At 37.1% G+C, this 230,686-nt stretch carries 202 protein-coding genes, 8 pseudogenes and 4 other annotated features (1 of these 214 cut by a window edge); of the genes and pseudogenes, 164 read left to right on the top strand and 46 right to left on the bottom strand.

All coding sequences use genetic code 11. From position 1 onward, the window contains the following. From BN1082_RS24870 to BN1082_RS24725, 29 genes are all read left to right on the top strand, one after another. A protein-coding gene (locus BN1082_RS24870) for a thiolase family protein (protein ID WP_090639664.1) crosses the window boundary here: on the top strand, positions 1-725 show its 3' portion. Its footprint begins 454 nt before the window's first position; 725 of the gene's 1,179 nt are visible here — the last part of the coding sequence; its start codon lies off the left edge, out of view; its stop codon occupies positions 723-725. A gap of 257 nt (positions 726-982) precedes the next feature. After that, complete coding sequence (locus BN1082_RS24865; RefSeq protein WP_090639662.1) at positions 983-1,621, top strand: TetR/AcrR family transcriptional regulator; 639 nt, start codon at positions 983-985, stop codon at positions 1,619-1,621. Positions 1,622-3,006: 1,385 nt separating this feature from the next. Further along, positions 3,007-3,762, top strand: a complete 756-nt coding sequence (locus BN1082_RS24855; RefSeq protein ID WP_090639657.1) for an IclR family transcriptional regulator — start codon at positions 3,007-3,009, stop codon at positions 3,760-3,762. Between the two features lie 413 nt (positions 3,763-4,175). After that, positions 4,176-5,000, top strand: a complete 825-nt coding sequence (locus BN1082_RS24850) for a transketolase (RefSeq protein WP_090639654.1) — start codon at positions 4,176-4,178, stop codon at positions 4,998-5,000. A 1-nt stretch (position 5,001) separates the two neighbouring features. Beyond that, the gene (locus BN1082_RS24845; protein ID WP_090639651.1) at positions 5,002-5,949 is read left to right on the top strand and encodes a transketolase family protein; all 948 of its coding nucleotides are present in this window, start codon (positions 5,002-5,004) and stop codon (positions 5,947-5,949) included. A gap of 33 nt (positions 5,950-5,982) precedes the next feature. Beyond that, positions 5,983-7,443 (top strand): four-carbon acid sugar kinase family protein, encoded by a 1,461-nt coding sequence (locus BN1082_RS24840; RefSeq protein ID WP_176699943.1) that lies wholly within the window; start codon positions 5,983-5,985, stop codon positions 7,441-7,443. Continuing rightward, on the top strand, positions 7,444-9,201 hold the full coding sequence (locus BN1082_RS24835; RefSeq protein ID WP_090639645.1) for a thiamine pyrophosphate-binding protein: 1,758 nt from the start codon (positions 7,444-7,446) through the stop codon (positions 9,199-9,201). A 165-nt stretch (positions 9,202-9,366) separates the two neighbouring features. Then, entirely contained in the window at positions 9,367-10,311 is a 945-nt protein-coding gene (locus BN1082_RS24830; protein WP_090639642.1) for a sugar phosphate isomerase/epimerase family protein, read from the top strand. A gap of 226 nt (positions 10,312-10,537) precedes the next feature. Beyond that, entirely contained in the window at positions 10,538-11,785 is a 1,248-nt protein-coding gene (locus BN1082_RS24825) for an allantoate amidohydrolase (RefSeq protein WP_090639639.1), read from the top strand. A gap of 48 nt (positions 11,786-11,833) precedes the next feature. Then, positions 11,834-12,598: a (S)-ureidoglycine aminohydrolase gene (allE, locus tag BN1082_RS24820; RefSeq protein WP_090639636.1), complete on the top strand. Its 765-nt coding sequence runs from the start codon at positions 11,834-11,836 to the stop codon at positions 12,596-12,598. 262 nt (positions 12,599-12,860) lie between these two features. Next, entirely contained in the window at positions 12,861-13,247 is a 387-nt protein-coding gene (locus BN1082_RS24815; protein WP_245640556.1) for a cupin domain-containing protein, read from the top strand. Positions 13,248-13,533: 286 nt separating this feature from the next. Then, on the top strand, positions 13,534-14,832 hold the full coding sequence (locus tag BN1082_RS24810; RefSeq protein WP_245640555.1) for a uracil/xanthine transporter: 1,299 nt from the start codon (positions 13,534-13,536) through the stop codon (positions 14,830-14,832). Between the two features lie 1,670 nt (positions 14,833-16,502). Then, positions 16,503-17,444, top strand: coding sequence for a fumarylacetoacetate hydrolase family protein (locus tag BN1082_RS24805; protein WP_090639630.1), 942 nt, complete (start codon positions 16,503-16,505; stop codon positions 17,442-17,444). A 115-nt stretch (positions 17,445-17,559) separates the two neighbouring features. After that, on the top strand, positions 17,560-18,894 hold the full coding sequence (locus tag BN1082_RS24800) for a purine-cytosine permease family protein (protein ID WP_090639627.1): 1,335 nt from the start codon (positions 17,560-17,562) through the stop codon (positions 18,892-18,894). Between the two features lie 83 nt (positions 18,895-18,977). Beyond that, entirely contained in the window at positions 18,978-20,471 is a 1,494-nt protein-coding gene (locus BN1082_RS24795) for an amidase family protein (protein WP_090639625.1), read from the top strand. 447 nt (positions 20,472-20,918) lie between these two features. Continuing rightward, positions 20,919-21,665: an aspartate/glutamate racemase family protein gene (locus tag BN1082_RS24790; RefSeq protein ID WP_090639622.1), complete on the top strand. Its 747-nt coding sequence runs from the start codon at positions 20,919-20,921 to the stop codon at positions 21,663-21,665. Between the two features lie 401 nt (positions 21,666-22,066). Continuing rightward, on the top strand, positions 22,067-22,732 hold the full coding sequence (locus tag BN1082_RS24785; protein ID WP_090639620.1) for a GntR family transcriptional regulator: 666 nt from the start codon (positions 22,067-22,069) through the stop codon (positions 22,730-22,732). 437 nt (positions 22,733-23,169) lie between these two features. Continuing rightward, positions 23,170-24,531 (top strand): NCS1 family transporter, encoded by a 1,362-nt coding sequence (locus BN1082_RS24780; protein WP_425412222.1) that lies wholly within the window; start codon positions 23,170-23,172, stop codon positions 24,529-24,531. Positions 24,532-24,608: 77 nt separating this feature from the next. Further along, positions 24,609-25,991 (top strand): allantoinase AllB, encoded by a 1,383-nt coding sequence (gene allB, locus BN1082_RS24775; RefSeq protein ID WP_090639614.1) that lies wholly within the window; start codon positions 24,609-24,611, stop codon positions 25,989-25,991. A gap of 202 nt (positions 25,992-26,193) precedes the next feature. Next, positions 26,194-27,459 (top strand): ArgE/DapE family deacylase, encoded by a 1,266-nt coding sequence (locus BN1082_RS24770; protein ID WP_090639611.1) that lies wholly within the window; start codon positions 26,194-26,196, stop codon positions 27,457-27,459. Positions 27,460-27,550: 91 nt separating this feature from the next. After that, positions 27,551-27,700, top strand: coding sequence for an IclR family transcriptional regulator domain-containing protein (locus tag BN1082_RS28980; protein ID WP_090639839.1), 150 nt, complete (start codon positions 27,551-27,553; stop codon positions 27,698-27,700). Positions 27,701-28,064: 364 nt separating this feature from the next. Further along, positions 28,065-28,757, top strand: a complete 693-nt coding sequence (locus BN1082_RS24760) for a GntR family transcriptional regulator (RefSeq protein WP_090639609.1) — start codon at positions 28,065-28,067, stop codon at positions 28,755-28,757. A 319-nt stretch (positions 28,758-29,076) separates the two neighbouring features. Next, the gene (locus BN1082_RS24755; RefSeq protein WP_090639607.1) at positions 29,077-30,423 is read left to right on the top strand and encodes an MFS transporter; all 1,347 of its coding nucleotides are present in this window, start codon (positions 29,077-29,079) and stop codon (positions 30,421-30,423) included. Positions 30,424-30,451: 28 nt separating this feature from the next. After that, a complete protein-coding gene (locus tag BN1082_RS24750; protein ID WP_090639605.1) occupies positions 30,452-31,192 on the top strand; it encodes a maleate cis-trans isomerase family protein in 741 nt (246 codons plus the stop codon). Between the two features lie 253 nt (positions 31,193-31,445). Further along, positions 31,446-32,387 carry a fumarylacetoacetate hydrolase family protein gene (locus BN1082_RS24745; RefSeq protein ID WP_090639603.1) on the top strand — a complete coding sequence of 314 codons (942 nt, stop codon included), beginning with the start codon at positions 31,446-31,448 and terminating at the stop codon, positions 32,385-32,387. Between the two features lie 335 nt (positions 32,388-32,722). After that, positions 32,723-33,967: an NADP-dependent malic enzyme gene (gene ystJ, locus BN1082_RS24740; protein ID WP_090639600.1), complete on the top strand. Its 1,245-nt coding sequence runs from the start codon at positions 32,723-32,725 to the stop codon at positions 33,965-33,967. Between the two features lie 844 nt (positions 33,968-34,811). Next, a complete protein-coding gene (locus tag BN1082_RS24735; protein ID WP_090639598.1) occupies positions 34,812-36,992 on the top strand; it encodes a malate synthase G in 2,181 nt (726 codons plus the stop codon). A gap of 684 nt (positions 36,993-37,676) precedes the next feature. Beyond that, positions 37,677-38,168 carry an MgtC/SapB family protein gene (locus BN1082_RS24730; protein ID WP_176699942.1) on the top strand — a complete coding sequence of 164 codons (492 nt, stop codon included), beginning with the start codon at positions 37,677-37,679 and terminating at the stop codon, positions 38,166-38,168. Between the two features lie 251 nt (positions 38,169-38,419). Further along, positions 38,420-38,980 (top strand): GNAT family N-acetyltransferase, encoded by a 561-nt coding sequence (locus BN1082_RS24725; protein ID WP_090639593.1) that lies wholly within the window; start codon positions 38,420-38,422, stop codon positions 38,978-38,980. Between the two features lie 423 nt (positions 38,981-39,403). Here the strand turns inward: BN1082_RS24725 and lsrF are convergent, their stop codons facing one another. The 4 genes from lsrF to BN1082_RS24700 form a co-directional block, all read right to left on the bottom strand. Beyond that, complete coding sequence (gene lsrF, locus BN1082_RS24715; RefSeq protein WP_090639588.1) at positions 39,404-40,195, bottom strand: 3-hydroxy-5-phosphonooxypentane-2,4-dione thiolase; 792 nt, start codon at positions 40,193-40,195, stop codon at positions 39,404-39,406. A gap of 8 nt (positions 40,196-40,203) precedes the next feature. Beyond that, complete coding sequence (locus BN1082_RS24710; RefSeq protein ID WP_090639586.1) at positions 40,204-40,563, bottom strand: cupin domain-containing protein; 360 nt, start codon at positions 40,561-40,563, stop codon at positions 40,204-40,206. A gap of 18 nt (positions 40,564-40,581) precedes the next feature. Continuing rightward, positions 40,582-42,147: an autoinducer-2 kinase gene (gene lsrK, locus BN1082_RS24705; protein WP_090639584.1), complete on the bottom strand. Its 1,566-nt coding sequence runs from the start codon at positions 42,145-42,147 to the stop codon at positions 40,582-40,584. 72 nt (positions 42,148-42,219) lie between these two features. After that, the gene (locus BN1082_RS24700; protein WP_090639581.1) at positions 42,220-43,164 is read right to left on the bottom strand and encodes a sugar-binding transcriptional regulator; all 945 of its coding nucleotides are present in this window, start codon (positions 43,162-43,164) and stop codon (positions 42,220-42,222) included. A 247-nt stretch (positions 43,165-43,411) separates the two neighbouring features. Between BN1082_RS24700 and BN1082_RS24695 the strand changes: the two genes are divergently transcribed. The 7 genes and pseudogenes from BN1082_RS24695 (at position 43,412) to BN1082_RS24665 (ending at position 51,142) form a co-directional block, all read left to right on the top strand. Next, complete coding sequence (locus BN1082_RS24695; protein WP_425412218.1) at positions 43,412-44,938, top strand: sugar ABC transporter ATP-binding protein; 1,527 nt, start codon at positions 43,412-43,414, stop codon at positions 44,936-44,938. Continuing rightward, positions 44,935-45,891: pseudogene (locus BN1082_RS24690) on the top strand (ABC transporter permease subunit); the annotation flags it as partial. The gene BN1082_RS24695 and the pseudogene BN1082_RS24690, both read left to right, overlap by 4 nt. Before the next feature lie 70 nt (positions 45,892-45,961). Continuing rightward, positions 45,962-46,966 (top strand): ABC transporter permease, encoded by a 1,005-nt coding sequence (locus BN1082_RS24685; protein ID WP_090639835.1) that lies wholly within the window; start codon positions 45,962-45,964, stop codon positions 46,964-46,966. A gap of 21 nt (positions 46,967-46,987) precedes the next feature. Then, the gene (gene lsrB / locus BN1082_RS24680) at positions 46,988-48,034 is read left to right on the top strand and encodes an autoinducer 2 ABC transporter substrate-binding protein LsrB (RefSeq protein ID WP_425412221.1); all 1,047 of its coding nucleotides are present in this window, start codon (positions 46,988-46,990) and stop codon (positions 48,032-48,034) included. Positions 48,035-48,494: 460 nt separating this feature from the next. Further along, the gene (locus tag BN1082_RS24675; RefSeq protein WP_090639574.1) at positions 48,495-49,694 is read left to right on the top strand and encodes an FAD-dependent oxidoreductase; all 1,200 of its coding nucleotides are present in this window, start codon (positions 48,495-48,497) and stop codon (positions 49,692-49,694) included. A 263-nt stretch (positions 49,695-49,957) separates the two neighbouring features. Further along, complete coding sequence (locus BN1082_RS24670) at positions 49,958-50,353, top strand: MarR family winged helix-turn-helix transcriptional regulator (protein WP_090639571.1); 396 nt, start codon at positions 49,958-49,960, stop codon at positions 50,351-50,353. A gap of 132 nt (positions 50,354-50,485) precedes the next feature. Continuing rightward, the gene (locus tag BN1082_RS24665) at positions 50,486-51,142 is read left to right on the top strand and encodes a hypothetical protein (RefSeq protein WP_090639569.1); all 657 of its coding nucleotides are present in this window, start codon (positions 50,486-50,488) and stop codon (positions 51,140-51,142) included. Positions 51,143-51,640: 498 nt separating this feature from the next. Here BN1082_RS24665 and BN1082_RS24655 read toward each other — a convergent pair whose 3' ends face one another. Beyond that, the gene (locus BN1082_RS24655; protein WP_176699941.1) at positions 51,641-53,920 is read right to left on the bottom strand and encodes a glycoside hydrolase family 84 protein; all 2,280 of its coding nucleotides are present in this window, start codon (positions 53,918-53,920) and stop codon (positions 51,641-51,643) included. An 829-nt stretch (positions 53,921-54,749) separates the two neighbouring features. Here BN1082_RS24655 and BN1082_RS24650 point away from each other — a divergent pair. The 16 genes from BN1082_RS24650 to BN1082_RS24575 all read left to right on the top strand — a co-directional run bounded on the left by BN1082_RS24650 (position 54,750) and on the right by BN1082_RS24575 (position 74,652). Next, positions 54,750-59,027, top strand: a complete 4,278-nt coding sequence (locus BN1082_RS24650; RefSeq protein WP_090639563.1) for a S8 family peptidase — start codon at positions 54,750-54,752, stop codon at positions 59,025-59,027. Positions 59,028-59,275: 248 nt separating this feature from the next. Beyond that, positions 59,276-60,391: an ABC transporter substrate-binding protein gene (locus BN1082_RS24645; RefSeq protein WP_090639560.1), complete on the top strand. Its 1,116-nt coding sequence runs from the start codon at positions 59,276-59,278 to the stop codon at positions 60,389-60,391. Continuing rightward, on the top strand, positions 60,381-61,214 hold the full coding sequence (locus BN1082_RS24640; protein WP_090639558.1) for an alkaline phosphatase family protein: 834 nt from the start codon (positions 60,381-60,383) through the stop codon (positions 61,212-61,214). The genes BN1082_RS24645 and BN1082_RS24640 overlap by 11 nt, the downstream gene beginning before the upstream one ends. Positions 61,215-61,564: 350 nt before the next feature. Next, positions 61,565-62,419 (top strand): ABC transporter permease, encoded by an 855-nt coding sequence (locus BN1082_RS24635; RefSeq protein WP_090639555.1) that lies wholly within the window; start codon positions 61,565-61,567, stop codon positions 62,417-62,419. Next, positions 62,416-63,219: an ABC transporter permease gene (locus tag BN1082_RS24630; RefSeq protein ID WP_090639553.1), complete on the top strand. Its 804-nt coding sequence runs from the start codon at positions 62,416-62,418 to the stop codon at positions 63,217-63,219. The genes BN1082_RS24635 and BN1082_RS24630 overlap by 4 nt, the downstream gene beginning before the upstream one ends. A gap of 69 nt (positions 63,220-63,288) precedes the next feature. Beyond that, the gene (locus BN1082_RS24625; RefSeq protein ID WP_090639550.1) at positions 63,289-64,308 is read left to right on the top strand and encodes an ABC transporter ATP-binding protein; all 1,020 of its coding nucleotides are present in this window, start codon (positions 63,289-63,291) and stop codon (positions 64,306-64,308) included. Between the two features lie 17 nt (positions 64,309-64,325). Then, positions 64,326-65,111 carry a DeoR/GlpR family DNA-binding transcription regulator gene (locus tag BN1082_RS24620; protein ID WP_090639548.1) on the top strand — a complete coding sequence of 262 codons (786 nt, stop codon included), beginning with the start codon at positions 64,326-64,328 and terminating at the stop codon, positions 65,109-65,111. Positions 65,112-65,132: 21 nt separating this feature from the next. Beyond that, the gene (locus tag BN1082_RS24615) at positions 65,133-66,005 is read left to right on the top strand and encodes a Cof-type HAD-IIB family hydrolase (RefSeq protein WP_090639546.1); all 873 of its coding nucleotides are present in this window, start codon (positions 65,133-65,135) and stop codon (positions 66,003-66,005) included. Between the two features lie 71 nt (positions 66,006-66,076). Then, complete coding sequence (locus BN1082_RS24610) at positions 66,077-66,421, top strand: DMT family transporter (RefSeq protein ID WP_090639544.1); 345 nt, start codon at positions 66,077-66,079, stop codon at positions 66,419-66,421. A 27-nt stretch (positions 66,422-66,448) separates the two neighbouring features. Continuing rightward, positions 66,449-66,769 (top strand): DMT family transporter, encoded by a 321-nt coding sequence (locus BN1082_RS24605; RefSeq protein ID WP_090639542.1) that lies wholly within the window; start codon positions 66,449-66,451, stop codon positions 66,767-66,769. Positions 66,770-66,862: 93 nt separating this feature from the next. After that, positions 66,863-68,215 (top strand): D-serine ammonia-lyase, encoded by a 1,353-nt coding sequence (locus BN1082_RS24600; RefSeq protein ID WP_090639539.1) that lies wholly within the window; start codon positions 66,863-66,865, stop codon positions 68,213-68,215. Positions 68,216-68,435: 220 nt separating this feature from the next. Then, complete coding sequence (locus BN1082_RS24595) at positions 68,436-68,939, top strand: hypothetical protein (protein ID WP_090639537.1); 504 nt, start codon at positions 68,436-68,438, stop codon at positions 68,937-68,939. Between the two features lie 102 nt (positions 68,940-69,041). Beyond that, complete coding sequence (locus BN1082_RS24590) at positions 69,042-69,335, top strand: hypothetical protein (RefSeq protein ID WP_090639534.1); 294 nt, start codon at positions 69,042-69,044, stop codon at positions 69,333-69,335. Between the two features lie 28 nt (positions 69,336-69,363). Then, positions 69,364-69,894 carry a hypothetical protein gene (locus BN1082_RS24585; protein ID WP_090639531.1) on the top strand — a complete coding sequence of 177 codons (531 nt, stop codon included), beginning with the start codon at positions 69,364-69,366 and terminating at the stop codon, positions 69,892-69,894. A 325-nt stretch (positions 69,895-70,219) separates the two neighbouring features. After that, positions 70,220-73,753 (top strand): S8 family serine peptidase, encoded by a 3,534-nt coding sequence (locus BN1082_RS28640; RefSeq protein WP_090639529.1) that lies wholly within the window; start codon positions 70,220-70,222, stop codon positions 73,751-73,753. A 254-nt stretch (positions 73,754-74,007) separates the two neighbouring features. Beyond that, on the top strand, positions 74,008-74,652 hold the full coding sequence (locus tag BN1082_RS24575) for a formylglycine-generating enzyme family protein (RefSeq protein WP_090639834.1): 645 nt from the start codon (positions 74,008-74,010) through the stop codon (positions 74,650-74,652). A 103-nt stretch (positions 74,653-74,755) separates the two neighbouring features. On the opposite strand, the gene BN1082_RS24570 is transcribed toward BN1082_RS24575, so the two are convergent. Both BN1082_RS24570 and BN1082_RS24565 read right to left on the bottom strand, forming a co-directional pair. Next, positions 74,756-75,139 (bottom strand): VOC family protein, encoded by a 384-nt coding sequence (locus tag BN1082_RS24570; RefSeq protein ID WP_090639527.1) that lies wholly within the window; start codon positions 75,137-75,139, stop codon positions 74,756-74,758. A gap of 270 nt (positions 75,140-75,409) precedes the next feature. Beyond that, entirely contained in the window at positions 75,410-76,993 is a 1,584-nt protein-coding gene (locus BN1082_RS24565; RefSeq protein ID WP_090639525.1) for an acetolactate synthase large subunit, read from the bottom strand. 254 nt (positions 76,994-77,247) lie between these two features. Between BN1082_RS24565 and BN1082_RS24560 the strand changes: the two genes are divergently transcribed. Together BN1082_RS24560 and BN1082_RS24555 are read left to right on the top strand one after the other, a co-directional pair. Continuing rightward, complete coding sequence (locus BN1082_RS24560; RefSeq protein ID WP_090639522.1) at positions 77,248-80,001, top strand: bifunctional YncE family protein/alkaline phosphatase family protein; 2,754 nt, start codon at positions 77,248-77,250, stop codon at positions 79,999-80,001. A gap of 669 nt (positions 80,002-80,670) precedes the next feature. Next, complete coding sequence (locus BN1082_RS24555) at positions 80,671-81,270, top strand: hypothetical protein (RefSeq protein ID WP_090639520.1); 600 nt, start codon at positions 80,671-80,673, stop codon at positions 81,268-81,270. Positions 81,271-81,440: 170 nt separating this feature from the next. Here the strand turns inward: BN1082_RS24555 and BN1082_RS24550 are convergent, their stop codons facing one another. Both BN1082_RS24550 and BN1082_RS24545 read right to left on the bottom strand, forming a co-directional pair. Continuing rightward, the gene (locus tag BN1082_RS24550) at positions 81,441-82,259 is read right to left on the bottom strand and encodes a COG4705 family protein (protein ID WP_245640552.1); all 819 of its coding nucleotides are present in this window, start codon (positions 82,257-82,259) and stop codon (positions 81,441-81,443) included. A 438-nt stretch (positions 82,260-82,697) separates the two neighbouring features. Next, positions 82,698-83,480 (bottom strand): aldo/keto reductase, encoded by a 783-nt coding sequence (locus BN1082_RS24545; RefSeq protein ID WP_090639830.1) that lies wholly within the window; start codon positions 83,478-83,480, stop codon positions 82,698-82,700. A 391-nt stretch (positions 83,481-83,871) separates the two neighbouring features. Here BN1082_RS24545 and tatA point away from each other — a divergent pair, with 391 nt between their 5' ends. From tatA to BN1082_RS24515, 6 genes are all read left to right on the top strand, one after another. After that, on the top strand, positions 83,872-84,078 hold the full coding sequence (tatA, locus tag BN1082_RS24540) for a twin-arginine translocase TatA/TatE family subunit (protein WP_090639517.1): 207 nt from the start codon (positions 83,872-83,874) through the stop codon (positions 84,076-84,078). A 15-nt stretch (positions 84,079-84,093) separates the two neighbouring features. Further along, positions 84,094-84,996 carry a sulfate reduction electron transfer complex DsrMKJOP subunit DsrO gene (dsrO, locus tag BN1082_RS24535; protein ID WP_090639515.1) on the top strand — a complete coding sequence of 301 codons (903 nt, stop codon included), beginning with the start codon at positions 84,094-84,096 and terminating at the stop codon, positions 84,994-84,996. 44 nt (positions 84,997-85,040) lie between these two features. Further along, on the top strand, positions 85,041-86,336 hold the full coding sequence (nrfD, locus tag BN1082_RS24530) for an NrfD/PsrC family molybdoenzyme membrane anchor subunit (RefSeq protein ID WP_090639512.1): 1,296 nt from the start codon (positions 85,041-85,043) through the stop codon (positions 86,334-86,336). Continuing rightward, entirely contained in the window at positions 86,329-89,427 is a 3,099-nt protein-coding gene (locus BN1082_RS24525) for a molybdopterin-dependent oxidoreductase (RefSeq protein ID WP_090639510.1), read from the top strand. The genes nrfD and BN1082_RS24525 overlap by 8 nt, the downstream gene beginning before the upstream one ends. Before the next feature lie 20 nt (positions 89,428-89,447). Further along, positions 89,448-90,044 (top strand): molecular chaperone TorD family protein, encoded by a 597-nt coding sequence (locus BN1082_RS24520; protein WP_176699940.1) that lies wholly within the window; start codon positions 89,448-89,450, stop codon positions 90,042-90,044. Between the two features lie 188 nt (positions 90,045-90,232). Then, positions 90,233-90,709 (top strand): hypothetical protein, encoded by a 477-nt coding sequence (locus tag BN1082_RS24515; protein WP_090639504.1) that lies wholly within the window; start codon positions 90,233-90,235, stop codon positions 90,707-90,709. A 90-nt stretch (positions 90,710-90,799) separates the two neighbouring features. Here the strand turns inward: BN1082_RS24515 and pabB are convergent, their stop codons facing one another. Continuing rightward, entirely contained in the window at positions 90,800-92,560 is a 1,761-nt protein-coding gene (pabB, locus tag BN1082_RS24510) for an aminodeoxychorismate synthase component I (protein WP_090639502.1), read from the bottom strand. After that, a complete protein-coding gene (locus BN1082_RS24505; protein ID WP_090639499.1) occupies positions 92,547-93,134 on the bottom strand; it encodes an anthranilate synthase component II in 588 nt (195 codons plus the stop codon). Before BN1082_RS24505 ends, pabB begins: the two co-directional genes overlap by 14 nt. Before the next feature lie 198 nt (positions 93,135-93,332). Here BN1082_RS24505 and BN1082_RS24500 point away from each other — a divergent pair, with 198 nt between their 5' ends. From BN1082_RS24500 to BN1082_RS24490, 3 genes are read left to right on the top strand one after another with little or no spacing between them, the layout of a single operon-like run. Then, a complete protein-coding gene (locus BN1082_RS24500) occupies positions 93,333-94,418 on the top strand; it encodes a GerAB/ArcD/ProY family transporter (RefSeq protein ID WP_245640551.1) in 1,086 nt (361 codons plus the stop codon). Next, complete coding sequence (locus BN1082_RS24495) at positions 94,415-95,839, top strand: spore germination protein (protein WP_090639496.1); 1,425 nt, start codon at positions 94,415-94,417, stop codon at positions 95,837-95,839. Before BN1082_RS24500 ends, BN1082_RS24495 begins: the two co-directional genes overlap by 4 nt. Before the next feature lie 45 nt (positions 95,840-95,884). Then, a complete protein-coding gene (locus BN1082_RS24490) occupies positions 95,885-97,027 on the top strand; it encodes a Ger(x)C family spore germination protein (RefSeq protein WP_090639493.1) in 1,143 nt (380 codons plus the stop codon). A gap of 56 nt (positions 97,028-97,083) precedes the next feature. On the opposite strand, the gene BN1082_RS24485 is transcribed toward BN1082_RS24490, so the two are convergent. After that, a complete protein-coding gene (locus tag BN1082_RS24485) occupies positions 97,084-97,905 on the bottom strand; it encodes an undecaprenyl-diphosphate phosphatase (RefSeq protein ID WP_090639491.1) in 822 nt (273 codons plus the stop codon). 282 nt (positions 97,906-98,187) lie between these two features. Here BN1082_RS24485 and BN1082_RS24480 point away from each other — a divergent pair, with 282 nt between their 5' ends. From BN1082_RS24480 to BN1082_RS24465, 3 genes are all read left to right on the top strand, one after another. Next, positions 98,188-98,703 carry a flavin reductase family protein gene (locus BN1082_RS24480; protein WP_090639487.1) on the top strand — a complete coding sequence of 172 codons (516 nt, stop codon included), beginning with the start codon at positions 98,188-98,190 and terminating at the stop codon, positions 98,701-98,703. Between the two features lie 273 nt (positions 98,704-98,976). Beyond that, a complete protein-coding gene (locus BN1082_RS24475) occupies positions 98,977-99,828 on the top strand; it encodes an alpha/beta hydrolase (protein WP_090639826.1) in 852 nt (283 codons plus the stop codon). Positions 99,829-100,174: 346 nt separating this feature from the next. Beyond that, on the top strand, positions 100,175-100,993 hold the full coding sequence (locus BN1082_RS24465; protein ID WP_090639481.1) for a formate/nitrite transporter family protein: 819 nt from the start codon (positions 100,175-100,177) through the stop codon (positions 100,991-100,993). Between the two features lie 88 nt (positions 100,994-101,081). Here BN1082_RS24465 and BN1082_RS24460 read toward each other — a convergent pair whose 3' ends face one another. Further along, a complete protein-coding gene (locus tag BN1082_RS24460) occupies positions 101,082-101,918 on the bottom strand; it encodes an SDR family oxidoreductase (protein WP_090639478.1) in 837 nt (278 codons plus the stop codon). 459 nt (positions 101,919-102,377) lie between these two features. On the opposite strand from BN1082_RS24460, the gene BN1082_RS24455 reads away from it, so the two are divergent. Both BN1082_RS24455 and BN1082_RS24450 read left to right on the top strand, forming a co-directional pair. Beyond that, positions 102,378-103,040, top strand: a complete 663-nt coding sequence (locus tag BN1082_RS24455; RefSeq protein WP_090639824.1) for a GntR family transcriptional regulator — start codon at positions 102,378-102,380, stop codon at positions 103,038-103,040. Further along, positions 103,030-103,650: a sterol desaturase family protein gene (locus tag BN1082_RS24450; RefSeq protein WP_090639476.1), complete on the top strand. Its 621-nt coding sequence runs from the start codon at positions 103,030-103,032 to the stop codon at positions 103,648-103,650. Before BN1082_RS24455 ends, BN1082_RS24450 begins: the two co-directional genes overlap by 11 nt. A gap of 56 nt (positions 103,651-103,706) precedes the next feature. On the opposite strand, the gene BN1082_RS24445 is transcribed toward BN1082_RS24450, so the two are convergent. Next, positions 103,707-104,384 carry a YdeI/OmpD-associated family protein gene (locus BN1082_RS24445; protein ID WP_090639475.1) on the bottom strand — a complete coding sequence of 226 codons (678 nt, stop codon included), beginning with the start codon at positions 104,382-104,384 and terminating at the stop codon, positions 103,707-103,709. A gap of 165 nt (positions 104,385-104,549) precedes the next feature. Between BN1082_RS24445 and BN1082_RS24440 the strand changes: the two genes are divergently transcribed. Together BN1082_RS24440 and BN1082_RS24435 are read left to right on the top strand one after the other, a co-directional pair. Beyond that, positions 104,550-104,939 (top strand): GNAT family N-acetyltransferase, encoded by a 390-nt coding sequence (locus BN1082_RS24440; RefSeq protein WP_090639472.1) that lies wholly within the window; start codon positions 104,550-104,552, stop codon positions 104,937-104,939. A 238-nt stretch (positions 104,940-105,177) separates the two neighbouring features. Then, positions 105,178-105,432 carry a hypothetical protein gene (locus tag BN1082_RS24435; RefSeq protein ID WP_141650915.1) on the top strand — a complete coding sequence of 85 codons (255 nt, stop codon included), beginning with the start codon at positions 105,178-105,180 and terminating at the stop codon, positions 105,430-105,432. A 134-nt stretch (positions 105,433-105,566) separates the two neighbouring features. On the opposite strand, the gene BN1082_RS24430 is transcribed toward BN1082_RS24435, so the two are convergent. Together BN1082_RS24430 and BN1082_RS24425 are read right to left on the bottom strand one after the other, a co-directional pair. Further along, positions 105,567-106,910 carry a TldD/PmbA family protein gene (locus BN1082_RS24430; RefSeq protein ID WP_090639468.1) on the bottom strand — a complete coding sequence of 448 codons (1,344 nt, stop codon included), beginning with the start codon at positions 106,908-106,910 and terminating at the stop codon, positions 105,567-105,569. 4 nt (positions 106,911-106,914) lie between these two features. Further along, positions 106,915-108,303, bottom strand: coding sequence for a TldD/PmbA family protein (locus BN1082_RS24425; RefSeq protein WP_090639466.1), 1,389 nt, complete (start codon positions 108,301-108,303; stop codon positions 106,915-106,917). Positions 108,304-108,577: 274 nt separating this feature from the next. Between BN1082_RS24425 and BN1082_RS24420 the strand changes: the two genes are divergently transcribed. Both BN1082_RS24420 and BN1082_RS24415 read left to right on the top strand, forming a co-directional pair. Then, a complete protein-coding gene (locus BN1082_RS24420) occupies positions 108,578-109,252 on the top strand; it encodes a uracil-DNA glycosylase (RefSeq protein WP_090639464.1) in 675 nt (224 codons plus the stop codon). 67 nt (positions 109,253-109,319) lie between these two features. Further along, complete coding sequence (locus tag BN1082_RS24415; RefSeq protein ID WP_090639823.1) at positions 109,320-110,219, top strand: DUF1002 domain-containing protein; 900 nt, start codon at positions 109,320-109,322, stop codon at positions 110,217-110,219. Between the two features lie 757 nt (positions 110,220-110,976). Here BN1082_RS24415 and BN1082_RS24410 read toward each other — a convergent pair. Continuing rightward, entirely contained in the window at positions 110,977-111,399 is a 423-nt protein-coding gene (locus BN1082_RS24410) for a hypothetical protein (RefSeq protein WP_090639461.1), read from the bottom strand. Positions 111,400-111,785: 386 nt separating this feature from the next. On the opposite strand from BN1082_RS24410, the gene BN1082_RS24405 reads away from it, so the two are divergent. Next, positions 111,786-112,976: an aminotransferase-like domain-containing protein gene (locus BN1082_RS24405; RefSeq protein WP_090639459.1), complete on the top strand. Its 1,191-nt coding sequence runs from the start codon at positions 111,786-111,788 to the stop codon at positions 112,974-112,976. A 57-nt stretch (positions 112,977-113,033) separates the two neighbouring features. On the opposite strand, the gene BN1082_RS28635 is transcribed toward BN1082_RS24405, so the two are convergent. Next, the gene (locus BN1082_RS28635; RefSeq protein WP_281177058.1) at positions 113,034-113,156 is read right to left on the bottom strand and encodes a hypothetical protein; all 123 of its coding nucleotides are present in this window, start codon (positions 113,154-113,156) and stop codon (positions 113,034-113,036) included. A 254-nt stretch (positions 113,157-113,410) separates the two neighbouring features. Here BN1082_RS28635 and BN1082_RS24400 point away from each other — a divergent pair, with 254 nt between their 5' ends. The 5 genes from BN1082_RS24400 to BN1082_RS24380 all read left to right on the top strand — a co-directional run bounded on the left by BN1082_RS24400 (position 113,411) and on the right by BN1082_RS24380 (position 119,673). Next, complete coding sequence (locus tag BN1082_RS24400; protein WP_090639457.1) at positions 113,411-114,256, top strand: hydrogenase small subunit; 846 nt, start codon at positions 113,411-113,413, stop codon at positions 114,254-114,256. 201 nt (positions 114,257-114,457) lie between these two features. Then, positions 114,458-115,438 (top strand): proline dehydrogenase family protein, encoded by a 981-nt coding sequence (locus tag BN1082_RS24395; RefSeq protein ID WP_090639821.1) that lies wholly within the window; start codon positions 114,458-114,460, stop codon positions 115,436-115,438. Between the two features lie 281 nt (positions 115,439-115,719). After that, positions 115,720-118,323: a bifunctional acetaldehyde-CoA/alcohol dehydrogenase gene (gene adhE / locus BN1082_RS24390; protein ID WP_090639455.1), complete on the top strand. Its 2,604-nt coding sequence runs from the start codon at positions 115,720-115,722 to the stop codon at positions 118,321-118,323. Between the two features lie 252 nt (positions 118,324-118,575). Beyond that, the gene (locus BN1082_RS27900) at positions 118,576-118,857 is read left to right on the top strand and encodes a hypothetical protein (RefSeq protein WP_176699938.1); all 282 of its coding nucleotides are present in this window, start codon (positions 118,576-118,578) and stop codon (positions 118,855-118,857) included. Positions 118,858-119,190: 333 nt separating this feature from the next. Next, positions 119,191-119,673 (top strand): PaaI family thioesterase, encoded by a 483-nt coding sequence (locus BN1082_RS24380; RefSeq protein ID WP_090639450.1) that lies wholly within the window; start codon positions 119,191-119,193, stop codon positions 119,671-119,673. A gap of 246 nt (positions 119,674-119,919) precedes the next feature. Here BN1082_RS24380 and BN1082_RS24375 read toward each other — a convergent pair whose 3' ends face one another. Then, positions 119,920-120,789, bottom strand: coding sequence for a TetR/AcrR family transcriptional regulator (locus BN1082_RS24375; RefSeq protein ID WP_090639820.1), 870 nt, complete (start codon positions 120,787-120,789; stop codon positions 119,920-119,922). A 185-nt stretch (positions 120,790-120,974) separates the two neighbouring features. Between BN1082_RS24375 and BN1082_RS24370 the strand changes: the two genes are divergently transcribed. Continuing rightward, positions 120,975-122,516, top strand: coding sequence for a DHA2 family efflux MFS transporter permease subunit (locus BN1082_RS24370; RefSeq protein WP_090639448.1), 1,542 nt, complete (start codon positions 120,975-120,977; stop codon positions 122,514-122,516). Between the two features lie 150 nt (positions 122,517-122,666). Next, positions 122,667-123,740, top strand: coding sequence for an NAD(P)H-dependent flavin oxidoreductase (locus BN1082_RS24365; protein WP_090639446.1), 1,074 nt, complete (start codon positions 122,667-122,669; stop codon positions 123,738-123,740). 180 nt (positions 123,741-123,920) lie between these two features. Here BN1082_RS24365 and BN1082_RS24360 read toward each other — a convergent pair whose 3' ends face one another. The 4 genes from BN1082_RS24360 to BN1082_RS27145 all read right to left on the bottom strand — a co-directional run bounded on the left by BN1082_RS24360 (position 123,921) and on the right by BN1082_RS27145 (position 128,515). After that, positions 123,921-124,589 carry a DUF2642 domain-containing protein gene (locus BN1082_RS24360; RefSeq protein ID WP_090639444.1) on the bottom strand — a complete coding sequence of 223 codons (669 nt, stop codon included), beginning with the start codon at positions 124,587-124,589 and terminating at the stop codon, positions 123,921-123,923. 208 nt (positions 124,590-124,797) lie between these two features. Then, entirely contained in the window at positions 124,798-125,829 is a 1,032-nt protein-coding gene (locus tag BN1082_RS24355; RefSeq protein WP_090639443.1) for a DUF2642 domain-containing protein, read from the bottom strand. A 519-nt stretch (positions 125,830-126,348) separates the two neighbouring features. Then, the gene (locus tag BN1082_RS24345) at positions 126,349-127,419 is read right to left on the bottom strand and encodes a CotH kinase family protein (RefSeq protein ID WP_090639439.1); all 1,071 of its coding nucleotides are present in this window, start codon (positions 127,417-127,419) and stop codon (positions 126,349-126,351) included. Between the two features lie 577 nt (positions 127,420-127,996). Next, positions 127,997-128,515: a hypothetical protein gene (locus BN1082_RS27145; protein ID WP_141650914.1), complete on the bottom strand. Its 519-nt coding sequence runs from the start codon at positions 128,513-128,515 to the stop codon at positions 127,997-127,999. On the opposite strand from BN1082_RS27145, the gene BN1082_RS24340 reads away from it, so the two are divergent. Together BN1082_RS24340 and BN1082_RS24335 are read left to right on the top strand one after the other, a co-directional pair. Continuing rightward, positions 128,489-129,436 (top strand): hypothetical protein, encoded by a 948-nt coding sequence (locus BN1082_RS24340; RefSeq protein WP_090639437.1) that lies wholly within the window; start codon positions 128,489-128,491, stop codon positions 129,434-129,436. The genes BN1082_RS27145 and BN1082_RS24340 overlap by 27 nt on opposite strands. A gap of 374 nt (positions 129,437-129,810) precedes the next feature. After that, positions 129,811-130,110 carry a hypothetical protein gene (locus BN1082_RS24335; RefSeq protein WP_090639434.1) on the top strand — a complete coding sequence of 100 codons (300 nt, stop codon included), beginning with the start codon at positions 129,811-129,813 and terminating at the stop codon, positions 130,108-130,110. Between the two features lie 59 nt (positions 130,111-130,169). Here BN1082_RS24335 and BN1082_RS24330 read toward each other — a convergent pair whose 3' ends face one another. After that, entirely contained in the window at positions 130,170-131,825 is a 1,656-nt protein-coding gene (locus tag BN1082_RS24330; RefSeq protein ID WP_090639432.1) for an FAD-binding dehydrogenase, read from the bottom strand. Between the two features lie 205 nt (positions 131,826-132,030). Between BN1082_RS24330 and BN1082_RS24325 the strand changes: the two genes are divergently transcribed. The 8 genes from BN1082_RS24325 (at position 132,031) to narI (ending at position 141,413) form a co-directional block, all read left to right on the top strand. Beyond that, positions 132,031-133,530 (top strand): nitrate/nitrite transporter, encoded by a 1,500-nt coding sequence (locus tag BN1082_RS24325; RefSeq protein WP_090639430.1) that lies wholly within the window; start codon positions 132,031-132,033, stop codon positions 133,528-133,530. A 365-nt stretch (positions 133,531-133,895) separates the two neighbouring features. Then, positions 133,896-134,318: a hemerythrin domain-containing protein gene (locus BN1082_RS24320; protein ID WP_090639428.1), complete on the top strand. Its 423-nt coding sequence runs from the start codon at positions 133,896-133,898 to the stop codon at positions 134,316-134,318. 34 nt (positions 134,319-134,352) lie between these two features. Then, a complete protein-coding gene (locus BN1082_RS24315; protein ID WP_090639425.1) occupies positions 134,353-134,649 on the top strand; it encodes a hypothetical protein in 297 nt (98 codons plus the stop codon). 17 nt (positions 134,650-134,666) lie between these two features. Beyond that, complete coding sequence (locus tag BN1082_RS24310) at positions 134,667-134,963, top strand: hypothetical protein (protein ID WP_090639423.1); 297 nt, start codon at positions 134,667-134,669, stop codon at positions 134,961-134,963. Then, complete coding sequence (locus BN1082_RS24305; protein WP_090639421.1) at positions 134,944-138,609, top strand: nitrate reductase subunit alpha; 3,666 nt, start codon at positions 134,944-134,946, stop codon at positions 138,607-138,609. Before BN1082_RS24310 ends, BN1082_RS24305 begins: the two co-directional genes overlap by 20 nt. Continuing rightward, positions 138,599-140,101, top strand: coding sequence for a nitrate reductase subunit beta (gene narH / locus BN1082_RS24300; RefSeq protein WP_090639418.1), 1,503 nt, complete (start codon positions 138,599-138,601; stop codon positions 140,099-140,101). Before BN1082_RS24305 ends, narH begins: the two co-directional genes overlap by 11 nt. Further along, positions 140,098-140,700: a nitrate reductase molybdenum cofactor assembly chaperone gene (gene narJ, locus BN1082_RS24295; protein ID WP_090639417.1), complete on the top strand. Its 603-nt coding sequence runs from the start codon at positions 140,098-140,100 to the stop codon at positions 140,698-140,700. The genes narH and narJ overlap by 4 nt, the downstream gene beginning before the upstream one ends. 17 nt (positions 140,701-140,717) lie before the next feature. Then, positions 140,718-141,413: a respiratory nitrate reductase subunit gamma gene (gene narI, locus BN1082_RS24290; RefSeq protein WP_090639818.1), complete on the top strand. Its 696-nt coding sequence runs from the start codon at positions 140,718-140,720 to the stop codon at positions 141,411-141,413. 135 nt (positions 141,414-141,548) lie between these two features. Here narI and BN1082_RS24285 read toward each other — a convergent pair. Further along, positions 141,549-142,245, bottom strand: a pseudogene (locus BN1082_RS24285) (FAD-binding protein); the annotation flags it as partial. A 703-nt stretch (positions 142,246-142,948) separates the two neighbouring features. Here BN1082_RS24285 and BN1082_RS24275 point away from each other — a divergent pair. The 6 genes from BN1082_RS24275 to BN1082_RS24250 all read left to right on the top strand — a co-directional run bounded on the left by BN1082_RS24275 (position 142,949) and on the right by BN1082_RS24250 (position 148,806). Then, a complete protein-coding gene (locus tag BN1082_RS24275; protein ID WP_090639411.1) occupies positions 142,949-143,911 on the top strand; it encodes a ubiquinol oxidase subunit II in 963 nt (320 codons plus the stop codon). Between the two features lie 24 nt (positions 143,912-143,935). After that, positions 143,936-145,921, top strand: a complete 1,986-nt coding sequence (locus BN1082_RS24270; protein WP_090639409.1) for a cbb3-type cytochrome c oxidase subunit I — start codon at positions 143,936-143,938, stop codon at positions 145,919-145,921. A 12-nt stretch (positions 145,922-145,933) separates the two neighbouring features. Continuing rightward, complete coding sequence (gene cyoC, locus BN1082_RS24265; protein ID WP_090639406.1) at positions 145,934-146,545, top strand: cytochrome o ubiquinol oxidase subunit III; 612 nt, start codon at positions 145,934-145,936, stop codon at positions 146,543-146,545. Position 146,546: 1 nt separating this feature from the next. After that, the gene (gene cyoD / locus BN1082_RS24260) at positions 146,547-146,852 is read left to right on the top strand and encodes a cytochrome o ubiquinol oxidase subunit IV (protein ID WP_090639405.1); all 306 of its coding nucleotides are present in this window, start codon (positions 146,547-146,549) and stop codon (positions 146,850-146,852) included. 143 nt (positions 146,853-146,995) lie between these two features. Further along, positions 146,996-147,910 carry a heme o synthase gene (locus tag BN1082_RS24255; protein ID WP_090639403.1) on the top strand — a complete coding sequence of 305 codons (915 nt, stop codon included), beginning with the start codon at positions 146,996-146,998 and terminating at the stop codon, positions 147,908-147,910. Between the two features lie 14 nt (positions 147,911-147,924). Further along, on the top strand, positions 147,925-148,806 hold the full coding sequence (locus BN1082_RS24250) for a COX15/CtaA family protein (protein WP_090639400.1): 882 nt from the start codon (positions 147,925-147,927) through the stop codon (positions 148,804-148,806). A gap of 133 nt (positions 148,807-148,939) precedes the next feature. Here BN1082_RS24250 and BN1082_RS24245 read toward each other — a convergent pair whose 3' ends face one another. Then, positions 148,940-149,644: an alpha/beta hydrolase gene (locus BN1082_RS24245; RefSeq protein ID WP_090639399.1), complete on the bottom strand. Its 705-nt coding sequence runs from the start codon at positions 149,642-149,644 to the stop codon at positions 148,940-148,942. A gap of 676 nt (positions 149,645-150,320) precedes the next feature. Between BN1082_RS24245 and BN1082_RS24240 the strand changes: the two genes are divergently transcribed. Further along, a complete protein-coding gene (locus tag BN1082_RS24240; protein WP_090639397.1) occupies positions 150,321-150,743 on the top strand; it encodes a hypothetical protein in 423 nt (140 codons plus the stop codon). Then, positions 150,744-151,307 carry an LXG domain-containing protein gene (locus tag BN1082_RS24235; protein ID WP_090639395.1) on the top strand — a complete coding sequence of 188 codons (564 nt, stop codon included), beginning with the start codon at positions 150,744-150,746 and terminating at the stop codon, positions 151,305-151,307. Positions 151,308-151,491: 184 nt separating this feature from the next. On the opposite strand, the gene BN1082_RS27895 is transcribed toward BN1082_RS24235, so the two are convergent. Continuing rightward, positions 151,492-151,644, bottom strand: coding sequence for a hypothetical protein (locus tag BN1082_RS27895; RefSeq protein ID WP_176699930.1), 153 nt, complete (start codon positions 151,642-151,644; stop codon positions 151,492-151,494). Between BN1082_RS27895 and BN1082_RS24230 the strand changes: the two genes are divergently transcribed. Beyond that, complete coding sequence (locus BN1082_RS24230; protein WP_090639392.1) at positions 151,591-152,376, top strand: alpha/beta fold hydrolase; 786 nt, start codon at positions 151,591-151,593, stop codon at positions 152,374-152,376. The genes BN1082_RS27895 and BN1082_RS24230 overlap by 54 nt on opposite strands. Before the next feature lie 181 nt (positions 152,377-152,557). Here the strand turns inward: BN1082_RS24230 and BN1082_RS24225 are convergent, their stop codons facing one another. Next, positions 152,558-153,400: a YitT family protein gene (locus BN1082_RS24225; RefSeq protein ID WP_176699937.1), complete on the bottom strand. Its 843-nt coding sequence runs from the start codon at positions 153,398-153,400 to the stop codon at positions 152,558-152,560. A 349-nt stretch (positions 153,401-153,749) separates the two neighbouring features. On the opposite strand from BN1082_RS24225, the gene BN1082_RS24220 reads away from it, so the two are divergent. The 9 genes from BN1082_RS24220 to BN1082_RS24180 all read left to right on the top strand — a co-directional run bounded on the left by BN1082_RS24220 (position 153,750) and on the right by BN1082_RS24180 (position 162,451). Next, positions 153,750-154,751, top strand: a complete 1,002-nt coding sequence (locus tag BN1082_RS24220) for an NAD(P)H-dependent flavin oxidoreductase (RefSeq protein WP_176699936.1) — start codon at positions 153,750-153,752, stop codon at positions 154,749-154,751. A gap of 160 nt (positions 154,752-154,911) precedes the next feature. Further along, positions 154,912-155,310: an OsmC family protein gene (locus BN1082_RS24215; protein ID WP_090639385.1), complete on the top strand. Its 399-nt coding sequence runs from the start codon at positions 154,912-154,914 to the stop codon at positions 155,308-155,310. A gap of 33 nt (positions 155,311-155,343) precedes the next feature. Further along, positions 155,344-156,036: a response regulator transcription factor gene (locus BN1082_RS24210; RefSeq protein ID WP_090639383.1), complete on the top strand. Its 693-nt coding sequence runs from the start codon at positions 155,344-155,346 to the stop codon at positions 156,034-156,036. Between the two features lie 46 nt (positions 156,037-156,082). Beyond that, complete coding sequence (locus tag BN1082_RS24205) at positions 156,083-156,646, top strand: peroxiredoxin family protein (RefSeq protein ID WP_176699935.1); 564 nt, start codon at positions 156,083-156,085, stop codon at positions 156,644-156,646. A 118-nt stretch (positions 156,647-156,764) separates the two neighbouring features. After that, on the top strand, positions 156,765-157,577 hold the full coding sequence (lgt, locus tag BN1082_RS24200) for a prolipoprotein diacylglyceryl transferase (RefSeq protein ID WP_090639378.1): 813 nt from the start codon (positions 156,765-156,767) through the stop codon (positions 157,575-157,577). A 494-nt stretch (positions 157,578-158,071) separates the two neighbouring features. Continuing rightward, the gene (locus tag BN1082_RS24195; protein WP_090639375.1) at positions 158,072-159,655 is read left to right on the top strand and encodes a DHA2 family efflux MFS transporter permease subunit; all 1,584 of its coding nucleotides are present in this window, start codon (positions 158,072-158,074) and stop codon (positions 159,653-159,655) included. 72 nt (positions 159,656-159,727) lie between these two features. After that, positions 159,728-160,366, top strand: a complete 639-nt coding sequence (locus BN1082_RS24190; RefSeq protein WP_090639371.1) for an HlyD family secretion protein — start codon at positions 159,728-159,730, stop codon at positions 160,364-160,366. 161 nt (positions 160,367-160,527) lie between these two features. Continuing rightward, on the top strand, positions 160,528-161,619 hold the full coding sequence (locus tag BN1082_RS24185) for a PrsW family glutamic-type intramembrane protease (RefSeq protein WP_090639369.1): 1,092 nt from the start codon (positions 160,528-160,530) through the stop codon (positions 161,617-161,619). A 154-nt stretch (positions 161,620-161,773) separates the two neighbouring features. Then, on the top strand, positions 161,774-162,451 hold the full coding sequence (locus tag BN1082_RS24180) for an LbetaH domain-containing protein (protein WP_090639367.1): 678 nt from the start codon (positions 161,774-161,776) through the stop codon (positions 162,449-162,451). A 333-nt stretch (positions 162,452-162,784) separates the two neighbouring features. On the opposite strand, the gene BN1082_RS24175 is transcribed toward BN1082_RS24180, so the two are convergent. From BN1082_RS24175 to BN1082_RS24160, 4 genes are read right to left on the bottom strand one after another with little or no spacing between them, the layout of a single operon-like run. Continuing rightward, complete coding sequence (locus tag BN1082_RS24175; RefSeq protein WP_090639365.1) at positions 162,785-164,812, bottom strand: DUF2142 domain-containing protein; 2,028 nt, start codon at positions 164,810-164,812, stop codon at positions 162,785-162,787. Positions 164,813-164,846: 34 nt separating this feature from the next. Further along, entirely contained in the window at positions 164,847-165,197 is a 351-nt protein-coding gene (locus tag BN1082_RS24170; RefSeq protein WP_245640548.1) for an EamA family transporter, read from the bottom strand. Between the two features lie 6 nt (positions 165,198-165,203). Beyond that, entirely contained in the window at positions 165,204-165,572 is a 369-nt protein-coding gene (locus tag BN1082_RS24165) for a DUF2304 domain-containing protein (protein WP_090639364.1), read from the bottom strand. A gap of 37 nt (positions 165,573-165,609) precedes the next feature. Beyond that, complete coding sequence (locus BN1082_RS24160; RefSeq protein WP_090639361.1) at positions 165,610-166,308, bottom strand: glycosyltransferase family 2 protein; 699 nt, start codon at positions 166,306-166,308, stop codon at positions 165,610-165,612. A 718-nt stretch (positions 166,309-167,026) separates the two neighbouring features. Between BN1082_RS24160 and BN1082_RS24155 the strand changes: the two genes are divergently transcribed. Both BN1082_RS24155 and hpt read left to right on the top strand, forming a co-directional pair. Further along, positions 167,027-167,650 (top strand): histidine phosphatase family protein, encoded by a 624-nt coding sequence (locus tag BN1082_RS24155; RefSeq protein ID WP_090639359.1) that lies wholly within the window; start codon positions 167,027-167,029, stop codon positions 167,648-167,650. A gap of 264 nt (positions 167,651-167,914) precedes the next feature. Beyond that, the gene (hpt, locus tag BN1082_RS24150) at positions 167,915-168,442 is read left to right on the top strand and encodes a hypoxanthine phosphoribosyltransferase (RefSeq protein WP_090639357.1); all 528 of its coding nucleotides are present in this window, start codon (positions 167,915-167,917) and stop codon (positions 168,440-168,442) included. Positions 168,443-168,481: 39 nt separating this feature from the next. Here hpt and BN1082_RS24145 read toward each other — a convergent pair whose 3' ends face one another. From BN1082_RS24145 to BN1082_RS24130, 4 genes and pseudogenes are all read right to left on the bottom strand, one after another. Next, on the bottom strand, positions 168,482-168,805 hold the full coding sequence (locus BN1082_RS24145; RefSeq protein ID WP_090639354.1) for a hypothetical protein: 324 nt from the start codon (positions 168,803-168,805) through the stop codon (positions 168,482-168,484). A gap of 79 nt (positions 168,806-168,884) precedes the next feature. Beyond that, the gene (locus tag BN1082_RS24140) at positions 168,885-170,051 is read right to left on the bottom strand and encodes an MFS transporter (protein WP_090639351.1); all 1,167 of its coding nucleotides are present in this window, start codon (positions 170,049-170,051) and stop codon (positions 168,885-168,887) included. A gap of 438 nt (positions 170,052-170,489) precedes the next feature. After that, positions 170,490-171,320: pseudogene (locus BN1082_RS24135) on the bottom strand (ATP-binding cassette domain-containing protein); the annotation flags it as partial. A gap of 51 nt (positions 171,321-171,371) precedes the next feature. Beyond that, entirely contained in the window at positions 171,372-171,923 is a 552-nt protein-coding gene (locus tag BN1082_RS24130; RefSeq protein ID WP_090639350.1) for a pyridoxamine 5'-phosphate oxidase family protein, read from the bottom strand. A 103-nt stretch (positions 171,924-172,026) separates the two neighbouring features. Here BN1082_RS24130 and BN1082_RS24125 point away from each other — a divergent pair. Further along, positions 172,027-172,176: pseudogene (locus BN1082_RS24125) on the top strand (DinB family protein); the annotation flags it as partial. 33 nt (positions 172,177-172,209) lie between these two features. Then, on the top strand, positions 172,210-172,458 hold the full coding sequence (locus BN1082_RS24120) for a hypothetical protein (RefSeq protein WP_090639346.1): 249 nt from the start codon (positions 172,210-172,212) through the stop codon (positions 172,456-172,458). Between the two features lie 220 nt (positions 172,459-172,678). Here the strand turns inward: BN1082_RS24120 and BN1082_RS24115 are convergent, their stop codons facing one another. Both BN1082_RS24115 and BN1082_RS24110 read right to left on the bottom strand, forming a co-directional pair. Continuing rightward, positions 172,679-172,870 (bottom strand): hypothetical protein, encoded by a 192-nt coding sequence (locus tag BN1082_RS24115; protein ID WP_090639343.1) that lies wholly within the window; start codon positions 172,868-172,870, stop codon positions 172,679-172,681. 339 nt (positions 172,871-173,209) lie between these two features. Then, on the bottom strand, positions 173,210-174,607 hold the full coding sequence (locus tag BN1082_RS24110; protein ID WP_090639341.1) for an aminotransferase-like domain-containing protein: 1,398 nt from the start codon (positions 174,605-174,607) through the stop codon (positions 173,210-173,212). Between the two features lie 113 nt (positions 174,608-174,720). On the opposite strand from BN1082_RS24110, the gene BN1082_RS24105 reads away from it, so the two are divergent. The 28 genes and pseudogenes from BN1082_RS24105 (at position 174,721) to BN1082_RS23970 (ending at position 201,734) form a co-directional block, all read left to right on the top strand. Then, positions 174,721-175,638, top strand: a complete 918-nt coding sequence (locus tag BN1082_RS24105; RefSeq protein ID WP_090639339.1) for a DMT family transporter — start codon at positions 174,721-174,723, stop codon at positions 175,636-175,638. Positions 175,639-176,027: 389 nt separating this feature from the next. Continuing rightward, positions 176,028-176,260, top strand: a binding site (T-box leader). Positions 176,261-176,303: 43 nt separating this feature from the next. Continuing rightward, positions 176,304-176,534: a binding site (T-box leader), on the top strand. 43 nt (positions 176,535-176,577) lie between these two features. After that, positions 176,578-176,808 (top strand) — a binding site (T-box leader). Between the two features lie 43 nt (positions 176,809-176,851). Then, positions 176,852-177,082: a binding site (T-box leader), on the top strand. Between the two features lie 154 nt (positions 177,083-177,236). Then, positions 177,237-178,313: a bifunctional 3-deoxy-7-phosphoheptulonate synthase/chorismate mutase gene (locus tag BN1082_RS24100; protein ID WP_090639337.1), complete on the top strand. Its 1,077-nt coding sequence runs from the start codon at positions 177,237-177,239 to the stop codon at positions 178,311-178,313. Between the two features lie 69 nt (positions 178,314-178,382). Continuing rightward, positions 178,383-179,555, top strand: coding sequence for a chorismate synthase (gene aroC / locus BN1082_RS24095; protein ID WP_090639334.1), 1,173 nt, complete (start codon positions 178,383-178,385; stop codon positions 179,553-179,555). Position 179,556: 1 nt separating this feature from the next. Further along, the gene (gene aroB / locus BN1082_RS24090) at positions 179,557-180,633 is read left to right on the top strand and encodes a 3-dehydroquinate synthase (protein WP_090639332.1); all 1,077 of its coding nucleotides are present in this window, start codon (positions 179,557-179,559) and stop codon (positions 180,631-180,633) included. 7 nt (positions 180,634-180,640) lie between these two features. Then, positions 180,641-181,726, top strand: a complete 1,086-nt coding sequence (hisC, locus tag BN1082_RS24085) for a histidinol-phosphate transaminase (protein ID WP_090639331.1) — start codon at positions 180,641-180,643, stop codon at positions 181,724-181,726. Positions 181,727-181,753: 27 nt separating this feature from the next. After that, positions 181,754-182,620 (top strand): prephenate dehydrogenase, encoded by an 867-nt coding sequence (locus tag BN1082_RS24080; protein WP_176699934.1) that lies wholly within the window; start codon positions 181,754-181,756, stop codon positions 182,618-182,620. A 25-nt stretch (positions 182,621-182,645) separates the two neighbouring features. Then, positions 182,646-183,962 (top strand): 3-phosphoshikimate 1-carboxyvinyltransferase, encoded by a 1,317-nt coding sequence (aroA, locus tag BN1082_RS24075; RefSeq protein ID WP_090639815.1) that lies wholly within the window; start codon positions 182,646-182,648, stop codon positions 183,960-183,962. Positions 183,963-184,642: 680 nt separating this feature from the next. Beyond that, positions 184,643-185,971 carry an HTH domain-containing protein gene (locus tag BN1082_RS24070; protein ID WP_090639307.1) on the top strand — a complete coding sequence of 443 codons (1,329 nt, stop codon included), beginning with the start codon at positions 184,643-184,645 and terminating at the stop codon, positions 185,969-185,971. A gap of 94 nt (positions 185,972-186,065) precedes the next feature. Continuing rightward, positions 186,066-187,181 (top strand): mandelate racemase/muconate lactonizing enzyme family protein, encoded by a 1,116-nt coding sequence (locus BN1082_RS24065; protein WP_090639305.1) that lies wholly within the window; start codon positions 186,066-186,068, stop codon positions 187,179-187,181. A 13-nt stretch (positions 187,182-187,194) separates the two neighbouring features. After that, positions 187,195-188,322, top strand: a complete 1,128-nt coding sequence (locus tag BN1082_RS24060) for a M20 peptidase aminoacylase family protein (RefSeq protein ID WP_090639301.1) — start codon at positions 187,195-187,197, stop codon at positions 188,320-188,322. A gap of 318 nt (positions 188,323-188,640) precedes the next feature. Continuing rightward, positions 188,641-189,465, top strand: a complete 825-nt coding sequence (locus BN1082_RS24055; protein WP_090639299.1) for a GNAT family N-acetyltransferase — start codon at positions 188,641-188,643, stop codon at positions 189,463-189,465. A 27-nt stretch (positions 189,466-189,492) separates the two neighbouring features. Then, positions 189,493-190,920 (top strand): YfcC family protein, encoded by a 1,428-nt coding sequence (locus tag BN1082_RS24050; protein WP_090639814.1) that lies wholly within the window; start codon positions 189,493-189,495, stop codon positions 190,918-190,920. Between the two features lie 38 nt (positions 190,921-190,958). Next, a pseudogene (locus BN1082_RS24045) lies at positions 190,959-191,141 on the top strand (VOC family protein); the annotation flags it as partial. A gap of 261 nt (positions 191,142-191,402) precedes the next feature. Next, positions 191,403-191,612 (top strand): hypothetical protein, encoded by a 210-nt coding sequence (locus tag BN1082_RS24040; protein ID WP_090639295.1) that lies wholly within the window; start codon positions 191,403-191,405, stop codon positions 191,610-191,612. Positions 191,613-191,747: 135 nt separating this feature from the next. Then, complete coding sequence (locus BN1082_RS24035; RefSeq protein WP_090639292.1) at positions 191,748-192,212, top strand: hypothetical protein; 465 nt, start codon at positions 191,748-191,750, stop codon at positions 192,210-192,212. Between the two features lie 128 nt (positions 192,213-192,340). Then, positions 192,341-193,165 carry a CbrC family protein gene (locus tag BN1082_RS24030; RefSeq protein WP_090639290.1) on the top strand — a complete coding sequence of 275 codons (825 nt, stop codon included), beginning with the start codon at positions 192,341-192,343 and terminating at the stop codon, positions 193,163-193,165. Positions 193,166-193,409: 244 nt separating this feature from the next. Next, entirely contained in the window at positions 193,410-193,775 is a 366-nt protein-coding gene (locus BN1082_RS24025) for a DUF4180 domain-containing protein (protein ID WP_090639288.1), read from the top strand. Positions 193,776-194,112: 337 nt separating this feature from the next. Next, positions 194,113-194,568 (top strand): GNAT family N-acetyltransferase, encoded by a 456-nt coding sequence (locus BN1082_RS24020; RefSeq protein ID WP_090639285.1) that lies wholly within the window; start codon positions 194,113-194,115, stop codon positions 194,566-194,568. A 288-nt stretch (positions 194,569-194,856) separates the two neighbouring features. Beyond that, a complete protein-coding gene (locus BN1082_RS24015) occupies positions 194,857-195,315 on the top strand; it encodes a hypothetical protein (RefSeq protein WP_176699933.1) in 459 nt (152 codons plus the stop codon). Positions 195,316-195,527: 212 nt separating this feature from the next. Continuing rightward, positions 195,528-196,025, top strand: a complete 498-nt coding sequence (locus BN1082_RS24010) for a kinase (protein WP_090639283.1) — start codon at positions 195,528-195,530, stop codon at positions 196,023-196,025. A gap of 374 nt (positions 196,026-196,399) precedes the next feature. After that, on the top strand, positions 196,400-196,852 hold the full coding sequence (locus BN1082_RS24005; protein ID WP_090639281.1) for a MarR family winged helix-turn-helix transcriptional regulator: 453 nt from the start codon (positions 196,400-196,402) through the stop codon (positions 196,850-196,852). Between the two features lie 25 nt (positions 196,853-196,877). Beyond that, entirely contained in the window at positions 196,878-197,396 is a 519-nt protein-coding gene (paiA, locus tag BN1082_RS24000; RefSeq protein WP_090639280.1) for a spermidine/spermine N(1)-acetyltransferase, read from the top strand. 23 nt (positions 197,397-197,419) lie between these two features. Beyond that, positions 197,420-198,043, top strand: coding sequence for an FMN-binding negative transcriptional regulator (locus BN1082_RS23995; protein ID WP_090639277.1), 624 nt, complete (start codon positions 197,420-197,422; stop codon positions 198,041-198,043). Positions 198,044-198,228: 185 nt separating this feature from the next. Beyond that, entirely contained in the window at positions 198,229-198,417 is a 189-nt protein-coding gene (locus tag BN1082_RS23990) for a hypothetical protein (protein ID WP_090639274.1), read from the top strand. 33 nt (positions 198,418-198,450) lie between these two features. Next, a pseudogene (locus BN1082_RS23985) lies at positions 198,451-198,576 on the top strand (helix-turn-helix domain-containing protein); the annotation flags it as partial. 338 nt (positions 198,577-198,914) lie between these two features. Then, on the top strand, positions 198,915-199,454 hold the full coding sequence (locus BN1082_RS23980) for a chloramphenicol phosphotransferase CPT family protein (protein WP_090639271.1): 540 nt from the start codon (positions 198,915-198,917) through the stop codon (positions 199,452-199,454). 196 nt (positions 199,455-199,650) lie between these two features. After that, positions 199,651-200,199: a hypothetical protein gene (locus BN1082_RS23975; RefSeq protein ID WP_090639269.1), complete on the top strand. Its 549-nt coding sequence runs from the start codon at positions 199,651-199,653 to the stop codon at positions 200,197-200,199. 821 nt (positions 200,200-201,020) lie between these two features. Further along, entirely contained in the window at positions 201,021-201,734 is a 714-nt protein-coding gene (locus BN1082_RS23970) for an SDR family NAD(P)-dependent oxidoreductase (RefSeq protein WP_090639266.1), read from the top strand. Positions 201,735-202,194: 460 nt separating this feature from the next. Here BN1082_RS23970 and BN1082_RS23960 read toward each other — a convergent pair whose 3' ends face one another. Beyond that, positions 202,195-202,509 (bottom strand): hypothetical protein, encoded by a 315-nt coding sequence (locus BN1082_RS23960; RefSeq protein WP_090639263.1) that lies wholly within the window; start codon positions 202,507-202,509, stop codon positions 202,195-202,197. 143 nt (positions 202,510-202,652) lie between these two features. Between BN1082_RS23960 and BN1082_RS23955 the strand changes: the two genes are divergently transcribed. From BN1082_RS23955 to BN1082_RS23935, 5 genes are all read left to right on the top strand, one after another. Further along, complete coding sequence (locus tag BN1082_RS23955) at positions 202,653-202,802, top strand: alpha/beta hydrolase fold domain-containing protein (protein WP_281177059.1); 150 nt, start codon at positions 202,653-202,655, stop codon at positions 202,800-202,802. Between the two features lie 644 nt (positions 202,803-203,446). Beyond that, the gene (gene ltrA / locus BN1082_RS23950; protein ID WP_090639260.1) at positions 203,447-204,775 is read left to right on the top strand and encodes a group II intron reverse transcriptase/maturase; all 1,329 of its coding nucleotides are present in this window, start codon (positions 203,447-203,449) and stop codon (positions 204,773-204,775) included. A gap of 242 nt (positions 204,776-205,017) precedes the next feature. Beyond that, positions 205,018-205,581, top strand: coding sequence for a class I SAM-dependent methyltransferase (locus BN1082_RS23945; RefSeq protein ID WP_090639258.1), 564 nt, complete (start codon positions 205,018-205,020; stop codon positions 205,579-205,581). Between the two features lie 140 nt (positions 205,582-205,721). Continuing rightward, positions 205,722-206,249 carry a GNAT family N-acetyltransferase gene (locus BN1082_RS23940; RefSeq protein ID WP_245640546.1) on the top strand — a complete coding sequence of 176 codons (528 nt, stop codon included), beginning with the start codon at positions 205,722-205,724 and terminating at the stop codon, positions 206,247-206,249. Positions 206,250-206,493: 244 nt separating this feature from the next. Continuing rightward, positions 206,494-206,991, top strand: a complete 498-nt coding sequence (locus BN1082_RS23935) for a DinB family protein (protein WP_090639255.1) — start codon at positions 206,494-206,496, stop codon at positions 206,989-206,991. Positions 206,992-207,114: 123 nt separating this feature from the next. Here BN1082_RS23935 and BN1082_RS27890 read toward each other — a convergent pair whose 3' ends face one another. Continuing rightward, the gene (locus BN1082_RS27890; RefSeq protein WP_176699932.1) at positions 207,115-207,285 is read right to left on the bottom strand and encodes a hypothetical protein; all 171 of its coding nucleotides are present in this window, start codon (positions 207,283-207,285) and stop codon (positions 207,115-207,117) included. A 254-nt stretch (positions 207,286-207,539) separates the two neighbouring features. Between BN1082_RS27890 and BN1082_RS27885 the strand changes: the two genes are divergently transcribed. The 3 genes from BN1082_RS27885 (at position 207,540) to BN1082_RS23925 (ending at position 209,466) form a co-directional block, all read left to right on the top strand. After that, positions 207,540-207,677, top strand: coding sequence for a hypothetical protein (locus tag BN1082_RS27885; protein ID WP_176699931.1), 138 nt, complete (start codon positions 207,540-207,542; stop codon positions 207,675-207,677). Between the two features lie 339 nt (positions 207,678-208,016). Next, positions 208,017-208,634 carry a hypothetical protein gene (locus BN1082_RS23930; RefSeq protein WP_090639253.1) on the top strand — a complete coding sequence of 206 codons (618 nt, stop codon included), beginning with the start codon at positions 208,017-208,019 and terminating at the stop codon, positions 208,632-208,634. Positions 208,635-208,815: 181 nt separating this feature from the next. Continuing rightward, positions 208,816-209,466, top strand: coding sequence for a hypothetical protein (locus BN1082_RS23925; protein ID WP_090639250.1), 651 nt, complete (start codon positions 208,816-208,818; stop codon positions 209,464-209,466). A gap of 295 nt (positions 209,467-209,761) precedes the next feature. Here BN1082_RS23925 and BN1082_RS23920 read toward each other — a convergent pair whose 3' ends face one another. Continuing rightward, positions 209,762-210,001, bottom strand: coding sequence for a hypothetical protein (locus BN1082_RS23920; RefSeq protein WP_090639247.1), 240 nt, complete (start codon positions 209,999-210,001; stop codon positions 209,762-209,764). A 393-nt stretch (positions 210,002-210,394) separates the two neighbouring features. Beyond that, positions 210,395-210,709 (bottom strand): thioredoxin family protein, encoded by a 315-nt coding sequence (locus tag BN1082_RS23915; RefSeq protein ID WP_090639244.1) that lies wholly within the window; start codon positions 210,707-210,709, stop codon positions 210,395-210,397. Positions 210,710-210,831: 122 nt separating this feature from the next. Here BN1082_RS23915 and BN1082_RS23910 point away from each other — a divergent pair, with 122 nt between their 5' ends. From BN1082_RS23910 to BN1082_RS23880, 7 genes are all read left to right on the top strand, one after another. Further along, positions 210,832-211,746, top strand: a complete 915-nt coding sequence (locus BN1082_RS23910; RefSeq protein WP_090639242.1) for a LysR family transcriptional regulator — start codon at positions 210,832-210,834, stop codon at positions 211,744-211,746. A gap of 789 nt (positions 211,747-212,535) precedes the next feature. Next, complete coding sequence (locus BN1082_RS23905; RefSeq protein WP_090639240.1) at positions 212,536-212,904, top strand: YxiJ family protein; 369 nt, start codon at positions 212,536-212,538, stop codon at positions 212,902-212,904. Between the two features lie 171 nt (positions 212,905-213,075). Continuing rightward, on the top strand, positions 213,076-213,855 hold the full coding sequence (gene fabI / locus BN1082_RS23900) for an enoyl-ACP reductase FabI (protein WP_090639238.1): 780 nt from the start codon (positions 213,076-213,078) through the stop codon (positions 213,853-213,855). Between the two features lie 731 nt (positions 213,856-214,586). Beyond that, a complete protein-coding gene (locus BN1082_RS23895) occupies positions 214,587-215,117 on the top strand; it encodes an alpha/beta fold hydrolase (RefSeq protein WP_218055181.1) in 531 nt (176 codons plus the stop codon). A 504-nt stretch (positions 215,118-215,621) separates the two neighbouring features. Next, a complete protein-coding gene (locus tag BN1082_RS23890) occupies positions 215,622-215,999 on the top strand; it encodes an FAS1-like dehydratase domain-containing protein (protein ID WP_090639235.1) in 378 nt (125 codons plus the stop codon). Positions 216,000-216,511: 512 nt separating this feature from the next. After that, positions 216,512-216,910: an IS200/IS605 family transposase gene (gene tnpA / locus BN1082_RS23885; RefSeq protein ID WP_090639232.1), complete on the top strand. Its 399-nt coding sequence runs from the start codon at positions 216,512-216,514 to the stop codon at positions 216,908-216,910. Between the two features lie 17 nt (positions 216,911-216,927). Further along, complete coding sequence (locus BN1082_RS23880) at positions 216,928-218,412, top strand: hypothetical protein (RefSeq protein WP_090639230.1); 1,485 nt, start codon at positions 216,928-216,930, stop codon at positions 218,410-218,412. 422 nt (positions 218,413-218,834) lie between these two features. Here the strand turns inward: BN1082_RS23880 and BN1082_RS23875 are convergent, their stop codons facing one another. Beyond that, positions 218,835-219,089, bottom strand: coding sequence for a hypothetical protein (locus BN1082_RS23875; RefSeq protein WP_090639228.1), 255 nt, complete (start codon positions 219,087-219,089; stop codon positions 218,835-218,837). A gap of 174 nt (positions 219,090-219,263) precedes the next feature. On the opposite strand from BN1082_RS23875, the pseudogene BN1082_RS23870 reads away from it, so the two are divergent. The 4 genes and pseudogenes from BN1082_RS23870 to BN1082_RS23855 form a co-directional block, all read left to right on the top strand. Continuing rightward, positions 219,264-219,499: pseudogene (locus BN1082_RS23870) on the top strand (methylated-DNA--[protein]-cysteine S-methyltransferase); the annotation flags it as partial. A gap of 374 nt (positions 219,500-219,873) precedes the next feature. After that, positions 219,874-220,734, top strand: coding sequence for an FAD binding domain-containing protein (locus BN1082_RS23865; protein WP_090639226.1), 861 nt, complete (start codon positions 219,874-219,876; stop codon positions 220,732-220,734). Between the two features lie 12 nt (positions 220,735-220,746). Next, positions 220,747-223,002 (top strand): xanthine dehydrogenase subunit D, encoded by a 2,256-nt coding sequence (gene pucD / locus BN1082_RS23860; RefSeq protein WP_090639223.1) that lies wholly within the window; start codon positions 220,747-220,749, stop codon positions 223,000-223,002. Beyond that, positions 222,993-223,448, top strand: a complete 456-nt coding sequence (locus BN1082_RS23855; protein ID WP_090639221.1) for a (2Fe-2S)-binding protein — start codon at positions 222,993-222,995, stop codon at positions 223,446-223,448. The genes pucD and BN1082_RS23855 overlap by 10 nt, the downstream gene beginning before the upstream one ends. Before the next feature lie 277 nt (positions 223,449-223,725). Here the strand turns inward: BN1082_RS23855 and BN1082_RS23850 are convergent, their stop codons facing one another. The 3 genes from BN1082_RS23850 to BN1082_RS23840 form a co-directional block, all read right to left on the bottom strand. After that, positions 223,726-223,908 (bottom strand): hypothetical protein, encoded by a 183-nt coding sequence (locus tag BN1082_RS23850; protein WP_090639219.1) that lies wholly within the window; start codon positions 223,906-223,908, stop codon positions 223,726-223,728. Between the two features lie 85 nt (positions 223,909-223,993). Continuing rightward, positions 223,994-224,458 (bottom strand): phage tail protein, encoded by a 465-nt coding sequence (locus BN1082_RS23845; protein ID WP_218055180.1) that lies wholly within the window; start codon positions 224,456-224,458, stop codon positions 223,994-223,996. Between the two features lie 22 nt (positions 224,459-224,480). Next, complete coding sequence (locus BN1082_RS23840; RefSeq protein WP_141650911.1) at positions 224,481-224,960, bottom strand: GyrI-like domain-containing protein; 480 nt, start codon at positions 224,958-224,960, stop codon at positions 224,481-224,483. Between the two features lie 110 nt (positions 224,961-225,070). Here BN1082_RS23840 and BN1082_RS23835 point away from each other — a divergent pair, with 110 nt between their 5' ends. The 5 genes and pseudogenes from BN1082_RS23835 to BN1082_RS23815 all read left to right on the top strand — a co-directional run. Further along, positions 225,071-226,033: a helix-turn-helix transcriptional regulator gene (locus tag BN1082_RS23835; protein WP_090639212.1), complete on the top strand. Its 963-nt coding sequence runs from the start codon at positions 225,071-225,073 to the stop codon at positions 226,031-226,033. Positions 226,034-226,368: 335 nt separating this feature from the next. Next, the gene (locus BN1082_RS23830) at positions 226,369-227,823 is read left to right on the top strand and encodes a WD40/YVTN/BNR-like repeat-containing protein (protein ID WP_141650920.1); all 1,455 of its coding nucleotides are present in this window, start codon (positions 226,369-226,371) and stop codon (positions 227,821-227,823) included. Between the two features lie 656 nt (positions 227,824-228,479). Further along, positions 228,480-229,853: a DJ-1/PfpI family protein gene (locus tag BN1082_RS23825; RefSeq protein WP_090639207.1), complete on the top strand. Its 1,374-nt coding sequence runs from the start codon at positions 228,480-228,482 to the stop codon at positions 229,851-229,853. A 100-nt stretch (positions 229,854-229,953) separates the two neighbouring features. Beyond that, positions 229,954-230,346 (top strand): IS200/IS605 family transposase, encoded by a 393-nt coding sequence (gene tnpA / locus BN1082_RS23820; protein ID WP_090639809.1) that lies wholly within the window; start codon positions 229,954-229,956, stop codon positions 230,344-230,346. A gap of 6 nt (positions 230,347-230,352) precedes the next feature. Beyond that, positions 230,353-230,686, top strand: a pseudogene (locus BN1082_RS23815) (hypothetical protein); the annotation flags it as partial.

Raw genomic sequence — 230,686 nt, 5'->3', positions numbered from 1 at the left:
TGGATGTCTATGCCAGGAAAGCTAGAGAATATATGAATCGAACGGGTGTCACTAAAAAACACCTAGCGATGGTTGCTTCTAAAAACCATACAAATGGAAGTAAAAACCCTTTTGCTCAAAGATCAAAGCCAATAACGATTGAAGAAGTACTTAATGACCGGATAATCGTAGATCCCTTTACCAGATACATGTGTTCTCCCATCAGTGATGGTGCGGCCGCAGTTGTTCTATGTTCTGCAAAATATGCTAAACAATTAACAAATAAACCGATTTATGTCGCCGCCTCAGTTATCCTTTCAGGAAAAGAACACTCCTTTGGGGAGCCAAGTGTAATCGAAGAAACTGGTAGAGCTGCTTATCAAGTCGCAAGTGCTGGACCAGAAGAGATTGACGTTTTCGAGGTTCATGATGCAGCTGCTTCAGCCGAGTTGATGGCTTATGAAGAGCTGGGTCTATGTAAATTTGGTGAGGCAGGAAAATTAATTGAAGAAAAAATAACCTATATAAATGGTAAAAAACCTGTAAATCCGAGTGGAGGGCTTGAAGCAAAAGGTCATCCAATAGGTGCAACTGGACTTGGTCAGATTTGCGAATTGGTAACTCAAATTCGTGGAACAGCTGGTTCTAAGCAAGTTCAAAATGTAAAAATGGCCCTAGCGCAAAATGCAGGTGGTATGTTTGGACTGGAAAATGCCGTTGCAGCTGTTACTATTCTAAAAAAATAAAAAACAATAGTTTAATATCTGCGGAAAAATGGGCAAGCCCCGCATAAATGGATACTTAATAAATCTTTTTCATTTATAATGTACTCTTTTTGTGGATAATGGAAGCAGTTTATTTTATTCCTAGATATGGAGCAATTTTTTTAAAAAGAAGGATTTTCTTGTAAAATGGTGAAAATATAAAGTATTAACTTAATTATAATGTAAATATCGTCATTTAGAAATATTTTGTTTTTTGTTAATACTGGAGGAAAAGTGTTGTGGATTTCATTGATAGTTTTACAAAAGAAACCAAACCTAATAATGTAAGTGAACGAATACATCAAAATAGAGTGAATCAGAAAAGGGAAATAATTAAAACAGCATTTAAAATGTTTGCTAAAAAAGGCTACTACAAAACAACATTGGAAGATATTGCTTCAGAAATGGGGATGACTAGGGCTGCTTTGTATCGATATTTTTCATCTAAAAATGAATTATTATTTAATTGTTACAAAGTGGTATTTGATTATTGGCTAGAAAAACTCGAGCAGCCAAAATCTATTCAAGACCCACAGACGCGTCTCACAAAAATGTTAGAAGCTCATATTTTATTGTTTCTTGAGGATTTTCCATCTTCTATTCCAACATTAAGCTCAGATGAATCTGCTCCGCCCGCATATAAAGACCAAATTATCAAATTTAAAAAGGCGATTGTAGAACCATATTTACTTTGTTTACGGGAATGGCGTTTAAAAAATCCTGAACAACTTAAATCAATTGACGATAAAATTATTATCAATACCCTTTTCAGTACGGCAAATGCAGTTCCATTATGGTGGGACGGCAAAAGTGATCCCAAATTGGTTGTAAACCAAGTTGTCTCTATATTAATGGAGGGAATCCAGAAAAAACAATGAACTGCAATTCTTAATTTTTACATTACTAAAAAATGTGATAGGGCTCCAGATAGTTTTAATGCAAAATAAAAAATAGCTCGTGGATTATTATCCATTAGCTATTTTTCTTTTCTTCATATGTTATTCATTCATCTAAATGATCATAATAATAGTCATATTGAACACCGTATTCATAGAATTGATTAGTAAGTTTCTTTTTCTGACTATTTTGCCGTTTAACTCAAGATTTTTACTTTCCAATACCATCCTTATCTTATGAATCGCTAAATAATTTACCGTAAATTCTAATTTACTAACAAATTTAAGTCCACCTGGACTCATATCAATGACAACTATTTCTATTTCTCCTGTTGCTTTTAGTCTGTCATTGAATGAAGGTGCGATAAGTTCAATCGTTGATTCCTAAAGTTTCTTAAAAAACTACTATTTTTTTAATACCTGTTCTTACTCAGTATTCTATTATAGTTTATCTCATTTATTATAACAATTTCATTTGCCCCTTATTTTTCTACACTTTTATGTCAGTTTGGGAATGAGAAATTTAGATAACTTTAAAGAAATATACAAAAAGAAGGGGGGAACACTGAACTAAAAACCTTCCTATAAGTATCTTAATGATATTTCTTGGTTCCTTGAGGCGATACTCTCTTATTCTACATATTTGTATTGATGCAATTCTTTCCTGTAACAAAAAACAATAATGTAGATAAAATTGAGGATGAAATTAACAAGGTAGATGAGTGAAATAAATATACTAAAAAATTCAATTAAATAAAGGGGTTGAAAGAATGAAGTTTGAGTTAGTGATAAAGAATAGTTTCGTAGAAGCATAGTTTAGTTTTTTTATTTAGTATAGATATTTGGACCAATTTTGGTTGTTTCTAGTCCGACGCTCAGGATATGCTATAGCAGTTACTACGACAGGACGTCGCTGTCGCAACTGCTAGCGCCTAGCTCCTTGAAGTCAAAGTTGAAACTAAATAAGGTGCTTGTGCGTTTCGCTTAAAGAAGGTTTACTTAAGAGGGCATGAAAGGTGTTCTTTATGGCGCGTCATACCTTCTTTTTATTTTGTCAGAAAATATAAATTTTGAATGGTGTTTTGTCTCTGGTAATTACTTTTAAATCAAACACTTGATTCAAAAAGTAATTTTAGAATATTTGAATAGTTACGACTTTATGGTAAAATCTCTAATTATAAATACTTGAGTGCGGTACCTTGATAAAACATTATTATTGCTTTATACGCAACATTTTTTCTGATAAAATGGAAGAAAATAAAAATTACAGTGCTGTCTATATATATAAATAAGGTCTTTATTGCTCTTGTGGTAAGTTTAAGAAACGGGATCAGTAATTTAGGGCCTAAATCGGGGGTTTAATATAAATGGTTAAGTCAGTAGATAGGGCATTAACAATTATTTCATTAGTAAGCAAGCGTAAAGAAGGGATGGGTGTTACTGAGCTGGCCGCCAATCTAGATTTAAATAAAAGCTCTATATTCAGATTATTAAGTACTCTTGTAGACCATGGATTCATCGAACAAAATCCTGAAACTAAAAAATATAGATTAGGCTATAAATATTTAGAATTAAGTTCGATGCTACTTGAATCTATTGACCTGAGAACTCAAGCTAAACCTTTTTTGGAAGAGTTAGAATCACAATTTAATGAAGTGATCCACTTGACGGTATATGATCAAGGAGAGGTAATCTATATTGAAAAACTTGAAGGAAGCGAAACCCTTAGAACACATTCACAAGTAGGAAGAAGGGCTCCAATGCATTGTACGGCAGTTGGGAAGGTCATCTTAGCACATCTGCCGCTAAATGAGATTGTAGATGTAATTGACAAGTATGGTTTACCAAAACATACTGAACAAACGATTACAGATAAAGACACTTTTTTTAAGGAATTGGGAAAAATAAGGAACGAAGGCATTGGTAGAGAAGTTGAAGAAAATGAACCTGGAGTCTCCTGTATTGCAGCACCAATTTTTGATAATATGAAGAAAATTACTGCTGCTGTTAGTATTTCAGGACCAAGCATCCGAATGACTGAAGAAAGATTAGCTGAAATTAGACCAATTATAATGGATATAGGTAAAAAGATTTCGATGCGGCTTGGTTACACAGACAATTGATTGATGTGAAGTAAGAATTGGTTATAAGACCAGTTCTTTTTTTATGCAGAAAATTATTGATTGGGAGTTATCTCCGAAGTTAAAGATTTATCTAAGATATGTCGTATCCTCAATAACAACTAATTTATCTTTGGAACTTTCAATTTATCGATTATAAAAAAATTCGAGCTTTCTCTATACTCTCAACCTCCAAAAAGCTGGTGAGACTCTTTTTTTAAAACGGCGTTCTGATCTTCTGTTCTCCGACCAATTTTAATAAAAAAAATTTAATTACAAACACTTGAAATATTAAAAAAACGATGATATTATCAAAACAAGAAACACGGTTAGTTGATAAGCAACAATAAACACTTTATTTTTTTAATTATGAAAAGAAACAATGTTGCTTATTGAGAAACAAAGGAGGAATAAGAGTGGTTTTTTCTAAAGAGAAAAGCGAATTTTATAATGATCTAACCAAAACAATTCGCCGGCACATAGTTAAAATGACAAATCATGCCGGAAGTGGGCATCCTGGTGGTTCTTTATCTGCTACTGAACTATTGTCAGTACTATTTTTTGAACATATGAATGTAGATCCTAACAATCCAGATTGGCAAGACCGTGATTGTTTCTTCTTATCAAAAGGACATTGTACACCTGTGTTTTACTCGGTATTAGCTGAAAAAGGATTCTTCCCTGTTGAAGAGTTAATGACATTTAGGGATGTAGACGGTAGATTACATGGACATCCATGTGGAGAGCATATCCCAGGTGTAGACATATCTTCAGGATCACTTGGTCAAGGATTATCAGTTGCTAATGGTGTTGGATTAACTGCAAAACTAGATGGTAGTAATAGAAGATCATATTGCATGATCGGTGATGGAGAATTACAGGAAGGTCAAATATGGGAAGCGGCGATGACAAGTGCACATTACAATCTTGATAACGTTTGTGCAATTATTGACTGGAACAAAATCCAACTTGATGATTTCGTTGAAAATGTAAAAGGTGTTAAAAATCTTGGAGATAAATTTAGAGCTTTCGGTTGGCACGTTGTTGAAATCGATGGCCATGATATCAATGCAGTAAATGATGCGTTTAAAGAAGCTAAACGTACAAAAGGTAAACCTACTGCAATTCTAGCTCATACCGTTAAAGGTAAGGGAGTTTCATATATGGAAGATACACATGATTGGCATGGAATGGCTCCAAATGATGAGCAATTAGAAATCGCTTTAAAGGAGTTGGCTTAAGATGGCAAATCTAGAAGCACCACGTAAAGGTTTTGCTGATGCACTAATTAGACTTGGAGAAAGACATGATAATTTAGTGGTACTTGATGCGGACTGCGCAAAATCAAATATGACAAATCTATTTAAAAATAGATTTCCAGAGCGCTTTTTTAACATCGGTATTTCTGAATGTGATTTAGTAGGAACTGCAGCTGGTATGGCGATAGCAGGGAAAGTGCCATTTGCGAATGCTTATGCAAACTTCCTTACTGGACGCGGATTTGATCAGATGAGAATTTCTGTATGTTACTCAAATAACAATGTGAAAATTGTCGGTCATAACGCTGGTACATCAGCTGCTCAAGAAGGAGCAACACATTTACCGCTTGAAGATATATCTTTAATGCGCTCACTTCCACGTATGACAGTAATTGTTCCAGCAGATGCTGTTGAAATGGAAAAAGCTGTAGAAGCTGCTTATTACCATGATGGACCTATTTACCTGCGTGTTGGTAAATTACCAGTTCCGATCGTTACAAAGAAAGAAGAACCTTTCGAAATCGGTAAAGCAATTAAATACCGTGAAGGATCTGATATTACAATCATCAGTACTGGTATTATGCTTGATGAATCACTAAAAGCAGTAGAGGAATTAGAAAAACAAGGTGTAAGCGCTGAACTTTTGCACATTCATACAATTAAACCTATTGATAGAGAAGCAATTGTAGCATCTGCTGCGAAAACAAAAAATGTTATCTCAGTTGAAGAGCATTCAATTATCGGAGGATTAGGTAGTGCAGTTGCTGAAGTTTTATCAGAAAGCCAACCTGCTAAATTAAGAAGAATCGGTACAAATGACCGTTTCGGAGTTTCTGGAAAAATGGATGAGTTACTCGACCTCTTTGAATTAAGAGCACATCGTATTGTTTCGACTGCAAATGAATTATTAGGTGAAAAAGTAAATAGCTAGTAACCTTTTTAGATCATGAAAGGGGGAGGGGTTTTGTCAAACGTAACCCAATATCCAAATTTAACGGATACTTTAGAAAATCCTCTCTTCTCTAAATCGGATGATAGCCTACGTGCAAAAATCAAAGATCATTTAAAACAAACAAAACATAAGTTTATTGTTTTAGATGATGATCCAACTGGTGTCCAAACTGTCCATGATATTTTTGTCATTACAGACTGGAGCAAAGATTGGATTAAAAAAGGTTTATCTGATGAGAGAAGTGTACTTTACATTTTAACAAATACAAGAAGTTACAATGCGGAAAAAGCTGAAAAAATCAATAGAGAGATTGTTCAAAACGTTGTTGAAGTAACGAAAGAACTGGGTATTAACTTCTCAATTATTAGTAGAAGTGACTCAACATTAAGAGGGCATTATCCACTTGAAATTGATGTACTACAAGATGAGCTTTTTAAAGTGGGTAATGTTGAGATTTCAGGACATTTAATTATACCTGCCTTCTTTGAAGGTCATCGTTATACATTAGATAATACTCATTATTTAGCTGTAGATGGCCAGCTTGTCCCTGTAAGTGAAACGGAATTTGCGAAAGATTCAGTTTTTGGCTTCAATACAGCTAATTTGCCAAAATGGATTGAAGAGAAGACAAATGGAAGCGTATCTTCCGAGTCAGCATTGATCATTTCACTTGAAGATATTCATATCGGTGGTATTGGTAAAATCTACGAGATTTTACTCTCTGCCAACAATAATATTCCTATTATAGTGAATGCTAAATCTTATTATGATTTAGACATCGTATCATTAGCTGTCCTTAAAGCAATTGATTCTGGTAAACATTTCTTATTTAGAGCTGCAGCATCATTTGTAAAATCGATTTCTGGAATAAATGATCGTCCATATCTGTCAGCAGATGAGGTTGTTTCAAAAGATGAAAGCCGTAACAATGGTGGATTTATCGTTGTAGGTTCTCACACGAAAAAAACAACGGAACAAATTAACGAACTAATGAAGAAATACCCGATTGAACAAATCCAACTTAATGTTTTGAAAGTAATAGATGAAGAAACTAGGGCTGAAGAGTTAACACGAGTATGTCATTTAGTAGATTATAATATTTCTTCTAATCGAGATACGCTTGTTTACACAAGTAGAGATGTAGTTATTGCAAAAGATAAAGAAGAGAATTTAAAAATTAGTCAAACCGTTTCAAGTGCTTTGGTCGAAGTGGTTCGTTCACTAAAGGTTAAGCCGAAATTTATCATAGCAAAAGGCGGTATAACCTCTAGTGATGTAGCAACTAAGGGCTTGGAAATCAAACATGCAAAAATTTTAGGGCAAGCGATCGCTGGTGTTCCAGTATGGTTAACTGGAAGTGAAGCTAAGTTTAAAGATACACCTTATATCGTGTTTCCGGGTAATGTAGGGGAAACAGAATCGATTGCTCAAATCTTTGAAAATATTAAAAACGATCAAAAGGGAGAGTTTTAAATGGCTAAACAAAAAATGACAGCTGCAGAGTTAATTGCATTATATATAGAAAAAAGAGGGGTAAAACACATTTACGGTGTACCGGGAGCTGCGATATTACCATTCTACGATGCGATAAAGGAATTAACTAAAATCAAATCATATGTTGTTCGTCACGAGCAAACGGGTGCTTTCATGGCTGATGGTTATTCAAGAGCAACTGGTGAAGTTGGTGTATGTGCTGCAACTTCGGGTCCAGGAGGAACGAACTTCTTAACAGGTCTTTACAGTGCATGGATGGATTCAGTTCCAATGATTGCTATTACTGGCCAACAAAAAAATAGTTTAATAGGGACAATGCAATTCCAAGAAGCTCCTATCGTTGAAATGGCTAAACCTGTAACGAAAGCTGCATACCGTTTAACAGACGGTTCGAAAGCTGCTCAATTTATCCATGAAGCATGGATAACAGCTACAACTGGTAGAAAGGGCCCAGTCTTACTTGATTTGCCAGTTGATCAACAAAAAGTTGTAGTAGAAGTTGATATAGATGCACTTATCGCTTCTACCCCAGTAGATAACTTACCACAAGCTACTGATGCGGATATCGAAAAAACTTTTGAATTATTAAAATATTCTAAAAGACCAGTATTGCTTTCTGGTGGTGGGGTTAACCTTGCAAACGCTACTGCTGAATTAAAAGCATTAGCTGAAGAACTTCAAATCCCTGTTGTAACTACTGGTATGGGTATGGATACATTCCCTAACGATCACCCATTATTCGCTGGACGTATGGGAACAATGCTTGATACTCCATTTGGTAACAAAACAATTGTTGAAGCTGACTTAGTAATTAATCTTGCTGGACGTTTCGCTGACCGTTCTACTGGTAATGTTGAAGTATTCACACAAAACGGTAAGAAGATTATCCACGTTAACCTTGATAACAAAGAAATTGGTAAAGTTGTACCAACTACTTTAGGTATCGTTTCTGATGTTAAAACATTCATGGTTAAACTGACAGAAGCTCATAAAGCACTTGGGGCTACTGTAGCTGCAACTGCTGAAGCAGATACTAAAATTGACTTAACTGAAGAGCGAAAAAAATGGGCTCGTAAAACGGATTACACAACACTTCCGATCAGACAAGAGCGTGCATTACGCGAACTTCGTGAATTCTTAGATCGCGATGCATTCGTATCACATGACTGCGGTATTAGCCAAATCTGGTCTTGCCAATTATTTGAAACTTATGAACCAAGAACTTACCTATTAACTGGTGGTGCAGGTACGATGGGGTGGGGACTTGGTGCAGCAATGGCAGCGAAACTTGCATTCCCTGAAAGACAAAGTGTAAACATCCTTGGTGACGGAAGCTTAGGTATGTCATTACAAGATATCGCTACAGCTGCAAAGCATGATATTCCGGTAATCATTTTCTGTTTGAATAACTCATTACTTGGATTAATTCGTCAACAACAAAACTGGTTCTATGGTGAGCGGCAAATTTCTACAGACTTAATTTACAAAAATGAATTATGTGATAATGAAGAGCGCGGAATCGACTTCGTAAAAACTGCTGCAGGTATGGGTGTTCGTGGTGAGGTTGTCAGTCATTATGATGATATCAAACCAGCTCTACAACGTGCAGTTGACTCAGGAAAACCATATTTAATCGAAGTTATTGTTGATCCTGATCCTAACAATGCATGCGAGTTCTCTAACAACGGTGCACTTAGCGGATTCAAATACTCTAACCAAATTAATTTTTCTAAATAATTATTGCAATTGAAAGACGTGAGATTTTATTGAAGCAATTTGTCAATTCAGATTACTTCAACGACATCTTAGTAATGGTAAGTAAAATTGACTGTACTTCAATGTAGTGTGGTTTATGAAAAAGTTTAATTTTATAAAGGGGGGAAGCCGAAAATCGGCGAAACAATGTCAGCAAATCTTCATAATTCAATGAAAGTGGGAATTGTTCATTTTATGGCATACCCGGAAACAATGGGTGGAGACGGTCCAACTGTTGAAACAATAAAGAAAATTGTACAAGATGAGTTCTTCTCTGGAATTGAGATTACATCTATTAACAATTCTGAGGATCAAAAAGAAGTTATTCAAATTCTACAATCTGGTGGAATGACTGTAGGATTTGGAGCACAACCAATTCTTTTAAGAAACAAGGGAAACCTAAACTCATTTGATGAAACTGAGCGTAGAAGAGCTATCGAATTAGTTAAAGGTGGAATCGACCAAGCCTACGAATTAAATGCTTCTAAAATTGGTTTCTTAAGTGGTGCTAAACCAGATACTAATCAAGATGTTGCATTACAATTACTAACGGATTCAATCAAAGAATTATGCATATATGCAAAATCTAAAGGTGATTTGATCCTTTCACTTGAAACTTTTGATGATGAGACTGATAAAAAATGTTTAATAGGTTCTAATACACTTGCTGTTGAAGTGGCTAAAGAAGTTCGCAAGGTAGATCCTACTTTCGGCTTAATGCTGGACTTAAGTCATTTACCAATGCAACGTGAAACTTCGTTTAATGCATTAACAATTGCTCGTGATTATATAAATCATGCGCATATTGGAAATTGCTATATTAAAGATATCTCTGATCCTGCTTATGGTGATCAGCATCCGCGTTTCGGCTATCCAGGAAGTGAAGTTGATGTTCCAGAATTAGCAGAGTACTTGCGAGTACTATTAGAAATTGGTTATATCGGTGAGGGAAATAAAAATATTGTTGCTTTTGAAGTAAAACCTGTAGGAAAAGAGTCATCAGATATTGTAATTGCACAATCAAAACGTACTCTTGTAGATGCATGGTCATTATTGCATTCAACAAAAGGTCGTTTAGTAAACATATCTTGATAGATTCCAAACATAAACTGGTGACAAGTATCTTTACTTGTCGCTAGTTAATCTCATTAAATAGAATAATAAATAGTATATCACATATTAATCTACCTTTCTAATGATTATTAATCATAATTATCTAAGTAGAAACATAACCTTTTGGGATTTTATTAATAGTAAATTATGTTTTGTATATAAACATTGAATTTTTTATAGATGAAATTGTTAAGGAAGTGATCGTTTGATTAAACTTCAGTATAACGTTGATTCTAAAAGAATTAGTACTAGAATCGAACAACTTGCTGGTTGTTCGTCTACATCTGTTGGTGTCACAAGACTACCTTTCACAGTGGAAAGTTTAGAAGCAGAAAGACTAGTTGAAGAGTGGATGAAAGCAGCCGGAATGACAGTAAGAAAAGATGGTCTTAACAATATTATCGGTCGTTATGAAGGGAAAAATCCTACAGCTTCAGTTTTATTGATTGGTTCCCATTTAGATAGCGTGATTGAAGCAGGTAAATTCGACGGTGTTTTAGGAGTTATAACTGGAATAGAAGTTGTTCAAACTCTTCGAGATAATGGCGTTATTTTAGACAATCCATTAGAAGTGGTTGGTTTTTGTGATGAGGAAGGTGTAAGGTTTCACTCAACTTTCCTTGGAAGTAAAGCGATTGCAGGAACTTTTACAGCTGAAGATTTAGAAAGAGCAGATGAAAATGGAATAACAATTGCTGAAGCATTAAAGGGAATTGGGATTGTTAATCCATATGATTATAAAAACGCTAGACGTACTCCAGAAGAACTTCTCGCATATTTAGAAGTTCATATTGAACAGGGGCCTGTCCTTGAGAAGGAGAATAAACCTGTTGGAGTAGTCAGTGGGATTGCTGGTGCTACAAGATTTTCTTTTGAAATTATCGGAAAACCCGGTCATGCAGGGACAGTTCCTGTTGCTATTAGACAAGATGCACTTTTAGGTGCAAGTGATCTCATTTCCTACATTGAGAATATTGCTCTAGAAAATAAACCATTAGTTGCAACAGTTGGTAAACTTACTGTTAGTCCGGGTGCTAGTAATGTTATACCTGGACTTGTAACAGGAACGCTGGATATTCGTGATTTAAATGTTGAACGTAAACAAAAAGCCATAGATGCAATTTTAGCTGAAAGCCATAGAATAGCTGAATCCAGAGGACTTCAAATAAAGTTTGATCAAGTAATGGAAGTTGAACCTGTATACTGTAACGAAGGCATGATTAAATTAATCGAAGAGGCCATTAGTGAGCGAAGTGGAAGCGTTGTCAGTCTTGTGAGTGGTGCTGGTCATGATGCAATGGCAATGGCTGATGTAACTAAAGTTGCAATGATTTTCGTTCGTTGTAAAGATGGACTTAGTCATCACCCTGATGAATTCGTTACTGAAGAAGATATGGGTGTAGGAGCAGAAGTTCTTTATTCTACAGTAATTAAATTAGCTTCAAAACAATAATGAAAGAGACTTATATATTAAAACAATTTGAAGGGAAGTTTAAATAAGATGGGTTATCCTAAAGATTTATTATCGAGTAGATCAATAATTGAGCACGGTAAATATGCATTAATTGCACCTGAAGGATTGGTTAATAATGTTATACCTGGGTTTGAGAATTGTATTATATCCATTTTGGGCTCTCCTAAGCTAGGAGCTAGCTTTGTCGATTACATTGTAACAATGCAAAATGAAGGAAAGAATACCGAGGGTTTTGGTGGGCAAGAAGATGTAGAGACATTCGTATATGTTATTGAAGGGAAAATTAAAGCTGCTGCAGGCGAGCAAGAGTTTGAGCTTGAAGAAAGCGGTTATTTATACTGTCCTCCGGGAACAAAAATGTATTTAGAAAACAATTGGGGTGAAGATTCCAGACTCTTCCTTTATAAGCAAAAATATCGTCCACTTAAAGGCCGGAAGCCATGGGTCTATTCAAACCATGCAAATAAAATTGAATATAGAAATTATGATAACATGCACAATGTCAATATTAAAGATCTTTTGCCTACAGATATAGATTTCGATATGAATTTTCATATTCTTTCTTTTGATCCCGCTGCATGTCATCCATTTATCGAAACACATGTTCAGGAACATGGTGCGTACCTACTCTCGGGAGAAGGTATGTATAATCTAGACAATCAATGGGTTCCAGTGAAAAAAGGGGATTATATATTTATGGGTCCTTACGTACATCAGGCAGCTTATGCGGTAGGAAGAGAAAATTTAACATATGTCTACTCTAAAGATTGTAACCGTGATGCAGCTTTGTAATAGTCATATATTTTAAAAATAAATTTAGTAAATGCCAGCTTCATGAGAATCAATCAAAGTTGGAAAAAATTATTGTAGCAGTATATGGTTACCAAACCCAATGGGCCTAATAATTTATCGATGAGAATTTAGAGAAATCTATTTCTCAAGAGTAATTTCTGTATATTAGAAATAAATCGCTTGAAGAAAAGAAAGATATTAAATAGTTGTTCTTCATATTAATATAAATTCAAAAACTTATTAATAAAAAGGGGTTTTGGAATTGGAAGAGAAAGCGACTGTGACAAACATCGATGAAATAATGGCTGAAAGAGTCTTTGAAATTGATAAGATAGCAAAATTTGATCCAAATGAAGCTCAAAAAAACTATTTCTATGAAACAGATAAAACGGTTGGGGCAGTTTGGTGTCTTGAGCCTGGGCAGGATTTATATTTACATTCCCATTCGAATGTTGATGATATATGGGTTTGCATAGAGGGGGAAGGAACATATTTCCCAGACCTAGAGAATGAAATCCCAATCAGAAAAGGAATGGTATTATTGGCCAAACCTAACCAAATTCATGGAATGCTTAATACAGGAAAAGACCGATTCGTATTTGTAGGCTTTGCTGCAGGTTCATTGCCAATGGATATAACAAGATATTAGTATTAAAACTAAAACAATTAAACCTTAAACAAGTTGAGCTAAATAATTTAAGAATCCTTCAAAAAATCGTGGATGTTATATACATTATCGAAAATAAGTGATTAAAGAGAAGCGATTGTAATGAAGACAGTCGCTTCTCTTAACTTTATATATTGCAAAAAAGAAGATTTGGAATTTATATAAAAAACCTATTGAATCCAAAGAAACAATCGGTTTAAGAATTGGCTTCTATGATGAGCTTATAGACGATTTAAGCAAAAATTGAGTTTGGAAGAAGTGATGATAAGTGATAAAGCAAGGAGCTATTGTAACAATGTTGTCTCCTTTACAGTGGCTTTTTTTTATGTTTGCCAATACCGTTGTTGTTCCAATTTCTGTAGGAGCTGCGTTCCAACTCCCTACAAATGCGATTGAAATGACAATAAGATGCTCCTTTATCTTTACAGGAATTTCTAGTATCCTGCAGTCTTGGATTGGGCATCGTTATCCATTATTGGATAGCCACGCGGGGCTATTGTGGGGCTTAATATTAAATATGGGTATCTCTGCCTCTGCACTTCAGATGGACCTTTCAACGGTTGGAGGAGGAATTGCAACAGGTTTTCTACTAGCAGGAGTTGTAACTGTTGTGATTGCGGCGTTCAATCTCATTTCTACTATACAGAAAATAATTAAGCCGATGGTGATAAGCGTTTATATATTCTTGCTAACCTTTCAGCTTATTTTTATATTCTTCAAAGGAATGTTTAAAATAACCGAAAGTGGGACAATTGATCTCCCAGTCAGTTTATTTTCAATTGGGATTGTCATTTTCGTAAGCCTTTTAAGAATTAAAGGAGGAAAAGTACTAGGCAATTTTTCGATTCTTATCGGAATTATTGTGGGGTGGTTATTATATCGAATAATATTTCCGTCTGATCTTCCAAAGGAAAGCTCTTCTAGTATGGCATTCACTTTCTTTCCTCTTGGAACTCCAAACTTGGAGCTGGGCATTATTTTTGTGTCCTTTTTTGCAGCCCTTCTGACATTAACAAATTCTTTTGCTTCCATTCAGGCTACTGCTGATGTATACAAGGAAAAGGTGGAACAGAATCTATACAGAAGATCTATTTTTATAACAGGTATTTTTGTGGTTATTACTGCAATTTTCGGCTTGGTTCCTTTTACGCCCTTTACATCTACAATAGGGTTTTTACAAAGTACAAAGTTATATAACAGAAAGCCATTTATTATTAGTGGATTCTTGTTTACACTCCTTGGAGTTATTCCGCCATTAGGGGGATTTTTAGGAACTATGCCACTAACAATAGGCAACGCTGTTTTATTTGTCGCTTATCTTCAATTGTTTGGGACAGCATTAAACAGCTTAAAGGGTACTTTATTTAACTCTGAAACGATATTCCGTTTAGCTGGTCCAGTACTAATTGGAGTCAGTATTATGAATATCCCGCCAGCTTTATTTGGCAGTATTCCAGTACTTTTGCAGCCTTTCATTACAAATGGCCTCATAATGGGTGTTATTATATCGATCATTTTAGAAAAAATTATTGATTGGAATAAGTTAACGACTAAATTAGTTGGATAGTCATTTTTTCTCTTTAAGAGTGGGTAATCTTATATTAGCAAGAAATAGGATATCATTTTCCGGTATTGCATATTATAAAAAAATTTTTTGACTGACTTTTTGAATGTCTATTAACCGTAATGGTAACGCCTTTAATAGATCTTCCTATTATGCTCTATAATATTTCAGAAAGATCGGTGGTAGACGTAGTAACAGATGCAAAACTACGTTTCAGAAATATTTCTACTATAAAGGAGGCAAGTAGTGATCTTTCTTAGATTGCATATTTGCTAGAAAAAGCTCCACTAGACTTTAAAGATATAATTTGTTAGGCGGGCACGGGGTGTAAGTAGAAGGTGTGACTGCTCCAAAAGTATAACTTTTGGGCAGCCTTTTCACATTCTGATATCAAAATGAAAAGAATCATCCTTTATTAATGGAACTCCATAGTCCCATGAGGCAGAGTGATCTGAACTCATTTTATTTATCGTTTATTATGATAACATGGATTTTGAAACCCAGTGAATCAGTGAAAATTCGAGAGATATTCTTATCAAGCTGAGGGACAAAATGGCAAATAGCTTAATCAAATTAACTAACACAACTCTGAGTGGTGTTTGTAAAGAAAACTATTATTTTTGAATTAATGTCTATTAAGTTGGATAAAGAAACTCAAAGATCCAACCGTGGAGACATGTTGATTTAATTCTTCCACCAAATAAACTTTCTTGTCGTAAACTATACCTTTCGAGATGTTAGGGAGTTTACTCCTTTTTCATGGCTAACAAACTTAGTCATATCATGAGGTTTGAACTATGAAGTTTACTCATTTAATAATACTTAAAAATGTTTTACTCATTTCTTTAAATGAAAAAATAGGAGAAGTTTTTATGTTGGATCTAATGTATCAAATGATATACACCAATTATAATGAGACCGAATAATTTTAAGAAAATTTAAAAAATAATATTGAATTTACAAAAATGTGATGTTATTCTTTATTTAGGCTTATCAAGAAACACCGTTTCGTAATAAGCAACAAATTCGATAATTATGATTAAAAGTAAAATTAAATTGGATAAGGTGTCGAGAGACGACATTAAGGAGTGGAGTATGGATTTCTTTCCTAAAAAAAAGTAGACAAAAAAAGTGTCCTCACAAGTGAATTAAAAAACATCTGTTAACCGACCTCAACTGTAAAAAATTCTTTAAACCTTTTTAATAGGATAAAGACTTATTGAATTTTTTTCATTATAAATAGTCATTTTCCTAAAAACTCGATGGATGACACGTTAAAAAAAGGATATCAGTTCAGGAGTTACTCTTTTGGCTAATTTAAATGATTGCGTTCAATTTACGTTTTTTGAATTAATAAGAATACCATTAAACTTATTCGTTTAAGAGCTCTAATATTGAAATGTTTTTGTAAGCGGCTAACAGTGAATTACTTATCAATTTTTATTAATACTTTAAAACTTTTTAACCAATCATTTTGTAAGCGATTTAACGATTTAATTGAGGAGGTGTTCTCCGGAAAATAAGGTTACTGCTAGTAGTAAATCCAATGATAAGAAAGGGGAGTTAGAAAGAAAATACACACAAATTATATTGTCTGGAGATACTGACTATCACAGGAAGTATGACTCAAGAATAATTTGCGGAAAAAATATTGTTATTAAAAGGGGATTAAAATGCGATTTGTATCTTTTGAAACAAAACCACACGCCAAATATAGCTACGGAATTGAATGGGATGGAAAGATTGTTATAATTGCTGAATTGTTGGAGGATACTCAATTAGTAAAAAAACCGCCTTCTTCAATGGCCGATTTTATTGAATACCACGAATTCATAATACCTCTAATTTATGAAAACTGGAGTACATGGTTTGAAAGCGGTTTACTAGCTGAATTTGCTGTTCCTTCGGAATCTGTTAAACTATTAGCTCCATTTCCACGACCACTTCGTGAAGTGATTTGTTTAGGTTTAAATTATGAGGAGCATATTGACCAAAATTCAAAGGCAACAGGATGCCCGTATCAATTGCCGGAAGTTCCAGTATTTTTTGCAAAGCCGGCATCCTCAGTTATAGGGTCCAATGACTATATTCATCTGGATCCGACATTAACGAATAAACTGGATTATGAAATTGAGCTAGGCATTGTAATTGGAAAACGTGGGAAAAATATACCGGTTAGTGCTGCCATGGATCACGTATTTGGTTATACGATTCTAAATGATATCAGCGCACGGGATCTTCAGTTTAGAGTTTCCCAATTCTACCAGGGAAAAGGCCTCGATACATTTTGCCCAATTGGACCAGCAATAGTGGACAAAGGAGAGATAACTGACCCTCATTCCCTTTTTATGACTTTACGTGTAAATGGAGAAGTTCGTCAACAAATTTCTACCAGTTCAATGTTATTCAAGATTCCAGAAATTATTGCCGCAATTTCTGAAGGATTTACACTTGAACCTGGAGATATCATTGCAACAGCTACACCTGGAGGTTGCGGCTATGCAAGTAATCCTCCAGGATTTTTGAAGGATGGCGATGTTGTAGAGTGCGAAATTCAGCCAATTGGAGTATTAACAAATAAAGTGAAGAAAATTGATAGAATTTATGAACTGTGATTGACAAATTCTCATTGATTTAGACAACTGATTCACATGAACCATCTTAGAGAAACCTAATAGTTTGATTTGCTCTATTAATTTATTTTCTGGTATTAATTGAGGAGGTAATAAAATGAGTAAAGAAATGGAACAAAGGTCTTTAGATCCTGAATTTGAACAGGAAGCTGTTCCAAAACACTACCGGAAATCTTTAGGTTCAATAGTTGCAGTATGGTTTGGATTCCCAATGCAATTATTTAGTGCTGTATTTGGCGGTACTGTTGTGGCTCAGTTGGGGTTTGTAAATGGAGCACTTAGTATGTTATTAGGAAATCTGGCTTTGTTTATATTCGTCGGATTCCTTAGTTACCGTGCCGGGGAAACTGGTTTAAACTTTAATCTATTAGCTAAAGAATCCTTTGGAAAAAGGGGATATTATTTAGTCTCTGGATTGCTTGCAGTAGTCGTAATTGGTTGGTTTGCAGTCAATGTAGGGTTAACTGGAGCAATGATGCATAATACTTTTGGTTACAATGAAATCCTGATGATTATAGTCGGTGGTTTGATTTATATCGTAATCACATTCTTGGGAATTAAGGCCCTATCCGTTTTAGGCTGGATTGCCGCTCCACTTTATGTTGTTCTCAGTATTGTGGCAATTGTGTTTGCGGTAAAATCGGGGGTTACTGGTATTTTGGAATATAAGCCTGTTGCTAGTTCTGCAGGAGCGATTACAATGGGTATGGTGGCGTCTATGGTTTTTGCGGGGTTTGCAGATTCTGGGACAATGACAGCGGATTTTACTCGTTGGTCCAAAAATGGAAAGGAAGCAGTTTTGGCATCAATTACTGCTTTTCCTTTAGGGAATTTCGTAGCCCAGATCGTAGGAGGAATTGTCGTTGCGACCGGAGTTATTCCTGATGCAGTTACGAATGGTGGAAATATTTTGATGGTTCTTACAGGTCATGGATCATTTTTATCTCTTGTCTCAGTTCTGTTTGTTTTCATTAGTTTAGGTTCTGTATGTACCCATTGTTTATACAATGGTGCAATTGGATGGTCCCACATGACTGGTAAAGGGATGAGATCGATTACAGTTATTTTGGGGGTAATTGGTATAATTGCCGCACTATCTGGAATTTGGGGTAAATTACCTGAGTGGTTTAACTTACTTGGAATTCTTGTTCCGCCAATTGGAACAATAATGATAATGGATCAAATCATATTCCGAAAAACTCATAAGTCAGCATTAGAACGTTCATGGCGCCCACTAGCATTTGTTACGTGGGTAATCGCATCCGGAATATCTTTATTTATTAACTTTAATGCACCACAACTATCTGTTGCAATAATGAGTGTAGTCGCAACTGTAATGGTTTATCTAATTTGTAAAACAGTCGTCCCACGGAATGCATCATTGGTATTTGAGGATTCAGATAAATCTGTGCAGTCTGGGGATTTAGACTAAAAAATTTTAAACGTTTTATTACTTTTTTAATTTTATACTTTACTAGAAAGGAAAAGCTATTTTTGGCTCTTCGGGAGGGAAAAATGAGTACTATTCAAAAGACATTTAAGGTATTAGAAAAGACAATTGAAGAATTACAGGAAGCTTTGACGACGGGAGAAATTACATCCGTTGAGTTAGTACAAATTTATCTAGACCGTATTAATGCTTATGATAAATCTGGAGCAAATTTGAATAGCATAATTAGCATTAACGAAAATGGACTCACGGAGGCCGCACGACTTGATAAAGAAAGAATAGAAGGAAGTTTACGGGGGCCCCTACATGGTATACCAATTATATTAAAGGATAACTTTGATACAGCTGATATGCCAACAACAGGTGGAGCCACGATACTTAAAGATTTCATTCCAACAAAGGATGCATTTGTGGTAAACAAACTGCGAGAAGCAGGAGCAATAATAATTGCGAAATCAAATCTTGGTGAACTAGCAATGTTACCTCAGAACTATAGTTCATTAGGAGGGCAGACGCTAAATCCATACGATTTAACAAGGACTCCTGGGAGTTCAAGCGGCGGGACAGGAGCTTCCATTGCGAGTAATTTTGCAGCTGCTGGAATGGGAACTGATGGAGTAAATTCTATTCGTTCTCCTGGTTCGGCAAATAGTCTTGTGGGGTATAGACCTACAAAAGGACTTTTAAGCCGTGAGGGAATTATGCCTGCTACTATTACTCAGGAAACGGTAGGACCGATAACTAGAACAGTACAGGATGCTACTATAATGTTGGACGTGTTGGCCGGGTATAATCCCAATGATTCTACTACAGCCTGGAATGTTAGCCATATTCCAACAACCTATACTGAATTCCTCAAAAAGGATGGATTAAAAGGGAAAAGGTTGGGTGTCCTAAAGACCTTATTTGGAAGTGATTCAGAGCATCAGGAAGTAAATAATATTATGGAAAATGCAATTGAGGATTTAAAAAATAATGGTGCTGAGATTGTCTATTTGGATATTCCAGAGCTTGATACCAATCGTGTTCTAGAAAAAGATGTTACTGTTTATGAATTTAAAACCCTCTTTAATTCTTATTTGGAAGGTCATGGCACCAATGCCTCCATAAAATCATTAAAGGAACTTATCGATTCGAAAACTTATGACAAAAGAATTGAAACCTTCTTATTGGATACACAGGCGTTGGAAAATCCATTGGAAGAAACGGAGTATAAGGAACGCTTGCTTTATGGTTTGGAGCTAAAGAATATCATAATCAAATCTATGGCGGACAACAATCTTCATGCTATTTTATATCCTCATCAAAAACAGCTTGTTGCAAAGGTTGGGGAGCCACAGGCGGGGAGAAATGGTATTATAGGAGCCATATCAGGTTTTCCAGCTATAACGGTTCCAGCAGGTTTTTCAAGTCCTACCTTATCAGCTCCTATTGGGGTTCCAATTGGAATTGAATTTTTAGGACGTCCTTGGAGTGAACCTATTTTAATTGAAATAGCTTATTCATATGAACAAGGTACTCATCATAGACAGCCCCCTGTTGTAACACCAGAATTATAGATTGCGGTGGTTCGAAAAAGTCAGTTTAAATCTTAAATTGATTTCGAATCGAAATGAAGTAAGATACAATAACAAACCCGGCACATGAACGACTAGGCCGGGGTAGTTGGACTTTTTTGTTAAAATGAATGACATGGTGACAGCTATCGCATAAAGTATAATTCGTAGGTGTTGTTGGGGTTGTATCAATTACTATGGAAATATTGATGACATTATTACCCATTTTACATTGGGATTAACGTTATATTCACCGGTTCTTTTACTGTAGGTCTAATGATTTTCTCCTTCACAAGGTAATTTTAACTATTGTAGCTGCAATGAATAACTACATGAAGAAGGTTTGAGCTTAATCTTAAAGATATGATTTAAACAAGAACTTTCAGGTTGAAGTAAATTATACTAATATTTATTTGCATTTTTTTACAAAAGAAAAAGGAGATTAAGCTTGTGCGAATCTTAATTATTAATCCGAATATTTCAGAGAGCGTAACAGAACTTATTGCAAACGAGTCTCGACGTGTTGCTTCCCCAGGAACAGAATTATCGTTTGCTACAGCACCTTTTGGGGTAGCTTATATTGAAACAAGAATGGAAGCCCTAATTGGTGGATACGCCGCGGCATGCATTGCTGCTGAACGCCACGGCGAATATGATGGGGTAATTATTGATGCTTTTGGTGATCCCGGACTTTTGGGTATCAAAGAAATGCTCGATGTTCCTGTAGTTGGAATGACAGAAGCCGCTCTGGCCTCGGCATGTCTCCTGGGACAACGCTTTTCGATTATTGCAATTTCATCACGTATCAAGGCATGGTATCTAGAGACTGTTGAGAGAAGCCATTTAACAACACGTCTTGCTAGCATCAGGTCATTAAATGATCCTCTGCGTGATATTGGTTCTGTACAGGAAGATTATTCCGAGCGGTTAAAAGAGCTTGCAAAAGAGGCGGTTGAGAAGGATGGCGCTGACGTTATTATATTGGCGGGAGCTCCTCTTGCAGGGTTAGCTTGCGCCCTTGAAGGTCAATTATCTGTGCCAGTAGTGGATGGTGTGTCTAGTGCTGTACGTCATTGTGAGTCACTAATAGCTCTTAATCCTGGGAAAGCAGTAGCGGGCAGTTTCGCTAAACCCCCTATAAAGCCTAACAAGGGGTTACCGCCAGCTCTAGCCGCAATTCTTGATCGCACTTGCTAATTTATTTATATTTTTTAGGGAGGGAATCTTTAAGTTCAATCTTATAGACAATGGTACAGTCTAAATAACCTACCACTTCTTTTATAAACTATACTTAAACGTCTTTTCAGCTATAATTGTTTAAATTCAAAAAGGTAGATTCCCTCGAATATTTGAGAGATCTAACTTTGAATATTAAAAGATAAGAGGTAATAAATTATCACAATATAGTATTTAGATTTTTCTGAAAATGCTTGCAAATCAATACAATCTAGATTATTCTATTTATAGAAATTGTATACAATCTAGTATTCCAAAAGAGATCAATAAAGACCATTATAGTGGAGCTTTTTTATTTCTCATTCTGGGATTCTTTGATGATACATATCATATTGAATTTTAGAAGAGAGGATCATGTAAAAATGAATTCCAAGGAATTAGAGATTTACCAAAAGATAAAGCAAGCGATTCTCCATCGAAAACTCTTTCCAAATATGCAATTAGTTGAAAAGGAAATAGCTGATTCCTTTGGAGTTAGCCGAACTCCAGTCCGTAATGTCCTTCGGAGATTGTCCTATGAGAGGTTGGTAAAAATTATTGAGAATAAAGGTGCGTTCGTTACTTGTTCCTCAATAGAAGAAGCAAAAGAAGTATTTGAAATGAGAAGAATTCTTGAGGCAGAGGCAGTTCGAAAAGCTTGTCGATTATACAATCAGGAACATATTCAAGAACTTGAAAATATGGTTCAAGAGGAACTAAGAGAAATTGAACAAGGAAACTACATTGAAGGTTTGCAAATGTCTGGAAATTTTCATTTGAAAATAGCTGAAATGGCAGGTAATTCTTATTTTTATCAGTATCTTGAAGATTTAATTTCGTTAACGTATGTTATTATTTCCATTTATGGAAGGGGAGATGAGAGAAATGGTACATGTTGTCACCATCTTGAAATCTTTCATGCTATAAACGAAAGAAATGAAGATTTAGCTGAAAAATTGACTGTCGATCACCTGAAAGAAATTGAATCGAATCTTCATTTTAGTGAAAACCTTCAGCTCTCCACATCTCTTATTGAACTTCTTACCTAATAATATAAATTTTTTTATATTTGAAAACGCTTACCCGTTTATAAATATGCTTATGAAACTATGGATATAGTTGATGGTGGATGTTCATTCTTCTCCCATTTAGTAATAGCCTGTCTTTTAGTTGGAGAGGATTTTACATAAAAATGTAAAAAGGTGGTGATGGAATGAAATAGAAAATTAAATAATATTTGTTTTTTTTTACACCAAAGATGAAACTTAGTTGCGCAATAAACAACAAATAGTTGAATACTACAGAAAAAATTTTTAATGGTAAATCTTTTTAAATCGGAAAGATGGGATCAACGTCTATTGGTAAACATCTAAGACCTAACCTGTAGAGCATTGTATTTTGAAACAGCGTATTACAATGAATAAAGGGAGTTGGGTGTATATTGTCAACAAATTTACAAAAAGAAGATGTCAATGAAGATCCACAGATCCAATTTGCTGCTAATATCGATGAATCATTAAAGCCAAAAAGTGCAAAGGATAGGACGGTCAGTCCGCAAAACTATGTTTTTATGTGGATGGGTGACGGCGTTAATTTAGGCAATATGACACTTGGAGCGAGTTTGTTTGTAGCTGGAGTCGCAACGCTAAATATCTTTCAGACATTTTTCGCTGCTTTCATATCGATCGCAATAACTTCTGTGATTTTTGCTTTAAATGACAGGTTAGGATACAAAACTGGAATTCCATATGTTGTACATCTGAGAATGTCATTCGGGGAAAAAGGCGCCATCCTTTCATCCCTTTTGCGCGGAATTCCCGCCATCATTTGGTATGGTTTTCAAAGTTGGATCGGAGGTACTGCCTTAAATGAAATAGCGAAGATTGCTACAAGCGGAAGCTTTGATAATGTCGCCATTTGCTTTGTTGTAATTCAACTAATACAAATTGTACTTTCGATGTACGGTTTCCATGCCATTAAATGGGTGGAAACGCTAGTATCGGTTGTGATTATCGGAGCACTTCTTTATGTATTTGTCATTCTACTAAAAGACCATAGCGCTGTCATTGCAGAAAAATGGGTTCATGCTAAGGGTACGTGGGGATTATCGTTCTTTGGATTCATCATGGTGTTTATGGGAAATTATGCAGCAATCTTTTTAAGTGCTGCAGATTACTCACGAGAACTCAAAGCTGGTATTAGTGACAAAAAACGAGGATTATTGTACTTTTCGCCAATTTTAGTAGTGTATAGCGTTACACTTGCCATCGGTGCAATGCTTGCTTCAGTTACTGGCATCACTAATCCTGTAAAGGCATTTGCCATCGTAGTAGATAATTCTTACATTACATTTTTTGTTTCAGTATTTATTGTACTTGGAGTGATTGCTGTAAATATGGTTGCCAATATTATTCCTCCGACCTATGTAATTACATTACTTACAAAAACTAAATTTAAAGTTTCTGTTACAATTACTGGACTTCTTGCATTAGGCTCATTCCCTTGGCTGCTTGTTCAGGATTCTAATGCAGAAGGTCTTAATTTATTCATTCTCACTTATTCAGCATTTTTAGGACCGATCGTTTCCATTTTATTAGTAGAATACTATATTCTTAGGAAGCAAAAAATCAATATAGAAGAATTGTACCAGGAAAACGGAACATTTTCAGGTCTTAATCCTGCCGCACTGCTTGCAATGTTTATTGGTGCAGCAGGAGCCTTTTTAGTTGTAAAGCTTGCATGGATTATTGGTCTTGTCACCTCAGGTATTGCTTATTATCTCCTTACGAAGTATGCATTTAAGGATTCAAAATTCAAAAAAGGCACAATTTTCGAAAAAAATAGTTGACTCAATTAAAACTATATTTTAATGATAAATTAATGGATTTTTTTATGAATATTCATAAAACAGGAGGATCAAAAGGTATGAAGTATGATTTGCTCATAAAAAATGGAAATGTTGTGTTAAAGAATTTTGTGGAACAAGTAGATATTGGGATTAAAAATGGCAAAATTGTTGAAATATCTAAAAATATAACCGAGCCTTCAAAAGAAGTTGTTGATGCTTCCAATCAGTATGTTATGCCGGGGATGATCGATACCCATGTTCATATTTGTGAACCTGGAAGAACGGAATGGGAAGGGTTTGAAACAGGGACAAAGGCTTTGGCTGCAGGTGGAACGACCGCTTTTGTGGATATGCCTTTAAATGCTCTTCCAGCGACCACAGATAAAGAAGCTTTAAGAAAAAAATTAACATCTGCAGAAAACAAAGCCTATGTCGATTATGCACTATATGGGGGACTAGTTCCAGGAAACATTGATGAATTAAAAAATCTCTCAGATGAAGGTGTAGTCGCTTATAAATGTTTTATGGCAACATGCGGTACTGATGAGATTGGCGATTTCAAAAACGCTGATGACTACACTCTTTATCATGGAATGAAGAAATTGGCAGAATTAGGGCATGTTTTATCTATACATGCTGAAAACGCTGAATTTACTGATAATTACGCACTTGATAAAATCAAGCGGGGAAAGGTAGCTATTAGGGATTATGTAGAATCCAGACCGGTTATCGCAGAAGTTGATGCCGTAAGGAGAGCTTTATTTTTAGCAAAAGAAACAGGATGTAAATTGCATTTTGTTCATATCAGCAGTAAACGAGCAGTGGAGGAAATTCAAAAAGCACGTGAAGAAGGCCAAGATGTCACATTAGAGTCTTGCCCACACTATTTTACAATTGATTTAGAAGCTTTTGAAAAAATTGGGCCTGTTGCAAAATGTGCTCCTCCATTGCGTGAAAAAGCTGAACAGGAAAAATTATGGGAAGCTCTTTTGGAAGGGAAAATTGATATGCTGACGTCTGATCACTCCCCATGCCCGCCTGAAATGAAGCAAAACGATACAAATAATATTTTTGATATCTGGGGGGGAATCAGCGGCTGCCAAAATAATGTTGATTTAATGTTTGATGAAGCGGTTAAAAAGCGTGGGTTTTCTATTAATCGTTTTGCCAGGATGATCGCAACCACCCCTTCTGAGAGATTCAATTTACCACAAAAAGGTAGTATCGACATAGGTAAAGATGCAGACATCATCATCATCGATCCGAATCAGTACTATACAGTACAGAAGGAAGACTTATATTATCGCCATCAGCAAAGCCCTTATATTGGCAGGACAATAAATTGCCGGGTAACAAAAACTTTTGTTAGAGGGCAGCTAGTATTTGATCTTGAAGAAGGAATAGTTGGAAAACCAATAGGAAAGTATATTTCTGCAAAGAGTAGTTTAGTAGAAATTTAAATTTTCATTGGAAATAATCAAAACTGTCCAACAAGGAGTTGCCCATTTGGTTCTCTCTTGTTATTTGATGGGGTAAGGAATTAGTTATGTTCCAAAATAATCTATTAATTACAATGCATAGGAATAGGTGCGATGGGTTTATTGGAATCTGTTATTCAGTTAACAAGCAATTATATAAAAACAGGATTAAGGAGAGTATAAGATGACAACTGAAATATTAAGTCCAGAAAAACAACAAATTATTCATTTTATTGAGGACCAACAAGAAAATTTAATTAGCTTTTTAAAAGAGCTTGTATCGATTCCATCTGATAACCCTCCAGGTGACTGTCAAAAAATTGCTGAACATATTTTTAAGCGTCTAGAAGAATATGAATTTGAAAATGTTTCAATCAATGAAGTAGAAGAAGAAAGAGTTAAAGCGGTTGGAAGAACTAAGGTTTCCAATGTTATTGGGTTTCAAAACTTTGGAAATACCCAAGGTCTGGAAATTACTTTGAATTCTCATGGAGATGTTGTGCCTCCTGGGCTTAGATGGACACAAAATCCTTATGGAGGCAATATTGTTGATGGAAAACTTTATGGCCGCGGTGCAGCTGTATCAAAATCCGATATCGCCTCTTTTACATTCGCTACATTAGCATTAAGACAATTGAAAGAAAATTTAAACGGAAAAATTTCATTGGCTTTTACATTTGATGAAGAAACGGGCGGAGACATCGGACCAAAATGGCTACTCGAGAAAGGGCTTATAAACCCTGATATGGCGATTTGTCCGGGATTTACATATTCCCTTGCCAATGCCCATAATGGCTGCCTTCATTTAGAAGTAAAATTGAAAGGAAAGTCTGCCCATGCTGCGGAGCCGCAATATGGACATGATGCCTTGGAAGCAATGACAGGTGTTTTAAGTGCATTATACGAATACAGAAAAGGCTTCTCGGAGATAAAATCTAATATTCCTAATGTTGGTTCTCCTAATCTAGTAGTTGGATTGATTTCAGGTGGTATTAATACGAATGTTGTTCCAGATACAGCGACCATTCGAATTGATAGAAGATTAATTCCTGAAGAAAATCCAAAGTTTGCAGAAGCAGAAATCCGTAATGTCATTGTAGAAGCACTTGAAAATTATACTGGGGTGGAAGCAGAAGTTAATCAAATTTTATTGGCACACAGCATGGGCCCTGTTCCAGTTAATTCTCCTTTGGTACAATCTTTTGCAGCAAATTGGTCAAAAATTATGGGTGGAGAAGAGCTTCCAATAGTTGGATCTCCTTTATATACGGATGCCCGTCACTTCTATGAAGCTGATATTCCTGTTGTTTTATTTGGTACAGGCCCTAGAACATTATTGGAGGCAAATGGACACCGTGCAGACGAGCACGTAAAAGTAGATGATCTAATAAAAGCAACAAAAATTGTTGCTCTCACATTATATGATCTTTTACTGGGACAAAATAATTAATTGAACTTTCGATAAATCCCTGGACGTTAAAATCCAGATGATTAATTTATAATTCCTAAAAGAGGATGAATTATTTGATAGCCTCAAAAGTATCAAAAAACAAGGATTCGGAATTGAAAGAGAAGAAAATGAACCGGAAATCACTTGTATAGCGGCTCCGATCTTTAAACATCTTGGTTATGTTACCGGTGCGGTCAGTATATCAGGCACTTTTCTGAGGATGAATGAAGAGAAAATTTGATTCGTTAAAGGATAAACTTATGGAGGCTGGGAAGAATGTCTCTGAGCACATGGGATATAAAAGTAACTGAAGTATAATTTGAGAGAATAATTATGAAGACATAATGTATGTGTTATGTCTTTTTTTATGGTTTAGAGGTATCTTATTAATTTTTGACGAAATAGTGATTTAAAGAGTAGAAATTATAAGAAAATTTAAAAATATATATTGAATATGTTTATTAAAGATGTTATTTTTAGTTAAGAAAACAATATAGAAACAACGTTTCTTATTAAGCAACAAAAATATAAAAAGAGTGTGTTTTGTTTTTAATAATATTAGAACCGGATCAAAGTGTCTATAAACGACAAGATAGGAGAACACAATGAATTCTTTCTCTATAGAAAAACCAGTGAGATATTATGATCAGGTCTATAATTCGATTAAAGAAAAAATTGTTAAAGGAGTTTTAAAGCCTGGTGATAGTATTTTTGAATCTAGAATAGCAAGAGAATTAAATATTAGCCGCAGCCCGGTAAGGGAAGCAGTCCGTGCATTGGAAAAAGAAGGTTTATTGGTTATTGATGAAAAATCAAGAATAACAGTTTATAAACCAACATTAAAGGATATTGTCGATATATATGAATGCCGTATTGCACTTGAGTCATTAGCAACGAGATTGACAACAAGATACGCAACAAACCAGGAAATAAAAGATATTGAAAATACCGTTTTAAATGTAAAGCAGAACCTTAATGCTGAAGGTGAAAGAAATAGGGATGTGTTAATTGAGGAAAATGGCCGTTTTCATGATCTTATAACAAAATATAGTCAAAATAGAAGGTTACAGAAACAACTAAGGGATTTAAAATCACTAAGTCAATATTATAGAGTATTAAATTTTCAGGGAGAAAATAGAGAGTGGATTGTTTTTAACGAACATCAAGAAATTCTTGATCAAATTAAACAAAGAAATGAAGAGAATGCTTCGATAAAAATGAAAAAACATCTTGAAACTGATTTGCAGCATTTAAAGGAGATTTTTGATAGCCAGCTAAAACCTGGAAAAACGGAATAGGTCATGTTTTTCTATGTTGTTTACAAAATGATAAATATTGGAGGTGGATAAATAAGGTGTCGACAGACGACAATTAAATGTTACAGGGTATGGAGAAATCGGACTTGACCATACTAAAGTACAAGAATTGTTGATAGTTTTGTAAGCGATACCATTGTAAGGGTGTTTACATTGTTCAATTAAACGTTACTTGCTAAATAAACCTCTTGTAAAGTCCCCAGGTGTGTTTCCCAGTTATTGAAGGGGGTGATTCCTAAACATTACCAAATCTTTGGAGTAAAACACATCGAACATCTTTATCTTAAAAAGGGGGATTTTTATGGCAAGAGGTAACGTAAATCTAAATGGGCAAGAATTGCGTATTGATTTAGCGGCAAAACCAACTAATATCCGTTGGCGAGTATTTTTTATGCTGCTTATGCTCGTGACAATTAACTATGTTGACCGTGCTGTATTATCTATTGCAATGCCAGCGATCCAAAAGGATTTAAATTTAGATCCTGCTATCGTAGGACTAATTCTTAGTTCCTTCTTTTGGGGATATGCCCTAATGCAAATTCCATCAGGATGGATTGTCGACAGATACCGCCCAGAAAAAGTAGTGTTTGGAGCTGCAATTGGATGGGGGATTGTCCAAGCATTAACAGGTTTTATATCAGGTGCAAAATTACTCCTGTTTCTTCGAGTTTTGCTTGGATTAACAGAGGCTCCTGTAATGCCGGGATGTTCGAAATTACAGTCGATTTGGCTTAGTTCAAAGGAAAGGGGCCGAGGAGCCACTATCATTGATAGCGGTGCACCATTAGGTACCGCAGTCGGTGGACCTATAATTGTTGGATTTATGGCATGGTTCGGAGGCTGGCGCGGTGCTTTAATTGGAGCCGGTATCCTTACCATTGTAATTGCATTTTTGGTATGGAGAGTTATTAAAGGTGGACCAGACGGAAATTCAAAAGTCAACGAGGCTGAACGTGAATATATTCGTAAAGCACTTGAAGAGGAGTACGAAGAGCATAAGCGTAATGCTACAGGAGTTAAAATCAGTGCAAAAGATTACGTAAGAGCTCGCAATTTCTGGTGTATGTGTCTTGGCTGGTTTTCATTTAACACTGTTTTCTACGGATTAATGACATGGGGTCCATCATATCTTGCTGCAACACAAAATCTGGATATTAAGTCCATCGGTAGTTCCATTCTAATTATTTTTGGCTCAGGATTTGTCGGGGAACTCATTGGTGGGTGGATTACAGACAAGTGGCGCGAAAAAGGCGGTAATTATAACACGGTGATGAGAACGATGTTATCCATAGCCGGCCTCATGACGGCACTTTCCATTTTCTTGTTAAGTAAGTCAACATCTGTAACTATGGCGATAACAACACTTTCATTTGCGTTATTCTTCCTTCGTTGGGGCGGCTTGTATTGGAGTGTTCCTGCTGCAATTTCACAACGTGAGCATATTGGTACAGTCGGTGGATGTATGAACTTCGCTGGAAATATTGCAGGTGTTATAACTCCAATTTATATTGGTCTTATTGTATCTACAACAGGATCCTATTTCTTGGCATTAATGGTGTTTGTCTTTGCTGGTCTTCTTTTGGCGACGGTTTCAAGTTTAATTAATTATAATAAAAAAATTGGTAGTTCAAATAGCAGTGTAAATTAAAACAATAAATTTAATAGGAGGAATTATCATGAAAGAACCTAAAAAAATTGGAATGCTTACTCCTTCTTCTAACACAACCTTAGAGCCAATTTGTTCCAGAATGCTTTATAATGTTCCAGAAGTAACTTGCCACTATGGACGCTTTGAGGTTACTAAAATTTCACTTGAACAAGACGCTTTAAGTCAATTTAATTTTGAGCCAATGCTCCAGGCTGCAGAATTGTTAGCACATGCTGAAGTAGATGTAATTGCATGGAACGGGACCTCTGGCGGATGGCTTGGTTTTGATGTAGACCGTGAACTTTGTGAAGCTATTACCAAAAGAACAGGTATTCCAGCAACTACTTCCATGTTATCTCAAGTAAGATCGTTTAAAGAGCACAATATTAAATCAGTGCACCTTGTAACTCCATACATTCCTGAAATTAATAAACTAATTGCAGAACAATACAAAAAGCATTGTAATGTTGATACGATTAATATTTCAGGACTTGCTCAAACACACAATCGTTCTTTCGCTCTCGTATCACAAGAAAGAATTGAAGAACAAATTAAATCGGTATCTGTTTTGCCTGCAGATGCATTAAGTGTAGTATGTACGAACTTCCCTGCAGTAAATAAAGTAGAATACTATGAAAAAACCTATAATTTGCCAATATATGACACTATTAATGTACTAATGTGGGAATGTTTAAAAATGGTAGATGTAGACCCCAATATACTCAAAGGATGGGGAAAACTATTTTCAAGGGTAACGGTAAATAATTAATTCAAAAACTGAGCATTCAACCTATGGGGGGTTGTATTGCTCACTTAATTTTTATTTTTAACACATAAAATACAGGTATCTGCATGGTTGACTCCATACATTTTACGGGACAGAAGGTTTGCTGTCCCAACCCTTTATGTATGCAATTTTCAATGTGCAGATACCATTTATTATAACATACATGTATGTATTTTATAATCTGTATACATAACGATTATCTCCATTAAACTTAAATTATTTAGGAGGTTTGAAGATGATTACTGTTACTTTTTATAAAAATAATCGGCTAGTTTTAGGAGTTAAAACAAATAGGGGAGTATTAGATATTGAAGCTGCATATGCCAAGTTTCCCTATATAAATAATATACCTAAAACAGTATTTGAATTAGTTACTCTAGGAGAAAGTGCAAAACAAGGGCTTCAAAGGCTGATTGAATATTCCCTAATGGAAGATGAATTATTTCATAAGGAAGATTCACTTAACTACGGACCATGTGTACCTAAGCCCCAGAAAATAATCTGCATAGGATTAAATTACAAAAAGCATGCAATCGAGTGTAATATGCCTTTCCCTGCAGCTCCAATTTTATTTAGTAAATTTAATAACACGATTAATGCAAATGGAAAAGATATTTTCATACCAATCACATCTTCACAAGTTGATTATGAAGCAGAATTAGCTATTGTTATTGGTCGGAAGGCAAAAAATGTAAAAACAGAAAATGCACTTTCTATCGTTTATGGTTATTGCGCTGCAAATGATGTATCTGCCCGTGATTTACAAAATAAATCTTCACAGTGGATGCTAGGGAAAACAAGTGATGGATTTTGTCCGATTGGTCCAAATTTAGTTAGCAAAGAGGAAGTCGAAAATCCAAATAACTTAAAGATTACCTTATCCGTTAATGGAGAAATACGCCAAGATTCAAATACTTCAGATATGATTTTTAGTTGTGAAGAACTAGTAAGTTATGTTTCAAAGCATTTAACACTTCAACCAGGTGACATCATTTTAACCGGAACGCCGGAAGGTGTAATTTTGGGGTATTCTGAGGACAAAAGGGTATGGTTAAAAGATGGTGATGCAGTAACAGTTGAAATTGAAAAGCTCGGTAAATTAACAAATATATTCAGAAGGGAACAAAACGATGAATCAGTTAGAAGTGATATTTATGAAGTGAGTAGAACGATTTGAGGTAAATTGAAATTATAAATTGAAGGAATTTTCTAAAAACGCCTTAAAAGTAATTAGATGGAATGGTAATATTTCCGTAAATAAAGAAAATTTGAAACAACATTTCATAATAAGAAACTTTAAGTATGTATCGAAGTGAAAATGTATGGTATTGGATCTATATATATAGGTTCAGAATATACTTCATTGGAAAAAAGTAATCAGTAAATCGTTGCTTTTTTTTTAAAAGCATACAGGAACATTGTTTGGTAATAAGCAACAATTTACCCCAGGTGAATTGGAGAAAGTAGCAACAACAAATAGTGTAAAAATTAAATTATGGAAAGAGGGATTGTATGTCAACGTTACGTGAAGAAGCATTAAAGATACACAAAAAGTATCAAGGAAAACTGGGGGTTCATTCAAAAATTCCTGTGAAAGATGCAAATGATTTAAGTCTTGCCTACTCTCCAGGTGTTGCGGAGCCTTGCCTGGACATTCATGAGGATGAAAGCAAAGTGTATGATTACACTATGAAGGGGAATCTCGTTGCTGTTATATCGGACGGAACAGCAGTACTTGGTCTAGGAAATATTGGCCCGAAAGCTGCTATGCCTGTTATGGAAGGAAAAGCATTATTATTCAAATCATTTGCCGGTGTCGATGCATTCCCGATTTGCCTGGATACAACGGATCCGGATAAAATCGTGGAGGTCGTCAAATTATTGGAACCGACTTTTGGTGGAGTTAACTTAGAAGATATCGCGGCACCAAAATGCTTTGAAATTGAAGAGCGCTTACGAAAAGTGTGTGATATTCCTATTTTCCATGATGACCAGCATGGGACGGCCATCGTTACGGCTGCAGGGTTAATAAACGCTCTTAAATTGGCCGACAAAAAAATCGAGGATATTCGTGTCGTGGTCAACGGCGCTGGGGCAGCAGGTGTAGCGATTGTGAAGCTCTTACTTCATATGGGGGTAAATGATGTCATTCTATGTGATACAAAAGGGATAATCTATGAAGGACGCCCTTTCGGGATGAATTCGTTCAAAGAGGAAATGGCTCGCATCACCAATAAAGGACAAAAGCAAGGGACACTGGCTGATGCTCTTGAGGGAGCTGATGTCTTTGTTGGCGTGTCAGCCGCAGGTGCTGTTACGAAAGAAATGATTCGTTCCATGAACCATCATCCGATTATTTTTGCCATGGCCAATCCAGTTCCGGAAATCATGCCGGAAGATGCAAAAGAGGCCGGAGCACTTGTCATTGGAACAGGTCGTTCTGATTTCCCGAATCAGGTCAACAACGTATTGGCGTTCCCAGGAATTTTCCGTGGAGCATTAGATGTTTACGCAAGAGAAATCAATGTAGAAATGAAGATGGCAGCTATTTATGCTATTGCGGGATTGATTTCAGATAAGGAACTTAATGTGGATTATATTATTCCAGATCCATTCGACCGAAGAGTTGCAGCACATGTAGCAGCAGCTGTTGCCAGCGCAGCCATGGAAACTGGTGTTTCACAAAAGCATGTAAATGTAGAAGAAATCAAAAAGAGTCTCCTATTAGTAGAAGAAAAACATCCTATTATTTTATAAAAAAAGTCTTTTCACTGGTATAGTTGTCTAGGAAAACCTACTTCACGCTATGTTATGAGCAGACATACAGTATATTTTTTCGAAACCTTGGACATACGAACACTACAATATTACCAAAGATTGGCGTTAGTATGTCCAAGGATATTTTATTTTAATGAAGACTTTGCAATTTTTTTATTAGATTTTGATAAATGATGAGTAGCATTTCTGGAACAACTACAGATATGATTTCACTTAGTAACGTTGAAGTTTATTAATTGTTACCCTTTTTGGATTACTCTCCCCGGTTAGTCCCTCGTTCAAACTCTTCAAAACATTAAAAGGAGTAGTGAAATTCACTCCTGTTTAATAAGTCGTTTTCCATTTTAACCTGAAAACCGCCTCTCATTTATTTACGTGAAGGATTATTGTTTTTATAACTAGGAATCTATTATCTTAGTCCCATACAAAAAGGTGCTTTGTGCTGCGGCACTATAGACTGGTCAGAAGGAAGAACATCTTTCTACCATTTAGATTCGTGTTGTTTTGGAACTGAATGGCCTAAAATCCAAGTTAATTAGACAAGAAAGATTTGTGCCATAGGTGATGAACAATTGTGCAGATTGTAATATTCAGTCCCAATATCATTCAATACCTTTGTCTGAAATTTTATATAAAAATCAAAAATAATAAGTGATTTGTTGGAAAATTTCAAATTTTGAAATAAATATTTTGAAAAATATTGAAATAAAATAGATAATCGTGCTATGCTGTTTTATACAAATAATGAAACGTCGTCTCGTAATAACAAACGACGAAGCGGAAACACAAATTGTATTTCAATTAATTTGGGAGGAATCGTATCATGATAAATTACATTAATAAAGGAAAACTACAAGTAGCTCAAGAACTCTATGAATTTATTAATTCAGAAGCCCTTCCAGGGAACGGATTGGATACAGAGCAGTTTTGGTCTGGTTTTGAAGGATTAATCCATGATTTAACACCTCTAAACAAGAAGTTATTAAAGACACGTGAAGTTATTCAAAGCAAGCTTAATACATGGTATCGCGAGAATAAAGGAAACTTTGACCTCGATACATATAAGTTGTTTTTGGAAAAAATTGGTTATCTTGAACTAAAAGTAGAAGATTTTGAGATTGGTACAGCTGGAGTGGATGATGAAATCACCCTACAAGCTGGCCCGCAATTAGTTGTACCGGTAAATAATGCGCGTTATGCGATTAATGCAGCTAATGCTCGCTGGGGAAGCCTTTATGATGCTTTATACGGTACAGATGCAATCAGTGAGGAGGATGGGGCCCAACGTCAAGGTGGTTATAACCCTGTCCGCGGAAAAAAAGTAATCGAATTTGCCAGAAATTTTCTAGACCAAGCGGCACCCTTAAAAGATTTCTCTCACAAGGACGTAAACTCCTATACGGTGGCAGATGGAAAACTTAACGTTTCTTTAAGCAACGGTATCAAAACTGGTTTAAAGAATGAAGCAAAATTTGTCGGCTACCAGGGTGATCAGGAAAACCCATCTGCTATCTTGCTAAAAAATAACGGACTGCATTTTGAAATACAAGTCGACCGTAATCATCCGATCGGCAAAACGGATAAGGCTGGTGTTAAAGATGTCCTCTTAGAAGCAGCTGTTACAACGATTATCGATTGCGAAGACTCTGTTGCTGCAGTAGATGCGGAGGACAAAGTGCTAGTCTATCGAAATTGGTTGGGCCTTATGAAAGGAAACATATCATCAACCTTCAAAAAAGGCGATAAAGTCATGATAAGGATGCTCAATCCGGATCGTAGGTACGTATCACCTACAGGAAAAGAACTTTCGTTAAAAGGCCGTTCGCTTCTATTTGTCCGTAATGTAGGTCATTTGATGACGAATAGTGCAATCCTCGATCAAAACGGCGATGAGATACAGGAAGGGATTATGGATGCTGTCATCACGAGTCTTGTCGCAAAACATACGCTGCTTGGAAATGGTCAATATCAAAACACTGAGAAGGGATCTATCTATATTGTAAAGCCGAAAATGCATGGGTCAGAGGAGGTCGCTTTTGCAAACGAGCTTTTTGATCGAGTGGAAGATTTGCTAGGTCTTGAACGGAATACCCTTAAAATCGGTGTCATGGATGAGGAACGCAGAACCACCTTAAACTTGAAGGCATGCATTAAACAAGTTAAAGACAAGGTTGTATTTATTAATACAGGGTTCCTTGACCGAACAGGCGACGAAATCCATTCTTCCATGGAAGCTGGTCCAATGGTTCGTAAGAATGATATGAAATCATCCAAATGGCTGCAGGGGTATGAACAATCAAATGTAGTTGCAGGACTCTCATGCGGGCTCAAGGACCGTGCCCAGATTGGTAAAGGAATGTGGGCAATGCCAGATTTAATGGCGGATATGCTTAAGCAAAAGATCGGTCATGTAAAAACCGGAGCAAATACCGCTTGGGTACCATCTCCAACAGCTGCAACTCTACATGCCTTACACTACCATGAAGTAGATGTAAAAGCAGTGCAAAATGAAAAACTAAATCAGTCAGCAGACTTACTGGAAGATATTTTAGAAATTCCGTTTGTTAAAAACCTTAACTGGACTGCTGAGGAAATTCAGGAAGAACTCGATAACAATTGCCAAACTCTTCTCGGCTATGTTGTTCGCTGGGTAGATCAGGGAATAGGTTGTTCAAAAGTTTTAGATATAAATAATATAGGACTTATGGAAGATCGTGCAACATTGCGAATATCCAGTCAGCATTTAGCAAACTGGCTCCACCATGGAATATGTACAAAAGAACAAATTCTTGCGACCTTGAAGCGTATGGCTAAGATAGTAGACCAGCAAAATGCTGATGATAAAGAGTATAGATCCATGGCTACAAACTACGAGGACTCTATTTCTTTCCAGGCAGCCTGTGATTTGATTTTCGAAGGTTATAATCAACCAAATGGATATACTGAGCCTATTCTTCATCGCAGACGTATTGAAGCAAAAACTAGGTTTGCAGTTAAACAATAATTATTATAAATTAACTAAAACCTCACTGAACATCGATGTATTAATTAATCAATATTATCTCTTTGATTAGTTTTGAAATAAATGGAACAGAATTGATGGGAGAGGATGCTCTAACAATGTTCTGATTTCCCTGCATTTTTAAAGGTGGAATTCAAGTGCATGATCCTAGCGGATGTGTCCTTATTTGCTAATTAAATAGATTCTATTTAGCTTTTCAATGACTCGATATAAAATCAATCAATTTTGAATTTGATTGATTATAGATGGTAACAGCTGATATCGCTGCTTCTGGACGTCGGTTACTTGGTTATATTTTTTAAAAAGTGGAAATATAAATTTACCATAAATTTTAATATCTAATGAATTAAATTACCTTGGTTTATCCTACTGTGAAAAAATTTATATTATTTATTCTTAAAAGTAGGAGTGACAACCATGGATGCAGAAGTATTTATTGGAGATTTCATTGGTTTTAATTTTGATCATACTTAACCGTATGATTACACAATTCATACATAAGTTTAAACATCGATGAAAATAATATGATATTATCCATAAATTTTACTTTGTCCGTAGATTTAACAATAGGGTCTATGAAAAAGAGTGACCATGATAAAGAAGGGAAATCGTATTCTTAATGGTACTTAAGATTGTGAAAGAATTTTAGTTTTTACAAAGAAAGGTGTGCCTTTTTTGGTTGCGGATATTACCAATGAATTACACTATTTGCCCGTTATTATCCTTCGCCTTGTTCTTGCCTTTATCGCTGGAAGTGTGATCGGCTGGGAACGGGAAACTAGCGCGGACTTGCCGGTTGATCATCATGGTTCAATGTATCGAATGTTTGCTTTGGTTTGTATAGGTGCTTGTATGTTTACTGTTGCTGGTCAATTTGGATTTGCTAAATCGCTAACTGCTCCAGACAGAGTGGCGTCTAATGTTGTTACTGGGGTTGGTTTTTTAGGAGCAGGGCTCATTTTTAAAGATAAAATAGGAGAGATTCGCGGTTTACCCACAGCTGTTGGAATATGGGTGAGTGCAGCGATCGGTGTGATGATTGGCGCTGGAAATTACATTTCAGGGTTAGTAGGAGCTGTATTGGCTTATTTTATCATGGACATGCCTCATCGATTTCCCGGCTTATTCCAAAAGAGAAATGACAGAGATGCAAAATAAGATAATTATCTACAAAATAAGGCGTAAACGGGTGGAATACGAGACAATTGGGACAACAAAAAGTGCCAGTGCAGTCATCCAATCCAGAAAATTGGATGGTGTCTGGCATTTTTTTCTGAATAAGTGTCTGTCCACCTCTCTTTAAACTAGAGAAGTTGTGGGGCTCGGCCCTAATTTTTTATTGATTTTAAGGAGTAAAAGGTATATTATTGGAAAAATAAGTATATTTTAGGAGATTAGGAGTGAATAAAATGAATCCCATTCTGAAAGACTTTCCAGAAGAATTTTCAACTGAGCGGTTGCTTATTCGTATGCCAAGACCAGGAGATGGTAAAGCTGTTTATGATGCAATAATGGCTTCTATCAATGAGCTTAAACATTGGATGCCCTTCGCCCAGAAGGAGCAGTCTGAACAGGATGTTGAATTAAATATTAGATCATCGTATATTTCTTTTTTAAAAAGAGAGGATTTGAGATTATTGGTTTTTTTAAAAGAAACTGGGGAATTTGTTGCCTCTTCTGGATTACATAGAATTAATTGGTCAATACCTAAGTTTGAAATAGGCTACTGGATTGATAGTCGTTTTAGTGGAAAAGGGTATATGACAGAAGCGGTTAAAGGGATTTCTGATTTTGCATTTCAAGAACTTAATGCACAAAGATTAGAAATTCGCTGCGATGCAATTAATTTTAAGAGTCGTGCAATTCCTGAAAGATTAGGGTTTTCTTTAGAAGGTATTTTAAAAAATCATGATTTATCTGTTGATACTAAAGAGTTAAGAGATACTTGTATCTATGCCAAAACAATCTAATATCCATTTGCATATTGTAGTAGGGGAAAATTTTGAGAATTGTAGTTGGTTTATGTTCGCACACCAAAGAATTCTTACTACATAGAAGTAGTTTGATCATTTCCCTATGGAAAAATTGTGGAGGTAATATGAGAAAAAAAATAGTATTAATTTGTGGGATTATTACAGTCTTACTCTCATTTTGGACTTTGTATAACGCATATTCACCAAAAGTAGGTCCAATTGGAAATGGACCTAATTATTTATTAATTTGGTTTCAAATTAGTATTTTATTTATTTCTGGAGTATGTTCTATTCTTTTAGTATTAAGTAGTAAAAAGAAATAATTGTAAACTTATGTTGTTGTCCATCTTGAAAAATAAAAAACCGCCTTCAATTAATGGCAGGCGATTTTTCCGATATGATAATAGGTTAGAGTATTCATTAAAATACTTTGCTCTGAGTCAGATGTGAATATAATTCTAGCGATTCCTTCACACTTATGCCATTGTGAACAATACCGTTGATGGCACGAATCATTGCTTCAGGATAATCCGATTGCCAAATGTTTCGTCCCATATCGACACCGACTGCACCTTGGTTCATTGCATTATAAGTAAGTTCCAAAGCATCCTTTATTGTTTCTAATTTAGGTCCCCCAGCAATGACGATTGGCACTGGGCAAGTGCTTGTGACTTTTTCAAAGTCATCACAATAATAAGTTTTTACAATATCCGCGCCCATTTCAGCTCCAATCCTTGACGCTAGACTAAGGAATCTGACATCACGTTTTTCAAGCTCCTTACCGACAGCCGTTATCGCCAGAACCGGAAGTCCATAATCGTGAGCTTCTGTTACCATATTAGCTAAATTCGTAACGGTTTGCGTTTCATATTCAGAACCAATAAAAATAGATACCCCGACTCCGACCACATTATGTCTGATTGCTTCTTTAATAGTAGTTACAATGTGCTCATTTGCAAGATTTTTCAGTACAGTTGGACCGCCTGATACCCTTAAAAGGACAGGTTTATCCGTATTAGGGAGAATACAGGAATCCAATACGCCCCTCGTTACGAAAAGTGAGTCTGTATGGGGAAGCAAATTTTTGACAGTTTCCCCCGGCTTTTCGAGTCCATGGACAGGTCCGAGAAAGTAGCCATGATCAATTGCTAGCATAACGGCTTTTCCATCTGGAAAAATTTGATTCATTCTATTTTTAAATCCCCAATTCATACAGGTGTTCACTCCTTAAATTTTGGATTTTCTACAATCACTGTGTCTCTCTCATTTATGTGAGGTGACTTAATAAAAACTGCTTTAAAATCCATTGAATTCGTATTTTTTAAGTAGTGAGTTTCCATTGGACTGACTTGAAAAATATCACCAGGTTTAACGTGTATGGGAATTCCTTGAACATATATATCAATTTCACCTTCCAGGATATAAAAAATTTCTTCACAAGTTGTATGATAGTGATTATCATGATCATCACCTGGTTTTAATAGGACAATCCCTATATCAACATTAGGTCCTTTTTTCAAATATTTTGGTCCATGGGTGCCATATCGGTATTCAAGAGTTTCTTCGTTTACGTGAAACAATCGATACACCTCCTTTCATTAGACGTTTAATCCAGGGGCAATCCACATATGATTTGTCATTCCTTTATCCGCTAATGTAAGCTGCTTTGCATAAACTTTCCGCCAGTTTTCATAAATCTTTAGATATTTTTGATGGTTTTCGAGATTAGGAGAGAGAATTTTTTCCCATTTCACGGTTTGTGCGATAGCAGTTTCAAGATTGGAATATAAGCCAGCACCAAGTCCAGCCATAATTGCGGTACCAAGTGCAGCAGCTTCTTTTTCAACTGGGATTCTTACCGGAATACCTAAGACATCTGCCAAGGTTTGACTCCAAAGACTGCCTTTGGAAGCACCTCCTGCAAATATTACTTCTTTTGGATAATGGCCGGTTACCTCCTCGACGATTTTAAGATTTCCAAAGGTCACGAGAGCTGCATTTTCTTGAATCGATTTAAACATTTCTCTTTTTCCGGTTTTATTTGGATCAATAGTTAGATTAAGGAAGGAGGGGGCTGCGTGTCTCCAAGAGATATAATCCATAACATTGGAGAAAATTGGGATAATTCCATTAGAACCGACAGGAACGTCTTTTGCCTTTTCTTCTAAAATATCATAGGCATCACGACCGGTTTTTAGGGCATCGAGCTTTTCTGTTTCACAAAAGGCATCTCGGAACCATCTCATGACAAGTCCCGGGAAAAAGGCAATGGTTTCAATTTGCCAAAGGTTTTGGACTGCATGGCAATTGATGCGGAAGCGGTGATACGGGTCAATAACCGGTTCTTGAATGGTAATTTCCTGTTGCCAAAAACTACCTCCACAAATGAAGGTGTCACCCTCGTTAATAGCACCAACTCCAACCGAGGCCAATTGGGCATCACCGCCGCCGCTCATGACCGGTGTACCTTTTGCAAGGCCGGTAGATTGAGCAATAGATTCTGGGATTGTTCCCAGTAGTTTTCCCGCTTCATTAACCTGTGGGAAAAAATTAATTTTCAGTTGGCAAGCTTCAGCAATGGCAGGAGTCCAAGTGCGCTTTTTTAAGTCAAATAATCCTGTGGTACAGCCGTTAGAGGGGTCAACTTGAAGATTGTTGGTGAGTTTATAGAGAATCCAATCGTTAAGCATCGTAATTGCAGCGATTTTTTCAAAGACATCTGGCTGATTGTTTTTAATCCACAAAAGTCGGGGCAGTGCACCTAATGCGAAGGTTTGGCCCGATAATTGATAAAGCTTTTTTTCAAGATTGGAATCGCGATTCTTAAGTTCTTTTGCTTCATTTATGGCCCGTGCATCAACATTTGCACAAGCCCAAATTTCGTTGCCATTCTTGTCATAAAGGACAAATCCTTCACGCATACTGGTAGCACTAATTGCTTTTATGTCTTTGGGGTGTATGCCAGATTGTTTCAACACTTCTGAAATACAGTTGAGAATAATCTCCCAATTCTTTTTGACATCGAAATCCATCGAGTCAGGATAACGTGGGTCTTCAATATGTGTCCATTCAAATTGGGAGGTGGCAACATGTCTGCCCTGTTTATCAAAGAGTACTGCACGGACACTGCCTGTGCCGGCATCAAAGACCAATATGTACTCCATTCAAAAATCCCTCCTTTTTTAGTCTCTGTAGTACTTAAGTCCGGATAACGGTAATTGTTCAAACATTCGCCCTTATCCTCTGTTTTTCTTAATTAAATCAATTGCCGTTTCCTCATCCGTAATAAGTGTACCGATATACCCTCCTTTTAACGCGCCATAAATAGCATCAATTTTATGAGGTCCGCCAGCAACCCCAATGACATTTTTTAACCTTTTCAAGGTAGTAAGGCCGGTGCCAATTAAGCGGTTATGGTGAGGTAAATCAAGAAGCTTACCTTGTTCGTTGAAAAATTGTCCTAATATATCACCCACGGAATTTTGATTTTTGATGTAGATTAATTCATTAAGTGTCATTTTTTCCTCTTTTATTATGGTGGATTCGGCAGATAAGCCGCCAATTCCAACTACCACATGATGGGCAAGACTGGCTAGGTCAAGAATGTTTCGGACTGATGGTTCGGATAACAGGTTTATTGCCATGTCCTCCGTAGAGGCTAGAAATGGAGCAGGAATGACATGAATTCCACCCTTAAATTTCTCCAAACCGCCTTCCATAGAGTGGTCACGCTTATGAAAGTAGTAATTCACACCGCCAGTAAGGGTGACCATTGACACATTGATGGCAGGATCAATCGATAAGGATTCGATCGTTCGGGAAACAGCTTCCCCCCAACCGAAACCAATCAATTCATTATCAGATGTAATATTCTCCAAATATTGCGCAGCTGCTTTTGCCAACGATGCGCTAAGGCTGTCTTTCGGCGTAGGAATAACAAAGGCATGGGGGAGGTTGAAATCTTCAATAAGATCTCGTTCGATTTCCAGGCAATTTACTCCAGGGCCTTTAATATGGAATTGCACAATATTTTCTGACCGGGCACGGTCAAGCAAACGAACAACTTTATTTCTTGAAATGCTTAGCAGTTCCGAGATTTCTGTTTGTGTTAAATTATCCTTGTAATAATACCAGGCAACTTTAATTAGAAGGTTATCAGTAAATACATCATTGTTCGCCAAAGCCCTCAACCTCTCAACAAATAATCAATGGGTCAACAAATGTTCAAATCTAAATTGAGTAAAGGACGATGAATTTCAACTGAAAAGTCAGTAAACGTGAAATAAATCCCTTGATATAATTAAAAGGTATGTAAATATTTTCAGATTATAATTGTTTTGAAGATAAATTTTTTTCTAAACAAAAGTTAATAGTAATAAAAAATGTTCAGTCAAATTATATATAAAACAAGCAAGATAAGGAGGGCTGGTGAACAACTTGGACTCTGAGCTCGTTCATATTAGGCAAATTTATAAGCAGTTTGCAGGAACCTCTGTTTTAAAAGGTGTTGAATTAACACTTCATAAAGGGGAGGTTTTTGCACTTGTCGGAGGAAACGGTGCTGGAAAATCTACGTTAATGAAAATTCTTACCGGTCTATTTCGGCCTGACCAGGGGCAATTATTAGTGGAAGGAAAACAAGTAACATTTCATCAACCGGCTGATGCCCATAGATATGGAATCTATTTGGTTCCCCAAGAACCATTGATTTTTCCAAACATGAATATTTTTGAAAACGTTACCATTGGACTGCATGAAAATAAAGCTGAGTGTGAGAATCGGATTAAGTATTACCTTTCATCTCTGGGCTGGAATTTGGATTTAAACCGCAAGGGCTCGAGCTTGTCTATTGCAGAGCAGCAACTTGTTGAATTACTTAGAGGTTTAGTCCGAAATGCGAAGATTTTGATCTTGGATGAACCAACATCAACTTTAACTTTTAGTGAAATTGAATCCTTATTTGCTACGATCAAAAAATTAACCAAAGAAGGAATAGGCGTGTTTTATATTACACACCGCCTAACTGAAATATTCGAACTTGCAGACTCTGTAGCCGTTCTAAGAGATGGTGTTATCTCTGCAACGGGGAAAGTCAGCGATTTTACCTATGAAAAATTAGTAGAAGGCTTAATACTGGACCAAAGCAGAAAAGACGAAATTGACCCTTCAGGAATAAATCGAACTCATTACCAAATTGAAGATAGTCAGAAAGGAATTGAGCCGATTCTCTCGGTGAAAAATTTATCTGGAAATCGTTTTCAGCATATTTCCTTTGACCTTTTCCCAGGTGAAATCTTTGGTATCGCCGGCGTGGTTGGCGCAGGTCGTACTGAACTTGCTTCCTCCATCTTTGGTCTGGAGCCTTGGGAATCGGGAGATGTTATTCTTCAGCAAGAAAGTATTAAGAACCTCTCCTTACGTGAAAGAATTCTTCGTGGTCTGGTTTATGTCCCTGAGGACCGGCACCAACATGGGATTTTCTCCAATGCCTCAATTAAAATTAACATCACATCAACCATCCTACCAAAATTCAAACAGCTTTTCCTCCCATTAAAAAAAGAAAAAGAAATCTCAACTAATGCCATAAAGAAACTGAATGTCATCACAACAGGAGAAAACCAACTGCTAAGTAATCTATCAGGTGGCAACCAACAAAAGATTGTTCTATCGAAGTATCTCGAAACAGGTCCTAAAGTAATTATTTTAGATGAACCGACTCGTGGTATTGATGCTAGTGCTCGAAGCGATATATATAAAATTATCTCTGATTTAAAAAAACGTGGTTTGGCCGTTGTCCTTATTTCTTCAGATACAGAAGAAATTGTTCAATTAAGTGACCGTGTCCTTGTGATGCATGAAGGCCGCATGATCTCTTTAATCGAAAAAAAAGATATTACGGTTAATACGATTACTTCGGCTGCACTCGGGATTAAAAAGGAGTGGAAATCTCTATGAATCTCTTATCAAGGATGATGAGGGCAAGAGAAGTTTCAATTGTGATCCTCATAGTGGTCTTTATTGGTATCGTGGGCTCCGTCAATAGCAAATTTATTAGCGGAAACGGTATGCTCCTTCTCGTAAATAGCAGCATTATATTACTTATATTAGCGGTTGGACAGTCGTTTGTTCTGCTTACTTCAGAAATTGATGTTTCGATTGGGTCAACGATGGGGTTATCAGCGGCTGTTTGCGGCTTGCTGTTAACAAGCGGATTTTCAGGCTGGCTGGCCATCCTTATTGTTCTGATTCTTGGAATGGCTGCGGGCCTGTTTAATGGGCTTGGTGTTGCTTATCTTAGAATTCCCGCAATCATAATGACGTTAGGAACATTAGGTATTTTAAGGGGCATAATGATTATTTTAACAGGCGGTAAATGGATTGAAGATATTCCTAATTATTTTAAAAAGCTTTCCGGGGCAGAATTTATAGGTATCCCGCTGCCTGTCTGGACAGGGATTCTAATCCTGATTGCAGCCTTCTTGGTTCTAAAACTAACCAGGGTTGGTCGTTATTTTTACGCTGTTGGCGATAATGCCGATGGGGCCAGGCTGATTGGAATCCCCGTTGCAAAGATTAGAGTTCTTGCTTTTATCCTTTCTGGATTAGCCGCCTCAGTTGCGGGAATTATTTTTGTAATGAATATCGGATTTGTTCCCAATCAAACTGGAAATGGAATGGAGCTTCAGGTCCTTGCTGCTGCAGTATTAGGTGGCGTTAGTTTAAACGGCGGTCTTGGTACTGTGTTTGGAGCAGGGTTAGGTGCTATTTTCCTGACTGCCATTAATAGCTCATTAATTTATTTGAAGATCCCCGCCTATTGGAATAATGCGATTTCTGGATTTTTATTACTTCTCATCGTGATTAGTGATTCTAAGTTCCAAATGTATTTAAAAATTAAGCAATTTAATAGAAGAAAGAAAGATTTTACAAAGAAGGATGTAGTTTCTAAGAGAGGTGGCGTACAGGATGATAAACCTGATGAAGCTACTTATTAGGTGGGAGAGTGCTCTTGTTATTTTTTTAATTCTGGAAATCATTTTTTTTGGACTGCTGAATCCTGATTTTTTAAATATTACTAATCTGCTATATAGCATGAATGATTATGTCTATATTGGACTGGCAGCGATTCCGATGACGTATGTGATTATCACTGGGGGGATTGATGTATCGATTGGGTCTATTATTGGCTTAACATCGATATCGATAGGTGTTCTTTGGAAGGGTGGAACTGAAATCTGGCTTGCTGTTTTATTTTCCTTGGTGATCAGCGGTTGTGCTGGTGCGGTTAACGGCGTAATAATCGCGAATAGTCGAGTACAGCCGCTTGTTGTAACATTGGGCACCATGTTTCTTTTCTCCGGGATAGCTTTAGTGCTCTCGGGTGGAAACAGTGCATCTGGATATGAAGGAATCAGCGGTTTTCCTGATCTATTTGTACAATTGGCAAATGGAGAAACACTCGGCATAGCTAACCAAATATGGGTCCTGTTGATTTTTATGTTGGTTTTTGCTTTGATTTTACATTTGACACGCTTTGGCAGACAGGTTTTTTTAATAGGCATTAATATAAAAGCGGCCCACTACAGTGGTATTCGAACGAAATCAATCCTCATTTGGTCGTACATCATAGCAGGCTTAGGAGGTGGTATGAGTGGTGTAATCTTAACATCTTACTTCAGTTCTGCAAGATCTGAACTGGGGACAGAGGCAGTTTTGCCCGTCATAACCGCAGTGGTCTTAGGAGGAACGAGTATTAACGGGGGAAAGGGTACGGTTGTTGGGACAGGTATTGCGAGCGTGGTAATTGGGATGATGCAGTATGGATTACAGATGATGAGTATGACCAGTCAAGAAACAAGTGTGGTTATCGGATTTTTATTAATTGTTGCTGTTTTACTCCGTATAGTCAATTGGAGTGAACTCCAATTGTTAAAAAGGTTCATAAACAAAAAGGCTGTTGTTAGCCATAAAAAAGGAGTGTAGCAAATGAAAAAATCGATATACATGAAGTCGTTTATTGCTATCATTTCAGCTTTTTTTCTGCTAGCAGCATGTAGCAGCAACGGGAATAAGACATCTAGCGGCGGACAAACAAAGAAAGAGGATGTTAAATTAGCATTTATTCCAAAGCTCACTGGTGTCGGCTTTTTTACATCTGGAGGGGAAGGTGCGAAGGAAATGGCCCAAAAGATTGGAGTCTCTTTGACCTATGATGGACCAACAGAGGCATCCGTCGCTGGGCAGGTTAAATACATTAATAATTTTGTTAACCAAGGCTATAAAGCGATTATGGTTTCATCCACATCAGTAGACGGTTTAAACCAAGCTTTAGACCGTGCCAAAAAGCGTGGTGTTAAGATCCTGACTTGGGATTCAGACGTAAACCCTGAGCACCGCTCCTTTTATATTAACCAAGGAACTCCAAAACAATTAGGAGGTCTCTTGGTAGATATGACTGCAAAACAAATCGGCGATAAAGCAAAGGTCGCATTCTTCTATTCCAGCCCAACCGTTACGGATCAAAACCAATGGGTGAAAGAGGCTAAAGATATTATTAAAAAAGATCATCCAGGTTGGGAAATTGTAACTACTCAATTTGGGGAAAATGATGCTCAAAAATCATTAACAGTTGGTGAAAATATTATTAAGACTTACCCAGATATTAATGCCGTCATATGTCCAGACGCCACTGCTTTGCCTGCAATGGCTCAAGCAGCTGAAAACCTCGGTGCATCAGGTAAAATTGCCATTACAGGTTTCTCCACCCCAAATGTAATGAGAGATTTTGTAAAACGCGGTACCGTAAAGCAATTTGGCCTTTGGGATGTGAAGAAGCAAGGAGCTCTAGCTGCTTATGTAGCCTATCTGTTGACTGTTAAGAATCAAGACTTAAAAGTAGGCGATGAATTTGATGTCCCTAATGTCGGTCACGTTAAAATCGAGCCTAACACGATTCAAGGTTATGATTATACCGATGCTCACAGCGGAATCATCCTGCTCCCGGAACGTGTAGTCTTTACGAAAGATAATATTGATAATTACAATTTTTAAATAGAACCTAGAAAGCTGCCTACATTGGCAGCTTTCTTTTGTTTATTTAGTACATAGTTCCTTTTTTAGATTAAATTTTGAGTAGCGGCTTCTGTTGCCAAATAATCACAATATTTGTAGATAAAGCTCTTAAAATTGTATATATCTCCTTAGAGTTTGGAGATAAAGTTCTTAATTTTGTAGATAACAGCTCAGAATTTGTAGATACACCTTAAAAATTTGTTAAAGAACATAAAAAGCCACATCCCGTATATAAAGTTGAACCATCTGAAAAAAGAAACTCCTTTTATTGATTTCTTTTAAACAAAAGGAAAGCTGAATAAGAAAGCGATATTGTTTTTTATTTTTAAAGGATTTTTCCTTCCATTACATTAATAAACTACTAAAAGAATGATTAGATAAAAGTGATATTTTTGAAGGAAATAAAGAAAGTAAATGACTGGGTGGGAGGAAACTGAATATGAAAATGACATCTCATAAAAAAGTTTTAATCATTGGATGTGGAATCGCTGGCCCTGCGCTCGCATTGTTTTTGAAACGTGCAGGCATAGAAGCGGAGATTTATGAGGCCCGTTCCGAATCGGATGGATACTCGTTGTCCTTATCATGTAATGGTGTAGCTGTACTAAAGGAGCTAGGTCTTGATCAGGAGGTTTTCGCACAAGGGTCCCCAGTAAGCAAATGGGAAATGTCCAACGGGAAAGGGAAATCGCTCGGCGGAGGAGAATTGGCTTGGGGGGGTCAAAAGAGTGTATTTATCAAACGTGTCCCTCTCGGCGCTATCATTGCCGATGAAGCGGAGCGCCAGGGTATTAAGATTTTTCGCGGAAAGAAGCTTTATGACATCGAGGTGATTGGCAAGGGAGAAGTTATTGCGATGTTTCAAGATAGCACATGGGTAAGCGGCGATTACCTAATTGGCAGTGATGGCATTCACTCCCGAACTCGACAAATTATAGATCCCAGCTTTCCAGGAGCAGATTATACTGGTTTAATCAACAGTGGCGGCTATACATCTGGCTTGGCAATAAGTGCACCACCTGAAACCACACAGTTTATATTTTGCAAGCGCGCCTTTTTTGGTTATCATGTGAGCTCGACCGGCTACATCTACTGGTTTGTGAATTGGCCAAAAAAGGAGGAGCCTGTACGGGGTTCGTTTGATGGGATTACCGAGGAACAGAGGAGGCATGATTTGCTTGAGCTTTTCCGAGACGATCAACCATTCATCCGAGAGATAATTACGTCAGCAGAGACAACATTCCCTTATTTTTCTGCCTATGCGTTATCAAAGCAGCCCTCAAGTTGGCACAAAGGTCCAATCGCATTAATGGGGGACGCGGCTCATGCAATCTCACCTAGTTCAGGTCAAGGGGCTTCCATGGCTTTAGAGGATGCCATCGTCTTGGCTAAGTGTCTTAGGGACATTCCTAATGTGGAAAAGGCCTTCACTACCTATGAACATATTCGTAGGGAACGTACTGTAAAAATGTATGAGGTCGGGGAACGAAGTGATTCAGGCAAATATGTAATTAACCCTTTCATACAGTGGTTTCGGGATGTAACGACACCAATTTTTCTTAAGCGCTTTGCGAACCCAGAAGCTTCAGATTGGATGTACTCGTATCGAGTGGATTGGAATACAAAAGTTTCACCATAAGTTCAATTATAGTAAGTGTTGAAAGCTTCTGCTTTCATGACACTTCACCAACTATTTTACGTATTTGTCACAATTTCCTTAACCCCATAGATTGTTATTTACTATCCGGAAACAATTTTGTATTAATAAGGCTTTTAATTTTAGTCAAAGAGAAATTTAAGGGCAAAAAGAAGGTCATTTGACATTATATTTAACTAACTATATATTTTAAGAAGTAAATAATTAAATAGGCAGTGATTGGTTTGGGGATATATGAAAATCAAATGAAGAATGTGGAAATGATTTTGCGTGAGATGCTAGAGATTCAGCAAAAGTCAAAACTATTTATTGAGCTAATTTCTGCAGGTGAGCCGTTTTCGCAAAATCAACTTGTTCTGTTACTGCAGTTAAAGTTGAATCGAGGGATGAAGGCGACTGAAATTGCTGAGTTTTTCCAGGTGACTCCTGGTGCGGTTACCTCAATGTGTGATAAATTGGAGAAACTTGGGTTGGTTCAACGTGTCAGAGAAAGCGCGGATCGACGGGTCGTGCATATGGTATTAACCGATCACGGCGACAAAAAGGTGAACGAACTGTTTTTGAAGTTTCCGCAAGAAAAGTTAGTGGGAATGGCGAAGACATTAAGCGAAGTGAATCAATTAATGAGTAGTATTTTTTAAGATTTCATGAAAATGAAGTCTTTTTTTTTGCTTATTTTTATGTTGACAAAAAATAAGGAAAGAAATATATTTTAATTATTAAATATTTTAATTGTTAAAATATATAATAATTAAAATAAGGTGGGGTTGAAAGTGAAGGAAGGTAAAATATGGACAGTTACGAGAGCTAAGGTAAAAGGCATAAAAGCGGATTGTGAGACGCTTCATGTTCTCGGGGCTGTAACTTTTAAGCAAGATGTTCAAGTTCAGCGAGTGGCGGTTTTTGGTCAAGCTTCTTTCCACGGAATAGTTATTGCGGATCAATTGGATAATAAAGGGGTTTGTTTTATTAAAGATACTTGCGAAATCCAAAATGTAAAAAATATGGGACATTTACAATTAAAAGCTGGTAGGGTTATTAATGTGGAAAGCTCAGGTTACTTGAAAGTGGTACAGAAACTAGAATCAGAGTGTTTGACTGTAAATGGAGCTCTTAGCGGGAGAGAAATAATGGCAAAGGAATTTCATTGTTGTTTATCAGCGAATAGCAGTATTCAGAAGCTGATAGCAGATAAAATTATTGTTGAGCGTGCAAGGGGAACTTTTTCGTTACTTAAGAAGAAACTTAAATGTGAAAGGATCGTGGGGAAAACACTTTCACTTTCTTATACTGAAGCCAATGAGGTAGAGGGAGATGAAGTGTTTATAGGCCCTAGCTGCAGCATTCATACGCTCCGTTATACAAAAAATTACACGATTGATCCGGTGTCTACAGTTCAACATATCATAAAGATTGGAGAAGATATTTGATGATTATCTTGAAAAAATTCTTCTATTTTCTTAGTTTTCCTGTCTTATTTGTTTTGTACGTGGGTATTATTGGAAGTGCAATACTTTCATTTTTGGCAGGTTTCTTGCGAACGATTGGGTTTGAATCTATTAAAATCAATTTTTGGTACAACATCCCTGTTCCCACCATGCTTAGTTTGCCATTTTCACTAATCGTTTCTTTACTGCTCTTTTTTTGCTCCAGATACGTAAAACGTTTGATTAAAGCCCTTTCAAGATTTGTTTTTAAGATGCAGTGTTAACAATTTGGAGCAATCAAGAAAAAAAGAGGGACCCACCTAATATGGAATTGGATTTAGCATAATTTCATAGTGATTATATAGACTTTTAATTAAAAGCTTGTAATTGTAATAAAAATTGATTTTTTTCAACAAAAGTGATCAGAAAAACCCAAGATGAATATTCATTTTCATCTTGGGCAATAAGTGAGTAAATCTACTTGTTTTTAGAATCTTGTTTTTAGTTCCGAGGTCCAAACACTTTAAATTCGTATAAAGAGTAGCCCCAGTTCGTTGCTCGTTTCAATCCTTGCATTTTTACATATCTTGCTTCAATTGAATTAAAATCGATTTCATCCATTCCGCCATTTCCGTTTAATTCGGTATAGACATCGGTCCAGTGGCTGCCATCCTGGGATACTTGGATTTTGTATTGTTTCCCATAGGCTGATTCCCAGTTTAAAACTACTTTATTAATAGTGTAAAGCTGTCCAAGGTCGACACTAATCCATTCGTTATCCGTGTAAAGGGAAGCCCATCTTGTATTATTGTTTCCATCAACTGCTAAGTCAGGCGTAAGCCAACTGACCTCTGAAGAAGAAGCGGTGGCTGTTTTTCCTTCTGCTAAATTCAATCCATTAATTGCTCGATCAAAGAACGAAGAGAGGACACCCAAGCTTAGTTTTTGCGGGATATTGTTTATTTCTTTTATATAGTTTAGGAGTAACGTTCTTTGCTCCACTGCTGTTTGAGTGTTGTTTTCCTGTTCTGCTACTAACATATTGGTTGCAGCTTCGCCAGCTAGTCCATATAGCTCCATTTTAGTTAAATATGGATCGACTTCTTTAAGAAAGTTCTTATTATCCAACGTTTTACGTAGTTCGGATGGTGTGTTTTTCAATATACTAAATTCTTTTAAAAGATCATCTGTTGCTGCATTTGGGGTTTTGGACTTATATGCAGTCCAAAACTGCTCCATAAGCGGTTTTAATTTCTCCGAAAATGGTTCTTTGTTGTTATTAAGACTTGAAGAATAGGAAGATTCTACAAAGACTTTTAATAGCTCAGCTGCGTCTCCGGCAAATTCCTTTAAACTCCTTTGGAATGAGTCATTTGGATCATAGGCTTCCGGGTTCCATGTATAATCAGCAACAGTAAACAGAGGAATCTTTGAAGCCTCAGCTTCGTTCATCGGATTCGCTGTTATACCAATGACGCCATGTTTAGGTGTTAGGTCTGCATCTCTTCCGACTAATGGCGCAAGGAATAAACGATTTCGATCATAGTCATTAACGGGATAGTTATCCCAAATTAACAAATCGTGGTTGAAAATACCATGAATCTTATCAGCATCTTTAGAAGTAATCGTGGGAGCTACCACCCCAATTCCTGTCCATTGCACGATAATATCTGAATGGACCAATTCGGCAAATCTTTTTCGGTAGGGGGAAGTATTCGCTTGATAATATTCTGTCGGTACTGTAATTAATCGCTCTGCACCATTATGCTTTTTGATGAATTGCTCATTAAACCGATTTAACAAATAGGCTTGAGCGGCTGCAGGCGGATTTACATCTTTGCCAAACATTGCACGATCTTGGGGGGAATGTAGACTTGGGTCAATATCATCAAGGTATAGAGCAAATGACCTAACTCCGACATCCCACATTGCCTGGGCTTTATTTATTAATGCCTGTAAATCGTTATCGCTCGAGTAAGTAATCGTATTTCCTGGTGATATTGCGAAGGTGAAATTTATGTGGTTTTTCTCTGCGGTGTTAACAAGCTGAGCAATTTCGTTTATTTTCTCCTGAGGATATGGATCGCGCCACTTTTCACGGTGGTAAGGATCATCTTTTGGTGCATAAATATAGGTATTCATCTTATGCTCACCGTAAAACTCCAATTGACTTAAGCGATTCTCGTGTGACCACGGCTCGCCGTAAAAGCCTTCAATTGCTCCTCTAATTGGCATTGTTGGCCAGTCATTGATTTCTACTGCTGGAATCCAATCTGTCCCTTGTCGTTCAACAATCATTTGTTTGAATGTTTTGGTACCATAAAATGTACCTGCACCATCTTTCCCAGCAATCACAATATGGTTTTTATTTTCTTTCCCTTTACCTGAATAGACAATGTATCCTTCATTATTGTTTATATCCAAATTCTCAATGCCAACGTTTTTCTTAATTGTATTTACCGCATCTTGTTCTTTAAATTCTCCGAGCCAAATGATGACTGGGGGATTAAGTACAGGGTCTTTAATGTCACTCTCAACGATTGTTTTAACACCAGCTTTTTTTAAAGTAGCTTTTACTTCATTAATGGCTTTGTCATCCGTTCCATTTTCAGTGATTAATCCAACTTTTGGATTAAGTGGGAATCCGTCCCCATTTTTTTTCATTATTTTTGGAGTGGGGGATATTGTAAATTCGTATTTTTCATTGTTATCTTTTGCACTTATTTTTTGTGAATCTAGCGGAACGAGTATTCCGGTTACCAAAAATACTAAGATAATCACCTTAAAAAATATCTTTCTCAACCTCTCCACCTCTTCTTCCCAATTTTTGTTTTCCTTTTTGCTCAAGTACATATTGCATAGACATAATTACATAGTTTTATACGCTCCCTCCTTCTCCATTTCATTCTAGATATTGAAAAAGCATAAGCTTGTTCAACCATAAAGGCAAAAAAGGCAGGGAAACACGAACCAAAGGGGAATGACCCTTTCGAATGTGTCGCCCTGCCTGATCGAATCAGTAACATGACATTATTTAGAAGTATTAACCACATCTGTTATTATTCTTCTAATATTATATCTATTATTGGTTATGACTTGGAGTGTATTAATACCTAATTTACCAATACTTGTATAGACTATTAGAAGGAAGTTTTCGACATTTTTTTTAATAATTAGGGGTAAAGGATAAAATACGGTTGCTCTTTTTTGAGAATGAGTCTTTAAACCTTGTGAAAGTTAGGAAAATAATCCCATCAAATTTAGGGATGTTAAAATTTAACTATATTTATCTATTTGAACTAGGATTTATGAATTATTTTTAGAAAAAAACGGAAATAAACCCCGTAATATTACCTAGAAAATAGGTACAAAGATATATTTTTTAACTGTGACAAGTAATGACCACATCCGTTTGTACCAAATTCCCAATTTTTCCAACAGCAACCAAACTACCATTTTCTGAATATTTGAATTTCTTCGCCATCATTCGACACAAATCCAAGCTTTAAACGGATATTTTTAAAGTAGCACCTAGTTTTTACATAATAGTGTGCGAGGAAAGGAGGATAGTAGATTTATTGATTAAATAAAATACTTTGGGGGGAAGAGGATGAAAAAAAAGGATCGCCGAAAGGTATCGATTCTACTCACAATCTTTCTAATTTTACCGATGCTTATGCAGCCACAAATGAAAGTGAACGCATCAACAAATGGTGTAAGTGTGTCTGCTAAGGATTCTATGGCAACACCGAAGGAAAAAGTAAAGAGTTCGTTATACAAACAGTTTGAAAAAGATAATCAGGTAACCTTCCTCATCAAAATGAAAGAACAGGTTGATGCGGCAAATGTCGCCAAAGCTGCAGTAGAAAAAGCTACACTGCAGAAGGCAACGCCTGCAAAAACCAAATCAATGAAGCGTTCTTCCATCGTTTCAGAGTTAAAAGCAACTGCAAAAGAAACACAGTCTGAATTGCTAGCTTTTCTACAGGAACAAGAAAAAGCTGGAGCGGCAAAGGATATTCGCTCCTACTATATCGTTAATGGCATTGCGGTAACTGCGACAAAAGAAGTAATGGAAAAGGCAGCAGCATTCCAAGAGGTTGAAAAAATTCTTCCGAACGAAACAAGACAATTGTTCGTTCCAGAAAAATCAGGAACCGCGGTTCAAGAACCAGCTTCTGCTCCAACAGCGATTGAATGGAATGTTGATCGGGTAGGAGCGCCAGCGGTATGGGCAATGGGGATTGATGGCAGCGGAGTTGTGATTGGATCTATTGATACTGGGGTTCAATGGGATCATCCTGCCTTAAAAGAAAAATATCGCGGCTATAATAAGACAACAGGGCAAGTAGATAATACGTATAGTTGGTTTGACGCAGTATTAAGGCGAACTACCCCATATGATGATCAAGGACATGGTACACATACTACCGGGACAATGGTAGGATCTGAGTCAAATGGATCTAATGCAGTCGGTGTTGCACCTGGTGCGAAATTTATCTCTGCAAAGGCATTCACTGCAAATGGTGGAACAGACGCAGATATATTATCCGCCGGTGAATGGATGATGGCTCCTGGTGGAAACCCTGATATGGCACCTGATGTAATTAATAATTCATGGGGTGGTGGTCCTGGGCTTGATGAGTGGTTCCGCCCAATGGTTCAGGCATGGAGAGCAGCAGATATCTTCCCAGAATTCTCTGCTGGAAATACAAACTTAAGTAATCCTGGTGGTCCTGGATCTGTAGCTAATCCTGCTAACTACCCAGAATCTTTTGCGACTGGAGCTACCGATATCAACAACAAACTTGGCGGCTTTTCATTACTTGGACCGTCTCCATATGGGGAAATCAAGCCTGAAATTGCTGCACCTGGTGTGAATATTCGTTCTTCTGTGCCTGGAGGAGGCTATGAAGGCGGATGGAATGGTACTTCGATGGCAGGTCCACACGTTTCAGCAGCAATTGCCTTGCTCAAACAAGCAAATTCAAGTTTAACTGTCAATGATCTTGAAAGAATTTTACAAACAACTGCCATCCCTTTAACAGATAGCAAATATCCAACATCACCAAATAACGGGTATGGATCAGGCTTATTGAATGTATACGATGCTGTATCTTCTGTTATCTCAGGCCTAGGGAAACTGAAAGGCCAAGTCACAAAAAATGGAGACGACAGTGAAGCACCGGTGTTAACGCATTCCCAACCTGCCATGGTTTATTCAAGAATGCCTTTAACGTTAGAAGCTTCAGCTGCCGACAATATCAGTGTAACAGATGTAACACTACAATATCAAAAGAATGATGGCTCTTGGGAAACTATTAAAGCACAAAGAGTTAGCGGTGATTATAAAAATGGAACATACCGAGTGACAATTCCTGGTGAAGCAATTACAGGTACATCTCTCGTTTACAAATGGAAAGCAGTTGATTTCGGTGGAAACGAAACTGTAAGTGAACATACATTAACGGTTCTTCCAGGAATTACAGTTGGTTATGAGCAAAACTTTGAAAATAATCGTGACGGTTGGACTTCATACGGCGCCAATGATTCATGGCAGTGGGGTAAGCCGACGAGTGGTCCTAACAATGCCTTCTCTGGTGAAAAAGTATATGCGACAAATCTAAGTGGAAACTACGCGAATAATGCAAACTGTTCACTACAAATGCCGCCGATAGATTTACCAGCAGGAAACAGCTACCTTCAATTTAAGCAGTGGTATGAATTAGAAAGAAACTATGATTTTGGGCTTGTATATGTTTCAACAGATGGTATTAACTGGGTTCAAAAACTTCGCGTTAACAATGTGTCAAATGGCTGGGTTGACGGTGAAGTGGATTTAAGTGAATATGCAGGTCAGAGAATTTATGTTGCCTTCAATCTGAAAACAGATGGCAGCGTCACAAAGCAAGGATGGTATATAGATGATGTGAAACTCTCGAATTCACCACTAGCAACACCTCAAACAGTAGAATTGGGTAAGGAAGAGCCTACAGCCGATTCTCTTAAAAAAGAAAAGGTAAATCCGGATCAATTCACGCTCATGATGCCTGAGGTGAAAAAAGAAGCAGCCACTGAAAATGCAGCGCCAATGCTTTTACCAATGAATGCGAAAGTAACGGTTTTAGAATCCGGCCGCTCCGTAAATACCGATCCTGCAAACGGCAGTTTCGAGTTGACACATGCGACAGGAACATTTACAGCTATCGCTGAAGCATATGGGTATCAATCCCAAACCAAAACAGTCAAGATTGAACAAGATCGTGAAACATCAGCAAACTTTACTCTTCAGGAATTAGCGAAGGGTACAGTATCAGGTACCATTAAGAATCAAGCAACGGGAGAGCCTGTTGCAGGAGCTACTGTATATGTTATGGAAGATGCTGCAGTTCAGCCTGTCCAAACGGATGCAAATGGGCATTTTAACATCACTGCCTATGAAGGGGACTATACGCTGAAGGTCATTGCACCACATTATTACAGTCAAGAAGCTACAATTAAATTGAAAGGAAATATCGAGAAAAATTTTGATATTAAGCCTTTCATTGGTTATCCAGGTGAAATTGGCTATGACGATGGAACAGCAGAAAATGCACGTGCATTTTACGATGCTGGAAATGGCTGGGCTGTAAAAATGTCCTTAGCAAAAGGGAACAAAAAAGCATTGGTTAGAAGCGGCTTGTTCCGATTCTGGAATACAGAGTGGCCAGTTCCAGGGGGTACTGCCTTTAAAGTAGCAGTATATGATGCTTCTGGCCCGAACGGAGCACCAGGTAAAAAGCTGGCCGGTCCGTTTGATGCTACAGCCCTTCGTAATGGTCAATGGACTCAAGTAGATTTAAGCAGTCAAGGAATCATTGTTGAAGGCGATTTCTATATGGTCTACATCCAAACTGCAGCCAGTCCAAATGTTCCAGGTTTGGCAACAGATGAAAATGGACCAAATGCGGGTCGAAGCTGGCAGTTGGTTAGTGGTGCATGGACACAATCTCCGAAAGCAGAAGGCAACTATATGATTCGTGCCGTGGTTGATTATGAGGTAACAGCACCAACGCTCACATCCCCTGTTGATGGAACCTTTACCAATGTTGAAACAGTAACAGTAAAAGGGGAATCTTCACCAACGACAAAGGTACACATCTTCAATAATGGGAACGAAATTGCTTCCGGTGATACAAAGGATGACGGCACCTATGCTGTCGATGTGAAACTTAATAAGGGTGAGAACCAATTAACAGCGAAGGCCTCCACAGAGCAAGGGATGACGGATGCATCCGCACCAGTCAAAATCACCTTTGATAATGTTGCACCAGAGATAACGATTGATTCTCCAACAGATGGAAGTAAACAAAATACGGAGACGGTGATGGTAAAAGGAAAAGTGAAGGATGATTATTTAGATTCCGTCACTGTCAATGGGACAATAGCAAAAGTTGAAAATGGTACTTATTCAGCTAGAATTATGTTGGATCAAGGTATCAATCAAATCAACGTTGTTGCCAAAGATAAAGCAGGAAATACAACTACTAAATCGTTAAAAGTTGACGTGAAATACACGGCTCCAGAGATTACAAATCTAAAGCCAAATGTGGATAAGGAATTGAAGAAAGGCGAGAGTGTAAAGATTGAGTTTACAAGTGAGCCTGGCTTGAAAACCACTTTCCTCATTTATATGCCGCTTACACAAACGAAAGTTTTACAAGCATCAAATGTAACAGAGCTTCCAATGATGGAGGTTTCACCAGGTTATTATGTCGGCTATTATACAGCAACAAAAGACATGGTCGCTGCAGGTGCTGTCATTGAGGTGAAAGCTGTGGATTCTTATGGAAATGAAGCAAGAAAAACCGCAGACGGAAAATTGTATATCAATGTAAAGAAGAAATAAAAAAAGAGTAATAAACAAAGTTTAGAATAGTATTATTCAAAAGGAGCACTCCACCTTATGTGGCAGTGCTCCTTTTTTATGTTGGTGCCTGACACCCGATTCTTTCAAACTGAAAAGTGATCAGTGAAAGGCACTTAATATTAATATACAAACCTTTTACATTGGCTTAATGTGGAGTTTACAATGTGAAGTTATACTGAAACAGTAAACAATCAACAACAAACCAACATCAAACGGGGGAATCGTTAATGAATCGTAAATTGGGCAAGAAATCTATTAGATCAATTCAAGCTGCAGTGTTAGGTTTAAGTTTACTAGGTTTAGCTGGATGTGGGACAAAGGAAGGATCAACTGCTCAGTCCATTAGTGATCCAAATAAGTTAACAGTCGGAGAAATCGAAGCAAAAGCAAAAAAAGAAGGGGAAATCAATAGTGCTGGTATGCCTGATACATGGGCGAATTGGGGACAAACATGGGGTGATATCACCAAAAAATATAATTTGAAACATACAGATACTGATTTGTCCAGTGCCGAAGAGATTGCAAAATTTGAAGCTGAAAAAAACAATGCAACAGCTGATATCGGTGACGTGGGGATATCTTTTGCTCCAATTGCAGTACAAAAAGGATTGACTCTACCTTATAAAACGTCTCATTGGAATGATGTACCTTCATGGGCGAAAGATGATAAAGGGAATTATGTCGTTGGATACCAAGGAACGATTGCCTTTTTAACAAATAAAAACTTGGTAAAAAACCCTCCAAAATCCTGGGATGACATATTAAAGGGAAATTATAAAGTAACGATTGGCGATGTTCTGAACGGAGCACAGAATCAGATGGGTGTGCTTGCTGCAGCAATGGCCTACGGTGGTAGTGAATCAAATATTCAACCAGGGCTCAACTTTTTTGCGAAGCTTGCCAAGCAAGGACGTCTAAGTCTAACAGATGCAAAACCAGCTAATATTGAAAAAGGCGAGGTACCAGTTGCAATTGTATGGGATTTCAATGCACTAGGTTATGCTAACCAAATCAACCGTAATCAATTTGATGTATGCATTCCAAAAGAAGGTTCCGTAGTAAGTGGCTACACGACCATTATTAATAAATATGCAAAACATCCATATGCTGCAATGGCGACTAGAGAATATATCCTTAGTGACCAAGGACAAATTAACTTGGCGAGAGGGTATGCTCGTCCAATTCGTGATGATGTAAAACTTCCACAAGATGTTCAAGACAAATTAATTCCAAAAGAGGAATACAAAAATGCAAGACCTATTAAAGACCCTAAAGCTTGGGAAAAAACAGCTAAAACGTTACCACAATTATGGCAAGATGAGGTAGTAGTAAATGTCAAATAAAGTTATAGCGATTGTTGTTGATGGCATGCGATACGATAAGGGGTGTGAAGCATTAGGTTTTATTCAACACCTGGTTGAAACGAATCAAGCTGCACTATATAAAGTAAAGTCGGAGCTTCCTAGTCTTTCTCGCCCATTATATGAAGTCTTACTGACAGGTACACCTGCATCAATGAATGGAATTACGTCAAATCAAACAGTTCGACTTTCTAGCGAGAAAAGCCTCTTTCATCTTACGAAAGAAAATGGCTTAATAAATGCAACGGCATCTTATTACTGGGTAAGCGAACTTTATAATCGTGCTCCATTCCATTTTATTGAAGACCGCGAGCAGGAAAATGAGTCTATGCCAATTCAATACGGAAAGTTTTATTGGGATGATGACTATCCAGACAGTCATGTTTTGATGGATGCTGAGGCTTTACGCAGAAAGTATGATCCTCACTTTCTCTACATTCATCCTATGGGAGTGGATGTAAAGGGGGAAAATTACGGTTCGGAATCTAAGGAATATCGTGAGCAAATTTTAAAAATGGGCAGCTTATTAGCACAGCTTCTACCTATTTGGATGAAAGCTGGTTACCATATTTTAATTACCTCTGACCATGGTATGAGTGAATATGGCAATCATGGTGGTATTACGAATGGTGAACGGGACGTACCGCTTTTCATCATCAGCCCAAGAATTGAAACTGGTATTCACGAGGAAGTCGTTCCACAATTGGCTTTTGCGCCACTCGTTTGTGAACTCTTAGGTATTGAACAATCAGAAAAAATGATTGCATATCGAATCCCTGGGTTAAAAGAAACGGTCGTCCTTTAAAAATTACAGATTCTCTATTATGAAAGCTATGTTAAAACTTATTGTTGATTGGAGCGGGAAGAGGCTCGACTCCTGCGGGAGTACGGGGCAGGGGAGACCCCGCAGGCGCTAAAGCGCCGAGGAGTCTCCCCGGACCGCCCGCGGAAAGAGTGACTGGAGCGGAAATCAACAGACATGTTTAACAGATTATGAAATAGATTCGACTACTGAGGAGCTAAACTTTGTAAACTATGCTTACATGTCTTCTGTGCTTTCAGAAGAAAATTCACATGTATAGTTTGAATCGATTTAGCTTATTTAGCTAAATCGATTCAAATTAATTGCTAGCACATTATGAGGAGAGAAATATCTTGCAAAAAATAAAAAAACAAAAGCTGTTTTTATTAGCTCTTTTACTGCCATTTTTCATTCTGGTTATTGGCTTTGAAATTGGACCGTTAGTTTCCATGTTAAAAGATAGCTTCCATGCAGACGATGGAATCAAAATTTCATTGGATCAATATATAACTATATTCAAAAGTAAATTTTACTTGCAAGGAATTCAAAACAGTGTTCTTATTTCATTATTTTCTGCAATAACTTCTATCATTGTGGCAGTTGTTTTGGCTTATTCCTTTACAAAATTCTCAAAAAAAGCACAAAACCGGCTACTAATGATTGCCAATATGACTTCTAATTTTGAAGGACTTCCTCTTTCATTTTCATACATTATTTTACTCGGAAACAATGGGCTATTTACTTTACTCTTTGCCAAGCTTGGAATGAATGTGTTTGCCCACTTTAATTTATATTCCTGGACTGGATTAATTCTCGTTTACGTTTACTTTCAAATACCACTGGCAATTATGCTTCTTTATCCTTCCTTTCAGGGGATTAAACATCAATGGAAAGAAGCTGCTGCGTTATTAGGAGCTTCTAAACTGAAGTTTTGGATTCATATTGGACTACCAGTCTTGTTACCTAGTATTGTTGGTATATTCAGTATTTTGTTTGCAAATGCCATGGGGGCTTATGCAACAGCCTATGCCTTAGTCGGCAGCAACTATAATCTATTATCATTGCAAATAGCGAATCTTGTTTCCAGTGAAGTTACAATGAATCCACAGCTAGGTAGTGCCCTGGGTGTTCTATTAGCGTCAACTATGATCGTAGCAATGTGGATTAATCAGCGAATGATGCGTCGAGTTAGGAGAGATTTACGATGAAGTCTTCTATGAAATTTCATAAATCTGCAGTAGGGTTATTAATCATTTATTTGTTAATTCCGCTACTGGGTACATTTTTATTTTCCATAGCTGGTACTTGGGATCATACCATTTTACCAGAGTCTTGGACAATGAAATGGTATATTGAATTATTTCAAGATCCACGATTTTTTGCTGCCTTTCAACGAACGCTGTTTCTGATTGTTATGACAGTAGGGCTCAGTATGGTAATCATGATACCTACCATTTTTATAATAAATGTCTATTTACCTAAATTGGAAGGATTGCTTCAAACATTAGCCATGCTTCCTTATGGAATTCCCTCGATCGTTGGGGCTGTTGGGTTAATTAAGTTATATTCCAATGGACCGATTCAAATTTCCGGTACACCGTGGATTTTGATTGGTGCTTATTTTGTAACGATTTTACCATTCATGTATCAGGGGATTAGCAATAGTCTTCGGACCATAAATGTAGTAGAACTTGTTGACTCCGCCGAATTACTGGGGGCAACAAAATTTCAAGCCTTTCGAACAGTAGTATTACCCAATATTTTATCTGGTATTTTAGTATCTACTCTTTTATCGGTTGCTCTTTTATTTGGTGAGTTTTCTTTTGCTAAGCTACTTGTGGGAGGGCAGTTTGAAACTCTACAAATTTATCTTTCTAACACAATGATTAGCAGTGGCCATCTTTCAAGTGCAATTGTCATAACGTATTATTTAGTTATTATGATTTTAACATGGGTAATTTTAAAAATTACGTTTAAAAATCCAAAAAAGACCATTTCTACTAAATAAGAAATGATGTTATTCGATTGTTAAGCAGCAATATTCTAGAAAAATAACTTCTTTAGAAGGAGATAACTAATGACATATGTAACCATTGATCAAGTGACCAAAAAATATGATAATCAGGTCGTTTTAAATAATATTTCCTTAACATTACAAAAAGGTGAATTTGCTACCCTTCTCGGGCAAAGTGGATGTGGGAAAAGTACATTATTACGTTCGATTGCAGGGCTAGAAGAAGTAGATGTAGGAAATATCTTTGTTGATCAAAAGAACATTACTCACTTATCACCACGGCAGCGTGAGGTTGGAATGGTTTTTCAGGCTTATGCTCTTTTCCCAAATATGACTGTTTTTGATAACATCGCATATGGACTTAAAATGAAAAAAGAGAAAAATATTAAATCAAAAGTTCAAAACATGATTGATATGGTTGATTTAACAGGTAAGGAAGGATCCTATCCTCATCAATTGTCTGGCGGACAACAGCAGAGGGTTGCACTTGCACGTGCACTTGTGATAGAACCCAAAGTGTTACTTTTGGATGAACCATTAAGTGCGTTGGATGCAAAAATCAGAAAAAACTTACAAAAGGAATTAAAACGAATACAAAGAGAATTGGATATTACAACGATCTTTGTTACCCATGATCAAGAAGAAGCGATGACGATGTCTGATAAAATCTTTATTATGAATGAAGGAAATATTGTTCAATCTGGATCCCCTTCAGAAATTTATGTATCTCCAATCAATTCATTTGTTGCAAAATTTATCGGAAACTATAATGTTATAAATATAGATGTTTTTAATAAACTAGTTCATAGTACAGAAATGAAAGGTCAAGATGTAGCTATTCGTCCAGAGGTTTTACAATTGGTACCTGTGGGAAATGATATCCATGATCAACAAGATAAATGGACCGCTAAAGGTCTTATTAAAGATATTACTATGACAGGAAATGTTTTAAGATACGACGTTGAAGTTGATGGAACTATTTTCTATGTAGATTCTCTTCACCATCAATGGGGATTGCTAGACAAAGGCACTTCCGTTCAGATCCTAATACCAAAGAAAGAATGCATTTCTCTAAAAAATTGAATTGATTAGGTGATATTATGTCCATTTTGCCAGAGGAAAGAAAGAATGAAATATTAAATAAACTGAAAAGGGCAGGAAAGGTAACAGTCACTGACTTGGCCAAACAATTTAATATTTCAGAGGAAACCATTCGGCGCGATTTGACGATACTTGAGGAGAAGGGATCCTTAAAAAAGGTTTACGGTGGAGCAATTGCAACCATTTTTCAATTTGGTGAGCCACCGTTTTCACAGCGTACTACCGTGAATCATACAGAGAAAATCAAAATTGGTAAAAAGGCAGCAGAACTCATTTCAGATGGCGATGTTATTGTGATAGATGTAGGTACGACTACTGTTGAGTTCGCTCATTTTATCCAAAACAAAAAGAACATTACTATTCTAACAAACTCTATTCCAGTCTCAACCGTATTAACGGAATCACTCAATCAAAATAAATTTACTGGGGAGATTTTATTGCTGGGGGGACAAATCGATCCTAAACAGCAGTCTGTAAGTGGCCGCCTAACTGAGCAAATGTTAAATGAATTCAATATTGATAAGGCGTTCATTTCCGCAGGTGGTGTATCAATCCAAAACGGAGTAAGTAATTATCACTTAAATGAATCATTAGTGTCCCGCATCATGGTCGATGTGTCAAAGCAAATAATCCTATTAGCTGATCATTCAAAGTTAGGTGTTGATACATTCTGTAAAATTTGTCCATTAGAAAAAGTAGATATGATTGTCTGTGATCAACCATTTCCAGATACATGGAAGAATGATTTGAAAATATACGAAACGGAATGGATAGAAGCATTGTAAATGAAAAAGGAGACACATAACATGAGTGTAATTGCAATTGACCTTGATGGGACACTATTAAACCATCAGAATGAAATAAGTAAAGAAAATATTAGAGCCATTCAATATGCACAAGAAAATGGGATTGAAGTAGTTATTTCGACAGGCCGAGCATATTTTGATGTTAAAAATATTTGTGAAAAGGCTGGACTTTCAACCTATGTAATCGGTACAAATGGTGCAACCATTCACTCAAAAGATGACAAACGGATTGCCGCAACTACTATTGATAAAAACCGTGTCCTCTCAATCCTCCAATGGCTAGATGAAAATGATTATTACTTTGAAGTTTTTACAGATAGAGCCATTTATACTGTTAAAAAGAGATGGGATAATTTCCATAACGAGATTCAGAGTCTAAAAGGCACTAATTTAGACGAAGAAATGAAAGAATTAGTTGAAGATGCGGAAAGACAGTTTGACCAGTTTGGTTATGTTTTAGTTGATAATTACGATGAGATCCTTAAACAAGAGGAAGACTTCTATAATATATTAGTTTGTTCATTTGATAAAAAGAAATTGAAAGAAGCATGGGGACAATTCCAAAGCTTTGATGAGTTAATGGTGGTTTCATCTGCTGATCATAACATTGAAATCACAAATAAAAACGCTTCGAAAGGAATTGCGCTTGAAAAATTGGTTTCTTTGACGAACCGTTCCTTGGATCAGGCAATGGCAATCGGTGACAGCAACAATGATCTTTCAATGATGAAGAAAGTTGGCTACAGTGTTGCAATGGGTAATGCAAAGGATGAGATAAAAGAAGTTTGTACTACAACTACTCTTAAAAATAATGAGAATGGTGTAGCCCATGCTATTTACCAATATCTTGAGAATCTCGTGATTCAAAAATAATGTTGATAACCTGCTATTATAGTAGGTTTTTATCTTTTATACACTTATTGCTACAGAAGGAGAGAGCCTTTATGGCATGGATTTACATTATTTTAGCAGGCTTTTTAGAAATAGCTTGGGTTATAGGTCTTAAATATTCACACGGATTTACAGTATTAATCCCCAGTATACTAACATTGGGAATTATCATTTTTAGCTTTTTTTTATTGTCAAAAGCATTACATTCCATTCCAATAGGGACAGGATATGCCGTTTTTACGGGGTTAGGAACAGTTGGAACGATCGCTATTGGCGTGATTTTTTGGGGAGATCCCATCAATTTACTTAAAGTGTTTTTTGTTTTTTTAATGATTATCGGGATAATTGGACTAAAAATCATTCCAGAAGATAGTCATGATCCAAAAGAAGTTAAATGATTTATACAAGGAAAGGTGAAAATTTTAATGTCGTGGGTTTATCTTCTTATCGCAGGTATTGCTGAAATTGGCAGTGTCATTAGTCTTAAGCAAGCTAAGGGATTTACAAAATGGTTACCTTCCATAGCTTGTCTTTTTTTTGGAAGTTTAAGCTTTTACTTTCTTTCTCTAGCATTGAAAGTTCTCCCTATCGGGCCCGCATACGCGATATGGACGGGCATTGGTACTGTAGGAAGTGTTATAGTAGGAATGATGTTCTTTCATGAATCAAAAGATATAAAACGAATTGTTCTAATTATTTGTATTCTAATTGGAACTGTTGGTGTTAAAATAACCTCAGGTCTTTAATATCTAGGCAACTGGTGAACCCCGACTTTTCGTAAAGAAATTCGAACTTTAGAATTACGCTATCTATTCGTTGCTATGAAAAGGAGAAAAGTGATGAAAACAATTCTGATAGAAGGAAAAACAGTAGAAGATTGGAAAAAAGAATATCCTTTACTTAACGAACTAATTGCAACAAAGGAAGTATTTTGGACAAACCCTAAACATGAATTGTTTCATTCAGGAATTAAAAAAACAGCGCTCAATGAAAAAGATGTAAAAGATGCAGAAGAAAGATTAAAACGATTTGCCCCCTATATAGCCAAAGTCTTTCCTGAAACAAGAAAGTCTGATGGAATTATTGAATCTCCCATCGTTAAAATTCCTTCTATGAAACAACAATTAGAACAAATCCATGACCTCCATGTTTCTGGCGAGTTTTTATTAAAATGCGATAGTCATCTTCCTATCTCAGGTTCTATTAAAGCAAGAGGCGGTATTTATGAGGTTCTAAAAACTGCAGAACAGTTACTTATTGAACAACAAATGCTTACACTAAAAGATGATTATTCTATTATTGATGATGAGAAATTTAGAAACTTCTTATCAAAGTATTCAATTTCCGTAGGTTCGACAGGGAATTTAGGACTCAGCATCGGAATTATGAGTGCAAAAATGGGCTTTAGCGTTACGGTCCATATGTCAGCTGATGCAAAGCAATGGAAAAAAGACCTCCTTAGAAGCAAAGGGGTAAAGGTGATTGAATATAAGGAAGATTATAGTAAGGCCGTAGAAGAAGGTCGAAAGCAGGCGAATAGCCAGCCAAATTGCCACTTCATTGATGATGAAAATTCTAGCGATTTATTTTTAGGCTATACGGTTGCAGCTTCTCGGTTAAAAAAACAACTAGAAGATCTGAATATTACAGTAGATGAAGATCACCCTCTATTTGTTTACCTTCCTTGTGGAGTAGGCGGTGGCCCAGGCGGAGTAGCTTTTGGGTTAAAATTAATCTTTCAAGATCATGTCCATTGTTTCTTTGCAGAACCTACTCATTCGCCATGTATGTTACTTGGTTTAGTAACGGGATTGCATGATAAAGTTTCTGTTCAGGATTTAGGTATTGACAACCTTACAGCAGCAGATGGCCTTGCTGTGGGAAGGCCATCAAGATTTGTTGGCCAAACAATCGAGCCGTTTTTAAGCGGAAGTTATACTGTTAGTGATACTGAAATGTATAAACTGTTAAGTGCAATGATTGATACCGAAAATATTCGGCTTGAGCCTTCTGCTCTAGCGAGTGTTTTTGGTCCAATTCAGTTATTTAAAGAGCAAGAAGGAAAAGAATACTTAAAGAAACATGACTTAGAGGGCAAAATGAAAAATGCCACACACATCATGTGGGCTACAGGCGGCAGTATGGTACCAAATGAAGTGATGGAGGAATATTATAAAAAGGGATTAGAATGAAGTTGTTATAATTCCTTACAGATATAAGTACAGATCCTTTAAGAGTGACAAATAGATTTTAACCCAATGAAAAAATATATTTTTTCATACAAAAACATATTATTGCTGGACCGGACATGCAGGTGTATGTTCGGTCTTTTTAATGCTTGGTGACAGTCGATTATTTAATGTTAAAATAAGTGTAACGAATTGAAGACTCATCTGTATGGGGGAACGGTTTATGGTTGTTGTAAAATCTGTGAAAATTGATGGTGAAAGCTTACATGTATTCAAAAGCTCCATCTATATCTTTGAATCAAGTTCGGGATTTACTTTGGAATTGGATATGATCGTCAGTGAAGTGGCAGTAAAAAAATATCGAAATGAGGAAACATTAATTCTTGAGATAGAATTAGAAGATGGTAGAATTATAAATTCAATTATGTATTTAAAAATCCTTCCAGGAGGATTGCCACAGCTAAATTTATTTTGTGAACTCGATGATGTTCAAGAGTATGGAGATTTCGAGAAAATAAACGAATATGATGCATGGTTTCCCAATATAGAAAATGGGATCACATTAGAAGAAATTAGGAAAGTGGAAATGCCTAATGAAGATGTTAGTTTAAAATTGAAACTCCCCATTGACCAAGCCGAATGGTTAAAAAATCAAAAAAAGGGAAATTTGAATGAAATATTCAAAGAATTGATTTATGATTATTGGAAAAAACAAGAATCTAAGTGATTTTGGTGCTTTTTCCTAACTTTAAAAAGAGATTGTCATGTAGATATTTTAAAAAAATATACTTTGAAAGCATCGAAATCATTCGGTGCTTTTTTTTAGGCTATGTTAAAGCTTATTGTTGATTTTACCACTATGTTGATTGGAGCGGAAGGCGCTCGACTCCTGCGGGAGTACGGGGCAGGGGAGACCCCGCAGGCGCTTAAGCGCCGAGGAGGCTCCCCGGAACGCCCGCGGAAAGCGAACGCCTGGAGCGGAAATCAACAGGCAAGTTTAAAAGAGCCTTTTTTAAAAATTAAATCACCCATAAAAATGTTATGTAAACAAAATTTGAAAAACAAAAAAATAAGAATGGGTGAACATGAAACATATCAGTCATTAAGAACGTATAAATTGTAATTACCAATGTTGAAAAAGGGGGGGTTAGGTGCAAAAGAAGGTTGAAAAAAAGTTATTAAAATTATTTACAGGTGAATTGTCTGCCACTATTATTTTTGCATTAGTGTGGATTGAATTTCTCCAACTTTATAGATGGACAGTCCCCTATTTAACTTCATTTTCATCTTTATATGCATTTGCTTTATTAGAATTTATCTTGCTTCAAGGTAGTTATTATTGGTTTCTTAAGTTGAAACAAACCAAACGAAAAGATTACTCTCATTTGCCTTATCGTCAACTGAAAATCTTTGCAGTGTTTAGAGGTTTTAACCTTTTCTTAATAGGGATCGGGATAATCATTATGATATATCAATTAGTAGTTTTTCCAATTGAGTTTTTTTGGTTTGTATTTCTTTACTTTTTCGCAATAATTGAATATATCAATTACTACCACATTCGACTCTCTTATCAAAGCATAGATGAAATTAAAGAATTAATTCGTCAAAAAGAACTTCGGAGTTCAAAATTAGCAAAAGAATTGAAAACCTTTAACAACTCGCAAAAAAATAATAATGTATAAAAAACTTCTTTCACTGGAAGTTTTTTTTATTTAAAACTCAACTTTCGTAGAGTGAAATTAAATAATAATCACAGAAATACTAAAAATTTGGGGGAATTTTTTATTGATAGAACTTACATTTTTACTAGCAAAATTTTAGCGTATCTTTACTAAATTTATAATAATTTATCAGAAAATGTCTTTTTGTATATGAAAAATGGTCATTTTTTACTAGTGTTCACTAGGTTAATTCAGACAGAATTTCCCCAATTTACTATAGTATGTAAACGCGTTTAAAATATCTTTGTGGAGGTTGTATTAAATTCAATAAGGGGGAAGTTTGAATTTGAAAAATTATAAGAAATTGCCATTCAAAGTACTAACAGTCACTGCTTTATCTGCGATGCTATTAACAGGAGGATACGTTTCAGCGGAAACGACGGATGACCAGTCCAACAATGAACTTGCCATTCAGAATATTTTAGGTCAGGGTCATCAAATCTTTATGCAGGGACAAAATCAAGCTGAGCAGGATAATAATGATCCATACAATTATAGTAATTTTAAAAAATCTAAAGATAATCAATTTTCTCCAGATGAAAATGTAAGGGTTATCATCGAGGTAGATCAGCCGACTGATTCTATTAATCCATCAACGACAAAAGATAAGAAAGAAAAATATGATCAAATTCAAGATCGAGTCATCACGAAATTACCAAAAGAACAATCGAAAGACAAAAAATCTTTATCTGAACCAACGGTGCGACACCGTTTCTATGAAGGATTTAATGGTTTTAGCTTAGAGACTCAGTATAAGAACTTGGAAGAGATACAAAAAGTTGAAGGAGTAAAAAGTGTTCATATTGCGAGAACGTTCCAAAAGGCTGCCGATGAAAGTAAGGGGCTGGTACAAGCACAAAAGGTTTGGGAGTCTCTCGGCTATCAAGGTGAAGGCATGTTGATTGGTGTTGTGGACTCGGGAATCGATTATAAACACAAAGATATGACGCTGACAGATAAAGGGAAGCAAATGGAAAAGCTAACTCCAAATAATATCCAAGACAAATTAGCACAAACACCGCAAAATGATGTTTGGTATAGTGACAAAGTGCCAACTGGATATGACTGGGCAGATAACGATAATGATGTCTATCCGAAAAGTGAACCCCACGGCATGCATGTTTCAGGAATCATTGGTGCTAACGGAAATGAAGCAGACGATGGTGTAAAAGGAATTGCGCCAGGTGCACAATTATTAGCTGAAAAAGTGTTTTCAGATAAAGGCGGCGGTGCTAAGGAAGATGATATTATTGCCGGTATCCAGCATTCGATGCAAATGGGTGCTGATGTTATTAATATGAGTTTAGGATCGGATGCGGGCCCAGTAAGCGAAGTAGATGATCCGGTTCAAAAGACCATTCGTGAAGCCACTGAAAAAGGAATATTAGTAGTCGTTGCAGGCGGGAATGCCGCTTACAGCACCAAAAACCATTTACTAAAAAGTTCGCTTGAGCCTTATGCCCAGAATCCGGATGTCGGAGATGTAGGTTCACCGGGTGTAAGTCCATTTGCCCTGCAAGTAGCATCCTATGAAAATAATTCGATTCAAATGAACACCCTTCATCTTTCAACTGGAACAGAAATGCCGTATCAGGACCAAACATATTCCGGTTTCGTACTTGCAAATAAACTTGATCCGTCTAAAGAGTATGAAGTAGTTTATGGCGTAGAAGGAAAAGATACGGACATTAAAAATATTGATTGTATCGGAAAAATTGTCATTGTACAACCTAAAACCACTTATAGCTCTTATTCTTATGCTCAATTTTCTGCACAAAGAAAAGGGGCCGTTGCAACGATTTTGGTACCACCTCCACAAATGGCTGATTATCCGCAATTGTATTTTAGTCCGCTCTCAATACCTGCAATTACGGTTAGTAAGGATGGTGGACAAGCATTGATCAATCAGCTGCAAAACGGTCAAAAGATAACAATGAAGCTTTCAAATGGGACATGGATTGATAATCCTCTAAAAAACCAAATGTCCAACTTTTCTTCTATGGGTACACCAACTACACTAGATTTCAAACCGGAAATTTCTGGAGTAGGCGGAAATATTTACTCTACCATACCTAATAACAAATACCAAGTCATGAGTGGAACATCAATGGCCACTCCTCAGGTTGCCGGTGGAGCTGCACTTGTACTGCAATCTCTTTATAGCAAAGGCTTACCGAAAACAGAAGATACAGTCCTAAAGGCCAAAATCGCGTTAATGAACACATCAAGTATCGTAAGTGACCCTAGAGCAAATAATAGTGTGCCATATTCTCCTCGTGTTCAAGGCGCTGGATTGATGCAAGTTGCAAATGCCATTAATACACCTGTTTTAGTGACTAACAAACGAGCGCCACTTGAACAAGCTGGCTCAGTTGCATTGAAAGATATTAAGGAAAATAATTTTAATTTTAAACTAGAAATGGAAGCTTTAGATGGAAAAGATGTTCCAGATAATATGGAATACAAAGTCGTTGTTGATGTTTTGACAGACGAAACAGAACATAAAGAATATGATCTCAATGCCGATGGAAGCAATCACCGCTCAGAAGATTATTTAACGATGAAAAGTACGCGTATCGAGGGAGCGGATGTCCATGTCAATGGAGGTCAAACGATTCAAATTTCTAAAGGTAAAAAGAAAGAATTAAGCATTGATATTAAACTACCGAAAAATATGAAAAAGAACACTTTCGTGGAAGGTTTTGTTCGTTTTATCCCAACCGCCAACAACAATAGTGATAAAGTTGTACCGTTAAGCATGCCTTACATGGGCTTCTACGGAAATTGGGTTGAACCGCAAAACTTAGATCCAGCCGCTTGGGACAAAGATGCTTTCTTAGGCTATACAGCTCTTTGGGATGATATCGCAGATTTACCGTTAGGTTATAATGCTCAAACAAATTCCTTTAATGTAGACCAAATTGCCGTTTCTCCACTTTCAGGAGCACATGGTGCTTATGCTTCGTTTACAGCTTTACGTAATCTATCAAAAGCAGAAATGTATATTGAAGACAAAGCTGGCAATATAGTTAACTATCTAGGAGACTTTAGTGAATTTACTGGATCTCCGTATAAGTTTCATAAGAATATTATGTCCGTCGGAAACTACTACTATAACATTGATTTAGATAACTATTACTGGAAAGGAAAAGATCAAAACGGTCAAGTCGTGAAAGATGGCGATTACAACTATGTAATACGTACGACTCTCGATTCTAACAACGCTGCACCTCAAACGGTAAAATTGCCAATTAAATTAGATTCAGTCGCCCCAACAGTATCTGATATTCAAGTACAGCCAACAACAGACGGAAAATATCAAATCACTTTTAATGCAAATGATAATCAAGGTGGCTGCGGTTACTATGAAAGTGTCGTATATGTTGACGGTCAATATACACTTCTTAAACCAGGAGCTACATCTCTCACTGTAAAAAAAGAACCAAAAAGCATTGTCGTCATGGCTGAAGATCATGCTTATAATGAGGGATTCACTGTTTGGGGAGACACATCATATATTAATCCAAGTATCCTAGTTTCCTATTTCCAAGTACAGAACAATAAAAATGTAAATGCAATAAACCCAGCTCATATTTATGGCTTTGCAAGCAATAAATTAAACTGGAAGATTTATATTAAAGATAGCAATGGAAATACAGTGTTCACAAAAACTATTGAAACTACAGATCAGGTTCGTTTGGACTGGGCTCCATCAGACGATATTCCAAATGGAACGTATACGGTATATGCAGATGCTGAAAACGTCCAAGGATTTAAAGTGACGGCAACAGCAAGTAATAAAGTAACTGTAGTACACTAATAGATAAAAAGCCGTTTCCTCTAGAAATGGGGATAACGGCTTTTTGCCTTTCTCAGCCATAAAAACAGAATAGACGAATTCTCTCCAATTTTATCCTTTTTGGTGCAGCGCTTGCGCTGCATGAATGGCTAATGGGCAGTTATGTAAAAAACCGACGTAATTTTTGTATTGAGTGAATGATTTTAGGTGTGGTAAAATTTGTAATAAAAGATCATTAGGAGGATGGAAGAGTGTCAAATGAAAATGGCTTTCCTATGGTAAGAATTCCAGGGGGAGAAATAGAATTAAGAGACGATAGAATAAAAAGCAAATGGAAAGCTGATATAAGACCGTTTCTTCTTGCTCAGTATCCTGTAACTATGGGTCTTTACTATGCTATTACAAATAAATCACCTAATTCTTTTGACGGAGATCTAAAACCGGTTGTGAATATTTCTTGGAATGAAGCCATTTCATTTTGTAATCTACTTTCACAGAAAGCTGGACTGAGAGAGTGTTATTTTATAAGTAATGATGGTGAAAACATTATTTGTGAATGGGAATCAGAAGGCTATCGACTTCCTTCTGAAGCAGAGTGGCAATATGCATGTAAAGCAGGGACTACTGGTTATAGATATGGAGAGCTTGATAAGATTGCCTGGTATAATGAAAATTCTGGAGGCAAAATCCATGAAGTAGGGAAAAAGGAACCGAATGCATGGGGTCTTTATGATATGTTAGGGAATGTTTGGGAGTGGTGTTGGGATTTATATGATGAACAAGTGTATGGCTCCTATCGAATTTTTCGAGGAGGTAGTTGGGCTGAAGAGGCCAGGGGCTGTGGGGCTTCGTGTCGTCGTCGTAGCCATCCGTCATTTTCGATAGACGACCTAGGGTTCCGTCTTGCCCAGTCTTTTTAACTACAAAACCAATATAAAAAGCCCAATTTCTCAGTAAAATTGAGAAATGGGGCTTTTTTCATTACTCCAAAAACTCACCCTTAAGTTCTATAAAAAAAGATAGTTATTCACTCTTTTCCATGACTGCAAAATAATTATTTTCACTATCAGCAAAGTTAAATACTCTTCCAGAAGGAATATTTACAATTTCTCCGACTGTGATATTTTTATTTGATAAGTCGCTATGTAATTGATCGAGATTTTCCGAGAAAAACATTAAAGAAGGTGTACCAAGATTTAATTCAGGCGACATTTTAGCAACAAATTCCTTATTGTGTAGAATGATACTTGTTGCTGCATCCTTATTTGGAGCAATTTCAATCCATCTAAATCCCTGACCGTTATCTTCTTCAGAAATTACACTAAATCCTACTTTTTCTGTCCAAAAATTAACTGCCTCATCTTGGTTATTTACATACAACATAATTTGACCAACTTTATTAATCATTAATTTCCCTCCTAAATGTTTTGGTGTTCTAATTAATTTCTACAATCACTTCGAGTAATCCTTTTTTAAAAAGTATCCTTAGATTCTTTAAGACGATTAAGAATTCCTTTAGGTTGTTAAAATCGGGGTAATCGCCATAGAAATAACATTGAAAATCCGCATTTTCGTGACGCTACCCCGGGTAGAGTCAAAAGATAATAATATTATACCCTTGTAACTTTCCAAATCACATATTCAGATTGAAGTAGTCCATATTCCAGGAGGGACGGGCTAATTTTGTACTGTGACGTCAATTAATACAATTTCCTCTAAATACTGCAGCGTCTCTTTGAGAATGTTTTCAAGTTCACCTAGGTTACTTGCTCGTATACCTTTAATACCAAAGCTCTCTGCTAGTTGGACAAAATCAGGGTTCTGAAAGGTTACTCCGTAGCTTTTTCCAAACTTTTTGTTCATTTGCTGTACTTCAAGTTTTAACATCGAATCATTTAAAACAATAATAATGAACGAGAGTCCTAGGCGTTTGGCAGTCTCTATTTCAGCAAAATTCATGAGGGCGCCACCATCGCCCGTAATACAAATAACCGTGTCATGTGGACAAGCTAATTTCGCTCCGATTGTGCCTGGAATGGCGATTCCCATTGTAGCGAGTCCATTTGAAATTATTAGACGGTTTGGCATTTTCGGCTGATAGGTGCGGGCTATAGATACCTTATGTGCCCCGACATCTGAAATCACAATCGTGTTCTCTGAAAAGTAATTTTCAATATAGTGCAAAACATTCTCTATCGTTAAGGTCTGTGAATTAGGTTTTTTTATTTGATATGCTGTCTTAATTTTTTCTTGAAGGTTCCCTGAAGGTATCCATGATTTAGCTGGGATCTCCGATTGATTCAACAAATGAAGTGTCTTCTTTATGTTTCCGACCAGTTCCACCTCAACAGGATAATATTCATTTGTTTCTGTCGGTAAAGCATCAATATGTAATACCGGAGTTTTTTTCTTATTCCAATCCTTTGGAAGCTTTTCAACAAAGTCGAAACCGATGACAATAAGCAGGTCGGCTTCCTCTATCCCTGAAAGAACCTCATCGTTTTCATTAAATCCAAATGTAAAAAAATTAAGAGGGTGATATTTAGGTAGTGCACCTTTGGCCTTAAAGCTGTGAGTAACAGGGGATTGAAGAGTCTCGGCAAAGGTCAGAAGCTCCTGGAATGCATCCTGCCTGATCACACCGTTTCCAATGACAACAAACGGTTTTATGCATTTTTGTAAAAGGGTAATAGCATCCTTAATTGTATCTTGAGAAGGGACGCTTTCAGGTAAGGGTGTAACAGGCAGCGGCTTATCGGGAATCGTTTGAGCGGCAAAGTTCTCTGGTAAGATGATCGCAACCGAACCCGTTTTTTCCATTTTTGTTATTCGAAAGGCTTTTCGAATAACGGCTGGTACGGTCATAGCATCCTTAATTTGCGTGCTCCACTTTGTTACGGGCTCAAATACTTTAACAAGATCAATATATTGGTGTGATTCTTTATGATGCCGTTCCACACCTGCTTGTCCCATTATTGCCACCACAGGTGAATGATCAAGCTGTGCACTCGAAATACCCGTTAATAAGTTGGTAGCTCCAGGGCCCAGTGTTGAAAAACAAACGCCCACTTTTTTTGACAATCTACCATAAACATCGGCCATAAAAGCAGCACCTTGCTCATGCCTGACATTCACAAACTGAATTTGCTTTGACCTCGATAACGAATCAGCAAGGTCAATCGTCTCCTTGCCGACAATTCCAAACACATATTCCACACCTTCGTTTTCTAAACAATGTACAAGTACATCCGTAACCTTCATTTGTCTTCCTCCAGTATCTTTATTTCATACTCCTAGTTTTATCTAAATTAAGAGTAATCATAAGTGCTGGTGCCTGACACCAATTTAGGGGATTTGGACCACTATTATCTATTAAAGGAAATTATAGTTAATTCGAACTAGTTCTAAAGTCAGAAAAAAGTAAATATTAAATTTACTCTCTATTAATATTGGCTTTATATAGAAGATTTATCCTATTAATGTAATCTATTAACCAATTAAAAGGAGTGGAAGGGATGCTAAAGAAATTTAGGAAAAAGAAAAAAGCACTGCTTGCCGGGATTGCATTAAGTACGGTTGTATTTGGGGCTGTAGGAACTTATGCTGCACAAGATGGTGCTTTTGGAAGTAATTTGGTGGGCCGTCAAGCAGATGGATCAGTTCAAACTCCTGTTAACCAGTTAATCACACCAGCTGGTAAGCAAATTGAATTTGGTGGAAATCCTATGTCTGTTGCGGTGAATCCAAATGGAAAGACGGCTGTAACCGTGGTTGGCCGAAACAACTATGGCGGAAAAGGAATTAACGTAGTTGATTTAGCAACAGGTAAAATGACTGTTTCCGATTTTGATTTAGGTCTTTCTCACATGTGGGGATTAGCTTATTCAAAGGATGGAAGCCAACTGTATGCAACCGGATCTTCTGGTTCAACAGGTAAAGTTGTAGTAATGTCGATTGCTGCCGATGGTACTCCTACAATCAAACAAAAGTATAATCTTCCAAATGCAAAAGTTGGCGGTAATATTAATCCACTCGATTTAGCGGTGGGTCCACAAGGACAGCTTTTAGTAGCCCTTAATCGGGATAATAGTCTAGGTGTAATGGATCCGCAAACAGGCAAATTAACAGCAAAAATTCCAGTAGAAAATGCCCCAACGAGTGTTTTAGTTGATGGCAATACCGCATATGTCACAAACCAAGGCGGTAGGATTGCCAAGTCAGGAGACACGACGATTGATTCATCAGGGTCTCAAGTTGTCGTTGACCCTAAAACAGGAGCCACTACAACAGGTACCGTTTCGGTGGTTGACTTGACTACAAACACTGTTACGAAAAATATTGAAGTTGGTGTACAGCCTGAACGAATGACACAATCAGGTCAGTACATATTTGTCACCAACACAAATAGTGATACTGTTTCTGTCATTGATACAAAGACTAATAATGTTGTTCAAACAATTGACGTTCAACCATACCCGAACGCTCATAAAGGTGCCGCACCGAACGCAGTTAAGATGATTGGCAATCAATTAATGGTTAGTCTTGGCCGGGATAATGCGGTTGCCGTTTATGATTGGAATGGTCCGGAAAAGGATCCAGAATTAAAAGGGCTTATTCCGACAGCCTGGTTCCCAGTAGATTTAGCAATTGATTCTGCAAATAAACAGCTTATCGTTGCTAACGGAGATGGTGTAGGTTCACTCGGACCAACACGTGATTTAACGATTCAAGGTGTTAAAGTAACAGGACACTCCGCTTATGCCCAAATGGGATCCCTTTCAATGATTCCATTTCCTTCAACTAATGACCTCGTGAAGGGTACTAAGCAGGTTTATGCAAATAATAACTGGTTTGGTTTAAAGGACCTAAACGCTAAACCAAGGAACAATAAAAAACCAGTCGCCATGCCTGAGAGAATTGGTGAACCATCTACGATTAAACATGTATTCTATATCATTAAAGAAAATCGCACCTACGACCAAGTTCTTGGTGATCTAGGAAAAGGTAATGGTGAACCAGCGTTAGTGCAATTCCCTAAACAGGTGACGCCAAACTTCCATAAGCTTGCTGAAACTTATCCGAATTTGGATAACTTCTATGTTTCAGGTATCCAATCAGCAAGTGGACATCAATGGGTAATGCAAGGAACAAACGTTGATTATGAGGATAAAGAAACGGATACAGCGAACGTTCGTAGCTATCCAGGTGGAGCCGGGGATCCAATGGCATATGCACCAACTGGACATTTATGGGATCAAGCTATTAAACATGGCGTATCTGTAGAGAACTTTGGTGAAGACACAACTGATTTCACTGGTTCTGCACCATTCGGCACATGGACTGATTGGTATAATGATTCTCTCATTCTTGCTGGTCAAAAGCAGGGTAATCTTCATGTTCCAATTGGTAACTACCAGGTGAAGTATGATATTCCGTCTTTAGGACCGATTACACATAAGACTTTCCCAACGTTTGATATGGATATTCCAGATCAGTACCGTTTTGAAATTTTTAAGAAACAATTTGAAGAACACGTTAAAAATGATGATTTACCACAGCTTAATACATTGTGGGTTACAAATGACCATACGAACGGAAGTGCGACCGGTTCCCCAACTCCACAAGCAATGGTTGCAGACAATGACCTAGCAGTCGGAAAAATCGTCGATTTAATTTCTCACAGTAAATACTGGAAAGATTCGGTTATCTTCGTTACCGAAGATGACTCACAAAATGGATTAGATCATGTGGATGGACACCGTGAGCCAGCGTATGTAATTAGTCCATATGTGAAAAAAGAAATAACGAACAGCCACTATTGGACAGTTATCAACATGGTAAGAAGTATAGAGCAAATCCTTGGAATGCAGCCAATGAATCAAAACGATGCAGCAGCTGAACCTATGAGTGAGCTATTTACAAATAAGCCTGATTTTACACCATATACATTTGTACCGAACCAAATCCCACTTAATACGCTAAATGGGCAGCCAAATGCAAATACTGCAGCACTTGCTAATACACAACAAATAACACCTCAGGCTCAGGAGTTATCGAAACAGTGGACAGAATGGTCGAATAAAAATAAAGATAAAATGTCTGGAAGAGGAGCTTCACCTGATAAAGTTAACGCAAACATGCTGAATCACTCCGTTTGGTATGCTACAAAGGGATTTGACAAACCATATCCAGGTGAAAATAATGTTCTTACACCGGAGGAAGTAGAAAAACAGCCTGAAAGCAGTGCACCATCACCTGCGAACAATTAATAAAATTACTTTAAATTTTAAAAGGTAGCTGTCCGATTAGGGCAGCTACCTTTTACATGGAAAAAAACTGATATGTGCTATTTTTGATTTTTATGTGCCGTTTTTCAAATATATGTGCCGTTTTGACTGGGATATGTGCCATTTTTTGATTATATGTGCCATTTCATCACGAGTACCCATTTTCACCATTGAAGAGGGCTCCGTTTATTAATTTGGGAGCTTTTTTTTAGAATTACTCCAAAAAAAACAAGAAATGTGCCATTTTTGAAATTTATGTGCCGATTTTCAAATATATGTGCCGTTTTGACTGGGATATGTGCCGTTTTTTGATTATATGTGCCATTTCATCACGAATACCTATTTTCACCATTGAATAGGGCTCCGTTTATTAATTTGGGAGCTTTTTTTTTAGAATTACACCAAAAAAAACAAGAAATATGCCATTTTTGAAATATATGTGCCGATTTTTAAATATATGTACCGTTTTGACTGAGATATGTGCCATTTTTCAAATATATGTTCCATTTTGTATTTCTTCCGAAAGTCAGGCACCTAAATATTCTAATTTATTTTTTAAGGTTAAATTAAGATTTTGGGACGATAATGAATTTCAGAAATACACTCCATAGTGTAAATCATAACTAAACCAAAATATGAGGAGTAAAGAAAATGAAAAAGAAACGATTTTTAACATTTTTAGTCTCAGCCTTGATGATTTTCGTTATTGCAGGTTGTTCAAACGCCAATGCTTCAGACCAAACTAGTACAAATTCAAATGGTAATGGAAATGGAAATGCAGGAAAAGGTAATAAGAATGGTTTTCAAAAACCAGATGTATATGGTGAGATTTCTGCAATTGATGGAAATAAAGTAACCTTAAAGCTTATGGAAATTCCACAAATGTCTCATAGGAATGGACAAAATAAAGGAAATGGTTCGGGCAATGGACCAGGAAATGGTTCAGGTAGTGGTTGGAATAATGGTAATGGCAATGGTAATGGAAATGGCGGTCCTGGAAGTGGTGGCATGAGAGCCAAAAAATATACCGGGGAAGAAAAAACCATTGAAATCCCTGATGGTGTTTCCCTTGTGACAATGACAAGGGGAGCAAATGGCATGACGCAAAGTAATTTGAACTTGAGTGATTTAACAACTGGAGATACGCTATCCATCTATTATAATAGTGACGGAAAAACAATCGATAAAATTAGAGTCCAAAAACCAAGAACAGGTAATGGACAAGCGGGAAAAACCACTCCCATTAATTAAATAAATCAAATTAAATCATGTTGGAATGGTTCTGAAAAGGAAAAAGCGATGAGAGGATTCTTCTTCTCATCGCTTTTTTATGAGGTATATTCCCCCGTCCATTTAAAACAGTATTGTAGTGGAGGAGAGGAACTAATAAAGAGCTGCGGTAGCAACTCTTTATACAAATCCTATGATTCTTTATGTTCGTTTTTAATATCTTTGCGAGTAATAGTCAGGTAGCCAACAAGGATCACGATAATAATCGTTAAGATCAGGCTGACCGTACCCTCACCCACCCCAAGACCTCCGCGTGTATGCGACACTGAAATCCAGTCGGAAAAACAAGCGCCAACTGGACGGGTCATGATGTAGGCGAACCAGAAGGCAAAAATCTCATTCAGACCAAATAACCAATAGCCTAAAGCCGGAATTGCAAGCAAAATGAAGAATAGCACGCCCGACGAGAAATAGCCTAAGTGCATGGTTGACGCGGTCATGTCTCCAGACGCGGTTCCTAATGCGAACGTTCCTAGTACGGTCATCCAATAAAAAACCTCACGCTTTATTGTGTAAATACTGTGTATTGAAAGAGTTTTTTCGGACTTGTACCAAATTACGAAGATCGTGGCCAGCGCTACAGCAAAGAACAAGGTTGATACAAGGTATGGGACGCCCAAAATAACGTGAACGACATCTGCCGCCATCGTACCAAAAATACTGACCATCACGACAACTAGCCAATAAATCCAGGCCACATATCGGCGGACTGAAAACTGCAAAATCAACGATGCAACCAGGACAATTCCGGCTAGTAATACCGCAATTACCGGATTTATATTTTTGACTAGATAATCAGAGAACACCTCACCCATGCCAGTGGTTAGTACTTTTGTAATCCAGAAGTAAACCGTAATTTCTGGAACTTTAGAAAAGATCTGCTGTGTGCGATGTCTAGATTCCGAGAAGGAATGATCCTTTTCAGCAGAAACAGATGAATTTTTAGCCAATTTACTAATCTCCTTTTTTATTAAAATTAGTTCTGGAAAGTTTCATAAAGCTTACTATAAAATAGTGTTTTTAAATTAATATGAATATATTATTAAAATTTTATAAACTATTACCGTTTGGGAGACGGTACTGGCGGATAGCACCATTTTACTGGCGAATAAGGAAACTTTACTGTCGGATAACCCGTTTTTATTGTCGGATGGGCTGAATTTACTGTCGGATAGCTCTTTTTTGTCCAATAGGGAGACTTTAATGTCCCCATTTACTAGAACAAAGTAACAAGCCCCTAGTTACAAAAAACACTTTTATTGAAATGCCAATGAACATAGTAGAAGGGATAGTACGAAATAAATAGAAGGAAGATTAAGAGAAAAATAAAATCCACAAAACTTTCCCAAACCGAAGGAAGTTTTGTGGATTTACTATTTTTGAAATTATTAAAACGTAAAATTATCTGGATCGGCACCAAAACGTTTGTTTTCGTTAAGTGCATTTATTTTTTCGATATCCTCAGCAGATAAAGCAAAATCAAAGATATCTGCATTTTCAATAATACGGCTTTCTTTTACTGATTTTGGAATGGTTACAATTTCATTTTGTAGATCCCAGCGCAAAATGACTTGGGCCGTTGATGTATTGTACTTGGATGCAATTTCGTTTATAACAGGGTGCTCAAGCATGCGCCCTTGTCCTAGTGGAGCCCAAGCTTCTATTTGAATTCCTTGTTTCTTACAATAGTTACGAAGCTCTGGTTGAGCGAGGAGGGGATGTAATTCCACCTGATTGACCATTGGTTTAACCTCAGCAACGGACATTAAGTCCTCAAGTTGGTGGATTTTAAAATTGCTGACGCCGATTGCTCGAATTCGACCTTCTTTATAGAGCTTTTCAAGAACCTTCCATGTTTGTTTATACTTTTCCTTAACTGGCCAATGGACTAAATACAAATCGACATAATCAAGACCGAGTTTTTTTAAGCTTATTTCAAAAGCTTCTAAGACTGAATCATTTCGTTGGTCTGTATTCCATACTTTGGTTGTAATGAATAGTTCTTCGCGTGGTACACCAGACTCTCTAATGGCCTGACCTACACTTTCTTCATTTTGATAAAGAGCAGCGGTATCAATGCTTCTGTAACCGGCTTTTATTGCAGCTTTCACAGATTGAAGGGCCTCTTCACCTTCCTGAACCTTATATACCCCAAGTCCAAACCATGGCATTTTTACTCCATTATGTAGGGTAGTCGTATCTTGCAAGTTTCTCAAAATATCTCCTCCTTATCTATACATATATTAAGTATAGTATCTTTCATGAGTTGTAATCAATAATGAAGGTTTGGTGCCTGGCACCCGGCACCTCGGTTCTCAGAGCGGTATGACAAAATGTCATACTGAACCATGACTTCACTATGACAAATAGTCAAAAACAGCAAAGGGAAAATTTCCTTTTGCTGTTTTTTTGAGTGGAATTATTTTTTAAATAGCTTGATATTTCATGGGTTAGCCATCACGAAGGATTGAATACTTCCTCAGAATTGATGGGGAAATTTATTTTGGCACAAGACTTGCATAATTATTGGGTGAAATAAAAAAATGCAAAGGATGTGGCAAAATGTTATCAAATATTGGAATACCTGGACTTATTTTAATCCTTGTATTAGCACTAATTATTTTTGGCCCGAAAAAGCTCCCAGAAGTTGGCCGGGCAGTTGGACAAACATTAAAAGAGTTTAAGAATTCGGCCCGTGAACTAACTAGTGACCCCATTGAGGATATAAAAAAGGAAACAAAAGAAATTTCAGACACATTCACAAAATAGGAGAGGAGTTTCGTCATGGCACTTAAGACAAAAAAAGGTTTAGAACCAAAAGAATATGCCAAGCTTGCTGATCATTTCGTGCCTGATGCCAATGAAGTACTTTCAAAAAGCCGGTATGATACAAAATTAGGGTTAAATATGGCTAAGGATGCAAGAAAGGTTATAAATGGAAGTTTGAAAATTGAAGACTTTCATAAAATTTATTCAGCATCTTTATTGAACGAATTTGGACATCAATATGCTAGCGACGGCCCCTCTACAAAATCAATGCAAAAGAAAGATTCTGGTCCTAAATGGGGCATGGTGATTGATTTAAAAAAATGTATTGGCTGTGATACGTGTACAGTTTCCTGTAAATCAGAAAATAGAACACCGCCAGGAATGTCCTATAATGTTGTCCTTGAAACGATTAAAGGTGATTTTCCTAACATCTCAGTAGTGAACTTGCCGAGACCATGTATGCATTGTGATAAACCGCCTTGTGTACAGGTTTGCCCGACAAGAGCGACTTACAAGCTTAATGATGGCATTGTCATGATTGATAATGATCGCTGCATTGGCTGCCGCTATTGTATGGTTGCTTGTCCGTATGGAGCAAGGTCCTATGATTTTGGCGATGGCTATGAACAGGAAATGATAGGCTATAACGATGTTACTAGTCCAGAATATGGCGTGGAACGTGGAGAAAGGAAAAAAGGAAAAGTCCCACAAGAAACCGTTCGTAAATGTAGTTTTTGCTATCATCGCCTACAGCGTGGTGAAGAGCCTGCATGTGTGGAAACGTGTATTGGTGACGCCCGTTATTTTGGCGATATGAACGATCCAAATAGTGTTGTTTCCAAGCTTGCAGCTAGTCCAAGAGCGTTTCGTCTAAAGGAAGAACTAGGTACACAACCGCGAGTGGTTTATCTAAGGTAAATGTCATTTACGTATGTAAGTTTTCAGAAGGGAGAGTGATAAAAATGATGACAAAAGCGAATCTGGGTAAAAACATGCCAGCTTCTCAGCAAGCCAAACATATAGGGAAGATCGAAAAAATCTGGTGGACGTGTTTAATCGCGGTATTAGGAGTAGGTTTATACTCGATCATTAGTGGATATTTTTTACAAGGTATGTCATCGACGTATTTATCGAACATCGTCCCATGGGGAGGATGGGTTGCGTTTTATATTTATTTTATCGGTATGAGTGCAGGTTCTTTTTTACTCTCAACGATGATATATGGATTCGGCATGGAGAAATATGAAAAAATCGGGCGATCAGCGCTATTATCTGCGATTGTCTGTATGATTACCGCGATTACCTTTATTTTCTTTGATATTGGTCGACCAGACCATGTTATGAATTCCGTTATTTATTGGAACGTCATGAGTACGATGTCATGGGAAATTCATTTTTATATTGTTTATATCGTGTTATTAGTAACAGAATTGTATTTTTCGATGCGAAAAGATCTGATTACTCTAGCAAAAAATAATGATGTTAAAGGTAAATTGTATCGCATCCTTACTTTTAATAAGCAAGAATTCACAGCAGCGGATCAAATACGAGATAAAAAAAGGTTAAAGGTGATGGGGATCATAGGCATTCCCCTAGCGGTATTTGGCGTCCATGGGGGAACAGGATCGATTTTCGCTGTGGCAAAAGCTCAGCCATTTTTAAATTCAGGCTTATTCCCACTCATCTTTATTCTTTCAGCACTTGTATCAGGAACTGCGTTATCGATTGCGATATATGTGATAAAGTCTAAGGTTCAAAAGCAGGACTTAGATGTTCCGATGGTTCGTTCACTTGGCAGCATGCTCGCCCTATTTTTGGGAATTGAATTTATTATGGTTTGGTATGAGTTTCTCATTGGAATTTATGGATTAGAACATGAAGAACTTGGAACGATCAAATTATTAACTGGAAGCAGTTGGTGGTGGAGCTTCTGGATTTTTCAAATGGGACTAGCGATGTTCTTCCCATTAATCATTTTATTTATTAAAAAGACGAGGCAATCGGTAAATTGGATTTTAGCAGCATCGATTATGACCATCATCGGTGTTGTAGGGGTTCGGTTCAACATGGTTGTGCCAACCTTGATCATGCCTAAATTAGAAGGAATGCCTTATGGGAATTATTATCCAAACCTATCGGAATGGCTGACCACCTTTGGCCTTATTGCAATGTGTCTCATCATATATACTCTTGGTGAAAAATTGTTCCCAATTGAGCAGCTAGACTCTCATGAAAGTTCGGTGAGTAAATATGAGTAATGATAAAGTGAATCGCAGAGGGTTTCTAAAAGCACTCGGTGCATTTGGTGCGGTTGCACTAGTAGGCCCTGCATTTTTTGGCCCTGTGAAGCAGGTGCTTGGCGGTGTATGGACTGATGATGGCCATGGTATCGGGACAAATTATCAAGATTATACAGCGGAGGATATTATTTTCACATCCTGTCAGCAGTGTAATGCCAGTTGTACAATTAAAGCCTACATAGTTGCCGGAAAAGCAAACAGTCCGTATTCATCAATCGTTCGAAAAATCGCTGGTAATCAATACAGCCCGATTGGCATGGTACCATTTGGACATATCCAATATAATACGCCGATAACAGAAGCGATTAAAGGAACAGGTGATATGGCGAGAACAGGACATTCCTATCGAGGGGCGAAAACCTGTCTAAAAGGGCAGGCTGGAATTCAAACTGCCTATGATGCCTATAGGATTCAAAAGCCCCTAAAACGCGTTGGCAAACGGGGAAGCGGAGTCTGGAAATCAATTAGCTGGGACCAAGCGTATAAAGAAATCCTCGAAGGCAGTAGGGATCTAGGGACACCAGGTTTAAAAGAAATCTGGGCCTTTGTACCGGAAAATCAAGTAATGGCTGATTGGGAAAAAGTAAAGAAACAAGAAATGACAAAAGCAGAATTTGATACAAAATATAACAAAGTCCTTATTGATACGAATCACCCTGATTTTGGCCCAAAATCAAACCAGATAGTCGTCATGTCTGGCCATCGCCGTGAATTTATTGAAAGATTAGCGAATGGAAGTATTGGATCAGCAAACTATTATGATCATGGCGGCTATTGTGGAATTCAAAGTGTAATGGGAAATGTCCGCTCACATGATACGACCAAACAAAAGCAACGGATGATTCCTGATTATGAAAATGCTGAATTTGTTCTCGTTTGGGGAACAAACCCTTTAACAGCTAATCGTGGGCCGACAACCTTTGCCCCACAAATCACAAATGCCATCGATCGTGGCATGAAAATGGTTGTAATTGATCCACGTTTTAGTAAAACTGCTGAGAAAGCGCATATGTGGGTTCCTGTTAAACCGGGTGGGGACGGTGCCCTCGCACTTGCCATGTGCCGCTGGATTATTGAAAATAAACGCTATGATGAACAGTATTTGCGAAATCCTAATGGTAAGGAAGCAGAGCTAGATGATGAAACAACATGGAGCGATGCTACCTATTTAGTGAATGTTAGTGATAAAAAGCGTCCTTTCTTACGAGCCAAAGATGTAGGTCTTGGAGAAGAAGAATTTGTTGTCTTTGAAAATGGTCAGCCTGTCTTGTTTAACAATGCCCACCAAGGCGATCTTGAAGTTAATACCACGATAAATGGAATCAAGGTAAAATCTGTTTTTAGCATTTTTAAAGAAAAAGTTCTGGAAAAATCCTTTGAAGAATATTCAAGTCAATGTAATATTCCAATTGAACAAATTAGTGAATTAGCGAAAGAATTTACTTCCCATGGAAAAAAGGTAGGGATCCATTCTTACCGCGGTCCAGCCATGCATGCTAATGGTTATTACAGTGTTCGCGCCATCAACATGTTAAACCATCTTGTCGGGAATCATGACTGGAAGGGTGGGGACACTTCTACTGGTGCGAAATTTAAGGTGACAGATGGGCGATATGATTTAGCCAGTGTACCAAATGCCAATAACGCATGGGGGATTCCGCTTACAAGGCATAAAGTACCGTATGAAAAAACGACTTTATTTGCAAAGGATGGCTACCCTGCGAAGCGACCATGGTATCCACTCGGAAATAAACTAATTCATGACGTGCTCCCGAGTGCTGCTGGAGGATATCCTTACAAAATCCGTGCATTGTTGGTAAACCGTACTTCACCTATCATGTCAGGACCACGTTCGGATATGCAAAAGAAATCTATCAGCGACCAAAAAGTAGTCGAACTCGTAGTTTCTTCAGATATCGTGATTGGCGAAACAACAAAGTATGCTGATTTTGTTTTACCTGACTTATCCTATCTGGAAAGCTGGAACGCTGATGAAATATTCCCGATCTTAAAATATAAATTTGCCGGTTTAATCCAACCAGTAACACGGATTGTTCCAAATGCCCGGCCGACTGAGCAAGTTTATATCGATTTGTTGACAGAACTAGGACTTCCTGGCGTTGGAAAAAATGCATTTGTCGATGGTTCCAATCTCAATTGTCCAGAGGATTATTATCTAAAACGCGTAGCCAATATTGCTTTTGATGGTAAGAAACCTGTCCAGGATGCAAATGCAGAAGAACTTGCTATTTTTGAAAAGGCGAGAATGAAGGCACTTGGCAAATATTTTGATATTGATGTCTTAAAAAATGCTGTGAAACCTGAGGAATGGAAAAAAGTCGTTTTTGTCCTCAATCGAGGTGGAAGATATGAGCCGATTGGTGATGAATATATTGGAAACCATATTAAATATCAATTTAATAATCTAGTTAATTTTTATGATGAAAAGGCAGCCGGTTTTAAGAGCGCTTATACAGGTAAGTTTTTCGAAGGTGTGCCAATTGCAGATGAAATTAGACTCTATAATGGAGAAGTTTATTCACCGCCAAAACCGTTTCAATTTATTAATTGGAAATCGAGAAATGTGGCGACACACCGTACAGAAAGTAATCCATGGTTAAGAGAAATTCGTCCAGAAAACTATTTATGGATAAACCCGATTGATGCAAAAAAGAAAGGGATTAAAACCGGTGACACTGTCATGATTACTTCAACAAGTGCAGAAGTAAAAGGAATTGCTCTCGTTACACCGGGAATTAAGCCAGGGGTTCTTGGTGCGAATTATAGTTTTGGCCATTTCGCAAATGGTTCAGCAAATGTAAAAATTGATGGAACCGTCGTGAAGAAGACTGAAAAATACGGACATCTTCCATTTGACACGAATGTTCCGCTCCATGAGGAAAGCGGCTATGCGAAGGAACGGGGAAGAGGATTCTCGGTCAATGCTTTGGCAGATAAAGACCCAAGCTATTTTGAAGGCTTTCTCGCAGACTTGATTATCGGCGGTCCTGCTCAGCAAAACTTATATGTTGACGTGAAGAAAGTGTAATAAAAAGGGAGGAAATGAAAGTGCAGACACTGGAGGAACTTCAAGGCAGCTTAGCACTGGCAAATATTTTGTCGGTCATTTGGCTCGGTGATTGGGAACGGTATGAAACGATATTTACAGATATGCCAGAAACACTAAAAAATGAGTTTCCCTTTCATCCATTTTACAATCGGGAAGAAGTAGAAATCTGGTATGACAATCACTTTTTTATCCCAGGAGATTATTTTATCCCACCATATTTCTCCTCCTATTCCAGTCAAAAAGGGGGAGAGGTGGAGGAGAGCAAGCAAAGTTTACTTTGTTTAATTGGACACTATGAAAAAATGGGATTTTATTACCCGCTTGAGAACAATCTCTATCCAGATCATTTAGGATGTTTGATGGTCTTTATCAGTTCAATTTTACAGGAGCAAATCAAAGCGGCTCAAAGTCTTGATAGTGAATTATTCGAAGAGTTAAATGCTTTTAGACAAGAACTATTATCGGAATTTATTTACCCTATTTTGCAGCCATTACAAAAATATGCGGAAAATCGCGTAAAACACCAGTTTATTAAAGAATTTCTGATTTATTTTTGTACCTCATTAGAAAAAGAACAATTATTATCACTGGTTTAATTAGTCGATGATAAATGAAAAAGAGTATCTTTATTCACGGTATAAATGGCTTGGAGAAAACTCCAGGTCATTTTTTATGAGGTACGGTGTCAGGCACCGCACCCGGAAGCTTTCTATTTATTTTATAGTAACTTTGTTTTCGTTAATATTATGATAAAATAATGGAATCAAACTATTTGGAGGCTATTATGCTAACTTTTGAAGAAAAACTTGCTATTATCGAAACATTTCCTGAACTTGAGAGAGTAAATGTTTCACTTGGTCGTGTGAATTTTCAATTTAACGAAAGTGTTTTTGATAAAAAAAATGTGGTTTATCATCTTCATCCAAACGGAAATGGCTTCGTATATGCTGGAAGCTTGTCAGAGTATCAAACTGATGAAAAAGGGATGGTCAATATTCGTGACTACTCTCCTAAGGACTTAAAAGAATTAATTAAAGAATCCATTAAGAGTCTTTCTGCTGTTGAAATACCGGTAACAGAAGCTGCTGTTATTGGGGATAACCAAGAGGAACGCTGGGGTAATGAAAAGAATGAGCTTCTTTTATTAGTGAATGAAGATGAAATATGGAATATTTATTTTGGTCTTAATCTAGAAGAAACCTTTGATACTCGTGAAGAAGCAGTAACATTTTTAGAGGATGAAGGCTTTAAAAGGCGTTAGCTTTTAAAGAATTTTTTGATTATATAAGATGGTGCCTGACACCAAACACAAATGGCGAACAGTGACGGTTCACTGTTCGCTCATCAAAGGCTATTTACTTAATTTAACCTCAAGCCATTTCCGTACACTATTGATAAACCAGATTTTCGTGCTTTGTTGTAAGTCTGCAACTGTTAATGCTTTTTCGCGGATTTCTCCATTTTTAAGTAACCTCTCACGAAAGGTACCTGCTAATAAGCCGATATTTACTGGTGGTGTCCATAATGATCCATCTATTTCCAAGATAACATTCCCGTTTGTAAACTCCGTCAATTCTCCGTCTTCATTCCAAAGGAGTACATCGAAAACATTAGAGGGCTTCTTTCTATAAAACTGAGAATAAATGTCGCGATTCGTCGTTTTATGATAGAAGAAGGGATTTTCTTTTTCAATTGGTTGGTCGGCAAGAATCACCTTCAAATCTGCTTCAAGTAGTGAGAGTTGAGATCCTTCGATGGTCATGGACGAATCATTGCTCAAAAGGAGCCGAACTTTTAAATTACCATTATTATTTTGACCTGAAAACTCATGTAAAGTCTTCTTGATATCTTCAGCGTGATATGTGAAACCGAAATATTGTGCTGAATTTTTTAGGCGATTGAGATGCTCTTTAAACAAGAAATAGCTCCCATTCTCTAACAATAAGCTTTCCAGCAAAAGAAAAGGTGGTCTATTTTCTTCAAGTAAACTTGCTTTTGTAAGGATTTCTTGGTATTCACCTTCAGTTGTGGAGTCCCACGTAATTCCTCCCCCCACACCATAGGTGGCTTGACCAGAGTGATGCTCAATCAATACCGTTCGGATCGGCACATTAAAAATAGCTTCCTTATTTGGTGTCACAAAACCTATCGCTCCACAATAAACCTCACGAGGTGTTGTTTCTAAGTCTGAAATGACGTTCATTGTACTAATCTTGGGAGCACCAGTAATGGATCCACAAGGAAAAAGGGCTTTAAAAAGATCAACGAGTTTTATATCGTCAGAAACCTTTGCTGTAATCGTTGAGGTCATTTGATGAACGGTTGGGTATTGTTCAACTTCAAATAGTTTGGGAACGGAAACAGACCCAGGTTCAGCAATAATGCCTAAGTCATTTCGCAGTAGATCGACAATCATAAGGTTTTCTGCCCGGTTTTTTTCTGAATGGTAAAGCCAGCTGGCGTTTTCTTCATCTTCTGCAACTGATTTTCCTCTTTTTGTTGTTCCTTTCATTGGTCGAGTGGTAATATTGTTACCTTCTAAGTGAAAAAACAGTTCTGGTGATGCAGACAAAATACTATGTTCACCTGTATTAATGTAGGCACAATAATTCGAAGCTTGTGCTCTTTTTAGTTTTTCGAAAAAAGCGAGATCGTCACCTTGGAAGTAGGAATTCAAACGAATTGTATAGTTTGTCTGATATGTATCACCACTTTCAATCGATTGTTTAATGGACAAAATCGATTGAGTGTACTCATCCATACTAACGGATGGTTTCCATTCCGTTAATGTATATGTACCAGTACCGTTGAGTGCTTGCTGCATTGGTTCTTGAAAAACCCCAAACCATAAAAGCGGCAATGTTCCACCGTCCTTGACTTTATAGGCAGAATCGAATGCTGCTGCACTTTCGTATGATAAAAATCCCGCTGCATAATAACCATTTTCAACCGCTTCCTGAATAAGTTGAAAGCAAGGGATCACATCTTCGATGGTATTTGCCGTTATTACTTTGGAGGGATTCCGAAACATAAGCGGCTCTACTTTTCCGTTAGAAGAGGCGAATTCAAATGATAATAGAGGTTGTTGTCGATTCTTTTTATTTTGATTCATTCTCATATTCCTTTGCTTGAAAAAAATTCTGTAACATCTGTAAACCACTTTCCGTCAAGATGGATTCTGGGTGGAATTGAACCGCTTCTACTTTAAATTCCTTGTGTCGGACCGCCATAATTTCTCCATCCTCACTTCTAGCACTTATTTCTAGACATGGGGGAAGGGAAGACTCATCCACGATTAATGAATGATATCTGGTAACTTGCAATGGAGATAGAAGATCGCGAAAGATATTTTTTTGATCATGCAGAATGAAAGAGGTTTTTCCATGCATCGGTTTTAGTGCTTTTTTAACGATTCCGCCAAATGCTTGTGCAATAATTTGTTGTCCAAGACATACACCTAAAATCGGGATTTCCCTATAAAACCTTTTCACGACATCTAAACAAAGACCGGCGGTATCAGGGTTCCCAGGGCCTGGGGAAATAAGAATGTGATCCGGCTGCATCTGTTCTATTTCATCAAGCGACAGCTGGTCATTCCGAATCACAACGACCTCCTCGCCCATTGTACGAATATATTGGACTAAATTGAACGTGAATGAATCATAGTTGTCAATTACTACAATCACTGTTTAAATCGGCTCCATTTCTTTTGATTGTTTTTTCTCTCGTTATTTTCATCCTTCTCTATTAAACCTTATCACGGTTATTCCTGTATATTAAAATCTTATTTCAGGTCATACATTAAGTATTTGTATAAATTTTTTCCAATAAGACAAAATAGAGGCGTTAGTAAAAGGCTCTGATTATTGGGGAGGATTAGAAAGATGAAGGCTTCGATTTCGCTTTTACAGACTGCGCTCATCATCATACTTAGTACAGGCCTTTCAAATGATGTCATTATTATTCCTATTTTGTTGGATGCAGCTAAGCAAGATGCTTGGATTTCTGTATTGTTAGCCTGTGCATGTTCTTTTGCTTGGATTGCATTGCTATACACAGGAATCATCAAAATTCGAAATCAGCATCTATTTGAGTGGTTAAAACAAGCTTATCCTCCAATAGTCGGTCACTTTCTTACCATTATAGCAAGTGCTTATCTGTTTGTTTTGTGTGTTGTTACAGTTAAGGACACGGTACATTGGATTCAAACAACCTTCTCTACGAATACGCCAATCTTTATGCTTACCTTTGTACTAGTCCTTATTTGCACAATAAATGCTTTTTTGGGAATTCATTCATTGGCAAATACTGCTGGAGTTTTGTTTCCATTTGTTATTCTCCTTAGCTTTTTTGTTATGGTGGCAAATATCCCACATAAAGATTATTCCTATTTAGAACCAAGTTTGTTTCATGGAATACAACCTGTTTGGAACGGAACACTTTATGTCGCTGCAGGATTTATTGAAGTTATTCTAATCCTCTTTTTACAACATCATATTCGCTCGAGTATATCTTATCGTTCGCTAGGGTTTATTGTTCTGGTGCTGATGGGACTAACCATCGGCTCTCTTATTGATGCGATTGTTGAGTTTGGGCCTGATGAAGCCGCCAAACTAAGATTTCCCGTTTATGAAGAATGGAGGTTGGTGACCATTGGAAGATACATCGAGCATATAGATTTTTTAAGTATTTATCAGTGGTTTTGTGGTGCATTTTTAAGAATTTCTTTGATGATGTATCTGCTTATCGATATATTTAATATTCAGAAAAAAAGAAAAAGAGTTATGGCCCTTGGTTTTATTTTTTTATTAATAGTCGGAATTTGCATTATCCCATTTGAAGACCAGTCGTACCTAAATCTACTTTCAACCTATTTGCTTCCTTTGTCTGTATGGGGAATGTTTATCTTTTCACTAATTGTTGTAATCCTAATTAACTTGGCATACCGAAGGGGGAAATTGATTTCATGACTAGAAATGACTGTTTACAAAATGAATGGAAATCCCCGCAGGAAGTCATTAGTCAATTAATTGATTCATGTTCAGATATTAAAGCAATTATCATCCCCTCGGGGGAAGGAAAACATGTTTCCTCTGTTCATCTTGTCTACTGCGAAGGATTGTGCGACGGAACAAAAGTAGAACAATGCATCATTTCTCAATTAAAAAAAATTTCAGAACAGGTCTTTATTGAAACTGATATACAGCTTCAACAACATGTTCCATTTCATATGAACACCCTTCAAATAGACCAGTTTGAAAAATCGATTGTAGATACCGTATTAAATGGGGACCTCTTGCTTTTGTTTGTTCCTTCAAACAAATTGTATTCTGTAAAATTATCAAATCCCCCTAAGAGACAACCTGAGGAGCCAAATACTGAGATATCAGTGAGAGGTCCCAAAGATGGATTTACTGAAGAATCACTCATCAATATTGCCCTCATCAGAAAAAGACTCAAGACAAAATTTTTGGCGGTCGAAGATTACACAATTGGGGAGCAAACTGCTACGAAAGTTAATCTTTTATATTTAAAAAACATTATTGAACCAGCCGTATTACAGGAAGTAAAAACAAAACTTTCGAACCTACAAGTGGAAGGATTGGTGAGCAGTTCTCAACTTGAAGAAAGTCTTGCCGGCTTTTCGTTGTTCCCTTTATTCTCCTATACTGGAAGGCCAGATTTTGCGGTAAATTGTCTTCTTCACGGCAAATTTGTCTTGATCGTGGATGGGTCTCCAACCGTTATCATGGCACCAGTGAATTTTAATTTTCTATTAAATACTTCCGAAGATGCTTTTATGGTAAATGTCTTTGTATCATTTACAAGGTTACTAAGAATAAGCGGAGTTGTTATTTCCTTGTTTTTGCCTGGTTTTTGGGTCGCACTCGTAACGTTTCACCAAGATCAACTACCATTTACTTTGCTTGCAACAGTAGTGACTTCAAGACAAGGAGTGCCACTCTCAGTGCCAATAGAGGCAATTACTATGCTTTTTTTGTTTGAAATTTTTCGGGAAGCAGGAATGAGGTTACCAACAGCTTTTGGTCAGACATTATCGGTTGTAGGAGGATTAATTATCGGCCAAGCAGCAGTTAGTGCTGGCATCGCAACTCCGGGAATCATTGTAATTAATGCTATTTCAGTACTTGCTAATTTTACGTTAGTAAATCATTCTTTGATCACTATCGTCAGCTTAATGAGAATTGTTGTACTATTTATCTCGGGATCATTTGGATTATATGGAATGCTTATATGTCTGTTGGTTTTTATTCTTTACTTTGTAAATCTACGTTCCTTTAGCATGTATTATATGACTCCATTTTCTCCATTTGATTTCCAAAGAATTTACAAAATGCTCTTTCGAATGCCATGGGGGAGAATAAAATAACTATTTGACTTTATAAAAATACAGAAAAAAAGGAAAGAAAATATCATGAAACTCACTCGAAACATCCTTTTTATAATGCTGTTATCTCTATTGCTGACTGGATGTTGGGGATCCAAGGAAATTGAACATATGATCTATGTTAACTCTATCGGGGCAGATTATGTGAACAATAAAGCTGTCCTATACGTTCAGGTGATTAACTTTAGTGGAATTGCCAAACAGGAGTCAGCGCAGCCTAAAGTACAGAAGACTTACGTCGGAAAGGCTGAAGGGGATTCGTTCGAAGAAGCATTATTTAAGCTTTATGCGACAAGCCAACAAAGCATTGCTTGGAGTCATGTTAAAACAATTGTTTTTAGCGAAGCAGCGCTGCAACACGGGCTTGTAAATGAGGTTTTAGATGTTTGGGATCGATATTATGAATTTCGATATACTGTATGGACGATGGCTACTAAAGACTCTATCGAGAAAGTATTTAATACCAAGTCGACTTCGGAATTATCAGTTCTTTACTCTCAATTAAATAGTCCCTTACAACCATACTCCCAAAGTTCAATTATTGCACCCCTATATCTTTATGAGTTTATACGAAGATGGAACGATGCTGGACAAACGGTCCTGTTACCGTACCTAAAAATTGCCCCAGGCTGGACGGAAGATAATAAACCTTCTCCAAAACTCAAACCTGATGGGATTTGTATGTTAAAAAACAAACAATTCAAAGGATGTTTGGACCACCGTTATCTTTTAGGTCTTCGTTGGTTGGAGAAAAAAACAGAACGTACACCTTTAGAAATAAAGAGAGACAACTCTGTATTGGCCATGTTTGTCATGACAAAAATTAGATCTTCCATTAAACCTCAAGTGACAGATGGTAAAGCCAGCTTCAATATTAAAATATCGATGCAGGGAACACTTCCCCAATTAAATTCCCGGCTGAAACAAAAAAAACTTGAAGAATTAGCAGCACAACAAGTAAAAAAACAAATTATGGGGACCTACCTCAAAGGGCTTGAAATAGGTGTGGATCTACTCGGACTATCTGATAAAGTATACAGAGAAATACCAGATGAATGGAAAAAGCTAGAAGAAGGAGGTAATCTTCCATTAGACAAAAATAGCATTACAGCGATTGATGTGAATGTAAAACTCATGAGTGGTGGAATTGCGAAGATAAAGCAGCATTAAAAAAACCCGTTAACAAAAGATTCTATCCATTTTGTTAACGGGTTTTAATCATTCATTTAGAAAAACGTACTCACTAAGATCACTGTTCCAACTACCCAACAATAGATAGCGAAGGGACGCATGGCATTAATTTCTTTCCTTTTAAACCATTTCATGAGGATCATAACACTAATATAAGCAAAAATTCCCGAAAGAACTCCTCCAAGGATGGACATTTGCAGCAATCCGTGTGTACCGCTTTTTGCTATTTTTGGCAACTCCAGCACACTTGCACCCAATATGACTGGGGTTGCTAAAAGCATCGCCATTTTGGCTGAGGCTTCATGCTTAAGTCCCATCCAAAACCCAGCTGTCATGCTTGAACCGGAGCGTGAAAATCCAGGAATTAACGCCAAAGATTGAAAAAATCCAATCACAACCGCTTCTCCATAATTGAGGTCCTTGATTTCCTTTGTTCCGCGATTACGCATTTTTTCTCCAAAGTAAAGGAAAAATCCATTTATGATAAGGAAAAACGATGCACTTGTTACACTACTGAATAGGTGAGTTAACTTTTTCTCAAATACAAGACCGATAATGGCAGCTGGCAATGTTGCCACAATTAATAGTAGTAAAACTTTCCTATTGGTTTTAGCATCACCATTGAAAATAGAACGAATGAGTTCAAGCCAATCTCTCCAAAAAAACACCAACAATGCTATGGCTGTACCTAAATGAAGCATCACTACATATGGTAAAAAATGTTCCTTCAAGAACTCTGGACTAAGGTTCCAATGAAATACATAAGGTGTCAATACGCCATGTGCAACACTACTAATAGGGAAAAGCTCTGTAATACCTTGAATAATTGCGAAAACTATCGTTTTAAAGATATCCAATGTTTTTGCCTGCCTCTCTTATGTAATAACTATCTAATTATAGCAATTGGATCAAATGATAAAGAGCAATATTTTATTTTTTTACAATAACTTTACAATTTGGTAGGTATTTTTCCTTATCGTAATGCTGGGTTTAGTATTGAAAGATAAAATTTCTCATCGCCAACTTTTTATGGGAATAGGAATTTCTTACGCTTTTTTTAATATATAAATTAACAGGTTAAAAACGGCAACAATATTTTCCTTTTGAAAAAAATTCAAACAATAAAGGAGGAAAAAATGATGAATTCCGATCACCTAAAAGAAAATAATCAACCTTTTCCATTGGTAGAAAAAGAAATGTTTCGAAATGTTATAGGTCACTTTGCAAGTGGAGTAAGCATTATTACGGTAACCAATAATGGTGTAGATTTCGGACTCACTGCAAGTGCCGTTAGTTCCTTATCACTTGAACCTCCGATGCTGCTGGTTTGTGTGAATCAAAGTGCTGGGACTTGTCATGCCATATCCGCAGTTAAAACCTTTACAGTTAATATTCTTAAGGAAGAGCAAAAGGATTTAGCATTGAAATTTGCTCGATCTAACACTGATAAATTTGATGGTGTTCCTTTTTCGCGGGGAGAACTTGGAAATCCTTTACTCAAAAACACTCTTGCACAGATTGAATGCCAGGTTGTCGAGGAGGTAACGGGTGGTACACATTCGGTTTTTCTCGCTGAGGTTTTGAAAGCGCACGCATCGGAAGGGAACCCATTGGTCTACTATCGAGGAAAGTTTGGTCAATTTAAGCAAGAATAGTATTTTTTACATGTTAATTGAATGGTGTATTAAAGTTTTATTGGGGGAGAACGTTAATGAAGGATTTTGTTCAGCAACCAGGATATTTGAAAGTAAATATGTTAAAGTTTCCTTAAAAAGATATTACAAAAAGAACTGATAGAGGTGAGTCAACGTGTTAGGGCGTTCAATGGAGAATACATGGGAATTAGAAAAAGGAAAGGGAGTGATTTAAGGAAGAGCCCCATTTTTTCAATAGCTCTTCTTAATAAAAAAGAAAAGAGGACTATTAAAATGAACAAAAATCAATCTATAATTAGTGATGGCTTTGAGTTGAAATACTGTATAAAAGGGCAGGGGAAGCCAATATTGGTGGTAGGCAGCAGCGTCTATTATCCTCGCTTGTTCTCGGAAAATCTTTATGAGAAGTTTCAGTTCATTTTCTTGGATCATAGAGGATTTGTAAAGCCGACTCGTGCTTTAGAACCAGAAGACTATACTTTGGATAAAGTATTGGATGACATAGAAACAGCAAGACAAACTCTTAATCTTGAAAATTTTATCATATTGGGTCATTCAGGACACGCCTTTATGGCTTTGGAATATGCTAGAAGATATCCTCGACATGTTCGGAAAGTTGTTTTATTAAATTCAGCACCTACAAATAACGAAGAAAGACAGCGGCAAAGTTTTTCATTTTTTAATGAGACTGCAGGTTCAGAGAGAAAGAGTCATTTTGAAAAAGAAATTGCTTTATTGGAAAATGATACCAAGAAAGATCCTGCAAGACGATTTGTTCACATGTGTATTCGTATGGGAGCCCATAGTTTTTACGATTTTTCCTATGATGCTGCATACATGTGGGATGGGGTATATACGAATATGACAATTATTGATCATCTATGGGGAGACGCATTTGGAAAACTTAATTTGATAGAATCGTTATCTAGTTTTAATAAACCAGTATTTATTGGTTTAGGGAGATATGATTATTTGGTCGCACCAGTTTCACTGTGGGATTTGATTGATAACAAGTATGAGAACGTGAAGAAAGTAATTTTTGAGCATAGTGGGCATAATCCTATGTTTGAAGAGCCTCATACTTTTGATAGAAAATTGGTCGAATGGATCAATGATGGAAAGTAGGGATTTCAACCCTAATCTAAAGAAAAAACGTTCATGCTTAGCGTTTTTTTTTTTGCGCAATAGGGCTTTAAATTCCGTTAGGTTTAGAGACCTGTGGCATTATACACTTTATAGAAGTTTTGTAGCTTATTCTTTAGTTGAACCAACTATAAAAAAAGAAGAAATAGTCCTTGATGGAATCGTGTTTCGAATAGGCGATGAAACAATAGGTGATTTGTGGTTCTTAAACGTGAATATGATACGGCAATATTTAAAAAAACGTTCACAGCTATTGGAGGAGAAATAAGGTACAATATTTCATGTGAAATTATTCACATACATTATAAACCAAGGGAGTACAAATTTTATGGCGTACAGCAAACCAGATAAAATCATGGAAATCACGGTTGAGAATGGCACCAAGAAAACAAAATATACGCCTATGCAAACGATGATACTAGGATTTGAGGCAGGTGCATTTATCGCTTTAGGATATTTGCTTTTCATCCGTGTGACGGCTCCTCTACCAGCTAACCTACAAGGACTGAGCAGTTTAATCGGAGCTTCAGTCTTTCCAATCGGTCTTATTCTTACCTTATTGGCAGGAGGGGAGCTGTTAACAGGGAATATGATGGCCGTGCCAATTGCGAGTTTGGCTAAAAAAGTAAGTACTAAACAAGTGATGATAAATTGGTTCCTAGTAACAGTAAGTAATTTTATTGGCGCTATTTTTGTTGCTTACTTTTTCGGTCATCTAATCGGTTTGACGGAAACAGCACCTTTCCTAGACAAAACGGTAAGTATCGCACAACATAAATTGGAAGCCAATTTTCTGCAAGCATTTATTTCAGGCATAGGCTGTAATTGGCTAGTGGCATCAGCGGTATGGCTTTCATATGGAGCAGAGGATATGGCGGGTAAAATTCTCGGTATTTGGTTTCCAACTATGGCGTTTGTCGCCATTGGATTTCAACACGTGGTGGCCAACATGTTTGTCATTCCGGCGGCTATTTTTGCTGGCCATTTTACGTGGATGGAATACCTTCATAATTTCGTCCCTGTTTTTTTAGGAAATGCCGTAGGTGGTGTAGTGTTCATCGCAATGGCCTATTTTCACGCTTACAAGAAAAAGGATTCACATTTAAAAGAAGTTGTTCAACCTATGGTTAAGCGTGGAAGTAGGTAGAGTGCTAATTTGTTATCATAATAGAAAAAAATTTTGTCCCTCACTGCATAAAAGCAGTGGGGGACAACTTTTCAGATCGGGATTCACTTTAAGGTTTTAATTTTTTAATCATAATGTCTTCAAGTAAGCGCCATGGCAAGATATTTTTTAGAAGGGTATTCAACTTTGTGCCTTTTCCAATCGGATATCTTAGGTTTGGCGTTTTCGATTGAGTAGCCAATTTTGCTACGAGTTTAGCAACCTCTTTTGGATTTCCATGCTCTGCTTTTCCATTATCAATTTCTTTTAGAATACTTTCCATATAAGAGTGGTAAGGTGAATCGGCATTTTTCATCATCGGATCGACACTCGACCAAATATTCGTTTGATAAGATCCGGGCTCGATTAAGGATACATCAATCCTAAAAGGTTTTAATTCAAGCCGCAAACTTTCGCTGTACCCTTCAAGAGCATGCTTGGATGCGGTATAAGCAGATAATCCTGGAAATCCTATTCTGCCACTAATGCTGCTTATATTGATAATCCTGCCTTGACCCTTAGCCCTCATAAATGGAAGGACTGTATTGGTCACAGCTATCACTCCGAAAAAGTTGGTATCAAATTGTCGCCGATATTCCTCTAATGAAAGCTCTTCGCTAAATCCTCCGACTGCGACACCCGCATTATTCACTAACACATCCACAGACGGTTCATCATTTAATTTTTTTCTTAATTCATTAATCGATTCAGTTGAAGTAACGTCGAGCTGATGAATCTGTATGGATTCTATAACACCTTTCTCTGTTGCAAGCTCTAATAGCCGCTTTGCTTTGTTTGTATCTCTCATGGTTGCCATCACTGTAAAGCCCTTTAATGCAAGTTCAATGACCGCCAATAAACCGAAGCCACTTGAGGACCCAGTAACGATTGCAATTTTATTGCTCATATCTTTCTCCTTTAAAAATTCCTTTTCTTTTATTAAAACGTAAAAGGGGAAAGATTGTATAGAAAAATTGATGAGTGTCAATAAGAGCAAACTAAATATTTGAGAAAATTGTTGCACTCCGCTTGGATCATCCGACATCCCATCCGACAATTAAAAGACTATCCGCCAGTAAAGTCACTCAATGCGACAGTAAAGTGAGGTTATCCGACAGTAAACTTATCCTATCCGACAGAAAAAAGGTGTTATTCGCCAGTAAAGCCCACTCTATCCTCTATTTAAACAACCTAAGCTAGGTAAACAGGTGGTTTTTTCGCAAAAAACGCCAATAAGTTTTTGAAATAGTTTGACTATTCTGTGAGGGTTCGCATATCATGGTAATACCAATAATGATTTTGGTATTACCAAGTGAAAGGAGGAATATTTTTGAAAGAACGCTCTTCCGATTTAATTGAGAAAAAAATGATTCAGCTGATTTTAAAAGGGGAATATAAAGCAAATGAACCATTGCTTCCAGAAAGAGAGCTAGCCGTGCATTTCAATGTAGGAAGACCGACAATTCGTGAGGTACTCCAGCGACTAGAAAGAGATGGGTGGGTGACTATTCGTAATGGATTGCCTGCAATAGTAAATGATTATTGGAAGCATGGAAATTTAATGACAATTGTCAATATACTTAATTCCTATGAAGAAATTCCAGACGAGTTTATCCATTATGTGCTGGAATTGCGGATCGCATTGACGCCCGCTTATGTAATAGACGCTGTGCACCATCATCCACTTAAAGTGATTTCTTTATTTGCAAGTTTAGAAGATTTGAAGGATGATGCGACAGCCTACGCTAATTTTGATTGGGAGTTACAACAAAATCTTGCAGGATTGGCATCTAATCCAATCTATCTGCTCATATTAAATAGTTTTAAAGAAGTGTTTTTGAGGATGGCAGAAAAGTATTTCAGCGAACCAAAACATCGGCAGCTGGCGAGGGACTACTACGAGGATTTGTTGAAAACACTTTTCCAAAAAGAGATCGAGAAAACGGAGATAACCATAAAAGATATGATGAAAAAAAGCCTTGAGATATGGCGCATAAGAACGAAAGCGAGTGAACCAAATGAAGGATAATGGGTTGTATCGAAATTACTTTTTTCATTTTGATATTTTATTTATGATTATTCTATTCCTCGTAATGACAGGTCTCTTAGTTCTAAAGGTGCAATCGTTTGTGGTGTTTATTTTCTTTGCAATCGGATTATTTACCTATATGTTTGGTGAATACGTAACACATCGTTTTTTGTTCCACTTAAAGGCACCTAAAAATGAATTTTTCTTAAATTTATTAAAGCGCTTACATTATGACCATCATAAATACCCAAATAATTTAAAATTGCTGTTTCTCCCACTTTGGTACAGCATTCCGAATTTTTTAATACTGTTAACTCTGTTTTATTTGATCGTGAAAAAAATAGATTGCACATTAGCTTTTGGGATGGGGCTAGTCTTCATGCTGCTTGTATATGAATGGAAGCATTACATTGCCCATCAGCCAATTAAGCCAAAAACCAAATTTGGAGTGTGGTTGAAGAAAACTCACATTCTTCATCATTATAAAAATGAAAACTATTGGTTTGGTGTTTCAAATCCATTTTTTGATATTATATTTGGAACTTTAAAGGACGAAAAAACTGTGGAAACTAGTTCAACAGCAAAGGATTTAGAAAAAAGGGTACAATAAATTTGGTGCCTGACACCCAAAACTGTGGTGGTGTCAGGCACCAAAGAATGTTTCTCCTATCTGTTTTTTCTTCGATATAATTCTATTGATTTGTAGCCTTCACCTAAGATGGTTTCCATTTCCAGGAGTCGTTTTTCTTGGGTTTCTTTTCTTTTTGCACTGTAGACATAGCGTGCCCAATCCTTTTGGTATCCAAAAGTCAATTGGTTATAAGCGGATAATAAAGCTTCATTTTTGTTTAAATAGTTCTTTATATCCTCTACGTTTTCAATATAGTCAACGACACATTGACTACTCTTGCTGCTCGATGTGGCTTTTTTCTTCTTTGGTGTTGCTTTCAAACCAACAACCGTAAAAACATCATTTAGGCTGACCATTCTTGAAAATTTTATATTACTCTCAAGAACATAGCCCTCATCATTGACCGGTATTGCCTCTATAAAGCTGTCACGGTCTATGTATTCTTTATACAGCTTATTATTTTTTTTCGGATAAGCAAAATATAAATATCCATTATCCTCGAGTAATTGTTTTTCAATCACCGTCTGAAGCTGCTTTGAAAATTCTTCTAAATTAAAAATAAAGATAAAGATTAGGTCATATTTATCATTTTTAATGGAAGAATCGAATTCTATTTCTTGAAAGTCATCCATTTCCTCAGGCTTTTGGAGAATCAACTTTCTGGCGTACTTTGTAATATTAAGTTTTTCAACAACACTTTTTGGTGAATTCATGCCTTATGCTCCTTGTCTTTTTCTTAATAGTATATTTGCGTTGAAAATATATCAACTTCAGAATATTGGTGCTTACATTTTTGACCAATTGAGGTAGGGATATGGTGTTATTTTTATTGAATCGGCGATTAAAAGAATGTGAATTGCTTAAAGGGAGCAGTATAAATGAGTCAATTAATTTTTTCAAACGATATCAAAAAGAATGATGTTTTAAGAAGTAGTTTCAATCATCTGGCTACAGATACATTCGGAATCGATTTTGAAGTTTGGTATCAGAAGGGCTTTTGGACTGACAAATATGTGCCTTATGTCTTTATTGATAGGGGTAAAATCGTTGCAAATGTATCGATTAGTAAAATAAAACTAATCATAAAAGGGGAGACAAAAGAGGCGATCCAAATTGGCACGGTGATGTCTCATCCAAACTATCGAAATCAGGGATTATCTGCTAGCTTTATAAACAAGGTAATAGAAGAGTTTGATGAAAAAGTAGATATCATGTACCTATTTGTCTATTCAGTCAGTATTAGAATTTTATCCGAAGTTTGGTTTTAAAAAAAGTGATGAATCTCTTTTTACCAAGACTTATACTGGTAATCAAAATAAATCAACTGGTATTCATAAGCTTGATTGGACCCACAAAGATCATTTGGATTTCATTTATAAATTTACAGCTAAAAGAATACCAGTCTCACAGATCTTTTGAGCGGCAGATACCCAGGAACTGTTTATGTTCTATTGTTTGTATGTATTTAGGGAAAACATCTATTACATAGAACAAGAAGATGTTATTGTGATTTTCGAAAATGAAGGAAAACAGCTTACTATTTTTGATATTGTGAGTAAAAAAGATTTTTGTATTGAAGACATCTTAAACAAGATCACGACCAAAGATACTAGCGTTGTCCATTTTTATTTTACTCCAGATGATAAAAATTTTGATTGTCAAAGTACGACATTTAAGGGTAGTGAAACACTCTTTATTAGAACAAAAGGAAAGATTGAATTTCCTCGTGAATTTAAACATCCATTAACCTTACAGGCTTGATAGTAGTGAGTAAGTACTTGTTCCATCGACCATTTAAGTTTCTGCGTTGGAAGTATAGTGAAAAGTGAATAAAACCTACTTTTGAAAAAAGTCAGTCCTCCACCGTGTAAAATCAGTGAAGGACTGACTTCAAATTACTCTACCGTAACCGATAATGATTTTACCAAAATCGATGGGGAGCCAAAAGGGGAAAGCGGGAAAGTTAAGTCAGAGCCAATTTCCTCTATATTCAGTAATAATTGATAAAAATTACCCGCGATGGTCATTAAGTTTACCGGAAATTGTATTTTGCCGTCTTTCACAAAGAATCCATTGGCAGCAAGTGAAAAATCACCAGAAACTTTATTCGCTCCAGAATGTAAACCAGACAAATTGGTAATGAGCACTCCTTCGTCTATGGAAGAAACCAAATCTTCAAATGCCATAGTGGAAGGCTCAATAAAAAGATTGGATGGGCCAACTTTAACAGCACTTTTATAGGATTCTTTATGTGCATGACCTGTTGTTTCCGTTTGATCTTTTTTCGCTGTTTTTTGATTATGAAGGAAGGTTTGTAAAACACCCGATTCAACCAATGTTAATTTTTGAGAAGCCACACCTTCACTATCAAATGTTCGACTTGCAAGCCCATTCTCAAGGAAGGGATCATCGACAATCTTTATTTTTTGACATGCAATTTGCTTTCCAAGCTTATCCTTTAATGCTGAAATCCCTGCTTGTGTATCTTCTGCAGAAAAATTAGAAGAAAATGTGGCTAATAGATTTGCGGCAGCATCATTTCTTAATAGAACTTGATACTCTTTGCTTTTGATATTTTTCGCTCCTAATTGTGAGAGTGCCTCCTCTGCTGCTTTTTTGGCAATTTCCTTTGCATTTAGGCTATAGAAGTCATTGGTCGTAATAAGTTCAAAGCCAGTTTTGATTTCATCCCCATCTTTCGCGATTACTTCCAAAATGACAGACAATAGGTTCATTTGATCACTTAACGATAAGCCTTTATTATTTAATAGATTTCTAGTTATCGATTCTGTTCGAATTATACAATAATCTGCGGCGGTTATTCGCGGATCAAATGCAAGCAATTCCCGTTCAACATCTTTCATCAATTGTATTTTTTCAGCAATCGTTACATCCTGTAAAGATGTTGAGTAAAAGTCTCTCAGTTCATATTGATTGCTTCCTGCAAAAATTTCCTCTATATCATCTTCATGCATGAATTCGGCATTTTCTTTCGCATTTTCTAACAAGAAGGGAATAGATGCATCCTCTATTTTTTCGGAATAGGCATAGCCCATCTTTCCATTAAATATTCCCCGAAAGGAAACACCACCATCTTCAGCCACTTCATATTGATCAATTTCACCATTGTAAATTTGGCAGCCAAAAACTTCTTTCTTTTCATAATACATTTCAATATCCGTAAAACCGCTGCTTGCAGCTTGAGAAAACAGCTTTGCTTGAAATTCTTGTAACGTCATCCGTTTATTCCCCCTTTGTTCCACCAACAGTGATTTCACTTACACGGATCATCGGTTGCCCGACGTTGACTGGAATGCTTCCACTTAATGCACCGCACATCCCCGCACCATGTCCTAAATTATTGCCAACCATATCGACATGCTGTAAGGTTTTTGGACCATTCCCGATAAGGGTAGCACCCTTAAGCGGTTTCCCGAGCTTTCCATTTTTCACTTCATATGCTTCCATAACTGCAAAGTTATAATCGCCAGTAGCTGGATTGACTTGGCCTCCGCCCATATATTTTGTATAAATACCATGTTCTGTATTGGCGATGATTTCTTCAGGAGACGATTTTCCTGGAGCTATGTAAGTATTCGTCATCCTGGATGTAGGGGCAAAACGGAAGGATTCCCTTCTTCCTGAACCGGTAGATTCCATTCCCATTCGACGGGAATTAAATTTATCAATTAAATAGCCTTTTAATATCCCATTTTCGATCAGGACATTTTTTCTCGCTTTTTCTCCTTCATCATCTATATTGATGGAACCCCATTCATTTTGAAGTGTTCCATCATCAATGTAAGTAACAATCTCTGGAGCAACCCGTTCACCAAGGCGATTTGCAAAAACAGTGTTGTTTTTCGCGACAGCGGTAGCTTCCAATCCATGACCACATGCTTCATGAAAAATAACGCCGCCAAACTCATTGTCGATAATGACAGGGAATTTTCCGCTTGGACATGGACTAGCATCTAGCATTGTCACTGCAATGCGGGCAGCTTCATTGGCATAATGATCCAAATTTAGATTTTCAATAAATTCAAAGCCTTGATGTGCTCCCGGTCCATAGAAGCCCGTTTCCATTTGGTTATCTCGTTCGGCAATTGCTTGGATCGCCAATCTAGAGCGAACCCGTTTGTCTTCAATCCATTTTCCATCTGAATTGGCAATAAGCACATTTTGTTCTTCATCTAGATAACGAACGGTTACTTGTGAAATGCTTGAATGATAGCTTTTTGCAATATCATAAGCATTTTTCATGACGGCTGCCTTTCTGGATTTAGCCACATCCTGCGGCAATAGTTGAATAGGGTGTATCGTCTCGAAGGTTTCTTGCACAAAAGGGGAAAGATGGATCAAACGATTTCCATTTATCGCTTGGGCTGCATTTTTCGCTGCTTTTAAAAGCCCTTCCTTACTAAAGTCAGTTGTATAAGCATAGACGCTTTGTAATCCTTTAAACACTCGGATTCCGATGCCAAAATCACGTCCAGATAGACATGTTTCAATCTTGCCGCTTTTTAATGTCATATTATTGGTAAAACGATCCTCTACGAAAATCTCAGAAAAATCCCCACCGGTTGATAACGCTTGAGTTAGTACGTCTTCAATTAACGATTTACTAAGCATATGATCCTCCTTAATTTTATAAATTGATGAAAGATTCTGAAAATAAAACTTAGAATCTGTCTATTTATGAATATACGTTTTTATCATACAACATTCTTCCTAATAGTGGTTAATTTTACCTCTTAGAAGGAGCCTGACACCTAGCACTCGAATAAATCTAAAGAAAATAACACGATAACAGGTAAGTGTCTTGCACGGTTATTATTGATAGATGCTCTCTAGACTCCTATAATAAAAAATGGTTTAGCAACAAGAAAGAGAGTGTGGCATAGAAATGGCAATATTGCAAAATGATTGGGGCTCTTTGCTTGAAGGGGAATTCAAGCAACCGTATTATCTGCAATTAATGGAAATATTACAGGAAGAGTATCAAACAAAAGAGATCTATCCAAATATGGACGAAATTTTTAATGCACTGAACTACACGCCTTTTGAAGACACGAATGTGGTTATTATCGGGCAAGATCCTTATCACGGCCCCGGACAGGCTCATGGATTAAGCTTTTCCGTTAAACCAGGTGTGGGAATTCCTCCATCATTGCAAAATATATATAAGGAACTGCAGGCCGATCTGGGATGTCATATTCCCAATAATGGGTGCTTGGTGGAATGGGCTAAGCAAGGTGTACTATTATTGAACACAACCTTAACTGTTCAGGCTGGAGTGGCAAACTCACATAAAAATATCGGCTGGGATATGTTCACAGATAAAGTAATAGAAATATTGAATCATAGGGAGGCACCGGTTGTGTTTATCCTTTGGGGGAATTTTGCTCAACAAAAACAGAAGTTGATTACCTCATCCAAACATTTCATTATTAAGTCTCCACATCCAAGCCCATTTTCTGCTCATAAAGGTTTCTTTGGGAGCAAGCCATTTTCCAGAACCAATGACTTTTTAAGGAAAATAGGAAGACGAGAAATTGATTGGCAAATACATAATTTATAAGGCAACACCAAAGCCAATCTACAGTTTTTTTAAATGAGAAGGAGAGACTATCATGCGTTTTTTTAAAATGGCAGCTTTTGCGGCTGTACTTTTTTCAGTATTCTTCATAAAAAATTCAAGCGTCGCACTTGCTTCTAATGGTGATGATGAAAGCATCAACGAAAAATATGGATTGCCGGTTGTCGTATACGGAGCACAACTATCTCCTTCGCAAAAGGAAGAAGTAAGAAAACTATTGAATGTTACAGACACGAGTAAGGTAAACGAAATAACGGTCATAGGGCAAGATCTGGCAACGTATATTAAGGGTGACCCAAACGCCCATATGTATTCATCGGCTAAAATTACGAGGAAGGACCCTGGGACAGGGCTGATCATTCATCAGGTCACACCTGAAAATATAACAGAGGTTACAAATGAAATGTATGCGAATGCCTTGTTGACAGCTGGAGTAAAGGATGCTGTTGTTGATATCGCTTCACCGGTAAAAGTTAGTGGGCATTCCGCATTGGTTGGGATTTATAAGGCCTACGATCAAGGAAAAGGTGGAACGGCTCTAAATAAGGATCGAACAGAAGTGGCAAATGAAGAGTTGAACCTGGCAACTAATTTAGCGAAAAATGATGGGGTGGACAAGGATAAAGTGGGTCAGCTGCTTACAGATATAAAAAAAGAGATAGCTGTACAAAAACCAGCGACAAAAGACGATATTGCCAAGATCATTGATGATAAGTTAAAGTCACTGAAAATCACCTTAAGCCCAGAAGATCGACAGCTTTTAATTGACTTGTTTGATAAAATGCGTCACCTGAATATCAATTTTGACAATGCCAAATCGCAGCTCGATCACCTCTCACAGGACATTCAGCAGCGGATTAAAGAAACAGTAGGGGACAAAAACTTTCTCCAAAAAGTAGGGGACTTCTTTAAAAAATTATTCGACAGCATCAAAAGTCTATTTTCTTAATCGTGGTGCCTGACACCACAATTCTTCTAAATTGATTATCTACACTTAGAGCGTCATTTAAGACACTAATGAATTTGGACTTTGATGAGTTGTATCAACGACCATTTTGAATAAAACCAAGCAATTTTGGTCGTTGATAAGTGTTATCAACGACCGTTTTGAATAAAACCAAGCGATTCTGGTCGTTGATAAGAGTTATCAACGACCGTTTTGAATAAAACCAAGCGACTCTGGTCGTTGATGAGAGTTATCAACGACCGTTTTGAATAAAACCAAGCGATTCTGGTCGTTGATAAGTGTTATCAACGACCGTTTTGAATAAAATCAAGCGATTTTGGTCCTTGATAAGCACTATCAACGACCGCTTTGTACAAAACCAAGCGATTTGGGTCATTGATGAGCTGAATCAATGACCATTTTGAATAAATCCAAGCAATTTAGGTTGTTGAAAAGCAGAATCAACGATTTTTTAAACAAATCCATTTACTGGAGGTGTCAGGCACCAATTTCGGTCCCTGACACCTCCAGAAATATACTCGAATATATTAATATAATACTTGTACCGTACAAGTATTATTGAAAAAAATCTCTTCATGAAAATGGTAAGGAGGAAAGGATTAGAAATAGAATAAAGTAGGAGCGATAGAGAATTTTGAGGGGAATATAACTATAGTTCAAAGACGTTTATTAATAGTAGTTTTCTATGTATGAGACCTGAATTTCGTGGAGGGAAATTCAGGGGAAAAAGGTGATTATTTTAAGCACCTTTTACCATTGGTATATAGGAGGAATTGTGGTCATCCCACTTGAAAATTCCTTCTTGCAGCTTAATGATGGAATTAAAAGGGCAAGGGATCGGGTTTTCATTTTCTTGAGACAATTGGCTATCTTGATGCATTTTTTCTACCAATTGTTTTCTTAAATGATGTAATTCATCTTTTGAAGCAATACGAATAATACAATTAAGAGTGATATTACTTTCAGATATTCCATCTTTCCTACAAATACTTTCTTGAAAACTCTTGTTAAATTGAAGCATCATCGTTAGATCATGCATACAGGCTACTCCGAAAACCTCTTTGATCGTATCATCATAACGAAGCTGATACCCAGTTGCAAATTTTCTAATATTTTTCTCAGGATTTTCTAATATATAAACTGTTTCAATTTTACTTTCCAACTATGAACATCCTTTCTACTATCTGTATTTATATCTAGTTGAGCTTGTATGTCGGAGTAATATATGATTCAAGGTAATTTAACAGGAGTCCTACTAAATAATTGAAACAATGGGGGTGCAAATTATCGCTCCATAAAATATCTTTTAATGGATGATATTAATATTATAACATATTTCGACTTTTAGATGTTGTAACAAGGTACTAAGAAGTTTAGATATAGAAAATTAAATTTTTAGAAATTTTAAGAAATTTTAAGGAAGGAACTTGCTTATCAGACTTTTATAATATACTATAAACTTTATTATTCTATTATCGATTAGGATTATAGAAATAGGGGATTGTACTTCATCCTCTTACAAATTTTTTTAAAAGGAAGCGACTATCGTTGAACTATTCATTTGCACCACAAACCAAGAACTATGAATCTTCTGCTGTTAGAGACATCCTAAAAGTAACCCAGCAGGCACACATTATTTCATTTGCTGGAGGATTACCAGCCGAAGATATTTTCCCGCTCGAGGCAGTAAAAAATGCCTATGAACAAGTTTTTGCATCAGGAAAATCTTCCCTTCAATACGGGTTGACTGAAGGATACATCCCCCTTCGTGAAGCTATTCAATCAAGAATGAGCCGAAAAGGGATCTCTTCCACACCAGAAAATATTCTACTTACAACTGGTTCGCAGCAAGTCATAGATTTGTTTTCAAGAATCATGCTTGCGCCCGGTGATGTGGTCCTTACTGAAGATCCTACATATCTTTCTGCCTTGCAAGTATTTCAATCCTACGGAGCAAATGTGGTTGCCGTCAAGAGTGACGAGCATGGGATGGAACCTGATGACTTAAAAGTAAAGCTGGAACAGTTACATCCTAAATTCGTTTATATCATTCCTACTTTTTCTAATCCGGATGGCAAGGTTTGGAGTAACGAGCGTCGTGAAATCCTACTATCTCTTTGCTATGAAAATGATGTTCTAATCTTAGAAGATGATCCTTATGGTGATATTCAATTTAACCAAGATGAAAAATATAAGCCTGTAGCTTCCTTGGATTCCTATCAGAGCCATGTGTTATATACGAGTACTTTTTCAAAGTCCGTTGTACCAGCCCTAAGAACAGGTTGGGTCACTGGACCATTAGAAGTGGTTCAAATGATGGCGAAAGCGAAGCAAATGAATGATTTACATTCGAGCAGTATCGACCAGCAGGCCCTATATTACCTCTTGCGTGATTTCAATCTTGATGAACATATCGAACATGTAAGAAAAGAGTACTACTTACGGATGTGCATTATGAGGGATTATTTGCAGAGACTAGGCTCTGATTTGTTTACATGGAAAGAACCAAAAGGTGGAATGTTTATGTGGGTAGAAGGAAATGAAAACATAAACACCACTACACTGCTTCATGAAGCAGTTGAGAACGGTGTTGCCTTTGTCCCAGGTGCCCCCTTCTACGTGAATCAGCCAAAGTATAACACCTTCCGATTAAACTTTAGCCATTCCACGCCAGAAAAAATTAAACTTGGCATGGACCGCTTAGTCGAAGTCTTGTTAAAGCCTGCAATCCTCAAATAAATTTGGTGCCTGACACCACAAAAAAACAGCCATAGATTGATGGCTGTTTTTTTGTGCTTACTCTTTTTTTTTATCATCTTTAATTCCGTACCTTAAATGTCCGGAATCTACATCGCCCTTTGTTTTTGATAATTTCCCTCCAAGGCTAGCGTTAGGATAGCTTTTAATTTTTTTATCCATCAAGTTTCCTCCCATTATTTTTTCTTCATTAGTCTAAGATGAACGTGATCATTTCATACACTTATTTTTACTATTTCATCTTTTTTGTCCTTCATAAATTTGACGTTTTTGTGTACCGCTAATTTTTCACATTCTTTTCATTGCATAGTACTAGTTTTTGAAACTATAATATAATTGTAAAAGATTGTGAAAAGTTGAACAAAAATAGTTACAAAAAAGAGAAAGTCGTTATTCTAGGTAGAGGAGACATTCATATGCAGCCGTACAATTGGTTAGAGACTATAAATGTTACGGAGGAAATGTTAAATAAAACGGATCATCGACTTCCTATTATTTGGATAAGTGCTCTTGATTGCACTGGTTGCAAAGAGGCATTTACGCGATCCTTTGAGCCTTCCTCATTAGATGCAATCTTGAATTTTATTTCTTTGGAATATAGTGAGCTATTATCTGTAGCGAGCGGCTTTCAGGTGGAGGAACATAAAGAAACGATTTTTGAAAAATATAAAGGGCAATATGTTCTTGCAGTTGAAGGGGGTATCCCGGGAAGCGATGAATTTCTCATGATTGCAGGCAAATCGGTACGAGAAGAAATTATCCAAGCAGCCAAAAATGCAAAGGCAGTCATTGCAGTTGGAAGCTGTTCCGCTTGGGGAGGAATTACGTCAGCAGGCAGCAATCCAACCAATTCCGTTGATCTAAGAACTCTCATTCCTGATGATATTCCTGTTGCACTTGTTCCAGGCTGTCCACCCATACCAGAGGTTATCGTTGGAACGTTTTTACATATTCATTTCCACGGAGAGCTGCCTGAACTTGATAAAAAGCTTCGCCCAAAAGCGTTCTATCAAACAACGGTACATATGACTTGTCACCGTAAACCGTATTTTGATCAAAAATTATTTGCCGAATCATATGATGATGAGGGCGCGAGAAAAGGCTATTGCTTGTTCAAGCTGGGCTGTAAGGGCCCTACAGCCTTTAATGCATGTGAATCTATTGTGAGCGAACGCTGTATTTCCGCAGGTTTCACCTGTATAGGCTGCTCCGAAAAAAACTTTTGGGACAAGGGTTCCTTTTGCGGGAAAAAGAAAAAGTAAACGACGAAAAGATCGGCAAAGGATTCCGGTCTTTTTTTTCTTCCTAAAGTTAAGAAGCACAAAGATTTTTTGTATGGGTTAGGTGAAATAAAGCTTAAATTGGGATTAAAATATTCGTAATTTTCGGTGAGTAACCGTTATCAAAAAAGTATGCTATAATAATTTCGAATAATACAACAGTTAGGAGTAAACGCTATGTCTATGTTAAAAGATTTTTTCATTGGCTTATCCCAAAACCAATTATTGAATAGTACCGCTAAAAAATACGGTTTAAAAATGGGCGCGCAAAGTGTCGTAGCCGGAACAAATATTGAAGAAGCGATCAAAAGTATAAGAGAGCTTAACAATCATGGAATCTCTTGTACGGTCGATAATTTAGGAGAATTTGTGTATAAAAAAGAAGAGGCGGCAGATGCGAAAGAAAAAATTCTTAATGTAATCGAAGCGATTCATAAGAATAATGTCGATGCACATATTTCCTTAAAACCAACTCAATTAGGTTTGGATATAGATTATGATTTCTGCTTGAGTAACTTAAGGGAAATTGTTGATAAAGCAAATAGATATGATATGTTTGTCAACATTGACATGGAGGATTTCACTCATCTTGAGCCTACTTTTCAAATATTAGATGTACTTTCAATGGAATATGATAATGTCGGTACTGTAATTCAAGCTTATTTCCATCATGCACTAGAAGATCTGAAAAAGTATGAGAATTTCCGTATCCGAATTGTAAAAGGTGCTTACAAAGAGTCTCCGGAGATTGCATATCAAGATAAGAGTGAAATTGATAAAAACTTTATCAATCTGACTGAATGGCATCTGTTAAACGGAAAATTTACATCAATTGCGACACACGATCATCGAATTATTAACCATATCAAGGAATTTGTGAAGAAAAACAATATTCCGAATGATAAATTCGAGTTCCAAATGTTGTATGGTTTCCGGAAAGAGTTACAACTCAAGTTGGCTAGTGAAGGCTATAACTTCTGCACATATGTTCCTTTTGGCGATGACTGGTATGGTTATTTCATGAGACGTTTAGCAGAAAGACCTCAGAATGTAAATCTTGTTGCGAAACAAGTATTTAACAAAAAAACTAACACAGTCATTGGCGTGGCAGCAGGGGCATTTTTATTAGGAAGAATGACCACTAAGAAGAAAAAACGAAAATAATTTTTAAAGCGCTGTCATTAATTCTGTTGACGAACCTCTCATTTTTGCGAATGAGAGGTTTTTTCTTATTACTCTAAAATGAAAGCGCTTTAAATAATACTATTAACAAAGTGTACATATTAGATTCATAGAATGTTCAATATTTCACATACTTATCGCCAAATTTCCATGCTATCATGTGAGCATAAAGGATAAAGGAATGAAAAAATCCCCAAAAATCCTTTTTATAAATAAGCATTGCATTCAATCATTACCCCAAAATACACATGGAGGGAAATACAATGACTGTAGAACAAAAAGTAGTTAAACAAAAACAAAATGTCAATGAAATGGTTGATCGTTTAGTTGAGAATGGTTTGAAGGCGCTAAAAGAATTTCGCAGCTTTGACCAAGAAAGTGTTGATGAAATTGTTAAACAAATGGCGTTAGCCGGTTTGGATCAACATATGCAGCTTGCAAAGCTTGCCGTTGAAGAAACCAAAAGAGGAGTTTACGAAGATAAGATTATTAAAAACATGTTCGCTACAGAATATGTTTATCACAATATTAAATACAACAAAACAGTTGGCGTAATTAATGAAAACGAATTAGAAGGAATTATGGAAATTGCTGAGCCGGTTGGTGTTGTTGCAGGGGTAACTCCAGTAACGAATCCTACATCTACAACAATGTTTAAATCATTGATTTCCATTAAAACAAGAAACCCAATCGTATTTGCTTTCCATCCATCTGCACAAAAAAGCAGCAGTGAAGCAGCTAGGGTACTTAGAGATGCAGCTATTAAAGCAGGAGCTCCTGAAAATTGTATTCAATGGATTGAAACACCATCACTTGAAGCAACTCAAGCTTTGATGAACCATCCTAAAATTTCACTCATCCTTGCTACTGGTGGTGCCGGAATGGTTAAATCCGCCTATAGCTCAGGAAAACCAGCACTTGGCGTAGGACCAGGAAATGTTCCATGCTACATTGAAAAAACAGCTAATCTTAAACAAGCAGTAAATGATTTAATTCTATCTAAAACTTTTGATAATGGAATGATTTGTGCTTCTGAGCAAGCAGTCATTATTGATAAAGAAGTTTACCAAGATGTTAAAGATGAAATGAAAGCAAATAACTGCTATTTCTTAAATGAGGAAGAAAGACAAAAGGTTGAAAAACTTGTCATCAACGAACAATCTTGTGCAGTAAATGCTGCTATTGTTGGGATGGCTGCCTATAAAATCGCTCAAATGGCCGGCGTAACGGTTCCCGAAGGCACGAAGATTTTAGTAGCGGAATTAAAAGGTGTTGGTCCAGCATATCCACTATCAAGGGAAAAATTAAGCCCAGTTTTAGCTTGCTACAAAGTGAATGGTTTAGAGGAAGGTTTAAATAGAGCAGAAGAAATGCTTGAATTTGGCGGTCTAGGCCACTCTGCAGTTATTCACACTACAAGTGATGAAGCAATCAAGGCATATGGCTTACGTATGAAAGCAGGACGTATTATCGTGAATGCTCCATCATCACAAGGTGCTATTGGTGATATCTATAATGCTTATATTCCATCATTAACACTTGGCTGTGGTACTTATGGCGGAAACTCTGTTTCTACTAACGTTGGAGCTATACATCTAATCAATATTAAAAAGGTTGCGAAGAGAAACGTGAACATGCAATGGTTCAAAGTTCCATCTAAAATTTATTTTGAAAAGAATTCAACTCAGTATCTAGCTAAAATGCCAAAAATTTCGAAAGCATTCATTGTAACAGATCCTGGCATGGTGAAATTGGGATATGTAGATAAAGTATTATATTATTTACGTAAACGTCCAGATTATGTGCACTGTGAAATTTTCTCAGAAGTTGAACCAGATCCATCTATCGAAACCGTAATGAAGGGTGCAGAAATGATGGCTAAATTCCAGCCAGATGTCATCATCGCACTTGGCGGAGGTTCTGCAATGGATGCCGCCAAAGGTATGTGGTTGTTCTATGAACATCCAGAAGCAGATTTCTTTGGATTAAAGCAGAAGTTCCTAGATATTCGTAAACGGATTGTCAAATACCCTCATCTTGGTACAAAAGCACAATTCGTAGCGATTCCTACTACTTCTGGTACAGGTTCAGAGGTAACATCTTTCTCTGTTATTACTGATAAAGCAGCTAATGTAAAATACCCACTTGCGGACTATGAATTGACTCCGGATGTGGCGATTATTGACCCGCAATTTGTTATGACGGTTCCTAAACATATAACTGCTGATACAGGTTTGGACGTCTTGACACATGCGATTGAAGCCTATGTTTCTTGTATGGCAAATGACTTTACAGATGGTCTAGCAATGAGATCTATTCAGCTTGTATTTGAGTATCTACCAAAAGCTTATAAAAATGGAAGTGATGAAGAAGCTCGTGAGAAAATGCACAATGCTTCAACAATTGCCGGTATGGCCTTTGCCAATGCGTTCCTAGGCATTAACCACAGCCTTGCGCATAAATTAGGAGCGGAATTCCATATCGCTCATGGACGTGCAAACGCAGTTCTTCTGCCACATGTTATTCGTTATAATGCTACGAAACCAGAAAAGTTCACGGCATTCCCTAAATATAACCATTTTAAAGCTGATAAACGGTATGCGGAAATTGCAAGAACGCTTGGTCTCCCAGCAAAAACAACTGCTGAAGGCGTAGAAAGTCTTGTTCAAGCCATTATCAAATTGGCAAAAGAACTTGACGTACCAATGAGCCTTCAAGCAAACAATATCGATAAAGCTCAATTCGAAAGCAAAGTCGACTATTTAGCAGATCGGGCCTTTGAAGATCAATGTACAACTGCTAATCCGAAGCTTCCACTCGTAACGGAATTAGCTGAAATTTATCGCTTAGCTTATAAAGGTGTTTAATCCAAAATTATTTGGATAATAAAAGCAAAAAGGAAAACAAGCATCAGTTTTTGCACTGATGCTTGTTTTTATTTGATTAGAAAGTAAAAATTTTGACTTTAAGGATTGTCTAGCTCCATAAGAGTAAGCTTCGAAAGCGATGCCTCGCACGCCGAAAAACGCGAGTTTTTCGGCGGAGCGCCTAGCAGCCCCGTCGACGTGAGCGACGGCGAGTTGAACGACGACGAGTAGTACGACGACGAGTGCAACGAAGTGTGCATTTACGGGAACGGCGAGTACGACGACGAGAAGTACGACGGCGAGTGCAACGAAGTGTGCATTTGCGGGAACGGCGAGTGCGACGGCGAGTGCAACGAAGTGTGCATTTGCGGGAACGGCGAGTGCGACGGCGAGTGCAACGAAGTGTGCAGCGAGTTGTGCGACGACGAGAAGTACGACGGCGAGAAGTACGACGGCGAGATGTGCGACGGCGAGAGGTGCGACGGCGAGAGGTACGACGGCGAGTACGACCAGAGCCTGGATCCGAATCCATAAATCCTCTTATTCCTAAATCGTTAATCCCCTCCACAGCCTCAATGATATCTAATGGTGAATAAAGACTCATTAAAAACCCTCCTTATTATTCATAAAAATTTGAAAGACTTTTTGGTATCTTTCAGTTATATATGATATGAAGACAAGTAACTTCATGTCTGATACAAGTGTTTAGTTTCTTGAATTTTTTTCCATTTTGATTCGAAATAGGCTCGAACTATACTTATTACCTTGAATGTCCTATCTTGCAGTGCCTGACACCAAATAGAAGTTAGCAATAGACGACATTTTTTTTCGTCTGTATGTTATAATAATTCTGACAAAGGGGGAGTAGTGGTGGAGATTATAGTACATAAAGCTATTCAAGATGAATATCCAGATGATTTTGCGTGGTGTTATGGTTGTGGTCGTTTGAATGAGAAGGGGCACCATTTTCGAACTGGCTGGCATGGGGAGCAAACGATGACAATATTTACACCTAAACCGGAGCATTTGGCTTTACCTGGCTTTGTTTACGGTGGTCTAATTGCGTCATTTGTTGATTGTCACGGGACAGGCTCAGCATCTCTTGCACTCCATCGAAAGAATGGTCATGACGTGGGTGAAGGAGCTGAACCACCCCGTTTCGTAACCGCTTCGTTAAAGGTCGATTTTGTTAAACCAACTCCACATGGCGTAGCGTTAAAAGCGCTTGGAACAGTGCATGAGATTCACCCGAAAAAGTGGAAAGTGGAAACAGAGGTATACGCCGATGGGGAGCTATGTGCTCGTGGAGAAGTTGTCGCAGTCGTTATGCCAAGTACTTTTATAAAATAAGATTTAAATCATGCAAAAGAAGCTCGCTGACCGCGAGCTTCTTTATTTAATTTATGAAAATGCTACATTTCAAACATTCCTTTAACATTGTAAAATCTTTATCACTAACAAAAGGATTTACTTGGTTTTCAACCATTTGACGTTTTCCATCGCCATAAATTCTTCTGAAACTAGTATTTAGACGTTTTCCAACTGTTTGTCGATAAGTCGTATTTTTTTCCAAAGTATATATGTTCGTCAAATCTGTTAAAAGTCGCCTATTAGTCGTTCTAGTTTATGGAGTTCTTTTTGCCAAGTATCCTCCTGATTTTCTTGTAAGGCTGAGATTGCGCTTTGGATAAGGAATTTTCGCGGCTCTTTTGCATGTAATAATTCTTCTTGAATAAAGTCGAGCAGCTCCATAAATTTTTCTTGTTCTTTATGATGAACCAATGTTTTCTTTAGGGATAGAATGGTTGAATAAAGTTTTTTCTGAAAGGCAAGGTCCGATTTTTCTGGTAACCATTTTTCTAAAATTTCCGGGTCACGGAGTTGTGAACCTTCTGCAGCTACTTCTTCCACCAAATGGGTAATACGATTGACACTATAGCGGATTACCTTTGAAATATCAACAGGACATTCTTTTTCAATAAAGTGGTAATGGAGATTAAGTTGTAAAATTCCCATAAACATAATCGCGCAGTCCAATAGGTATGGTTTTTTCTCTTCGCCAAAAATATCAATAAATCGATTAAAAGTCCAACGAAGCTGCATAAAATGTGTCCTCTTCATAAATTCCTTTAATGTATCATCATTTGATAAAAAAACTTCTTCAAACAAGGAGATTAATTTATATTTTCGATTGGAATTCATCTGAATTTCAATCTGTTTGATAAAAATCTCAATGTCTGAACGATTATGTCCAATTAATACCTCATTGCGGTCCTTTTCTATTTCCTTGTTGAGGGATTTAAAAATAGCAATTAGTAATTCACTTTTTGATGAAAAATAATTGTAAAATGTGCCTTTCGAAATTCCACTATATTCTAGAATATCTTGTATAGAAGTGGCTTGAAAGCCTTTGTCGATAAACAATTGATGTGCTTTATTTATTACATGCTGCTTGCGATCGTTCATAACATTCACCTTAAATCCTCTTTAGACTACCTGTACAAAATTATTGTACTTTATTATTCGCAATTATACAAACCCTCTATTACCAGATATTTATTTGTTGCCAAAAATGAACTGGAGGTATAATATAGTGTTTATGCGTAATCAAGGTACAAAAAAATGAACTACCAGTTTAAGGGGGAAATACAATGGAACATTCCATTAAGAATAATCGTCCACCGTATGGGATTATAGCCATTCTCATGATCGGGGCTTTTGTATCAATGCTAAACGAAACACTTTTAAATGTTGCTTTGCCATCAATAATGAAGGATTTAAAAGAATCCGCATCAACCGTTCAATGGCTCTCAACAGGTTATATGCTCGTAAACGGAATCATGATCCCGACTACAGCATTTTTAATTCAAAAATATTCGGTAAGAAGGCTATTTCTTACCGCAATCAGTTTATTTTCTGTCGGTACTCTTTTAGCAGGATTTGCGCCTTCGTTTACGGTTTTATTAGTGGCGAGAATGATTCAGGCTTCCGGATCTGCGATTATGATGCCGTTGTTAATGAATGTAATGTTAACTAGCTTCCCGCCTGAAAAAAGGGGAGCGGCAATGGGGTTATTTGGTTTAGTATTCATTTTTGCTCCAGCTATTGGTCCTACATTATCAGGCTATCTTATTGAACATTACGATTGGAGAATTTTATTCCATCTTGTTTCACCGATTGCACTCATCGTTCTTATTATTGGCTTTTTCTTACTAAAAGATAAAAAGGCAAAAAATGATATTCGTCTCGATTTACTGTCACTTCTTTTATCAAGTGTAGCTTTCGGCGGTTTGTTGTATGGCTTTAGTTCTGCAGGGAACAAAGGTTGGGGCAGCCCGGAAGTGTATGGCACGATTAGTGTTGGTGCCGTTTCGTTAATCTTGTTTATTTTACGACAGTTAAAGCTTGAAAAACCAATGCTTGAATTCAGGATTTACAAATATCCTATGTATGCATTATCTTCAGCGATTTCGATTGTTATCTCTATGGCTATGTTCTCGGCAATGCTGCTTTTACCGCTATATGTGCAAAATATTCGCGGAATTTCTCCAATGCATTCCGGGTTATTACTGTTACCAGGAGCCATTTTGATGGGGATTATGTCTCCGATTACAGGTAAATTATTTGACAAGTTTGGTGGTCGAATTTTAGCGGTCACTGGGCTATCCATTATCGTATTAACGACATATTTTTTCAGCAAATTAACCCTTACTACTTCCTATACGCACTTAATGCTTTTGTATTCTGCACGGATGTTTGGAATGTCAATGGTTATGATGCCAGTTATGACAAATGGGCTAAACCAATTGCCAGCGCGTTTTTATCCACACGGAACAGCGATGAACAATACATTACAGCAGATTTCAGGTGCTATAGGCTCAGCACTGTTAATCACGATTATGTCTACTCGAACGAAAACACATGCTTCTGATTTAGCTGCAGCTGCAATGGAACATATGAAAAATCAACATCTGACACAGCAACCATCTCCGCAAGTCATCGCTGAAATGAAGCATCAAATTGCGATGAAGGCAATGCTCGAAGGGATTAATGATGCCTTCCTTATATCTGTAGGTATCGCATGTGTAGCACTTATTCTTGCATTTTTTATTAAGCGTTCAAAACAAGCAGAAGATCCTATCAATGCCAAGAAGGCTGATCAACAGGTTGTAAATAAATTAGCAGAAAACTAACAAACAGGGGTGACGATTTTGTCACCTCTTTTTTTTTGTACACCCCACGCGTACAAATGTACACGAGTGGTGCCTGACACCAAGTTTTTGGTATATTAGATATAGAAAAAAGAATGGATAAATGGTTTGGTGGAGGGGTGGTTCATAAACATGTGGAAAAATGAGTTAACGAGGGTTTTAAACATTTCGGTACCGATTATTCAGGCTCCGATGGCAGGCGGACCTACATCTTCTTCATTGGTTTCCGCAGTATCAAATGCAGGCGGACTTGGAATGATTGGGGCTGGATATATGAGTCCAAGTGCGTTGAAGCAACAAATTCAAGAAGTAAAAAAGCTGACTGATAAACCTTTTGGAGTAAATTTATTTGTACCAACAAGATACATCGTAGATGATGAGAGTCTGCAAAAGGCCAATTCTTTATTAGAGCCGATTCGAAGTGATTTAGGAGTTGAGCCTCCGAGGCAGCTGCCTAACTATGATAGGGATATGGAAACTTTTCATAGGCAAATTAACGTGATCTTGGAAGAAAAAATTTCAATTTGTTCATCTACGTTTGGAATTCCCTCTCAAGAATTAATGGAAAAGTTAAAGAAAAAGTCAATTATGATTATTGGCACAGCTACATCAGTCCAAGAAGCGATCATGAATGAAATGGCGGGAATGGATGCAGTAGTAGTTCAGGGAGTTGAATCGGGTGGCCATCGCGGGACCTTTTTAGGGGACCCCGAGCAAAGTCTTATTGGCTTAATATCGCTTATTCCCCAAGTTGCAGACAATATTGGAATTCCGATCATAGCAGCTGGAGGGATTATGGATGGAAGAGGGGTCATGGCTGCCAAATGCCTAGGTGCAAAATGTGTACAAATGGGTACCGCCTTTCTTGTTTGCGATGAGAGTGGCGCTAATCTTCTTCATAAAGATGCGATCATGCAATCAACCGAAGATAAGGTCGTATTGACCAAGTCTTTTTCAGGAAAGCTAGCAAGAGGTGTCAACAATCATTTTATTGAAGTAATGAAACCTTTTGAGGATTCTTTTCCGGAATATCCACTTCAAAATGAACTCACAAATGGAATAAGAAAAGCTTCCAAAGAAGCAGGGAATATCGAATGTATGTCACTTTGGGCAGGTCAAAGTCCACGATTGGCAAAAAAACAATCCGTGAAGGAGTTAATCGATAATATCAAACATGAGATAGAAATATTTTGTAATCAAGATTGACAAAAACAAGGACTGAATCAGTGGAAAAACGCTCCATCATTCAGTCCTTTTAATTTGTACACTCTACTTAAGACTGTACACTCCTGAAAGACAATCGTCCACGAACGGTGCCTGACACCCAAGAAGAGAAACCAAAAAAAGTAACAAAAAGAAGACACCCAAGCGTCTACGCTGGGTGTTTTAGGTCATGTGTACGGTTTTTATTTGCTGGAGGTTTACATATACCGGGTCTCCTTTAGCAGTGATGAGTTCGACGAAGTTGTTCTTGATTCCCTGGATTTTTCCTATGACATTCTCATCTTCACCAATATTAAAAATAATCAATTCACCCGTTAATTTATCAATTTGGACTTCAAATGATCTTGCGAATGTGATATTGCTCGGGTTTACCGGCAAACTATCATTTCCCAATCCGTATGGGCGTTGGTTATTGGTATACGGTATTAACCATTTTAAATGGTTTAAGGAGATAAACATTGTTTTATAAATAGGGGAGTAGAAGACAAAGTAGTTATTCATAATGCTTATAATATACCCATGCAGTGTTTGATTACTGGTTACATATATTTCGGTGAAAATTCCTTTAGCTGCTGTTAGAGTTTTTCTTAAAGATATTTCTTCATTATGATTATAAATCGGAGTTGGTTCGTTATTCGAAGTGATTTCATCAATTTCATCATGTTTCATGAATTGCCAATTTTGAATATGGATGATCGGGATGTATAGATAATCTATACCGTTGAAAAGCACCCACAAATCACTGCCAATTTCAATCAGAATCCCGGTTAAGAATTTCTTACCTGATATCTCAAGTTTAATATATTTTCCAATATGATCTTTTAGATTCATTCACTCACATCCTTTCCTTGTTATTTCTTACAAAAAGAGCAAAGCGATCTTGATATAAAAACACAGATGTATTACGTCAAAACTATAAATGCCCAGCTCATTTTTGTAATTGTTTTGGGGATGTATTTAGATTTAATGAAATCGCTGATTAAGGTGGAATATATCATCCTATTTTCAATTAATTATGGATGCAATGTTAGATTCTAGGTCAATCTCTAGGATCTGGCCACCCAGAAAAAACAGTACGTTCGATTTCACGTAAATTGGCTGGTTCACCTAAAAAGCGGGAGGTTGAAATTGAATCTTCTTTCCGTTTTACTTCTTCATTTTTAGCTTGTGGAATGTACTGTCCCACCTTGGAAGGTGATTTAGAAGAATTAGGAAGTACAACATCCTTTCCCATGATCACAGGTTCTTGTTTTTTAGGCGCTTTTACCTCATTAGTAGGTTTTCGTTCATTTTCGCGGGATTTCACATTCAATTTTTTACTCTCGTTTTCCCTATTGATTAATTGGAACTCGTCTTCTATTGATTTTTTCATTTTCGTGTTGATTTTTTGTGTTATGTCAAAGTTCAATTTTTCTTTAATATCCTTAATGGATTGAGACCAAACCTTTAAGTCCTTGTCAGAGGCGCTTGCTACTACTTTAATAGATGACTCGTCTAGGAGGTCCGTTTTGAGTACGGATGCTGTTTCATGGTCTGCCTTTTCATTAAACCCAATTTCAATGTGTTCTTCTTTCTTCTTTTCCTCATTTTGGTCCTGATTCTTAGCCTGATATTGATCTTGATTCTTTGCCTCATTTTCAATATTATTTTCTTTGAGAATTCCTTTGAAAACATTAGAAATATAGGATAACTTGATAAAAATCCTTTCTTCGCCACTTATTAATGTGGCAAAGCTTTTATCTACTTGGCTTAAAACTCCATTAAATTTTTGTTTATTCAGGCACAAAATCGTAACCCAAGAATTTTTAAGTGAGTGCAATAAATCTATCAGGCTTTGTGTTTGCAAATATTCTGCTGTTGCTTCTTGTCCTGGAAACTCTTTTGTATCTTTTTCGATGGCTTGAATATGGTCAGTACTATAATAAAAAATATTATTATTCTCATTTTCCAAGATGATGTGATCAGGTTCCACATCAATAAGCTTTCCTTTAAAAATTTCCTCACCTACATATAGATTTACATTAAACCCAATAAGTAAATCTAGTGTAGATGTGTCTTGTTCTATTTCCATAATTCGGTCCTCCTTTGGAGATAATGTTGTCGCTTCTTTTGCTGAAAAGAGACATTATTTTTATTATTTTATTGTTTTGGATATTGATGGCTATCGTTTTGAATGACTCGTTGACGTAAAGCTTGTTTTTCGGATTTGACATTTTTTCCATAATACCTTGATTTTCGGAGCTCTCTTCTTTTTCAATTTTTAATCCGTAGCTAATATTGCGGATATGGAACATTGAGAAGCGAAAAATTTTCTCCTTGTTGCTAAAGAAATAAAATCCTTAATAATATCGCTTAAAACGCCTTCTATTTTCTCTGGACCAACTCGATCCACCTTGATAATTATACCGATTAATTACTTCATCAAATACCTATGAATATAGTGGTTTTCCTCCTTTTAATTAAATAAGCATTTATAATGCATCTATATGTATCATGGTATGATGTTGTACTAATAAAGTAGCCTTTTTTTTATTGTTTAAGGAAAAAATAGGCAAAAAAAAGCATATGATACAAAACCATATACGCTTGTTCACTGTACCACTATCAAATTTTCTTTAAGATATTTATTTCTTTTTTGAATAAACTGGAAAATAAACTCCTCCTCCTTTCTCATTTTTTCCTCATTTAAAGTAATATATGGATCTAGGTGAAGGTAGGGGATGATGCTTTGCAAATGTGCTGAAATTGTCTCTTTTAGATGATCCACTGAAAAGTCATTTTCCAATATGTCTGTCATGATTTTTCGATACTTCTTTTTAAAATCTTGAAAGTGTAGCAATCTTCCTGTTAAAGTGTTATAGCCAGTAACAGGAATAAAGTCATGATCTAAGTGGTTACCGTGAAGGTCTCTTCCCCATGTCCCGTCATAATCCCATGGGGTAATCTCATAGCGGTTTAAGTCGCGATCTCGGTATAGAGCATAATTATGAATAAACCCATCAAAATTCTGGGTACATACAACCCCTGCTAACCATTTTAAATATTGGTCTATATCAAGAAAGTTTGATATTTTTTCTGAAAACTCCTCATTTTTAGCCGTGTTAATCATTACTATAAATTGTTCTAAATGAGCAAGGTCACTTTTGGTTCCATATTTAATGGTGTAACCATCATTCAAGCGGGATTTTAATTTGTTCTCCGGTGTTACCAAGGAAAAATTAGCATAGTAATTTGTCGCGTAAATGATTGGTCCATCTGCCCAATTCCTTTTTTGTAAAAGATATTGATCAAATGATTCAAGTTCTAAATAAATGCCGTTACAAGTGCCATTTATATACAGAAGAACGTGTTTAGAGCTTGGTGCTTTTACACCTATTTGATGGAAAAAATCCAGTGAAAGTTTGTTTCGACTGAGAGAAGGGTCATTGAATTCGGCATTTAAATGGATTTCATGTGCACCATTAACTATATTAGGCTTTTGAAAAACAATACGATAGGATTTTTTTTTATGTTTTCTGATTACATTTCCACGAAAAGCTAGGGCAATTGTATACTGGTTACCGTCGATTTTAAGTGTAGCTGGTACATGTGTATCCGACCACATATCGTTCTCCAATTGTTTTATTAACTTGGGATTTATAATAATCTCATATTTCAACAATTCTAATTCCCCTAAACAATTCATTTTTTAAAAATTTTATGCAAACATCACAGTGAATGTGCTGTATGAACAAAATAAGCGATTCTCAATAAAATAAATGACGTTTATAACAAACTGCACCCAATCACCATAAATTAGAAATGTAAATACATTTTGGAAATTGGAGGAAAATTGGCTATGGGGATTGATATGCAGGAATTATTTCTGCAAGCACAAGAAAATGGTGTAGTTTGTTTTATGGATAATAATCCGAAAGAAAATGTAGTCTGCCAGCGTAGGAGTAGTCGTAGAAGTATCGGCTCACGCGGAAAGAGAGGCAGCAGAGGTTCGAGAAGAAGTCGCGGCTCTCGCGGAAAGAGAGACAGCAGAGGTACGAGAAGAAGTCGCGGCTCTCGCGGAAAGAGAGACAGCAGAGGTTCGAGAAGAAGTCGCGGCTCTCGCGGAAAGAGAGACAGCAGAGGTTCGAGAAGAAGTCGCGGCTCTCGCGGAAAGAGAGACAGCAAAGGTACGAGAAGAAGTAGCGGCTCACGCGGAACGAGAGGCAGCAGAGGTTGGAGAATAAGTCGCGGCTCTCGCGTTACGAGAGGCAGCAGAGGTTGGAGAATAAGTCGCGGCTCTCGCGGAACGAGAGGTAGCCGGGGTTCAAGAAGAAGTCGCGGCTCTCGCGGAACGAGAGGTAGCCGGGGTTCAAGAAGAAGTCGCGGCTCTCGCGTAAGTAGAGGCAGCCGGGGTTCAAGAAGAAGTCGCGGCTCTCGCGGAACGAGAGGTAGCCGGGGTTCAAGAAGAAGTCGCGGCTCTCGCGGAAGTAGAGGCAGTCGGGGTTCAAGAAGAAGTCGCGGCTCTCGCGGAAGTAGAGGTAGCCGGGGTTCAAGAGGAAGCCGCAGCTCTCGCGGAAGTAGAGGTAGCCGGGGTTCAAGAGGAAGTCGCGGCTCTCGCGGAAGTAGAGGTAGCCGGGGTTCAAGAAGAAGTCGCGGCTCTCGCGGAAGTAGAGGTAGTCGGGGTTCAAGAAGAAGTCGCGGTTCTCGCGGAAGTAGAGGTAGTCGGGGGTCAAAAGGAAGTCGCGGTTCTCTTGGAAGTAGTGGTAGCCGGGGTTCAAGAGGAAGTCACGGCACTCGTGGAAGTAGATTCAGCCGGGGTTCAAGAGGAAGTCGCGGCTCTCGCGGAAGTAAAGGTAGCCGGGGTTCAAGAGGAAGTCGCGGCTCTCGAGGAAGCAGAGGCAGTCAGGGTTCAAGAGGAAGTCGCGGCTCTCGCGGAAGTAGAGGCAGTCGGGGTTCAAGAGGAAGTAGAGGTAGCCGGGGGTCAAGAAGAAGTCACGGCTCTCGCGGAAGTAGAGGCAGTTGGGGTTCAAGAGGAAGTCGCGGCTCTCTTGGAAGTAGAGGTAGCCGGGGTTCAAGAGGAAGTCGCGGCTCTCGAGGAAGCAGAGGCAGTCGGGGTTCAAGAGGAAGTCGCGGCTCTCGAGGAAGCAGAGGCAGTCGGGGTTCAAGAGGAAGTCGCGGCTCTCGAGGAAGCAGAGGCAGTCGGGGTTCAAGAGGAAGTCGAGGTAGCCGGGGGTCAAGAAGAAGTCACGGCTCTCGCGGAAGTAGAGGAAGTTGGGGTTCAGGAGGAAGTCGCGGCTCTCTTGGAAGTAGAGGTAGCCGGGGTTCAAGAGGAAGTCGCGGCTCTCGCGGAAGTAAAGGCAGTCGGGGTTCAAGAAGTGGCAGACCACCAGGTCCACTTGGAAGAAGAAGCCGAGGTTCAAGAGGAAGCCGCAGCTCTCGCGGAAGTAAAGGCAGTCGGGGTTCAAAAGGAAGTGGCAGACCACCAGGTCCACTTGGAAGAAGAAGCCGAGGTTCAAGAGGAAGCCGCAGCTCTCGCGGAAGTAAAGGCAGTCGGGGTTCAAAAGGAAGTGGCAGACCACCAGGTCCACTTGGAAGAAGAAGCCGAGGTTCAAGAGGAAGTCGCGGTTCACGCGGAAGTATATTCAGTAGGGGTTCAAGAAGGAGTCGGGGCTCATGCGGAACGTGGTGCAGGCGTATAAGATAAGCAAAAGAAGCCAATACGGTTAGTTAAAAGTTTAAATTAACTATGATGAAACCGATACAAATAAGTGTATCGGTTTTTTATTTATCCGAATAAATTAATCCAACCAATACGTTCAGTTTGCAGTAAAGATACATAGTTATGCTTCTTTGTCGATACCGATGGCTGAAGCAGTTATTAGTTTACCGTTCACAGACAAGCAAAGGAAAGGACTCATCATTTGTTGAGTCCTTTAATAAGATATAAACAAAATTGAAAGATGGAGGGCTGTTCATTCCATGAGGCGATACTTTCAACAAAAAATGTTACCACTCCGAATGGCATTAACCACATGCTCCAAGATGAACCGGCTCATCATTGGAGGTGATGATTATGGAAAAGAGATTGAAAGAAATCCAACAGAGATTGAGTCATGAGCATAAGGATATTGCAAAATACGTGAAGCATGTTTTTGATGCTCTGGATCAAAAAGCAAAGGAGCATCGAAAATTGGCAGCATCGAATGCTTTAGCCGGTATAAAATTAAAAGGAGATGTGGAAAAAGCATATTATGATTCCATATACGAAATGAAAAAGCTTTTGCTCGATGTTCTAGAAAAAACCGTAAACGATATGGAACATAAAGGTGATAAATGGTGGGAAAAAAATTTTAAAGATGGTGTAAATGAATGAATAAAGCATGATTAGTTACTGTCTAAAACGACAGTTTCTTTTTTAAAAGAGTAAGATAACTACATTATTTCTTTTGCCAAGGCCCGTCCGGCTTGTCTTCCGGTAAAAAGGCAGCCACCTACGAATGTTCCTTCAAGTGACCGATATCCATGGATGCCTCCACCACCAAACCCGGATACCTCACCTGCAGCATAAAGTCCTGGTACAGGATTCCCGGATGTGTTAAGGACTCGACCAGATAAATCCGTTTGCAGCCCGCCAAGTGTCTTGCGGCTGAGGATATTTAAACGGACGGCAATTAATGGCCCCATTTTTGGATCCAGTATTTTATGTGGGGAAGCGACTCTTATCAGCTTGTCACCTAGATAATTGCGGGCCCCGCGAATGGCGGTAATCTGTAAATCCTTCGTAAAAGTATTGTCGATTTCACGGTCCCGTGCCAAAATTTGTCGCTTTATATCAGCTAGATTTAATAAATGATCGCCGGAAAGCTTGTTCATTCCTTCTACAAGTCCAGAAAGAGTATGGGCAATGACAAAGTCCTCGCCTTTGTCCATAAATGCTTGGACTGGTGCTGTAGGACCGGGAAGAATCCGAGATAACACCTTTTTAATGCTTTTTTCTGTCAAATCAGGATTTTGTTCTGATCCAGAAAGTGCAAATTCTTTTTCAATGATTTTTTGAGTTAAAATAAACCAGGAGTAATCGTAGCCAGTTTTTTGAATGGCTTCAAGGGTACCCAGTGTGTCGAAGCCTGGAAAATTTGGTGTTGGAAACCGATTTCCCTTGGCATCAAGCCAAAGGGAGGAGGGACCTGGCAAGATACGGATGCCATGCATAGGCCATACGGGGTTCCAGTTTTGGATTCCTTCAGTGTAGTGCCACATTCGGTCACGGTTGACAATGCGACCGCCGGCAATTTCGGTAATCGCTAGCATGCGACCATCAACATGTGCAGGCACACCGGAAATCATTTTTTTGGGCGCTTCTCCAAGACGGGATGGCCAATTATTTCGAATCAGGTCGAAGTTAGCGCCGATTCCACCGCTCGTTACCATCACGGCTTGAGAGTAAAACTCAAAGTCTCCGACAATCTCGCGTGAGGTAGCCTCGCCACGAGCGGCAGAACTTTGGATGAGTACATCACCACGAGCTCCAACAACAGCGCCGTTTTCCGTTAGTAATACATTGACACGATGGCGCGGACGATAATCAACAAGTCCTTGTTCCATTGCCTTTCGAACTCTCTCCTCAAATGGTTTAACAATACCAGGACCCGTTCCCCAAACGATGTGGAATCGCGGCACAGAATTTCCATGGCCCTCAGCGAGATATCCGCCGCGCTCTGCCCAACCGACTACAGGAAAGAAGCGTACTCCCATCCTGTATAACCAATCCCGTTTTTCACCTGCAGCAAAATGGACATATGCCTCTGCCCACTTAATTGCCCAATAATCTTCATCATCCTTTCGATCAAATCCAGCAGAGCCAAGCCAGTCTTGCCAGGCTAGTTCAAAGGAATCCTTTATTCCTATTCGCCGTTGTTCTGGTGAATTGACAAGGAACAAACCGCCGAATGACCACCAAGCCTGTCCACCAAGTGAAGATTCAGGTTCTTGGTCTAATAAGAGTACCTTCTTACCGGCATCAGCTAGTTCTGCAGTTGCAACAAGACCGGCCAGTCCAGCGCCAACCACTATTACATCATGCTTCATCTATTTGTCCTCCCTTAATTCAAAAATATACAAATTTATACAGACTATTCAGAATAATTTGTGATTATTTTTTATTATAAGTGATAGAGTATTTTCATACAAATAGAAATAGGTCTAGAAGACTATCGGAATAGGAAAGGTCATACAGAAAAATACTACAAAGAGTCTTGTATTTTTTTCCATTTCGAAAGGAGAAAGTGAGCAAATGCATACACAAAAATGGCAGTTACCTCTTCAAACATTAAGCCTTGTAGTTGGGTTTATGGTCTGGGTGATCATTTCATCTTTAATGCCGTATATTAAAAAAGACATTCCATTAAGCTCTAATGAAATTGCTCTTGTAACAGCTGTTCCGGTTATTTTAGGCTCGTTAATGCGGATTCTCTTGGGTTATTGGGCGAATCGATTTGGTGCTAGAATCCTCTTTTTTATAAGCTTTATCATATTAATTTTTCCAGTCTTTTATATTAGTGCCGCTCATTCAGTTACTGATTTGATTATAGGCGGATTAGTGCTTGGTTTTGGAGGTGCTATCTTCTCAATCGGTGTTACTTCATTGCCAAAATATTATCCTAAGGAGCGGCATGGTTTTGTCAATGGGATTTATGGTGCTGGTAATATTGGTACAGCTATTACGTCTTTTACTGCCCCGTTGCTGGCAAATATTCTGGGGTGGCAAAATACTGTCCGCCTATTCCTAATCCCTGTCATTATTTTTGCTTTATTCAACTTCCTTTTTGGTGATCGTAAAGAGCCGCGTGTAAATAAACCTTTGTTGGGACAATTCAAAAGTGTTTATCAGAATGAAAAATTATGGTTTTTAAGCTTATTTTATTTTATTACCTTTGGTTCATTTGTCGCGTTTACTGTCTATTTACCCAATTTTTTAGTGAGCAGCTTTAAATTAACAGCGGTGGATGCGGGTTTACGAACTGCAGGATTTATTACATTAGCAACCCTTTTCCGGCCGGTTGGGGGTTGGTTGGGAGATAAATTCAATCCATTTTTGATTTTGTTATTAGTCTTTGGAGGATTAACCTTTTCAGGTGTTTTACTATCTTTTTCACCAACGATTACACTATACTCGATTGGCTGTTTAACTGTCGCTTTTTGTGCTGGAATTGGTAATGGAACTATTTTTAAGCTTGTTCCCTATTATTTTTCTAAGGAAGCTGGGATTGTCAATGGAATTGTTTCTGCAATGGGTGGACTGGGCGGATTTTTCCCTCCCATCGTTCTCTCAACTGTTTTCAATATAACCGGACATTATGCGATAGGATTCATGTCACTTGCCATGTTTTCATTGGCTAGCTTAGTGATTGTCGTTTGGATGTATTATCTGGAAAAACTGAGCATAGAAACAAAAATTATGGAAAACATTGGTCAAAGTATGATGGTTACCGATACAAAGGGAATTATTGAAAAAGTGAACCTTGCTTTTACAAGAGTAACCGGCTACCAATCCAAGGAGGTAGTAGGTAAAAATTCAAACATATTGCAATCAGGAAAGCATGATAAGGGCTTTTATCAAAAAATGTGGGAATCGATTCAACGGCATGGATATTGGCAGGGTGAAATATGGAATAAACGCAAAAATGGTGAAATATATTTAGAATGGCTTACCATTAGTGAAGTTAAAAATGATGTTGGGGATGTAAAATATTATCTTGGATTATTTAGTGATATTTCAAAGCAAAAAAGCTGAAGGATTAGACCTTCACTTTTTTTGCTTTTGCTTTAAAAAAAATTAGGTTATTTTAAAGCTCATTGTTGATTTTGCCACTATGTTGATTAGAGAGGAAGGCGCTCGACTCCTCGAAAATGCTATCGCATTTCCTTCGTTCGTGGGCGGATTCAAGGATGTAATTCAATGTCCTGCGGAAGTACGGGGCAGGGGAGACCCCGCAGGCGCAGGTAGCGCCGAGGAGGCTCTCCGGACCGCCCGCGGAAAGTGAGCGCCAGGAGCGGAAATCAACAGGCAATTTTAATAGAGCCAAAAATTAATAGAGTTTTACAGAATTGGATTATGGAAAGGCTGATGAGGACAAGACTTAGAAAGGAGATAAAAGGATGTCAGGTCCGAGTTTAAAGAAACAGGATGCTCATTCATCCATTCACGAGGCTGCTTTGAATGAAGCAAAGGAGTTAAGAAATTTATTTTATAAATGTCTAAAGGATGGTGAGACAGAAAGATCCTTTCAGGTTGCTGAAATTACCGTTGAACATTGGGAATCGCGGACATTGAACCATGCCGAGGCAGAGGAAGAGGGTTTATATAAGGAGATGGTAGAGGAGAATCCCGACTTCCAGCCACTTGTAATTCAGCTTACACGTGACCATGATCTGATGCGGAGAATGGTGGGGCAAATGAAAGAGCTGCTCTTAATAAATGAGATTGATGAAAGAATGCTTTCCTTAATGGATTCTCTTTATATTGTTGATTCTATTCATAATTCTGATGAACTGAATAAACTACTGGCAAATAAAGAATGATAAGAGTTGGAATTGCTGGAAAGGGTGATAAAAAATGGTAGATGAACAATTAATACGTTATGCAGCACCAGAATTATATCAGAGAATGATGGAAACCTTTTCTGCCTTTCATATCCATCCATACGAAGTTCAAGCAACTCTTTTGAAAAAGGAAAGTGGATATGATGTCACAATTAGGTTTTCAAGTAATTTTTCTCAAGTAGTAACAGCCCATTTCAGTTATGAACAAGCGTCACATCCGGATGAAGAAGTGAACCGTTTTTTTGAAAATGCTGCCAATCAATGCAGGTCCGTTCTAATGGCAGAATATTATAAAATGATTAAGCCTTAGGAGGAGTTGGAAGTCAATTGTTTTCTTTTGAATCGGAAAGCGTGCTAGCCATTGATCGAGAAGATTTGATAACTGTGCTAAAGATGAGATTTGGAATGATAACAGGAGAAATGATTGAGAAAATATATGAAATTGATAATATGAATACACTGCAGCGGCTCATTATAGCTGCTGCTAATGCAGCTAATTGGAAAATATTTTTGGAAGAATTCCATTCTGAAGAGGAGTCATTTCGACTATTGGGAGAAAATTTTAACCCAATCAGAGATTGGTTAAAAGAGAGGGATGGTATCGATGGAAAAGAAACCAAATAAGTTGCTGCATTCCCTTAAACATTTAGTGCGGGGGGAACGTATTAATGATGGCTGGACTGAAGAGAGTCTCCGTCCGCGTGAATGGGAAACTATCTATCGAAACCGTTGGGGTCATGACAAGGTAGTCCGTTCCACCCATGGAGTGAATTGTACTGGATCTTGCAGTTGGAAAATTCATGTAAAGGATGGAATTATTACATGGGAAACCCAGCAAACAGACTACCCATCAACCGGTGATGATTTTCCTGAGTATGAACCGAGAGGATGTCCCCGTGGTGCAAGCTTTTCTTGGTATACATACAGCCCTACCCGGGTGAAATATCCGTATGTAAGGGGTGATCTTTATGCATTATGGAAGGAAGAGTTAGAGAAAGCAGATCATCCGGTTCAAGCCTGGGAGAATATTGTCTCCAACCCAGAAAAACGAGAACGTTATGTGAAGGCGCGAGGTAAAGGTGGATTTATCCGAGGAACTTGGGAAGATATTTGTCAGATGATTGCCGCCGCTTCTATTTATACGATCAAAAAATATGGACCCGATCGAATTGTTGGTTTTAGCCCGATACCGGCCATGTCAATGGTCAGCTATTCAGGTGGGACGCGCTTTTTATCTTTGATCGGTGGAACGATTTTAAGCTTTTATGATTGGTATGCCGATCTACCTCCGGCTTCCCCGCAAGTATGGGGTGACCAAACAGATGTTCCGGAAAGCGGAGATTGGTATAACGCCAAGTATTTTATCATTTGGGGAACCAATATCCCACAAACAAGAACGCCTGATGCCCATTTTATGGTGGAGTCAAGGTATAACGGAACGAAGGTCGTCGGGGTTAGCCCGGACTATGCCGAGTATGAAAAGTTCGCTGACATTTGGCTTCCCGCAAAAGCAGGAACGGACGGGGCACTTGCGATGGCCATGACGCATGTAATTTTAAAGGAATTTTATGTTGATCAAGAAACTCCTTATTTTATCGAGTATGCTAAAAAATATACCGATTTGCCCTTTCTTATCATTTTAACCCAAAAGAATGACACTTATCGCTCAGACCGTTTTTTGCGTGCTTCCGATCTTTCTACCGAGAATGAACTCGGTGAATGGAAAACCGTCGTGTGGGATGAAAATACCCAAAATTTTTCCATCCCCAATGGCAGCGAAGGGTTTCGTTGGGATAACGGAAATAAGTGGAATCTCGATATGGAAGGAATTAATCCAAAGCTGAGCTTTTTAGAAGAGTCCGATATGACCGCAATGGTTGAGTTCCCGTATTTTGGTGAAAAAGATGAAGGTATAGTTAAACGCGGAGTCCCTGTTAAACATATTAAAGACAAAGCCGGAAATGAAGTCATCATCACAACTGTTTATGACTTAATGCTCGCCCATACGGGGATTAGCAGAGGTCTTGATGGTGATTATCCGATTGACTATGATGATACGAATAAACCTTATACGCCTGCATGGCAGGAAAGTATTACGGGTGTTAACAAAGCACATGTCATCCAGGTAGCGAGAGAATTTGCCGAAAACGCTGCTCTTACAAAAGGAAAATCAATGATTGCGATGGGCGGTGGAACGAATCACTGGTACCATAGCGACCAAATTTACCGGTCAATTTTGAATCTCGTGTTATTAACGGGCTCGCAGGGAGTGAATGGCGGCGGTTGGGCTCATTATGTTGGCCAGGAAAAGGTAAGGCCGCTAGAGGGTTTTTCACAAATTGCCTTTGCCAATGATTGGGTGAAAGCACCAAGGTTTATGAATGGCACTTCGTTCTTTTATTTTGCGACAGAACAATTCCGCTATGAATACGAGAAAAATGAGGAAGAAACCGAATGGGGAAGTAAGTATTCGAAGATACACCCGGCAGACTTTAATGCGCTATCTGCACGATTAGGCTGGTTACCTAGCTTTCCGCAGCTTTCGCAAAACTCTTTAGCCGTGATGAAAGAAGCTCGTGAACGGAATCAAGATGATCAAGCAGTTGCCGAGGATATCGCCAAACAAATTAAGGAAGGGAAGCTTGATTTTGCGATTGAGAATCCAAATGATCCACGTAATTTTCCGCGTGTCTTTTTTAATTGGCGTTCCAATTTGTTAGGTGATAGTGGAAAGGGGCATGAGTATTTTGTAAAGCATTTAATTGGCTCTAAAGATTCTTTGTTAACGGATATTGATCATTCATGGCAGCCGGAGACTATAAACCTTTCTGAAATTCCGCCTGAAGGGAAGACTGACCTGTTTGTGAGCATGGATTTCCGGATGACGAGTTCAGGGCTGTTCTCTGATATTATTTTGCCTGCCGCCACATGGTATGAAAAATACGACATAAGCAGTACAGATTTACATCCATTTGTACATCCGTTTAATGCAGCGATAAACCCGCCATGGGAGACGAGAAGTGACTGGGATGCATTTCGGGAAATTGCCAAAGTCTTTTCGGAGCTTGCAAAGGACCAGCTTCCGGCACAAGAAGACCTTGTTCTCTCACCGCTAGCACATGACACAATTAATGAAATTGCACAGCCATTTGGAAGAGTAAAGGATTGGCGAAAAGATGAAGTCGACGCGATTCCAGGTAAAACGATGCCAAATTTCAATTTCGTGAAACGGGATTACCCGCATGTGTATGATATGTGGATTACAATCGGCCCAAATATCAAAAATGGATACGGAACAAAGGGTGTAAAAATTCCGGGCGATAAAGTGTATAAAGAACTGCTTGACCGGCTTGGGGCTTCAAAGCACGATGGAATTGGAAAAGGTTATCCTGATTTATTTTCAGACAAAAAGGCTATTAATGCGATTCTTTTAATGTCGGGTGCAACGAATGGCAAGCGGGCGGTTGAAGGCTGGAAATCAGTGGAGGAGAAGACAGGGAAAAAACTTGCGCATATTTCTGAAGGGCGTGAAGAAGAGGACTACACATTGGATGCATTGACCATCCAACCACGTGCTGCGATTTCCACACCTGTTTGGAGTGGCTTAGAAAATGATAACCGCCGCTATTCTCCCTTTACTGTCAATAAAGAATTCAATATTCCCTGGCACACACTCACAGGAAGACAAAGCTTTTATCTTGACCATGAGGTCATGCTTGATTATGGAGAAGGTCTTTCATTGTACATCCCTCCAATTACAAAGGGACCATTTATTAAGAATGAAATGGAAGTTGAAAATAATAGAAAGTCGATTACGTTAAGGTACATGACTCCACATCAAAAGTGGGGAATTCATACGATGTTTACCGATACAACAAATATGGTTCAATTGTTTAGGGGCTGGCAGGTTGTGTGGATGAATGAAGAAGATGCTGCTACCATCGGTATTAAGGACAATGATTGGATTGAGGTTTATAACCGTAATGGCGTCGTGGTTGCAAGGGCAGTCTTGACGTACAGGATGCCACGGGGAGCGGTTTATATGTACCATGCTCAGGACCGGACGATGGGCGTTCCCGGTAATACTATCAATAAAACCAGAGGCGGTACCCATAACAGTGTGACAAGAATTTATCCGAAAGCGACCCATATGATTGGCGGGTATTCACAATTAAGCTATGGGTTTAATTATTATGGACCAACTGGAAGTCAGCGCGATACCATGACGATCATCCGGCCGTTAAAGGAGGTCGATTGGCTTGAGGATTAAAGCACAGGTAGCCATGGTCATGCATCTTGATAAATGTATTGGCTGTCATACATGCTCTGTCACATGTAAAAATGTATGGACTAACCGTCCTGGAATGGAGTACGTATGGTTCAATAACGTCGAAACAAGACCAGGGGTAGGGTACCCAAAGGAATGGGAAAATACTGATCGTTACAAAGGTGGCTGGGTATTAAGAAATGGAAAACTGCATTTACGAGCAGGCGGACCTCTTTCGAAGCTGGTTAATATTTTTTACAATCCAGACATGGCGGATATGAATGATTTTTATGAGCCGTGGACTTATGATTTTCAACATCTTCATAAGAGAGAAAAAGGAGAAAGCATTCCTGTTGCCCGCCCGAGGTCTATGATCACAGGAAACTATATGGACAAACCGGAATGGGGACCGAACTGGGATGATGATCTAGCGGGAGGAAGCGAAAACGTTCCCAATGACCCAAATGTCCGCAAGCTGCAAGAACATATCAAAATGGAGTATGAAAAGACGTTTATGATGTATTTGCCAAGGATCTGTGAACATTGCCTCAATCCTTCCTGTGTCGCATCCTGTCCTTCAGGTGCTCTATATAAAAGGGATGAGGATGGGATTGTCCTCGTGGACCAGGATGCCTGCCGGGGCTGGCGCTTTTGCATGAACGGCTGTCCGTATCATAAGGTGTATTATAATTGGAATACCCACAAAGCGGAAAAGTGTAATTTTTGTTATCCAAGAACTGAAGCGGGTCTGGCGACAATTTGTTCGGAAACATGCGTTGGCCGGATTCGCTATATCGGAGTAGTATTATATGATGCAGATAAAGTAAAGGCAGCTGCATTGGTTGAAAATCCAAAGGATTTATATGAGGCACAGCTTTCTGTCTTTTTAGATCCGTTTGATCCTGAGGTAATCGACAAGGCGAGAGAGCAGGGAATTAATGATACCTGGATTCAAAGTGCCCAAGAATCACCTGTCTATAAATTGGCGATGAAGTGGAAAATAGCCTTGCCGCTACACCCAGAATACCGGACATTGCCGATGGTATGGTATGTACCACCACTGAGTCCGATTATGCAGCATCTTACGAATGAACAAAACTTAAGTGCCGACGGTTATATTCCTGCTGTTGATCAAATGAGGATTCCTATGGAATATTTAGCTTCATTGCTATCCGCAGATGATACAAAGGTCATCCGTAAGGTTTTATTAAAAATGGCAGCGATGCGAGTTCATATGCGAGCCAAAACAGTGGGTGGGATAAATGAATTGAATAAAAGTAAACTTCTTGAGGAAGCTAGTACGACAGCAGAGGAACTCGAAGAGATGGCAAGACTGCTTGCTGTTGCCAAATATAATGAGAGATTTGTGATTCCAACTGGGCGCCGTGAAATGCTCGACGATTTACATTATAGGCAAGGGGCATGCAGTATTGAAGAGTTGGCTCCCCCTGAAGGAATGACCACCTATCCATTTGAAAGAAGTGAACATTCATGACGGATGAAAAAAAGGCCATTTTAGTGGTGGTGTCTCGGATATTGGAATATCCAAATAAACCTTTCTTTGAAGAGCGTTTATCCATGTTTTCGTTCATTCACGAAAACATTTCCTCAGAGGATGTCCGGAAAGAAGTGATAAATAGAATCTATCCTCTTTACGAAATGTCCTTGAAGGATTTACAAGAGCTATTCGTGGAAACATTCGATTATAAAGAGAAGACAAACCTTTATTTAACTGCCCATGAGCTAGGTGACAGCAGAAAACGCGGTATTGCACTGATTCAATTACAAAAGCTAATTTTCGAAGCAGGATTTGACTTCGTTGGCAAGGAATTAGCGGACTATATTCCTATGCTTTTAGAGTTTTTGGCGGTTGCACCAGAGGAGGAGAGGTTTTTCAATCTATCAAAAAGGGTAGCTTACGCAATCCAGAGGATATTAAATAATCTCTCTGACAGAAATCCTTATTTTCCTGCAGTCGAACTATTACAGTTGTTTGTTTTTGAAGCATCAGGATCAGAAGAAATATCTAAGTTGGAATACCTACGTGAAGAAGCTGATTTAAATGAACTACCATTTCCATTGATGTATCGCTAAAGGAGGCTCAGTCGGTGATGGAAGCTGTGTTTTGGTGGACGATTTTCCCCTATATTTGCGGAACCATCCTGATTATAGCGGGATTTTATAAATTTGTATTCAGGGGAAAAAGCTGGACGGCCCCGTCAACAGAAATTTTTGAAAAAAAATGGCTGCGAATTGGATCGATATTGTTTCACTATGGAATCATCTTTGCTTTTTTCGGCCATGTAATGGGAGTTTTGATTCCTATTGAAGTATATAATGCGATGGGGATAGATGAACATACTTATCATCTATTTGCGATTGCTGGCGGCGGTGTCGCTGGATTAATGGTTGTATTTGGCTTGATTTTTATGCTTATCCGCAAACTATCCGTTGAAAGAGTACGGGCACATACGACATTCGCAGATTATTTTACGATTGTTTTGCTGTTTCTTGTGGCGGGAATGGGAACCTATTTGACGATTATTTACGATCTAACGGTTGTTGCCTATGAGTATCGCGTCACCATTGGACCGTGGTTTAGAAGTTTATTTACCTTTCACCCAAAGTCGGAATTAATGCTAGGGATTCCTACACTTTTCAAGGTTCATGTCATCCTGGCGTTCATTTTATTTGCAGCCATTCCGTTTACAAAGCTTGTTCATATGTTTAGTTTTCCATTAAGATACCCGTCACGGGCACCACAGCAGTACCGTTCAAGGAATGGGTATAATAAAAATAGCAGGTAAAGCCGGGAATATAATGTATTTGATACCTTACTCAACATCTGTTAATAAAAAAAAATCCTAAATTTAGCATTTAGGATTTTTTTATAGAATTTTTTCAATGATTTTTTGAGTTAAAATAAACCAGGAGTAATCTTAGCCAGTTTTTTGAATGGCTTCAAGGGCACCCAGTGTGTCGAAGCCGGGAAAATTTGGTGTTGGAAACCGATTTCCCTTGGCATCAAGCCAAAGGGAGGAGGGACCAGGCAAGATACGGATCCCATGCATAGGCCATACGGGTTTCCAGTTTTGGATCCCTTCAGTGTAGTGCCCATTCGGTCACGGTTGACAATGCGACCGCCGGCAATTTCGGTAATCGCTATCATGCGACCATCAACATGTGCAGGCACACCGGAAATCATTTTGCGTCGATTCCACCGCTCGTTACCATCACGGCTTGAGAGTAAAACTCAAAGTCTCCGACAATCTCGCGTGAGGTAGCCTCGCCACGAGCGGCAGAACTTTGGATGAGTACATCACCACGAGCTCCAACAACAGCGCCGTTTTCCGTTAGTAATTCATTGACACGATGGCGCGGACGATAATCAACAAGTCCTTGTTCCATTGCCTTTCGAACTCTCTCCTCAAATGGTTTAACAATACCAGGACCCGTTCCCCAAACAATGTGGAATCGCGGCACAGAATTTCCATGGCCCTCAGCGAGATATCAGCCGCGCTCTGCCCAACCGACTACAGGAAAGAAGCGTACTCCCATCCTGTATAACCAATCCCGTTTTTCATCTGCAGCAAAATGGACATATGCCTCTGCCCACTTAATTGCCCAATAACCTTCATCAACCTGCCCTCCTATTAATACGGATAATTCTGAATTATTTGATAATTATTTCTTAATTATAAGCGATAAAGTTTATTCCTTCAATTAGATTAAACTAACACACTCTTATTAGGAGAAATTAAGAAAAAGATGTGGCTGTGTTAAAGGTCATTGTTGATTTTTGAAACTATGTTGATTAGAGCGGAAGGCGCGAGACTCTTCGAAAATGCTATCGCATTTCCTTCGTGCGTGGGCGGATTCAAAGATGTAATTCAATGTCCTGTGGGATTAGGGGAGAGACCCCACAGGCGCTTAAGCGCCAAGGAGGCTCCCTGGAACGCCCGCGGATTCTCGCTTCTTGAGCGCAAATCAACAGGCAAGTTTAACACAGCCAAAGATTTAGAAAGGGGGGAGGTTTATGTTTGAAATACCTCCAAAAGTAGAAGGAAAGCAATTTACGGTACATTAGCTCGAATAGTCTGTAAATTAACTTGGTACACCATTTTTTTTTGATTATTCCACTATATTTTTATATTCAAAAAAGAATAGTTGTTTCTTAAGATTCCTAATTTTATTAATGAAAGGGAAAAACTTACATACAAAAGTGAACATTTTGTGACAAATGAAATTTTTGTGAACAAAATGTTTCTAAATCATGTAGTTTTTTGGTATATTTATATAGCTTTTTACTATTTTAATAGTGCCTACAACATAATCACATTAAATGAAAGGGGAAATTACATTGAGAAAATGGTACCAATATGCTAAATTACCTTTTTTAGCTTTATTGAGCATGGTGCTTTTATCTGGGTGCGATAAGAGCAAGTTTATTGTTCTCGACCCAAAAGGACCTGTTGGCCAAGAAGAACTACATTTAATTATTTTTTCCGCAGTTTTATGTGCAATTGTCATTATTCCGGTTTTAGGAATCTTCGTCTATATTGCAATTCGCTATCGAGATAAGCCCGGCAACAAGGCTCCTTATCAGCCTGAATGGGCAGATAGTAAAGTGTTGGAAGTTATATGGTGGGGAATTCCTGTTGTGATTGTCGGTATCCTTGGTTATTACACCGCTATAACAACATTAAATTTAACAAAACCTCCTGTAACAAATGTAAAGCCGGTTGTCGTGCAAGTAACATCACTAGATTGGAAATGGCTGTTTACATATCCAGATAAACAAGTTGCAACCGTCAATTATGCTGAAATTCCTGCAGGTGTACCAATTCAGTTTGTCTTAACCTCTGACGCACCAATGAATTCCTTCTGGGTACCGCAATTAGGTGGACAAGAATATACAATGCCTGGTATGGCGATGGGATTATGGCTCCAAGCCGATAAGCCGGGAGAATATTTTGGTGCCGGTGCCAACTTTACTGGAAAAGGTTTCGCTCATATGAATTTCAAGGTTAAAGCTGTACCTCAAGCAGAATACGATAAATGGGCTGAAGGTCTTAAGCAAAGCTCTCCTGCCTTAACAAAAGCAGGCTATGATAGTTTATCTAAACCTAGCAATGTAAATGAGATGAGCTTTTCTTCTTATCCAAAAGGTCTGTTTGAATCCATCATCGATAAAAATGGCCATCACATGAACCATATGGGAGATAGTATGTCCATGCCTGGTATGGATATGCATGGCAAGGATATGTCTGGCATGAATATGTCTGGCATGAATATGCAGAAATAAGTGAAAAATTAGGAGGAAATTTTCATGAATACATCGGGCTTTTTTGTCACAGGCGATCCCATGATTTATGGTGCTGATGTGTCTATTGTTTTAGCAAGTATCGCCATTGTCTTTTCCCTCACCTATTTTAAAAAATGGGGTTGGCTTTGGAGAGAATGGCTTACAACTGTAGATCATAAAAAAATTGGTATTATGTATCTTTTAGCAGCATTACTCATGCTGTTTCGTGGTGGAGTAGACGCAATATTAATGCGGATTCAGCTAGCCGTTCCAAATAGTCATTTTTTACCTTCTGAACACTATAATGAAATTTTCACTACTCATGGAACGATCATGATTCTATTTATGGCGATGCCATTTATGTTTGCTTTATTTAACATCGTTGTTCCTTTGCAAATCGGAGCAAGAGATGTCGCCTTTCCGATGTTAAATGCAGTAAGTTTTTGGTTATTCTTCATCGGAGCAATGCTTTTTAATATTTCATTTGTTATCGGTGGATCACCAGATGCAGGATGGCTTTCCTATCCGCCATTATCTGAAAAAGCTTTTAGCCCTGGTCCTGGTGAAAACTTCTGGATTTGGGGTATTCAAATTTCCGGTATAGGTAGTTTATTGACCGGTATTAACTTTGTCGTAACCATTTTAAAAATGCGCACACCATCAATGCGCTTAAGACATATGCCATTGTTTTCATGGTCAGTCTTATCATCATCAATTGCTATTTTAGGAGCATTCCCTATTCTAGCTGTTACTTTAGTTATGTTAACAATTGACCGCTTGATGGGAGGTCACTTCTTTACAATGGATGCCGGCGGGAACCCTATGATGTATGTGAACTTGATTTGGATGTGGGGTCACCCTGAAGTGTACATTGTTGTCTTACCTGCTTTCGGGGTATTCTCAGAGGTTGTCGCAACATTCTCTAGAAAACGCATCTTCGGTTATAGTTCAATGGTGTTCTCGATGATAGCCATCAGTGTTGTTTCTTATTACACTTGGGTTCACCACTTCTTTACAATGGGGGCAGGCGCTGACGTCAATATTGTCTTTGCCATTTGTACGATGATTATCGCTATACCAACTGGTGTAAAAATATTTAACTGGCTGTTTACGATGTATCGAGGGCGAATTAGACTCACTCAGCCGATGCTATGGACGTTTGCGTTTATCCCATGCTTTGCTATCGGTGGGGCAACTGGTGTCATGCTCGCTGCAGCACCTGCGGATTATCAATATCACAACAGTTACTTCCTAATCGCCCACTTCCATCAAACGTTAATCGGTGGTGTTGTGTTCGGTTATATTGCAGGGATGTATTATTGGTTCCCGAAAATTTTTGGATTTTCGTTAAATGAAAAGCTTGGAAAATGGGCTTTCTGGTTATGGCAAATCGGCTTCTATGTTTGCTTCATGCCTCAATATGCCCTTGGTTTCATGGGAATGACACGACGCATTTATACGTATAACAACACAATGGGTTGGGATATGGGCTGGGCGCCGCTCAACATCATTTCAACCGTTGGGGCATTTTTAATGGGAATTGCTTTCGTATTCCAGGTTTGGCAAATTCTTTATAGCATTAAACATGGTGAGCGCGATGTAACAGGTGATATTTGGGATGGCCGTACTCTAGAATGGTCACTTCCATCCCCTGCTCCACTCTATAACTTTGCGATTTTACCAGAAGTAAACGGTATTGATTCATTTTGGTATCAGAAACAAGCGATTCAAAATGGAGATTACCAACCAACGGCTCCGAAGTATGAACCAATTCATATGCCGAAAAATACCAGCATTCCTTTCATTATGTCCATCTTCTGGTTTATTGCTGGTTTTGGCTTTACGTTTGAATGGATTTGGATGGGTGTTGCTGGTTTGATAGGCGTTGTGATCACATTAATTGTTCGTTCATTCCAATATGACACGGATTATTACATTCCTGTTGAAGAAGTCGAACAAACAGAAAAAAGGTTAAGGAATCACTCTTCGGTTCATCTAACTGCTAATTAGGAGGTTGTGGACATGCAACAAAGCGTTTCTTCTCATGTTTCTAACCATGATCATGAACATGGTCATGTTGATCAAGAAGAATTAAAAATATTAGGTTTTTGGATTTTTCTCGTAACCGACTGTCTTTTATTCGCCACTTTTTTTGCGGCATATGCAGTTTTACACACTCATACTAATGGCGGATTTTCTGCCAAGGATTTCGATGTTCCTGGGTTTATCACCGAAACATTTATATTATTAATTAGTTCCTTTACGAGTGGATTGGCTGTTTTAGCCATGCATAAAGGCAAGAAAAAAGCACTAATTAACTGGCTGATTGTGACTGCTGCTTTAGGTGCGATATTTGTTGGACTTGAAATAAATGAATTTACTCACATGGTTGCGGAAGGTGCAACACTTCAAAAAAGTGCTTTCCTTACTTCCTTCTTCTCTCTAGTTGGAGCACACGGATGCCACGTTACATTCGGTATCTTTTGGATGACCGGGTTGATTATACAGCTTTCGCGTAAAGGGATTACTTCAGTAACGAAACGCAAAATTTCAATGATTTGTCTTTACTGGCACTTTTTAGATGCTGTTTGGATTTTCATCTTTACCGTTGTTTATTTAATGGGGGTGATGTAATATGACAACTCATGAACACACTGGATCAATCAAAGCATATTTAATTGGATTTATTCTATCCATCGTTTTGACTATCATCCCACTTGTTCTTGTTTTGGAACACATGTTAGCAAAAACCGCATTGATCGCCAGCATTTTAATTGCTGCTGTTTTACAATTTGTTATTCAATTGTTCTTCTTTATGCATATTCGCGATGGAGAAGGACCAAAATACAATGTTATGGCTTTAATTGTAGGTATTATCTTCGTTATCACCATCGTAGCTGGTGCTATGTGGATCATGGAGTTTAATTCTCAAGTTCAATAAAAAAACGGAAGCGCCTAGGAGATCAGGGGCTTTTGACCCCGATCCCTTAGCCGCTGCAACTAGACAATAGAAAAGTGCATTACGCCCAGCGAAGTACAAGACTCGCTGGGCGCTTAAATACGAAAAAAAGGAGTGTGGGATCAATGTCTGTTTATAATGAAATTCAACAAGAATCAACTTCTAGAATCACTCGATGGCCACAACTCATTAACTCATATATTGAAGTAACAAAGCCTAAAATCTTAGTTATGCTCATCTTTACTTCTCTTTGTGCCGCATTTGTTGCTCAAAGAGGAATTCCTTCTTTGACGGTTACTTTTGCCATGCTGCTAAGTGCATCCCTCTCTGCTGGTGGTTCAGCAGCGATTAACATGTGGTATGATAGAGATATTGATGTCATTATGGAGCGCACGGCTAAACGCCCCATTCCTGCAGGCTCAATCGATCCTCGGTCAGTTTTATGGTTTGGTATTTTGCTAGGAATTCTTTCTGTCGTGATTGCATTACTTTTTGTAAATCCCCTCACAGCTATTTTAAATGCTACAGGGTATTTGTATTATGCAGTCTTTTACACTATGTGGTTAAAACGGCGGACTCCGCAAAATATCGTCATTGGCGGTGGAGCAGGTGCGTTTCCCATTTTAATTGGCTGGGCTTCTGTAACCGGAAGTTTAAATACAACCGCGTGGTTGATGTTTATGATTATTTTTCTATGGACACCTCCCCATACATGGGCACTTGCTTTATTTAAGAATGACGAATATACTAAAGCAGGAATTCCAATGATGCCTGTGGTTAAAGGAGCGCGTTATACAAAAAGTCAAAGTCTTTTCTATATGATTTTATTATTTATTAATTCTCTTTTTCTTTATATAAGTGGTAGTTTTAATGTTTTTTATCTTTTTGGTGCCATCATTTTCAACAGTTTTCTACTTTATTGTACATGGAAAATGTTTAAAGAACCTGATGGAACGTTCATTTGGGCAAAACGTACGTTTATTTTTTCCATATTTTATATTTTAGGAATATTTACTTCTATGGTAATTGGCATCATATAAAAGGAAGTGTAATTATGCGTTATATTTGGCTTTCAATCATTGCAGCAGCCACTATTTTTTTGGTAAATATTATTGGTTTTGTTGATACGATGACCCATTCTGCAATGGGGTGCGGTAGCGGTTATCCACTTTGTAACGGAAAGATTTTCCCTGATTTTTCCGACTACCACTCTGTTATTGAATACACCCATCGAATGGTAGTAGGACTTTCTAGTATTCTCTTATTCATTGTATCTGCCGTCGCTTGGATCCGCTATAAAACGAAAACGATAAAAGTGCTTGTTGTTTTTGCTGTTTTGGGTATTTTGGGTGAATCGACTCTAGGTGCTTTGACGGTTATGATTTCGCTCTCTCCGGCACTTTTGGCGGCTCATCTCGGCATTGCCCTCATTTCCTTTGCAGCATTAGTGAATATGGCATATGTCATCTATCATGAAGAAAAGAAGATTAATTATGGTGGTAACATGTCACCATCCTTCACTTTCTTTTCTTGGTTTTCTTTTATAGTTCTATATATGGCGGTTTATTTTGGAGGGTATGTGGCTAAAACAGGATCTGGTGAAGCCTTCCGTGGTTTCCCTTTTCCAACTGAAAACTATGCAGAAGTTGGCCAAGCCTTTTGGATTGATGTTATCCATCGATCTTTTGCACTTGCATTAGTCATCATTGTTTTCTTCCTAGTTCGTATGGCAAGAAAAAATCGAGATGTGCGACCAGACATTTATCGTTTAAGTTTGTTAAGTTTTCTTTTGATTCTTTTACAAGGATTTAGTGGTGCCCTATTAATTTATACCCATTTAAGCTTAGGTGCAGTCCTTGTGCATATTTCCATTTTAACTTTGCTCGTTGGTGCATTAAGTATCATATGTGTTCAAAGTTCTATAAAAAAATCCTAAATGCTAAGTTTAGGATTTTTTTTTATCATTAGCTTCTATACTGAAAGGTCTTTAGGAAACTACTTTATAAAAGTACATACCTTTAACTTAAGCAAACCTTGATCAGAAGCCCATATTCCGTAATCCTAAAAAATCAACTTTCATGGTGCCTCTTTAAAAAATTCTCAACAATTTTGACGACAGTGTCTATTTCACAATCACGGCAAATGTGATGTTTGGAGCGGGGAAGATGATGCATTTCTTTTTCGATTGATGAAACAGTATGAAAAATCCATTGGGAACTTCTTGGATCTACAATTTCGTCCTTTTGACCATGAATGATACAAATTGGGATCGAAATATGCCGGAAAATCCTTTTTGCTTGTCGGACAATTTTTTGAAATTGAAAAAGATTATAAACAGGGATTGAGCGGATGAAGGGCTGATTTTTAGGGGATAGATGAACAGATACCGAACGTTTTTTTTCATTATGTTGAAAAAAACGTCCAAGCCTTGTTTTTAATACAGAAGGAGTAAGCACATATACCGGTGGAGATAGTAATACAAGGGTAGAGATTTCATAACGGGATGCCATAATTGAAGCAATCATGCTTCCCATTGAAAATCCAATCATATGAATCTTTTTATTTTCCTCGATTGCCTGTTTTACGATTTTTTCAATCATTGTTATCCAGTTTAAGGAAGTGATTTTCTCCATTTTCGCTTTATCCAAATTGTGTCCAGGTAATAGAGGAGTCATTACTTCGTAACCCTTTTTTTCTAAAGCGTATGCCAATGGTTCTACTTCCCAAGGGTTTCCAGCGAATCCGTGAATAATGATACATAATTCCTCGTTCATGAAAAAATCCTCCTGAAAAGATAATTGCAAAAATCGATGCTATTAATAGTCTGTCTTGATGAGGGCTTAATAATACATAGGTGATTTAGATCACTAATAAACTTCCTTAACTATTTGTCCATATAATGAACCAATTAGTCTCCACCAATATCTCAATTTGTTTTAAGATACTAGTAGAATCTTGTCATGTTTTGTTGTTTAATAGATAAGAAGAAGTAATAAAAGTAATATTCTTTCTTAGATATAAGGTATATGAAGGTTAAAAGCACTAATTGTCTAAATGCCATAGCTGGTGATAAAAAAATGGGTGATGAAAATGAAAAAATTAACTGTTATGCTCACAACTGACCTTTAAATCTGAGCTTGTTTGGAATAATTATAATTCACTTATTTTAGAACGGATCCATGATCCGTGTTTTAAACTCATACAGCTTGATACCTATTGTCTGATTCAAAGCCTGGATGAGTTTATCGTTTTTTAAATATTATAAATACTGCGGTTTCAAAGGCACACATAGTCATTCTTCAGCCTCTGCCTATTTGGAATCCAATGTGTCATAAAAATTAGAACATAAAACTCCATTTCTATTAACAGAGCACGGATGGTTCCAATTAAAGACATCATCTCTCTCATTAAAAATCGTTAAGAAAAGCAGAATGATTGGAGGTGCGGATATTGATCTTAGAGAGAAAAATATATAAGAAACGGGGTCTCATTGGTTATAATCCAAAGGAAGTTGAGGATAAGATCCAATCTTTACGGGACCTGAATCAAAGGGAGCAAGAGCGACTCGAGCAGGAAATTACCGCTGAAAGAGAAAAAAATAAGAGGTTAAAAGCCAAATTAGATGAATTTATAATGAAGTCATTTAAAAATATAGTGAGTGAGGAACTTACTCTAAAACTTAAGGATCAATTTTTTCAACACACAAAATCGATTTTAGAGTTGAAAGTTGAATTGCAAGAGAGAGAAAGTAAACTACAGGAACAATTAGAAAAAAAAATGGAGCAAAAGGAATTGGCACAAAAACAAATTCAAAATGCCCTCCAGTATTTAAATATCCAAAAAACTGAACTTAAGAAAGAGCTGATTAAGTAGATGAAACAACAACTATTTGGTTTACGAAAAGCTCACGTAAATAAATTACTAAAAAAAATGAAAATTGATTTCTCATCAAAAAATAACCAATTGGAAAGTGAGCTAGAGAGGATAATATCTGAGAATAAACAGCTAGAAAGAGAAATAGAAGATCGTACAAATGAAATTCCTGCTCAAATCGGCGATTTAGAGGTTTGGAAACTAGGGAATGAACGAATTGATCATGTCATTCACTACTTAGATGAGAAGAAAACAATTGAAATGGATGAGATACGAAAGATTTATAGCGAGAAAAGCCATCGAATTAGCGAACAAATTGAAGAATTAGAAAATGAAATTCAATTAGTGGAAAAATTGTTTTCAGACATGCTTAATCAATTTACCCATCTACTAGAAAATCCAGATACATACTTTTCTTCTGAGATGAAGGATTTTACTAATAATGAACCACAAATGGATAAGGACTTAGTTGAAATATCCTCTAATAACGAGGTTGCAGCTAGTACTGATTTGATAGAGCATGGTGAAACTGCTCAATCTTCTCATGTTGAAGAAGAACTCTAAAAAGCCCTTAGGCAAATTACGAATGGCTCTAATGAACAAGCAAGGAGAATCGCAAAAAAACACGATTTTCTTTTATACAATGCTTCGAAAAAATATGTTGAAGGTTTCAATATTATTAAAGGCTGAGAAAAGAAATGTCTTTCTAAGTCGTAGTCCGAAACCAAAAGACCGTACAGTGATTCAATCACACGTACGGTTTTTTGGTTTTTTCTTTATATAAGTCAAATAAATAGGGAATAATAACCACAATGTTTGAAACTCTAGTGGTTGAGGTGAACTGGATATGCCCTTCTTCATGGTGAACGATTGCAGACTCTTTTTTACGGTTCAGGGTCAAGGAACACCCATCCTTTTTATCCATCCTCCGGTACTTACTCATTTTAATTTCGAGTATCAAATAAAGGAATTGTCAAAAAAATTTCAGGTGATAACCTTCGATATTCGAGGTCATGGGAGAAGTTCTTTTTCGAAACAGTCTGTAACTTATCCTTTAATCGCAGAGGATATGAAGCAACTATTAGATCATCTAAAAATCCAAAAAACATATATTTGTGGTTATTCTATTGGAGGATCCGTTGCTCTTGAATTTTTACTGTCCTATCCTGATCGGGCATTGGGGGGAATCGTGATAAGTGGAATGTCTGAAGTAAATAATTGGTATTTGAAAAATAAAATTGCCCTTGCCATGTCCCTTGCCAAAATAAAAGCCCTTTCTGTATTAGCTGTTACTACATCTTGGTCGAATTCAAAAACTAGATCGTCATTTTGGAGAATGCTAAAGGAACAGCACAAGGGTGCAGTTCAAAATATGGAACAATATTATCGATATAGCTTGTCGTATAATTGTACAAATAAATTAGAAAAAATAAAAAATCCCGTTTTATTAGTATATGGACAAAAAGATCAACTCTTTCATCACTATGCCAAATTGATGCATGATAAATTACCCCAGAGTGAATTGAAAGGGATTCAACAAGTCAAACATCAAATTCCTACAAAGGCTGCCTTTGAAATAAACGATTTAATCAAGCAATTTATTTTTACTCACGAGGAAAAGTGGAATAAATAAAAATCCGTATTAGTGCTTTTACATTAAAGTGACATTTTCATCCTATATTTTGGTCAAAAAAATGCTAAAAGCAGTGTGATTGACTTCAGTTTCAAATCCACTGCTTTTATATTTGTGTTTTCGTATCAGGGTACTTCAAGAGAGAACGGTTTAGGTTAACTTTTCCTTTTTAAATAAAGCATTACCAAATTTGATTGAACCTTCCGATAACATTTTGTGTAGAAATGACACTTACGAAAGCATCGGAATCGATGGTTTCCACAATCTTTTTGAATTGAGGAAATTCACCTTCTACAATGACACAGAACAAAACTGTTTTGTCTTTATGTGTATAGCCACCATTGGCATTCCAAAAAGTAGTCCCGCGGTGCATTTTTTCGTTAATTACTTCACTTACTTCTTGCCCTTTTTCCGTAATAACCAATACCGATATTCTGTTAACATGGTTTAAGATAACATCATAGGTTTTCATGGAAGCGAATATAGAAATAATCGTATATAATGCGACTTCACTGCTGAAGATAAATCCCGAAATCACAATAATAACTAAGTTAATAATAAGACTCGCTTTTCCTACTGAAACATTTTTATATTTTGAAATCACCCTGGAAAGGATATCCAAACCACCTTGCGATCCACCCATCCGTAGGACGATTCCGCCACCGATGCTGCTGATAATCCCTCCGAAGATAGCACACAAAAGAATATTATCCGTCCAGATATGTTTAATCGGTATGATGTAGAGAAATAAGGATAATAAACTAATGGAAAAAATCGTATACAAACTAAACTTTTTACCTAAATGCTGATATCCAAGTATCATCAAAGGTATATTTAAAATAAAATAGAAAATACCAATATTAATAGGAAAGAAGTGATTAATAAACTGTGAAATACCTGTCAGACCGCCAGATAACAATTTCGCAGGAATGATGAGCATATTAAAAGCGAAAGCGGTAATAAACGTTCCGATTGCAATTACAAGCATATCTAATGATATAGGTCTAGATTTTTTTACTGGCATCTCCATAAATTGTTTTACCTCTTTTTTCTTTATTATCAAAACCTTTTCAATTGTAATACTTTTAAATCCTTAAATATGATAATCCATTTGATAGGTCGAATCAATCCCAAAATTAAATTTTTTCCACTGTTGTATTTTGCTCTATATAAGGACTACCCCATTTATTTGATTTTGGGGTTTTTCATATACTTAAACACTCTCAAGAATTGAAATACAAGTATTTTTCTCTATTACACAAGTGTTAATAGTGTAAAAGTAATATTTTACTAAATTTACGATAAAATGACAAACGTCACTATTCGACAAAAACATATCGTGGTAAACTTCGAAAAGATTATAAAATAAACACTTGAAAAGAGGAATTACTGTGAATTTTCCCCAATTAAAAATCGGACATATAACACCAAAAGTTCCCATTATGCAGGGAGGAATGGGTGTTGGAATATCACTAAGCAAACTTGCTTCAGCAGTAGCAAATGCAGGGGGAATTGGCATTATATCTGGTACAGGAATATCTGTTGATGAAATGCGCAGTCATATTAGACAAGCTAAAAGCGCTATCAAAGATTCTGGATACATTGGCGTCAATGTGTTATTTGCTATGAATGATTTTGCTGAAAAAATGAAAGCCGCTCTAGATGAAAAAGTAGATTTCATTATTTCTGGGGCAGGGATTTCAAGAGATATGTACTCATGGGGAAGACAAGCGGGTATACCGGTAATTTCCATCGTTTCTTCTGCGAAATTAGCTAAAATTTCTCAAAAACTCGGAGCAGCTGCCGTTGTAGTTGAAGGATTTGAAGCAGGCGGACATCTTGGAACAGATAGACCTATGTTTGATATTTTACCAGAAGTAGTCGAAGCAGTTTCCATACCTGTCATTGCTGCAGGTGGGATTATGACTGGTGAAGATATAGCAAAAGCCCTTGAAATGGGAGCATCTGGGGTACAAATGGGAACAAGGTTTGTCGCAAGTGTAGAGTGTGATGCTCCTTTGGCCTTTAAACAAAAATATGTCGATGCGAAAAAGGAAGATATTCTTTTAGTCAAAACGTCTGTCGGTCTACAAGGAAGAGCCATTGCCAATTCTTTTACTGATCTTATCACCGGTCCAAACAAAGTCAAAATTAATAATTGTCAAGATTGTCTCAAAAATTGTTCATACAAGTTTTGCACACTTGATTCTTTGTTTAAAACTGTTAATGGTGATGTAGAAAATGGCCTTGTTTTTGCGGGTGCAAGAGTCCATGAAGTAAAAGAAATTCTACCTGTCCAAAAAATCATTGACAATCTGTCAGCAGAATATATTGCGGCAATAAAACAGGATTCAATAGCTTTACCTTTGCATTAAAATATTGGGATTTGCCATATAAGATTAATTAGATAGATCTTGTTAATTTCATATTCTTTTTCTAAAAAGGGCTAGAGCCCTTTTTTTATTTTATTCTTCTTAACAGAAACTTAATAATTAAGTTTCATTATGAAATTATACAATTATGGGAGGGTTTAAAATGTTTGAATATGAATTAAAAAATGGTGTTACAAATCTCAAAACAAAATACGGTCTTTTATCTGTATCAAAAGAAGCTTCCGAAGGATATAAGCCAGTCGAATTATTGGTTTCATCTATCGTTGGATGTAGCGGCGGAATACTTAGTAAAGTGTTAGAAAAGAAAAGAATTACTGTAAATAACATTCGGATAAAAACTAATGTTGTAAGAAACGAACAGGAATCAAATAAAGTGACAAAAATAGATATTCATTTCATTATAGAGGGTGTGAATATTTCGGAAGAACAAATAAGGAAATCTCTTGAGGTAACAGTTAAAAATTGTGGAATGATTCAAACAGTTAAAGGCTGTGTCCAGATTAATGAGTCTTTTGAAATAATTTCGCATAATCAAGAATAGTAAAGTGACTTAATCAACAAAAGTGGTGTTAAGATGAACAATCGAGGAAAATCGATTCTAGTAGTTGATAATGATTTGGAAATGCGTACTCATATTAAGCTAGAACTCGAAGGCGCAGGTTTTCAAGTGTTAGAAGCAATAAATGGTACTGAAGCAAAGGATATTTTTTTAACGTATGACCCATGTTTTGTCATTATTGAGGTCGATTTAAATGACTTAAACGGTTTTGAACTTTGCAGCTGGATTCGAACAAAGCAGAAAAGTGAGATCCCTATTGTTTTTGTTTCAAGAATAACAAATGATGAAGATAAGATAAGAGGGTTAAAGATTGGTGCAGATGACTATATAACCAAGCCATTTAATTCGAGTGAACTAATAGTAAGAGTTGAAACAGTTTTAAGAAGAACCATCCATCGTTGTAACAAAATAACTTTTAGAGGCATTACTCTTAAGCCTTTAAAAGGGGAAGTTAAATATCAAGGAAATGTGATTGCATTAACTCTCCACGAATTTAAATTACTCTATTTCTTGATGAGACATCCAAATCAAACATTATCACGACTGCAGATATTGGATGAATTATATCCTACTGACCAAAAATTAGTTTCGGAGAGAACAGTTGATGTTCATATTCTAAAACTAAGAGAAAAGTTCAAAGCTCATATTGGTGATGATGAAATTATTGAAACTGTCCGTGGAATAGGATATCGTTTTATCGCATTTTAACCGTTACTTTGAAAGGTGTTTGTCATAAATGAGGAAACAAATCTTTTTGTTCATTCTATTTTTCGGGCTTCTATTTTGGGGGTATTATCATCATAAACCCAATCAACAAATAGCCATCCATAAAGAAAGCAAGATAGTAAAACCGAGCATTTCGGCAATAGAGCAAGATGCTGCTAAAATTGGACTCCAAAAGGGGAACATGGCTCCAGATTTTCAGTTAGCTAATACAGACGGAAGAACGATAAAGCTTTCTGATTATAGAGGTGAGAAAGTAATATTAAATTTTTGGGCAACTTGGTGTCCTCCATGTAAAACCGAAATGCCTTATTTTGAAAAGTTTTATGAAAATAACAAAGATAAAAATGTAATAGTATTGGCGGTTAATTTAACTAATCTTGAAAAAAATAAAAATAATATTCAACAGTTTATTCATAACAACCACTTATCCTTTCCTGTTTTATTAGATAGCAATGGTGAGGTTGCGAATTTATATCAAAATGTTACCATTCCAACCAGCTTTATAATTGATCCTACCGGGAGAATCGATCAAAAATTAGTTGGTCCTATCGATACAAAAACACTTGAGACTTTACTATCTAAAACGAACTAATTGTTAAACAGTACATTTTGAAATGGACATTTTAATTAAATTTTAACCAAAACAATTTACTATATTTGTTATAATGAAGACCTAATTTCCTAATTTATTTTATAGAAAGGGGTAAAGGATGTTAGATCTTATCTATCCACTTAATCCAATTGCACTTCATTTAGGTCCTATTGCAGTTCATTGGTACGGAGTTATTATCGGTTTTGGTGTTATTTTGGGGCTTTGGTTAGCGAATAAAGAAGGAAATAAGAGAAATATACCTTCTGGAACCATTTCTGATTTAATTATTTTAGCATTACCTATAGCATTAATTTGTGCAAGGACATATTATGTTCTTTTTGAATGGAGTTACTATAAAAGTCATCCGAGTGAAATTATTGCAATATGGCAGGGTGGAATTGCGATACATGGTGGAATTATTGGTGCAGTTTTAACCACTGTTTGGTTTTGTAAAAAAAGAAAAATATCGTTCTGGAAAATTGCAGATATTTTAGCCCCAAGCTTGTTGCTAGGTCAAGCAATTGGGCGATGGGGAAACTTTATGAACCAGGAAGCTCATGGTGGACCGGTGTCTAAAAGTTTTCTAGAATCTCTTCATTTACCTAACTTTATTATTAATCAAATGAATATTAATGGCGTATACTATCAGCCGACATTTTTATATGAATCAATTTGGAATCTAACTGGTGTTATCATTTTGATTTTACTAAGAAAATTTGATTATAGACGAGGCGAAATTTTTTTAACATATCTAATATGGTATTCAATTGGCAGATTTTTTGTCGAAGGGCTTCGCACGGATAGTTTAATGTTAACTTCGCATATTCGAATTGCTCAATTGATATCTATTGTATTTGTGATTGTTAGTTCCATCTTTGTTTGGTATCGAAGAAAGAAAGGATATGCACTTTTGAGTTCTGCTGCTGAATAAGTGGTCACTATCGTTACAAAAAAATAGTGTAAGCAAAATTCATTCAATTCCTTACTTCAACGACAGCTATTAACCATAAAAATGTAACAACAAATCAAGTTGGACATTAGAGAGCAGACGGCTAATATAACAGCCGTCTCCTTTAATATTCTCTGTATAGGATTAAGAATAAATAGAAAATTTTCAAAATTAAGAAAAATAATGTAATATAACGTCAAAATTAGTAATATCCTGCGGTTTCCCAGAAAATTATTTTTTAATTTTCTTGAAAAATTTCAACAAAAAATATTCAAGGTCAGCAACTATTATTTAACTAAACTTGCTCTAAATTGGGTAAAGCTAATAAAAGCACATCGAGGCTTGGTAAAAACTTAGTTTACCGAAAAGTTATTTTTTTCTGAGTTGTTCAAATTGAATTCGGAAAGAATTCCTAGGGTAGTTGGCAACTAAAAAGTTATTGCTAAAAATGATTTTATGGTTGGAGGTGGTAAAACATGAATCAAGCGGCGGACTCAGCATATGAATATGAGCGGTTGAAATCTCCTGCTTTGCAAATGACAATCATTATTCTTGGAGTGTTTATGGCCATTTTGGACACAAGTGTAGTCAATGTGGCGATCCCCAAAATGGAGGTTGCGCTGGGAGCAAGTACAGATCAAATTCAGTGGGTTGTTACAGCGTACATGCTCGTTCTGGGTATGTTAATACCAATTTCTGGGTGGTTAACTGACAAGTTGGGAGCGAAAAAACTTTTCCTTTATGCCTTAACCACATTCACCATTGGATCGGCATTATGTGGGCTTGCATGGAATCTTCAATCAATCATCATATTTCGTATTCTTCAAGCTCTTGGTGGAGCTTTGATGCAGCCAGTTGCTATGGCGATGCTTTTCCGTATATATCCACCTGAAAGACGGGGTACAGTTATGGGACTCTTCGGAATTGCCATGATGGCGGCACCGGCCTTTGGTCCTGCATTGAGTGGATATTTGGTGGAGTATTGGTCTTGGCGTTTCATTTTCTATATCAATGTCCCAATCGGAATTGTAGCCGTTATTCTTGGAGCGCTTATGATGCACGAATTTCCTCACGAAGCGAAAGGTAAGTTTGATTTATTGGGCTTTATCTTTACGGTCATCGGATTTGGAAGCCTATTATACGGGTTCAACATAGTCTCTTCCAAAGGGTGGACCTCAACAGAGGTTGAATCATTCCTTACTGTGGGAGTATTGTGTTTAATCATTTTGGTCATCGTCGAACTAAAAGTGAAGAATCCGATGATAAATCTGCAGGTGTTCAAAAGCTACCAGTTTAATATGAGTCTCATCCTTATTTCGGTTATTAGTATTTCGATGTTTGTCGGTGTTTTCTTTCTGCCGATCTATCTTCAAGATATTCGGGGATATTCAGCAATTCGCACAGGACTTTTTATGACACCAGCTGCTCTCGCCTCAGCAGTCCTTATGCCAATCAGCGGTCGATTATTCGACCGAATTGGGGCACGCCCATTAGGGATAATCGGACTTACAATTATTACAATTGCCACACTAGGATTTACTAATCTTGGATTGGAAACAAGTTCATCAACCATCCAGTGGTTATACATTTTGCGTAATACGGGAGTGTCTATTGCCATGATGCCAATCATGACAGCAGGTATGAACGCTATTCCATTGGAATTAACTAGTCAAGGTACAGCGATGAACAACACTATGCGGCAAGTTGCGTCTTCATTTGGGACTACAATCCTTACGACATATATGACAACGCAATCGAAAATTGAGGCTGCCCATTTGTCGTGGCAAGTTACTTCTACCTCACAGTCAGGTCAATACTTGATGAAGATTCAACAATTCATGCAGGCACACGGCATGTCAATATCCCAATCTAAACTGGTTGCCCTAACCATGATGAATGGAAAGATTCAACAAAAATCATTTGTCTCCGGGATGAACGATGCATTTATGTTAACAGCTTTTTTAACAATGTTCGGGATTATTCTTGTCTTTTTTTTAAAAGGGAAAAAACAGGAGAAAGTAGAGGAGCTTAAAAAGCCACATGAAGCGGTAACAGATTAAACAATAGTTAACAAATATTGAGGGAGATCACACTAATACATTCGTGTAAAAACCAAATGGAGTGACTTTTTTATGAAAGAATCTAAACGGTTGATATTCTTTAATGTTTTAATCATTCTGATTGTTGTTATCGCAGGATTTGCAGGTTATTACTATTATAACCAATCATTACTTTACATAAAGACGGATGATGCCCAGGTCACTGGGCAGCAAATTGTCATTTCAGCTCCGACTGCAGGTAAGCTTGTATCCTGGAAAGGACAAACGAGCACAAAATTCAATTCAGGAGATATTGTTGGGCAAGTATCAAATGGGACTCAACTTATTGATATTCCCATTCCGCAAAACGGGACCATCGTTCAAAACAATACGGCGACAAACGAATATGTAGGACCAGGTACACCCCTGGCTTATGCTTACGACATGAACAAACTATACGTGTCTGCAAACATTGCAGAAACACAGATCCGGTATGTTAAAGTTGGCAATACTGTTGACGTTTACGTGGATGCAATACCTGGAACTACTGTAACAGGTACAGTAAGTTTCATTGGGCTGGCTACAGCCTCAACATTATCTTTGATGCCTACATCAAGTACGGATGCCAATTATACAAAGGTTACACAAGTCATCCCGGTTACAATCGAATTGAAAGGTATACCAGAAGGACTCGCGCCTGGTATGAACGTAACCGTTCGCATTCACAAATGAAGATTGATAAATTAGGTAAATTCATTCAAGAATTAAAAAAGACACTAGAATATTTAGTGTCTTTTTCGTTTTTTTGGGCAACTTAATAAAGAGTCTCATCAGAAAAAATTATTACCTTATATTATTTACAGATTTCCCCAACATTAAGAGGTGAAAGATTTATGAATTGTCCGCAATGTTCCTATTCAAATCCAGAAGGTGTAAAGTACTGCTTAAACTGTGGCAATAGATTTATCAATGACAATTCCCAACAGGAACAAAACAGTCATTTTTACGAGTTTGCACAATATGTGGACATGGTACCTAGTAGCCATCGGTCAGTTGAACCTAAATTTCGGAATATATTCTCGAGGGTTTTCAGGAGACATAGTGATCTTGAGGCTGAAAGGCTTTTCATCGTTGGTACAGCGCTTACCACGCCCAGTATTGAGGAAGTTAAGGATACATGGCCAAAACCTTGGCTCTTTGCAAGGGTATTCCTCATTGTTTTAATCGCATATTTGGGATTTTACTTGGGTGTAAGTTTATTCGGTAATATTAATTTTATACCAGGTCTTATCATAGTCGGATCATTTGCTGTTCCATTTTCGACGCTGATGTTCTTTTGGGAAATGAACGCCCCTCAGAATATCGCCATGTACAAAATCGTTTATGTAGTATTAATCGGCGGGATTCTCTCAATGTTAGTGGCGTTGGTGTTTTATGATATCCTGAGGAATAACATAAATCCAATCACGATTGGGATCGTTGAGGAATTGTCAAAAGTTATAACCGTAATTTATTTCGTACGGCACAAAAAATACAAATATGTCCTTAATGGACTTTTGTTGGGCGCTGCAGTAGGATCCGGTTTCGCGGCCTTTGAAACCGCAGGTTATGCTTTAAGGGCACTCCTTTCCGGAAACTTCCAAACCCTTATGTTCACCATCCTGGTGCGCAGTTTTTTTGCTCCCGGCGGACATATCGCTTGGGCTGCGTTAACAGGGGCGGCAATTTGCATGGTAAAAGGGGACAAAAAATTTGAGTTCAATATGTTGCTCAAACCTAAATTCGTCCGTACATTTATTTTTGTCGTTTTGATGCATGCCCTATGGGACTCACGCTTAGTAGGAGCTTTACCATTAGGACAATTCATTTTGATGGTTATATCCTGGATTTTCGTATTCCGAACAATCCGTTTTGGATTAAAGGAAATCGCGGAAAAGAAGTGGGAGTTAACCAACTATCAAGAGCCAAGACCATCATATGAATAGTATAAAAAATAGATCGAGAGCAAGCGATTGAGTCCGAATTTAGGACTCTTTTTTTGTTAATTTTATTATAGTGTAATTTACCGATTTTCCCTTGCGCACGCCATCTTTCTGCATAATATAATGTACAACATTAGTATGTAAAGGGGGTGAATACTTGGGAGAAAAAAAAGTATCAAATTCATCTTCAAATAACTCCTGTCACTCTTATGAACCTTTTATCAGTCCCAACCCTATAACTTCATTTAATCCCGTTCAACGCTTTCCAAAAATTGATAAAACAGCAATTGTTAGTCAGTTTTCCAGTGTTATAGGTGATGTTTACATTAAAAATAATGTTTATGTCGCACCTAATGTAAGTATACGTGCAGATGAAGGAACCCCTTTTTATATTGGCTCAAATACAAATCTCCAGGACGGAGTAATTTTACATGGTTTATTAAATAAAAGAATTTCTGTTGGTAGAAAATATTATTCGATATTCATTGGAAATGAAGTGACAATTGCTCAGGGTACTCTTGTCCACGGTCCTTGTTATGTTGGAGACAAAGTATTTGTTGGATTTAAGTCCATAGTTTATAACGCAATAGTTGGCAGAGGTACATTTATTGCAAATAATGCAGTAGTAACAAATGGTGTACGAATTCCACCGAATAGGTTCGTACCACCTGGAGCCAATATTGATTCTCAAGAAAAAGCGGATGCACTTTCGCTTGTACCAAAGGATAATAAGGAATTTGCACATGAAGTTCAACGAGTCAATCAGGAATTCCCATCATCTTATCACCTACTATTTGGAAAAAATCGGTGTTCGTGCGGATTTGCTTATAACTAGGATATATGAAACGAATGAAGGAAAGAGAAAAAATAGGCTGTGTTAAGGGTCCATGTTAATTTTTGAAAATATATTGATTGGAGCGGAAGGCGCGAGATTCTCGAAAATGCTATCGCATTTCCGTCGTGCGGTGTAGATTCAAAGATGCTGATTCAACGTCCTGCGGGAGTACGGGGCAGGGGAGACCCCACAGGCGCATAAGCGCCCGCGGATGCTCCCCGGAACGCCCGCGGATGCTCGCTTCTTGAGCGCAAATCAACAGGAAAGATTAACACAGCCAAAAAATAAAGAAATAGGGAAACAGATACCATGCTTTCCGGTATTTTTTATTCTTTATTTGTTTATTTGAATAAGGTAGGTATATAAGAAAACATACATACAACAATGGATGATGGTGGATACGAAGAAATTTAACTCTTTATTTTTGATCATGAAATGATTATTAGAAATGCTTAGGAATAAGAAAATAGCAACTGGAATAAAGTATCTTCCCTGGACACCCAATATTATCGAATGGCCTATAGGAGTATAGCCAACATATAATGCAGTGTAAATAAGCACTACTACAGTAAGCATTATAAACACCATAATAAACTTATCTATTCTTCTCCATTTAAACAACTGTAGATCACTTTCATCATTCATTAGACCCAAAAGAATCATCAGAAACAAATAAGTGTAAATAACAATGTCCGGTGCAAGATATTGATAAATTGTACCTTGTTTTCCAAGCATCCCCAAAAATTTGGATTCTCCTAGATTTATGACTGAATCAATGAAGATTTTTAGATAATGGAAAGGCTGAGTTAATATAAACATTATTTGACCTTTTGGAGATACCCCAGAATGAATTCGGACGTCCGGAATTGATAAATTGGAGAGGTTTAACCAATTCCATAAAAGATATGGAATCGTGAAACCTGCCAAAACGAAAAGGAATTTTTTTACGAAATCCTTTCTGTCTATGAACTTCCTTAATGGAATAATTAAAAAGAGAAGCATCATCGGTATATAAACGACTTTCGAAACCCCAACAAAAATACCTATTCCTATAGCAGTAAGCACATGTTTGAGTTTAATCTGTTCCACTTTGCCATAAGCAAGATACATAACATATGCTACAAAAAGCAATGCGGAAGAAATTAATGTAGAATCGCCAGATAATGACGAAGCTTGATTGATTGACATTGGCAAAAGAGCCATGATATAAAAAAGATTCTTTTTAATAGGAACGATCTTCAAAGCATAATAAACGATCGTTGCGTATGCCAGAAAATTAAATATTCTCCCAAGATATAACATCATCATTGGGGAATTAAAAAGATATCTCCCTAAAGTCATCCCAAGAGCTTGTGGGATATAAATAGTAGGTGGATAAGAAGAGGCATAATTCCGCATGAAGATTCTCTCCGAAGGGTTTAGTTTATTATTAAAGGCCTCTTTAACAATGCCGTATTGATAGCCCTTCCCGTTAATAAACTGAACTTGATGCACGGTATCGACAAGGCTGACAGGTATGTAATTACCAAGACTATGATCAGTTACTTGATTGACAAATTTCCCTTCTGAAACCTCGAAGGATCGTAAATAATGGTCTAGTTCATCTAATTGGTCAAAAGGAGGAATAACAATGGCTAATATTAAACCAATTGGCAGTGCAGTGACTAGGAATGCTTTATGCATTTCATTTTTAAATCTTCTCAGTGCCAGTACAGACAGAATAAATAGAAGTAGGAACAACATTTCCAAAAGAGCATAGACAGATTTACTGACAAGCGCTTTGCTTTCAACATCCAATATGGCAAAACGAAGGTCACCGGAAACTGCACGGTCATTAATTGTTAATTGTCCTTGTTTATAATGGTCCTCAGTGCTTTTCCAAACAGTAACCGATGTTCCTTTTTTAATCCCGCTGCCCTTAATCGTCAATTCGAATTTTTTCCCTTTTGCCCCTTTTATTTTTGGGAAATCAAAATTAGCAAGCTGCCCATCCTTAAGTTCACTCAGATTAATTGTCTGTTTGAACACTACCTTCCCGCTACCCAAATCTTTCAACTCAAGGTCGAGTCTACTTTGAAGATTGTTGTTAACGATATGAAAAGGGATCTGAATTCGCGAAAATATATCTTTTTCTGAAACGAATGTTTGCGTAACGGTTGTATTATCAGTAATTTCACCTATTGTCTCATCGCTATAATACTGACCTGCAGCTGTATATTCCAACTCTTTAGGGGTAGTAAAGATTCCATTGCTTTCATATATGACTAGCCAAAAAAGAAAAAAAACTACAATCGCAATCGTCCAGACGAACCAGTATTTTTTTAGTTCAGCATAAATATTTTTCTTGATGCGATCCAACAAATAATAAACCTCCTTTAACTATTTATGCAGACGATTATTTGACCACCATATACACTCCTAATAAAATAACCCCTGTGCCAATCCACCTTGTTACCGGAATTTGTTCTTTAAATAGAAAAGCCCCCACAAATAAAGAAAGAACATAAGCAACACTCTGTAACGGATATAAAAAGCTTAACGGTAATTTTGATAGTAAATACATCCAGATGATAGTAGCAAGAATATAAAGAATAAATCCCAGAAAAATAAATGGAGAAAAGACAAACTGAAAAAACTTTTGAAATAGGTTACCATGGAGATGTAAATTTCCTAAGCCTATTTTCCAACATGTTTGTCCTAAAACAAGACAAACAATATTCGACAGTAATAATACAAATTTCAACATGTGTTTCTACCTCTCTGTAGACTTAATGTCTTTCAGCTTTTCAACCTCTTTTTTTAACAGACCGACTTCCTGAACAAGCTGGGTAAATTTATTTGATTGTCGGGAAATGGTTATGGTGAGGCTAAAAATAAGAAAAAATTGAAAACCGAAAGATAATAGAAAAATGGCATTAACGGGTTGCTTAATACTTAATAACCCTGCGATTGTTTTGGAAATGTCTGAAAATGCTGCAAGGAGAATATTAACAACGCAAAAAAACAGCCAAAGCAATGAATACTTAAGTTCAAGATTATATTTTCGAATCATATTTAAAATTACAAGAAGCGTTATGATAGAAGTTATTAACAGGATGATTTGTAATTGGGCACTAATCATAATATGCTCCTTCCATACAAAATAAATTTGTCCTAACTTATGTTAAACCAATTTTTCGCAAATTATCGATAAAAATCGCTAATGAAACTTTAATCATATAATAAACAGATTTGAATGAGGTAATGCTTGATGCACCTCCAAACCTTTCATTCATAATTACAGCGACTTCTTCAATGTTAAAATTGTTCCTCAATAAGTAGGCGATTGATTCGGGCTCAGGATAATCATGAGGGTATCGTTTACTGAAGTGTTCAATGATTTTGCGGTTACAAGCCCTAAAACCAGATGTCGGGTCAGTAATCTTTTTTTTCTCAAATAGATTGATTAAAAAGCTAAAGTAAAAAATTCCAACTCTTCTCATAAACGAAGATTGAAATCCTTCTTTTTTTAAATAACGTGAACCGATTACTAAATCTGCCTTTCCTTCTTTAATCGGAATGATAAGGTCCTTAATATAAGAAGGATTATGTTGTCCGTCACCATCCACTTGAATGGCAATATCATACCCATTTTCCCATGCATACTTATAACCAGTTTGGACAGCTCCTCCAATCCCAAGATTACATGGAAGGTCCACTACATTAAATCCAAGTATTCTGCCAATCTCAGAAGTATTGTCTTTAGAACAATCATTTATGACAAGAACGTCCACATAATCGATATCTTTGAATTGCGCTGCAACTTTTTTTAATCCATCTTGTTCATTAAAAGCAGGGATAATTGCAAGTATTTTCATATTTCTCTTCTCCTTCTCCTGAATTGGCTGAATTTCGTAAATTTAATACTAAAATTTTCTTTTAGCGATATACCGAAAAATGCTTATTAAAAAGGGCTTAACAGTCACTATTAAACTAAAAAAAGAATTCAACTTGGTTTCAAGTTCTTCTTTAATTCCTTTCAACAATAATCCTATATTAAATTTCTTAAAACTATCTTAAAAAAGGTTTGGTAAAATTTAGAAGGCCATTTAGGGTGAATTTATTCCACGGAAGATGCAGATTCTGGGGGAGGAGATGGGAAGTTTCATGTTTGAACTACAATAGAGGTTAAAGAGGTGATATGATTAAATATTTAACATGTTTATTAATAGGAAAATAAAAGTAAATGATGATATTATTAAGTAGATTGGATTTCAATTGATGGTAAAGAGAAATGGATGATTATAACAATACCTATTATATGGTATTTTTTTCTAAAAATAATTGGCTTTTTACTATCGAATTGGCTGTGTAAAAGGTCATTGTTGTTTTTTTTAACAATGTTGATTGGAGCGGAAGGCGCGAGATCCTCGAAAATGCTATCGCATTTCCTTCGTGCGGTGTAGATTCAAAGATGCTGATTCAACATCCTGCGGGAGTCTCCCCGGAACGCCCGCGGAAAGCGAAGCGCCTGGAGCGCAAATCAACAACCAAGTTTAACAGAGCCATCGAATTAAAAGGAAAGGGGGAAGCTAAATGTTAAATATTTATTTAACACGACACGGTGAAACTAAATGGAATAAAGAGAAACGGCTACAAGGATGGAAGGATTCAGAACTAACTGAAAAGGGAGTACTGAATGCATGTATGTTAGGAGCAAGGTTAAATAAAACGAAGTTTGATGTAATATACACAAGTCCAAGTGAGAGGGCGTATAAAACTGCGTTATATGTGAAATCGGAAAGAGACATCCCGATAATTGTTGAATCAGACCTAAAAGAAATTTTCTTTGGTGAATGGGAAGGGAAAACTCAGGCAGAGATTGAGCAAAACTGTAAAAGTGAATATTTCAATTTTTGGAATGCACCTAAACTATATAATCATGAGCCACATAATGGTGAAAGTTTAACAGAGTTCAAAAAAAGAGTAGAAAGAGTTATAAGGGGAATCATTACAGAAAATTCGAATGGAAATATATTAATAGTCACACACGCTGTTGTAATAAAAGCGATTTTCTCATTTGTCTTGGATATACCAACTGAAAAGATGTGGGAACCACCATTTATTCATGGGACAAGTCTAACAGTTTTTAATTGGGATGGAGAAAAATTTGACGTACAACTGTTAGTGGATACAGCACATTTAGAAAAAAGTAGTTAGCCTTTCTTTGAATAATTCTATGGAATTTTTATTTAATACAGAAAAACTAAGTCTATATTCACAACTTTATCTTTTAGGACTTTTGTCTAACACATTGAATTTCAGGTACAAAAATAAGATTCAATAGAAAGAACTAGGAATGAGCAAATTGCAAAAGCTAACCTTTAAATAGAGTTATGACCTTGAAATTTATTCTCTATAGTATAGAATTGATATTGCTTCTTAAATGTTTTAACAATAAATACATACTAGAAAGGTAAGAATATGGCATACGAAATAGATAGCATTTTACTAACGGAAGAACAATTGAAGCAAAAAGTGGAAGAAATCGGTGCACAAATACGTCAGGATTTCCAAGATGAACCCATTGTATTGATTATTGTCCTAAAAGGCGCATTTGTCTTTGCAGCAGACTTAATTAGAGAGCTAAAAGGGAAAGTGACGGTTGATTTTGTGATGGCTTCGAGTTACGGGCGTCAAACCGTAACTACTGGGAAAGTAAGACTGTTAAAGGATATCGATGTAAACATTACTGGTAAAAACGTCGTGCTGGTAGAGGATATAATCGATTCTGGCTTAACGCTAAACTTTTTAAAGGAGCATTTTCAGCTTCATAAACCAAAGTCCTTGAAAATATGTACCTTGCTTGATAAACCTGAACGCCGCAAGGTCGACTTAAAAGCAGATTATGTAGGATTTGTTATTCCAGATAAATTCATTATCGGATACGGAATTGACTATGCAGAATTGTACAGAAATCTGCCATACATAGCTACTGTAAAGGAAGTATAAAAAGGCTGTCGAGCATGACAGCCTTTTTAATGTTTTTTATCACTTATTACCGTCCCAATACTTTAATGTCTCAGTTTTCGATGTTGGTACTCTTTTTGTGACTTTGCCAAATTGATCCCTATACACTTCAAATTCCTGATAGGTTTCAACAATATAGCCATCAACTTTTTCGGATTTCTCTAATTTCTCCTCCATAACAGGTACATCTTGAGGAGGATCGACCTTAGCGAGTTGGGCAATAACTGGTTGGTCAGCCATATAGGCATAATTAATATTTAAGAACGAAAAAGGGGAATCCAAGTAAGCTACGAGTCCTAAAGTAAGGAAGAGAAACAATCCATTTCTAAAAGTTTTCGACTTCATTTCTCCGTCTCCTTTAACGAAATTACATCATCCTCGTAACTCATTTTATGCATGTCTTAAAAGCATATACCAACAATAATTACATATTAGTAGATCCAACCGTTTTTTCTTGCGGCCGATAAACTTGAAACAAAATAAGTGCAACGATCGTAATAATGGCTCCAGAAATATAAGGAAGTCTAAACGCCACCGAAAATAACCAGCCACCTAATGTCGGTCCAATAATCCTTCCTAACGAATCAAAAGAAGACAAAAGCCCTGTTGCACTTCCATGTCCTGCCGTAGATGTTTTTGTTATTAAAGAAGAAACACTTGGTCGGATAACGCCATTTCCTAGACCAAAAATCGTTAGGTAGATTGCCGCTGTTGTAAAACTATGAACAAGCAAAATTAAGCCAAAACCGATTGCGGATACAACCATTCCACCTTGAATGACAGCCCTATCACCGTATTTCTTCGTTAATCTGCCGACTAAACCACCTTGTACAATCGCACTTCCAAAGCCCATAATCATAAATATATAACCAAGCTGTGTTGAGTCCAAACCTGCTTCTTTGGCACCAAAGTATGCAAATGTCGCTTCCAAACCGGATAAAGATAATGAAATTAATAACTGTACGAAAAATAAAATGGAACCTGAACGATTAAATGCCTGCCAAATCGAAGTTTTCTTAACTTGAGATGTGGTTCTGTCGTGTTTTGATTCTTTTAGTAAAAGAAATACTAGGAAAAGCGTAATAAATGAAGACACACTCGCAATATAAAACGGTGTACTCAAGCTTATTGTGGAAAAAATGCCTCCAATCGCCGGACCGAAAACAAAGCCTAAGCCTGTTGCTGCACCAACAACTCCCATTCCTCTCCCGCGATTTTCTTCTGTTGTAATATCGGCAACATATGCCATTGCAGTAGGCATGTTAGCAGATGAAAGGATTCCTCCAATAATTCTTGCCACAAATAACATCCATAGTGTCGTTGAAATGGCTTGAATAAAGAAGGAGACCGCTAGTCCAGCAATCCCAATCATCATAACGGGTTTTCGCCCGATACGGTCGGATACCTGACCCCAAATTGGCGCGAAAATAAGTTGCATAAGGGAATAAACCGACATTAATAGACCTAGTTCTGTAGGATTTGCCCCAATTTGTTTAGCGTAAAACGGTAAAACAGGAATAATGATTCCAAAGCCAACCATAACTAAAAACATTACGATAAACAAAATGGGTAAAGCTGATTTTGTTTTCATATAATCTCCACTCCTTAGTTGAACTTCCATAAGATGAAAAATTATGTTTCAAAGCAATTATTACCCATGTTGGTAATAGTATGCAACCAATAACTATCTGCAATTCTAAAAAGAACCAAAGCAGTTTTTAGAAAAACGCTTTCATAAAAAAGGTGATTCATTAATGGTGAATTTTTACACAATTATAGTAATGTAAACAATAGGAAAAGGACGTAATGATTCATTACTTTCAAATCAGAATCTCTTTATTTCAGTACATATCAAGTTGTATCAATTGGATATCAGTGTGCTAGCAGTTTGTTAGTTTGTTTATAGCGAAGAATATCAGGCTCTTCTTTGTATCAGTGAGTAAATTAGAATATGGATAAACGACCGAAAACGTGTTAATAAATCAAAAATGGTCGCTTAAACATGTTAAGCGACCGAAAATTACTATTATTAAACTATTTGATGCGACCATTCTTCTACATTCCAGACTTTTGTGATCCAATCCTCGAAAAAGTCCGGTTCGTGGCAGACGAGAACGATAGTTCCTTTATAGGCTTTTAAAGCCCTTTTTAACTCTGCTTTTGCATCCACATCTAAGTGGTTTGTCGGCTCATCGAATAAGATCCAGTTGGATTCATTCATCATCAGCTTACATAAACGAACTTTTGCTTGTTCACCACCGCTCAGCTGATTAAGCGGACGGGAGATGTGTTCATTTTTCAAACCACAGCGGGCAAGGGCAGCGCGAACTTGGTGCTGGTCCATATGCGGGAAAGCGTTCCAAACATCATCAATCGGTGTGATTCCACCAGCTTTTACTTCTTGTTCAAAATAAGAAGGGAAGAGGAAGTCACCGCGCTCAATCTTTCCATTTAACGGTTCAATTTTTCCAAGCATCGTTTTAAGAAGAGTCGATTTTCCAACCCCATTACACCCAATTATCGCCACTTTTTCACCGTGTTCAATGGTGAAATCCATCTTAGGAAGGAGTGGGTGGGAGTAGCCAATTTCTAAATCCTTTGCGTCAAAAACAAATCGGCTACTGCTGCGAGATTCCTTAAATTCAAATGTTGGCTTCATAGCTGTTTCTGGGCGGTCAATCCGCTCAAGTCGATCAAGTTGCTTTTGACGACTCTTTGCACGTCCAGTTGCCGAATAGCGGGCTTTATTTTTAGCAATAAATTCTTCTTGCTTTTTGATAAAATCCTTTTGCTTTTCATAGGCGTATAAATGTTGATTCTTATTGATTTCGGCAAGCTCAAGGAATTTTTCATAGCTTGCTCTACATCATACTAAATTTTTGGGGATTCGAATAGGTTTTCCATATGTAAATTAATTGGAAATATCGTTTTGGCTTGTTTTTCCAGTATAGAATAATTTTTCTAGTTGTATTGGGTTTTCTTTGGCAGTTAATTCCACGGTCTTTATTTTATAAATAGCCGTTTTGCTGCCAAGTGATGACCGATATTTTTCAACATGTGTACTAGCAAGCGGTTGATCATAATAACCAGGTACATATTTATCGAGCATTTTTTGCATTGCTTCAGTTGCTTCCTCCAGGTCCTGTACTTTTTCTGCCATGCCAAAAATCATCACACTCATAAAAGCTGTATCTGTTTTCGCCGGTACAGGGTCGGTCAATGTACCTTGGTCCTCGCTTACGGTAAAACAAGCATTTGCATTTTCTTCGATGATGTTTATTTTTCTTCCTTCTGAAGCGCCGTGAAAGTAAATGGCGTCATTGAGCCAAACAAAATTTAAAGGTATGACATATGGCATCGCTCCATCAGCTAATCCTAAATAACCTGTTTTTGCAGTTTCTAAGAAGCTAGCTATTTTTTTAGTGTCGGTGCATTCAGAGTTTTTCTGTCTCATCGGTATCATATGGTATTTTCCCTCCGGTTTCATAAAAAAGGTATTTTTAGAATATTTATAGAATTAGTTTAAAGCAGATTCACTAGGAAAGGAAGATACGTTTAATCACTTTTTTCAATATAACTGGATGGTAAGGGATGAATGGTTTGAATTATGTTCAATCCTCTCTTTTGAGGAACTGGTAAAGGAAAGAGTAGGCGGTGTGAAATCTATTTTAAGGATCCTATTTCATATTGTTGCCGTTGAGGAAAGTTGGAATTTATAAAAGGGGTCCCAGAAGGAAATTTCGATTTTTATGACAGCAATACATGAAGAGAAATTTACTCATTTTGTTGAAATTAATATCGATGTGGATAACCTTTGGAGCTTATTTGTTACATTGTCAGATCGATTATTAGGAGATACAGCTTACGGAATTATAGGATTTAAAGATGAAAAAACAACACTGAGTAATTTCACGAAAAACAAAGCATTAGAACTCCTTGTTATTCCGTTAAAGTGCGCATATCTTAAAGAATGGGCAATGTATTTTTTGTTCAACTAGTGGTCAGTTCAAATGCACAATATGTTCATTCTGCGCCTATTGACTTATAAAAGTTCCATGTATCCCATAGGTTTGATAGATTTTATCGATAAAAATGGAGAAAGTTGAAAACAAATATTTATAAATTAAGCTATGTTTTAATACAATGTTGAAATATTATATAAAATTTAATGGTGAGTTATTTGCTCACCATTTAATACACTTTAAAAGAAAATTGCATTTATATAATTCCGTTTCGATAAAGACAATACCAAATATTAATTACTAATGCGATACTTGTGATTACTATAATTCCTATTGCTAATGGCAATGTTATTTTCCGAGAATGTTTACTAATCCAGTAAAATATAATGGCATCATTTAATGCAACAACTAATACACCTCTGATAATAAGCTCTTTTAAAATAGTCATAATATCATACCACCTTTTTTAAAATATGATAAAAGAACTTTTACCCCAATTAAGGGTATATGCTTATTTATTTCCATCTATCCCATGTATCGGCCCCACCTACGCCAAATACAATGACGGCCACGCTTGCCATCCTTCCCATAATCATCATAAAGAAAAACTCTTAACAATATCTTAATTTGCAGTAAAGTTATAAAGAAAAGGTTAATTCCATTATAGGGCGCTTTAATTTAGTAATAAATAAGAACCCAATTTCTCTAATTTAATACAGAGAAATTGGGCTTTTTAGTATTGAAATATCCTTAATGTTGTAAATTCGTATTATCCTAATACAACCCCTTATTGAGTAGAGCGTACTAAATTAATAAACTTCCTAAGTCCGTCCGAGATTTGTTTTTCATTGGCATAGGAATAGCTTAACCGAAGCCATGAGGATGGCTCCTTTAAGGGGTCACATATTTGGCCGGGAACAAAGGAAATTGATTGCTCCAGACTCTTGACCAATAAGTCTTCTGTTGACAGGCGGCTTGGGAGTAGTACCCATAAATTCAAGCCACCATTTGGGCTGGTCCATTGCCAATCTGTTACGGACAGCTCTTCCTCCATGATTTCCTTTCGTATTTGCAGCGCAATTCGCAGTTTCTCAACATGTTGTTGCAGCCTTGAAGATGAAAAGTAATGCAGGAAAATCTTTTGATTTAAAAGGGGTGATCCATTATCGGCCAATGATTTTACTGCTAGCAAAGATTTCACCACGGAAGACTGACCGTTCATCATGACGGCTATTCGCAACCCTGGTGATACATATTTGCAAAAGCTTTTGATATAAATCACCATGCCGGAAGTATCATAGGTATACATGGGCGGTGGAGGCTCCTGATCAAAAAAGATGTCGTAGTAAGCATCGTCTTCTATTAACAGACAACGGTAGTGCTGGGCTAACTGGACTAATTGCTTTCTTTGGACCAATGGGACAGTGTATCCGGTTGGATTATGGAAGGTTGGATTCAGATAAAACAGACGAGGCTTGTGTTTTTTCATGATGAATTCAATCTGCTCTAAATCATATCCGTACGGATGGATATCGACGGTTACAATATTGGCTCCTTGTGCTCGAAAAATATCAATGGCAGAACTATAGCTCGGCCGCTCCAAAAGGATAGTGTCTCTTGATTTTACAAATGCCTGGGCAATCAGATGAATGGCTTGCTGGGAACCGGACGTAATTAATAGATGATCTGGATGTGTAATCGTTTTATAATGCTGATTAAAATAGTCAGAAAGTGTTTGACGCAGTTCATGATCGCCTTGAACGGTGGAGTAGGTGGAGAGAACCTTTGGATAGAGATCAAAAACTTTTTTTACATAGTCCGATATGAAGCGATTCGGCAAAAGATTAGGGTCAATTAATGCCTGCGAAAATTGATAGGAAACAGGTACCTGATGGATTTCCGATAAATGATTTTTTTGCACATATGCAGAAACGATCGGATTTACCAGGCTTTCTAATTTATTAATTTCACGGGATTGGACATAATAGCCGGATTTATCTTTGACATAGACTCTATTTTCCTGTCTAAGAAGCTGGTAGGCCTTTAATACGGTTAAGCGATGAACCTTCATCTCACTAGCTAAATTTCTAATTGAAGGGAGCTTTTCATTCTCATTCCATTCATTGAGTTCGATTCGGTGTAAAACATAATCGTATACTTGTTTAAATAAGTAATCTCCATTCATTCTTTTCCCTCCCAATCCCTTTGATTTTAGCACGTTTCTCCTTAATCTGGTCTAATGATTTTCATCTGTTCTATTATCCTTCACCTATAATTAAGCAAAAAGGAGGAATTTACATGGTATTGTTTGGTTATTTGTTTATGTGTATGATTTTTAGTACGACCTTTCTTGCGATAAAAATAGGGATTGATGCAGGCGTGCCGCCTTTTTTCTCAGCAGGTCTTCGCTTTTTTTTAGCAGGTTTGATTGTATTTGCCATTATGATGTTAAAAAGAAAGACTACACTAAGGATGTTTTTTCGTATGGAGATGCTATTGACGGGTATTGGGCTGACTTTTGGTACTTTTGCCACATTATATTGGGCAGAGCAGTTTGTCCCGTCAGGAACAGCAGCCGTCTTATCAGCTACCGGACCGATGATGATACTGCTGATTCAAGCTTTTATTTTAAAGACGAAAGCAAATTCGAGTTCCTTTATTGGATGTTTCGTAGGAATAGCGGGGGTCTTTCTCCTCATTTTACCGAGCTTTTCTTTTCTTGTTAATTCCTTGGTGCTGGGTGGCTGTGTCTTAATTATGGCAGGTGAGGTGTTTTATGCATCAGGAACGATTTATTCGAAAAGGGTAATCAATCAGTTTGATAAAATTTCCCCAATTGCTTTAAATGCCGTTCAAATGATGCATGGCGGGATCCTGTTAATGATTTTGTCTTTTGTGACGGAGGATTTCCAAATGGCTACTTTAGTGAGTCCGGCAGCAATCGGATCGTCCCTTTATTTGATAGTAGTTGGATCAATGGGCGGACATAGTCTTTATTACTGGCTTGTCTCCAAGACAAACCCTGTTTTCCCTTCAACCTGGCTTTTTGTTTCACCGATTCTTGCTATGGTGCTGGGAGTCGTTTTTTATCATGAAACTTTTTCGTGGTTGTCTGGTATAGGTGCATTGACGATTATCCTTGGAACCTTAATCATTTCTCTTCCAAATTTGAGGTCTTATCCGCACTCCTCAGTTAAAGTTTTTAGTGGACGATGAAGAAGCACGGTGCTGGAACTTCCCCGCTAGTGGTAGCTTTAATAGAGCTTAGGATGATATACTCTAAAACCAACCTTCATATTCAAATTGGAATTAAAGATTAATCTTCAACAATCGGGCACTTTTCTTTAATAAGGAACGCGTCTAATTTCATTTTAGGGCCATTTAACGGATTAAGGAAAAGTATTATTAGTGGTTAATCAATCTGGTTTGAGCGGAAAATATTTTTGATTATAAAACGGATTTATTATTCCAAAATTTCATCGTCATAGGAACGTACGTTTGCTAAAATGAAGTAAACTACAAAAGAGGGTTATGTTCATTTATTTGAAAAAAATTGTTGACTTATCAACTTTAAAAAATATATAATATGAAAAATAATAATTATATGTTCGGCATTGAAAGGAACACGAGTAGTGGATGATCTCCCTGTTCAAGAGAGCTGATGGTGGTGTAAATCAGTACAAAGATCAACATGAATTACAATCCTGGAGCTTCTTTTTCGTAGCAAAGAGTCGTCTTTGTGAAGGGAAAGACGGTCATATTGATCGTTAACAAAATCGAGAGGTGAACAAGACTGTTCACAACTAGGGTGGTACCGCGAAATCAATTCGTCCCTACTGGAAAACCAGTAGGGACTTTTTTATATTCAAAAATTAATAAGATGCAAAGCAATGAAAGGAAACAAGTAGTGGATGATCTCCCTGTTCAAGAGAGCTGATGGTGGTGTAAATCAGTACAAAGATCAACATGAATTACAATCCTGGAGCTTCTTTTTCGTAGCAAAGAGTCGTCTTTGTGAAGGGAAAGACGGTCATACGATCGTTAACAAAATCGAGAGGTGAACAAGACTGTTCACAACTAGGGTGGTACCGCGAAATCAATTCGTCCCTACTGGAAAACCAGTAGGGACTTTTTTATATTCAAAATTTAATAAGATGCAAAGCAATGAAAGGAAATAAGTAGTGGATGATCTCCCTGTTCAAGAGAGCTGATGGTGGTGCAAATCAGTACAAAGATCAACATGAATTACAATCCTGGAGCTTCTTTTTCGTAGCAAAGAGTCGTCTTTGTGAAGGGAAAGACGGTCATACGATCGTTAACAAAATCGAGAGGTGAACAAGACTGTTCACAACTAGGGTGGTACCGCGAAATCAATTCGTCCCTACTGGAAAACCAGTAGGGACTTTTTTATATTCAAAATTTAATAAGATGCAAAGCAATGAAAGGAAATAAGTAGTGGATGATCTCCCTGTTCAAGAGAGCTGATGGTGGTGCAAATCAGTACAAAGATCAACATGAATTACAATCCTGGAGCTTCTTTTTCGTAGCAAGGAGATATTCTTGTGAAGGGAAAGACGGTCATATGATCGTTAACAAAATGGAGAGGTGAACAAGACTGTTCACAACTAGGGTGGTACCGCGAAATCAATTCGTCCCTACTGGAAAACCAGTAGGGGCTTTTTTATTTTTTTTAAAACCGCCCTAACAAACTTAAAGGAGGTGATGCTTGTTTAGAATTGATACTTAGGGTTCCCGCATAGTTTTCACTTAAAAAATTCGCGAATTTTAATTATAAATGTTCAGGAGGAAGAAATATGACAACCAATAAATTAACGCAATTACGAAACAAAATTGATGAGATTAACTTAGAAATATTACATTTATTAAACGAAAGAGCTGAAGTCGTCCAAGAAATTGGAGAAGAAAAGAAAAAACAAGGGGTTAATCGTTTTGATCCTGTTCGTGAACGAGAATCACTTGATTTAATTATTAAGCATCACCACGGACACTTTAATACATCAACCATTCAACATATTTTTAAAGAAATATTTAAAGCAAGCTTAGAGCTTCAAAATGACGATAGTCGGAAAGTATTGCTAGTGTCGCGGAAGGCGCAACCTGAAAATACCATCGTCGACATCAATGGTGAAACGATCGGTGATGGAAAACAAAGATTTATTATGGGACCATGTGCGGTTGAAAGCTATGAACAAGTAAGAGAGGTTGCCGTAGCTATGAAGAATCAAGGCTTGAACCTCATGCGTGGTGGGGCATTTAAACCACGAACATCACCTTATGACTTCCAAGGCTTAGGGGTAGAAGGCCTGAAGATTTTAAGAGAAGTCGGAAATGAATTGGGGATGTCGATTATTAGTGAAATTGTTTCACCTAATGATGTAGAGCTTGCACTAGACTACGTAGATGTTATTCAAGTCGGGGCTCGCAATATGCAAAACTTCGATTTACTTAAAACAGTTGGTAAAGTGAATAAACCAATCTTATTAAAACGAGGACTTTCCGCTACGATTGAAGAGTTTATCCATGCAGCGGAGTACATCATTTCACAAGGAAATAATCAAATCATTTTATGTGAGCGTGGGATTCGAACTTATGAAAAAGCGACAAGAAATACGTTGGATATTTCGGCCGTGCCTATTTTGAAAAAAGAAACCCATCTCCCAGTGGTGGTAGATGTGACACATTCAACTGGAAGACGAGATTTACTACTTCCAACAGCGAAAGCGGCGATGGCCATTGGTGCTGATGCGATTATGGCAGAAGTACATCCAGACCCAGCGGTAGCATTATCAGATGCCGCACAGCAAATGGATATTCCGCAGTTTAATGAGTTTATCCAGGAATTAAAAACGTTACAAGAAAAATTAGCGTAAGAGCATTTTTATAAAAAATAGAATAGTCGATCCCTGCAGTTCAGCAGGGGTCAAAGGAGGATGTCAACAATGAGACACATTACAGCCGGTGAATCACATGGTCCGCAGCTGACGACGATTATCGAGGGGCTACCCGCGGGGATGCCTTTAACTGTAGAGGATATTAATCATGAACTCGCTCGTCGTCAAAAAGGCTATGGACGCGGAAGAAGGATGCAAATTGAAACCGATATGGTCAATATCACTGGAGGTGTTCGCCATGGCTTTACATTAGGATCACCGTTATCCCTTGTCGTCGAAAATAATGATTGGAAGCATTGGACAAAAATCATGGGGATTGAGCCTTTGAATCTGGAAAATCAAGAAGAAGTGAAGCGAAAGGTAACGAGACCAAGGCCAGGGCATGCTGATTTAGTCGGTGGGATTAAGTATGGGCATCGCGATATGAGAAATGTTCTAGAGCGTTCCTCGGCACGAGAGACAACGGTTAGGGTCGCAGCAGGAGCGGTTGCTAAAAAACTCCTTTCACTGCTTGGAATTGAAGTTGCCGGACATGTTTTAGAAATTGGCGGAGTAAGAGCAAATCCACCACAATATGAAAATATTCAAGAATTACAGCAAAAAACCGAAGATTCTCCTGTTCGCTGCTTTGATCAAAAAGTGGAAAAACAAATGATGGAGGCTATTGATCAAGCGAAAGCAAATGGAGATTCAATTGGCGGTATTGTGGAGGTCATAGTGGAAGGCATGCCGATTGGTGTAGGGAGCTATGTTCAATATGATCGGAAACTGGATGCGAAAATTGCCCAAGCCATATTAAGTATTAATGCCTTTAAGGGTGTAGAGTTTGGCTTAGGCTTTGAGATGGCGAGAATCCCGGGCAGTGAAGTGCATGATGAAATTATCTGGAATGAGAATAAAGGATATGTTCGTTCTACGAATAGATTAGGAGGCTTTGAGGGTGGAATGACAACAGGTATGCCGATTGTTGTAAGAGGAGTAATGAAACCAATTCCAACCTTATATAAACCGTTAAAAAGCGTTGATATTGATACAAAAGAGTCCTTTTCAGCAAGTATCGAACGTTCCGATAGCTGTGCCGTTCCAGCCGCAAGTGTCGTGGCAGAAGCGGTTGTAGCTTGGGAGCTTGCCGTTGCAATAACGGAGCAATTTAGTAATGATCGTTTTGAGTTATTGAAGCAATCCATTGAAGATCACAATTTATATGCCAGGGGATTTTAACATGGATGTCATTAATGTTTTGACCACATCTAAAAATTACCCAGTTTATTTAGGTAGAGAAATCCTTAGTAAAATTGCAGTTGATTTACAATACTATTCAAAGCTATGGATCATCACAAATACTGATTTAAAGAAACGACATTTAGACACACTTGAGAACCATCTTCCTAATATAGAAACCCATATTTATATAGCTCCCAATGGTGAGAAGGCGAAAACATTTGAGATATATCAAGATTGTATTTCATTTGGAATTAAACAAGGGATGGATCGTCATTCGGTTGTTTTAGCTTTTGGCGGCGGGGCCATTGGTGATTTAGCAGGATTTGTTGCAGCCACTTACATGAGAGGGATTGCCTTTATACAGATTCCTACCACCATTTTGGCTCATGACAGTGCGGTCGGGGGCAAGGTAGGGATTAATCATCCACTAGGAAAAAATATGGTTGGCGCCTTTAAGCAGCCAGAACTGGTTATCTATGATACTCAATTTTTAGCAACATTATCAATTCGAGAAAAAAGAAGTGGGTTTGCGGAAATCATTAAGCATGCCTTAATTTCAGATCCACTATTTTTACAGGAATTGATGAATGAAACAAAATCACTCGAAGATCTAACCGCAGTTCCTTTACAAAAATTTTTGAAAAAAGGCATTGAAACCAAGGCAAATATTGTGAAAAAGGATGAAACGGAAAAATATATTCGCGCCTATTTAAATTTCGGTCATACACTCGGCCATGCCTTGGAAGCTGCAGCCGGGTTTGGTGAATTAACTCACGGTGAAGCTGTCATGATTGGAATCGTATATGCTTTGAACCTAAGTAAGCAAATCTATCAGTTTGCTTTCTCTTATGAAAGCTTTATCAGTTGGCTTGAGGGATTGGGGTATGAGTGGAAAATTCCTAATAATTATCCATTTGAATCCATTCTGGAATGGATGGTTCGAGATAAAAAATCTGTTGGAAATGAACCTGTATTTGTTTTACTGCAGGATTTAGGAAAACCTGTTATGCAAAAAGTTGATCAGGAGTTACTCCGAAAAACTTTTTTAGTTTTACAAGATAAGAGTAAGGAGTGAAGTCAAAATGAAATGGAAAGAACAAATGCATCAACTACATGCATATCAACCCGGTAAATCAATTGCTGAAGTGAAGACTCATGATACACGAAACTCGATTATCAAATTAGCTTCAAATGAGAATCCATATGGTCATTCATTAAAAGTAGATAAAGCATTAAAAGATTTTGGGGGTTCATTAAATATTTACCCAGATGGAAAAGCTAGCAAATTAAGAGCGGAGACCGCCACAATTTTAGAGGTTGATCCGAATCAATTAATTTTTACAAATGGAACGGATGAATTAATCCAAATTATTTCGAGGGCTTTAATACAACCTGGGAAAAATACGGTAATGGCTACCCCTACTTTTTCACAGTATAAACATAATGCCGTGATCGAGGGTGGGGAGGTACGAGAAATCCCGTTAGTTGATGGGAGACATGATTTAGACAGAATGCTTTTAGCCATCGATAGGAATACAACGGTGGTATGGGTATGCAACCCTAATAATCCAACAGGGACTTATACCGCTATCGATGAACTTTGGACATTTTTGAAGAAAGTTCCAAACGATGTGTTTGTAGTACTAGATGAGGCTTATTTTGAATATGTGGAACAGCCAGGTAACACGATCGAATTGCTTGAGGATTTCCCTAACGTAATGATTACAAGAACGTTTTCGAAAATTTATGGGCTCGCTAGTTTACGAGTGGGATATGGGATTTCATCTGTCGACATTATTCAAAAATTAGAAGCGGCTCGTCCGCCATTTAATACAAATGCCCTTGGCCAAATGGCCGCTGCCGCTGCAATAAGTGATCAAGAATTTGTAAAGGAATGCTTTCAAAAAAATGTGGCTGAGCGGGAGAAATATTATGCTTTTTGTCTAGACAATGGGATGAAAATTTATCCTTCAGAAGGGAACTTTGTATTAATTGATTTCAATTGTGATGGAGACGTGGTCTCAAAGTTTTTATTGGAACAGGGGCTTATCGTACGATCAGGCAAACAATTAGGGTTTCCGTTATGTGTGAGGATTACGATTGGTTTAGCGGAACAAAATGAAAGAGTCAGAGAGGCAATAAAGGAATTTATAAAGAACGCTCAATGAATGGAAAGTAATGACGGAGGTCTAATGATGAAAGGAAATGTATTTATTGTAGGATTAGGATTAATCGGTGGATCGCTTGCCCTTACAATAAAAAACCAGCATCCAAATACAAAAATTTATGGTTTGGATGTTCATCAACATGAGATAGAAAAAGCAATTGAACTCAACGTTATTGACGAAAAAGTGGATTCTTTACAACAGGGAGCAGAACTCGCCGACTTAATTATTTTATCGACACCTGTAGTAGAACTGAGAAAAATAATGAAACAATTATCAAGCATGACATTAAAAGACAATGTCATTATTACAGATACAGGTAGTACAAAAGGGGAGATTATGGAGGCTGCCAATGAGGTGTTTAATGGAAAAGTAACCTTTATTGGCGGGCACCCTATAGCGGGCTCGCATAAAACCGGAGTAGAAAATGCCGACTTACATTTATTTGACAATGCGTATTATATTCTTACTCCTGCTCCCGAAATCAGTAATAAAAGAATAAGTGAATTAAAGAGTTGGTTAAGTGGCACCAATGCGCGTCTCCATATTCTCGACAAAGATGAGCATGACTACATTGTAGGAATGATTAGTCATCTTCCACATTTAATTGCTGGAGTATTGGTGAATCAAGCAAAAAAACATGCGATCAGAGAGCCGCTTATTCGCCAAATGGCAGCAGGAGGATTTCGTGATATAACAAGAATCGCCTCAAGTAATCCAAGCATTTGGAGTGATATCGTTATGGATAATCGCCATAATTTACTGGATTTAATCGAGGATTGGATGAACGAAATTCGTAAATTGACTGCTGTTTTGCAGGCTGGTGATGAACAAGCGATCCATCATTTTTTTGAAGGAGCTAAAGAATACCGTGATTCTTTACCAAGCCATGTTTAAAGGTTGCTGAATGAATTCAGTGAAAATGATAGAAGGAGTGAAACTAGTGACATTACAAGTAGTGAGGAAAACAGAAAATGGTCTTAATGGAACGATAGCTGTTCCTGGGGATAAATCGATTTCCCATCGAGCTATTATGCTAGGTGGAATTGCGAAAGGAAAAACTGTGGTGAAAGGATTTTTACCAGGAGAAGATTGTTTGAGCACGATTTCATGTCTAAGACAGCTTGATGTAAACATTTTGCAGGAAGGGGATTACGTAGAAATTGATGGAAAAAGGGGGGGACATTTACGTGAGCCTGAGGCTGTCCTTGAGGTTGAGAATTCAGGAACAACCATCCGACTGTTATCGGGTTTGCTGGCAGGTTTGCCCTTTTATGCTTGCTTGCAAGGGGATGCTTCAATAGCAAAACGACCGATGAATCGGATCGTTGAACCATTACGGTTAATGGGCGCAAAAATGGATGGACGTCAATCGGGTAAATTTACTCCTCTCTCCATTAACGGAGGAAGTTTGCAGGCCATTGATTATACAATGCCAGTAGCCAGTGCACAGGTTAAATCGGCGATCCTACTTGCGGGGCTTCATGCTACAGGAACAACATCTGTTACTGAGCTTCAAGTCTCAAGAGATCATACTGAACGCATGCTCGAGGCATTTGGTGTAACGGTGCATCGAAGTGGTAAAAAAGTTTCTATTGCGGGGAAGCAGAGTCTAACTGCCACGACCATCAATGTACCAGGAGATATTTCGTCCGCAGCATTTTTCTTAGTAGCAGGTTCTATCATTCCTAATAGTAATATTACCATTCAAGGTGTTGGAGTAAATCAAACTAGAACGGGGATCATTGATGTATTAGAGAGGATGGGGGCTTCAATAAAAGTAACAGGGGAGGATGAACAATCCTTCGAGCCATTTGCCGATTTAAAAGTTAAATCTGCCCCTTTAAAAGCAACTGAAATCGCGGGTGAATTGATTCCAAGATTAATCGATGAAATTCCGATTATCTCTCTGGCCGCTACACAGGCGGAAGGAACAACCATTATTAAGGATGCTGGCGAATTAAAGGTGAAAGAAACCAATCGCATCGATACCGTAGCCAAAGAATTAAATAAAATGGGTGCGCATATTGAAACAACTACAGATGGGTTAATTATTCATGGTAAAACCACATTAAAAGGAGCGCACGTAAACAGCCATGGAGATCACCGTATCGGGATGATGCTCGCCATTGCAGGTTGTCTTGCAGATGGAGAAACGGTAATTGAAAATAGTGAAGCAATTAAGGTATCATATCCAACCTTTTTTGAAACGTTAAGGAAGCTTTATGAGCTGAATTAGAGCTGTTATTGGACAGAATCTTCTTTTTTTGACGAACGGGGAGTTTAGTACAAGAAGGAAATTGAATAAACTATCGAACTAAGTAGAGAAAAAATAAAAAACGTGGTTGGTGGGAAATTTGATTATACGTGAACAGATAAGCCGTTATAGCGGCAGCTTTTAGCACTATAAGGCGTATTTCTCGAGCAGGAAATGCGCTCTTCTTAATGAATTGTGCCATTTAATGGAATAAGGCTTATTTAGCGAACGATACAGTTAGACATCTCCATTTCGGTCTATTAAGGGAAAATATTTGGAATCATCAATGTTGTAATAATAGTATTAAACCCGTCTGAAAACTCATCTCTGAATTAAAGTCTCAATTGGAATTAATACCATTGAGTTTTTTGAGAATTGCTTATCGTATAAGACCGTTAAAATATGCGTGCTACCCCAATATTTATTAGCCAACAATACCCCTCCTTAATCATGCACAAATGGCGACAATTCATTCCTTTTTTTGTTTTAACTCAACAGAAGTAGTTTTGTTGAGGAGAATATCCCTTCAAACTTCGATAAAGGGTAAAATCATAAAGATTAACCTAAAATTGGACCTTCATTCTTCCATAAAAAGTTTGCATAACCATGTTATACTAGAAAATGATATAGCTATTAAAGTTACTGTAGGAGAGTTGGTCAAGATGGTCGCGATTGGTGTATTAGGTTCAAACTTATATATTGATGCTATTTCTGAATATTATCATTTATTTCCGGAAATCTCGTTTATTAACTATACGTATGATTCTCCGTGGGAAATTGACCATTTGATTGATCAGGCAGGAAAAGAGGTTGATTTTTTATTTTTCTCCGGGGCGATTGCTTATTATTTCGGTCAGGAAAAAATTAACGAACACCGATTGATGACCACATATGATCCATTTAACGAGTTCGTCGTCTCATTATCCTTATTTTCAATTTATTTTCATCAAAAAATTTCTTTAGAAAAGATTTCGATTGACTTACCGAAACAAGAATTTTTAGATAATGTCTTAAAAGAAATCCATATAACGGATCAAACTTTATTTGTAAAAGACTATCCTTGGATTTATAACATAGAAGAAAAGAAGGAAGCCTTTGATATTACCAAATTTGTTCGTTTTCATGCGGACCTTTATCATGAGAAGAAAACGCAGTTTGCTTTGACTAGTATTCACGCCGTCTATGAGGAGCTACAGAAATTGTCTATTCCTTCAATTTACATGGTACAGCCGAAGCAATCCCTAAAGGAAGGCCTTGAAAAAGCTGTCACGTTAATCAAATTAAAGAAAACCAAGGACTCACAAATCGCTGTCATCTCAATTAAAGTAGCGAATTATCCAACACAAGAGGAACAAGCTTTTCGCTTACAAATATTCCAGTATTTACATAAAATAGCAAGACAATTAAATGCGAGAGTTTCCCTGGATCAACATCAACCATTTTTTATTTATACCAATCGTGGCTCAATGGAAGCAGCTCTGAAAGAACGAAATTTGCAAAAAGTTCTAGAGCTTGAAGGGAAAATTAACTCTCCCCTACAAATCGGAATCGGTTATGGATATACAATGAATGATGCGGAAAATCATGCGAAAGAAGCCTTATACTTTACTGAAAAACAGTCAAAGGAAAAAACAACAATTTTTCTGTTAGATGAAGACAAAAAATTGGTTGGACCTTTATTTGAAAATGAAAAACAATACGCTTTAAAAAATGAGAATCAAAATATCCAGTTTTTAGCGGACGAACTAAAAATGACGGCAAAAAATCTGCTACGCTTTTTTGATTTTATTCGTCTTCATCAATTTCGCTCATTTTCAGCACAGGAGTTGGCAGATTATTTAGAAGTAAGCAGGCGTTCAGCAGAGCGGATCATTAAAAGATTTCTTGAACAAGAGTTACTAGCGATTACCGGAGAGGAGCAGCCTTATGACCAAGGACGCCCACGAGCACTTTATAATATTTCAGAAAACTTAAAAAAATATATTACTTAAAAGGATTGTTTTTTATGAATTTACAGTATATTATAAAAATAAACAATTAGCGACAATATAACGTCATTGACGCTAAATGGAGGAGAAAAGCAACATGAAAATTATTAAAGCCGATATTACTGGCATCCATTTACCTTTACAGTCCCCTTTTATTATTTCCTATGAAACCTTTGACTATATGCCCTCTATTATCGTGAAGCTGGAAACCGATGATGGGCTAGTGGGATATGGTGAGGCCGTTCCGGATGAACATGTAACAGGGGAATCATTCTTTAGTGTGATTGAAATTTTAAAACACCAATTATTGCCTGCCATTATGGGAGAAAGCCCTTTTTCGATTGAAAAAATTCACCATATTATGGATAGCCGAATTTATGCTAACCCTTCGGCGAAGGCAGCCATCGATATTGCCTGTTACGACTTAATGGGTAAATATACAGGCAAGCCGATTTACGAATTAATCGGCGGGAAATTCCATAATGAACTTACGTTTGCAAAAGTGTTAAGTATTGATGAGCCTGAGATCATGGCCGAAAAGGCAAAACTGGCGCTTGACTTTGGTTACAGTTCCCTAAAATTAAAAGTTGGAATTGATCTTTTTAAAGATTTAGAACGTATAAGAGCGGTCCGAGATGCAGTTGGCGATGAGGTTCCGATCCGGGTTGATGTGAATCAAGGCTGGAAGGATTATTCAACAGCTGCACAAGCACTTCCATTATTAGAGCCGCTCAGAATTTCCTGGCTTGAACAGCCAATTAAGATGGGAGACATCGACGGACTTGCGGAGCTTCGAAAGAAAACGGTTATCCCGATTATGGCGGATGAAAGTGTTCATGACAGTTCTGATTTAAATGAAATTATCAAGAAAAATGCTGCTGACAAAATCAATATTAAATTAATGAAATCTGGTGGAATTTATCCAGCCCTCCATATGGCAAAAACCGCAGAAGCTGCCGGACTTAGCTGCCAAGTTGGATCAATGGTTGAATCCTCTATCGGGTCTGCTGCCGGATATCATACTGCGATGGCCAGAAAGAATATCACTAGTACTGAGTTAACCGGACCATTGTTGTTTAGTAAAGATATTGGTGACTTGGAATATCGAATTCCATATGTTGTCCTCAGCGAAAAGCCAGGATTAGGAGTTGAAGTGAATGAAACTACCCTAAAAGAATTAACGATTAAAAAAGATACGGTTCAATCCAAGTGATGAGGAAACAATGATGAAAAAAACACTTGAGAAATTAAGCCCCATTATTTTTAACATATTTAACCATTTACATGAAAATCCTGAGATTAGCTGGAAGGAGGTTAACACCACTCACTATATTGCTGAATTTTTAAAAAGTAATGGGTATAAGGTCAGAACTTTTCCGGAACATACGGGTGTAGTCGGGGAATTAGGAAATGGTTCGTTTACGATCGGGGTTCGCACCGATATGGATTCGTTATGGCAGGAAGTGAATGGGACCTATCAAGCCAATCATTCCTGCGGTCATGATGCTCATATGACCATGGTTTTAGGCATGCTGCTTCTCTTAAAAGAAATGCAAGTAGAGCTGCAGGGGCGGCTAAAATTAATTTTTCAACCGGCAGAAGAGGTAGGTAATGGGGCCTTAAAAATGATAGAAAAAAGAGTGATTGACGATATAGACTTTTTATATGGCGTTCATTTGCGTCCCATACAGGAGCTTTCGATGGGAACGGCATCACCAGGGATTATTCACGGCGCAGCTGAAACCGTTTCTGGGAGAATCATTGGCTTCGATGCTCATGGTGCGCGTCCTGATTTAGGGGTGAATGCAATTGAAGTGGTATCCGCCATCGTCGAGCAATTAAAAGGAATCCGCATGAATCCGTTTGATTCCTTTTCTGTAAAAATGACACAGGTTAGCGCTGGGGGAGAAAACAAGAATGTCATCCCCGGTTCTGCCCAATTCCACTTAGACCTGCGGGCTCAAAAAAATGAGACCATGGATGTGCTGGTACAGAAAGTTGAACATATTTTACAGCACATTGCTTCATTATTTGAGGTGCAGATTGAATTTGAACATAAAGAAAAAGTATATGCTGCTGTGGTAGATCCGGAAGCGCAAAAAATTATAGCAAAAGCAATTTCGGAAACGATAGGTGATGAGAACGTCAAGCCACCGGTTGTCACACCGGGTGCCGAGGATTTTCATTTTTACACAAAAGAACGTCCGCATCTGAAAGCCGCAATGCTTGGGTTGGGCTGTGATTTAGCCCCTGGCTTGCATCACCCGAATATGACGTTTAATCGGGAAGCACTTTTGGATGGGATTGAAATATTAACCCGAACCGTTCTTGCAACATTTGAACAAAACACCTAGTTTTTTAAGGAGCAGAGATTTAAACGATCTGTCATATAAAGCAAAGCGGTTTCCGCGTAGTATGGGTTCTGACTTTTGTTTTATGTATGGTAGCGATTATCGGGCAAGACTACAAAGAGTTTTTGGGAGATAAGATTGATTGGAATGGTTTACTAGTTTCCGATATAGGAATTCCGCTCTTTTTAGTAATATGGTTTGGATATAAATTCGTTAAAAAACAAGAATCGTTCTATTGAAAATAATGATTTTGAGCACGAAGAAGTATAATAGTGACTGAATGGGATTTTATGGTAGATTTTTAAAAAGGGAGTATGCTGGATGAGTAATACAAATATCGATATTCGTATGCTCGAATCGGTCGAGCAGCTGGAAGAGGTTAGAAGGCTTGAATCACTGATTTGGAGTGAGTACGAGTCAATACCCTCCAGTCAAACCCTTACGGCAATTAAGAACGGCGGTATGATGTTGGGAGCTTTTTTGGAAAATGAACTTATTGGATTTCTATATAGCTTTCCAGGATTTAAAGGGGATAAGATTTATCTATGTTCCCATACTTTGGGGATTCATCCTCAGTATCGGAAGTTGGGGATTGGTGAAAAACTGAAGCTTGCACAAAGGAAAGAATCGTTGAAAAAAGGTTACGATTTAGTTACTTGGACTTACGATCCCCTCGAAACTGTTAATGGCAATTTGAATCTTCATAAACTTGGTGCAAGATGCTCCATTTATGTGGAGAATTGCTACGGCGAAATGGAAGATGGGTTAAATCAAGGGATGTCGTCTGACAGATTTACGGTTGAATGGTGGATTAAGGAAGATTTCGTGAAAAGGCCTAGCCAATATGAATTAGAAGGAAGCTTGTTAATCGATATTGACCGTGATTCTGAAGAGTACTTGGTCCCTAAGGAGATTGATTTGGAAAGGGTTTCTTCGGAAGGTTTCCTTTTTGTACCAGTACCAAGTGATTTTCAAACGCTGAAGAAAAATAATCCTGAGTTAGCATTATCGTGGAGAATGAGTACCCGTGAATTATTTACTTATTATTTTAAAAATGGGTGGACAGTGATTGATTTGTATAGAAGAAAGTTGGATCCTGATTTGTGTTATTATGTTTTGAAAAAATTAAATTCCTTATCACTTTAAAGTAAACAGGGGGAAAACAAGGTGAGTATGAATCCACGTCCACAACAAGCTGTAGCAGGTAAAACGAAGCGATCTTTTCAACAGCCAGATGCCTATGTTCTCATGTTTTTCGTCGCATTGATCGCGGCTATTGCCTCTTATTTAATCCCGGCAGGGGTATTTAAGAGAGTTGCAAAAGGAGATATAACGACCGTTATACCGGGTAGCTATCACACAATTGCACAAACACCTGTCAGCTTTGTCGAATTTTTTTCAGCGATTCCACAAGGTATGATTGCTTCATCTTCGATTATTTTTCTAGTTTTATTTACTGGCGGTACGATTGCCGTTCTTGAGAAAACAGGCGCTGTCAACAGTCTAATCCACACTGTTGTCGACAAGTTTAAAACAAAGCAGCTATTATTTATTGCCGCTGTTGGATTCTTATTTTCCATTTTAGGAACAACAGGTATTATTGTTAACTCTGTTATCGGTTTTATTCCTCTTGGCTTGATCGTTGCTAGGGCACTTAAATGGGACGCGATGGTTGGGGCAGCCATTATTTATTTGGGTACTTATGCAGGATTTAATGCTCAAATCTTATCACCAAGTCCATTAGGTGTTGCGCAAAAGATGGCCGAGCTTCCGATGTTCTCCGGTATGGGACTCCGGCTTATAAACTATTTACTCTTCATATCCGTTACAATTGGCTATTTGTACTGGTACTCTAAAAAACTGCAGAAAACAAATAAAAGTTTGTTAGGCGATGATTGGTTCCCTAACAAAAGTATTGAAAAGGCTTCCAGTCTTCCGGAACAAATTACGTTCAAGTGGCGACAAAAACTAATCCTAGCTGTTACTGCTTTATTATTGATCGTATATGTATACGGTGCCTTTAAACTTGGCTGGGCTGATAATGAAATGTCTGCCGTCTTTATTTTAATTGCCATTATTGCCGGTATGATCGGCGGCTTGAAAATTAATGACATTGCCAAAACCTTTATCGGCGGCTGTCAAAACCTTGTTTACGGTGCGTTAATCGTCGGAATGGCACGGTCGGTTTCAGTTGTCTTAACAGAAGGAAACCTGCTAGATACCATCGTCAATTCACTTGCTAATATGTTACATGGCTTAAGTCCAGTATTCGGTGCCATTGGGATGTATGTTTTAAGTGCTTTCTTGCATTTCTTTATTTCGTCCGGAACCGGGGAAGCAGTTGTTGTCGTACCAATTTTGACACCGCTTGCCGATTTAATGCATATTACAAGACAGGTTGCCATCCAGGCCGTTATGGTCGGTGAAGGTATCGTCAACTCCTTCAACCCAACATCCGGCGTATTAATGGGTGTTCTGGCAGCCAGCGGCATTCCTTATATCAAATGGGTACGGTTTGTTCTGCCTTTAATTGCGATGTGGTTTGTGATAGGATTAATCATCATTGTAATCGGAGTATTAACACACTGGGGACCACATTGATATAAATGCTCCAACACCCTGGAGCTAAAACGAGGGTTTTTACGCCATCATTCTCAATCTATGTTACTTGTGATACTGAACAGGAAATTAACAACCTATATCAAAAACTTATTGATGGTGGACAAGCCCTGATGCCAATAAACGATTATGGTTTTAGTAAAAAGTTTGTTTGGCTAAATGACCGAATCTGGGTATCGTGGCAATTAAATCTTCCTTTGTGAATGGTTTGGGGAATTAATAAATAAAAAAACTACATTAGCTAATGGGGTATTACTTTACAAAGGGTAATACCTATTTTCATATTAGAGCTTAATTAGTTTTGACTTTGTAAAATATTGTACATAAACAAACGTGTGCGATTGTGGAATAAAGGCAATCGCTTTTTTTCTTCTTGAGCTAAAGTACAGGATATTTAATAAGGAATTTTTGTCCTAAATAGGGTATTTTTATGGATTCTTTATACTTTTTCTAGAGGTGATTAAATGGACGGTCGGAAAACAATCAAAACATTAATTGTAAATGAAGGAAAAGAAGAAGAAACAGTTATTATAAGCACCTTTGATAATTCAGAGATAGGCATTTGTGTTTCGAAGCGACAGGCAGGAGATGCAGAAATATGGTTAAACATTAACGAAGCGAAAAAGGTTTTAACTCCTTTAAATTCTGCGATAGAAACACTAAATGAGGCGTAAAAATGTATTATCAGGATTGTGGCAGCAATCCATATTTTTTTATTGGATTAACGGAACAGTTTAGCTGAAGAAGGAAAACAAAAAATTAAATCGAATTATTTAGTTTAATTTGTTATTTTCAAAGGATTGATATATATGACACAGGCGGTTTCTATTGAGGTGGATTTGGAAACGTTAGAAAAAACAAATGACAATATTGTAGGAAATATATGTTTTGTGAATGATTACCATCGTTTTTTTCCTGCTGAAGGGTGGTCTGATTTAGTGATCATTGTTTTATCTTGGTGGATAGAATCACTCAAAGGACTTATTATTTCTGAAGCAGGAAGAGTTTATAAGTTTGACTTTATGGATGGAACTCCAGTTGTTTTCGGAAAGAAAACAGATTCCGATAAAATGGAGTTGTCTTTCTTTGGTAATAGTGAAAGAGGGAGCGTTGAATATTCATCGATTTGTAGTATTAGTGAATTAAAAGCAAGTTTACTTTCAACCTCAAAAAAGGTTCTTAGGTCTGTGGAAAGGAATAAATGGAGTAGTGAAGAAATAGATAAGCTTAAAGATTTAGTCTTATCATTGGAACGATACCCGAACCATTCTTAAACTATATTATGAAGAACTATTCTTAAAAGTAACGGGTAGATTTAATTTAAAAGGTAGTCTTAATTTATTTGTGAAATATTTTCCAAATGATAGTAATTTAATAAATTAACATGAAGGAAGATTAATATATGTCCTATACCTTAATATTAGAAATTGTTCTTACAGAACTAAATAATAATCAGAAAGGGAAATTCTTTTCTGAGGTAAGTAAATTCATACCTACTCAAGATTTTCAATCGTTCAGGAGGGCTGTTGGTAAAAAAACAGAAGTCTATACTGTATTTGATACTGAATATGACAAGATTATCAATTTAAGAAAGATAATTAAACTATTGGATGATGATATGACGAATTTTACTATATGTCAGAAAACTGAAGAGAAAATAATAACAATTAACCTCCTTGACCTTGAAAACATAATAGATGAGTTTAAGGTTGTCCACCAGCTTCCTTATTTTAAATATCATCCTAATGTTTATGAAAGTGGAAGGATATCTTACTTTAAGGATATATGTGAGGTATGTAACCAAGAGAGTTCCTTCTTTAATGAGGGCTGTTATGGAGAAAGTGACTTAGAAATTATATGTGTTCATTGCATTGCGTCTGGGAAGGCAGGGAAGGAACATAGTGTGTTCTTTAATTATCAATATCCAATCTCCTTCAATGATGATAATATAGTTGAGGAACTTCATTTGAGAACTCCATCAATTCTATCGTGGCAAGAAATATCCTGGTTAGAACACTGTAATGATTTTTGTGCATATATAGGAGAGGTAGATTGGGAAGGAGTTAGCTATCTAGAGTCAGCGCTCCACAGTGATTTAACATTAGAAGCATCAAAATATAATCTTGAACATGGTGATTTAAAAAAAGCCTTGGATTCTTACTTAGTTGGACATTTATTTAAATGTATTCATTGTGGAAAGCACAGATTAACAACAGATTTACCTTAATATGGAAGTTTGTGAAAAAATGAACTTAAATTAAACGAACGGGTGCGCTAATCGAAGAAGGATTAACGCTTTTTCTGTTGAAGTTATTAAACTAACGAAGTAGGTTTGTTCAACAGGAAGTCTCAATAGGAATGTTCATCTACTGTAAAATATAATTAGACGTATTAATGTTCCAGAAAATAAAACAAAAATCAGAGGATTAATTATTGTGCAACAAACTTATTTACCGAAATGGAGGACTATTATGAAAATAAATACCGTTAAGCAGAATAATATTGAAATTGCTGTTATAAGCAGTAGCGAGCTACTAATAAAAGATGTTCAGTCAGCATTGGATTTTATGGCGACAGTACAGTATGAAACTGGCTGTGACCGTATAATTTTGAATAAATCGGCAATATGTGAGGACTTTTTTCACTTAAGTACGAAACTTGCAGGGGAAATATTACAAAAGTTTATCAATTATCATGTGAAAATAGCCATTGTAGGGGACTTTTCTGTATATTCAAGTAAGAGTTTGAAAGACTTTATCTATGAGAGTAATAAAGGGAAAGATATATTTTTCTTTTCAGATGAAAAGCAGGCAATTGAAAAATTAAGTTTAGTGTAATCATTACTAATGAACATAATTCTTTTTATATATCAAAGATTGTGAAAGGGTGTACTTAAAGTAACGAGTCCTTTTGTTTAATATTGAGGTCAACAAATTAATTGTTGGCTTTTTTCTGTCGCTTCCGGACAATATCACGTAGCAGCAACACCTTTTAGGAGGTGTTTTTTTGCCTCCAATTGGTTAATTATGATTTTTTGAAAACAAATGTTGTTATTCAATAACGAAGTAATTAAATAAAATAATACGAATTAATACATATTTCTGTGGTTTGTTATTTTTTTGGCATGAAAGTTGCTTTACCTATTATTGAATAAAATTGGGAGGAGAAATAAACATGGAAACAGTAAATATTAGGACTGTTACAAAAGATGATATCCCACAACTATTTGAACTAATGAACCAATACATCGTTGATTTCTACAAGTGCCCACATCCAAGTGAAGACTCTCTCAAAAAACTAATTAATCATTTACTTGAAAATCCTTATGAAGGAATCCAGTTTGTTGCTGAGAAGGAAACAAACCAATTAGTTGGATTTGCTACATTATACTTCACGTTTAATACACTAGAGGTAAAACGAATGGCTATTTTATATGATTTGTTTGTAACACCCAATATACGAGGTCAAAAGATTGGTGAAAGATTATTTAATACTTGTCTTTCTTACGTTAGAGAAAATGATTATTCTCATATGATTTGGGAAACTGCTCATGATAATGAAGTTGCTCAAAAGTTATATGACAAGATGGGAGCAAAAAAACAAGTTTGGTTAAACTATGAAATAAAGTAATTTTATTATGTTTATTTGAATAGGTTATTCAAAGTGTACTAACATTAGATAGTTATTAGGACCCGATTTGCTTGAAAAGTGGACATAAAGAATGCCATCATATGAATTGTTCTTCAACTAAAGGGTGCGGAGAATTAAAGAAAGCAATGCTCATTTTATGGTATTGCTTTTATTTGTTCTCGTTAAATATATTTTCTATAAAACTCTTGCCTTAAACGAAAGTCAGGTTTGTTAAAGAAGAAAGTTGAAACTTAAATATACGTTTTCAGTTGTTGGGGAGAGGAAATCTTGCTTGATAAATTCAGAAAGTTCTTTAAGAAAGATATGCAAAAAGAAATTGATAAAAAATACGTATTTATTCCAGAAAGCGAGATAAATGAAGAGTTAAAAAGAAACATAGTTGAACTTGAAAGGTTAGGCGATGAATGGAGTAAAGTTCTTCAAAGAAAATATCAAAATGTATTTGAAAGTAAGGGAAAACAGAACCTTAGAATTTGGGTGTGCAGGGACATTGATGGAGATCAAGAAGAAGACTTGACATCGGAACGTTGTCTAGAAAAGGAGTATCGGTCTCAAATAGCAATAGATTATGACGGACAGAAAATTGATGATGATTTTTATGCAGATACAATTGAGTTGTGGTATTACTTTGGTGGGTATTTTAAAGGTTCAGGAACATTATATGACTTATCAAATAATGAAATAGAAACAGATATTGAAGAGGCTTTAAAAATGTTACTAAAATAAATTAATATTATCTGTTTTCTTATTCAACGAACGGGTGCTTGGGTTCAGGATGGGTTGCTGCGGCGATCCTTTTTTTGTTGTATTAAAGGTTCAGGGAGTGGAAGAAGGAATAATTAATTTCTATATCGAATGCATTAAAATTAAGAAAATGTTGTTATAACCAATGGAAGATAATATAAATAGAAGGCAATTAGGATGCGAAGGGGGAGAATATGGAATCTAAGCTTATTATCATACGAGGAAACGCTGGGAGTGGAAAAACAACGACTGCGAATAGTCTTCAAAATCATTTGGGGCATGGAACACTCTTGGTTTCTCAGGATACCGTTCGCCGTGAAATGCTGAAGGTTCACGATAGAGATGGGAACCTTTCAATTGATTTGATTCGCCAAACCGCAGAATACGGTAAAGATAAATGTGAATTTGTTATTGTGGAAGGAATCTTGTATAAAAATCGTTATGGTGAAATGCTGAATAACTTAATCCAGTTCTTTAACCAAAAGACATATACTTATTATTTTGATTTATCCTTTGAGGAAACAGTTATACGTCACAACTCTAGTTCGAAAAAGATGGAATTCGGAGAAGATTCTTTGCGGGCCTGGTGGAATCAAAACGATTATCTTGGCGTGGATGGAGAAGTGATATTGACTAATGATATGTCACAAAACGATGTATTGAAACTGATTTTAAATCAACTGCAAGAGTAATTATTCCGATTGGTTTGAAAAACTAATTTTCTTCTTCAACGGGGGTTTATGTTAAGGTGGGATTGCTACGGCGATCCCTTTTCGTTATTTAGCTAAAGGTTTAGTTGAAAAACAAAATTAAAACCCATTCTAAACAGAATGAGTTTTGTCTTTATCACTAGTAGTCGCTGTATTAGTCTCAGTAAGTGTGCTCAATCCTTTTGTAACCAATGATATAAAGTAATTTAGAATCGGACCTCCCGCACACACGGTAAAGAAAGTCTCAATACCAATTGGTCCATTGATTTTGTTGCAAATGCAACAAAGATAGGTTAGATTTGATATATGCCGTTTTTATTGCATTTGCAACAAAAACATGTACTAAGGAGTTAATTATGAAGGAAATTCTACGTGAAATTGGAATGATAGCTAGGGCATTAGATTCTATAAGTAATATAGAATTTAAAGAATATGACCTTTCAAAAGGGCAGTATTTGTACCTTGTGCGAATATGTGAAAACCCAGGAATCATTCAAGAAAAGTTAGCTGAGATGATAAAAGTAGATCGAACAACAGCAGCTCGTGCTATAAAAAAACTTGAAATTAATGGATTTATTGAAAAAAGAGATGATCAACATAACCAAAAAATTAAAAAACTATTTCCAACAGAGAAAGGGAAAAATGTTTATCCTTTCATAAGAAGAGAAAATGATTATTCCAATAAGGTTGCATTAGCAGGATTTTCCAAAGAGGAAATAGAAACCATTTTCAATCTTCTTCAAAGAGTTAGAAAAAATATAGAAATAGACTGGGAATTTGTCAAAAAGGGAAACAAGAGAAATTATTGATTATATAAAGGAGCAACCTATTAAAATGACTATAAATTTAAAAAAGTGTACCCTTGAGGATTTACGATTACTTCAAGAAATTAGTTATGAAACATTTAATGATACATTTAAGCATCAGAATTCACTCGTAAATATGAATGCCTATTTGGAAAGGGCATTTAACTTAAAACAATTAGAAAAAGAAATATCCAATATTTCTTCGCAATTCTTTTTTGTTTATTTTAATAATGAAGTCGCTGGATATTTAAAGGTCAATACCAATGATGCTCAGTCTGAAGAAATGGGGGATGAATCACTTGAAATCGAGAGGATTTATATAAAGAACAAATTTCAAAAACATGGGCTTGGTAAATATCTTCTAAATAAAGCTATGGAAATTGCGATTGAACGTAATAAAAAGAAAATCTGGCTAGGCGTATGGGAAAAAAATGAAAATGCTATTGCTTTTTATAAGAAAATGGGTTTTGTTCACACTGGATCCCACTCTTTTTATTTGTGTGATGAAGAACAAATAGACTTTATAATGACGAACACAATAATATAACTTTTTTTGAAAGGTGGATCATTATGTATATTCCAAAATATTTTAAGGTCACAAACGTTGATGAAATTTTGGATTTTGTTCAAAAAAACTCTTTTGGCACAATTGTCACAACAGAACAAGGGAAACCAATTGCCACTCATTTGCCTTTGGGGTTAAATAAAAAAGGTGATGATTGCTATATTACAGGGCATATGGCTTATGGAAATCCTCAGTGGAGAACATTTGAAACCTGCGAAGATGTGCTTGTTATGTTTCAGGGACCGAACGCTTATGTTTCCTCTTCCTGGTATTCGCACGAAAATGTTCCGACGTGGAATTATCAGGCTATTCATATGTATGGTAAAGCAAGCATTTTAGATAAAGATGAATTAATAGAAGAATTAACAATAATGCTGGAAAAATATGAAGAAAATCGTGAAAATCCTGTTTTATGGGATAAACTTTCTCCTCATCTCTTAGAAAGTGAACTGAAAGGTATAGTTGGATTTAAGATTAAGGTGGGAGAAATTCAGGCTGCATATAAATTAAGTCAGAACCGAAATGAAATGGATTATATTAACATCATTGATAAATTACAAAATGAAGGAAATCCACATTCTAAACAAATGGCAGAACTGATGGAAAAGCGATTAAAAAATCACATATAAGCCCACTTTTGTTCAACCCTCAGATGCAAGAATTAAAGAACGGAACGGAGCTGCCATATTGTTTAATAAGGACTATAATTTTATGATATTATTTAGGGAAATGATTAATGATAGGTAATATCCCCTCTAAGATAACAACTGTCACACACAAATCATCATATTAATTCAACACTAGAGGTTATTGAATGAAGTTATATAGACTAAAAAGGCAGTTTAATGGATATAAAAAAGGAACACAGTTTTACTTGGTAAGTGAATCAGAATTTATAGGGGTTAAAGAGTTTGTATTGAGAACGAAAGATTTAACGAATAGGATATCGATAAATGAAAGTGAACTTCTTAAGAATTTTACTTTCCTAAAAGAAATCTTTTAGCAGATTAAAGAGCCTATTGCTGCACTTTTGTGAATTACAATGGCTAATCTTTTTATATTGAAAAATGGAAAAGCAAAAGCTATAAGATTTTCAACTTTAGAGGCAATATGTAAAGCATTGGATTGTCAACATGGTGAAATTATAGAGTATAAAAACTAATGATTGTGATGGATTACACTTGAACTAACAGGTGTTATAGTTTAAGATCAACAGCTGCTTCGGCGGCTTTTTTCTTATTCCAATAACAGGAGTTAAAGAAGAACATAAAAAAAGAAAAACAAAAATCGACGATTTCCCCTCTTGTAAATTACAAAAACTGTTAATGTAAAGTTGATAATTTAGAATAGAGCACTTAGAAGGATGAATGGAATATGAAATTATTTTTTGTTATATCTTAAAGGGGGCAAGAGTTTTAGATCTCTTTGAAGTAACGAGGCAGATTAGCTCCATAAGTAACCTATTAAGACTATGTTAAGATCCGAAAAGAGGTTAAAAGTATGTTAGACGTAATTATCCTGAATGGTGGGTCGAGTTCCGGAAAAACCACTATCGCAAAGTGCCTCCAAAATTCATTGCCAACGTCATGGTTAAGGTTTAGTATCGACGATTTAATCGACGCCATGCCAGACGCAATGTTTAGTGCAGACAGCGGAATAAAATTTGATTCCGATGGCTCCGTTAGTCCAGGAGCTGAATTCCGTACTATAGAATCTGCATGGATGCACGGTATTGCTGAAATGGTTCGTAGAGGAGCCAAGGTAATTATCGACGATGTCTTCATTAGCGGAATAGACGCTTATAATCGATGGCAAGTTTCTTTGGAAGGGTTGCAGGTACTATGGGTTGGTGTCTTTTGTGATCCCGCCGTGGCGACCGCTCGAGAAAACAAAAGAGGGGACCGTGTGGCAGGAATGGCAGTCTCACAAGCAAATGTGGTTCACGTAGGCATGAACTATGATATCGAAGTTGATACATCAGATGCATCTCCAGAGGAATGTGCCCGAATTGTTGCACAAAGAATTAATCAAGAGGGTTAGAAGTATTTTTAAACAATCTTATAAATTTTTCATGTTATAGAATGTAGTTTCATAAAATAATAATTCCTCCTTCACAAAAGCACGGACAATAAGGCTGATATATTCAAATATTTATAAGAAAATATACTTTTGTCCAAGCGATTATTATTATCTTGTCATTTAATAGCATTAGCTATAATGGAAGGAGGGTAAGGAAATGGGTAATAATGAGAAAGATCATAATCAGACCATCACTTTCAGATTCGTAAAAGAGGGCGAACAAGATATTAATGTTGGTCCTCTTACTGATCTTACTGATAAACCAAAAGTTGTAATCGTTATTAACAATCAGTTTACAATTGCACCCAATACCACACAAATTGCCAGTGGTGCCGGACGAAACAGCGCAGCCGGGAATAATGCTGCAATTGATGCATCAAATACCGAGCAGCAACAAAGTGTAGGAGCAGAGGGGGAAGCTAACAACACAGGTATGAGTGGTGAACAGATAGAGCCACATCAAAAGAATAAAGAGCACAAAGAACAGGACGTAGAGTTTGTGCTTGTCATAAATAATCAAGTAAATAAAACAAGTAGGAAACAGGCAGGTGCTACTCAGGTTGCAAGTGGTGGTGGAGATGACAGTGCTGCGGGAACTAACGCTGCGATTGAAAGTTCCAATACCAAACAGCAACATTCTGTAGGAGGAGGTGGCACGGCAGACAACTCAGGTGAGGATAGCGACCAAACAGAAACCTCAGAATAGATTTAAAAGGAAAAATTACTTCATATGAGCAGTTTTTTTATGTCAAGGACTTATAAAAGCTCTCTGTTCTGCTCCGATTACAGTAATAATTAGACCTAATAAAAATGTTAACCAGAAAATCTCACTAACTTTATATTACGAACGGACATTTTAGTGCAAAAAGGGAATCGAAAATACTTGTAAAGTAATTAGGGAATAATAACAGAAAATGGCAAAATAAGGAACGGTTCGTATAAATGAATAGTAAAGTGCTTTTATTTAAAGATTGTAAAATATTGAACTTAAACTATCGGGTGGCTTTAGTTGAAGAATCTTTTTTGAAGTCGATTCCATTTGGAAATCGGCTTTTTTGATATTTTGTTTACATAACTTAAACGATTTGGATGTCCTTTTTTGTTGTTCCAAAGGAATTTCTTATAAAAAGGCGGTCTTTTTGTATCCCAAATCGCACTTAAAAAAGTTCCGTTACAGAATTTTCTGTAACGGTAAAAATATTACGTCCCAATTAAGATCTAATCTAATTGAAATAAAGGATTGTGGTAAAAAGTAGGTTTGAGATTGTGAAGAAATGTTCTTAAACTAAACCAGCTACTTGAAGAAGGATTTATTTGTTATCATATAGAATTTATCCGTTATACAGGGGCTTCACCGCGACGGATCTCAACAACTTCGGGGAACTCTCACCGTCCAACAGACCGCACGTCATCCTGTGCGCCTCGCGCTCTTCGACAAAATAACGGTCCGACGGGCACTTTCTCGTGTGTGAGCGGCCCAATCCCGTGGTAAGCCAATCATTTCATTCAAAGAAAGGAACATTTATTATGGAAATTCGTGACAAAGTTGTTCTTATTACTGGAGCATCCGCTGGTATCGGCTTAGCCACAGCACGCCGCTTTGCCGCCGCAGGTGCCAAATTAGCATTGGTAGCTCGATCTGCTGATGTACTCAATCATCTCGCCGAGGAATTGAAGAGCCGGGGAAGTGACGCTGTAGCTCTGCCTGCTGACTTGAGCGATCCGAAGCAGGTTCAACGGGTCATTGAGGAGACGGCGCGGCACTTTGGTCGCCTGGATGTGGTCATCAATAACGCAGGACAAGCTGCAAGAGGCACGATTGCCGACCTCAATCCTGATGACTTTCGTAAGATCTTTGACCTCAATGTAATAGGACCATTAACAGCCATGCAAGCTGTGATCCCTATCATGCGAGAGCAAGGAGGAGGACTGATCATCAATATAAGTTCGGTGGTCACCAAGATGAATATTCCTGGAATCGGAGCCTACGCGGCTACCAAATCCGCTTTGAACATGCTTTCCGATACAGCACGAGGCGAATTGGCCTCAGAGCAAATCCGGGTGATTTCTGTCTATCCTCGCGCAACCGCAACGGATTTTGGCAAAAACGCTCTGGGCGTTCGCCGGCAGCGGCCACAAGGTTCTTCCAATCCATCTGAATCTGATACTCCTGAATATGTTGCAGAGAAAATCTTGGCTGCAGCTTTAAATGAGCCAGATGAACAATATATGGATAAATGATCTTCGAATGGTCTCCATGATAAAGATAAGGGTCACGGAGGCCTGAACCTTTTACTTGTACCTATGGTTATATTGTCTAATGATTTGCAGTCTTGATATTGAAGATGATGAATGATTTATTAGTTCAGTTGTTTTTTATAACAAAAGAGAAGACGAATACGATGTCTTAGAAGAGGTAGTTAAAAAAATTCAATTACCTTTATCAATAAATATTGGTCTTAAAATCAATTATTAAATTTTACAGCAAACAAAGTGGACATTAATAAAAATAATATAAGAACAAATTTGTAATACTTGCTTCTTCAGCTAACGGTTGCGATACTTCAATAACGAAGATCGCTTTTTTTATTCAAGTAATGGGGTAGGTGAAATAACGTAGCATAAGACATATAGTAAACAAAGAAAAAGAGACAGTGCACCACGCTGACTCTTTTTGTATGAGCTTACAGAAAAGGAAGAATTATTTAATCTCATCTAGTAAAATGATTCTATGTTTTAATTGGGAATTCATATCTAAAACACCTATCACAATTTGATTATCTTCTGTCAATGTTATGTATCTGAAATAATCATCATCAGAAATCAACAAATCGTCGTCATTCATCGTTTTTTCCATTTTGGCAAAGACATCTTCTGTGTATTCAAGATGAAGAAAATCATTCAATCCTTTGGTTGATCTACCTACCCAAGTATACAGAATATCTTTCAGTGTGATTTGTTCAATCACCGATAATTTTTTCTTGAATTTTAAATTATCTACTGTTCCGGTTATCATCATCCATCACTCCTTTACGAGTATTAATAGTATACTTTGAGGTCTGCCCCTTCAATGCTATTCGGATAACAATCTGTTTACATTTTAGTAACTAAAGTGGCGGTTTTGTTGAAGAAGGCTATCTCTTTGGTACTGAAACCCATATACTTACTGCGGAATTCGATCCACTTGTAGATGAAGGGGAGCTATTGTATAGGCAATTATTAAAAGCAAATGTTGAAGCTCATTGTAAACGATATCTAGGAGTAACTCATGGCTTTTTTCAATTATCAGGTATTAGTTTAGCAGCTTAAGATGCAATTCTTGATGTCACTAACATTGTATCATCAAAGCCTTTTTAAATACGCTTTTATGGTATTAAAAGTGTATTACAACAAATTCTAATAACTTTATAGGTAAAGTTTTCTTATTAAACTAGCAGGGGCGTGTGCGGCCGAGCTTAGGTCGTATCATATAGCGGGTGGGATTCCCGTCGAGTAAGAACTAGCCATTCGCTCGTAGCGAGTCTTGGAGGGCTAAAGGTAACTTTAGTCTTTAAGCGTAGACAGTTAGGTGGCGGGCCGAAAGCCAAATGGTTAAAGGGATTGAGCTCCATAATGTTAGTAAACCGAGAGGGCTGATGCGTTACGCACAGCAGAAAGCTACATTTTATCTTTCGTTAGAGGCAAGAAGGGTAAAACCTCTCTGGAGTCAGAGACCTTGGCACGTTATACATTGATATGATACGGCAACTCGGGAGACCCTACCGGTCTTTTCTTTTTTTTTAGAAGAGTATGGTCTACAAGCGATAATAAGCAAGGAAACCAAATGCCGTGTAGGGAGTCGGATAGCAGCGTAGTACCAATGAAGTTGGGTAATGCCGATGGAGGAAAGGCTAGCTACCAGTTATCACCCTTACTAGGGACACATTTACTACACACAGAGGTAGGAATTATAAATGGAAACAAAACTACTAAGGATAGCAGAATTAGCAAAATCTGAACCTAAAATGAAATTTACATCTCTTGCACATCTATTAAATAAGGAAGCATTAGTTCAATGTCATCTTGAACTACCCAATAAGAAGGCAACTGGGATTAACGGTACAACTAAAGAGCAATACGGTGAAAGTTTAGAAGAAAACATAGAGGATTTAGTAAGTAGGCTTAAAAGCAAAAGCTATCGTCCTGTTCCAGTAAGGAGAATGTATATTCCAAAGCTCAATTCCAACAAGAAAAGACCATTGGGAATACCGGAACATGAAGATAAAATTGTTCAAAAAGGCATTACAAAGATACTAAATACCATTTATGAAAATGACTTTCTAGACTGTTCCTTTGGATTCCGCCCAAATCGTAACTGCCACGATGCTTTGAAAATACTGAACCACTATATTGAAAAGAGGTCAGTAAATTATGTAGTAGATGTAGATATTAAAGGATTCTTCGACAACGTTGACCACATATGGATGTTGGAGTTCTTAAAACTTCGAATCGCTGACCCAAACCTACTAAGAATAATTAGTAGATTCCTAAAAGGTGGGTATATGGAGGAAGGTAAGAAATACAAGACAGACAATGGCACACCGCAAGGTGGAGTAATATCTCCGATATTAGCCAATGTATATCTCCATTACGTACTCGACCTATGGTTTGAGAAAAGGGTTAGGAAACAGTGCAAAGGACAGGCATACATAGTGAGGTATGCGGATGATTTTGTTTGTTGTTTTCAATATAAAAGTGAAGCTGAGCAATTCTTCCATTCATTAAAGTTAAGATTAAAGAAATTTAACCTAGAAATAGCTGAGGATAAGACCAAAATCATTCCCTTCGGGAGGTTTGCGGAGAGAAATACAAATCTACAGGGGAGAAATAAACCAGCAACCTTTGGTTTCCTTGGTTTTACGCACTATTGTGGGAAGAGCAAACAAGGAAACTTCCGTGTGAAAAGGAAATCAAGCAGGAAGAAAGTCCAAGGCAAACTAAAAGAAACGAAAGAATGGCTGAAGAGTAATCGAAATAAAGATATTCATATTATTATGGATCGATTTAAACGATCACTGATAGGTTATTACAACTATTATTGCGTCACTGATAATACCCAAAATGTAAACAACTTCAAAGACAAAATAGAAAGGTTACTGTTTAAATGGCTTAACCGAAGAAGTCAAAGGAAATCCTTTACATGGGATAAATTCAGACTCTTTCTTAATAAATATCCACTACCTTCACCAAGAATAAAAGTGAATATATATGATTTAAGAAAAGAAATTAGCTACATTCTGTAAATGATAATTAGGAGGAGCCGTGTGCATTAATAGTGCAAGCACGGTTCTGTGAGGGGGGTGGAGTTCAATTTACCGCAAGGTAAAAAGGCTCCCTTCTACTCGACTAGTTTTAGTTAAAGATCTCTGTGGCGGTCTATTTTTCTTATTGAACGAATGAAGGATAGTGGAAAAAGGATATTTACAGCATTAAATAGAATTGATATTCGAAAACTTAATTAAGCAATAAAGAGGAGTGACACTAAATGAATAAAATTATAGATCATATAATGGTAGTTATCGGAGCAGGAGAATATGTTAATAATCCTGGTTGGATACATACACAGGAAGAAGAATTAAATTTATTAGACGAAAAAACTTGGCAAAATAGGTTCGATGAAAGTTCAATAACTGCTATTTTAGCTGAACATGTGTGGGAACATCTTTCATACGAAGAAGGTATGGAGGCAGCAAAAATATGTTTTAAATACTTAAAGCCTTCTGGGTATATTCGATGTGCTGTACCTGATGGCTATTTTCCAGATGAATCTTACCAGAATATCGTTCAAATTGGAGGACCAGGTCCAAAAGACCACGCAGCAGCCAGTCATAAAATAGTTCATAATTATGAAACGTTGACGGGAATGTTTGAAAACGTTGGATATGAAGTAAAATTACTAGAGTTTTGTGATGAGCAAGGGGATTTTCACCAAAATCTATGGGATGGAGCTGATGGTGTTATTTTTCGTTCCAAGAAGTATGACCCACGAAACCAAGGTGACAAACTTGTTTTTCCTTCACTTATTATTGATGCAGTGAAGCCAGAGTAACTTAAAAGTTCTTTAACAGGGGTGTGGCGGAATCTCACTTTTCTTGTTCCACAACGGTCAAGTTAGTTCTAGAAATGAATTTAAGCACTTATGTAGAATAATAGCAAAAGCGGCAATTAAATAATTTTGGGGGTATAAGTTTGTTCGAGGAATCAAATTTAATAACGTTTAGATTTACACAATTAAAAGATTTAGATTTTGTATGTACCTTAGAATCCGAAAAAGAGAATGCTCAGTTTATAATCCCCTGGTCAGTTGAAAAACATAAAGCAGCCTTAGATGACAAAGATTTTCTACATTTAATTATTGAAAGCAAAATTGATAATCGAAAAGTGGGCTTCATTATTTTATCTGGTATTCTAAATCCGCATAACAGTATTGAGTTTTTAAGGATTACTATGGATGAAAAAGGTAAGGGATTTGGAAAGGAGGCATTTAGGCTTATAAAGGATTGGGCTTTTTATAGACATAATGCAAACCGATTGTGGTTAGATGTTAAGGTAAATAACCAACGAGCAATTACTTTATATAGGAATCAAGGATTTGTAATGGAAGGTACATTAAGAGAATGTATAAAAAATGGGGATGTTTATGAGTCTTTACATATTATGTCCATCCTAAAGGACGAATTATTAGGTAAAAAAAACAGTTACTCTGTTAGAAATTAATACTGAAAAAATGAAAGTGTTAAGAATGGGGAAGCTGGGGTGGAACCCATTTTTTTGTTGGACTAATGGATCAGGTTGAAGAAGGAATTGGTTTCTTTAGGTTAAGGTCCAGATTGTTGAATAGGGTTTTGCAAGAATAGCAAAATATCCTTCGCTTAATAAGCATTTGAGAGAAGCGGATGGTAGCTGAACATGGTACAATGAATTTGAAAGGCTTGATTTGCTAATTTAAGGAGGGAATGGAATGTTTACATCAGTAAATGAATTCTTAAACGAATGGAAACAAGAAACAGCTGCTACCCAAAAAGTGCTGGATGTGCTGACGGATCAATCATTGAATCAGGAGGTTTCTCCAGGATTATACAGCATTGGAAGCCTAGCTTGGCACATTACTGGAGCAACTTACTTCTTTCCTTCACAGGTTGGATTAAAATTTGAGATTCCTGATCTTCAAAAAGAGGCACCGAAATCAGCTGCTGAAATCAGCGAGACCTACAAAACAGTAAGTCAGCGGTTAACAGAAGCATTTTCTGAACAGGTTTCAGATGAAGAAATGAACAAAATGGTGAATTTATTTGGAATGGACATGCCATTTCAAGCTGTTTTCCGTATGCTAATTCAACATCAAGCACATCATCGTGGACAATTGACTGTCCTGATGAGACAAGCTGACTTGAAAGTTCCTGGCGTATATGGTCCTAGCAAAGAAGAATGGGAAGCAATGAAAGCTCAAAAGAACTGATATCATCATGATGCAAAAATAACGGCACCTGCCGGTTTTTTGTACTTTCAGAATTTATTTCATTTCTTAACTCAGTTTGCGTACTGAATCGGTTTTTATATTACATTAACACAAAATTGATATTCAAGAATTGGCCGTAACGAAAAAGCCCAATTTCTCAATTTTTCTGAGAAATCGGGCTTTTTCAATTTCCTTTACTTTTTCAGTGATGTCGTCACCGTCTGCGATCACTTTCTCGAGATCTGCACCAAGTGGCATTTCTCTCTTTATTTTCCTAAACCATTTATAAGCCACGACTTCCTGCGTTTTCCTCTTAGTGGGAAGGAACCTTTCTGGGTCAATGAGTTTTCAAATGAAATATAAAAAATTTGAAGAGATACGTCCTTCATAATTATCATCCTCGTCACCGTTTTTTTGCTGTTATTACTATGCAATATAATTAGGCGTCCATTCAAATACTGCAGGTCTGATTCAATGGACATAAAATCTTCATCACTGCGGCATATTATATTTATCAAAGATATTTTAATGAATTGAGGTTTTTGAAAATGGATGAAATGCGAACTACTAACCAAGTAGAAGAAGTAAATAAACACCTTAAAGAAATTCCCAAGGAAGCCGAAGAGAGAAATATTGAAAATCAGCCTCAAACTGGTAAAAACGAGAAAGCCATAGAGCCGTTTTAATCCGGAGAACGGCAAACCAAAGTAACTTGTTGATGCACAAATTTCAAAAACAAAAAAACAGGGCATGGAAATTTCCCATGCCCTATTTTTATTGAATCTGGAAAAATTAACAATAAAGGCGGAGTTTTCAATCCTGGGATATAAGATGGTACTTATGTAGAAATGAATAGTTCAAGATTACCGAAAGAAAGAATGTTAGAAATAGCGAGGTAAATGAATTAAAGTTTTGAAAAAAAAGGGCTTAGATCTGGTAGTAACGAAAAGGTTATAATAAGATTTTTATTTTACCATTTTATGTTAAAATAAAATTAACTTAAAATATCCTTGGAGGCGGAAAATATGAAACGAATGCCTTTCGAACCACCAACTGAACACTATGATGAACGAATTGAAGCCATAGATGAACAATTATGTGATTTAATAAAACAACGGAAAGATATATCAAATAATAATCCTGGTTTTCCAACTAACCAGCTTATTTCTGCTTGGTCTGAAAAATATAATTTATATGAAGATTTTTTAAATAGCGTATTTGGACAGTTTTTAAACGAAGAAGTATATAAACCTGTTGTAGAGCCAAAAGGATTTCTTAAAAACATACCAATCTTAAAATCATTTGAAAAAGATGATTTGTTTTATTCGGTAACATTTTTACGTCAATTCGAAAATGCCAGCGTGGTTCATTTTAACGTTGATAAAGATGATTCCGATGATATGCCTGGTGTTTTTCCAGAGCATACCTGGTTTGACCTTTCCATCGACGATGTGGAAGGGACTGATTACGACTGTCGAAATGATGAATGGGGTGGTGGCTCAAGAGGACATATATCATACACTTTTATTGTATCGCCACCTTTACCTGACGATATTTCTAAAATTAAATTGGTCTTTAAAGAATGTAAAACTCCATTCAAAACAAAACCGACGGGTCTTGAATTTGTCATAAAAATGGACTAATTTTCATTATCCCTTGCTAAACTAACAGGTGCGTCTGTTCAACAATTAGTTGTTGCGGCAGCCCTTTCTCTTCTTCAACTAAACCTATCATAAAAAAACTTAACCCTTTTGAATAAAACAGTACATATTGGAATATTTTGGTCAATGAATTATGATTTTTTACTAGGTGGAGGTATGGTATATGAAAAAGTCTGTTCTTATAATAGTTGCAATAGTTGCTTTTCTAAGTCTTATTTCTTGTTCAAATCAAAGTAACGCATCTAGTAATACAGCAGGCATGAAAACAGCATTTACGATTGCTTCTCATCCGGATTATATAGCGACCACTGTTGACAAAATGTATCAAGAGGCGTCAGTTGTTTTAGTAGGGAAATTTGAAAAAGATAATAAGTCGTTTGTAGACCATGATACGATTGAAACTGAGTCACACATGAAAGTAACCAAAGTGTTAAAGGGAACCCTGACGGATTCAGAAATGAAGAATGGGATAGATATAGTGTATTATGGTGGCGAAGTTACTCTGGATACTTATCTGAAGAACGCAACACCGGTACCCGAGAAAATTGATAGTAAAGGTGTTGTTCATAAGCCAAAACAATATTCTAAACAAGAGCGTGAATCTGAAAGGGTTGTTTATAAAGTAGAACAACAAGCTAATAAAGATAAAGATAAGAACTCCGAAATCATGGTTTTCTTATCTCATAATCCTGCTCCAAATAATTATTTTGTTCTTGCAGATGCATTTGGATATAGAAAAATCAACCATAAAGGCGAGATATTCAATCCTGTTACAAATTCTTATGAAAAGGTAGATTTTTATCCGACGAACTAACGAGAAAGTCTTTCAGGAATAAAAAAGACTCCCTTCCGAAGACAGTGAGTCTAAAAACGAACAAGATTATTCCCCGGGGCGGAAGGTCTTGAATTGGGGAAAGGCATACTCAATTCAATAGAAGGAATTTCTTATTCAAGTAATGGGTGCGAACCTTCAATAACGAAGGTCGCTTTTTTCTTCTTAAAGTAACTGGCAGGATAGTTGAAGAAGAAGTTGTTTATTAACTTCGTAATTGACACAAATTGAGAAGTAAAATTAAACGCTAAAGGTACTAGTTATTCTTTCAATTATATTAATTATTTTTTCTAGAAGTAATGAGCTCTGCAAGTTTTACTACTAAAAATAATAAAAGCCAATAAAATACATTAATTAGGACTTTTTTATGTTCAAACAGCCTAAGGAGATTAATGATCGAGAGTAACAAAAGTAAACCATACAGTGTTAGAAAGACAGTTGTAATTGGTGTTGATTTGGCTTTTGTTTCTCTTTTCTCAAAAAATAAATCAAATATTTTTACTAGAGAAGATTTCAATTTTTATTCCTCCCTGATTATGCGCCTTTCTTAATGAATTAGGCCAGATTGTTGAGGAAGTAATTTAGCATTAATAGTGGGGAACCGTAGCATAAGTAAATGAGGTTTTCCTAATTTGCGTATTAAGTATGATGAAAAAAAAGCAGGAATAGTTGCAGGTTCCTGCTTTATAAGTTAGTAGGATCTAACAGGGTACTGTATTAAATTATCTTTTTCCTTAACCATATTACATCAGTTGAATATTTACCTGTCTTGTTCAATTAAATTTTAGAAGAACATCCTGAATATTACTAATTCTTCATAAGTTATTTCTAATGTCTGCTATTTTCTTTATATCTTCTTAATTATTGTATTCTGCCTTTCAAGATAGGATATTAGTAGAATCCAGCCTATTCAATTAATCCATTCTTTCAAGGATTCGATAAGTAAAGCTTTAGGTTGAAAACCAGTTATCCTTTTCACAAGTTCCCCATCTTGAAAAAGCAATAATGTTGGAAGGCCTAATACCTGAAACAAACTAATAAAATCTTCATTTTCATCGGCATTCACTTTTACAATTTTTAATCCAAATTCTTGATGAACTTCCTCCAAAACAGCTCCAATCATCCTACAAGGAGGACACCACGGGGCCCAACAATCTATAAGAACTAAATTACTCATTTGAATTTCTTTAATAATATCTTGCCGATCTGCGTGTAAGATACTCATTAACTTCCTCACCTTTCTTCATTTGCCGTTGAATGTATTATATGATGAGTTATAATATAAGTGAAATTAATGTTTATTATAATATATATAAGTAAAACTGATATCTAAGAAAGAGGTATCCAATGACTTTATTTCAATTAGAAGTATTTTTAAAGGTAGTTGAAACAGGAAGTTTTACTAAGGCTGGAGAGCAAATCGGTCTCTCACAATCTGCGGTCAGTCAAGCAGTAGCAGCGTTGGAATCAGAGTTAAATATAAAATTATTAAACCGGCACAGGAGCGGTGTCAGCTTAACCAAAATTGGTGAACGGATTACGAGTTTGATTAGAGATTTAATCATGATTAAAACAAAGATTATTAATGAGGCAGCAGGGATCACTGGACTTGAAACTGGAACAATAAGAATTGGAAGTATTTCAAGCATGACAGCTAAATTATTGCCAGGAATGATTAGTTCATTTAAAAAACGATTTCCAGGTATCGAAGTCATTTTATATGAAGGAAGTTATGAAGAAATAAAAAATTGGATTAAAATGTCGGTTATAGATATTGGCGTTGTCACAGAGGAAGTACATGAATTTGAATTCATTCCATTGCTTCAGGATAAAATGGTAGTTTTTGTGCCAGAAAGACACCAAATGAGTACTCAATCTTACATACATTTAAAGGAAATCGCTAATGAACCTTTCATAATGCCAAAAGAATGTGATTATGTACTTCGTTCAATCTTTAAGGAACAAGGAGTATCTCCTAACATCCAATTTGAAGTAAGAGATATAGCAACTATCATAGCTATGGTTCAAGAAGGTGTTGGAAGTACAATACTTCCGGAGATGGCAATTCCTTCAACATTTCCAAATGTTTCTGCTGCATATTTAAGTCCTCAAGTGTACCAAAACTTGGGGTTAGAGGTACGTTCAAAGGATTATATTACTCCCGTCCTAACTGCTTTTATTAATGAAACACAAGAGTTCACAAAAAATTTATCCTTAAAATTATTTAATAGCTACCGTTCTGTTATTGTAAAAAAAAGGTGATTTTTTAAGGAAATTCCTCATGTGAAATTAAAAAAATAGATCCAAGCTAATAGGTTGTCTTTATCTAATATTGAAACCTACCAATTTGCAATAAAGCCACCTCTACTGGTTAATTTTGAGTAATAAAAGTAAACCTAACTTAGATAGTATTCGGCGAACCGTATCACAAATTAAATATAGTAATCAAATTATGGAAATACCATGATCTTCAACAATCGGGCGCGTTTATTTAGGAACGCGTCTTTTTTATTTAAGGGCCATATTGTTTAATAACAATTTTAAAGCAAAGTGGATATTGTGAATTTTTACACTTCAACTATCGAAGCAGGTTAATTCAAAAAGGATAAATTATAAAACAAGAAGAATATGTTATTAAAAGTGTTCGGTATCGTGTCCAAGAAGGGGTCATGAAACAAAATGAATGGTAAAAAATCCGATATTATATGGAATATAATCTCACTTTTCTTAGTTTGGGGATGTGGATTGTATAGTTTGTTTGTAAAAAATGATAAAATAATGCTTATTATTATGCTGCTATTTACCTATTTGTTATTTAGAAAACCAAAGAAGAAATCATAAGTTAATTATTATGTCTTGTTTAACCAACTGGGGCGTCTATCCAAGAAGAATTAATGTTTTTTTGTAAAACTTATTAAGCTACCGGGTGCTTTAATTGAGGAAGGGATTGCTGAGGTGATCCCCCTTTTTTGTTATTCAACGAACGGGTAGGTTAGTTCAAGAAGAAAACGTGATAAAATAGGTAAATGACATATTTATCAGGTGATAAAAATGGACAATATAATAAAACAACTTACTGATATTAAAAACAAATTGGATAAGCCATTTCCATATAAAGATACGGATAGAATACAAGTAGATTTCCGAGTCGAGTTTTTAAATTTATCCGAAGAAGAGGACTGTCTAACTGGTGATTTCAATACTTATTGTATGAATATAGCTGGAACCCTAAGTTATGTTTTATCAGGGAAAACAGATAAAATTACCAAACGTCAGATTGAGATTTTCCAAATGTCCTTCTTTGATTTCTTTAACCAATATAAGTTTTTTGAAGAGAAAATTAATAATTATCTAGACTTCTATGAGGAATATAAAAACTTTGAAGAAACAAGAAAATTATTATTACAAGTTGTGAAGTAAGAATATTCTTTAGTGTGCTAACGAGGGCGTTTCTTAAAGAAGGAGAAATGCTTTTTTTTGATAAAGTAAAGGCAGATTAGTTTAATAAATTATTATGATATAATATAATTGGTATCAGGTATTAATACCAGCTATAATAATAAAACCTATTATTCAACTTAGGGGGATAAAATGGAAGATTTACTTAAATTAAGGGGTAAAAATATTGTAATAATGGGGGTTGCTAATGACCGTAGCCTAGCTTGGGGAGTGGCTAGGTCACTATATAAAGCTGGTGCTAATCTTATTTTCACCTATCGATTAGAACGTTCACTAGGAAAATTAAATAAGTTATTAATGGAAAATAACCATTCTGCTCAATTAATCGTGCAATGCGATGTAAACAATGATGAAAGTATTAAAGATGCCTTTCAAGAAATTGGAAAAAAGGTAGGAACTATCCACGGAATTGTACACTCAGTTGCATTTGCAAATTCTGAAGATTTAAAAGGGGATTTTATAAATACTTCAAGGTCTGGGTATGCTTTTGCACAAGATACTAGCTCGTACTCGCTAATAGCTGTTGCAAGAGAAGCAAAACCTTTTATGACTGAAGGTGGCTCCATCGTTACAATGAGTTACCTTGGAGCTGAAAGGGCTGTCCGTGGCTATAATGTTATGGGAGTAGCAAAAGCGGCTCTTGAATCATCAGTAAAGTATCTCTCATTAGACTTAGGAAAAGACAATATTCGTATTAATGCTATTTCTGCTGGAGCAATTCGCACACTTGCTGCTAAAGGAGTTGGTTCTTTTAATGAAATACTTCATAAAATTGAAGAATCTGCACCTTTAAAAAGAAATGTAACTCAAGAAGAGGTGGGCGATATGACAATCGCAATGCTTAGTAATCTATCTAGAGGAGTTACAGGTGAAATTATTTATGTAGATTCAGGTTATAATATAATCGGATAGCGTGGATCCTATTAATCATGAGCTACGCATTGAAGTAAAGTATGGTGAGTTTGAACAATTGCATTCGATAGAGTGATCGGAATAAAGGTCGTTGATTAAGCGGACATTAATCATAACGTCAGCCTTACGTAGGTTGACGTTTTTATTTTTTTCTTATTAAAGGACAGTTTAATGCAACACATATTTGTCAAAGTAAAATGAAAATAAGTTTGGTAAATACTGAATCGTTTTAATTTATTTATGTCTGGATAGTAAGTCGCTTTATAGCTCAAATTCACCCCCAAAAAATATAAGGGGTTTGGAGATAATGAGGAACAAGCTTTTATCGAAAATTGCTTTTAGCGGTCGGTTTTCACTGAAAAATGGAACGTTGCTCCAACCATTTATCCGTCAGTGGCTGACATAATGTGGACATTACCGAATATAAATGTCATTAAATTGAAAAAAGAAGCTACTTTTGTGAACTGGAAGTGATCGTAAATGCCACAGATCGAGCTTTCTTCAGGCGTCATCGAAAATGAGGATACCGGTGGTGAAGGACCTGTTGTAGTCCTCATGGGGGGACTAGTGATTGGCCCTTCTTTATGGCGCGAGGTCGTCGCCGACTTGCGAAAGGATTTCGCTGCATTGTTCCTACATTGCCTATGGGTGCTCACAAGATACCTGTACGGAGCGATTTTGCGCTGTCTCCTCACTCCGTAGCTATGCTCTTGGGGGAATTTTTAGAGCAGATGAATCTTGAAGTCATCACGCTGGTTGAGAATGACACTGGGCGAGCACAAACTCTGGCTTCTGAACAGCCAGACAGGATTGGACGCCTAGTCATTGCGTCCTGCGAAGCGTTTGACAACTATCCTCCCGGTCTCCCGGGCCGGTCGGTGGCGCTCTTCGCGAAAATACCAGGTGGACTAGCAATGCTCGCCCTGCAGATGCGACTGCGATTTATACGGCGGTTTCCACTTGCTTTCGGATGGATGGCTAAGCGGCCGATCCCCGATAAGGTGATGGACGAATGGCTGCAGCCGTTCATTTCGAATCCGGCTATCCGGAAAGACTTAGAAAGGTACTTGAAGGCGGCCAATCAGAATGAAATGGTTCATGCTGCGGAAGTATTGCGGTCCTTCAATCGCCCCTCACTGGTTATCTGGGCAGCCGAGGATCGGGTCATGTCTAAGGTACACGGACGCCGCCTGGCCGAACTTCTCCCGCAAGGAAGATATATGGAAATCCCCGACAGTTATACCCTAATCCCCGAGGATTAGCCTCAATTGCTAGCTTCGGCGATCCGCGGGTTTATATGTGACACGTAACAAGCAACATGGGCTCTCTCGCCGAATCTTTCTCAGGATTTTGATGATAGGGATGATAAAGAATAGTTATGAATGTTAACATCAAACGTCTAAGGGATCACATTGGTTAATGAAAGTTTGAAATGTTGAAAGAAAATAAAGTATTAGGCTAGGAAAATAAAGTTGTAGACTGAGAAAATAATGAGTATCATTTTGACATGAAAAAATGTTCTATACTAGGTAAAATAGTTATTAACTTCATTAAAAAGTTCTTTACTCCAAGTCCTCTAAGATAAGATTCTTAGAGGACTTTTTTGTTGCATATTAAACTATTATCTTATTCCATTAAAAAGATAAAGATTTGTATAGATTTTCAATTAAACAAAAACGAAAGGTTCAGTTTAGCTTAATAATTGTTTGACTTTTCAAATTTATTTATACTGTTAGTATAATATTGAATTCAAGGGGGAGTTCAGATTGGCATTAAAAGTAGGAGACATAATTAGGTTTGAACGGACATTCAACAAAGAAGATGTTGAAATGTTTACAGAAGTATCTTTGGATGAAGGGAATCATCATATTAATCCTGACGAACAGGGGAGACTTGTCATTCAAGGGTTGTTAACTGCTACTTTACCAACAAAGGTTGGTGGAGATTATAATGTACTCGCTCGTACTATGAATTTTGAGTTTTTAAGACCGGTTTTTACAGGAGATACAATAATATGTGAAGTAAAAATCGAGAAGTTTGAAAAGCAAGACAATAATAGAACGTCTATTTTGGCATCTTTCTTATGTACAAATCAGAATGAGAAACAAGTATTGAGAGGAAACTTTGCAGGAGTTATATTATAAACTTAATATTTTTTATTAAACGAAGGGTGCTTTAGTTGAATAAGATTTAACTAAGTAAAATTATGACGATGAAGAAAGTTAACATATCGATTGATATTCTTTTCAGATCTTATAGCAAAGGATCACAAAATGGTTCACTCCACTCAAATTAGAAGGACGAAATCCAGAAATGGTTGCTTTTCATTGGTGGAAACAGATCAAGAAGGAACTGTCTTACCATACAAATTTAGAAAAGGTGATTGTATAAGGAGATAAAGATATAGCTGAGTTAGTCAAGGAATTGGAGAAGTGGGAATTTAGAAGAATTGAGGATAATTGGAATTTACAGATTTTCACGAATGAGAAAGCCCACCCAAGGCGTAGCCCGTCTTTAGACGAGGGATGAGAGTGAGGTCAAATACGGAGTGCCATCGATGAACCAAAGGTTAGTGGTACTTCAAGTATTTGAATATTCCACTCTTTTTTGTTGTTCATCTGTTGTAGTTTTAAGGTTAAACTGATACAATCTATTTATGAACGAATACAGAAGAACAAACACAACCGTTTCATTATTGAATTATCATTTTGTGTTCTGTCCTCGGTATAGAAGAAAAATTTTTCTGCAACCTAAGGTAGAACAACGTTTCAAAGAGTTAGTAAAGGAAGTGTGTGAGGAACTACAAATACAGGTTATCGCTCATGAATGTGATAAAGACCATACGCATTTGTTTCTCAATGCACTCCCAACATTAAGTCCTGCAGATATGATGGCAAAAATCAAAGGAGTGACTTCAAAAAAATTGCGTGAAGAATTTCCGCACCTTCATCATTTGCCTAGTCTATGGACACGCTCATATTTCGTTTCTACCGCTGGAAATGTATCGAGCGAAACGATTAAACGATACGTTGAAAATCAGAAAAAACGAAATTAGAAAGGAGTTTAAAACCTATGGCAAGAAAAAATACACCAAATTATACAATCGAATTTGCTTTGCGCATTCCTGTTTGGCAAGAACACCGATTGAGAAAGAAATTTAAAATAGCTAGAATGGTTTATAATTCTTGCCTAGGTGAAGCTCTGAAACGACATAAAGCTGTAAAAGCGGATAAGCAGTACCGCACTTTGCTTAAAGTACTTAAATCGAAAGAACGTGATAAACAACTAGCGGATATTCGTTTAGCCCACGGCTTTTCTGAATATGGATTACACCATTTTGTGAAGTCCGTTCAACAGAAGTTTAAGGAGAATATCGGCAGCTTTGAGGCGCAAAAACTTGCGACAAGGGCTTTTCAAACAGTCGAGAAACTACATTATGGAAAAGCGAAAAGAGTGCATTTCAAAGCATTTGATGATGATATTTCTGTTGAAAATAAATCAAATACCACTGGCTTGCGCTATGCCGATGGCCATATTCTTTGGGGGGATAAACCGACAAAGAAAAATCCTAAACCCAAGAATTGGCTATGTATGGCAATTGCACCGAAATCCGGTGATGAATATGCTTATTTAGCCTTGATGAATAGGACAAAGTATGTGCGGATCTTAAAACGTAAAGTACGCGACAAGGAACGCTACTTCGTCCAACTAATTCAAGAGGGCTATCCCCCAACAAAACGCAACCACAAAATTGCGGATGATGATACCAAACGGGTAGGGATCGACATTGGTTCATCCACAATCGCCATTAGTAGTGAAAATTCAGTAGAACTTCGTGAACTTGCCCCAGAGTGTAATGCGGACGAAAAAGAACTCCGATGTATTCAGCGAAAAATGGACAGGTCTAAACGAGCGACCAATCCCGACCATTTTAATGACAATGGAACCGTTAAAAAAGGTAAATTAATTTGGAACTACTCCAACCGATACAAAAAGTTACGTAGAAAACGCAAAGAACGATATCGGAAAATCGCGACCCAACGGAAAATGTCACACGAAAAGTTAGCGAACGATATTCTTGCGCTTGGTTCTGATGTACGAGTAGAAACGATGCGGTTTCATTCCCTGCAAAAACGTGCGAAGAAAACTACTCGTAATAAGCGGAATGGCAAGATGAATCAGAAGAAACGGTTCGGGAAGTCCATTGCTAATCATGCTCCTGCCATGCTGCTAACGATTGTTGACCGTAAACTTGGTTATCAAGGACGGTCAATAAAGAAAATCGATACCTTCTCTATAAAAGCAAGCCAATTTAATCATCTAACTGGTGAATACCACAAAAAACAACTCTCAGACCGGTGGAATGATTTTGGAGAGTGTCGCATCCAACGAGATTTATATAGTGCCTTCTTAATAGGCAATACGAATGAATCGCTCAATTCCATTGATATGGATTTATGCAAAGCTGGGTGGGATCGCTTTGTTGAATTGCATAATCGTGAGATTGCAAGACTAAAACAATCATCAAGTAAACTATTAAGTTGGTTTGTCGCATAAATACAAATTCGATTGGTCGTGACAACGCCCAAAAGAGGTCGGAACGATAAGCACATCAAGAGTCTTTTCAGGCTTATTGAGAGAAGTGCCTTGCTATACGCAATACGTCCGTTCATGTTCTAGGAGAACGCACACCAGTGCTTTGGTAGAAACTCTTTCCGCAAGGAAAGATAAGGGTATCCTTGAGAAGTGTGCTAGATACCATGTATCCCCTGTACCCTAGAACCCCACTGCTTCAGCGGTGGGAGTTGTCAGCTAATTAGGTAGTAAGTCCATTGTGGCTTATTTTTGTTAAGCTGATGGATGTAGAGTAACCATAGAGATGTTGAAGTAAAAAAGTTGGGTTCAACGAAATTTGCAAAATAAAAACCCCTCGGCTATAGAGGGGAAAAGCTCTATTTATTACGGTATAAAGTAAATCATCACCTTTTATACATTTTTCCTCCGCCAACAATGATTGGTTTGAAGTCTTGGTCAAAGATCTGCCCATCGATTGGTCCATTGATAGTACTTGGATTATTTGTAATTACATTATTAGTACCATAACTCCCACCAATGCTTAAATTATACTTTCTGTTGGCGTCCATTCCATTAATAACAGTTTGACCAACGTTGACTGCTGCATTGGGTTGCGGAGAGTTTACAAATAGAATTCCTATTTTTATAATTGAAGGCAAGCTTTTTATCCTCCTATCTTGCTCTGTCTTAACAAATAATAAGGAACTATTTATTCAAGCTATTACTAATATGTATATAAATTCTGGACAAGTTCTGTCAGGGGCAAACATCATTAATAAGGATAAAATCAACGTTTTTCCTAAGAAATGCAATAACCCCCACTCACTCGACCCTACGCTGAAACAGGGTCATATAAGGATATTGCGTTTCTATCGGGAATGAAAAAGCCATTAGAGCTGTAGGGAGTGCAAATGGAAAAAACAAGTTAAGTATTGTCATTCCTTTTCACAGAGTAATAGGTTCAAATGGGAAATTAACCGGTTATACAGGAGGTCTGTGGAGAAAGGAATGGCTGCTTCAACATGGAGATCTTTTAAAAAGGAACATAAGTAGAGGTTATGAACTTTAAAGCACCTCATTTAGATACGTTGAGGTGAACCGTATCATAAGTAAATGAGGTTTTCCCTTTTCTTGAATTTAATTAAATATATTTCGACAATACAGCAAACCTGTTAAAATATCTATGCAATGTAAAAAAACGTCTAACCATAGGTGGACAGTTGCTTGCTTTTTGTACCGTATTTATATGGTGCCTGACACCGATTCTTATTTATTTGTGTGAAACTAGCTTTGATTGACAAGCTAGTTTTTTTGTTGATTATTAAACAGAAATTTAAGCATCAGGGTAAGTAATTGTTCTTTTTTCCTAATTGAATAATATTTTAGGTTAAAGGAAATTTCTGTTCATCCACTGATTTTTGAAAAGGACGAGGTGATGTAGAGTTGAATGGAAATGCTAGAATAACTGTTTCACCTAAGGTTTGGACTCCCAAACAAATCGAAGAAGCATGGGAATTAAAACAAAAACTAGGTACAAATGCTATGTATATCTCTGGAGGAACATGGGTTCAGCTTCGTTGGGAATTAGGGGAGGCTGTGCCTAACCATATAATTCATTTGGGAAGAATTGAAGATTTGCCAAAGGTGAAGATGTCTTCCGATCATACATTAAACATTAGTGCTTTCGCTTCCTTAGCAGCTTGCCGAAGCAGCCCAGATATTCACAGATACTGGCCCATATTAGCAGAAGCAGCTAGAAATGTGGGTTCACCAGCGGTACGCAATCAAGGTACCATTGGTGGGAACATAGCCTGTGGTTATGGAGACCTTATTCCTGCCCTTTTGGTGTTGGATGCCAAGATTACTTCGTTTGATGGAAAACAGTATATAACCGACGAGTTAATAAATTTCTTAAATCAGAATCCCTCGGACAAAATAGTAACCGAAATTCACTTACAAAAATCCTCTAATTTCTCTAATAAAACTTTTTATAAAAAAATAGGCCGACGTGAAGCCTTTACACTTTCCCTTTTGACTGTAGCTGGTGCTCTCTTAGTGAACGACAAAAATGAAGTTGAACAAGCTCGTCTTGCGGTTGGGGGCGGAGACATGGTCCCTAAACGTTTATTAATTTGTGAAGGCCAATTAAAAGGAAAAGTTCTAACTGAAGAATTATGTCAAAGAGCACATGCACAAATATTACAAGAATTTCAGCCTCATACTGACCGCTATACTTCCTCTCAATATCGAAAATTAATAGCTGCCAACCTTTTAATTGCCGGTTTAACAGATTCATTATATTAAGGGGGGATTGCCTTGTATCTCAATCGTGATTCAACTGGTGAAAACTGGCGTGTTAGACCTGACGGAGTAGAAAAGGTAACAGGGGCTCTAAAGTATCTCACAGATTTATCGTTTCCAAATATGTTGTTTGGAAAAATTTTGCGCAGTCAATATCCCCATGCAAGGATCAAATCCATCCATATAGACGAAGCCAAAAAACTAAAGGGTGTCCATGGAGTTTTAACTTATAAGGACATACCAGGGCTAAATGGGTTTGGAATACTCGAACCGGACCAGCCCGTTTTTTGTTATGATAAGGTTCGGTTTATAGGCGATGCTGTCGCGGCTGTTGCTGCAGAATCAAAAGAGATAGCAGAGAAAGCCTTACAGTTAATTAAGGTTGAGTATGAAGTTCTACCCGTTATCGATGATCCCGAGCAATCGATACTATCATCAGCTCTCAACATTCACGAAAAGGGAAATATCCTTCATCGATCCTCCTTTAAAAAAGGAAATATAGAAGAAGGCTTTAATAATTGTGAGATCATTATTGAAGAAACGTATGATACTTCAAGGCAGATCCATGCTTATATGGAAACTGAAGGCGGAGTGGTTGTTCCTAATAAGGATGGTGGAATTACCGTTTATATGGGAACGCAGCATGGATACTTTGATCGTTTTCAGCTTTCACGAATTCTTAATATGAAAGAAAATAAAATACGGGTTGTTTCGAGTCCGATGGGCGGGTCATTTGGTGGAAAAGATGAATTAAATGTTCAGCCATATGGGGCATTACTGGCACTTTATACAGGATTGCCTGTAAAAATCCATCAAAATCGGAACGAGTCGATACGAGCAGGACTCAAGCGTCATCCGATGCGTATTACCATGAAAACAGGAGCAGATAGAAAAGGAAATATTTTCGCGCATAAAGTCTATATTATCGCTGATACTGGAGCTTATGCGACGTTAGGACAGCCAATATTGGAGAATGCAGTTGAAAACGCTGTTGGACCATATCGGATTCCGAACATTGATATTGAAGGAGTATCTGTCTATACAAATAATGGTATATCCGGAGAGTTTAGAGGTTTTGGAAGCAATCAAGCAGTTTTTGCACTCGAAGGGCAGCTTGATCGATTAGCAGAAAAACTTAACATGGATCCGATTGAGTTACGTGAAAAAAATATTAGGTCTATGGACGATTGTGGACCACTTGATCAAACAATCATACCATCTGATGGAGCAAAAGAGACGTTGAATGCCATTAAACAATCTAACATTTTGCGAATGACAAAGGTTGGATCTGATAAATGGAAACGTAGGGGTGTGGGTATTGCTATTACGATGCTCGGCTCCGGTTTAGGCAGCGGGATACCTGATCCAGGAGCAGGACGTCTTTCAATCGGCAAAGATGGTAAAATCATAGGTGCGTTTGGTGGCGAAGAGGTAGGGCAGGGGATTTTATCTGTCATTGAAACATTACTAATGAATGCCTTCAATTGTGGAAGTGATGATCTAAAAGTCGTGATTGGTGACACGGATCTAGTTCCCCATTCTGGTTCGACAACGGCTTCTCGGGCAACGACGATGATATGGCTAGCCATTGAAAAGATGAAAGAATCATTTCAAAGCCACATTCTGCAGCATGTATCACAATTGATGGGTGTTCCGAAACATCAGATGTATTTAGGTCCAGGTGGAATATGGAGTGATTCACGGCTTGTTCTTTCTTATAGCGATTTAGGAAATCAATTAAATGAACCTATAGAGGTATTAGTTGAATTCCCATATCCACAATCAAATGATGTTAAACAAAAAGGGCGTTACCTTTTTTCTTTTGCTGCAGTTGCGGCAGGAGTTGAAGTAGATTTACTAACTGGGAAAGTTATGGTTCTTGGATTAGACCAGGCGATCGCTGCAGGTCCGGTCATTAGTCCAATGGGTTATCTTGGCCAAATTGAGGGTAGTGGAGTGATGTCGATTGGTTTCTCACTTATGGAAGACTGCCAAATGGAAAAAGGAGAGTACACGACAGAGAATTTTGACACTTACTTAATTCCTACCATTTGTGATATTCCACCTGAAATGAATGTGTATGCAATTGAAACATTACAGCCTGGAGATTCATTCGGTCCAAAGGGGATTGGAGAAATTGGAACGGTAGCTGTTGCCCCTGCGATCGTAAAAGCAATTCATGATGCAATCGGTTATTGGTGTAATCGAATTCCTGTTTCACGTGAGGAAATTTTACAAGCAGTGGAAAAGGAGAGAGGAAAATGGATATGAACATTGAGGTTCAGTTTAAAGTAAATCATCAACATGTAAAGCTTCATATTCCTCCATTGTGCAGTCTGAATGATATTCTTCGGGATAACCTTAGTTTGACAGGAACAAAAGTTTCTTGCGGTATCGGCCGCTGCGGAGCTTGTACAGTTTTAATGAATGGCCAAATAGTGAATTCTTGTTTATTAAGGGCTTTCCAATTAAATGGGGTAGAAATCTTAACGATTGAAGGGCTTGGGGAAGAAAATCTCGATCCGATTCAGAGGGCTTTTATCGAGGAAGGCGGCTTCCAATGCGGATATTGTACTCCTGGGATGATTTTAGCTATAAAAGCACTTTTAGAAAAGCATCCACATCCAACACAAGAACAAATACTAGAAGGACTGTCCGGTAACCTATGTCGCTGTACAGGATATGGTGGAATTCTTCGAGCAGTCAACTCAATTTAGGGTTTCTTAAAGATTCTATAAATGATTATTCTTGAACTATTCAAAACCGGTAAATAAAGGATTTGTGTTGGATTAGCACTGCCACTTATAGTGATCGTATTTTATTTACTTACGTAATATGTCGTTAGTGAACTGCAAGACCTACTTCCTATTTCTACATAAAACGTGCAGATTGGAATTAAAGACTGAAGTATTTTGGACTATTACATGAATTTCCCGAATATCATATGTATGTCTGATAAGGCTTTATCAAATCGTACCTACTAAACCAAAATTGCTAAACCTCATTTCGATACATAACGCTGAACCGTATCATAAGTAAATGCGGTTTTTGCAAAAAAGTAACAGCACCCTCTAATTTGATGGAGAGGTGCTGTTTTGTTGTTTTAATGCCAAGATTAACATTTGCTGCATGAATGGTTGTTTTTGCTCTTGCGATGAATTTAATTTTTTTGCTCAATCAGGATATTCTTATCCAAATGAAGAAAAAGAATGACCAAATACTAAAAAACGGCTGAATTCGTTCACTTGCACTTTTGCTTACTTTAATATTCTCCTTTAATTACAAAAAAGGATCCCCGAATTGTTCCAGCTAGTTTAGACTTCTGCCTAGCAAACTTAAACTTCATTTCTAACTCCGTTGGTACCTCCATCCCCTCAGAAAGCTTAAAACCAACAGCCCGCTTCTTAGGGTCATCAACCGTATACATAACGTTGATCACAAGACCATCCTCATAAATGACGTAGGCAAATTTGATATTTTCCACTTGAAAACGCGACGTTTCTAAAGGTTTGGCCGCAAACTCAATATCACGTTCTTCTTTCAAAATTCGGTTCACATAATCAAGGGTCTCTTGGCTTTCGCTAGCTGGTACAACCGTAAATTCATGCTTGTATTTGTTCATAAAGTAACGGGCTTCATTAGCACGTAAACCAGCAAGCGCTTCTACTACAGGTGAAGACTCTAAACCAACCGTAGACACATTTTTAAAATCAACGATAGTGGACAATTCCATCCCTCCTTTAATCTCTTTATTTCCTAACAACAGGAATCCACATTTCACCAAATACTAAGCCGTTTCGCTGCCCCATCTCAACCGTTGTATTTGGCCCACCAACATAGGCAAAATTCTTTGCTTCTGGCAAGACTTGACCAAAGGCAATGCCAGCAAGCTTATTACTCAACTCATCAGCCGTATTCCCTTCCCCTTTAACAACTAGGTATTCCCCCTTAGGGAATTGGATAACTCTAGATTCTTCTGGTACCGATGCATCTGTCATGACGCCAGCATAATGCATCATCTTGTTATTCACCGCTTCGTTCACAGCAAAAATGTAGTCATTTGTGGCTATGGCTTTTAAAGTGTCAAGCCTTCCATCTTGTTTGACGGCCCACCAAAAGTCTGCCTTTTCCTTGTTTATGCCAACATAGTCTGTGTAATCGCTCCTAAGCTCAGTTCCAATACCTAAAACGGTAAAGCTGTCTTTTTCTTCTAGTGTATAATTTGCCATATTCAAAACCTTCCTCTTTTTTAAATTTATCAAATGATTTGTCTTTTCACTTGATGAGTTTATAATAGCCTTAAATCATGTCAAAAAATGATACTGTTTAGGAGGTCCCGATGAAAAAAGTTGAACGGATTAATATCATCATGCGGTATATCAACAACCGCGCCCACTTTACAATTTCTGAAATCATGCAAGAATTTAACATCTCTCGTTCGACAGCTATTAGAGATATCAGAGAAATTGAAGCCATGGGGATGCCACTTGTCGCTGAAGTTGGAAGGGATGGGGGTTATTTTGTCATGAACAACTCTGTCCTGCCCACTGTTCGTTTTACCGATAATGAGATTAAAGCACTTTTTATTGCCTTTATGGCCACAAGAAATCAACAACTTCCTTATCTAAAGAGTCGTCAGTCTTTAGCTGAAAAATTACTAGGCCTCATCTCAGAAAACCAGCAAGAGGACCTTGTACTTTTAAATCAAATCTTGCTTTTTGGAGGGACCAACCCCAATAATCCCGACCTACTTGATCTGTCAGACCTACCCCATCCAATGTTAGAAAAACTCATCCAATTCCTTCTTTTGGATAGCTATTTATTGATTAGCATCAAAGAGGAGAAGGTAATAAAGTCTTATCCAATTTATCTCTTGCACCTTTATCATGAAAAAGGCATTTGGATGATTGAAGGCTTTGACTTAGAGGATGAAAAGAGGCAGATTTTCCCTGTCGACAATCTCACCAATGTCAAACCATACCCTACGAAAAAAAGATTGAGTAAGAAAAAGATTTTAGAAAAACTAAGTAAGCAGGAAGAAGTAATTAACCTTGTCCTTGAACTTGGTCCAAATGCGATTGCCCAGTTCAAAAAATACCATCCTTTAAAAGTTTCAATTTCCTATACGAATCCTTACCAAACCACAGCCATTCTAAAGACTTTTATCAATGTTAATAATCCCGAAGAATTGACCGAAATAACAAATTGGGTACTTTTCCTAGGTGGGGATATCAAGGTCAGGGAAGTGCCAGAAGAAGTCTTAGAAGGTTTAAAAGAGAGATTATGCTTATTCTGCCCATAAGCAGTGCTAGTTAAAACCCAAATAACACTAAGCATTGTTAGAACACTTATTTGAGCGACTGCATCTGCAATATGAGTATAGTGAATTTTTGTTTTAAGTCTATTGGATTAAATTTAATAAAAATTAGAATTAAGGAATTAGCACTGATCTTTTCATGATGGAGTCCTTTTTATTTGTTATTTATTACAATATTAATTCCGATTACTTTAACTTTAATTCATAAGTAACTAAATAATAGGGTAATTAAAGGGATATACAAATATTGGTAAAACAAAGTATACTAAAAATAGAATTAATAAATTTGATCAGGGGTGATTTACATATTTGGGGGAATTATAAAAAGGATACTTATATCATTATTAACAAATCCAATATTAATAATTGGATACTGGATTTTTTGTTATGAGTTAGCTTCATTATGTATGTATGGAAGAATGAATAATAATATTTATATTTTATTATTTTGTATAGTATTTTTAATATCTATCATTACATTCACTACAATTAGAATTATAACAGATAAAGAACGTGAATTTAAAAAATTACCTAATTTAAAGGCATGGAAATATATTTCTATTTTAATTATTGTTGCAATAACATCATTTTATGGAGTAGAGATTTATAAAAGTGCAACAAATTATGGCGGCAAACTCGCATGGTTTATAGAAAGATTAAAAAATGAAAGATCAGTTAAATTTGAACATAACAACATATATGAATTTGGAGTAGAAGGTATTTTTGAAGATATAAATAAGGAACATCCTTTGCCAAAGAAATTATATATGGCAAGTGATTTTGACCTTACATTTAATTCAGATGGAATAATTACAGCATTTGATACATTTGTTTATGGGAAAAATGCTCACGGGAAAGAGGAAACTTATTTAATAGCTTATGATAAGAAAAAGTCACAAGATATTACAATAATACGAAATGGATATGCAAATCCAGATTATGATGATGATAAACTAGTAGAACCTCTAATTAAAACGGTTAATGCTATTCCAGTTAAGCAAACAGTTAGTAAGTGGAATGAAAGTAAGTATGGATTAGTTTATTATGGAAAAAGAAATTGGGGATACAATACAGAGGGAATTATTAATATTAATGAGGATGGTAAGGAGCATAATCTTGAAAAATCAACTTCTGAAATCATAGGATATACTGTATCTATATTTGTCCCTGGAAAAGAGAAAGAGGTAGTACCTGCTAGATATAACTTAATAGGTGACCCAAATTGGAGTAAAGCAAATACAAATCCAAATCAAAAGAGTTCTAAAGAGAAGCAACAAGATTTAACGAATAGCAAGGAACAGTTTTACCTATCAAAAGAAGTTGGTTATAAACTAAATATTACTGATAAAGCACTAGGAAGTACGTTTTATTCATTAAGCAAGACCATTGATGGGGGTAAAACATGGGAGGTTATAAATAATGATCCATTCAATGGAACAATTGGTAGTGCATCAGGAATAACTTTTCTAAATGATAAACTTGGATTTTTAGTAGCAGTCAGACCTTCTGGTACTGAGGGCGAGTTATATCGTACAGATGATGGGGGCATATCTTTTAAAAAGGTAAATTATACACCCCGTGAAGTAAAATTAGATAGTGGACAGTCTATAAGTCCTTTTGATTCTCCAGGTATGCCTTATGAGAAAGATGGAGTATTTAATATGTTAGTTGGGCAAGGATCAGATGGAGATTATAATGGTAATAGTAGTGCACTTTATCAATCAAAAGATAAAGGGGAAACATGGGAGTATGTGAAAGAGGTTAAAAGTAGTTAGTATTATTTAATAAACAATAATATCTAAAAAATATAATAATACCGTTGATACTTATAGTGTAAGACCTTTAATTGATAAATAGCTAATGGACATAGGATGGTAGCCAATGGCAGCTTTTTTTATACGAACGGTTCAGTTGAAGCAGGAGGGGGAAATTCTCACCCTTTTAAATTCATATTTGACACAAAAATCAAGGTAATTATTTATTGTTCAAGTTACGGTCTATTTCTTATAACTTGATATCGGTTTTTAAGGCAATATATTGGGCAGAGACTATTTAAGTCTCTGTCTTTTTTTATGGTCTGAAACCAGCTAAGTCTGACGTCTGATATAAAAATCGTTCTTTGGCACAATTATGAATCTTTAGAAAAAAGGTAATATGGAATCAAGATAAAAACAAATACCCTGCGGGGGTACCACGAGATTTTGCGGTAATACCCAAAAAGAGTACGGTATTTATCATGTTCAAACTAAATACAATGTGAGAGTAGTTCACAAGCGTAGTCAATAACCAAATATCCACATTTTGGAAAGTGGAAAATATGATTTTTGTTCAGAATGTATCAAACATTTATTCATTGGAGTCGGGAAATTCTTGTCGCGTTAAAGAATAACAACATTCAAATCTGGAAAGGCGAATTAAGGGGGAATATAAAATGAAAAAGTTAGTAGTACGTTTAGCTGTTTATGTATTGATTTTCGCCGTGTTTGTCGGAGGGGTGGGCTACCTCGGATTTGTTCGTTCTGATAATGATTTTTTCAAGAATGTCCGCCATGAGCCCGTTCCTTCTCTACATGGTGTTAAACCACCAAAGTATGATCCTAATAAACCTACAGTAGCAGTTCTATTAGCGAATGTAGACACAGAGGTATTTGATTTTATGATTCCCTATGATTTGTTATCTAGAACAAACGCTTTTAATGTATTTGCAGTTGCCCCAGACAAAAACGTAAAGACGTTATCGGGCGGACTGGATGTAGTACCGCATTACTCTTATAAAGAATTAGATAAATTATTAGGCAAAAGTCCCGACATTATCGTGGTTCCTTACATGCCGATATATGATGAAAAGAAATATCAACCCACTCGGGAATGGATTCAACAACATTCCAGCAGTAAAACCACTATCTTGAGCATTTGCAGTGGATCAGAGAATCTTGCCGATGCAGGGTTATTAAAAGGAAAATCAGCCACCACACACTGGCAAGGTATTTCTTTACTAAGCAAGCAATATCCTGACACTCATTGGAAAGAAGATGTGAGGTATGTCCATGAAGGAAACATTTTAACTTCAGCGGGTCAAACTGCAGGTATCGATGCTGTGCTATATTTGATAGCTCAAAAACTCGGAGAACCCATGTCTAAAAAAATATCGAATGAAATCAGTTATCCTTCTTACCACTTCGTTCAAAACCCAAAAGTAGAACCTATTCAAAAGGACATATATTTTGTAACTTTTTTATTGAATCTTTCCTTCAAGTGGAATAAGACAAAGGCAGGTGTACTACTTTATAACGACATGGATGAAATCGCATTATCTTCTATATTTGATACTTACGCAGCAACAGGAACGACAAAAGTCTTGACCGTTTCGAATTCGGATGCACCCATTGCTACAAAAAATCACCTTAATATAGTGGCTAGGCATCAAATTTCGAATGCTCCAAGATTGGATAAAATGATCATACCAGGTGGAAACGCAAAATCCCTAGCTGCAGCCGACGTAAAACTTTGGAGTGAAAAGGGTAATGCTAAAGAGACCCTCCTTATTCATAGTGATTCACCAAACAGATATGCATTCGAAGAACCATTGGAAGACTTAGCTAAACAAGAAGACCTTTTAACTGCCAAGCATGCTGTAAAACGATTTGAATATCGTGCGAATGGTATCCATCTTGAGGGCAAACCATTTCCTCTTGAAACTTACGACAATGTACTTCTAATCGGATTACTAGCTTTATTGGTAACTTTCTTTATTGTCCAATTAAAAAAAGCCAGTCATGGACCGGCTGACCATAATTCAAACTAGTCCGCAAGCCCCCGCCTTCAGGCGGAGGGATAGGGCATTTTTTATCAAAAGTAGTTGTTTAGATTTAGTTATATGGTATAATTTAACTATGAAAAGTTATATGAAGTATAAGTCAAATAACAATGTTGTTTATTCCTGCAAGTATCATGTAGTTTGGTGTCCAAAGTATCGGAGAAATGTTTTAGTGGAAGGAGTAGATGAAAGACTCAAATCTATTCTTTTTGAAGTAGCCAATGGGGTGAAAGCGGAGATTATCGAATTAGAAGTCATGCCCGACCATGTTCACCTTTTAGTCGAGGTAGACCCTCAATTTGGTATCAACAAATTGGTTCGCCATTTAAAAGGGGTTTCTTCCCGTATTCTTCGTAAAGAATTTCCTTGGCTAAAAAGCCGTATTCCTTCTCTTTGGACAAACAGTTATTTTGTTTCCACCGTTGGTGGAACTACTTTGGATGTAGTGAAACAATATATTGAAAATCAGAAAGGAGTATAAAAGGATATGTCAGAAGAAGAAAAACGAGAATCCACCCCTACTTTTACCGCTACGATTCGCTTAAAAACCCTTCCTAAACAAGTAAAACATCTTCTGAAGCTATCCAATTGTGCAAGGCAATTGTATAATGCTTGTTTAGGAGAAGGGATAAAACGACTTCACCGCCTTCAACACACTACCCTCTACCGAAAAACAGTTCAACTCCCTAAAACTAAGAAGTTTAAAACACAGCGTTCTTCTCAATTTAAATTTTTAAATGAAACCTTTGGATTTAAAGATTCGGCTATACAATCTTTTGGAATTAAAACGAAGAATGATTCAAAGTTTATAGTCGAACATC

Source organism: Neobacillus massiliamazoniensis (assembly GCF_001048695.1).
GTDB classification, from domain to species: domain Bacteria; phylum Bacillota; class Bacilli; order Bacillales; family Cytobacillaceae; genus Neobacillus; species Neobacillus massiliamazoniensis.
Note: the sequence above shows the minus strand (reverse complement) of the source record. Positions and strands in the feature narration are given on the sequence as shown.

Coding starts and splice junctions, on each gene's coding strand:
- BN1082_RS24330 (WP_090639432.1), bottom strand. CDS start 131,825: ATGAAGCATGATGTAATAGTGGTTGGCGCTGGACTGGCCGGTCTTGTT.
- BN1082_RS24495 (WP_090639496.1), top strand. CDS start 94,415: ATGACTAGAAATGACTGTTTACAAAATGAATGGAAATCCCCGCAGGAA.
- BN1082_RS24060 (WP_090639301.1), top strand. CDS start 187,195: ATGAAAAAAACACTTGAGAAATTAAGCCCCATTATTTTTAACATATTT.
- BN1082_RS24030 (WP_090639290.1), top strand. CDS start 192,341: ATGTCCTATACCTTAATATTAGAAATTGTTCTTACAGAACTAAATAAT.
- BN1082_RS24115 (WP_090639343.1), bottom strand. CDS start 172,870: ATGACTATTTTAAAAGAGCTTATTATCAGAGGTGTATTAGTTGTTGCA.
- BN1082_RS24145 (WP_090639354.1), bottom strand. CDS start 168,805: ATGAAGTCGAAAACTTTTAGAAATGGATTGTTTCTCTTCCTTACTTTA.
- BN1082_RS24110 (WP_090639341.1), bottom strand. CDS start 174,607: ATGAATGGAGATTACTTATTTAAACAAGTATACGATTATGTTTTACAC.
- BN1082_RS24320 (WP_090639428.1), top strand. CDS start 133,896: ATGTCAGGTCCGAGTTTAAAGAAACAGGATGCTCATTCATCCATTCAC.
- BN1082_RS24245 (WP_090639399.1), bottom strand. CDS start 149,644: ATGAACGAGGAATTATGTATCATTATTCACGGATTCGCTGGAAACCCT.
- BN1082_RS24600 (WP_090639539.1), top strand. CDS start 66,863: ATGAAAACAATTCTGATAGAAGGAAAAACAGTAGAAGATTGGAAAAAA.
- BN1082_RS24570 (WP_090639527.1), bottom strand. CDS start 75,139: ATGATTAATAAAGTTGGTCAAATTATGTTGTATGTAAATAACCAAGAT.
- BN1082_RS24235 (WP_090639395.1), top strand. CDS start 150,744: ATGAAACAACAACTATTTGGTTTACGAAAAGCTCACGTAAATAAATTA.
- narI (WP_090639818.1), top strand. CDS start 140,718: ATGGAAGCTGTGTTTTGGTGGACGATTTTCCCCTATATTTGCGGAACC.
- BN1082_RS24610 (WP_090639544.1), top strand. CDS start 66,077: ATGGCATGGATTTACATTATTTTAGCAGGCTTTTTAGAAATAGCTTGG.
- BN1082_RS24375 (WP_090639820.1), bottom strand. CDS start 120,789: ATGAACGATCGCAAGCAGCATGTAATAAATAAAGCACATCAATTGTTT.
- dsrO (WP_090639515.1), top strand. CDS start 84,094: ATGGCACTTAAGACAAAAAAAGGTTTAGAACCAAAAGAATATGCCAAG.
- BN1082_RS23840 (WP_141650911.1), bottom strand. CDS start 224,960: ATGGCAAATTATACACTAGAAGAAAAAGACAGCTTTACCGTTTTAGGT.
- BN1082_RS24565 (WP_090639525.1), bottom strand. CDS start 76,993: ATGAAGGTTACGGATGTACTTGTACATTGTTTAGAAAACGAAGGTGTG.
- BN1082_RS24355 (WP_090639443.1), bottom strand. CDS start 125,829: ATGGAAATAGAACAAGACACATCTACACTAGATTTACTTATTGGGTTT.
- BN1082_RS24620 (WP_090639548.1), top strand. CDS start 64,326: ATGTCCATTTTGCCAGAGGAAAGAAAGAATGAAATATTAAATAAACTG.
- BN1082_RS24050 (WP_090639814.1), top strand. CDS start 189,493: ATGAATCCACGTCCACAACAAGCTGTAGCAGGTAAAACGAAGCGATCT.
- BN1082_RS23980 (WP_090639271.1), top strand. CDS start 198,915: ATGTTAGACGTAATTATCCTGAATGGTGGGTCGAGTTCCGGAAAAACC.
- BN1082_RS23905 (WP_090639240.1), top strand. CDS start 212,536: ATGGACAATATAATAAAACAACTTACTGATATTAAAAACAAATTGGAT.
- BN1082_RS23970 (WP_090639266.1), top strand. CDS start 201,021: ATGGAAATTCGTGACAAAGTTGTTCTTATTACTGGAGCATCCGCTGGT.
- BN1082_RS24275 (WP_090639411.1), top strand. CDS start 142,949: ATGAAAGGGGAAATTACATTGAGAAAATGGTACCAATATGCTAAATTA.
- BN1082_RS24685 (WP_090639835.1), top strand. CDS start 45,962: ATGAAGCTACTTATTAGGTGGGAGAGTGCTCTTGTTATTTTTTTAATT.
- BN1082_RS24195 (WP_090639375.1), top strand. CDS start 158,072: ATGAATCAAGCGGCGGACTCAGCATATGAATATGAGCGGTTGAAATCT.
- BN1082_RS24120 (WP_090639346.1), top strand. CDS start 172,210: ATGACAGCAATACATGAAGAGAAATTTACTCATTTTGTTGAAATTAAT.
- BN1082_RS24130 (WP_090639350.1), bottom strand. CDS start 171,923: ATGATACCGATGAGACAGAAAAACTCTGAATGCACCGACACTAAAAAA.
- BN1082_RS24545 (WP_090639830.1), bottom strand. CDS start 83,480: ATGCCATGGTTTGGACTTGGGGTATATAAGGTTCAGGAAGGTGAAGAG.
- BN1082_RS24590 (WP_090639534.1), top strand. CDS start 69,042: ATGTTAAAGCTTATTGTTGATTTTACCACTATGTTGATTGGAGCGGAA.
- BN1082_RS24650 (WP_090639563.1), top strand. CDS start 54,750: ATGAAAAAAAAGGATCGCCGAAAGGTATCGATTCTACTCACAATCTTT.
- hpt (WP_090639357.1), top strand. CDS start 167,915: ATGGCATACGAAATAGATAGCATTTTACTAACGGAAGAACAATTGAAG.
- BN1082_RS24040 (WP_090639295.1), top strand. CDS start 191,403: ATGGACGGTCGGAAAACAATCAAAACATTAATTGTAAATGAAGGAAAA.
- BN1082_RS24450 (WP_090639476.1), top strand. CDS start 103,030: ATGAAGGATAATGGGTTGTATCGAAATTACTTTTTTCATTTTGATATT.
- BN1082_RS24140 (WP_090639351.1), bottom strand. CDS start 170,051: ATGAAAACAAAATCAGCTTTACCCATTTTGTTTATCGTAATGTTTTTA.
- BN1082_RS24080 (WP_176699934.1), top strand. CDS start 181,754: ATGAAAGGAAATGTATTTATTGTAGGATTAGGATTAATCGGTGGATCG.
- BN1082_RS23835 (WP_090639212.1), top strand. CDS start 225,071: ATGAAAAAAGTTGAACGGATTAATATCATCATGCGGTATATCAACAAC.
- adhE (WP_090639455.1), top strand. CDS start 115,720: ATGACTGTAGAACAAAAAGTAGTTAAACAAAAACAAAATGTCAATGAA.
- BN1082_RS23945 (WP_090639258.1), top strand. CDS start 205,018: ATGAATAAAATTATAGATCATATAATGGTAGTTATCGGAGCAGGAGAA.
- BN1082_RS23915 (WP_090639244.1), bottom strand. CDS start 210,709: ATGAGTATCTTACACGCAGATCGGCAAGATATTATTAAAGAAATTCAA.
- BN1082_RS24560 (WP_090639522.1), top strand. CDS start 77,248: ATGCTAAAGAAATTTAGGAAAAAGAAAAAAGCACTGCTTGCCGGGATT.
- BN1082_RS24845 (WP_090639651.1), top strand. CDS start 5,002: ATGGCAAATCTAGAAGCACCACGTAAAGGTTTTGCTGATGCACTAATT.
- BN1082_RS23995 (WP_090639277.1), top strand. CDS start 197,420: ATGTATATTCCAAAATATTTTAAGGTCACAAACGTTGATGAAATTTTG.
- BN1082_RS24155 (WP_090639359.1), top strand. CDS start 167,027: ATGTTAAATATTTATTTAACACGACACGGTGAAACTAAATGGAATAAA.
- BN1082_RS24615 (WP_090639546.1), top strand. CDS start 65,133: ATGAGTGTAATTGCAATTGACCTTGATGGGACACTATTAAACCATCAG.
- BN1082_RS24515 (WP_090639504.1), top strand. CDS start 90,233: ATGCTAACTTTTGAAGAAAAACTTGCTATTATCGAAACATTTCCTGAA.
- BN1082_RS24010 (WP_090639283.1), top strand. CDS start 195,528: ATGGAATCTAAGCTTATTATCATACGAGGAAACGCTGGGAGTGGAAAA.
- BN1082_RS24835 (WP_090639645.1), top strand. CDS start 7,444: ATGGCTAAACAAAAAATGACAGCTGCAGAGTTAATTGCATTATATATA.
- BN1082_RS24025 (WP_090639288.1), top strand. CDS start 193,410: ATGAAAATAAATACCGTTAAGCAGAATAATATTGAAATTGCTGTTATA.
- tatA (WP_090639517.1), top strand. CDS start 83,872: ATGTTATCAAATATTGGAATACCTGGACTTATTTTAATCCTTGTATTA.
- BN1082_RS24360 (WP_090639444.1), bottom strand. CDS start 124,589: ATGAATCTAAAAGATCATATTGGAAAATATATTAAACTTGAGATATCA.
- BN1082_RS23825 (WP_090639207.1), top strand. CDS start 228,480: ATGAAAAAGTTAGTAGTACGTTTAGCTGTTTATGTATTGATTTTCGCC.
- BN1082_RS24395 (WP_090639821.1), top strand. CDS start 114,458: ATGTTAAAAGATTTTTTCATTGGCTTATCCCAAAACCAATTATTGAAT.
- BN1082_RS24500 (WP_245640551.1), top strand. CDS start 93,333: ATGAAGGCTTCGATTTCGCTTTTACAGACTGCGCTCATCATCATACTT.
- BN1082_RS24215 (WP_090639385.1), top strand. CDS start 154,912: ATGTTTGAATATGAATTAAAAAATGGTGTTACAAATCTCAAAACAAAA.
- BN1082_RS24440 (WP_090639472.1), top strand. CDS start 104,550: ATGAGTCAATTAATTTTTTCAAACGATATCAAAAAGAATGATGTTTTA.
- BN1082_RS24070 (WP_090639307.1), top strand. CDS start 184,643: ATGGTCGCGATTGGTGTATTAGGTTCAAACTTATATATTGATGCTATT.
- BN1082_RS23910 (WP_090639242.1), top strand. CDS start 210,832: ATGACTTTATTTCAATTAGAAGTATTTTTAAAGGTAGTTGAAACAGGA.
- BN1082_RS24325 (WP_090639430.1), top strand. CDS start 132,031: ATGCATACACAAAAATGGCAGTTACCTCTTCAAACATTAAGCCTTGTA.
- lsrF (WP_090639588.1), bottom strand. CDS start 40,195: ATGAATTGGGGATTTAAAAATAGAATGAATCAAATTTTTCCAGATGGA.
- BN1082_RS24800 (WP_090639627.1), top strand. CDS start 17,560: ATGAGTAAAGAAATGGAACAAAGGTCTTTAGATCCTGAATTTGAACAG.
- BN1082_RS24475 (WP_090639826.1), top strand. CDS start 98,977: ATGAACAAAAATCAATCTATAATTAGTGATGGCTTTGAGTTGAAATAC.
- BN1082_RS24755 (WP_090639607.1), top strand. CDS start 29,077: ATGGCAAGAGGTAACGTAAATCTAAATGGGCAAGAATTGCGTATTGAT.
- BN1082_RS24425 (WP_090639466.1), bottom strand. CDS start 108,303: ATGCTTAGTAAATCGTTAATTGAAGACGTACTAACTCAAGCGTTATCA.
- lsrB (WP_425412221.1), top strand. CDS start 46,988: ATGAAGTCGTTTATTGCTATCATTTCAGCTTTTTTTCTGCTAGCAGCA.
- aroA (WP_090639815.1), top strand. CDS start 182,646: ATGATAGAAGGAGTGAAACTAGTGACATTACAAGTAGTGAGGAAAACA.
- BN1082_RS24370 (WP_090639448.1), top strand. CDS start 120,975: ATGGAACATTCCATTAAGAATAATCGTCCACCGTATGGGATTATAGCC.
- BN1082_RS24830 (WP_090639642.1), top strand. CDS start 9,367: ATGTCAGCAAATCTTCATAATTCAATGAAAGTGGGAATTGTTCATTTT.
- BN1082_RS24365 (WP_090639446.1), top strand. CDS start 122,667: ATGTGGAAAAATGAGTTAACGAGGGTTTTAAACATTTCGGTACCGATT.
- BN1082_RS24445 (WP_090639475.1), bottom strand. CDS start 104,384: ATGAATTCACCAAAAAGTGTTGTTGAAAAACTTAATATTACAAAGTAC.
- BN1082_RS24805 (WP_090639630.1), top strand. CDS start 16,503: ATGCGATTTGTATCTTTTGAAACAAAACCACACGCCAAATATAGCTAC.
- BN1082_RS24255 (WP_090639403.1), top strand. CDS start 146,996: ATGTCTGTTTATAATGAAATTCAACAAGAATCAACTTCTAGAATCACT.
- BN1082_RS24100 (WP_090639337.1), top strand. CDS start 177,237: ATGACAACCAATAAATTAACGCAATTACGAAACAAAATTGATGAGATT.
- BN1082_RS24785 (WP_090639620.1), top strand. CDS start 22,067: ATGAATTCCAAGGAATTAGAGATTTACCAAAAGATAAAGCAAGCGATT.
- lgt (WP_090639378.1), top strand. CDS start 156,765: ATGTTAGATCTTATCTATCCACTTAATCCAATTGCACTTCATTTAGGT.
- BN1082_RS24795 (WP_090639625.1), top strand. CDS start 18,978: ATGAGTACTATTCAAAAGACATTTAAGGTATTAGAAAAGACAATTGAA.
- lsrK (WP_090639584.1), bottom strand. CDS start 42,147: ATGGAGTACATATTGGTCTTTGATGCCGGCACAGGCAGTGTCCGTGCA.
- BN1082_RS24065 (WP_090639305.1), top strand. CDS start 186,066: ATGAAAATTATTAAAGCCGATATTACTGGCATCCATTTACCTTTACAG.
- BN1082_RS24170 (WP_245640548.1), bottom strand. CDS start 165,197: ATGTTGAAATTTGTATTATTACTGTCGAATATTGTTTGTCTTGTTTTA.
- BN1082_RS24315 (WP_090639425.1), top strand. CDS start 134,353: ATGGTAGATGAACAATTAATACGTTATGCAGCACCAGAATTATATCAG.
- BN1082_RS24595 (WP_090639537.1), top strand. CDS start 68,436: ATGGTTGTTGTAAAATCTGTGAAAATTGATGGTGAAAGCTTACATGTA.
- cyoD (WP_090639405.1), top strand. CDS start 146,547: ATGACAACTCATGAACACACTGGATCAATCAAAGCATATTTAATTGGA.
- BN1082_RS23975 (WP_090639269.1), top strand. CDS start 199,651: ATGGGTAATAATGAGAAAGATCATAATCAGACCATCACTTTCAGATTC.
- BN1082_RS24575 (WP_090639834.1), top strand. CDS start 74,008: ATGGTAAGAATTCCAGGGGGAGAAATAGAATTAAGAGACGATAGAATA.
- ltrA (WP_090639260.1), top strand. CDS start 203,447: ATGGAAACAAAACTACTAAGGATAGCAGAATTAGCAAAATCTGAACCT.
- BN1082_RS24230 (WP_090639392.1), top strand. CDS start 151,591: ATGCCCTTCTTCATGGTGAACGATTGCAGACTCTTTTTTACGGTTCAG.
- BN1082_RS23880 (WP_090639230.1), top strand. CDS start 216,928: ATGGCAAGAAAAAATACACCAAATTATACAATCGAATTTGCTTTGCGC.
- BN1082_RS23990 (WP_090639274.1), top strand. CDS start 198,229: ATGAAGTTATATAGACTAAAAAGGCAGTTTAATGGATATAAAAAAGGA.
- tnpA (WP_090639809.1), top strand. CDS start 229,954: ATGAAGTATAAGTCAAATAACAATGTTGTTTATTCCTGCAAGTATCAT.
- BN1082_RS24250 (WP_090639400.1), top strand. CDS start 147,925: ATGCGTTATATTTGGCTTTCAATCATTGCAGCAGCCACTATTTTTTTG.
- BN1082_RS28635 (WP_281177058.1), bottom strand. CDS start 113,156: ATGGATAAAAAAATTAAAAGCTATCCTAACGCTAGCCTTGGAGGGAAA.
- BN1082_RS24480 (WP_090639487.1), top strand. CDS start 98,188: ATGAATTCCGATCACCTAAAAGAAAATAATCAACCTTTTCCATTGGTA.
- BN1082_RS23960 (WP_090639263.1), bottom strand. CDS start 202,509: ATGATAACCGGAACAGTAGATAATTTAAAATTCAAGAAAAAATTATCG.
- BN1082_RS24420 (WP_090639464.1), top strand. CDS start 108,578: ATGGCAATATTGCAAAATGATTGGGGCTCTTTGCTTGAAGGGGAATTC.
- BN1082_RS24055 (WP_090639299.1), top strand. CDS start 188,641: ATGAGTAATACAAATATCGATATTCGTATGCTCGAATCGGTCGAGCAG.
- BN1082_RS24465 (WP_090639481.1), top strand. CDS start 100,175: ATGGCGTACAGCAAACCAGATAAAATCATGGAAATCACGGTTGAGAAT.
- BN1082_RS24625 (WP_090639550.1), top strand. CDS start 63,289: ATGACATATGTAACCATTGATCAAGTGACCAAAAAATATGATAATCAG.
- BN1082_RS24555 (WP_090639520.1), top strand. CDS start 80,671: ATGAAAAAGAAACGATTTTTAACATTTTTAGTCTCAGCCTTGATGATT.
- fabI (WP_090639238.1), top strand. CDS start 213,076: ATGGAAGATTTACTTAAATTAAGGGGTAAAAATATTGTAATAATGGGG.
- BN1082_RS24190 (WP_090639371.1), top strand. CDS start 159,728: ATGAAAGAATCTAAACGGTTGATATTCTTTAATGTTTTAATCATTCTG.
- allE (WP_090639636.1), top strand. CDS start 11,834: ATGGGTTATCCTAAAGATTTATTATCGAGTAGATCAATAATTGAGCAC.
- BN1082_RS24005 (WP_090639281.1), top strand. CDS start 196,400: ATGAAGGAAATTCTACGTGAAATTGGAATGATAGCTAGGGCATTAGAT.
- BN1082_RS23930 (WP_090639253.1), top strand. CDS start 208,017: ATGAAACGAATGCCTTTCGAACCACCAACTGAACACTATGATGAACGA.
- BN1082_RS24675 (WP_090639574.1), top strand. CDS start 48,495: ATGAAAATGACATCTCATAAAAAAGTTTTAATCATTGGATGTGGAATC.
- tnpA (WP_090639232.1), top strand. CDS start 216,512: ATGAACGAATACAGAAGAACAAACACAACCGTTTCATTATTGAATTAT.
- cyoC (WP_090639406.1), top strand. CDS start 145,934: ATGCAACAAAGCGTTTCTTCTCATGTTTCTAACCATGATCATGAACAT.
- BN1082_RS27885 (WP_176699931.1), top strand. CDS start 207,540: ATGGATGAAATGCGAACTACTAACCAAGTAGAAGAAGTAAATAAACAC.
- BN1082_RS24335 (WP_090639434.1), top strand. CDS start 129,811: ATGGAAAAGAGATTGAAAGAAATCCAACAGAGATTGAGTCATGAGCAT.
- BN1082_RS24160 (WP_090639361.1), bottom strand. CDS start 166,308: ATGAAAATACTTGCAATTATCCCTGCTTTTAATGAACAAGATGGATTA.
- BN1082_RS24645 (WP_090639560.1), top strand. CDS start 59,276: ATGAATCGTAAATTGGGCAAGAAATCTATTAGATCAATTCAAGCTGCA.
- BN1082_RS24270 (WP_090639409.1), top strand. CDS start 143,936: ATGAATACATCGGGCTTTTTTGTCACAGGCGATCCCATGATTTATGGT.
- BN1082_RS24670 (WP_090639571.1), top strand. CDS start 49,958: ATGAAGAATGTGGAAATGATTTTGCGTGAGATGCTAGAGATTCAGCAA.
- BN1082_RS24210 (WP_090639383.1), top strand. CDS start 155,344: ATGAACAATCGAGGAAAATCGATTCTAGTAGTTGATAATGATTTGGAA.
- BN1082_RS24770 (WP_090639611.1), top strand. CDS start 26,194: ATGACAACTGAAATATTAAGTCCAGAAAAACAACAAATTATTCATTTT.
- BN1082_RS24750 (WP_090639605.1), top strand. CDS start 30,452: ATGAAAGAACCTAAAAAAATTGGAATGCTTACTCCTTCTTCTAACACA.
- BN1082_RS24605 (WP_090639542.1), top strand. CDS start 66,449: ATGTCGTGGGTTTATCTTCTTATCGCAGGTATTGCTGAAATTGGCAGT.
- BN1082_RS24630 (WP_090639553.1), top strand. CDS start 62,416: ATGAAGTCTTCTATGAAATTTCATAAATCTGCAGTAGGGTTATTAATC.
- BN1082_RS24855 (WP_090639657.1), top strand. CDS start 3,007: ATGGTTAAGTCAGTAGATAGGGCATTAACAATTATTTCATTAGTAAGC.
- narJ (WP_090639417.1), top strand. CDS start 140,098: ATGACGGATGAAAAAAAGGCCATTTTAGTGGTGGTGTCTCGGATATTG.
- BN1082_RS24460 (WP_090639478.1), bottom strand. CDS start 101,918: ATGAGCAATAAAATTGCAATCGTTACTGGGTCCTCAAGTGGCTTCGGT.
- BN1082_RS23855 (WP_090639221.1), top strand. CDS start 222,993: ATGGATATGAACATTGAGGTTCAGTTTAAAGTAAATCATCAACATGTA.
- BN1082_RS24105 (WP_090639339.1), top strand. CDS start 174,721: ATGGTATTGTTTGGTTATTTGTTTATGTGTATGATTTTTAGTACGACC.
- BN1082_RS24305 (WP_090639421.1), top strand. CDS start 134,944: ATGGAAAAGAAACCAAATAAGTTGCTGCATTCCCTTAAACATTTAGTG.
- BN1082_RS24725 (WP_090639593.1), top strand. CDS start 38,420: ATGAATCCCATTCTGAAAGACTTTCCAGAAGAATTTTCAACTGAGCGG.
- BN1082_RS24490 (WP_090639493.1), top strand. CDS start 95,885: ATGAAACTCACTCGAAACATCCTTTTTATAATGCTGTTATCTCTATTG.
- BN1082_RS24760 (WP_090639609.1), top strand. CDS start 28,065: ATGAATTCTTTCTCTATAGAAAAACCAGTGAGATATTATGATCAGGTC.
- aroB (WP_090639332.1), top strand. CDS start 179,557: ATGGATGTCATTAATGTTTTGACCACATCTAAAAATTACCCAGTTTAT.
- pabB (WP_090639502.1), bottom strand. CDS start 92,560: ATGAATCAAAATAAAAAGAATCGACAACAACCTCTATTATCATTTGAA.
- ystJ (WP_090639600.1), top strand. CDS start 32,723: ATGTCAACGTTACGTGAAGAAGCATTAAAGATACACAAAAAGTATCAA.
- BN1082_RS24400 (WP_090639457.1), top strand. CDS start 113,411: ATGCAGCCGTACAATTGGTTAGAGACTATAAATGTTACGGAGGAAATG.
- BN1082_RS24225 (WP_176699937.1), bottom strand. CDS start 153,400: ATGCCAGTAAAAAAATCTAGACCTATATCATTAGATATGCTTGTAATT.
- paiA (WP_090639280.1), top strand. CDS start 196,878: ATGACTATAAATTTAAAAAAGTGTACCCTTGAGGATTTACGATTACTT.
- BN1082_RS24745 (WP_090639603.1), top strand. CDS start 31,446: ATGATTACTGTTACTTTTTATAAAAATAATCGGCTAGTTTTAGGAGTT.
- BN1082_RS23935 (WP_090639255.1), top strand. CDS start 206,494: ATGTTTACATCAGTAAATGAATTCTTAAACGAATGGAAACAAGAAACA.
- BN1082_RS24415 (WP_090639823.1), top strand. CDS start 109,320: ATGGCAGCTTTTGCGGCTGTACTTTTTTCAGTATTCTTCATAAAAAAT.
- aroC (WP_090639334.1), top strand. CDS start 178,383: ATGAGACACATTACAGCCGGTGAATCACATGGTCCGCAGCTGACGACG.
- BN1082_RS24035 (WP_090639292.1), top strand. CDS start 191,748: ATGACACAGGCGGTTTCTATTGAGGTGGATTTGGAAACGTTAGAAAAA.
- BN1082_RS23925 (WP_090639250.1), top strand. CDS start 208,816: ATGAAAAAGTCTGTTCTTATAATAGTTGCAATAGTTGCTTTTCTAAGT.
- BN1082_RS24525 (WP_090639510.1), top strand. CDS start 86,329: ATGAGTAATGATAAAGTGAATCGCAGAGGGTTTCTAAAAGCACTCGGT.
- allB (WP_090639614.1), top strand. CDS start 24,609: ATGAAGTATGATTTGCTCATAAAAAATGGAAATGTTGTGTTAAAGAAT.
- BN1082_RS23895 (WP_218055181.1), top strand. CDS start 214,587: ATGAATCTTGAAGTCATCACGCTGGTTGAGAATGACACTGGGCGAGCA.
- BN1082_RS24165 (WP_090639364.1), bottom strand. CDS start 165,572: ATGATTAGTGCCCAATTACAAATCATCCTGTTAATAACTTCTATCATA.
- BN1082_RS24430 (WP_090639468.1), bottom strand. CDS start 106,910: ATGACGTTACAAGAATTTCAAGCAAAGCTGTTTTCTCAAGCTGCAAGC.
- hisC (WP_090639331.1), top strand. CDS start 180,641: ATGAAATGGAAAGAACAAATGCATCAACTACATGCATATCAACCCGGT.
- nrfD (WP_090639512.1), top strand. CDS start 85,041: ATGATGACAAAAGCGAATCTGGGTAAAAACATGCCAGCTTCTCAGCAA.
- BN1082_RS24455 (WP_090639824.1), top strand. CDS start 102,378: ATGATTCAGCTGATTTTAAAAGGGGAATATAAAGCAAATGAACCATTG.
- BN1082_RS24640 (WP_090639558.1), top strand. CDS start 60,381: ATGTCAAATAAAGTTATAGCGATTGTTGTTGATGGCATGCGATACGAT.
- BN1082_RS24185 (WP_090639369.1), top strand. CDS start 160,528: ATGAATTGTCCGCAATGTTCCTATTCAAATCCAGAAGGTGTAAAGTAC.
- BN1082_RS24735 (WP_090639598.1), top strand. CDS start 34,812: ATGATAAATTACATTAATAAAGGAAAACTACAAGTAGCTCAAGAACTC.
- BN1082_RS24020 (WP_090639285.1), top strand. CDS start 194,113: ATGGAAACAGTAAATATTAGGACTGTTACAAAAGATGATATCCCACAA.